Genomic DNA, 212,049 nt, shown 5'->3' on the forward strand with positions numbered 1-212,049 from the left:
CGCAGATGATGATTCCCCACCACCAGCAGGCCGTCGAGATGGCCGAGCTGGCCGAGACCCGCGCGAGCGATCCGGAGATCAAGGAACTCGCGACGAAGATCAAGGACGCCCAAGCGCCGGAGATCAAGACCATGCGGGGCTGGCTCGAGGACTGGGGCAAGCCGGAGCCCACCGGCATGGGACACATGGACCACGGTATGCCCGGCATGATGTCCGCCGAGGACATGGGCAAGCTCAAGGACGCCAAGGGGACCGCGTTCGACAAGCAGTTCGTCCGCATGATGATGGCCCACCACGAGGGCGCGATCCACATGGCCACGATCGAGCGAACACAGGGCCAGAACCCCGACGCCGAAGAGCTCGCCAAGAGCATCGCCGCGTCGCAGCAGGCCGAGATCGAGCAGATGCGCAAGATGCTCAACCGGCTCTGACCGAGCGCCGGACGCCCGCGACGGGCGGCCGGCACTCTTGCGGGCGTACCCTCCGCCTTGGATCTCACCTCAAGATCAATGAAGAGATGCTCCACTACGCGACATAGTCGGTGAGCCGACGTTCGCCCAGTGGCGCATGACTTCAGCAAACCGCGAGAAGGTAAAGGATTGGGCGCTGAACCCCAGGTCAAAGCGATGCTTACGCATGCCTGGGCAGCCCCGTACTTGCCTCGCGCTATACGCATCGCTTACTTTGAGCGCTCGTAGACGCATCCTCGGGCAAACCCGGGCCTGCGTCTCTGACACCGCCGAGACCGCGTCCAGCAGGAACTCCCTGCACAAGTGGCGCGACCGCCGAATCCGCGATCATCGCGGAACCGGGGACCCAATCCCTTTGGGGTGAATCGAGACGCCCGTCGCGAGACGGGGTCCCGTAGGGCACTTCCACGCCCGAACCCGTCAGCTAACCCGGTAGGCGGCATGGAAGCAAGGAGTACGTCCCCGCATGTCCCCGCGCGTTCTTTCCCGTGCCCTCACCTCCCCCGCCCTCCCCCGGCTCGCCGTCGGTGTGACCATCGCGGTGAGCGCGGCGCTCGCCGGCATCCCGGCTTTCGCCGACGATCACCAGGCCACCGACCAGTCGAGCATCTCGCGAGCCAACGCCGCCCCTGCCCGGCAGTCCGCCCGGCTGACCGCGGACGCCCTGATCAGGGTGGCCGAGTCCCAGATCGGCGTCACGGAGAACGCCGTCGGCGGCGGAACGCCTTTCCACAACTGGTACATGACATCCCCCCGGGCCGCCGAGACCGTCGCCCGGGACGGCGGAAACATCCGCGCCTACGCCAACGCGCCGTGGTGCGCCATGTTCGTCTCCTGGGTGGGTGAGAAGGCCGGGCTCCGTTCCACCGTCGGCTGGGACGCCTACACCATCACCTGGGCCAAGTGGTTCAAAGCCAACAAGCGGTGGGGCACCGTCGCCAAGCCGGGCGCCGTCGTCTACTTCTCCTGGGACTCCAAGACCATCGACAGCATCGACCACATGGGCCTGGTCAAGAAGGACAACGGAGACGGCACGATCACCACGATCGAAGGCAACACCGGCAACGGCAAGGTGGAGCAGCGCGTCAGGCCCACGTCCCAGGTCGTCGGGTACGGATACCCGCAGTACAAGGCCTGACGGGCGGGGCCGGCGTACCCCTGCCACGATCGCGATGCGACCGCTCATCGCGAGGACGCCATGCGACGTGGGAGGGGCAGCACCGCGGCGGGCGCATCGGCGAAGTCGCCGGTCTCGGGGGCGTTTTGTCACGAGTACCACGGGATTTCTATGCTCGGCGTGTGCTGGGGAGAGACGACGAGACAGATCTGCTCGAGTCGTTGCTGCGGCACGCCACCGAGGGACGCGGCGGCGGGGTGATCCTTCTCGGAGAGCCGGGAATCGGCAAGACCACCCTGCTGTCCCACGCGGAGGAGCGGGCGGCCGGCTTCCTGGTGCTGCGCGCCGTCGGCGCCGCACCGGAGTCGGATCTCGCGTACGCGACCCTGCACCAGTTGTTGTTCCCCGTGCTTGGCTCGGTGGACGAGCTGCCCGGCCCCCAGGCGCAGGCCCTGAACATCCTGTTCGGACGCGCACATGGAGCACCACCTGATCCGTTCCTGGTGGCGTTGTCGACCCTGTCGTTGTTGTCCCTGCTGGCCGGCACCCTCCCCGTGTTGTGCGTCGTCGACGACGCGCACTGGGCGGACCAGCCGACGCTGAAGACGCTGGCGTTCGTCGCCCGCCGCCTGGGCAACGAGCCCGTCGCGCTGGCGCTGGCCGCGCGGGCCGATGAGGGGCACGGCGCCGACCTGCCCGACGTGCGCCGCGTCCCGCTCATGGGCCTCGGCCGCGAGGCGGCCAAGGCGTTGCTCGCCGAGCGCCTCGGCGGGCGGCGGCTGACCGACAGCGAGCAGAACCACCTGCTGACCGCCACGGGCGGGAACCCCCTGGCCCTGATCGAGCTCGCCGGAAGGCAGCAGCCCCCGGAGGGCACGCACGAGCCGCTCGCCATGACCGACGCGTTGCAGCGGTCGTTCCTGGCCAGGGTCCGGGCACGGCACGCCGAGTCGCTGCCGCTGCTGCAGCTCATCGCCGCCCATGGCACGGGCGGCGTCGACACCTTCGAGAAGGCGGCCGCGACGCTGCAGGCGGACACCGGCCCGCTGCACCGCGCCGAGCTCGACGAGCTCCTGACCTACGACGGGACGCGGCTGGTGTTCCGGCATCCGCTGATCCGGTCCGCGATCTATCACAGCGCCACGCCCGACCGGCGGGCCGCGATCCATCGAGCCCTTGCCGCGGCCTTCGACAGCCTGGCAGACCAGCATCGCCGTGCCTGGCATCTCGGCCAGGCCGCCATGGGACCCGACGAGCAGGCCGCCGAGGAGCTGGAGCGCTCGGCTGAGCAGGCCGCCCTGCGCGGTGGCCCCGCCGCGGCCATGGCCGCGTTGGCGAGGGCGGCCGAGCTCACCGCGGACGGTCCGCGGCGGGGACGGCGGCTGTGGTCCGCCGCGCACGCCGCCGCCCTGGGCGGGTTCACCGGGAAGGCGGCGGAACTGCTCGATCGAGCTGAGCGCGAGCCCCACCTCGACGAGGAGAACCGGATCCCGCTGGCCGTGATGCGCGCCATCATGGCCGAGTTCGCCGGCTCGCCCGAGGACGCGATGGACCTCATCAGGCCGTGGATCCCCCGCGTACTGCGCCTTGATCGGCGCCGGTTCACGCCCACTGTCGCGATGTACGGCGACCTGGGCACCCGCGCCAACCGGCCGCAGGCATGGTCCGAGCTCGCCGGCTGGCTGGAGAACATCGCGCTGGCGCCGGACGATCCGGGAGACGCGGTGCTGCTGCTCCTGCGCCGTGCTTGCCAGGCCCGTTCCGGCCGTGATGTGGCACCTGCCACGGCGGAGGAGGGCGCCGCGATCGAGTCGCTCACTGATCCGATCCTGATGACTCTGGCCGGAGCCCTGGCTCGCGGACTCGGCGAGCACGAGCTGAGCAGGCGCCTGTACCGCGACGCCGGGCGGCGGGCGCGTACCGGCGGATCGCTGGGTGCGCTCGCCTGGAATCTGGAGTATCAGGCCGCCGACGAGATCGCGCGCGGCAGATTCGGGTTCGCCGCGGCGTATGCGGAGGAGGGGTACCAGTTCGCCATGGAGGTGGGCCAGCCGAGTACGGCCTGCCGTCATCGGGGGCTGCTGGCCTTGTGTGCGGCCGTCCAGGGCCGTCCCGACGCCGCCGAACTGGCCGCCGACGTCCTGGCTGAAGCGAGCAGCCGCAGGCTGGCCGACGCGAGGTCCTATGCCCTGCGCGCGCTCGGCCTCATCGAGCTGGGCGCAGGCAGATATCGGGAGGCCGCGCGGCGCTTTGAAGCGGTCGGCGGCTGGGACACCGACACGCCCCCGGACCTGGTCGTGGGAGTCGTCCCCGACCTCGTCGAAGCGCTGGTCCGCGCCGGCGAGCACGAGCGGGCAGCCGCGGCCACGGCCCGCTACGTCGGGTGGGCCAGGCGCGCGGCCTCGCTGGAGCCGGCCGCGCTCGCGGCCCGTTGCCGGGCGCTGATCAGCACCGATGGCACTGCCGACGACCACTACACGGAGAGCCTGAGGTTGCACGCCGGCTTCGACGCCCCGCTGGAGCATGCCAGGACCGAGTTGCTGCTCGGCGAGCGCTTGCGGCGTGACCGGCGACGTTCGGAGGCACAGCATCACTTGCGCGGCGCGGTGGACACCTTCCGCCGTATCGGCGCGCTCGCCTGGGCCGCCCGTGCGCTGAGCGAGCTACGCGCGACGGGGGAGTCGGTACGCACCCCCGAAGCAGGAGCGTTGAGCACGCTCACCGCGCAGGAGCTGCGCATCGCGCTGGCCGTCGGCGAAGGGTTGACCAACCGGGAGATCGCCGCCCAGCTGTTCCTCAGCCCGCGCACGGTGGACTACCACCTGCGCAAGGTCTTCCAGAAGACCGACATCACCTCGCGAGCCGAGCTCATGCGGCTGGTCCTTGCCGATCGCCCAGCCTGATACCGGCTGAGACCGGCGACTTCACTGATTCGGCGACCGCCGGGGCCTTCCTAACGTTGGCGACGTCATGTTCCTCGCGTCAGGAGTCCCGCAAGGACGCTTCACGAGCCACTGCTTCACCAAGTGGACGTACAGCACGCCGGGCATCACGACGCCGGCCGCGCTGCTCGCCGTTGCGGTCGGGTGCGAAGCCGTCATGGACCGGAACGTCCGCGCCCGAGGGCCATGGCCGATCGCGGAATGTGTCGGATCACTCACTGTCAGAACCCGCTGAAGGAGCACGTTCATGTCGTCCGCAGTGACAACCCCGGGGACGCACACCGGCGCGAGGGCCTGGCTCGGGCTGGCCGTGCTGGTCCTGCCCGCCATGCTGCTGTTCATGATGCTGACCGTCTTGTTCCTGGCCATCCCCCAGTTGGCCGCGGACCTGAAGCCGAGCAGCACCCAGACGTTGTGGATCATCGACATCTACGGCTTTCTCATGGCCGGCCTCCTGGTCACCATGGGCACCCTGGGAGACCGCATCGGTCACCGCCGGCTGCTGATCGCGGGCGCGGCCGTCTTCGCCGTCGTGTCGGTCGTCGCCGCCAACACCTCCGACCCCGCCCTGATGATCGTCTGGCGGGCGCTGCTGGGCATCGCCGCGGCCACCCAGATGCCCGCCACCCTGGGACTGATCTTCTCCACCTTCGCCGACCCGCGACAGCGCGGCATCGCCGTCGGCGTCTGGTCGGGCGGCATCTCCGTCGGCACCGGTCTCGGCCCGGTGATCGGTGGCGCGCTGCTGGAGGCCTTCTCCTGGCGCGCGGCCTTCCTCGTCGCGGTGCCCGTCATGGCGATCGTCATGATCGGAGCCCCGCTTCTGCTGCCCAACCCGCGCAACCCGGCCGCCGGCCGCGTGGACCTGTTCAGCGTGCTGCTGTCGCTGGCCACGCTGCTGCCGATCGTCTACGGCGTCAAGGAGCTGGCCAGGCCCGACTCGCTGCTGCCCGCGCTGGCCGGCATCGCGGCGGGGCTGCTGTTCGGCGCGTGGTTCGTGCTGCGGCAGTTGCGCCTGCCCGAGCCGCTGCTGGACGTGCGGCTGTTCGCCAACCGCACGGTCGGCGGCGCGCTGAGCGTCTTCCTGCTGGCGGCCACGGCGCTCGGCGGCGTCTACCTGCTGTTCACCCAGTACCTGCAGCTCGTCGAGGGGCTCTCCCCGCTCAGGGCCGGGTTGTGGGTGCTGCCCGGGGCCGCCCTGCTGGTGGTCGTCTCCACCCTCTCCCCCGCCCTGGTACGGCGCGTCCGCCCCGGACACCTGATCGCGGCCGGGCTGACCGTGCAGGTGATCGGCTACCTGATGCTCACCCAGGTCGACGCCGCCGGCGGACTTCCGCTGCTGGTCGCGGGCTTCGTCGTGCTCTACCCCGCCGTCGCGCCGTCCATGGCCCTGACCACGAACCTGGTCGTCGGCTCGGTGCCGCCCCAGAAGGCAGGGGCGGCGTCCGGGCTGGCCACCACGTGCAGCGATCTGGGCATCTCGCTCGGCATCGCGATCGTGGGCAGCATCGCCGCCGCCGTCTACCGCGCCCAGATCGCCACCACGAGTCCGACCGGCCTGCCGCCCGAGGCGTCCGCGGCCGGCCGCGAGAGCCTGGACGGCGCGGTCTCGGCCGCGCAGAGCCTGCCGGCCGAAGCCGCCACGGCGCTGCTCACCCCGGCCCGCGAGGCATTCACCAGCGGGCTCAACACCGCCGCCGTCATCGCCGCGGCCATCGCAGCCGGCGCGGCGATCCTGGCGATCGCCAAGCTCCGCCACATCCCCGCGACCGGCCCCGCCGCCGAGGCCGAGCAGTCCTGACGCACCCAGCCACGAAAGAAGTCCACTGTTGACCACGGACCCGAACGCCGTCCTCACCGCCTACAGCACCGAGGAGCTCCGCCGGCGGCGCAGCGTCAAGTGGCGGGAGTTCCCGCCGGACGTCCTGCCCATGCGCATCGCCGAGATGGACACCCCGCTCGCCGAGCCCATCTCCTCAGCGCTGATCACTGCCATCGGACGCGGCGACACCGGTTACGCGCTCGCCGGCCGGCTCCCCGAGGCATTCGCCGGCTTCGCCGCACGACACTACGGCTGGCGCACCGAGCCCTCCGCCGCGCGCCTGGTCCCGGACGTCATGTCCGGCATCGTGGAGATCCTGCAGATCATCTCCGAGCCGGGCGACCGCGTCGTCGTCAACACCCCCGGATACCCGCCCTTCTTCTACTGGATCGACCGCATCGGCCGCCAGGTGATTCCCAGCCCGCTGGCCGCCGGGCCCGACGGGCCTCGCCTGGACCTGGAGCGCCTGGAACGCGACTTCGCCGCCGGCGCGCGGGCGTACCTACTCTGCAACCCGCACAATCCCACCGGCCTGGTCCTCACCCGCGAGGAGCTGGAACAGGTGGCCGCGCTGGCCGACCGGTACGACGTGCGGATCGTCGTGGACGAGATCCTCGCCCCCCTCACCTATCCCGGCCTGCGGCACGTCCCGTTCCCGTCCCTGGACAGCCCGGCCGCGGCCCGCTCCGTCGCCCTCGTCTCGGCTTCCAAGGCCTGGAACATCGCCGGGCTCAAGGCCGCCCTCGCGGTGCCCGGGCCGGACGCCCGCGCCGACGTGGCGGCGATCCACGAGGAGGTCAGCGAGGGCGCCGGCCTGTTCGGCGTGCTCGCCTCCGAGGCGGCCTTCACCCATGGTGACCCCTGGCTCCAGGAGTTGATCGCCGACCTGGACGAGAACCGCCGCAGCCTGGCCGCCCAGCTCGCCGGCCGCCTGCCCGGCCTCGGCTATCACCTGCCTCAGGCGGGCTATGTGGCCTGGCTCGACTGCCGCGCGCTCGGCTGGGGCGACGACCCCGCTCAGATCTTCCTGCGTCACGGCAGGGTCGGCCTGTCGTCCGGCACCAGGTTCGGGCCGCCTGGGCGTGGGTTTGTCCGCCTCAACTTCGCCACCGCGCCGGACCGGCTCACCGAGGCCGTTCACCGCATGGCTATCGCCCGCGATCGGATGGGTGACCATCCCGGTCCACGTGACCTCTGACTCAGAGATCGAAGTCGAGGCCGAGCTGCTCAGCGTCTGGCCTTGTGGGAGCCGCACCTTCTGCATGCCTCCGTATGCCTGCACGACCCGCTGGTTGACTGCCCAGACGCTGACCCAGCTCGACGCCGGCACCCCCGCGTGGCTGATGGCGCTGGAGATGCTGGTGCTCGGCGTCGGCATCGGCTGCGTGATCCAGCTCCTGTCCTCATCATGCAGAACTCCGCCGGACCGGGAGCCGGGTCGAACGGGCGCGCAATGTTTACGCGCAGCCGTCCCTCTATACACCCATGGGGTATGGTTGGCCCATAAGTCGTACATAGATGTACGAGATTAGGTGGTGTTGATGAGCGGCCATATCCCGATCCATCTGAACGTGAACGGGCAGGTGCATGAGCTGTCCCTTGATCCCCGTGTCACCCTGCTCGACTGCCTGCGCGAGCATCTCGGCCTGACGGGCACGAAGAAGGGCTGTGACCAGGGCGCCTGCGGGGCCTGCACGGTCATCGCCGACGGCGAGCGGATCAACTCCTGTCTGACGCCTGCTGTCCAGTGCGACGGCATGGAGATCGTCACCATCGAAGCCATGGCGAGCCACGAGCTGGGTGCCAAGGTGCAGGATGCGTTCCTGGCGTACGACGGGCTCCAGTGCGGCTACTGCACCTCCGGGCAGATCTGCTCGAGCGTCGCCATGCTGGCCGAACACCGCGACGGCCGGCCGAGCGCCGTGACCGAGGACCTGGCCGGGCCTGCGCCGCTGACTGACGTCGAGGTCAGAGAGCGGATGGCGGGCAATCTGTGCAGATGCGGCGCCTACAACGGCATCGTGGCCGCCATCAGGAAGGTGGCCCGGCCATGAGGGAGTTCGCCTACCTGCGAGCAGCGGATGTGGCTGAGGCGGTCGAGCTGGCGGGCCCTCAGGCGAGGTACCTGGCCGGCGGGACGAATCTGTTCGACCTCATGCGTGAGGAGGTGGAGCGGCCCGAGCGGGTCGTCGACATCTCCCGCCTGCCGCTGTCGGCCATCGAGGACCTGCCGGACGGCGGGCTGCGTCTGGGGGCGCTGGCCCGCAACGCGCGGGTCGCCGCCGACGACCGGGTCCGCCGCCGCTACCCCGTGCTCGCGCGGGCCCTGCTGAAGGGCGCCTCGCCGCAGCTGCGCAACCGGGCGACGGTCGGCGGCAACCTTCTGCAGCGCACGCGCTGCCGCTACTTCTACGACCTCGCCGCCGCCTGCAACAAGCGGCAGCCCGGTGCGGGGTGCGACGCCCTCGGCGGGTTCGACCGCGCGCACGCCATCCTGGGCGCGAGCCCGAGCTGCGTCGCCGTGCACCCCTCCGACATGTGCGTGGCCCTGGCGGCCCTGGATGCGACCGTGAACCTCACCGGTCCCGACGGCGAGCGCAGCGTCCCGGTCACCGACTTCCATCTCCTGCCGGGCGAGACACCGCACGTCGAGACCGTGATACGGAGCGGCGAGCTGGTGACGAGCGTGGACCTGCCGCCGGAGCAGCCCTGGCACGGGGATTACGTCAAGGTCCGCGATCGCGCCAGCTACGCGTTCGCCTTGGTGAGCTTGGCCGTTCTGCTGCACGTCGAGCACGGCAGGACCGTGGCTGCCCGTGTCGCGCTCGGCGGGGTGGCGCACAAGCCGTGGCGCGCCTACGCGGCCGAGGAACAGCTGACCGGCGCCGCAGCTGACGAGGCGGCGTTCGATCGGGCCGCCGAGGCCACGGTCGCCGAGGCGCGTCCGCTCCACCACAACGCGTTCAAGGCCGAGCTGGCCCGGCGGCTGGTCCGGCGCACTCTCGTCGAACTGGCGGGTCGCTCATGAACGTCGCCGCACGCGGTTTCAGCCTCGCCATGCGAGCCGTGGGCAAGGTGTCCGGGCTCCTGCCCGACGGCCGCCACGATCCGCTGTCTCAGGCCGCCGGCGAGATCGGCCGCGACGTGGACCGGCTGGACGGCCCGGCGAAGGTGTCCGGCGGCATCCAGTACACCGCCGACCGCGTCCCCGAGCGACTCGCCTACGCCGTCACCGTGCCCAGCGCGATCGCCAAGGGCCGCATCGCCGCCATCGACTCCTCCCGAGCACTCGCCGCGTCCGGGGTGGTGCTGGTGATGACGCACGAGAACGCGCCGCCGATGAAGCCCACCGGAGCGTACGCCACGCTCAGAGCCCCGGTCGGGGCCGCCGCCATGAGTCTGCCGATCATGAACACGGACCGGGTCTTCTGGCACGGCCAGCCGGTCGCGGTCGTCGTGGCCGAGACCCAGGAGCAGGCCGAGCACGCGGCCCGGCTTGTCGAGGTGCGCTACGCGGCCGAACCCGCCGTTCTGGCGATGTCGGACGAGGCCGCCCACACCCCCGTCCATTCGGTGCTGGAGGAGTCGAAGACCGTGGTCGGCGCCCCGCACGCCGCCCTGGCGGACGCGGCGGTCGTCGTCCGGGGCGTATACACCACGCCGCCCGAACATCACAACGCGCTGGAGCTCCACGCTACCGTGGCCGCCTGGGACGGCGACGATCTCACCGTGCACGACACCTCGCAGTATCCCTACGGGGTGAAGGAGATGCTCGCGAAGAAGTTCGGCCTGCCGCCGGAACGGGTGCACGTGCTGGCGCCGTACATCGGCGGCGGGTTCGGCGGCAAGACCACGGCCTGGCCGCACGTGGCGCTCACCGTGGCCGCCGCCAGACTCGCGGGCCGCCCGGTCAAGCTTGTGCTGTCCCGCGCGCACACGTTCCACATGACCGGCGGCAGGGCGCCCACGCGGAGCCGGATCACGCTGGCCGCCGACGCCGGCGGGCGGCTGACCGCCATCGTCCACGACGCGCTGTCCACCTGCACGACGGACGAGTTCGCCGAGGCCGCCATCGTGCCCTCCCGCCACCTGTACGCCTGCCCCAACCTCGCCGTCCACCAACGGGTGGTCCGGGTGGACCGCATCCAGAACGCCTTCTTCCGCGGACCCGGCGTGACCCCGGGATCGTTCGCGCTCGAATCGGCCATGGACGAGCTCGCATGCCGGCTCGGCCTGGACCCGCTCGAACTGCGGCTGCGCAACGAACCCGGCCGCGACCCGGTCTCCGGCCACCGCTTCACCAGCCGCCACCTGCGTGAGGCGTACCGGCTCGGCGCGGAGGCGTTTCACTGGGACGAGCGCGCCCCCGTGCCACGCGCCACCCGGGACGGGCACTGGCTCGTGGGCCAGGGCATGGCCGCCGCGATCAACCCCGACGCCGTGCTCACCGCGGCCGTCCGGCTCCGGCTCCACGCCGACGGCACCATCACCATCCACAGCAGCACGAACGAGTTGGGCGCCGGAACCTCCACCGCCCAGACCCAGGCCGCGGCCCAGCGCCTCGGCGTTCCCATGAACAGGATCCGCTTCCTGCAGGGCGACTCGGACGTGGCCAGGACCCGCATCCCCGGCGCCTCGGCCGCCACCACCACCCTCGCCTCCGCCATCTGGAACGCCCGCGACCGCCTGGTCCGCGAGCTGCTCGCGCTGGCCAAGGGCACTGGCTCCCCGCTGGCCGGGCGCCGGCCCGGCGAGCTGGAGACGCGTGACGAGGGGCTCTTCACCATGGACGGCCGGGGGGAGACCTACCGGCGCATCCTCGAGCGCGCCGGACGCGACCACGTCGAGGTGACCGGCAGGTCGGCCGTGCCGTACCAGACCATCAAAAGGGGCACCAGCACCTACGGCGCGCACTTCGCGGAAGTGCGGGTCGACGAGGACACCGGCGAGGTGCGCGTCTCACGCTGGGTCGGCGCGTTCGACGGCGGCCGCATCGTCTCGCCCAAGCAGGCCGCCAGCCAGATGCGCGGCGGCATCATTCAGGGCATCGGCATGGCGCTCATGGAGGAGACACTGCTCGACGAGCGCTCCGGCCGGATCGTCAACGCCAGCCTCGCTGAGTACCACATCCCCACGCACGCCGACGTGCCCGACATCGAGGTGCACTTCGTGGACCTGCCGGACCCGCAGACGCCGCTCGGCGCCAAGGGCATCGGCGAGCTGGGGATCGTGGGAGTGGCCGCGGCCATCGCCAACGCGATCCACCACGCCACCGGCAGAAGAGTACGTGACCTGCCCATCACGCCGGATCAACTGCTCTAGATCGTATGGACGATCTCTTGCTGAACACGCCCGTCGCCGGCTTCCGCCACCCCTGAGGCGGAAGCGGCCCTCCGGACACTGGCCTCTGTCGACTCGACCGAGCCATGACCCGCCCGGGCACTGGCCGTGCCGGGGCGGGTCAATGGCGTCAGAGCCGGTCGAGGATCTTCTGCAGCTGCTCCACCTCGGCCTGCTGAGTCGTCTCGATGGTCTTGGCCAGCTCCTTGGCCTCGGGGTTCGAGCCATTGGCCTGCTCGGCCTTGGCCATCTCGATCGCCCCGTTGTGATGAGCGATCATGTGCTGAACGAACAGCTTGTCGAACGCCTTGCCCTTGGCGGCCCCGAGCTTCTTCATCGCCTCCTCGGACATGATCCCCGGCATGCTGTGCCCCATCCCGCCGGAATCCGGGTGCACGCCCCACTCTGTCAGCCAGTCCTTCATGGTCTGGATCTCCGGAGCCTGAGCCGCCTTGATCTTGATGGCGAGCTCCTTGACCTCCGGGTCGCTCGCGCGCGTCGCCGCCAGGTCGGCCATCTCGACGGCCTGCTCGTGGTGCGGGATCATCATCTGCGCGAACATGGTGTCCCCGTCGTTGAAGGCAGCCGACGGCGCACTGGCGGTGGTGGCGGCAGGCGCGCTGCTGCTGCTCATCCCCTCGTGTCCGGCCATGGAGTCGCTGTTGCCCCCGCCACAGGCGGTCAGCAGAGCGAGCGCGCCCGCGGCGGCGGTGAGGGAGATCTTGCGGTTGATACGCATGGTTGTTGGTCTCTCGGATGGTCGGAACTGTGGGCCTGTTCGCGGGCAGCCTCGAAGGCACGCCCGCACGGGTCATCGGCCTAGATCCGCAATATCGAGAGACTCGCCAGCCGCAGCGACGTGGGCTTCGGCGGCGGCCGGGCGACCCGTGGGACGTCCGCCGGTCCTCCGGCGCGCCCATCAGATCGCTGCCTCACCCTGCCCCAGGCCGCGATCAGCAGCACGACCATGAACGAGGTCAGGATGGCCACGCAGACGCTGGTCGGGTCGAAACCGGGCATCTCCCGCTCAGGAACGAATGCCCGAAGCCCCGCCGGGACAGCCGCAAGGGGCTCTTGAGCGACGCCCATGCGGTGTGCATCCGGTGGAGAGCCACCATGCCGGCCATCGACATGCCCCAGGGTGTGCATGCCGCATACACCCAGGGCGAGGCTGACGAGCAGGAGGCCGCGCGCGACTCGCAGCGCGAGGCGGCGACGCACCACTCCCATCGGCCCTCCTGCGGTGATCGGCATGTCACGAGACCCATCAGTGTACTAAGGGAAGTCGTAGCACCCCCCGAGCCGGCCGGGTGCCCTTGGGGAGGGGTACGGCACCCGGCCCGTGGCCGTTCACCCGAGAAGCCGCTCCGGCGCGCCGTTCACGCCGGGCGCTCGGGTCAGACGGCGGCGGTCAGCTCGTAGCCCGCCTCCTCGACGGCCTCGCGCACGAGCGTCTCGTCGATGGGCTCGTCGCCCGTCACGGTCACCTTGCCGGCGGCCAGGTCCACGTCGACAGCCGTCACGCCGGTGATCTTGCCGACCTCGGACTTGACGGTGCCCACGCAGTGGCCACAGGTCATCCCGCTGACGGTGTACGTAGCGCTGGTCATCTCGACCCCCTCGTCGTTGATACCCCCGATGGGTATCAGGCGGATGCACCATACGCCAGAAAGGTCCCCATCGGCAACCCCAACCCCCTAGGGGTATATTTGAGCCATCTCGCGCCACATTTATACCCCGCATGGGTATGCTGCCTCGCATGAGAGAGCTGAAAGCAATCGCGGTCGTCGGAGCGTCGCTGGCCGGCCTCCGTGCCGTCCAGGCGCTGCGACGAGAAGGCTTCGACGGCACGATCACGCTGATCGGTGCGGAGCGGCATCTGCCTTACAACCGCCCGCCGCTGTCGAAGAGCATGCTGAGGGGCGACGACGAGGTCACGCTCCCCGGCGCCGAAGAGCTAGGCGACCAATGGCTGAAGGGGCGTCATGCGGTACGGCTGAACGCCCCGGAGCGGCGACTCACCCTGGATGACGGCTCAGAGGTCCACTACGACGGCCTCGTCATCGCCACCGGCGCCAGCCCTCGACGGCTGCCCGAACAGCCACAAGGCGTGCACACCCTGCGCACGATCGAAGACGCCCTGGCCTTGCGCGCCGAGCTGGCCGCCGGACCCGGCCGGGTGGTGGTCATCGGCGGTGGCTTCATCGGCGGCGAGGTCGCGTCGACCGCCCGCGCCCTCGGCCTGCCGGTCACCCTCGTCGACGCCTCCCCGTACCCGATGACGAACGTCGTGGGCGCCGAAGCGGGGCGCTGGCTCGCGCGACACCACCGGGACAACGGCGTGGAGTTGGTCAGCGAGACCCGCGTGACCGGATTCGACGGGACCGGACGCGTGACGGGGGTACGGCTGAGCGACGGTCGCACGCTGCCCGCCGACCTGGTGATCGCGGGCGTGGGCGTGGCGCCGAACACCGAATGGCTGGAAGGCAGCGGCCTGACGCTCAGCGACGGCGTGGTGTGCGACGAGCGTCTGTTCGCCCTGGGAGCGGCGGACGTGGTGGCCGCCGGCGATGTCGCCCGCTGGCCGCATGGCTTGTACGGCGGCGCCCTCGTCCGCGTCGAGCACTGGGCGAACGCCAATGACCAGGGCGGCGTCGCCGCCCTCAACCTGCTCGGCGGCCCGGAGACCGCCAAGCCGTTCGCCGATCTGCCTTCCTTCGCCACTCACGTGCACGGCGCCCGCATCCAGACCGCCGGTCTGCCGCACCTCGCCGACACCAGCCGCGTGGTCGCCGGGTCGCCGGAGGAGGACCGCTTCGCGATCGCGTTCGCCAGGGACGGAGCGCTCGCCGGCGCGGTCGCGGTGAACTCCCCCAAGGACCTGATCCGCGTGAAGCGGGCCATCAGTGCCGGCGAGCGCCTGGACGCCCTGGCATGACGCGAAAGCACGCCTGGACGATCTCGGACGGCGGCGCCACGCGAACGCAGGGCATCGAGAAGTAGGAGGTCGCCCTCGAGACCGGCGGTGACGAGCCATCGCGCCCGTACGCGACGATGCCGGATGGGCGATGAGCGCGATCGCGCCCACCTACTATTCCTAACCGTAGAACGCACCCCTTCTCGATATCCACCACGTGAAGGGGTAAGAAGGGCGGTAGCCAAGACGAGATCTACGATGAACCGTCGTGCAACGGACAGCTTCGTGTGGGGGACCGTTCATGAGCGACCACACCCAGGCGCACCATGACCACGGCAAGGAACGCAGCACCGCGATCCTGGACGTCAGCGGGCTGCAGTGGGCCTCCGAGCAGAACGTCGTCGCTGCCCGGCTGGGCCGCCGCCCCGGTGTGCTTCACGTGGAAGCCAACCCCGTCGCCCAGACGGCGACGGTGAGCTTCGACCCACGCCGGACCTCTCTTGCCGAGTTGCGCACGTGGGTGATCGAGTGCGGGTACCACTGCGCAGGACAGTCGGTCCCCTCCCACATCTGCGATCCGCTGGCCGAGCCCGACCCGCCGGGTGCGGCTCCGGTGGAGGCTCCGCACGCCGGTCACCCGGCTCACACCGAAGAAGCGGTCTCCCCCCACGACATGATGGGACACGGCGGGCACGCAGGCATGTCGATGGCCTCGATGGTGGCCGACATGCGGAACCGCTTCCTGGTAGCCGCACTCTTCTCCATCCCGATCGTGGCGTGGTCGCCGATCGGCACCGAGGTGCTCGGGGTGGACCTGCCCGTCCCGTTCGGTCTTCGTCAAGACGTGTGGGCGCTGCTGCTCAGCCTGCCCGTGATCTTCTACTCGTGCTGGATCTTCTTCGACGGAGCCGTACGGGCGCTCCGGGCCCGAACGTTGGACATGATGGTGCTGGTGGCCGTCGCGGTCGGCGCGGGCTGGCTGTACTCGCTCATCGTGACCCTCACCGGAGGCGGCGAGGTGTTCTACGAGGCCGCGACCGTGCTCGCCGCTTTCGTGCTGCTCGGCCACTGGTTCGAGATGCGGGCACGAGGTGGCGCCAACGACGCCATCCGTGCCCTGCTCGACCTGGCACCCCCGAAGGCGACCGTCATTCGCGGCGGCCGGACCGTCGAGGTGCCGACGGCCGAGGTGATGGTCGGCGACCTGCTCCTGGTACGTCCCGGCTCGAAGATCCCGGTCGACGGAACGGTCGAGGAGGGTCAGAGCGAGGTGGACGAGTCGATGGTCACCGGTGAGAGCCTGCCGGTGCACAAAGAGGTCGGCTCCGCGGTGGTCGGCGCGACCATCAACCGCAACGGCACCCTGCGGGTACGTGCCACCAAGGTCGGGGCGGACACCGCGCTGGCACGGATCGTCAAGCTGGTCCAGCAGGCTCAGAACTCCAAGGCGCCGGGGCAGCGGCTGGCCGATCGGGCGGCGTTCTGGCTGGTGCTGGTCGCCTTGATCGGGGGCGGTCTCACGTTCGCGGTCTGGTTGCTCCTGGCCGGTCAGCCGTTCGGCGTCGCCATCCTGTTCGCCATCACGGTCGTCGTCATCACCTGCCCGGACGCGCTCGGCCTGGCGACCCCTACGGCGATCATGGTCGGCACCGGGCTTGGGGCCAAGCGCGGGGTGCTGTTCAAGAACGCGATGGCGCTGGAGACCTCCGCCCGCATCCAGGTCGTGGTGATGGACAAGACCGGCACCTTGACCAAGGGCGAGCCGGAGGTCACCGATGTCATCGTCGGCGACACCGTGGCGGAGGACGAGCTGCTGCGCCTGGTCGCGGCCGTGGAGCGGGAGTCGGAGCATCCGCTGGCCGAGGCGATCGTCCGGCATGCCGACGATCTGGGCCTGGAGTCGATGAGAGCCGAACGATTCGAGAACGTTCCTGGCCATGGCGCCATCGCCGAGGTCGGCGGCCGGAAAGTGATGGTCGGGAACCGCCGGCTGCTGGAGCGCGAAGGCGTGGCGCTCGGGAAGATGGCGAGCAGGAGACAGGAGCCGGCGGAGGGCGGCCGTACGGCCGTCATGGTCGCTGTCGACGGCACGGCGACCGGGGTCATCGGCATCGCCGACGCGGCTCGCGAGACCTCACCGGCGGCGGTGGCCGCTCTCCACGAGCTCGGCGTCGAGGTGGTCATGCTCACGGGGGACAATGCCGCCACGGCGGAACGGATCGCCCGGCAGCTCGGCATCGACACCGTGATCGCCGAGGTGCTGCCGGGAGACAAGGCGGCCAAGGTGGCCGAGCTTCAGGGAGGCGCGCGTAAGGTCGCCATGGTGGGAGACGGCGTCAACGACGCCCCGGCTCTCGCCCAGGCCGATCTGGGCATCGCCATCGGAGCGGGCACCGACGTCGCCATCGAGACAGCCGATGTCGTGCTGATGCGGTCGGATCCTCTGGACGTGCCCACGGCACTGCAGATCGGCGGAGGCACCCTGCGTAAGATGCGGCAGAATCTCGGCTGGGCGATCGGCTACAACGCGCTCGCGCTGCCCATCGCCGCCGGAGTGTTCGAGCCGGCGTTCGGGCTCGTCCTCCGGCCGGAGATCGCCGCACTGTCGATGTCCGGCTCCAGCCTCGTCGTCGCCGTCAACGCCTTGGCGCTCAAACGACTGCGTCTACCCGCCAGGTGAGGGGTCCGGTCAGGATGACCGTGACGAGACGGCGGGTGGCGTCCGCGGAGGGCGGCTCGCCGGCCGCGGAAACGGCGTGCAGGCAGTAGGGGGCGAGTTCAAGCCACGCGGCCGCATCCGGCACGCGATCAGGACACCCCGCGGTTCAACTGGTCGCGTTCGTCGATGGCTCCGAGCCGGTGTTCGCTCGGAGCCATCGAAGTACCTCTACCTGAATCGGCGTAGCCGCAGGCTGTTGCTCACCACGAACACGCTGGAGAACGCCATCGCCGCCCCCGCGATCATCGGGTTGAGCAGGCCGAGGGCGGCCAGCGGCAGGGCGGCCACGTTGTAGGCGAAGGCCCAGAACAGGTTGCTCTTGATCGTGCCGAGTGTCCTGCGGGAGAGCCTGATGGCGTCGGCGGCCACCCGCAGGTCCCCACGGACCAGGGTCAGGTCGCTCGCCTCGATCGCGGCGTCGGTCCCGGTGCCCATCGCAAGGCCCAGGTCGGCCTGGGCGAGCGCGGCGGCGTCGTTGACGCCGTCGCCCACCATGGCCACGACCTTGCCCTCGCTCTGGAGTTCCTTGACGACGTCGACCTTGTCGGCGGGCAGCACTTCGGCGATGACCTCGTCGATGCCCACCTCGGCGGCCACGGTCTTGGCCACGGCCTCGTTGTCGCCGGTCAGCAGCACCGGGGTGAGCCCGAGGGTCCGCAGCTGTGCGATGGCCTCCTTGCTGGTCGGCTTCACCACGTCGGCCACCACCAGCACCGCCCGCGCCTGACCGTCCCAGCCCACCGCGACCGCGGTACGGCCGGCGGTCTGGGCGGCGTGCAGAGCCCGCTCCAGGTCGGGAGAGAGGTGCTGCGACCACTCCTCCAGGAGCCGGGGACGGCCGACCAGGACCGCGTGGCCGTCGACGATGCCCTGCACGCCGAGTCCCTCGATGTTGGCGAAGTCCTCGACGGTGGCGTCGGAACCGGCGGCGCGGGCGATGGCCTGGGCGATCGGGTGCTCGGAGGCGTGCTCCAGCGCGCCCGCCAGGCGGAGCACCTCCTCCCGGCTCTCGCCCTCGGCCACGTGCACGTCCACCAGGGTCATCCTGCCCTCGGTGACCGTTCCGGTCTTGTCCAGCACGACCGTGTCGATCTTCCGGGTGGACTCCAGCACCTCCGGCCCCTTGATGAGGATGCCGAGCTGCGCGCCCCGACCGGTGCCGACCAGCAGCGCCGTCGGCGTGGCCAGGCCGAGCGCGCACGGGCACGCGATGATCAGCACCGCCACCGCGGCCGTGAAGGCGGCCCCCACGCCGTCGCCGGTGCCGAGCCAGAAACCCAGCGTGCCGAGCGCCAGCGCGATCACGATCGGCACGAAGATGCCTGAGATCCGGTCGGCCAGCCGCTGCACCGCGGCTTTGCCGGTCTGCGCCTCCTCCACCAGCTTGGCCATCTGCGCCAGCTGGGTGTCGGCGCCGACCCGGATCGCGCGGACGATCAATCGGCCGCCCGCGTTCACCGTCGCACCGGTCACCCCATCGCCAGGCTTGACCTCGACGGGCACGGACTCACCGGTCAGCATCGAGGCGTCGACCGCCGAGGTGCCTTCCTCGATCACCCCGTCGGTGGCGATCTTCTCACCAGGACGGACGATGAACCGGTCTCCGACCGAAAGCTCATCGACCGGCACCCGCCGACCGTCGGCCAGTTCCACGTCCTTGGCGCCCAGTTCCAGCAAGGCTCTCAGTGCCGCGCCCGCCCGCCGCTTGGAGCGGGCCTCGAAGTAGCGGCCGGCCAGGATGAACGCCGTGACGCCCGCAGCCGCCTCCAGATAGATGTTGCCGGAGCCGTCGGTGCGCTCGATGGTGAACGCGAACGGGTGCGTCATCCCGGGCGTGCCGGCGGTGCCGAAGAACAGCGCCCACAGCGACCAGCCCAGCGCGGCGATGGTGCCGATCGAGATCAGCGTGTCCATCGTCGCAGCCCCGTGCCGCAGGTTGGTCCAGGCCGCCTTGTGGAACGGCCAGCCCGCGTACACCACCACAGGCGCCGCCAAGGTCAGCGACAACCACTGCCAATGGGTGAACTGCAACGGCGGGATCATCGCCATCGCGATCACCGGAACGGCCAGCACCACCGACGTGATCAGGCGTTGGCGAAGGGGCTGGAGCTCGTCCTCCGGTTCCTGCTCGGCCGCCCCCGCCTCAGTCTTGGGAGGTGCCGGCAGGGCGGCGGTGTAGCCGGCCTTCTCCACCTCGGCGATGAGCTGCTGCGGGTCGACGCCTTCGGGGAAGCTGACCTTCGCCTTCTCCGTGGCGTAGTTGACCGTCGCGGTCACGCCGTCCATCTTGTTCAGCTTGCGCTCGATGCGGTTGGCGCATGAGGCGCAGGTCATGCCCCCGATCGAGAGCTCGACCGCGTTCTGCCGGTCATCGGTGACCTGAGACATCAGCGTTCTCCTTTCTCTCGCTCAGTGGCTGTGGTCGCCGTGCCCGCTCGATGTGGGCGTGGCTGTCAAGGTGGGTGTCGGGATCGCCGGCCGCGGGCCCGCGCTCACGGTGAAGTCGGCGGTGCGGACCTTGCCGTCGTGCTGGAAGTCGAGGAAGAGCCGGTAGTCGCCGACGCTGGGCACTTCGGCGTAGAAGACGATCTCGGGCCCGGGGTCGGTCTTGCCGTCGCCGGGTTCGCCGTCCGGGTGGACGTGCAGGTAGGCGAGGTCCTGGGCGCGCAGGGCCACCAGGTGGCCGTAGGCGCCGAGGTACGGCCGCAGGTCGGTGACCGGCTTGCCGTCCTTGCTGACCTTGAGGGTGAGCTTGCTCGCCTGTCCTGGCGTCAGCTCGCCGTCGAGTGCGACCTCGTATCCGTCGACGCCGGCCGTGCGGCCGGCCTGGGGAAGCGCCTTGGGCTCGTAGTCGCCGGCGACGAGGAGGTCAGCACCCAGGGTCAGAGCGCTGCCGCCGGTCGGGGCGAAATCGGCGAACGCGCGATACGTCCCCGCGTCGGGAAGGGTGAGCTTGACCGACCAGACGCCGGCGGACGTCATCTCCGGGTGCAGGTGCTGGAAGGTGGTCAGGTCGCGGGAGACGACGATGAAGTGCAGCTTCTTGTCGTGCTCGACCTCGTAGCCGGTGACCGGCCGGCCGTCCGGACCGGTCACGGTGAAACGGTAGTCGGTGGGCTCGTCCGGCTTGATCGCCGCGGTGAGCGGGGTGAGGGTGTAGCCGTTCTCGGACACTTGAAGCCCTCCGGGGGTGTCGTTCTTCACCTGCTCGGTGGCGTGCTGTCCGTGTCCCACGCTCGCCGTCGGCGTCGCCATGGCGGTCATGGCGGCATGGTCTTCTGCCGGTGGCGTCCCCACCGGTCCCACTGCCTTACCCATGCCCAGGGCGCCGCCGAAGACGACGGCCAGTCCCAGGACGTAGGAACCGAGCTTGGCTGCGGTGTTCACGGGTTCGCCACCTCATATCCGGCCCCCTCGACGGCGGCGACGATCTGCGCCGCGTCGATGGGGGCGTCGCTGTCGACGGTCAGCAGTCCGGTGGCCAGGTCCACCTCGACGTCGGTCACGCCGGGCACTTCGCCGACCTCTTCCTTGACCGAGCTGACGCAGTGGCCGCAGGTCATGCCCTTGACGGTGTAGGTGGCGGTGCTCATAGCAATCTCTCCTTCAATGCGTCTGATGCGGTCACGAACGGACGAGTCTTGCGATGGCGTCCGAGGCTTCCTTGACCTTCGCCTGAGCCTCCGGGCCGCCCTTCAGCGTCGCCTCCGCGACGCAGTGGGCCAGGTGCTCTTCGAGCAACGACAGGGAGAACGACCGCAGCGCGCTGGTGGCCGCCGACACCTGGGTCAGGATGTCGATGCAGTACTTGTCCTCGTCGACCATGCGCTGGAGGCCGCGGATCTGGCCTTCGATGCGGCGCAGTCTCATCGCATTGTCGTGCTTGGTCGTGCCGTGTCCGGGCATGTCGTTCCTCCCGCGAGCTCCTCAACTACGAGAACACTATACCCCCCTATGGTATTCCGGGAAGTCCGGCGCGACTTCCGAGCACCTTGCCCGACGCCTCTGACCTCCGGAACGCAGCCGTCCCTCGCGAAGCTGAGTCATCAACGTCGTGACCGCACAGGACCCGGCCTACGGCGACACCTCCGGGCCGATCCCACTTGACAGATACCCCTAGGTGGTATTGATTACCGGTCACCGCGTACCCCTACCGGGTATCGAGGATCAGTTGGGATATACCCTACCCCCGTAGGGCCGATCGTCGGAGAGTGCTCATGCCCGCACCATCCCCCAGGCGATGGACCGCCCTGGCTCTGATCGCCACCGCGCAGTTCATCGTCATCATGGACACGTCGATCATCGGCGTGGCCCTCCCCCGTATCCAGGAGGACCTGGGCTTCACCCAGGAGAGCCTGTCCTGGGTGTTCAACGCCTACGTCGTCGCCTTCGGAGGACTGCTGCTGCTGGGTGGCCGCCTGTCCGACCTGTTCGGCGCCCGTCGCCTGTTCGGGGCGGGCTGGCTGATCCTGCTGGCCGGCTCGCTCGTCGCCGGCATCGCGCCCGAGGTGTGGGTCGAGCTGACCGGCCGGGCCGTCCAAGGAGTGGGCGCCGCCCTGATCGCTCCCTCCGCGCTCACCTTGCTGATGATGCTGTTCGGCCACGACCCCAAGGAACTGACCAAGGCCCTGGCGCTGTACGGTGCCGCCGCACCGGCGGGTGGCACGGCTGGGGTGTTCCTCGGCGGCGTCATCACCGAGTACCTGAGCTGGCCGTGGGTCTTCTACATCAACATCCCCATCGCCCTGGTCGCGCTGCTGGCCACCGGCCCGCTGATGCCCGCCGCCCAGGCCCGGCGCGGCTCCATCGACGTCGCCGGCGCCCTCACCGTCACCCTGGGCCTCGGTGCCGCCGTCTACGCCATCGTCCGCGCGCCGGAGATCGGCTGGGGCTCCGCGCAGACCTGGCTCGTGCTCGCCGCCGCCGTGGCGCTGCTGGGCGCGTTCGTCGCCATCCAGGCCCGCCGTCGTGAGCCGCTGATGCGGCTGTCCATCCTCCGCACCCCGAACCTCGCCGCCGCCAACGTCACCCAGCTGCTCCTCGGCGGCGCCTGGATCCCGATGTGGTTCTTCCTCAACCTCTACCTGCAGCAGGTCCTCGGCTACAGCGCCTTCCCCAGCGGCGCCGCCCTGCTCCCGATGACCGTCCTCATCATGATCGGCATGATCGTCCTGGCGCCTCGGACCATCAACCGGCTCGGCCCCAAGACCACGACCGTCATCGGCCTGGCCCTGCTGACCGCGGGCATGGGGTGGCTGTCGCTGATCAGCCCGAACGGCAGCTTCCCCGCCGACGTCCTGCCGGCCAGCCTCGTGGCGGCCCTCGGCATGTCGCTGGCCTTCATCCCCTCCCTCGGCACCGCCATCTCGTCCGCCCCACCGCAGGAAGGCGGCCTCGCCTCCGGCATCGTCAACACCAGCTACCAGGTCGGCTCCGCGCTCGGCCTGGCCGCGATGACCGCCGTCGCCGCCGCCAACGGAGCCACACAGCTCGGCAACCTCCCGGCCATGACCAGCGGCTTCTCCGCCGCGTTCGTCGGAGCCGCCGGCGTCGCCCTGGTGGGTGCGCTGCTGGCCGCGGCGACCCTGCGCTCGCACACGTCCGTGCCCGCCGACGAGGTCACCTCCTCCCGTAACTGACACTCCACGTGTGAAGGGCAGATCCCCATGTCCACGCCCATCCTCATCGCCTACGACGGCTCACCCGACGCGAGGCACGCCATCGAGAAGACCGCACGGCTCTTCCCGGGCGCCTCTGCCGTGGTGCTCTACGCCCGCCAGCCACTGGAGAGCCTGGCAGCCCACCTCGAGGGCCATCCCGCCCTGGAAGAACTGCGTGACATCGACGCCTCGCTGATCGTCCTTGGCTCCCGCGGGAGGCACGGGGTGCGGGCGGTGCTGTCCGGCAGCACTTCCACCCGCGTCATGCACTCCACCGGCCGGCCCACACTGGTCATCCCGTCCACACCGCTCGCGGCTGCCCGCCGCACCGATCGCTGAGGCGGCATGCCCCTGGCTCCGATCTGTCGCGGAGCCGGGGGCACGCCGTCGAATGGCTCCCGTCGTCGAGCGGTGCAACCAGGCCACGGAGACCTACAAGAAGGCCAAGAAGAAGCACGGCACCGTCAACGCCGAATACGGCCGCACGGGGGCGCAGGCCGACGCCCTGCGCCAGACCTTGTCACGGTGGCGGTCCACCCGGTCCCGGCCTCGAAAATCGCGGCGATGTGCGCTCGGGTCCGCCCGCCGCACGGTCACGGGCTGTCGCGCAGCGGTCCTCACCATGCGAATCACGTACGACGCCGAGCCGCCCCCCTTGCGACCTCCGGGCAGCCCACCGACGAACCCGTCATGTGCATTCAACAGAGGTACGGGGTATCGACGACAACGGTGAAGATCGCGGCTACGCGGAGCCCCCTCCCATGCAAATACCCAGCCCCTCGCCGCCTGGCCATGCAGAAGGCCGTCGGCATCCTGGTGGCGCGACTCCGTGCGCCTGCCCGGTCGTGATCGTGCGTCAGCAAGACTGGGCGTGATCGCCCCTGCGTCGTCGTTCAGAGCCCGCTGCCGCTGCTGCGCGGCGTGAATCGTACGAACGGGATACGGCGGCCGACCTCGCGGTAGTCCTTCACGCTGCCGTCGACGGCGAAGCCCATGAGCTTGCACAGGCGGCGGGCCGCCACCGGGTGGCGCGGCGCATACCGGGCCATGATCTCCGCGCCCTCGTCGGCGCCCATCGGCGCGGCGATCGCTCGGAGGGTCTTCCCACCGACCTGGATGACGACGTCCGGGGTGGCCATGACGTTGCGGTACCAGTCCGCCCGTGGCCCGAATCCGGAAGCCGCCACGTAGCCGTGCTCGTCGTGTTCGACGATCTCGATGACGGCTCGGCGTCGCAGGCCCGAGACGCGACCGATGTGGGTGAGCAGCATGATGCGGCGTCCCAGTAACGGTCCCAGTCCCATGCGGTAGAGCTGGATGGGCAGCCGCCACAGCCCGCGGCGCAAGCCGGTGGGCGGGGCGGGCTTCTTCACGATTTCCATCGTTCAGTCCCTTCCGAAGTCGGCAGGATGCGAGGACAGGATGCTTGTCGCGCCGAGCTGGTGGCGCAGGACGGGCGCGAACGCCTTACGCATGATCAGCCGGTTGGCCAGGCGCTGCGCGGTCAGACCGGCCCGGCTGCCCGGCACCAGCGACCGAGCGAGCACCAGCGCGGTGCGCTGCCGCCGGGTCACCTCCCGGTGCATCCGCGCCTGATAGCGGGCGAAGGCGCGTGCGTGGTCACCTTCGCTCGCCAGCGCCTCGGCCAGGAGGTACGCGCCGGCCATGGCCATGGACACGCCCTGCGCCGACATCATCGTCATGCAGCCGCACGCGTCGCCCACCAGCGCCACCCGGCCGCGATGCCAGGCGGGCATCACGATCTGGGTCATCGTGTCCATGAAGATGGACTCGCTCGCGGGCGCGTCGGCCAGCAGCGACGGCGTGATCCAGCCCATGCCGCGGAAGGCGGCGCGGAGCAGGTTCAGGCGTTCGGCACGTGGGACGCTCGCGACCTGCGGTGCCTTGAACAGGAACAAGGCGATCAGCTCGCCCGCCTCGCCTGTGGGGTAGAGCACGCTCTGCCGGCCGGGCTCGGTGTAATGGGCCCGGACGCGCCCCCATCCATAGCGGTCGGGCACCGGGTAGGACGCCAGGTGGCAGTCCAGATGGCGGACGAATCGGTCCTCCGGCCCGAAGACGAGTTCACGCGTCCGGGAGTGGATGCCGTCGGCGCCCACGAGCAGATCGAACCGCTGCGTGCCACCGACGGCGAAGTCGATCTCGACGGCCGTGCCGGTGTCATGTACGGCGGTGATGGTCTCACCGAAGCGGATCTCCACGTTCTCCTGGACGGCGTCGAGGAGGGCGCCTTCGAGGGTGGTGTGCATCAGTCCGAGGTGCGGGCCTTGGACGATCTCGTTCAGGAGCGCCCTCGTCAGCTGGGCGCCGGCGCGGCCGGAGGCGTCGACGAAGTCCACCGAGTCGACCGGCAGCTGATGCGGTGTCAGCCGGTCGATGATGCCCATGCGGTCGGCGATGTCATGGCCGGTGCCGAAGAAGTCGATGCCGTACCCGCCCAGTCGACCGTGGGGAGCCCGTTCCACGACCACCGGTTCGATGCCGGCATGCCGCAGCCAATAGGCCAGCGTGAGTCCGGCGACGCCGCCACCGCAGATGAGAACCCTCACTGCTCTTCCTCCTCCAGCAGCTCCCCCACCGCGGACAGCGCCTCGGTAGCGGGCAGCTCGCTGTCGATCATGTAGTGCAGCATCAGCCCGTCGATCGATGCGGCGATCAGGGTGGCCACTCCCCCGAGGCGGGTCGGCGGCCAGTCGGGATGCAGTTGACCGAGACGTTCGGCAATCTGCGCCCGGGCCTGGCGAAGTTCCGTGCGCAGCACCGCGCCCAGGGCGGGATCACGCATCGCCCCCACGATCAGCTCGGCGGCCAGTCGGGTCGTCTGCTCGTCTCCCGTGGCAAGGGGCAACATGCGCCGCATCATCTCCAGCGCCGCCCGCTCGTCCGCCGCGCCCACCAGCTCGGTGACCAGCGGGGCGATGATCTGGTCCGTTGCCCGCCGGAAGATCGCCGTGCGCAGCCCGGGCAGACCGCCGAAGTGATAGTGGATCAGGCCGGGGTTGGTGCCTGCGCCTTCGGCCACGGCGCGCGTGGTGACGCCGGGCCATCCTTCCTGCCGCAGCAACGCGATGCCGGCATCCACCAACTGCTCGCGCCGGCGATCTCCACGCCCCGAAGTTGGTCGATCGGCCAAGTTGGTCATGCGACCAAGTTAACACATGGTGATCTCCATGGGTCTCGGCATCGCATGGCCGGTATGCGCCCGGCCTCGGCAGCGGTCGGCACAGTCCTGGTCCACGACGCAGTGGCCATGCCCGCCAGGGACACTGGCCGCCTCCGTGGCAGGGAAACGGCCCTCGACTTCGAGGCGGCGGACATCCGGCAGTCCGGTCGCGCCTGCCTTACCCCCAACACCTGCAGATCCACGCCCGGCAGATCCTGAGCGACACGGCGCCGCCATCCGTGACGCGGTGAGCCGGCAGGGACTGGTTGACGGCCAGGCTGACGGCGCCGCCCGTGGCGGGTATCAGGACACCGCCCAGGAGAGGGCCATGGATCATCCCGGTGATGAATAGCAGACGTCCGTGCCGATTCGCCGCTCCCATGGGCTCGGCTTCCGGGACCGGTCCCGGAGCAGCCGCCACACAATGGGAGGGCTCTGATCACCCCGTCCCAACCTCATGTGAAGAGCAAGGAGGATCATGTCCGCCACGATCAGGACCGCCGCCCTGGCGGTGGCCGCGTCCATCGCCCTCGTCCCCGCCATCGCCCCCACGGCGTCCGCCGCAGCCAAGCCCAACCTTCGTGCCTGCTACGACGGCAACTGCAAGATCACCATCACCAAGAAGGTCTCGTTCCGGATCGACCCCAGCTTCGTCTTCACCAAGCTGACCATCTCCTTCAATGCCAGCGGCGTCAGCGTGCAGTCCAGCGGGCCGGGCGTGTCAGGCTCGTCGTACTTCAGCGAGGGCTCGACGAGCACGCTCAACGGCATCACCTTCAGCGCCCTCTCGCTGTCCAAGAAGAAGGCGGTGCTGCGGTTGTCAACGCAGGGCTGAGCCGAAGGCGTCGCGTAGGAGCAGCACGGCGATGCAGGACTCAGTCCCGGTTCTCCTCTTCGCACAGCGCCGCGTCGGCGTACCGGACAGCTCGCGTGACCTCTGAACAGTGCTCGTGCTTGGCCGCGCTGAGCCCGGTCGATCTGGCCGCGATCAAGACCAAGCACCCATCATGCCGGGCGCTGCTGATCGCCTTGAGGCACAAGGCAAAGCCCGCCACCCCTCGAAGAGGTGGCGGGCTCTTTGTCATGCCCGGGGCCCCACCCGCCTCCGACAGTTCCTCAGCAGGCGGTCGAGTCTTAGCCGCGCCTCCACGAGCAGGTGTCGATCTTCTTCAGACGGGAGCCCCGGTAGATGCCTGCCGTGTCCCCGCCGGGGCTGTTGTTCCAGACGTACCAGCGGGTCTTCCAGAACACGCGGGGGTGACATCGTCATGGTCGCCGCTCACCGCATGGCGACGTTCGCCCCGTGCGCCACTGAGGGGAATCCTATGGTGATGAGCGGGGTTCATCGAGGAGTCGGAGGTCCGACGCCCCGATCGTCGCGCTGGTCAACAGGGCTGTGATCAGGTTGTGGTTGAGCGTGTTGCCCAGCGGCGGTGGGATCTCCTCCTCCAGGAGCCCGGGCACCTTGGCGCTGAGCCGCTTGCGCGTCTGGGTGACGATATGAGCGGCCCGTTTGGCGGTCCACCCTTCTCCGGGCCGGAGGACGCGGAGCTCATCCTCGACCTGTGCCCAGGTCAGCGGCTGCGGCCAGGGCTCAGGCCGCAGGTACCGCTGGGCCAAGCAGGTCAGGACCAGGCGTTCGTTGGGGCTCAGGTCCCATCCGGCCGGGTCGCGGGTGTCGGCCTCCTGGCGGTTTTCCGGGCCCGGGCTCGGTGGTGTCATGACGATTCGTACTTCGAGCAGGTGCTCTTGTTCGGGGGCGACGATGAACAGCGGGGTGTGCGCCACCGGCAACGTCGCCCGTTGTCCGGCGAGCACCAGACGCCCTCCTGGAAAGCGGATGGGCAGTTTGCCGAGGTTGTACAGGATCCATTGCGCGTGTTCGTAGGTGATGCGTCCGTGCTGTCGGCTGACGTACAGGTCGTTCGGGCCGACGCAGACGTGCACGTCCGGCTCGCAGCGCCCGAATATCACGTCGAATCCGGCATCGGGAGCGACACGTATCTCGCCGTTGGTTCCTCGGACGCACAGGGTGCCGGGCACGGCCCGGGGAAACCCGTCCGCGAGGTTTCCGACCTGCTTCGGCACGATCTCCACCTTGCTCAGGTGCCTGCGCATCGTCCACGCCATGTCGCCGATCCTCTTCTCCACGCGACTCCGGGGGTCACGATAACCGCCGGCTCCCGGGAGGGGTCCCGACGCGGGAGGCGTTTTGACAGAAGGGTGTTCTGGAAAGGCTACCAGTCAGTAAGCTTGTCGTAGATCCATTGCTCAGCATCACAATGACGGCATGCGCAACTTCACGCCGCTTGTGCCCGGTGATCCCCAAGAGCTGGGTGGCCTGGAGCTCCTCGGCAAGCTGGGCGAAGGTGGGCAGGGCGTTGTCTATCTTGCCAGGACCCCGATGGGTACGCGCGTGGCCATCAAGTGGCTGCGCGGTGACGCGTCTGGCGACAAGGAGAGCGTCGAGCGCTTCCTGCGAGAGGCGGACGTCGCCCGGCGGGTGGCGCCGTTCTGCACCGCGACAGTGCTCAGCACAGGCGTCGAGCAGGGCCGGCCGTACATCATGAGCGAGTACGTCGAGGGCCCCTCCCTGGGCCAGACCGTGAAGGACAACGGCCCGCTCGCCGGTGGGCAGCTGGAGCGGCTGGCCATCGGCACCGCGACCGCGCTTGCCGCGATCCACGAGGCCAACGTGGTTCACCGGGATTTCAAACCCGGCAACGTCATCATGGGCCCCGGCGGGCCGCGCGTGATCGACTTCGGTATCGCGCGCATGCTCAGCCCGGCCACTATGACGAGCAGCACGCAGATCGGGACGCCTGCGTACATGTCTCCCGAACAGATCACGGGGCAGGGGCTCGGGCCCGCTGCTGACATGTTCTCCTGGGCTGCCACGATGGTCTTCGCGTCCTGCGGGCGAGCGCCGTTCGGCAGCGACGGGGCACACGCCGTAATGAGCCGGACACTCAACGATCCGCCCGATCTGGGCTCGCTCGGCGGACGGCTACGTGACCTGGCGCAGCAGTGCCTGGCCAAGGATCCGGCGGAGCGGCCGACGGCCATGGACGTGATCATGCGCCTGTTGCGGAATCCCGATCCCGGATCCGACCCCCTCGTGGAGGGAACCAAGCAGGCGTCTCCGGGGGGCGCTCCGCAGGTGGACCGCACCGGGCCATCGCGCAGGCCGATCCTCATGGGCGCGGGCGCGCTGATTCTCGTGGCCCTCGTGCTGGCCGGGATAGTGGTGCCCAAACTTGTCTGGAACCCCACGCCCGTGGCCGCTTCCGGCACACCCACGGCCACGCCGTCGAAGGAGGTGACTCCGACCTCGGCCACCGTCGTCAAGACCACACTGCCCGGCGGCTCGATCACGCACTACGAGGGCCCGTCCGACCCGATCACTCTGACGGCGTACGAAGTCGACGAAGAAAACAGCGAGGACAACGTCGACTATGCCCGGCAATCGCTCCATGGCGCGTTCGACAAGTATCCGGGCAACTTGGAGTCGCTGGTCTCCCCCAACGGCCGCTATCTCGCGGGACGGTCTGACGACTACACCTCGGACGGCTACGACTCGGTCCTTCTCACCGACAGGCAGGTGGGCTCCAGCGTCCGGATCAAGACCGTACACCGGCCGCTGGACACCACTATTCGCACCTGGTCGAAGGACAGCTCGAAGGTCCTACTCAACATCAACAAGAAGATCGAGAACAAGGAGGGCAAGGAAAGCTGGTTGACGATGGGCTTCGCCATCGTCGACGTGGCCCAGAGCAAGGTCAGCAAGGTCAACGTGGCCGACGACTCGATCCGGGACAGCGACTTCGGCTGGGACGCCGATGAAGCAGGCGTGGTCATCGTCTACGGCGAGGACAAGGGGTTGCGCTTCTTCGACGCCTCCGGCAAGCCCGTGCGGGACCTCCCGGGTGTCGGGCCGCTGGCGTCCGGCACTCTCGACATCTTCTCGCCCTCCGGCAAGATGTTCGTGACCGACTGCCCAGGCGGCGACGACGGCGACCACTGCCTCTGGGACGCCGGCACCGGCCGGCAACTCCGCCGATTCACCTCCGACTGTGACAAGGTGCTCGGCTGGTACGACGAGTCCCATCTGTACTGCTGGGAGATGGACAACGCCACCAACGACGAGGTTCGCGTTGTGGCGTTCGACGGCAAGCTGGTGCGCAGGCTGTTGGAGGCACCGGACGAACTGGACATCTCCCCCTTCTACACGGTCACTCCCCCCAGTTCTTGAAGCCCTCATCCTCAGCAGGTCCGCAGTAGGCCCAGGCTGATGAACATCTCCCGGCACCACGCCAGCGCGGTATCAGACGTCTCCCACTGGGCTCGCCCACGTAGGAGCAGCAGCCCGACCAGATCTCGACGCTGTGCCCCGCCGCGATGACCTCCACCCCCTCGTGCGCTTCCTGCAGCGACGTGGCCGCCGACTCGGCCAGGGCGACCTCCTCGACGTGAGCGATGCGCTCGTCGCACCTCCGCGTCGCACGCACAGGGACCGGACCCTTAGTGGTCGGCTCCGGAAGTCCTTCGGGGGTTGACGTGAGATCAGACGGAGGCGGCTTGGAGGAGAGTTTCGGCTGCGGTGGTGCGGGCGTAGAGGACGGATCGGCCGGCGCGGTGGGCGCTGACCAAGCCCGCGTTGCGTAGTGCGGTGAGGTATTGGGACACCCCGGCTGGGGAGAGCCCGGTGCGGTGGGCCAACTGTGTGGTGGAGGCCGGGGTCTGCAGTTCGGTCAGCAACAGGGTTCGTGAGCGGCCCAGTACGGCGGCGAGGGTGTCGGCCCGGGGCGCGGGCCGCGTCCTCCACAATGAGCCGACACCGCGCGCGGGATAGGCGAGTTGGGGCGGGTCCGGCAGCGTCGTCCGGGTGCGCAGCCCCGGGCTGAAGGCCGAGGGGATCAGCAGCAGCCCTGTGCCTGCCGTGGTACGGGTCAGCGGCTGCTTGCGGCGGTGCATCCGCAGCGCGTCGTCGTCCCAGCTCACCGACGTGTGCAGGTCGTTGAAGAGACGGCCCGCGCCGTGCTCGGCGATCATGCGGGCCCGGTAGAGGATGTCTGTGTCCAGCACTGCCTGGATTCGTGCCCAGTAGGGGGCGAGCGCCAGTTCCCAGTACGTTTCGATCTCTTCCGCGACCTTGGCCAGGCGGGTCTGCGGGTCGGCGTGCAAGGTCCGCAGCCGGGGTCCGAGATCCCCCTGGTGGCGGGCCAGGTGGTCGAGGTCCTGGCGCACCCGTCCGGCGGGCGAGGTGAGGATCGCATCCCGCTCTGCCGCCGGCGTGGGGGCCGGCCCGGCGGGAGCCGGGTTGAGGAAGTCGGGGACGTAGCCGGTGGGCGGGATCAGCTCGGAGAGCCATCCACGGTCCAGCCCAGCGGCCACCAGGCGAGGCCGGACCTGATCGGCCCAGGCCCGGTGGATCGGATGCGCGGCGGTGGACCTCAGCAGCCGGAAGCTGGGCACAACCTCCCACATCGGCGAGACGACGAACCGCACCTGCGCCAGATCACTCGCCGAGAACGCCAGCTCTGCCAGAGCAACCACTCCTCAATAGATTCACGCATGTATGAATCAATGGCGGGCCAGCCTACCGTCCGCAGATCATCCCTTCATGACCTCTCAGTCGATCACCGCGGCGGCATCGGGCACCTGGAAGCTCGGCGACCGCACAGTCCACCGGGTCGGCTTCGGCGCGATGCGGCTGCCGCAGCACGGCGAGGCGTTCGCGGCCGACGCCGACCCACGCGACCGGAACCAGGCGATTGGTGTGCTGCGCCGCGCGGTCGAGCTCGGTGTGAACCACATCGATACCGCCGCGTTCTACTTCTCGCCGCTGCGCTCGGCCAACGAGCTGATCAACCGGGCCCTGGCGCCCTACCCGGACGGCCTCGTCATCACCACCAAGGTCGGACCAGGCCGCGACCCTGCGGGCCAGTGGCTGCCGCACGCCACCCCCGAGCAACTGCGCGGCCAGGTCGAGGAGAACCTGCGCCAGCTCGGCCGCGACCACCTCGACGTGGTGAACCTGCGCATCGTCGGCACCGACTCGATCGCGAGTCGCTTCGGCGCACTCGCCGAACTGCGCGAGGCCGGACTCATCCGCCACCTGGGCCTGTCCAACATCCGCCCCCACCACCTCGCAGAGGCCCAGGCCATCGCGCCCGTGGTCTGCGTCCAGAACATGTACGGCATCGGCGCATCGCCCGAGCAGAAGGAATTCCTGGCCACCTGCGGTGAACAACGCATCGCATTCGTGCCGTTCTACTCGATCGCCGGCGCCGGACGCGAAGGAGGCGCGACCACCGACCACAGCCCGGAGGTGCACGCCATCGCCCGCGCCCACGGCGTGAGCACAGCCCAGATCCGGCTCGCGTGGACACTCCACCAGGGCCCCCACGTCCTGGCCATTCCCGGCACCGGAGACCTCGACCACCTCGCCCAGAACGTCGCCGCCGGCTCCCTGCGCCTATCGGAGGAAGAACTCACCGTCCTGGACGCCCTGCACCACGAGACGGCATGAGCAAGACCCCCAGGGCAATGTGATCCATTTCTACTGATCGGCCTGACCGCCTTGCCTGTTCCTGCCGCCCGCCCCATAACCCTGGCGGCTGCCGAACGGCAACGACTGAAGAAGGCGACGCGGGCGTCGAGCCCGGCGAACCGCGCCGTCGCACCGATGTGGGCGACGACGTCGGCGATGCGCCATCCAGCTGCGGCGCTGGGCGCGGTCCATTCGTCGTCGGTGAGGCTGCTGGTGAAGTTCAGCATTTCGGCGCGTTCGGCGCGGAGGGCGGCGGCCATGTTCGGCAGGTCCGCCGCGGGCAGGCGATCGGTCATGTCGTCTTCTTCTCTGGTGGTGAGGCCGGGCGGCGGATCGCCTGCACCGCTGCGTCGTAGAGGTCGAACAGGTCGACCTGTCCGCCCAGGCGCACCCACTCCTCGTTCGCTGCCTGCAGACACGTGATCGCCGCGGCCGCGATCGCGCGCGCCTGCAGGTTGCGGTGGTCGGAGTCGGGCAGTCGCGGCTCGATCAGCGGCGCGAACAGGTCTTGCCAGCGAGCCTGCTTCTCGGCGTGCCCGGCACGCAGAGACTCGTTGCCGAACAAGAGCGTGATCATTTCGAGCCGGCGCTCAGGCGTGGTGTCGATGTCCTCGAGCGCCTGGAACGCCGCGCGCAGTGACGTCCAGGCGTCCTCCTTGACCGGGCGCTCGGCGAGCCGCGCGGCGATCACCTCACCCTGCTCGGACAGGCCACTGAGCGCGAGGTCTTCCTTATTGCGGAAGTAGTTGAACAGGGTCCGCCGAGAGACACCCGCCGCGGCGGCGACCTCCTCCAGCGTCGTGTTGTCGTACCCCTTGGCGGCGAACAGTTCGATAGCGGTCCGAGCCAGCAGCGAGCGGACCACCGAGCGGGTCTGTTCCCGAAGGGGTGTGGGTTTCTGAGCCATACACCGATGGTACGGAGGATCACATGATGTAGCAATTTGCACTTCGTGCATATTCGTACATAGAGTGAATGGCATGAGCAAAGTCGACTACCGCCGCCAAACTGTCATCGTCACCGGAGCGAGCTCCGGGCTCGGCGCGGAGTTCGCGCGCCAGCTGGCCCGTCGCGGCGCGGATCTCGTGCTCGTCGCCCGCCGGGCGGACCGGCTCAAGGACCTGGCCGACGAACTCACCCGCGCGCACAGCGTCACGGTGACCGTCGTCGCCCGCGACCTCGGCCTGCCCGACGCCGGCCGCACACTGCGCGCCGAACTCGAGTCCCGCGGCATCTACGCCACCGGACTGGTCAACAACGCGGGCTTCGGCACCCACGGCGCGTTCACGGACGAGGATCCAGACCGCCTGCAAAGCATGATCGCGCTGAACGTCAGCGCGCTGGTCGACCTCAGCCGCGCCTACATCGACCCGCTGACCTCCGCCGACACCGGCGTCCTGATCAACGTCGCGAGTCTGCTGGGCTTCCAGCCGACCCCGTACATGAGTGTCTACGGCGCCACCAAGGCGTTCGTCCTCAGCTTCACCGAGGCGCTGTGGGAGGAGACCCGCGGTACCGGCCTACGGGTTCTCGCCGTGTGCCCCGGCGCCACGCGGACCGAGTTCTTCGACGTCGCCGGCAGCCAGTCGGCCGACTACGGCGCGAAGCGAGCCACCCCCGAGCACGTCGTCAGGGCGGCCCTGGACACGCTCGACCGCCGCTCCGCGCCCCCGTCGGTGATCACCAACGGCCGCCCGCTCGCCCTCGCCGGCAAGATCATGCCGCGCCGCCTGATCGTCCGGTTCATGGGCCGGATGGCCCGCCGCTAACCGGAGGCCGCCGCTCTCCACCACGTAGGAGCTGCCCCACCGAAGCGACCCGGCCACAACTGGGCCGACCCCAGGTATCCGCCCGCGAAGACCAGCATCGTCACTCCCGTGAGCAAGTTGATCCACGGAAACTGGGCTGATCCGTTCAGTAGGCCGTTGACCAAGGTCAGCACGCAGGACGCGACATCAACCGAACATTCTTCTCCAAGCTCCAGTTCGTCACGGACAAGAGTACTTCCGCCGAGCGACGCTGGCCGGACGTTCTCGAAGGGACCACGGTGTCATCTCGAGAACTCGCGGGGGTGAACTACTGCAAATACTACTTCTACGACAAGTACGCCGTAACGACGAGGTGGCTCCACAGGGTTCCGCGGATGCTCTCAGCAAATTCTACGCCGATTACCGTGTCGCGCCCGGAGAGCAATTCTGGGTCAAGATCGTGAGTTAATCCGGAGCCTGGAACGGCCTGACGGCCTGTGACCGCACCGGTCCGAATACCTCGATGGCCGGCTGGGATGCCTATGGTGGAGGCGGTTGTATGATCGCTTCCACCCATTGCGCTCGAAGAAGTTCGAGGGAGTGAGACGGTGGACATGTCACGAGCACTGCCCGCGGAGAGTCAGTGGGATCTCCTGGACGAGTACACATTGAACGCCCGCTTCGATGCGGCCTGGATCGACACGGAGGATATCGAAGAGATCGCGGAACGTTTCCGCGCGGATCCGAGCTCTGGCATCCTGTGCGATCTCAATACAGCGTTCCATCTGGCCGCCGAAAAAGATCAGGACACTCTGGTCTGGATCGGAGCGCATTCTCCGGGCTGGTCCGTTGCGATCACCATGAGCGGGAGTTTTACATTTCGGGAGGGAGCGAGCGCAGGAGGAAGGCGCATCATCGGTTATTCGCACATGGCCGACCTGGGTGAGATCGGCGATGAGGGAATGGTACATTACCATGATGGGGAGTTCATGGGCATGGTGGGGGTGCAGGCGTTCCAGGATTACGCGCGTGATCTGGAGACATACGTAAGGTTCGAGGAGGAGGTGGAGAGTTACCTTGTCCTCGTGGGACGGATCACCGGCCGTTTCCTTGACCGGGACTGGTTCGCGGCGCCGCGCGTCCTCTACCGCATTCCCAACGGCGCCTGGCCTCGCTGGAATGCGCCTTCTCCAACCTGATCACCAGGCTGGCAGCCGTATATGCCGAGCACGTCGGCATGACCCCAATATTCAATGTGCCGACCGGGACCTCGTCGCTCTCGGGTTATCACCGTCCCGCTGTCCAACCGCATCCTGGCCCGCATAGCGAACCTCGTCCACCGCCCACCGCGCCCATCCTCGCTCATGGCGTAGACCGTGCCCTCTGCGGTGCACCGGATGAATCGTGCGCGACGATGTCGAGTCGGGCCAGACGCGCTTGCCTCGCGATCAACGGCGCCGACGCCAACCGCCGCCGCCTACCGGGAGCGGCAGCAGGATCGCGAGAAAGCGGTCCAGTCCTCCGGGACCCGCGTCTCCTCCCGACCCGGGTCGGCAGGCGCCTTGACACGCGGGATGCAAGCGCTGGTGCGCCACGGCGGCGTCAGGGGCGTTCCACGGCACCACCGCAAGTAGGACCAGCCCGGGGACTCTTCAGCGGCTCTCGACGGCCATCCGCAGGCCGAGGGCGACCAGGACGGTCCCGCTGACGGCGTCCAGCCGGCGGCGGATGGCCGGCCGGCGAAACCACGCACTGGCCCGCCCGACCACGGCAGCCAGCCCGAGATAGAAGGCGATCTCGACCGCCACCTGGAGCAACGCCAGCAGCGCGGTCGTGGCCAGCAGCGGCTGGTCGGCCGGCACGAACTGCGGATAGAACGCGATCATGAACGCGGCGGCCTTGGGGTTGGCCAGCATCACCAGCGCCCCTTCCCCGAAGGCCTTCCACCAGGTCCGCGCCGAGGCGGCCGGCACCTCTGGGTAGGCTTCCTGCGCCGGCCCTTCTTTGCGGCTTCGCCAGGCGGCCCGCCAGGACTTCACCCCGAGATACAGCAGGAAGGCCGCGCCGACCGCACGAAGGACGATGTAGGCGACCTCAGAGGCGGCCACCAGGGCGGCCAGCCCGGCGCCCGCGCACAACGCCCACACGTACAGCCCGGCCTCCAACCCCAGAACCGTCGGCACGGCGCCGGCCAGTCCCCGCGACGCCGCACGACGCATGATCAACGCCATCGCCGGGCCCGGTGACGCCGAGATCAGCACGACGGCGACGATGAACGTGGGAAGAGAGGCGACGATGTTCATGGCGAAGACACGAGTCCTTCTGTCGAGGGGCGCATGGTGAGGATGTCGGACAGCAGTCCGTAGGCCGTGTCCCGCACGGTCGGCGCATGCGACGACACCGAGATCGGACACAGCAGTCGCGAGGTGATGTGCAGGCCCAAGCTGGTCCCGGACAGAGGGTGGAACGGGCTCGTCGGACCCACCTCGGTGAGGCTGACCTGAGCGCCGGAAGGGACACCGTCGATCAGGCGCACCGAGCCCATGCTGACCAGGCGCCGTCCTGTGGTGTGCGCCGCGACTGCACGGGATCGGACGTCTTCGTTCACCGGTTCGATCTCCACCTGGTCCAGCTTCAGAGGGGCGTCCCATACTGCGGCGCACAGAGCGGCGAGCTTCACCGCTGTGTCCCACCCGTCCAGGTCATAAGAGGGGTCGGCCTCGGTGATCTCCATGGATCGTGCGAGCGACACGGCGTCTTGCCAGCTCGAACCGGCAGACAGGGCATCGAGCACTACGTTGGAAGTCGAGTTCAGGAGTCCGGACATCTCCGTGATGCCGGCTGCCGGCAGCGTCCGCTCGATGAGATTGAAGACCGGCAGGCCATCGGCGACGGCGGACTCGAAGCGGTAGCAGACTCCGTGCTGTCGCGCGATGGCGCGCAGCCGGCTCAAGGCATGTGCCACAGGGCCCTTGTTCGCACTCACCACACTCCGGCCGCCGGCCAAGGCCGCTTCGGTGACCTCGATCGCGGCTGCGCCCGTGAAAGGTTCCAGCGGCAGTGTCTCGACGATGATGTCCGCGGGGCACGTCGCGGCGAACCAGGCGGCCGATGTCGCAGCGGGTCCCTGCGGAATGCCTTGGTCGGCCCGATCGAGGATGTCGTCGAGGTCGAGACCGGACTCTGCCACCGCGCTTCCGAATCTGCGCGTCGTCACCCCGGTGACGCGGAGATCGATGCCGTGTTCCCGGCGGATCCGCGCGGACTCGTGGAGGACGAGTCGTGCGAGTGCTTTACCAACCGCGCCGAATCCCACCAGGCCCAACCTGACCACGGCCGCCGGCTTCTCCCCCATGCGCGAGAACTCCTGTCTCGAGGACGTCGCGGATCCCGAGGCCGGGTTCAGCCGCTGGCCGATGACCCGATGCACTCAAGACCCATCAGCAGGTAAAAGGTCTAATTACTGGCCCATACAGTAGAGCCCCTCTCGAACAAGGTCAACAGCGGGCCATCCGACGCGGCTCTGAGCAGCGTCTTCAGCCAAGCCGGATGCGTTGGTCGCGCCGCCGAACGAAGCCTCCCCAGGGCATTATCCCAACCGGCGCCGTGGAGCGGCTGCCCGCCAGAAGATCATCAAGCCGAAGAGCCATGGTCAGCGCGTTGTGCCGCGGGGTTGACGAGAGTGAGACTCGGCGATAATTTGGGCCAATCCTAAGCCCATTACTGCTGCCGCTCCCGATCCGCAGCGCCTCCCCGCCGAGGAAGCACAGAAGCAGTCGTGATGCTCGATACCGATCTGCGGGTCGCGGAGAAACGCCAGAAGCGGGCGGCACACCCAGGGCTCCGACCTTCCCGAGGAGATGCACAGTGAACGAAGACCTGGATGTGGCGGCGTTGAGATCCCAGTTCCCGGCGCTGACCTCGCGAGGCGGCCGCGCGGTGGCCTTTCTGGACGGTCCTGGAGGGACTCAGGTTCCCCGCTCGGTGATCGAGGCGATGTGCTCCTACCTGAGCACATCGAACTCCAACATCGAAGGTGAATATGAGCTCTCCGTGAAGACCGACCGGCTCATCGAGCAGGCCCGCGCCTACGGGGGCGCGCTCGTCGGGGGCGATGCGGACTGCATCACTTTCGGCCAGAACATGACCACCTTGAACTTCAACCTGTCTCGTGCCCTGGGCCGAACGCTCAAGCCCGGGGACGAGATCGTCACGACTTCCCTCGATCACGAGGCCAACGTGTCCCCGTGGCGGCTCCTGGCCGAAGACCGCGGCCTCGTGGTGCGCCAGGTTCGCCTGACGGACGAACTCACGCTGGACATGGACGATCTGCGGTCCAAGCTCAGCGACCGGACGCGGGTGGTGGCGTTCTGCCTGGCCTCGAATGCCGTAGGCACGCTGACGGACGCGGCGCGGATCGCCGACCTCGCGCACAGCGTGGGAGCGTTGGCATGGGTGGACGCGGTCGCCTTCGCGCCACACCGCCGTATGAACGTCGACCGCATCGGGGCCGACGTTCTGCTCTGTTCCCCTTACAAGTTCTTCGGACCGCACCTGGGCATGGCGTGGATGCGGCGGGATCTCGCCGAAGTCCTGCCGGCCGAGCGTGTGCGGCCGGCAGGCGAGGAACCGCCGGGGCATCGCTTCGAAACGGGAACGCTGTCCCATGAAGCGATCGCAGGCTTCATCGCCGCGGTCGAATATCTGGCGTCGCTGGGCGGTGGGACCGCTCTCGGCAGCGCACTCGACAACGCCTACCGCGCCATCGAGGCCCACGAAGCAGGACTGGCCGAACAGTTCGTCTCGGGAGTGGCCGAGCTGGACGGTGTGCGCATCGCCGGTATCGCCGCGCCGGATCCGGCGCGGCGGGTAGGGACTTTCGGCCTGATCATCGACGGTGTCAAACCGGCCGTGCTGGCCCGCGCCCTGGGACAGGCGGGTGTGTACACCTGGAACGGCAATTTCTACACGCAAAGTCTCGTCGAGCATCTCGGCCTCGACGTCGACGAAGGCCTGCTGCGATCCGGGATCGTCCACTACAACACCGAACAGGATGTCGATCGATTCCTGGATGCCCTCCGGCATATTCTGCGAGCTGGATAGCCGGCGCCATCCATGGGCTATTCCGGCGTATTCGACACGACGTTTTCCTGGTACGGCAGTAGATCTACTTTTCTGCATGCTCCCTCTGGCCGACGCTTTTTTCCGGTGTATGCTCCGCAACATCGGACCCATACAATGCGGGTGTGTCCTCGATGGAGCCGTCCTTCACTCCCCTAGCCAATCTGACCGCAAGCGAGGCTGTCGCGGACGTCTTGCGGCGTGCCGTCGCGGTCGGCGCGATCCGGCCCGGTCAGCGGCTTCCTCCCGAGCGGGAGCTGGCCCAGTCGCTTGGCGTCGCACGGATGACACTACGCGCGGCTGTACGGACGTTGAACGACGAAGGGCTGCTGATCACCAGCCGCGGGCGCTCCGGGGGCACAGTGGTGGCCCAGGACGCTCCTCCTCGGAAAGGGCCGGCGGATTCGGCAGGCAGAAGACTGGTTGCGATGGTCGCCGACAACATGGAGGTCCGGCTGGCCGTCGAACCGCTGGCGGCAGCCCTCTGCGCCGCACGTGGCAGTCGCGAATGCCATGCTGAGATCAACGCTCTGGCCGGAGAACAAGCGGTGAGCATGCGCCACTACCGACTGCTGGACTCCCGGTTCCACCTGGCGATAGCCCAGGCGTCCGGGAACGCGGTGCTCGTCGAGACAATCGAACGGTTGCGGACCGACTTCTTCCTCTGGGCCGACACGATGTTCATCCACCTTGAATGGGAGGGGCTTCCCGCCGTCGTGCAGGATTTCTCCGCGGAGCATCGAGATCTGGCACGGGCGATAGCCGCCCGGGACGCCGCACGTGCCGAAGAGCTCACTCGCCGACACATCTCCGAAGGGCTCGCGACAATCGAGAAATTGCTGGAATCAAGCGTTCGCTGACCGGTCGCCCACCCGGTGCGGAAAATGCCGCCGCACCGAGATCCCCTCAGCAGGGCGCGGTTCGGATGCGGATCCATGGATGAGCTGTGATGGTCGACATGAACATAGATCCTGACGATTTGCTGCAAAGGGTATCCCGCTCGCATGCACGGCTGCTGAAACTGCTCGACGGCCTGGATGACAGACGGGCGAGCATGGACTCGGCCCTACCCGGGTGGACGCGAGGCCATGTTCTGAAGCACCTCGCGGACAACGCGCGCGCCTTTGAACGCCAAGCGCGCTTCGCGCTGCGTGGCCGGCTTGTCGACATGTACGACGGCGGCCAGAGGATGCGTGATCTGTCCATCGACCAGGGCGCCTCCAGCCCGCTGGCACAACTGCGCGAGGAACTCGACCATGCCCAGCAAGCCCTGGAAGAAGCCTGGAGCCTGCTGACGCCAGAAGACTGGTCCCGCTCAGTGCGCTTCCGCAACGCCACGGTGCTGGACACCGCACTGGCACGGTGGAGAGAGGCGGAGATCCATGCCGTCGACCTCGCAGTCGGCTACAGGCCACGCGATTGGTCGCTGTCGTTCGCTCTGCACGCGCTGGACTTCCTGGCCGCCAGGGCCCCAGCGGGTACGCGGCTGGTCTTGCGGGCCACTGACCATGACGTCGACCGAGTTCTCGGGACGGCAGCGACAGTCGAGGTCTCTGGAGCGGTGCGTGACCTTGCGGCGTGGATGGCCGGCCGCGCCCTCGACGGCCACCTGCGCACGACGGCTCGCGATCTGCCGGAACTGGGCCCTTGGCCCCCTGACCCCGCAGGCTGAAGAGCACCGTAGCGTCGGGGACCACGCCGAGGCACCGGTCCGATCCGCCCCAGCGTGCTGGTGGCCCTGATGGAAGAGATGGTGACTCGATGACTCGTATTCTCACCCGAAGCGATCTGGAGGCCGCGCTGGAACCCGCCGCCTGTCTCGAGGCGTTGCGCAAGGGGTTCCGTGTCGACGGCTCCTCGCCGGTGGCAGGGCAGCGGGTGCGTTCGGATCTGCCCTTCCCCGGTACGGCCACTGCTTTGATCCCCGGAGTACTGCCCGGCGTCGAGGCGTACACGGTGAAGGTGAACGCCAAGTTCCCTGGCGCCCGGCCGGCGCTGCGCGGCGTGATCTGCCTGCACGGCGGCAAGGACGGTGAGCTGCTCGCCCTGCTCGATTCGGCCACGGTGACCGCTTGGCGCACCGGCCTGGCCGCGGCGTTGGGCACTCATGTCCTGGCGGTGCCCGATCCCGCCGTCGTCATCGGCGTGATCGGCGCGGGTGCCCAGGCCGAGCTGATGGTGCGCGGGCTGCGCGGCCTGGGGCGCGACGGCGATCTCCTCGTCCACGACGTCGACGCGGATCGCGCCGCCGCCTTCGCCTCCCGCCACGGCGGCCGAGCGCTCGGCTCAGCGGCCGAGATCTCCGCTGCCGCCGACGTCGTCCTGCTGGCGACGTGGTCACGCGCTCCGCTTCTGCACCTCGCCGACACCCGCCCCGGACAGCACTTCACCTCCCTCGGCGTCGACGAGCCGGGGAAGCAGGAGCTGGCCGGCGACCTGCTGCGGTCGGCTCTCCTCGTGGTGGACCACCGGGAGCTGGCCGCCACTTCCGGCGCCCTGGCGGCGACCGGGCTCCCGGCTTCGGCCGCCGCCGCCACACTCGGAGAGATCCTGAACGGCCTGCATCCCGGCCGCACCGATGCAGGTCAGCGATCGGTGTACGCTCCCGTGGGACTTCCCTGGCAAGACCTCGCCCTGGCCTGGTCCGCCTACCGGTGGGCGGAGCGGCACGGCGTCGGCACAGAGATCGACCTGCTGTCTTGAGTCTCGTCTCTCGCTTTGGCACCCCTGATCAAGGCAGGCGAACCATGCTTTCTCCGGCGAACAGCTCCTCCCGTCCCATGAAGGGAAACGCGTAACGGTGGTGGGCCGTCGTGAAAGGCCGGTGGACCCGGCGACCGGACCGGTTGGACGTTTCGCCTCGGAGTTACGCACGCTCCGCCAGAAGGCGGGCGGGCTCACCTATCGGGCCATGGCCAAGCGCGCGGGTTACTCGGTCACCACGCTGTCGCAGGCGGCGGCTGGTGAGCGCCTGCCTTCACTGCCCGTCGTCCTCGCCTTCGTGGAGGCATGCGACGGAGACGTCGCCGAATGGGAGAGCCGCTGGCGGGAGGTCGCTCAGGAACTGGCCCGCGAGAGGGAAGCCGATGACGGTGCCGGCGGGCCGTACCTGGGCCTGGCTGCCTACGGCACCCGCGATGCCGATCGTTTCTTCGGCCGGGATCAGCTCGTGGAGGAACTGAGCGAGCTGCTTCGACGGCATCGTTTCGCCGCGGTGTTCGGCCCTTCCGGAAGCGGGAAGTCGTCCTTGTTGCGGGCCGGGCTCGTGCCTGCCGCACGCGGGGGGACGGCGTCCTCGGGCGGATCCTTCGCCAAGGCCGTGATCCTCACGCCTGGGGAGCACCCGATGGAGCACGCCGAACGGCTCGTCCCTGGCGAAGGGGACTCCGAGACGCTGATCGTGGTCGACCAGTTCGAGGAGGTGTTCACGCTCTGCCAGGACCAGGAGGAGCGTGCGCGGTTCATCGAACTGCTGCTCAGCGCGCGGCAGCCCGCGCAACGGGTGAGAGTGGTCATCGCGGTTCGCGCCGACTTCTACGGGCACTGCGCCGGGCACCGCGAGCTCACCGAAGCCCTGCGCGAGGCCAACCTGCTGGTAGGGCCGATGCACCGAGACGAGCTGCGGGAGGCGATCGTCCGGCCGGCCATGGCCGAGGGCTTGACGGTGGAGCGGGCGCTGACGGCCGCGATCGTCTCCGACGTCGGCGACGATCCGGGGGCGCTGCCGTTGATGTCGCACGCGCTGCGGGAGGTCTGGCGCCGCCGTACGGGCAAGACGCTGACCTTGGACGCCTACCAGAGCGTGGGCAGAATCCAGGGGGCGATCAGCCATACCGCGGAGGAGCTCTACGCCGGCCTGACACCCGCCCAGGCGGTGATCGCCCGGCGGATCCTGCTCAGGCTGATCCAGCCGGGCGAGCAGGCCCAGGACACGCGCCGCCCCGCCGCCCGGGCGGAGCTGGACCCGTACGGGGAGGCGGACACCGTGCGGGTCATCGAGCAGCTGGCCGCGGCCCGGCTGCTCACGCTGCACCAGGACGGCGTGCAGCTGGCGCACGAGGCGCTGATCGAGTCGTGGCCGCGGTTACGCGGCTGGGTGGACGAAGGGCGCGACCGGCTGCGCGCGCACCGGCAGCTGACCGAGGCGGCCCAGGCCTGGCAGGCGCAGGGCCGCGAGGCCGGGCTGCTGTATCGGGGCAGCCGGCTGGCCGTCGCCGACAAACTCTTCCTCGAACCGGGTGGCCGTGACGATCTCACGCCGGTGGAGCGGGACTTCGTTCAGGCGAGTGCGGCGCTGGCCCGGCGTACCGCTCGCAGGCGGGTCGCCGCCGCGGCGGCGCTGGCCGTGCTGCTCGTCGCCGCGCTCGGCGGGCTGGGCAGCGCCGAATACCTGCGCAGGGAGTCGAACAGGCAGCGTGACGACGCGCTCGCGCAGGCGCTCGCGCTGCGCGCCGCCGATCTGCGGCGGAGCGACCCCCAGGCCGCGATGCTGCTGAGCGTGGCCGGCTGGCGGCTGAGCCCCGGACTGCCCGAGGCCCGAGGCGCGCTCTACGACTCACTCTCCCAGAGCACGACCTCCGTCTTCGCCGACCCCGACTACACGGAAGGCACGGTGCAGGCGCTCGGCCACGACGGACGCACGCTCGTGTCGGTGAGCGGCGGCACGGCCAGGATCTGGGACGTTCCCGGCAAGCGGCGGATCGGCACGCTCACAGGCGTGGGAACGGGCGTACGTGAAGCCGCGCTCGCGCCCGACGGGCACACCCTGGCCCTCGCGGACGGCAAGGCCGCACGGCTGTGGGACACGCGGACCGGCCGGCCGCTCGGCGCCCCCATCCCGCACAAGGCCGGTGAGGATGGGGGCGGCGAGCTGGAGTTCGACAGGTCCGGGCACTACCTGGCCGTCCCTGGACGAGGCTTGCACGAATGGTGGGACGTCGCCGGCCGTAAGCGGCTCACCGCTCCCTCGGGAGCCGCGATCAATGCGATCAGCGGGAACGGCCGCTACGGTTACGCGCTCAACGGCACGACGCCGGAGCTGTGGGACCTTCGCCGCGGCAAGAGGGCGCGCATACCGACACGTCGCTCGGACAAGGGCTTCATCGACGGCCTCGCCTTCAGTGACGACGGCAGGATGCTGGCGACCGTCGAGGCTCTGTCTTCGGGCGAGCAGAGCAGGCTGCGCCTGTTCGAGCTGCCGTCCGTGTACGCGGTGATGGACGAGGAGGGCGAGTATGTCACGGATGTGGCCTTCGCCTTCGGCGATGAGTTCATCGCGACCTGGTGGAGACAGAGCACGCTGAGGTTACAGCGCCGCTCCGGATTCACCACGGCCTACCAGCGGGCCATGCCCGACCTGGTCGCCCAGCTCCGCTTCGATCTCGCCGGCCGGGCTGTCCGCTACCTGAGCGGCAGCGGCGTCGTCCACACCGAGGACGTCGCAATGGTGTTCGACCGGCCGATCACCTCCGGCGACGGTATGGGCGTGGAGATGGATCCTTCCGCCCGCGTGCTGGCCGAGATCACCACGGAGAACATCGAAGTCATGGACACGGCGACGGGACGGCCGCTGATCGCGCCGGTCGGCTGGTCGGGCACGGGGACCGCGACGGCCTTCAGCGCCGACGGCCGCCGCCTCGCCGTGGCCGGTGGCGGCAAGATCTCCATCGTGGATCTCGCCGGACGCAAGGTGTCGGCCAGGCTCAAGCTGACGGGTAACGGGGGACATGGCGCGCAGGCCCTGGCGTTCAGCCCCGACGGCCGCACACTGGCCGTGTCACGCCAGGGAGATCCCGGCCGCGTCGAGCTGTGGGACCTTGAACGGGGGTCTGTAAGGGCGACGACCGGGCACGGCGCAGCCTATATGGCCTTCCGCCCTGATGGACGGCTGCTGGTGACCGGGAACCCGTTCCAGCTCATCGATCCCGCGACGGGCGCCACCCGCCCTCCCACTCCAGGGACCGGCCGGCTCGACGGCCCCTTCGCCTTCAGCCCGGACGGCCGTCAGGTGGCCTTCTCCGGCCCGGACCGGCTCACCTTGTGGGACGGCGACGTCAGGACCCGGATCGCCCAGTTCTCCACGGTGCCGGGCAGCGAGACCGCCGTGCTCGCCTGGTCACCTGACGGGCGCACGATCGCCTCGTACGAGAAGGGCCTGCGCGTGCGACTGTGGGACGTGCCGAGCCGGCAACCGCTGGGCCTCGTCTTCGACGGTAAGCAGAGCCTGGACGAGGCCGGCGACGGGTGGGTGGCGTTCTCGGCGGACGGCACGAAAATCCACACCGCCGCCCTCGACGGCACCGTGCGCGTGCATGACGTGGACGAGCGGCACGTTGCCGCGACCGTGTGCGCACGCGCGGGCCGTACACTCACCGCCGCTGAATGGTCCCGCCACCTGCCCGGCGTCGAACCCTTCACGCTGTGCCGACCCGCGGAGTCGGCAGCCCGCGGGCCCGCATCCGGTGGCGAACGCCGTGGCGGGCGCTGAGCGAGAGCCACCAGCGGCGCAAGCGCGCCGCGGGCACGTCCCGCGCCGACTGCTTGGCCTGCCCGGTGGGCCTCGTCACGTTCGTGGCGGGTCAGGGCCAAGGTTCGGTTCTTCAACAGTCGTGGTCGAGCTGGTCCAGGATCCCCGTCAGGCTTGTGACAAAGGATGTGGCTCCGGTGAGCCTGCTCGCGGGGGTGAGAGCCGTGTAGCCGACGACGGGCATGCCGGCGGCGTTCGCGGCGCGCACGCCGTTGGGGCTGTCCTCGACGACCAGGCAGTCGCGCGGGTCGGTGCCGAACGAGGCGGCGGCGTGGAGGAAGAGGTCGGGGGCGGGTTTGCCGACGCCGCCGACGTCCTGGGCGCTGAAGACCACGCCGCGCGGCAGCAGGGGGCGCAGCCCCGTCCGGTCGAGGGTGAGGTCGATCCAGGCGTGGTCGGAGGAGGACGCCAGGCAGTAGGGGATGCCACGGCGCCGCAGCTCGGTCAGGACGGTGGAAGCGCCCTGGACGGCGTCCATTCCTTGCTTGAAGGCGGTGAAGACCCGCTCGTGGCAGCGTGCGGTGAAGTCGGCGGGGAGCGTGCCGCCGTATCGGTCGGCGACGACCGTGTGGATGTTGCGGGCGGCGTTGCCGAGGAAGTACCGGTAGGACTCTTCCAGGGTGAAGGGGAAGCCCAGTTCCGTCAGATATTCGGACAGCACACGGTGTGCGGTGGGTTCGCTGTCGACGAGGACGCCGTCGTTGTCGAAGATGACCAGCCGGGGTTTCATGGGTTCTCCGTTCGGGTGAACGTCAGGCCGAGGGCGATGGCGAGGAATGCGGCGCCGAGGAGGCAGGTCGCGCTCCAGCCGCCGACCGCGTAGGCGGAGGGTCCGGCGGCCGCGCCGATGACGCCGCCGAGGGTGTAGACGGTCATGTAGACCGAGGCGAGGCGGGCGCGGGCGTCGTCGATGCCGTAGACGACGCTCATGTTGAGCAGATGGGTGGCGTTGATGGCGGTGTCCATGGCCAGGAGCCCGATGAGGAGCCAGGCGACATGGTGTCCGCCGGCCCACAGGGCGGCGAAGGACGCGGCGCCGAGGGCCAGTGCCGCCCTGGTGAGGCGAACGCGGTCTGCTCGGTCGGCGGCACGGCCGATCAGCCGGGCGGCGACTACCGCTCCGGCGGCGCCGACCAGGGCCAGCAGACCGATCTGGGCAGGGCCGTACTCGTAGGGAGGCTCGGCGAGGCGGAGGGCGACGGTCGACCAGAACACGCCGAAGGCGGCGAAGGAGCAGGCCCCGATGAAGGAGCGCCGTCGCAGCAGGCGGTGGGTGGCGGCCAGTCGGACGGTGGCGCGCAGCTGGGCCCGGTAAGGGAGAACCAGATCGGGTGGGGAGGGCGGCATGACACGGGTGAGGACGACCGCCAGCAGCAGGGTGACGACCGCCGCCGCCGCGAACAGGGTTCTCCAGCCGGCGACCTGCGAGACCAGACCCGCGACCGTACGGGACAGCAGGATGCCGGTGAGGCCGCCGGTGAGCATCGTCCCCATGGCGCGTCCGCGTTCATCGGGAGCGGCCAGGGCGGCGGCGTAGGGGATGAGGGTGTTGACGACGGCGGCGGCGGTGAGCCCGATGAGTGCCCCGGCTGCCAGGAGGAGTCCGGCGGTGGGGGTGGCGGCGGTCAGAACCAGGGCCGCGGCGTCGGCGCAGAGCAGGACCGCCAGGAGGGGGCGGCGGGGGACGATGTCGCCGAGGGGGACGACGAGGATCAGGGCGAGGGCGTAGCCGAGCTGGCCGACGGCGATCAAGTGGTCGGCGGCGTGCGGGCCGAGGGATCGGGACATCTCCATCAGGAGGGGCTGGCAGTAGTAGAGGTTCGCGATCGTCAGCCCATAGGCCGTCGCGAGCAGCCGGACGGTCTTGCGGGAGACGGCCCGCGGAGGTCGAACCGTGGTCACCCGGACGACCCTAAGGACACGATTGGGCCGCCGGTAAGATCCAATTCCATGGTGGATGAGTGGCCCAATCCTGGAATGGATCTGCATCTGGAACTGGACGCCACCGAGGGGCTGCGGACAGGGCTGGAGCGGGCGCTGCGGGAGGCGGTGCGGTCGGGGCGCCTGGCGACCGGGACCCGGCTGCCGGCGACCCGCAGGCTCGCGGAGGATCTGGGGCTGGCGCGCGGCACGGTGCGGGCGGCCTACGACCAGCTGATCGCCGAGGGTTATCTGGCCGCGCGGCAGGGTTCGGGCACCGTGGTGGCGCTGCCGCCGCAGGTCGCGTCGGCGGCCTCAGCCGCGCCGGCGGCGGTGGAGCAGCCGCGGCACGATCTGCGTCCGGGGAGCGCGGACGCGTCGGCGTTCCCGGTGGCGGCGTGGCTCGAGTCGTCGCGGCGCGCCCTGGGATCGGCTCCGGCCGACGCCTTCGGTTACGGCGATCCGCGGGGACGCCCGGAGCTGCGGGCCGCGCTGGCCGGATACCTGGGACGGGCCCGGGGCGTGTCGGCCCACCCGGAGTCGATCCTGATCACCAACGGGTACCTGCAGGGACTGACGCTGCTCGCCGCGGTCATCGGCGGGACGTTCGCGATGGAGGACCCGGGTGTCCCGATGCACCGCGAGGCGGTCCGCCGCACCGGCGCACGGGTGATCCCGCTGCCGGTCGACGATCTCGGCGCCCGTACCGACCTCCTCGGCGGCCTGGGCGCCGACGCGGTGGAGGTCACCCCGGCCCACCAGTACCCCACCGGCCGGACCCTCCACCCCGACCGGCGGCGCGCCCTGCTGGACTGGGCGCGCTCGTCCGGCGGCCTGATCGTCGAGAACGACTACGACGCCGAATTCCGCTACGACCGCAAGCCCGTCGGCGCGCTGCAGGGCGCCGACCCCGACCATGTGGCCTACCTGGGCACGACGTCCAAGACGCTCGGTGCGGCGCTGCGGATCGGCTGGATGGTCCTGCCGCCCCGCCTGGTCGCCCCGGTCGCCGACGCCAGACTGCACACCGACCACCACACCGAGCACCTCGGTCAACTGACCCTGGCCGACCTGATCACCCGCCACGGCTACGACCGCCACATCCGCACCTCCCGCCAGCGGTACCTCCGCCGCCGGGACCAACTCCGCCACCACCTCGCAGGCCTTCCGATCGCGCTGACCGGCATCGCCGCCGGCCTGCACGCCCTGGCCCTCCTCCCCCCGGACGGCCCCACCGAGACCGACATCCGAACCGTCGCGCAGGCCCATGGACTCGCCCTCGGCTACCTGTCGGAGCGCAGCGAACTGCCCTCCACCCGCCAGGGCGTCATCATCGGCTACGGCCGTCCCCCCGACCACGCCTACACCGCGGCCTTGGACGCTCTGACCGCGACCTTCGCCGCCTGCTTCGCCCAGCCAGGGCCGTAGCGTCCGAGGCCGGCCAGGCGCGGACAGCCCAGGTAGGTCGCAGGTCCAACGCCTGCTTCACCCCTGGCCGTGGCTGCAGGAGTCCTGGGCCGGTACGGGGACGTCTGGGACGGACGTCGGTCTGGGGCGATGCCTTCGGGCGACCGCCGCGGCGCCGGTGCCGCCGGCGACGAACAGCGCGGCCAGCGCGAGCCAGCCCACGGTTTCGTGTTCGATGGCGGTGGCGGTGACGAGCACCGGTGAGACCATGGCGGCGATCGCGTAGCCGGTCTGGCTGAGGCCCTGGTAGGCGCCGGCGTTGCGCTGGTCGGCCAGTTCGAAGGCCATGCCCCAGCCGCCCGCCTCGCCCAGGATCTCGCCGAAGGCGTGGGCGAGCCCCGCCAGGAGAAGCAGGACACAGGCGGTGATCACGTTTCCGTAGCCCGCCAGCGCGTACAGACCGCATGCGAGCGCGAGCAGCCATGACGCGCGCCGGACGGCGATCCCGGCGCGACGCAGGTCGTGGACGCCGCGCGAGACACGCACCTGGAGCACGGCCACGACCACGGTGTTGAGGACCAGCAGCACGGACACGATGGCGGTGGGGGCGCCGGTGGAGGCGACCCAGAGAGGGACGCCGACGGTCAGCAGGCCGAACTGCACGGCCACGACGGCGTTGCACGCCACGCTCGCCAGATACGTGCGGTCCTTGAGCGGTGACGGTCCCTTCACGGGGGTCCCGGCCGCCTGGCCTTCCGTCGAGGCGACCATCCGGGCCGGGAGCTCCGGCACCAGGGATCCGAGCCGTGCCAGCGGTACCGTGGCCGCCAGCAGCAGGACTCCGGAGGCGGTCATCGCGGTCCGGTACGCCACGGCGCTGCCCGTCAGGAGCGCCGCGGCGGCGGCCAGGGTGCCCAGGCCGATGAAGACGTTCGTGACCACGCGCATCCGCGCCCGGACCACCACCCGTTCCGGGCCGGTGTACCACCGTGCCAGCATCGCCTGCTTCGACGTGCCGCTCGCCGAGCGCATCAGCGCGGCCAGGCAGGCGACAAGGGTGAACACGACGGCGTCCGAAGCGAGCGTGTAGGCGAGCATCGCCAGGCCGTTGAGGGCCGTGGCCACCGTCTGGACGCGATGCGCGCCGACCCGGTCGGCGAGCCATCCCGACGCGTACGAGGCCAGCACGCCCGCGCCGCCCGCGATGCCCAGCCCCAGGCCGACCGTCGTCGCACCGAGTCCGATGACAAGCGTGAAGTACAGCGTGCTGACGGTGTAGAAGACGCCGCTGGACAGCGCGAACGCCATCGTGCTGAGAGTCAGGGAGCGGCCGACGCGGTCCTCGGGGAAGAAGGTTCGGATCACGCCCCGTTCTCTCGCACCGGGGGCATGGAAACCAATGATGTAGCGTATGGGTACATGGTCGTTGTCCGGAGCGGTGGGCTCATCGCGTACGAGCTCGCGGGGATGGACGTCGCCGACGTGCGCTTCGCCGTCTCACCGATCAACGAGCTCACGCTGTCACTGCGCACGTTCCGGGACCCCGGACGCTATCCCGTGCACCTGCCCTGGCTGCGGCGCACGGAGCACGTTCGATCCGGGCTCGACCTCCCCCTGCTGCACGCCCTCACGAACGACGCGCTGTGGTCGCCCGACTATCTGACACCCCGGCCGCACGCTCCCCTCACCCGTATCGACGACGAACTCGCCGCCGTCGCGCGCGTGCCCCCGGAACGCATGCTCGCCGACCTGCGCGCCCTCCATCCCGGGCGGCTGCCCGCACCGTTGCGGGGCGACCCGGCAACCGTTCGCGCACGCATCACGGAGGCGCTGCGGATGTACTGGCGCACCTGCTTCGCGCCGTGGTGGCCACGGATGCGGACGGTCCTGCAGGCCGACATCATCTACCGCGGACAGGTCATCTCCGCACACGGTCTGGCGGCGATGTTCGCCGGCCTCAACGAGCGGGTCCGCCTGGACGAGGGCGTCGTACGCGTTCGCCTGGTCAGCAACGCCGGCTACCGCCGGTCCACCGGCGGAGAAGGGCTCACCCTGGTGCCGACGCTCTTCGGCAGGGGCGTGACCGCCCCGATCTCACCGGAAGAGCCACCCCTGCTCATGTACGGCACGCGCGGCGCCGGAACGCTCTGGAAGGCGGAGTCCCGCCGTTCCCCCGCGGCGCTCACCGAACTCCTCGGCGCGACGCGCGCGGGCCTGCTCACGGCGCTGGAGACGCCGGCGTCCTCGACAGAGCTCGCCGGCCGCCTAGGCGTCACCACCTCGGCCGTCAACCAGCACCTGCGAGCTCTGCGCGACGCCGGCCTGCTCACCAGCGCACGCCACGGCCGCTCGATCCTGTATCTGCGTTCGGAGCTCGGCGACGCCCTCATCACGGACGAAGCCGCGGAGGACTCCGAAGACACGCGGTGACAGGCCGCCGAGCTGGTGGAGCCGCTCGTCCGGGAACGTGGATCGTTCTCTCGCTAGCGCGAGGGCGTGGTGTCTCCGAGGGAGACGAGCAGGCGGCGCAGGAGGGCGGCGAGGTGGTCGCTGTCGGCGGGATCGAGGCCGTCCAGGAGCCGGCGCTCGTACGCCAGGTGCTGTTCGACCAGCGTGTTCACCAGGCGCAGACCCTCGTCGGTCAGGGAGACGAGGACGCGGCGCCGGTGGTCCGGGTCGACTGCACGGTCAACCAGTCCCTTGTCCATGAGCCGGTCGATGCGGTTGGTCAGAGCCGCCGAGCTGACCATGGCGGCAGCACTGAGTTCACCGGCGTTGAGCACGTGAGGCGGTCCGGCGCGCAGCAGGGTGGCCAGCACGTCGAACTCCCATGGCTCGATGCCATGAGCGGCGAAGTTCTCCTTGAGCGCGCGTTCTATGAGGCGGGAGGAGCGGGACAGCCGGCCGATGACGCCCATGGGCGAGACATCCAGGTCGGGGCGGACCATCTGCCATTGAGCGATGATCGCGTCCACTCCGTCACGAGGATCGAGGGTCGTCATGGGCCTCCTCCGAAGGTGCGGAATACCCGGTAACACTTCGACATGGAAGTGTTTGACATCGCGCGACTGCGTGGTCTAAGTTTTCGACATCGAAGTTTTCGATGGAGGAGTGAGTGACATGAAGGTCCTGATTGTCGGCGCCACCGGTTACATCGGAACCGTGGTCGCCGACCACTTGACCGAGGCGGGCCACGACGTGGTGGAGCTGTCCCGTTCCGGCGACGGGCCGGACCGGGGGCGCGCCCGGCGCGTCGGCGACCTGACCGACCCGTCCTCATTGAGCGCGGCGGTGACACCTGACATCGACGCGGTGGTCAACCTGGCGACACCCACGGGTGACCCCGATGCGGACGCCGCCGCCGTGGCCGCGTTGACGGAACCGCTCCGGGGCACCGGGCGAGCGTTCGTCTACACGAGCGGCGTGTGGGTCCTCGGCGCCACCGGCCCCGAACCCGCCGGTGAGGACGCCCCGACGAACCCCATCCCGATCGTCGGCTACCGGCCGGCCATCGAGCGCCAGGTGATCAACGCAGCCGGGCACGGCGTGCGGTCCGTGGTCATCCGCCCGGGCATCGTTCACGGGCGTGGCGGCGGGATCCCGGCGCTGCTGGTGGACCTGGCACGCAAGCACGAAGCCCCACGCTACGTCGGGGCGGCTACGGTGCGCTGGCCCATGGTGCACGTCGACGATCTGGCCGATCTCTTCGTGGCGGCGCTGGAGCGGGCACCCGCCGGAACGCTGTGGCACGGAGTCACGGAGCCCGCGGTGCCCGTGCACGAGCTCGCCGCCGCAGCCGGCGACGCCGCCGGCGTCTCGGGGCGACCCCAGGCGTGGCCGCTGGAGGAGGCACGCGCGACGCTCGGCGAGGCGTTCGCCGACGCCCTGGCCCTCGACCAGAGCGTCAGCGGCGATGCGGCGCGTCGTGAGCTGGACTGGCGGCCCCGGCACGAGGACGCTGTGGCCGAGCTTCGCGCCGGCTCCGCCAAGTAATCTCGCACGACGACGTAAGGCCGGCGGTCTGGCCGCGGCTCATCGAACGCATCGTCGGGACCTGAGCAGATCCAGCCCACCGAGGGTCGCACCTTTGGCCCTGCCCCCCTCAAGCGGCGCATGAACGTGCGTGGCGGTCGCCCTCCGGGGCGACCGCGGGTCGCAACTACCTCGCCGGTGCGCTGCATGCCTCCGACCTGGCGTCCGTGAAGGCGTATCAACCTCTCCGTGGTCACCCCCCGGGAGGCGCAGACAAGATCGGGCCGATGCCATGAGCACGTGCTTCCTGATAAGAAGCTGGATACCAGCGCGATGTCGTGGAGCCAGTGAGGTCTTGCCACCTGGGGCAAGAGCCATTGCCAATGCACGGCCCCAATGCCCCGGTTGCGCCATCAGGCGACCTGCCGTGGCCAGCAGGAGCCAACTGAGCCGACGGCATGTGTCTTCTCCGCCGCTTCGAACTCACCGGCCCTGCCGGCCCTTTTGACCAGACGCCCCCAACGCGGCGACCGCTGGAACTGCGCGCCGATCATGCCACCGCTCGGTGTGGGCTGCCGCGCCAAGATCGTGGACATGCTGCACAGCCCGTCGCGTACGCGGGCCTCGGCCGGATGGCTCGTGGGCCAGCGCGGAACCGTCGTGGGCGTGCTCAGAAACGGCACCCTGGCGCTGCTCGAACTAGACGGCGAGCCACACATGTTTCCAGGCGGAGTACGGCGCTGGTCGGTGCACTGGGATGACCCGCTCGTGTACACGGTTCAGCCTGGCCCCGACGACTCCCCCGATGAAGGCGAGACAGTCACCGAACTGGCAGCGGGCTTCGCCGCGGGCGCCACCACCGCATGGCGCTACATCCGTGAAGCCATGACGCTGCCGGCCGACCGCTCGCCCGGCCTGGACCAGGCGTTACGAGCCGCCCGGCATGCCGGCTACGCCTTCGTGGTGCTGGACGGCACCCTGATCCCCATCGATCGAGTCGCCGCCGACCGGCCCTACTACTCCGGTAAGCACAAGAAACACGGTATGAACATCCAGGTCCTGGCCGCCCCCGATGGCACGCCGTTGTGGACCTCCGGCTCCCTTGCCGGGTTCGGTGCACGACCTCAGGGCCGCTCGGATCTGGGGCATCGTGCACCGCCTGAAAGCTGCCGGACTGATCGCCCTGGCTGACAAGGGCTACGTCGGCGCCGGTGAGCCCGTGCGGGTGCCCTACAAGGTGAAGAACAAGCCGGCCTCACAGAAGACTGCCGACTCCTCGCATGCCAAGCTCCGCGGACCAGGTGAACGCGCCAATGCGCAGTTGAAGACCTGGCGCATCCTCCGCAAGCTACGCTGCTGCCCTCTTCTCGTGGGTCAGCTCGCCAAGGCCATCCTTATCCTTCAACTCCGCGAGGCAAGTTGAAAAGCACTCAATGGTCGATGGATCAGAATATTGTCCGAGCAGATCGCCATAAAAACAGCGCACTGTTATCCTGGATGCCAGAAACGCGAAACAGGCAGCGATTGACGACATCAAATGCATCGTCGACAAGAACGGCTGAGAAGACAATGTCATCTGGTACCCGTAATCACTGGACTCCTGCCAGGCCTCCTGAGGACGGCATCGCAGCCCAGCGCGTGCGCGAGTGGATCGATGCTGGCGAGGGCGGACTGGACGCCGTAGGGCTCAACCTCTCCGGCGCCGACCTCTCCCACGGCGACTTCTCCGAATCATGGTTCACCGGCGCAAAGCTGGTGAACCTGCGGCTGAGAGGAGCGGAGTTGTACCGCTCGGACGCCCACGGTGCCGACTTCAGCGGAGCAGACCTGACGGAATGCTCGTTGGTGCGAGTCAACCTTGATGACGCGGTCATGCGAGGGGCTATCCTTGACGGAGCGAATTTGGTGAAGGCGTCTCTTTATGGTGTTGACGCATCAGGGGCAAGTTGTCGCGGAACGCAGTTCATGGGTTCTTCGTTGCTGGGGGTGAATCTTCGTTCCGCAGATCTCAGCAATGCTGTGTTTCAAGAAAATTCATTCAAGGTCACATTGGATCAAAACACCAAGCTCGTTGGTGCATCTGGGTCCGTTTTCGGGCCTGTGGTGATCGTTGAAAATGGGATTTCCCGCGAACTCTCCGGTTCTGCGCTCGAAGAATGGCTCACACTCAAAGGTGGGTCGCTGCGTGTCATGACGAATGATCGGTAGCTTATTCCGTCCCCGCGTCGACAAGGACGGCATGCTCACCCAGCGGCCCGAATGGTTCTTCGACGAGTGGGAGAACTCGCACGACGAGCTGCTGAACTGACGGCGACGCGTTTGGTGCCGATCGCGCCACCAGCGATCGGTCAACCGCGCTCATGCCCGCATCCGCGCCTGCGGCGAACACGCCGTTGCCACCTTGAAGACCTGGAAGGTCCTGGCCCGACTGCGCTGTTGCCCGCACCACACCACCCGGATCGACCAGGCCATACAGACATCTCACTGTGGGCGTCGGAGACGGCGAACGAGGGCCAACACTCGCATCGGAAGCCGACCCCATCAGATTTGGCTGCACTGACAAGCGGCCTTTGACGAACTCGTACGAGCCACAGAGGGCGTGTCCCGCGTCATGATTTCTGGCAGAGGTCCATGCTTGTCCTCTGACCAAGGAGTCCGTGATGCCTCAACCCCCTGCGATCCCGGTCGATGAGAAGGTCCGGATCGTGCTGAGCATTCTGGCCGGAGAGATGACGGTGGCCCAGGCCGCCCGCCGTGCCAGAGTCTCGGAACAGTCGATCGGCACCTGGAAGCGTCAGTTCATCGAGAACGGCCGCGCAGGCCTCGTAGCAAAGAACTCACGCACCCCCAGCCGCGAGGCTCAGCTCGAAGCCGAGATCGAGGAGCTGAAGACCGCCCTCGGCGAAGCCCACGTCGAGCTGCGGGTGTGGAAGAAGTCGGCCGAGCACCGCCTGGCCCCTTCCAAGACCTCGAGGTGATCCGCACCGAAGCGGGGATGCCGACCTCGAGGTTCTGCCGCCTGACTGGCATCCCCGAGCGGACCTACCGGCGCTGGCAGGCACGATCGCGCAACGAGCTGCCGGTCCGCGGCCCGTGGCCGGCGCCTGTCGCAGAGGCGGTGGAAGCGTACGTGATCAAGCATGCCGAGGCCCACCCCGCCTGGGGCCACCGCAAGATCTGGGCGTTATGCCGCTTCGACGGCCACCAGGTGTCCGCCTCGACGGTGGAGCGGATCATGCGCCGCCGCAGCCTGCTCCAAGGACGCGACCACACCGCCGAGGTCCGGGCCTGGGCGGCGGAGCGGCGCGCAGCATTCGCTCAGATCCCAACAGGACCGAACCAGGTCTGGCAGCTGGACTTCACCGAGTTCGAGACCAGCTCGGGCGGGACCTGGCGGATCGCCGGCTGCGCCGACTACCACGCGAAATACGAGTTCGGCTGGCATGTGGCCACCACCAGAACGCCAGTGACGCCATCGCTGCCCTCCGGCTGGCCCTCGATGAGGTCACCGCGTTGCTGGGCCGTCCGCTGATCGATGTGGTGACCGATCCGGCCACCGGACAGATCCGCCCGGTCACCGTGGTCACCGACAACGGACCCGCGTTCAAGTCGATTGCGTTCGCCCGCTTCTTCGCCGCCCATCCCGAGCTCAAACACGTCCGGACCCGCAAGAAGTCGCCGCACACCAACGGCGTGCGGGAACGCGCCTTCGGCTCGCTCAAATACGAGCGGCTCTACCGCGAGGAGATCCCCGACGGTCCCACCCTCGCCCTGAACGCCCATGCCTACCGCGCAGAGTTCAACACCCAGCGCCCGCACGAGGGCATCGCCATGAACCGGCCGATCGAGGTCTACCTCGGTCAGGCCGACCCGACGACCCCCAACTTTTCCCGCCCAGAAACCCTGCCACCTTCTTGACGCGGGACATGTCGGCAAGGCCGAGGTACTCAGCGCCCGGACGGTGCGGCTGCTCCACTCGTGCCTGAATCGTGCGGTGAAGTTCGCCCAGGCCCGCGACAAGGTGAAGCGCAATGTCGTGGGCCTCTGCGAGATCCCGGAGGGCAAGGAAGGCCGCCCGTCCAAGTCCCTCACCCTCGACCAGGCGACCGCCCTGCTCGACTCAGCCGAGGGTACGCGCCTGTACGCCTACGTCGTCCTCTCGCTGCTGATCGGCGCCCGTACGGAAGAGCTACGGGCGCTCACCTGGAAGGAGTCGATCTCGTCGGCGACCCGGACAAGGACATCCCGCCGTGGATCGCCGTGTGGCGCTCCGTACGCGAGGGAGGCGACACCAAGACCAAGCGCTCACGGCGCTCCCTGGCGCTGCCCAAGCGCTGCGTGGAAGCGTTGAAGGCGCATCGCGAGCAGCAGCGGAAGGACAGGAAGGTGGCCGGGCGAGAAGTGGCAGGATCACGGGCTCGTCTTCGCCTCGCTCGTCGGCACACCTCTCGACGCCCACAATGTCCGACGCGCGTTCCGGAAGATCGTAAAGGACGCCGGGATGCCCGCGTACTACTGGACGCCCCGCGAGATGCGGCACAGCTTCGTCTCGCTGCTGTCCGACTCCGGCGTCCCCCTGGAGGACATCGCCCGACTCGTCGGCCACAGCGGCACGGCGGTCACCGAAGCCGTCTACCGAAAGCAGATCCGCCCCGTACTCCTGCAAGGAGCGGCGGCGATGGACACCCTCTTCGCCCGGTAGTCACTCACCAACGCGAAAGGGTGCCATCCTGATGGATGACACCCTGCTCGACCAGCGTCGAACTGGTCGGGACGACAGGATTTGAACCTGCGACCCCTTGACCCCCAGAACGTGGGAGTAGGGGTTTCCGCTGGTCAAACGCCTAGCACCAGAAGCGGATCACGTTCACTGACCTGCGCATCGTTCCGGTGCGTGAACTGCGTTTGGTCCCAAACTGGTCCCAGTGCTTGTGGGCGGCTCGCAGCAGGCAGGCGATCTCGGGATGCCTGAGATCACTTCGGAGAAGCCGCCAACTCCGTCCCCGGCAGGTGGCTCGAAGAGCGCAGAATCGCTCTCTTCCCAGTTCGAGTCACGGATACGACGGACGACTACGGCAAGCGTGCTTCTGCTGGCGGCGATAGCTGCAGTTGTCTCGTTCCGGCACATGCATGAGCTGGCCCTGAAGCACGGCGAAGACGAGATCGCAGCAGCGCTCATCCCCCTTGCGGTTGACGGGACCATCGTCGTCGCGTCCATGTCCCTTCTCCTGGCCAGCCGGCCGGCCGCCGTGGCGGCGCATTGCCATGGATCATGCTCGTCATCAGCAGTCTCGCCAGCCTTGGAGCCAACACTGCCGTCGCGGAGCCCACGCTCGTCGCCCGCTTGATCGCCGGCTGGCCGAGCTTCGCTCTAATCGGCGCGTACGAAATACTGATGAGCCAGCTCAGGATGCTCGCGCAACGTGGATCGGATCCGGGCGCGGGAAAGCACAGTCAACAGCGCACTCCCTCTTCCCGCGTGGAGCCCGCTCGGACGCTCCAGCTCACGGCGTGGCAATGGGCGCAGGCGAATCGCGATCAGCAAGGTAGGATTCCCAGCGGCTTGGCAATCGCGCAAAACTTCGGCCGCTCCCCGCGGTGGGGACGCCTCGTCAAGAGAGCAGGACTCGCCGGAGAACTACCTTCACGCGGCCGCGCCGACTCGCAGATCGATGCTTGTACGTGACGCTCTAATTGGACCCGTCCGCTCGTGGAACGTCGGGATCATCGGGTTCGTTTGACCGGGTGTGGAGAGCAGCACAAGTAAGAGACGCCCGCGGAATCGGGATCGCCGACGCGGCAGCAGAGCCCCGCACGCGACCAACGCACCGCGCAGTTCCCCGGCCCCCTCAAACGGCTGGCAGCGCTTCTGGGAGAACAGGATCCGCAAACAGTCCCAGACTCCCGAGAATCTCTGGTTGACCTGGGGTCTGCCCGCGGCCGGCGTGTTGATCGGCTTCGAATTCATGTACTACGCCGTCTTCGCTGACGTACTTGGCGGTACGAGCGTCCTCGGGGTTCTCGGGGCCGCCGCCTGCGCGTTCGCCGCCCTCTTCGCCAGAGGCCTGCACGAGTACATCAGTTACCGGAGAACCGAAGAATTCCCCTTTCGCGTCGTGGGCACCGTCACGGGTATCGGGGCGGCGGTCGCCGTCCTCATCCAGCTCGTCTTCATGAGCTGAGGACGGTCCGGGCTCTCGGCTCGGCGGTTGGCAACGGCCCTGCCATTCTGGTGGCATGTTGGCGATCACGGCGTGGATCTGTCGGTGATGACAGCGTTGGGGCCTGACGGTGGCGGTGCCAGAGCGATCGGCGTTAGACGTTCTCGATCGGGCGGTACCCGGTCGACAAGAGCGCGGCCAGTCAGCGGATATCGGGCAGCGCGCCTTCCTGACTCACGGCTGCGGGCGGTTCACCGCCGACCAACGATGTGCGTGTAGTAGATCTTGCGACTCAAGCTCTCTGTCAACCCGCCGGCACCGCATGCGTGAAAGCCAGAACGACCGTCCCGAAACCGGTATTGGGCTCAAATGATCAGCGCACCACATAAGTTGATCTTGTGGTGATGGAAGGTCGTGTGCGGGACGGTCCCGCCGTGGGAGGCAGGTGCTCTTAGTACTGCAACGGCACTTGTGGGATGGGACGGCCGCGTCTGCGGTAGTGAAGCGGCGGGCTTGGGCTTGTCGGCGGCGGCGCCATCGCGACCAGGCGAGGACGTGGTGGGGTGCATGCCGGGGTTGCAGGAGAAGGTGGACCAGCAGGCGCCGTGTTTCGTTGACGGTCAGGGGGATGAGATCATGATCGTCTGGTGGAGTGTCGGCGCGTGCTCGGTCCCGTTTGCCTCAGCCGCGGTGACTGCGAGAAAAGCGTGGGCCAGCATCGACAAGGTGATGTGCCGGTACCAGCCGGTGTAGCTGCGTACCTGGTAGTGGTCCAAGCCGGCCTCGTTCTTGGCGGACTGGAAGCACTCTTCGATGGCCCAGCGCGATCCGGCGACCCGCAGCAGTTCATCCAGGGTGGTGCGGGCGGGCCCGTAGCACACGTAGTAGGCGATGTCGTCAGGGTTGGTCAGGGAGCGGCGGGCCAGAACCCAGTGGCCGCGACCGGCCACACGCAGCGGTCGGATCGGCACTCGCGCCCAGGCGTACAGGCGCTGGCCGTGAGCGCCGTCACCGCACGAACGGCGTCGCCAGGCTTGCGCGGGTAAGGAGGCCACCAGCTCATCGACCCGCCGCTGCTGCAATTGCATGCTGACGACGGTGTCGTCGCGCCGGATGGCCAGCACGTGGAAGACGTCGCGCTGCTCGAGCCACACGCGCAGGGATTTGGCCTGGCCGTAGGCTTCGTCAGCGGTGAACCACGTGAAGGGCACCTCGGCTTGCAACGCCCGAGTGAGCATCGCCTTGGCCAACTGGTGCTTGGTGGCGAACTGCACATGATCGTCGATACCGGCCTGCCGGCAGCGGGCGCGATCGTCGGTCCAGGAGGCGGGCAGGTACAACTCCCGGTCGATCAACGCCCGGCCTCGCGAGGAGGCGTAGGCAAGGAACACGCCGATCTGTCAGTTCTCGGTCCGACCCGCCGTACCGGAGTATTGCCGTTGCACGCCGGCGGAGCGCGCGCCTTTCTTGAGGAACCCCGTGTCGTCAATGATCAGCACGCCGTCACGGTCGGCGAGATGAGCCATCACATAGTCGCGAAGGTCATCGCGAACCGCGTCGGCATCCCAGTCGGCCGTGCGCACCAGCCGCTGCATGCCGTCCGGGCTGATCTGGCCGGCGAACTCGGCCAAAGTCCAGCCGTTCTTGCGCTCCAGCCCCGCGAGCAGACCTCATATGTAGGCGAGCACCCGCTCACGCGGCTCCGAGCGAGCAAACCGTCCCGCGATCCGCTGATGCAGCTCCGCCAGCCCTGCCGACCACACCTCAAGATCCACCACTGTCATGAGACACAGAATGATCACCAAACGGGCCGATCTACACAAGTGCCGTTGCAGTATTAGAGCTCCTAACAAAGGACCTATCGAGGCGTCGCCAGCAGATGATCGCGGCGGCGAGGGTCATGAACGCTTCGTGGATGTCGTCGCGGATCTCCCAGCGGATGCGCAGGCGGCGGAACCAGTGCAGCAGGGCTATCGTGCGTTCGATGACCCAGCGATGAACGCCCAGCCCGGAGCCGTGCGGGGTGCCGCGCCGGGCGATGTGCGGACGAATGCCGACGCGCCAGACCCGGCGGCGGTAGACGTCATGGTCGTAGCCGCGGTCGGCGTACAAGCAGGCAGGACGCTTACGGGGCCGGCCGTGCCGCCCTCGCACCGGCGGGATCGCCTTGATCAGCGGCAGCAACTGGGTGACGTCGTTGCGATTGCCGCCGGTCAGCGACAACGCGAGCGGGATGCCGTTGCCGTCGGCGATAACGTGGTGCTTCGAGCCCGGCTTGGCACGGTCGACCGGGCTCGGCCCGGTTTTGGGCCGCCCTTGAGCGCCCGGACGTGCAAGCTGTCGATCACCGCCTTGGACCAATCCAGCTGACCGGCGGCGTGCAACTCGCCCAGCAACAGCCGGTGCAGCTGGTTTCAGACGCCGGCCTGATGCCAGTCCCGCAACCGCCGCCAGCACGTCATGCCCGAGCCGAAGCCCAGCTCCTGCGGTAGAAACTCCCACGGGATGGCGGTGTAGAGCACGAACAAGATCCCGCACATCGCCTTCCGGTCATCCAGCCGCTTGCGCCCCGGATGATGCGTGCGCCGCTGCACCTTCGGTAACAACGGCTCGATCCGCTCCCACAAGCTGTCCGAGACGATCCACGGCAGCTGCTCACCTTTCCTCACACCAACCAACGACAATCATCACCGTGAGGATGGGGGTCATCTCATTCTGTTATGACCTCTTAGCGGTCGGCCGTTCCCCGGCGCCGCTTCATCTTTGTTATCCAGAAGCTGAGCCAGAAGAAGGCGTCGGCTTGCTGCCACCACAACAGAATCGCCAGGGGGACGGCCAGGAGGACGACGACCGCTTCCCTCGGATTCACGATTTGCATGAAACCGGCCTGCGGATCCAGCACATTGCCACTTGGATCGGCAGGGTCATAGAGCACCTGTCGCTGATCGTCGATCAGGGGACTCCCCTGCCAGCGGGAACCATCGACTCGCGTCCGGATGTGCCTACCGTCGCGTGTGGTGAACCTGACAATGGCATCGTCAGACGAATAGCGGCTATGTTCGGTGCGGACAACGGTGGCCATAGCCGACACGCCGCTCTCCCGCAACCGCTGCACCGCTCTGTAATCATTCACCGTGGCCACCGACATGCCGATTGCTATGAGCATCAGCGCGATCGCGATCTGGCCGTGAATGGAGGAGAGACGGTCCCGCATCGATGTCCGGGGATGAGGATCGGAGCTCACCTGCGAACTGTCTGCCCCCTCTTGCTTTCCACTACGCCTGCGCCTCTTGCTCCTACCGGCGCTGCCCATTCGACCCCGTTTCTCCTTCAGCCCACTATGAGATCAACGATCTGGCCTGAGCAGAGTTCCCGGGTAGCGGTCCGGGCCACGGGCCGGCGCGGCAGACAGTCGCAGCTCACGGTTACCCAGGATTGCCAGCCGGGCGGTGCTGACACGTCGTATCCCGCCGGACTCCTACCTAAGAAGCCCGAACCTGTGCGGTTTCGGCCTCACCTGACACACCTTCACGTAGCCCACCTGGTCGGCGAGGACGCCGCCCGAGTCCAGGACGCCATCTACGCGGTCACCGAGACGGCCTCACAGGCCCTCGCCGTCGCCGTCGGCCTGCACCGGCACCCCCGCCCGGCGACGTGCCCGGCCTACAACCTGCTCACCGACGCCGAGTGGGAGCCGCTGGCCGACGGCGCCCTCGCCCGCCGACTGGCCTACGGCTGCGAGCTGCAGCCCGGACACCCGGGCCTGCACGCCGCCCAGGCGCAAGGCGGAACTGGTCGAGCTGCCCACCTGCAGAGCCCGGCGACGCGGGCCGGACCCCAAGGGCGTCGACGACGAGGGCTGCAGCCTGTTCGCCGACCACGCCGGCGCGCACGCGGTAGGCCAATGGCTCGGAGACCTGGAGCTTGAGCCGGAACACCGTCACACCGGCCGCTGACCTGGCCGAACATCACACGGGACCACGGGCATCCTGTGGTCCCGTGGATGGGACGGCGCGGCCGCCGGCAGGCCACTGCCGGCAGCGACCCGGCCTGCTTCCGGAAGCACCCCCGCTAGCAGCGCGAAACCGGCACTGACCTGGCGGGTAGCTGTAGCAGCCCGCCATCGACCTGGGTCACGTCCACGGATGTGGTGTATGAATCGATCTTCGCGTGATCCTGTTTCTGCAGGTTAAGCGGTAAGCGTCTGCGGCAGTGGATTCTGTGTGGGTGTGTCGCCGGGCAGCGCCCTAAGGCGGGCCTTGGCGAGAGCCTCCAGGCCCATGTAGCGGCGAGCTTCGACCCACTTATCGGTCTGCTCGGCCAGTACTGCCCCCACGAGGCGGACGATGGCCGGCCGGTCGGGGAAGATGCCAACCACGTCCGTGCGGCGGCGGATCTCCTTGTTCAACCGCTCCTGCGGGTTGTTCGACCAGATCTCCTTTGGAAAGGCGGCGAACGCGATCAGCTCGTCGCGGGCAGCGTCCAGATGCCCGGCCGCAGCGGGATGCTTGGCCTCCAAAGTCTGGACGACCCAGGCGTGCTGAGCTTTGACGGCGGCAGCGTCAGGCTGGTCGAAGATGGTGCGCACCAACGTGGCGACGAACGGCTGAGCGGACTTGGGCACCCCGGTGAGGAGATTACGCAGGTAGTGGGTGCGGCAGCGCTGCCAGGACGCACCCGGCACAGTCGCACCGATCGCGGCAACAAGACCTGCGTGGGCGTCGGAGATAACAACTGCACGCCGGACAGACCGCGGGCGAGAAGGCCGCGCAGGAACGCCAGCCAGCCCGCGCCATCTCCAGCGGAGGTGACCTCCAGACCGAGGATCTCACGCCGGCCGTCGGCGTTGACGGCGGTGGCCACCAGCACGTGAACGTTGATGATCCGCCCGCCCTCACGCACCTTCTGCGTCAGCGCGTCCAGCCAGACGAAGGTGTAGGGGCCATTGTCGAGTGTCCGGGTGCGGAAGGCTTCGACCTGTTCGTCGAGGACCTTGGCCCTCTGCGAGACCGGACTTTTGGAGATGTTCTTGATGCCGAGTTGCTCGATCAGCTTGTCCACCCGTCTGGTCGACACACCCAGCAGATACGAGGTGGCCACCACACTGATCAGTGCCTGCTCGGCCCGCCGCCTGCGTTCCAGCAACCGGTCCGGGAAGTACGAGCCCTGACGCAACTTCGGGATCGCCAGCTCGATCGTGCCGGCCCTGGTGTCCCACTCCCGCGCCCGGTAGCCGTTACGCGAGTTCATGCGGTCTCTGCTGCGCTCGCCGTAGGCCGCTCCGCACAAGCTGTCGGCCTCGGCCGACATCAACGCCTCGGCCATGGTCTTCACCATGGATCTCAACACGTCGGGGTTGCTTGTCTCGATCTGCTTCGCCAGCCACTGTCCAGCCGTCACACTGTTGTCCACGGCCATCGCCCTCTCCTTTGACCTCGGATAGCACTCAAAGGATCACGCGATGGCCGTCCCTCTTTCACGACTGCCACACTTGTGGCCAGGTCAAACTCTTACACCACTCCCGTGGACGCAACCTTCGGCGCCCCTGCGCGGGTCACAAGCTCAGGCCGGACGGTGCCGCAACCGTGCATCACCACAGGTCAGCCATATCCGCCTGGTCGTCCCCTAGCGGTATTCCGCCGGCAGTCCCACATAGGGACCGAAGCAAGTGCTGAAGTCGGGATAGCAGGAGAAGTATTCGAGGCCTTCGTTGGCGTTTCCGGTGGTCATCCAGACATTGACCTTGGTGGCCCCGCCGGCGACGTCCGCGTTGACGGGAAGGGTCGCGGGCCCAGATTCGTCGCACCAGGTGCTGGAACTCTGCCAGTCCAACCGCCGTCCGGAGTTGGCTATCCTGGTGTCCGCGTACACCCGCCGGCACCCGACTGCCTTGAACGCTCCGGTGACGCCGACCGATCGGTTGTACCAGGTGACCGTGCCTTTGTAGTAGCTCGCCCCAACCTCGATCGAGAAGGTGCTGGTGGGGTAGGCGGCGGCGGTGGCGGGCGCCGCCGCGAAGACCATCCCGGTAACCGACGCCACCGCGGCCACGACCGCGCCGACCTTCCTCGTGCGGCTCTGCGCCTTCGTTATGTCCTTCAGCCTCACCATGACAACCACTCCCAGGTGCTTCGAGTACGGGTGCACAAGCCACGTATCACCGTCGTGCGGAGGCGACCGCCTCAGATCGGGCAGTGAACGTTGCCGCCGTTGTTCGGCGACACCACTCAACCTCGCGTGGACTTTGCGCCGCAAAGCATTCGAGCCAGTTCAAATCCACCGCGACGACTGCTAGCGTCGGGGCGGTGCTCGCGCTGCGTGTAGACGCCGACACGGTGTCCAGGACCCGGTTGTCGCCCTCTCCGGCGTCGGAGTCCATGGCGTGGTTGAAGCTCACCGCCGCGTCGAGACGGCACCCGGTGTTCGGAGATCCCGGACCACTCGCCCGCGCGTCTCTTGCCCATCCGGATGTCGCCCTGCTCGCGGACCTGATGCCGCAGAACGGCGACACCTACACGCCCGACCTGCTCACCCCGCAGCCAGGGACGGACGTGCAGCGTCGTGACCTGCTCGACGAGCAGATCGCGCAGATCGAGGCCACAGCGCAGGGCGACGTCGAAACCCAGGTCTTCACCTACACCCGGACCCACTGGAGCAGGCCACTGCGGGCCACGACCCGCCGGATCGCGGAGTCGGGGCGGATGCAGCGACGTCTCGCCAACGGTCTCGCCCGATTCTGGCGAGATACCCTCTCCGACGGCTGGCCCGAACTGCGCTCGATCATGGATCAGGACATCGCCCATCGCGCGACGGCCATCGCCACCCATGGCATCGGCCGAGCGCTCGGAGCACTTCACCCCGACATCAATTGGGCTGGCGACGCTGTCACCCTCGCCAAGTGGTGGGATGGCGAAATCGATGTCACTGGCCGGGACCTGGTCCTGGCCCCCGGCGTGCTCAACTGGCCCCACGTCATCATCCAGGTCGATGTCCCCGGGCAGTTCGTCCTCTACTACCCCGCCCAGAGTGTCGGAGCCAGCCGGGACCGCAGTCCTGGAGGGATCGCGCAAGTGGTCGGCAACGCCCGAGCGGCCCTGCTGGCGGACCTCGAAACCGCCCGGTCGACCGCAGAACTCGCCACCCGGATCGGATACAGCCCGGGCACCGTCTCCTACCACCTCAACGCACTGCACCGCGCACGCCTCGTCACCAAGGTCAGAGAGGGGCGCTACGTGTTGTACCAGCGGACCGCACAGGCAGCACGTCTACTGGAAGAATCCCGCGACTAGGGCGTATTTCCCGGAGTTGACGGTGGCTGGATTCGGCTCTGTGCAGGATCTGCTCGGATCAGGAGTGTGGGTGCCAGGAACCGAGCTGGGCGTCGGTCATGGTGGCGATCTCGTTGTGGACGTGGCTCCAGGCGGCCCATACGCTGCGGCCCCAGGTTTGGACCAGGTCGATGTGCTCGCCCACGGAGGAGGCCATAGTGACGTCGAAGACCGTGACCTTGCCGACGTTGTCTGGCGGGGTGAAGCGGGGCCAAGACGGGACGGTGTTGGCCAGGTAGCCGTGGGCGTTGCGAGCTTGCAGACCGGTGAATCCGCGTTCAAAGACCAGGTAGAGGCCGTTCAGCGCGAACGCCACGGCGATCGGTTTGGTGCCTGCGCTGACGTGTTGGGCGCCGTAGGCGTCCACACAAGTTTGGTGCCAGATGGCGAGCCGGGCGGGATGGGCATGGTTGAACGCGGCGACCTCGCCAGAAAGCCGCAAGCACTCGGGCGAGGCGTTGTATCGGGTTTCGTTGCTCGTCCGTCGTTCGTCGGGCAGTTCAAGGCGGCACCCGGGGCACACACTCATGCGGTTCAGGTTATGTTCTTGATCGCCGAACCGGGTCGCGGAGCCAGATCTTGATGGACGCGACGTCGATGGTTCCCTGGTAGATGCGTTCGCGCTTATCGAAGCGCGTGGCCACCGCCCGGAACTGCCGCAGCTTGTTGAAGCAGCGCTCGACGGTGTTGCGCTCCTTGTACCACTCGGCGTCGAAGTTGGGCGGGCGGCCTCCGGCTGAGCCACGCTTGAGCCGATTGGCCTTCTGGTCCTCTTTGACGGGGATGACCGCCTGAATACGTCAGCTTCCTCATCTGCGGGAAGGTCATCGAGCTCGCCAACGCGTTGTCCTTCGCCCTGCTCAGCGGGGACTTCGACGCCGAGCGCGCCGCGACGTCAATCCGGACCCTGATCGTCCCTCCCGGCAACAGCCAGATTTTCTACACGCTGCTGGAGCTGGTGGGGGTCATCCTGCTCGTGCTGCTGCTGGTCACCTTCATCATGCGCTCAGCGCTCGTGCTCGTCCTGGTCGTGGGCGCTCCCCTCGCCCTGGCCTGCCATACCCTGCCCCACACCATCGGGGTCGCCCGCTTCTGGTGGCGCGCCTTCGGTGGGCTGCTCATCATCCAGGTCGCCCAGTCGCTCACCCTCACGCTCGCCGTGCGGATCTTCTTCAACCAGGACGGCCGGCTCCTGCTGGGCATCGCCCCCACCGGCCAGTTGGTCAATCTCCTGCTCGCCATCTGCCTGCTGATCATCCTGGTGCGGATCCCGTCGTGGATCTCCCGGCAGATTCTCATCGGCGGCGGAAGGAGTTCCGCCATCACCCGCATCGTGAAGAGCGTGGTGGCGTACAAGCTCACCGCTCCCCTCCTCGCCGGGCTCAACCTCGGCAGAGGCCGGCGTCACGGCGGACGCAAGGCCATCACGAGTGCTGTGGCCGGCAAGGTGCTAGCCGGGGTCATCGGCGGACCGGCAGGTTTGGCAACCACGGCTATCACAGCGGCATCCGCGTCCTCCGCCGGCCCGCGGCCGTCAAGCACGCCCCCACCGGTGCCATCCGTCCCGTCAGGGCGGAGGACTGGGAGCCCGCCCCGGTCAAGCACGCGCCGACCGCTCCAGCTGTCCAGGGCAAGTACCGGCCCACTCCCAAGCGGAAGCCGCCCGTTCCCGCGATCACGCCGGTGTACGGCTACCCGCGCGAGACGTACTACGCCAGGGGCCCGGCAGGACTCGGCCAGATGATGACCCTCCGGACCCGAGCCCAGCAGAGCGGTGACACCACCGAAGCCACTTCCTCGGCGCAGCGCCCCGTCCGGCCGATCGTCCCGCTCGACGCCCCGATCCCCGGACAACCGAACTGGCCGGAGAAGCGCCGCCCCACTCAGAGGCCCGCCCGTCCCCGACCGCGTAAGCCGCGCGGAGGTGACAGCACGTGACCTGGACCGACTCGGTAGCCCGCATCCCCGCCGACGTTGAGCAGCCCGACAAGATCATCGGATCGTTCACCGCACGCCAGGTCGCCATCCTCGGTGGCACCGGAGTCCTCCTCTACACCGCGTACACGGCCATCGGCGACCGCGTGCCGCTCATCGTGTGCGCCGCCGTCGCCCTGCCCATCGCTGTCGCCGGCATCCTCCTGGCGGTCGGCCAGCACGACGGTATGCGAGTACCAGTCCTTGACGTGGTCTTCGAACTCTTTGAGCAGGTTGAGCTCGGGAATGGGTGAGTATGCATCGCTCATGCGCGTGCTCCAATCGACGTGCGGGAGTAGGGGCAGAAGACCTCATTCGGTGAGCCAGTGCTGAGGAACGAAGCACCGGATCGTCGATCGCCCCCGACCACTAACGGAGGCCAGCCCACACGTGGCGATCGTAGGGCTGCATTCGTTCGGCGGCGTGACGCTGGGGTCGGCGAGTTTGCTCGGTGCGGCGGATACCACGGTCGGCGTGGCGGCCCGTGCTGCTGCCGCCCGGGACCGGCCCCCAGGCCGCATGCCCGGGCGGCGGGCAAGCGACGGGCCGCTGTACGGCGGCGCGGCGCGGCGCCGCTTGATCACCTATAAGAACAATTCGGCAAGTCGCTCGGTCGCTACGAGCTAGGGTCGGTGAAGTGCATGTTGGCGGCTCGTGCGGCCTCGGCGAGTTCTGGCAACGTGATGACCGTGACTCCTGCGGCGGTCAGGGCCTCGGTGCCGTTGGCGTCGATGACGAAGGTGGGCGGTTCTTTCCAGGCGGTGACTACGCGGGGGATGCCGGCGTCGAAGTCGAGGTGCTTGAGCAGCTTGGGCAGGAACCGGCGGACGGCGGCGTAGCGATCCAGCAGTTCTTCTTGGAAGTCTTCATCCGGTTCGCGGGCGATATCGCCGATGACGTCGGCAGCGGCACCGATGGCGGCCAGATCCATCTCATCGAGGGCGGCGCGGATGTCGCCGTCAGGGATCTCGGCGACGGAGCGGATCTTCAGCCACACCTCGCGCAGCACGATCGCCGCGGTGTCGAGGTCTTTGAGGGTGCGCATCCGCTCCGTGTTCGCTTGAACACCGAGGTGCGCAGCAGGTCGCCGACCGCCAGATCGAACACCTCGACCGCGTCGTCGGCCGACTGGGGGCCATGGTCGCGGCGAAGGCGACCAGGGTGGCGAGTTTGCGGTCGCCGGCCAGGTCCGCGACGGCCTGGGCGCGGGCGGCGTGGGCGAAGCGGGCCAGTGCGGCGATCTTGCCGGGTGGCACCGCGCTCAAGTCCCAGCCGGCTGCGCCCAGGTCGCGCAGTTCCACATGCCGATCCAGGGCTTTGACCAGGCCGGTGCTGCTGACGTCGGTGGGGCTTTTGCGTAATCGGTCCAGCCGGGAGACCCGCCGGCCCTGCTCGACCTTGACCAGGTTCTCCAGCACGGCGGCCTGGTTCGGGCTGGGGGCGGCGGCCAGCAGCGCGTACTGGCGGGCGGCGACGCGCTCGCGCAGCGCGGCGATCAGCCGCTCCAGGGTGGTAACGCCGGGCAGCAGGATCTTGGCCTCCACCAGGCGATGGGTGGCCAGGTCGAACAGCACGATCGGGCGCTCGCGGCGAACTCGGTCTCGGCGGTGTGCGCGATGGCCTCGAACCGTGCGCGCTGGCGTGCGAGGGCCTCGTGCTAGCCGCGCCAGTTCCTCCTCGGCCGCCGTGCGCGAACCGGTCGCCGACAGGATCGGCCGAGAGAAGAGCCGGTCACCGTGACGGCAGGACGACCGTTCTGCTCATGGAGAGTCCTTTCGGATGAGGGCCTGGGCGCCAGCACGTCTGCTCGACCTATCCATCGCGGGTTGCGAAACGAGATCGATCATCTCGCCCACGCTTTGTTCTATGACGCCACGCGCCGCAGGCTGCGCAAAACCCACGGCGGGCAGTTCGCGTTCGCTTCGGCCTCGGCAACAGTGAGCCAGACAAACCCGGCCACTTCCTGCGCCGAGGCAGCCATAGGCTGGGCATGCGCCGGCAACTCACCTCGGAACACCACATTGATCACCGGGTCGCCGTCGTCCGTCACGAAGAACTCGCTTCCCACGTAGATGAGCACGACTCCCGTCACGTCGACGCCGATCTCCTCCGCCACCTCCCGGCGCGCGGTCTCCTCCAGCACATCGGCTCCGGCGCCGTCGATCTCGACCTTGCCGCCGACTCCGGCCAGCACACCAGGAGCGTTGGCCTCCTGCATTCCACGCTGGATCAGCAGCCAGTGGCCGTCCCGCTCCAAGAAGACCTCGACATTCACGACGAATGCCGGTCGCCCTCTTTGCGTCACGCAGGCCGACATGTCAGGTGTGTGGCTCCTCATGCTCGGAAACTCTACGGGGAAATGCCCTCGTTGATCATCTCGCGCATCCAGGGCAGGGGTCCCACATGCCGACTCCGGGAAGCGATCTTCCAGCCCTTGCCTTGGTACATGTAAGGGCTACTCGTGAATGCCCCGCGGCCGTCTATCTGGATCCCATCCAGATAGACGGCCGGAATTCCGATGTCCGCCAGTCTGGGTCCGGTTCTCCGCCAGCCGCCACCCGGCCAGGACCGTACGAGCGGTCTCGGAAGTGATCAATAACCGGAACAGGCTCACATCAGTTCAGGTCAGGCAATTCCGTTGAAATCTTCCTCAGGACAACAGCGAGGCCAGGCCGGGGTCCGGCGTGGTGGTCGAGGAGGAAGCGGGCGCGACCGCCGCGTCGGGCGCTGCAGGTGAGCCGGTCGGTGCCGTGTCCGTCTCGGCCCCAGGCGCGGAACCTGTGTGAAAGTGAGCAGGGAGGAAACAGTGCCGGTTCGGTCGGGCGGCCAGGTGCGCCAGCCGTTGCCGAGACTCTTCCCCGACCGGCGCGTAGATGAGCAATCGGGCCTCGGGCACACCCGCCACCGTGAGGTAAGTGGTGGTCAACCGTATCTCGCCGACATCCTCGTAGCGGAGGACCTTGACATGCGCGCCTGGCTCGGCGACGTCATGAGCGCTCCACATGCGCGCGAACGCGGGGCTCTGGGCCGACAATCGGCGGACGAACTCCGTCCAGGCGGGCTCGGCCAGGTGACGGCCGAAGGCGGCACGCAGCATGGCCACCATGGGCCTGACCTCGGCTATGGGATCCACGTACGGATTGCAGCATGACGGACTCGTGAAGTGCTCCCAGATGGCATTGCGCGACTCGGGGGCGGCAGCCACAAAGGCAGGGAACAGCCCGATGAACGTGCTGTTCCAGGCGAGCAGGTCGAAGCGGCTGGAGTACACCGCCGCAGCCAGCGGATTGAGCGTGTCGAGGATGAGCTGAACCTGGGGATCGAGCAAGCCGTGCTCCTCGGCGCGCGGCAGGCCCGGCACATCCGCGAGCCGGTACAGGTGCTCTCGCTCGGCGTGATCGAGGCGGAGCGTACGGGCGATGGCGTCGAGTACCTGAACGCTGGGGTTGATCGGCCGTCCTTGCTCCAGCCACGTGTACCAGGTCACTCCCACCCCGGCGAGCAGTGCGACCTCCTCGCGGCGCAGACCGGGCGTGCGCCGCCGTATCCCTGGCGGAAGACCCACGTCATCAGGGGTGATGCGCTCGCGCCGGCTGCGCAGAAACGTTGCCAGCTCGCTGCGGCGCTGCACCCCGGTGCTCATCGAAGACACATTCCCATCCTGGCCTGACGCCTCTCCCGGTACCAGGTGGTCTCGCTACCAGGATGAGCACGCCCTGCCGCGGCACTCCTGCGACGCGCACGCTCGTGCTCCATGACCACCTCCGCCCCACCGACCTCGACCGGACGAGGCAGGACAGGCCGGCTACTCGCCGTGATCCTCCTCGGACAGTTCATGGCGATCTTGGACGCCACCATCGTGACCATCGCGGCTCCGGCCATCCGCGCCGACCTGAACAGCTCGGGTGCCGCGCTGCAACTTGTCGTGGCCGGCTACACGATCGTGTACGCCGTGCTGCTCATCACCGGGGCCCGGCTGGGCCGCAGATTCGGCCATCGGCGCCTGTTCCAGGCCGGGCTCGTACTCTTCACCGTGGCGTCGCTCGCCTGCGGCCTGGCGGCCACAACCGCGCAGCTGATCACTTTTCGCCTGTTCCAGGGAGCTGGAGCGGCGCTGCTGGTGCCGCAGGTGCTCAGTCTCATTCAACTCACCCTCGACGGCACCGCCCGCGCCAAGGCATTCAGCGTCTACTCCACCGTGCTCTCCGGCGCTGCGGTCGCCGGTCAGATCCTCGGCGGGGTCCTGACCAGCGCCGACATCGCGGGCACTGGCTGGCGTCCGATCTTCTTGGTGAATGTGCCCATCGGCCTGGTGCTGCTGGCGGCGGGGACACGGCTGCTGCCTGCCGACCGGCCCGATGCGACCACCGGACTCGATCTCCCTGGCCTGCTGACGCTCTCGCCCGCCGTGTTGCTGCTGGTGACCCCGCTGGTCCTCGGGCACGAACTCGGCTGGCCCGTCTGGGGCTGGGCGATGCTCGCCGGCAGCGCCGTCCTGGCCGCCGTCTTCGTCGCCACCCAGCGCCGCGCGGCTGCCCCGCTGGTCCCCGGCCCCGTGCTTCGGGCTCCCGGTCTGGTGCTCGCCGCCGCCTCGATCTTCGCGATGATGGCGGGCTACGCCGGCTTCCTGTTCACCATGGCGCTGTACCTGCAGGACGGTCTTGGCCTGTCCACACTGCAATCGAGCCTCGCCTTCGTGCTGGCCTCGGTGGGCTTCGGCACGGCGAGCCTGAATTGGCGGCGCATCCCCGCCCGATTCCATCACCGCATGATTCCGGCAGGACTGGCGCTGTCGTCCGCGGGCTACCTCGCGGTGGCCGCCATCACCGCCCACCTGGGCTCCCCTGGCCTTCTCTATCAAGGCGCCGCCGTCGTGTCCGGCGTCGGCATGGGGCTGGCCTTCAGCCCGGCCCTCAACACGGCGCTGGCCCAGGTCTCGCCCGCGGACGCGGCGAACGCGAGTGGAATCATGTCGACGGTCACCCAACTCGGCCAGGTCGCCGGGGTGGCGGGTCTGGGCGCCGTGTTCCTGTCCCTGAGCCTTCCATCCGGATCCGTCGCGACCGCCGCGGCCTCCACCAACGTCGGCGTTGCCGCACTCGTGCTCCTGTCCGCCGTGTTCGCCGCTTTTCTGCCCCAGCCCTAGAAACTTGTTGTAGTCGCCTTGGCATGCCTCTGTAGGCTGCCCGTGCTGTGCCGCATCCAGAACCACAAGCATGCTGACCAGCGGCCTGTCATGTTGCGCCCATGATCGGCCGTTCGTGCCAGCACCTCACGACGATGCACCTCCATCGTGGACGGCGATCGCCGCGGCCAGGGATTCCCATGACCGAGTGGCGTTCCCGGCGATGGCGAACGACCGCCACGAGCCGTTGACGGCAGCCTGCACCTGGCCCTGTCACAGGAGGACCAGCAGGAGCTCATCGCCAAGGGCTGGGGCAAGCGCCATCCCCAGTACACGCCCACGATCAACGTGGCGATGCTCCACGGTCCCCGCAGCCCGCACGAACTGGCGGCGAGCCAGGCGACCGGGTGTTCTCGTGCCGCGAGAGGCGGAGCGCGGCGGACGGCTAGCGCAGCGAGATGTGCAGGGCCTCGCCCACGCGCCGGTACCCGACCCGCTGGTACACCCGGGCCGCCCCCTCGTCGGCCGGGGTGAGGAACGGCGTCGTCACCCCGGCCTCCGCCCCCGCGTGGGTCAGCAGCGCCGTGACCGCGCCCGCGATCCCGCGACGCCGGTGCGAGGCCAGGACCGCGATGCCCGCCACCTCGGCCACGCCCTCGTGCGGGCCGCCGAGCTGGCCCGCGCCCACGACGTCGCCGGTCGCGACGTCAACGGCCGCGGCCGCGGCCACGAGCCCACCCCGGTCGAGGATCCGCCGCAGACGCGCCACGTCGTGCTCGGTGGCCTCCGGCGCTTGGAACGCCTCGTTCATCACCCGCGCCACCTGACAGAGGCCGGCGTCGTCCGCCACCAGCCCGACCCGTACGGCGGCGTCCGCCGGCGCGTCGACGACCTCGTCCGGCGGGCACACCAGCAGCGGGAAGCGGTCCTCGGGGGTGAAACCGGCCGCGAGCAACGCCTCCTCGACCTTCGGCGCGGCCTGGGGCACGTACTCCAGGCGCGGCGTGCGCGAGCGCTCGCGGAACGCCGCCACGAGGGCCGCGACCTCGTCCAGCGTGGGCGCAGCGTCGTCGTCCGGGATGGCGTAGTTGAACGGGAGCGCGTCGTCGTGCTCGTCGAACCTGATCACGAACGGCCCGGCCCGGTGAGCGCGCGGCCCCGCGGCCGATCTCAGGTAGGCGTGCACAGCGGCGTCGAGCACGTAAGGTCCTTTCGTCCGTGATCGGCGTCCGAGTATAGATCGGCCGAGAGAAGAGCCGGTCACCGCGACGGCAGGACGGGCATTCTGCTCATGGAGAGTCCTCTCGAATGAGGCCTGGGCGCCGGCACGTCTGCTCGACCTAGTCCATCGCGGGTTGGCACCAGGTGCGTTCGGGCTGTCCCACGAGCATCACATCATCCGTGGAGCCGATCATGATGTGGTGCGATCGCACCGCCCGGCCGGTCAGGTCAGGTAGCGCAGCCACAGGTACGGCGTCACGAGCGCCACCGTGACGAGGGTGACGACGAGGCCGTACTTGGTGAACTGCCAGAAGCTGATCGGATGTCCGTTGCGGGCGGCGATCCCGATCACAACGACGTTGGCGGCGGCGCCGACGGCGGTGGCGTTGCCGCCCAGGTCGGCGCCGAAGGCCAGCGCCCACCACAGCACCTGCCCGGGGCCGTGCCCGCCACTGGCCTGCACCAGGTCGGCGACGATGGGGCTATCGTGGCCACATATAGGGATATTGTCCACGATCGCCGACAGCCCCGTCGAAGCCCACAGCAGCACCATCGTGGTGAACCCCAGTTGCCCCGATGTGGCCTCGACGGCCAGCCGGGAGACCTGGCCGATCACGCCGGTCTGCACCAGCGCGCCGACCATGACGAACAACCCCATGAAGAACACCAGGGTCGGCCACTCGACCTCGGCGATGGCCTGCTCGGTGGTGACCTTGGTGGCCGCCACCAGGATGCCGGCCCCGAGGACGGCCACGACCGACGGCTCGTAGTGCAGCACCGGATGCAGCACGAAGGCCGCCATCACCAGCGCCAGCACCGTCAGGCTCTGCCACGGCAACCTGCGGTCGGCCGGCGTGATCGCCATCTGGCTGTTCGGCCGCGAATTCAGCGACCACACCGCCAAAGACCTGCTCGCCCTGCCCACCTCCCGCACAGCCATCGTGGCGGCCAAATTCGTCGTCGCCGCCGGATAGGCGCTACTGCTCGCCGCCCAGGTCGCCGTGCTCGGCCTGCTGATCGGCGCGCTCCTCGGCCTGCCCGGCTGGTCGGCGGAGACCGCCACGCACGGCGTCTTGCGCATCGTGGCCGCCGCCACGCTGACCGCCCTGCTCACCACCCAGCTGTCACTGGCGGCCAGCATCGGACGCGGTTACCTGGCCGCGGTGGGCGCCATGTTCGTCATGGTGTTCAGCGCGCAGGTCATCGCCGCCCTCGGCTTCGGCGCCTACTTCCCGTACTCGGTGCCCGGTCTGTACGCCGGCATCGCCGGACCGGACCAGGACCCACCCGGCCCTCTCGGCTTCCTGCTCGTACTGGCCACCGCGACCGTCGGCGTCTGGGCGACGGTCACCTGGTGGCAGCAGGCCGATCACCCACACTGACGCGGGCCATGTCGAAAAACGTGCCTCGGTCGACTCGCGCAACCGTCCCTCGTGGACGGCCCAGCCCCAGGAGATCCAGCACCACGGCGAGACCGAATCAAGGGCGCCTCGCTGACCGTGACAACAGGTGTTCTGGATGAGGGGGCGGCAAATGGGGCTTCCGTGAGCGATCAGGCAACTGATGCGGGTTTTACGGTTAGCATGACGTGTCATAGCGGTCCAGTTACTCAGCGCAGTAATTGCAGTACAAAGAGGGTGTGATCCCCCGAGAGGGGCGCATCTCCGCGACACCCGCCCCGTCGCACCGCCCTCAAGGGCCGACCGGCTCGTCATGTCTGACGCCGCTCGCCCGTCTTCGCTCCCGCCGTGTGCTTTCCGCGCGCCGGCGGGGCGCCCGCCGTACCGCGCTGGTGACGATCCTCACGACCATCCTCGCGACAGCTGTCTTCGTGGTGATGCCTGACAGGGCCGTCGCGGCGCCGCTGATCCCCCTCGGGAACGCGGCGGGCTTCGCGGTCCTGGCGGGCGGCGCGGTCGTCAACACCGACAACACCACTGTCGCCGGCGATCTCGGCACCAGCTCCGGCACCGTGGTGTCCGGATTCCCGCCCGGCCAGGTGATCGGCACGATCCACGCCGGCGACGCCACCGCGGCGGCGGCCAAGACCGACGCGGTCGCCGCCTACAACAACGCCGCCGGACGCGGAGCGACCGCGAGCGTGGCAGCACAGCTCGGCGGAACGACCAAGGGGCCCGGTGTCTACACCCCGTCCTCCGGCACCACCTTCCAGGTCACCGGCACGCTCACCCTCGACGCGCAGACGGACCCGAACGCGATCTTCATCTTCCGGGCAGCCACGCTGACCACCGCCACGGTGAGCAACATCAGCCTCGTCAACGGCGCCCAGACCGACAACGTGTTCTTCCAGATCACCGGCACGGCGACCCTCGGCACGAACTCGACCTTCCTCGGCAACGTCCTGGCCTCGAACGCCGCCTCCATCAACTCCGGCGCCGCGGTCACCGGCCGCATCTTCGCCCTGACCAACAACGTCACGATCCAGGGCACCACATCCGGTCCCAACACCCGCATCTCCCTGCCGGAGGACCTGCCGTCGCAGACGACGCTGACCGTCTCACCCTCCGGCTCCTCGATCGAAGGGCAGCAGGTCACGCTCTCCGCCACGGTGACCCTGGAGTCCGAAACGGTGACCCCGCAGGGACAGGTGGCCTTCAAAGACGGCACCACACTGCTCGGCACCGGCTCCATCGACCAGAACGCCCACGCCCAGCTCCAGACCACGGCGCTGACCGGCGGCACCCACCTGCTCACGGCCGTCTTCCTCGGCGGCCAGGCTTTCGACAGCGAAGCCCTCGTGACCCTCGCCCCGAGCACCTCGCCCGGGGTGAACCACGAGGTCACCAACACCCTGTGGCCCAGCTCCGTAACCCCGGCAGTCGAGAACCACCCCAGTGGCGCCCCCGTCACGCTCGGGGTCAGGTTCCGGGCCTCCACGTCCGGAGTCGTTCAGGGCATCCGCTTCTACAAGGGCTCGCAGAACACCGGCACCCACGTCGGCGCCCTGTGGACCACCGGCGGGACGCAACTCGCCACCGTCACCTTCACCGGCGAGACCGCCTCCGGCTGGCAGCAGGCGACCTTCTCATCGCCAGTGCCGATCGACGCCGACACCGCCTACATCGCCTCGTACTTCGCGCCCACCGGGCACTTCTCCTACACGGCCAACTCCTTCGCCACCGACCGCAACAGCCCGCCCCTGACCGCCCCGGCCAGCACCGCAGGGGCCGGCAACGGCGTCTACACCTACGGCGCGACCAACACGTTCCCGTCAGCCACCTTCCAGGCCACCAACTACTGGGTCGAACCGGTGTTCCTGCGGTCCGACACCGTATGGACCGACTCGGCGACCCCCGCGGTCGAGAACCACATGAGTGCCGACCCGGTCACACTGGGGGTCAAGTTCCGGTCCTCCACGGGCGGCAGCGTCCGGGGTATCCGCTTCCACAAGGGCTCGCAGAACACCGGCACCCACATCGGCGCCCTGTGGACGACGAGCGGGACACAGCTCGCCACCGTCACCTTCACCGGCGAGAGCGCCTCCGGCTGGCAGCAGGCGTACTTCTCCTCACCGATCACCATCAGCGCCGACACCACCTACATCGCCTCGTACTTCGCGCCCTCGGGGCACTTCTCCTACACACCGCAGGGATTCTTCAACGCGCACAACCGTCACCCGCTGACCGCGCTGGAGAACGGTGGCGTCTCCGGCGGCAACGGCGTGTACGCGTACGGGGCGACGAACACCTTCCCCAGCAACACCTACCAGGGCACCAACTACTGGGTTGACGTCCTGCTCTGACACCGGCGGCGGAAAGCATCCAGGCCACCTGTGGCGACCAGAATCTGCCGGCCCTTGCACCAAAAGATTCTGGTCGCCCCGTCGGCTTCGCTGCGAGACCGTCGAGGCCGACTGGTGGCACGACGACTCAACCCGCGACCTCGGCAACCAGTGACACCACATCGTCGAGGTGACCAGGGGTGGTCAGGTGGCCCATGCCGGGCAGGATCCGCAGGTCGAGGTCCATGGTCCGACGCAGTGCCAGTGCCAGTCGTCGAGGCGGGAGGAACCGGTCGTGCTCCCCCACCCCGACGACGCAGATTGCCGCGGCGGGAGCGGCCCTGAGCAGCCACCTCTCCAGCGGCTGGTCTCCAAGTGGTCCCCAGCTCAAGATCGTGAGAGAGCCCGAGATCAGGACGGCCGCAACGAAAAGGCCGGTCCAGCTGGGCTTTAACCCAGGCCGACCGGCCTTGTATCACCGTCGGGACGACAGGATTTGAACCTGCGACCCCTTGACCCCCAGGACGTGGGAGTAGGCGTTTCAGCAGGTCAGAGCCACTCCCCCGAGATCACACCACGTTCTGCCACATGCGGTTCGTTCGCCAACGCGCACTGCGTGTGGTCCCCAAATGGTCCCCAGGCGTGCCCCACGCCAGATGCTCCAGGATGCGTCTTCATCGACTCTCGTGACCATGCCCAGCCGCATGGACAGCAGCGATGAATGCCGAATCTGAGACCACTCCCTTCTCCGGCCAAGCTCCCGGGCAGTCGGAGACGGGTTCGCCCGCCGTCGAGGTGTTCATCGCTCGCACCGTGACCGTCGTCATGGTGCTCATCGCCTTATTGACCTTCACGTTCAGCTTCGGCAACGTCTGGCATCTGGCCACCCTTCTCGGAGTCCCTGCCTGGATAGCACCGCTGGTCGGACCTGCAGTCGATCTGTCAGTCATCGGATTGCTCCTGGGCATCCACTACGTCCGTCTTCACAGCTCCAGCCCCACAGGGCTGGGGCCCGCCCGCACGCTGCTGACGTTCTCCGGACTCGCCACACTGGGGCTGAATGTCGCCGCTCCACTGGCCCAAGGAGAATACGGCCGAGCCGCGATCGACGCCGTGGCACCACTCCTGCTCATCGGCTGGTCAGAGGTGGGGCCTGGCCTGCTGCGGCAGATCTCGACCACCAGAAATCATTATCTTGATGCTCAAGGACTGCCAACTGGACTACACCTGGCGGTTGCGCGAAATCATGGCCGAGCAGGGCATGTTCACCACCGCGGCCCTGCAGCCGCTGCTGGCCGAGCGTGGAGTGAAGTTGTCCACCAGCCAGGTCTATCGGCTGGTAACGGAGAAGCCGGAAAGACTCAGCCTCAAGGTATTGATGGCCCTGATCGACATCTTCGGCTGTCCCATGGAGGACCTCATCAGGCCGACCGTCGTCAGAGCCACTCGCCGCAATCGCACTTCCGACGGCACTGAAACGGGCATCGGCGACTTCCGCCCACCGCGGGCGCGCATCACCGGGCCGGAGAAATGATCGCCGCTGTTGCGCTGCCGGAGCTGGACGCCGCCATCATCACCGCCATGGCCGTCATCGAGCCGGACCTGAGCGAGGAAGCCGTACGCCGGGCGATCGCGGATGCCGCCGCTTCCTGGGCCAAGCGCCGCCGGCTGGCCCACGCTCTCGCCGACGATCCGGACCTGCTGACCTCCGGCCGCCCCGGAGGACCGTCGGTGATCGGCGACTTCGCCCGAGCCCTTCTCACGCGCGGCTCCCGCCGGGCCGTGCTGCCCAAATGCGCCGATTGCGCCAGCACGAAGAAGCTGACCGGTGTGCGGGCCGATGGCGAGCGCATCTGCCCGTCCTGCAGTCATAAATCCCGTGCGGTGTCGCTCAGATGCTGCAAGTGCTCCGGGCCGGCTCGCGTCTATCGGCGCACCCGCACCGGCGAGGCGATCTGCCGCGACTGCTGGCAGCCACCCCAGGGTGACCCGGTCGACCTGATCTGCCAGGCCATCGCGGCCGCCGTCCCGGACGCCGATCCTGCGGTTGTCCGCCAGGCCGTCGAGTCAGTCACTCCCATCAGCAACGCCTACCTGATGTTCCGGTTGCTCTGGGAGATCGAGGACACCCCGGGCCTACTGACCGGCGAGGGCGCGCAGGCATCCGCGCGGGCCGCCCGGCTGATCACCGCACTCACCGCCGCCGACGTCTCTATCACCGCGCCGGCCTGCCCCGGCTGCGGCCAGGTCCGGCCGCTCACCCAAGTACTAGGCGACCGTCGTTGCTGCCTGGACTGTTACCGCAGGGCCAACTCCACCCCCTGCGGACGCTGCGGCAGGAACAGAGTGGTCGCGACGCGCCGCTCAGACGGGGCCCCGTTGTGTCCGGTCTGTATGCGCCACGAAGCCGACCGGCTGATCACCTGCGTCCTCTGCGATCGCGTCCGCCCCCTCGCGCGATCCACCGAAGACGGGCCGCTCTGCTACGCCTGCTCCCGACCGGCCATGCAGACCTGCTCGTTGTGCGGCAAAGGGCCTCGACACTGCTATCGGGCAGCGACCGGGATGCCCCGCTGCGACACGTGTTCTCGCGCCCGCCGGCGCTGCGATGGCTGCGGCAAGGATAGATACGCCGCGGTCCGTACCGAGGACGGCCGTCTCTGCGGGACCTGCTGGCAGAAGAACCCGATCTCGTTCACTCCTTGCCGGCTCTGCGGGACGGTCGAGTACTTGCACAGCTACGGCCGCTGCCACGCTTGCGTACACGACCAGAAGATCCGTGAAGCGCTCTCCCGCGACGGCGTCCTGCGGCCCGAACTCGAACCCGTCCACGATGTCCTGCTCGCCCACGGCCCGAAGGCGGGCCTGCGCCTGATGAAGCAGGCCAGCGCCCGCACAGTGCTGGCCGCGCTCGCCGATGGCACCTGCCCACTCACCCATGAGGGCATGGACGCTCTGCTGCCGAACAGGTCCGTGGCCTTCCTGCGGGCCGCCCTGGTCACCGCCGGGGTTCTGCCCGAGCGAGACGAACGGTTCACCGCCTTGGAATTGTGGATCACCTCGACGACCCAAGACGTCTCCGACGACGGTGAACGCAAGCTCCCCCAGCGCTTCGCGACCTGGCACCATCTGCGGCGCGTTCGCCGCGAGGCCCCAGGCCACCCGATCACCTCGACCCAGGCGACCTCGGTCCGGGCCAGCATCCGCGCCGCTGTCGCCCTGCTGGCCTGGTTACGGGAGCAGGGCACCGAACTGCGACTCTGCACCCAGAGCCACCTGGACGAATGGATAGCCACCGGGACCACGACCCGCTACGACGCCCACGGCTTCATAGAGTGGTGCCGCCGCAACCGGCACATCGGCAAGGGACTGCAGATCCCGTCCCGGCAGAAGCTGAGCCTTGCCCAGCCGACCGACGAGGACGACCGCTGGACACTCAGCCGCCACCTCATACACGACGACGCCATCGCCATCGAAGACCGGTTCGCCGGGCTCCTCGTCCTGCTCTACGCCCAGCCCCTCACCGTGATCTGCCGACTGCCAGTCACCAGCGTGGTGATCGAGGAGGCGAAGACCTCGCTGATGCTGGGCGAGAGGCCCCTGCTGCTGCCCGACCCTCTGGACGAGATCGCGCGGCGGCTTCTCGCGCGGCGTCGCGGGCACGTCACGCTCGGCGTCACCGAGGACTCACCCTGGCTCTTCCCTGGCGCCCTCGCCGGACAGCACCTCAGCGACTTCCACCTGGGAACCCGGTTAAAGCGCCTGGGCATCTACTCCCGCCCCGGCCGGACCTCCGCCCTCATGAACCTCTCCACCCAACTGCCGGCCGTAATCCTCACCGAACTGCTGGCAATCAGTCCCGAGACCGCCACCGCCTGGACCCAGGCCGGCGGCAACTGGGCCCGCTACGCGGCTCAACTCCCCGATCGACCCAATCGCAGAACCTAAGCACTGTCCGAAACTCGATTGGGCGGATTTGGCGGTCTTGTTAGGGTGTCCGGATGCCTTCTCAGCGCACCCTACTGCCGCGTTCGACACCGGCCGCGTCAGGGATGTCGTCCCGTTCGATCGCCGCGCTGCTGGACCGGCTCGAAGCGCAATCCGTCGAGTGTCATTCCATCATGGTCGTACGCCACGGTCACGTCGTCGCTGAAGGCTGGTGGGCGCCGTACTCGGCCGAGCGCCCGCATCTGCTTTACTCGCTGACCAAGTCGTTCACCTCGGTCGCCGTGGGGCTCGCGATCGCCGACGGGCTGCTCTCGCTGGACGATCGGGTGGTGGACGTGTTGCCCGACCACGTTCCGGCCGACATCTCGGAGCAGGGACGCCGTCTCACCGTTCACCACCTGCTGTCCATGACGAGCGGGCACCGTACGGACAGCCTCGCCGAGGCCTGGCAACTGGAACCGGGCGACCTGGTGAAGGGCTTCCTGCGCGTACCGTTTCCCGAGGCCGAGGGAACACGGCACGCCTACGACAATCCGACCACCTTCATCCTGGCCCGGATGGTGGAACGGGTCACGGGCCGCGGCCTCCCGGAGCTCCTCGACGAGCGCCTCTTCAAGCCGATGGGCGTCGACCACGCCGAATGGGACCGGGTGGCGAGCGGTGCCGCCTTCGGATTCCACGGACTGCACCTCACGACCGAGGCCGTCGCCGCCTTCGGTGAACTGCTGCTGCGCGGAGGCCTTTGGGGCGACCGGCGGCTCGTCCCGCGCGAATGGGTGGAGCTCGCGACCAGACGGCACATCGACAGCCTGCCGTTCGAGGACGGGTCGGACGACGTCGACTTCAGCTGCGGTTACGGTTACCAGTTCTGGATGTCGCGTCACGGTTACCACGGTCACGGTGCCTTCGGCCAGCAATGCGTGGTCGTCCCGTCGCACGATCTCGTGGTCGCCGTGACCGCCCAAGGGCAGGCCCAGGACGTGCTCGACGCCATTTGGGAGTGCCTGCTGCCCAGCGTGGACCACGCGGGAAACACCCGGGACGACGAGATCCTCGCCGATCGGCTGCGGCGGCTGTCACTCGCGCCGGTGCCAGGTTCGGCCGCCCCGGAGCGTTCCGCCAAGGCGAGACTCGACGCCTCCGCCGAGGATTCGGCTCTGCCCGACGGAACCACGGTGATCGTCGATCCCGTGGACGGTGGATGGCTCCTGCGACTCGGGTCGTTCCTCAACGTCGAGGTCGGCCACGGCGACTGGCGGGAAAGTTCGCCGCTCGGCCGCCCTGTCGTCGCGGCCGGCGCATGGCAGGGCAACACGTTCGTCGCCGAGCTTTACGTCATCACCACCCCGCACCGGGTTCGGCTGGTGGTCGACGCCGACGCGGGGACAGCGGTGGCGACGTGGAGCACCGTGCCCCTGACCGGCCCCAGTCTGGCGTTGCATGTGCGGTCGCCGCTGATGACACGGCCCGACGTCGCGTAGGTGATGTTGGCCAGGCTCCAGGTGTCGGCTACGAGATGTCTCGTCACCCGGCGTTGGCCTGGTTCGGACCGTGGTCGATCATCGATGGATGCCGGTGTTCTCGGCCTAACTGGGCATTGCGCAGGTTCTGTTAGCCGAAGTTACCGATATTGGCCCGGCTGCGCGGCAGCGCCCGGTCGTCGTGCAGCACGGTGTAGCCGGCCAGCTCCAGTGACCGAAGGCGTCGAGCGGTTGCCCGCTCCCCCGCAGCTCCTTTGCGCCAGGCCACCGTGGAGGAATGCTGCTGGTAGCGATAGATCCAGTCGGCCCCCGCAGCCAGAACGACCGCGATCAGGCCCGCCCGCCAGCCGAGCAGCCACCCCATCACGAGGCCGGTGAGCAAGGCCAGGGCGGTGCGCATCGTCCACCGCTGGGTGCGGGTAGCCAACAAACGAGCGCGGTAGGCAGCTCTGGCTGATGCTCCTGCTGATGTCGCGCTTGCTGAGGGTCGGAGAATGGTCACCAGGCGCCTCTCCATCGGCTTCGAGGCCATGCTGATCAGCACGGTACGCGCCGGCACCGACACCAGTATCCGAGATTCGCGTCGATGAAGGAGCGTGGGCCTTCTGGCAGTTCGGCTACCGTCCGGCCCTACTGCTCCCGGTATCGCTGGATCCGCTGCAGGTAGTCATCATCGACGTCCTTGATCATCCACCAGCCCACGGGCGGCACTTGGTGCAAGAGCACCCGATCGGAGTCGGGCAGTCCCATGGAGTCGCCGCTCAGGTCGACCAGGTGGGGGTGCCGTTAACCAACGCGCCATCAGCCGCCAAGTAGGCGCTGACCTGGGATCTAGTGCTGTGACTGGAAACGATCACCGGGTTGGCAGCAGGTTTCAGGCTGCAGTAGCCACGGGCCGGCCGCCCCAGCGGATGCCCTTCTCGCTTCGGACGCGGGCGCGTTCCCGGCGTTGGGCGGCCAGCACGTCGGGATGGCGGGCGTGAGCGTTGCGCCAGCGCAGGTAGGCGTGCAGGCCGCGGGTCTGGACGGTGTGGTTGGGATGGTTGGAGTTGGCCAGGGTGAACTGGCGTAACGGCCCGAAGTGGGCCTCGATCGGGTTGGCCCAGGAGACGTAGGTCGGCGTGAACAGCAGCCTGACCTTGTGTTTCTTGGCCCAGGCGCGGATGCGCCAGTTCTTGTGCGCCGACAGGTTGTCCAGGATCACGTAGATCGGCGCGCCGTCCGGCCGGGCGGCGCGGATCGACTTCAGGGTGGCCCAGGTGTGGTCGCTGCCCTTGCGCCGGTGGTTGACGCCCCACAGCAGGTCGTCGCCGACGGAGTAGCAGCCGTGGAAGTAGGTGACGCCGTGGGTGCGATGGTAGGTGGCTGGTAGCCGGTCCGGCTCGCCTTGGGGCGCCCAGCCCGTCCCGGCGGTGGGTCGGATGCCGAGCGGGCCGAACTCGTCGAAGGCGAAGGTGCGTTCGGGCCGCTGGGTCAGGGCGTACTCGATCTGGTCGAGTTTGGTCTCGAAGTCCGGGTCCGGGGACTCTTTCCAGGTCTTGGTGCGCTGGAAGGTGATGTCGTGCCGGTGCAGCAGGGTGCGTAAGGCTTCCCGACCGATGGCGATGACGCGGCCGGGCAGGCGGTGCAGGTAGTCGAGCAGTTTGCGGATGGACCAGCGGGTGAAGGGCTGGCCGAGCTTGGTGGGTCGGGTGGTGGCCGTCTGCGCGACGAAGGTTTCGTCGTCAGGACTCAGCAGGCGGGGACGGCCTCCCGCCCACTGAGGGTCCAGGCAGGCCAGCCCGATCTCGTTGAAGCGGTGATCACATCGCGCACGGTGTCCTCATCGGCTTGGACCAGGCGGGCGATGACGGGGACGGAGTTGCCGCCGGCCGAGGCCAGCAGGATCATCGCCCGCCGATAACGCACCGTACTCATCGTGCCGCGACGCACGATCCGCTGCAGCTTCTGCCCCTCTTGATCCGTGAGCCTGCGGACCTTGACCGGTTGCGTCACCGGGCCTCCAGAGTGCCGATCGAACGTGATCAGCACCATCCAACTGGCAGGAGCGTCCTACGCGCCAACCCGGTGATCGTTTCCGGTCACAGCACTAGACGTCGGAATCCGTGTGGGACCGTCCGATCAACGGCGTATATCGATCTTGGTAGGGCGCGGGGATGACCTCAACGTTAATGCCGAGGACTGCGTCGCTTCCGATAACCGTGGTGCGATAGGGGCTATCAGCGCAGGTCTTATGATGGTTTGGTAGGCCGCCCCGACCTGAGTGAGCAGCGGGTAGGCCCGCGGCGCTGTCGGAGACCCCGACTGCATTCCGCGGCGAGTGCGGCATCCCCAGACGCGGCGTGACCACCACATTTCCCGGGCCACCGCCTACTGCTACACGCACGAGGCAATCGAAATTCTCGCAGCTCAAGCGCCTAACTGCACGATGTCCTCGACCGTGCCCACGCCGAGGGGCTGGCATGCGCGATCTTCAACGGCACCCTGAGCCCCACCAACCGCTGCGCCGAGCAGACCATCAGCGTCAAGAGCCAACCCATCGACGCCTGATAGTCCGGCAAGGCCAGGCCGGCAACCTCCAGGCACTCCCGGCATCCAGCGGGCTGCCGCTGTGTCGCCAGCCGCGTTGCCGGCCTGGCGATGGCCTTCAAGCTCATCGAATCGGCCCAGGCACGCTGGCGGGCGGCGAATGCCCCTCACCTGGTCGCCCTCGTCCGTGCGGGCGCCCGCTTCGGGCGCGGTGTGCTGCTGGAACGTCACGACACGAGGGGAAAGACGCCGCATGACCGACCCCGGCCGCTACGACTACTGCGGACTCTTCCTACGCGGCGCCAGCCAAGAGGCCGCGATCGAGCTGACCGCCGGCGCCACCGGCGCGACAAGCGATGGCTGCCTGCTGCGCGTCGCCACCATAGAGATCGAGATCCGGCGCAATGACAACTGCACTCACGATGGAGCCGACTTCACCACCTGGCCGATCAAGATGGACATCGAAAGAGGGAACGAACCCAGCCACCAGGTCATCGAGACGGTATCCAAGATCCTCACCCACGCCTGGCAGGCAGGCCATGACGCAGTCGCTGCCTGCGACTACGAAGACGAACTACCCGACCACGGCGGATACCCCCGCTACCGAGACTGACCACCCATCCGATCCACAGGTATTGACAATTGCTCCCGCCCTCATGCCAGTGGGGCGGCTTTCATTTTCAGGCCCTGTAAGCGTCAACCAGCAGACCTACGTGTTGAAAACCAGGTAAGCCTGCCGTGCGATCATCCGTAATTTCTGCCAGACAGGAGCCGTTGCGACAGCCTTTTCGCCCCGGAGTTCGGCACCAGGATCGGTCATATGACTGAGCCTGGTGCCGCCCGAGAGAAACGCCTAGAATACTGCTCGACCCAGCAGGCCCTGGCGCATTGTATTGTTGGTCGATATCTCAGTTCAATGGGTTGGAACGCGTTTTACTTCGCCAGGAACTCTACTCGACACGTCCACCATTTGTCTCGCCTCGCACCCAATTAATACACTTGGGACGATCACCCGTTCCCGTTCGACAGAATTCCTCGAGCGCTGCACGTACCAGAGAAACCGGGAGAGTACTTCGAATGTCGTGAAACATCGGAATGCCTGGATCTGAGACGACACGAAGGTCGAAGTCTGGCGGACAGGGATTGTCGGACACCCAGACGTACTCAGAAATCCCATCGCCTGCCTTCTCGGCACGTTCTGCGCTGACGAACCAGATGAGACCGCCGTAACCCGTTGTCGCATTAACCGCGATCTGCAGAAAATTATCGGGCCACCAGGTGGAAGTACCTGGAGCGTGGCGCCCATCAGCAAACATGAAACAGGCGTGCTCACCGGCACTCACCCCTGGGGCATCGACCCTTTCCGTCTGGAGGTTCTCCATTACCTCTGCGATGAGCTCTGACATGCCATGCCACGTCTCGGCATAGTGACATGTGCCGTGGATAACAGCGTTAAGAATCAAGTTTCATCCCTTTCCCCGGAGGAGAAAGAGACTTTCCGCATCCTTGATGCCATACCGTCATGGTCGAGCCGTGAGAAAGGATGGCTTCTACCTCTGCTTGGCATCCCAGAAGAGCTCCACGCACATAGTTATTGTTGATGACGACGTTCGCATGGATGACTCCATTCTCTCGCATCTACATCGCATCAGCGCCTAGCCCAAGACCCTGCCCGCCAGCGACCTCAACACAAGCCGCCCTGCCCCTGGTAAGGTGAGTTGAATGCTCGCCCCGGAAGGATAATCCGAGCATAGTCAGCACTACAATGAAGTTGTCTCTACGACTGAAGCGGAAGCCAGGGGTTGACTTGACGTTCGCCCCTGGCATTCCATATGTCACTGTTGATGAGTCATGCCCCACTCAAGAGTGGGAGCATTACTCGGATATATGCTTATATTCTACGGCAGTACCTCCTTCTTCCCAGAAGACCCACAGCCGACCACATGTGGGACACCGCAGGACTTCCAGTGCTCGACCGAATAGTATCGAGCTATCGAGGTCGACATCGAATTCGCGCCGCGAGAGCAGCAGCATACTGCAATCCGGATCGTCGTCTCGCAGAATGGTGTTACACTTACATTTCATCTTGGCCATCACGATTCTCCGATGAACCTGACGTCGCTGATGCTGTTTGGATCTTTGCCCCAGCTTCGCAGCATACCTTGCACGCGTACAAGGGCGTTCTCGAAGTCGGCGGCCGTCAGACCAGTTCCCCGCAGATCCACTATTACTCCACCTCCGTGAACCTGCGAAAATTTCTTCGCCGTGTTGGTCAAGATATTCTTGACCGTTTTCCCTGTCGGTGTATATACATCCCACCTGATGCCGTTTACCAGGAGATCACTTGTAAAACCATCTGCGCGAGAGCCGATTGGATCTCTAAGGACGACCTCATTGCCTTCGTCCGCCAGGAAATTGGCCGCATCGAGTTCTGACTGTGAAGGATTTGTTGCTGCAATTGTAAGGCTGCCGGCCTTTCTAGCGACCCTGCTACCCTTGCCGAATATCTTGCCAATTGCCCTGCCGGCCCATTTGCCGATCTTGGTGAAGGGTATGAGTCCGACAGCGGCCCAGGCACAGTCGCCTGCACTGCCTTCGGCGCATCCGATCTCCTCCTCGAAGAGTGCCTTGAACCAGTTCTGGTAGCCGGTCTTGGCGGCCTCGTAGAGGGAGGGGTCCTCGGTGAAAGTGGCCGTGAATGACGGGCCGTCGTTCGGACACCCGTAGCCGATGCACGAGCTCTTCGTTGCCTTGGTTTTCGAGATGTACGGGTTCTGGGTGTGCCGCGGGTCTTTGACCCTCTTTTCGACGTCTTTTCGCCAGGCTGTGTAGCCGCCGTTCCTTCCGTTGGCCCAGTCGTCGGGGATGTGGCCGTCGACTTCGATGCCGGTGATGGGGTTGCCGCCGGTGAAGGCGTAGCGGTTGCTGGTCCAGGGGTCGGTGCCGAGGCTCAGGTCGTCGAGGGCGCCGTTGTAGCTGTCGAGGTTGAGGAAGCGGTTGAGGCCCGGGTTGTAGTTGCGGAACCCCATGTCGTACATGCCGGTGGAGTTGTCCCAGCGCTTGCTGTTGAAGCGGTAGGGGTTGTACTCCTCTTTGGCCGTGGGATCGACCGGGTCGGGTTTGTCAATGCCGGCGAAGAGTTTGTCGTCGTTCTTGCCGTAGGCGGTGTAGCCGTAGGTGGCGCGGGTGTCGCCCGTTTCCGAGGTGATCTGCTCGACGTCGGTGTGCGGGTTGTAGCCGTAGTAGGACGACTCCTCGCGGTTGTCCTCGGTGAACTTCACCTGCGACAGGCGTTCGCCCCAGGGCGAGTACTGGAAGGACTTGACCAGCTTGCCGGCCACCTCTTCGTCCAGGACTTCGGCGGACAGGCCGAGGTAGGAGTAGGTGGTGGTCGTGGCGGAGGCGGTGCCTTCCTTCTCGGTCTTGGTGGTGGTGCGGTCCAGCGGGTCGTAGGCGTAGGCCGTCACCGTGGAGGTGGCGCCGTCGCCGCCGAGCTTCTCGTGCCGGGTGACGTGGTCGAAGCCGTCGTAGGTGTACTTCTCCCAGATCTTGCCGCCGCCCTGGATGGTGCGCAGCCGGCCGTACGGGTCGTAGGTGTAGGTGGAGGTCTGGCCGTTGGTGACGGAGGTCAGCAGCCGGTTGCGGTCGTAGGTGAAGGTGGTCTTCTTGCCCAGGACTGTCTCTTCGTAGACGTTGCTGTTGGCGTCGTGCCAGTACGTCTCGGTGTCGGGGGTGCCGCCGCCGGCCGGGGTCTTGACCGTCTTGGTGATGCGGTCGCGGGGGTCGTAGGTGTAGGTGTACTCGTGCTCCAGGTAGGCGCCGGGGCTGTCGGCGTTCTGGATCTTGGCGTTGTCGCGGGCGCGGTGCAGGTTGCCCTGGTAGCCGAGGGTGTGCTCGGCCACGACCGTGGCGTTGGGCTTCTTCTCGATGGAGTGGCGAAGGACGCCGGACAGGAAGTAGTCGTAGTCGACGGTGTTGCCGTTGGCCTTGGTCTCCTGCAGGCGTTCGGCGCGGGGAGTGTAGGTGTAGCGGGTGGTCTTGGGCTGGGTGTCGGTGGCCGACTTCTTGTTGACGACCTCCTCGACCAGGTCGCGGACGTCGTAGCCGTAGGTGGCGAGCGTCTTGTCGTGGGTGCGTTCCACCACCGCGCTGTTCTCGTTGTAGCGGTAGGTGGTGGTGTTCTTCAGCGCGCCGTCGAGCTTCTCCTGGATCTGGTCGATCTGGTTGAGGTTGGTGTAGGTGATGTCCCACAGGTCGATCTTGGCTGTGGGCGACCTGTCCTCGATCGTGGTGAGGTTGGCGTTGGGGTCGTAGGTGTAGGTGAAGTCCTTCTTCTCGGTGTCGGTGTCGCCGGAGTTGTCGCGGACGAGTTTGACGGCGTCGGCGACGACGGTGCCGTTGGCGTCGTCGGTCAGCTTGACAGCGCTGGTGTTGCCGGCGGTGAAGGTGTAGGTGCCGAGTTCGACCCAGGTGCCGGGATTCTTGGTCTGGTCGATCGTCACGTCGGCGGTGCCGCCGTCGTGGGCGATCGTGCACTTGGCGTTGGTGGCGGTGGCTCCGGCCGGGTACTGGGCGTAGAGCTTGTAACTGCCCGCGGCGGGGGTGGTCAGGTTCCAGGTGAAGCTGCTGGCGCCGGTGCCGGCGGGGGCGACGGCGTAGTCGTAGCCGACGAAACCAGAGGTAGCGGCGACTGTCGGGCCGGCGATGTTGGACGAGGAGGTGCCGCCGCCGGTCGTGGTCCACGAGCCGACCGCGGTGACCTGACCGACGTCGGAGTTGTCGCCGAGCACGACGTCGAGGCCGAGAGGTACACCGTCGTCGGAGTGGGTCTTGAGCTTGCCGTCGGGGTAGTACGACCAGTCCAGCGCGCGCTGGGAGGAGCCGCCCGCCGAGGTGACCGTGCGGTTGGTCTGCAGACCCAGGTCGTCGTAGTCGTAGGTGGTCTTGATGTCCCACGGGTCGGTTGTCGTCTTCGACCAGCCGTTGTCCCAGTACGACATCGTGGAGACGTTGCGGACGGTTTGGGCGTGCGACGGCGGGTGGGAGATCTCCTTCAGCCGGGAAACCGCGTCGTAGGCGTAGAAGACCGAGTCGGGTTTGTTGTAGACCGGGTCGTCTGGGTCGAAGGGGTAGATCTCCTCGGCTGGCCGGTTGAGCTTGTCGTACTTGGTCTCGTTGATGAAGTCGGCGGGGTCGTCGGGGGTCTCGACGCCGCGCGGGGTGATGACCTTGGTGCGGTTGCCCACCTGGTCGTAGGTGAACTGGGTGATGACGTATTTGATGACGCCGTCGGTCTCGGAGTGCGGGACGCGCGTTTCGGTGACGTCGCCGCGCTTGTTGTAGACCGTGATGGTCTTGTTGTTCTCCTGGTCGGTCTGGCCGACCACCAACCCGTCGAGGTCGTAGTCGGTGCTCGTCTGGTGTCCGGCCGCGTCCTTGACGGTCTTGACCTGGTGGTTGCCCTGGAGGGCATGCGGTGGAGCATGCTGCTCGTGACCGCCGGGCTCGTCCTGACGGCGGCCAGGACACCGACCCTGGCGCGGGGCGGGCGCCGGGCCACCGAGGCGTAAGGCGGTGGATACCGGTGAGCACCATGACCTTCACCCCGGACGGCCGACTGGTGTACTCCTTCCCCGGCGCCTTCGCGGCCGTGGAGGTACTTCGGCTCCACGAGCAAGAGCCTGTCGCCCGCGCTGCGGCTCGGCTGGATGGCGCTGCCCGGCCGGCTGGTGGACGACATCGTCGCCGCCAAGGGCCCGCGCGAACTCTCATCGGGCGTCATCGACCAGCTCGCCCTCGCCGACTTCATCGTCCGCGGCGCCTACGACCGCCACCTGCGCCGCATGCGCAAGATCTACCGGCGTCGTCGTGGCCTGCTCACGGCCACGCTCGCCGAACGCGTTTCGCACATCACCGTCAGCGGCATCGCCGCCGGCCTGCACGCCGTCCTCGACCTTCCCCCGGGCACCGAGCAAGCGGCGCTCCGCGCCGCCCGCCGCCTCGGCCTCGCCCTGGACGGCCTGAGCCCCTACCGGCACCCCGACAGTACGATGCCGCCACGTGACGGCCTGGTCATCGGCTACGGCACACCGCCCGAACACGCGATCACAGCCGCCCTGGACGCCCTCTGCCTCGCCTTGCCCGGCCCACCGTAGAAGCGCGTCGCCCTCCAAGGTCCGCGGCCCCCCGTACGCGGATCACGTCCGGGGGCGCTGCGGCTCGGGCGACAGGGCCTCGACCAGGTCGCGGATGATGCTGCGGTGATCGCCGGGCCGCCACGCGAGGGCCAGCACGCTCGGGGACAGACCCGTGACGGGGATGGTCATGATCCCTGGCCGCCGGTAGATCTCGGCGTTGCCCTCGGCGAGCAGGACGATGGTGCCGCCGGCCTCGAGCGCCGCGAAGGTCTCCTCGGCGTTCGTCACGGTCGTGCAGACCACCGGTGGCCGCCCGCCGCGCTCGTCGGTCGCGAGCCAGTGGTCGCGGAGCGAGCCGGCGCTCTCGGGCAGCGCCAGGAAGTTCTCGTCCAGGAGCTCGGCGAAGTCGACCTCGTCCCGCTTGGCCAGCCAGTGGTCGTTCCGGAACGCGACCCAGCGCGGCTCGCGGGCCACCACCCGGACGTTGAGATCGTCCTGACCGGGGAACGGCAGCCACACGAACGCCACGTCGACCTCGCCCTCGGCCACGCCCGCCGTGGGGTCGGTCCAGTTGACCTGGCGCAACCGCAGGTCACAGTGCGGACGGCGTTCGGTGAACCGTTCCCGCAGCGTTCCCAGGAGCCCGCGTCCGACGCTCGTCGACATGCCCACGGTCAGCCGTGCGGCTTCGGCGGCGGCGGCGTCGCCGACGGCCCGCTGGGCCTCGTCCCACTGCTGGAGCAGCTCGCGGGCGGCCGGCAGCAGCGCCTCGCCCGGCGCGGTGAGCCGCACCGCGCGCCGGTCACGGTCGAACAGCCTCACCCGCATCAGCTCTTCGAGCTGGCGTATCTGCTTGCTGAGCGTCGGCTGCGAGATGTACAGGCGCTCGGCCGCGCGGGTGAAGCTGAGCTCCTCAGCCACGGTCACGAAATACCTGAGGTCACGCAGATGAGTATCCATAGCCGTTGGCTATTACAGCAGATATTGGACGTGCGGTGAAGGTCGGCACCAGGATTGCGGCATGAGCACCACGGAGGATCGCCTGGCGATCATCGAGACCTGCACCCGCATGGCCTGGCACGCCGACCAGCGCGAATGGGACCGGCTGGCCGGGATATTCGCGGACTCGGTGACCCTGGACTACACCAGCCTGAACGGCGGCGAGCCTGCCCTGCTGACGCCGGCGCAGATCGTCGAGGCCTGGTCGGGCCTGCTCGGCGCGTTCGACGCCACGCAGCACCTGATCACGAACCACCTGGTGACCGTCGACGGCGCCACCGCGGTCTGCACGGCGTCGTTCCAGGCCACGCACCGCCTCACCGATCCGTTCGGCTCGCAGCTGTGGACGCTGGGCGGCACCTACCGCTTCGACCTGGTCCGGTCGGACGGCGCGTGGAAGATCGGCGCTGTGGTGATGACCGCCACCTGGGCCGACGGCAACCGGAACCTGATGTCCCTGGCGGCGGGCAGCCGATGATCGCCCTCGTGACCGGCGGCAACCGGGGGATCGGCCGGGAGGTCTGCCACCAGCTGGCGGCACTCGGCCACACCGTCCTCCTCACCGCCCGCTCGACGGCGGCGGCCGAGGCCGCGGCCAAGGAGCTCGGAGGTGACGTCGTCCCGCTCCGGCTCGACGTCACCTCCGAGGAGGACATCGCGGGGGCGGCTGCCGCCGTCGCCGAGCGGTACGGGCGGCTGGACGTCCTCGTCAACAACGCCGCCATCACCTACGACACCTGGCAGGGCGCCGTGTCCGCCGATCTGGACGTCGTCCGCGAGGCCGCCGAGACGAACCTGTACGGTCCCTGGCGGCTGATCCAGGAACTGCTGCCGCTCCTGCGCGAGAGCGCGCACCCCCGCATCGTCAACGTCTCCAGCGAGGCTGCCTCGCTGACCAACATGGGCGGCGGCACCCCGGCGTACAGCGTCACCAAGGCGGCCCTCAACGCCCTGACCCGCATGCTGGCGGCGGAGCTCCGCGGTGACGGCGTCCTGGTGAACGCGATCTGCCCGGGCTGGGTCGCGACGGACATGGGAGGCCCGGGCGGCCGTCCCGTCTCCGAGGGCGCGGCGGGCGTCGTCTGGGCGGCCACGCTGCCCGATGACGGCCCGACCGGCGGGTTCTTCCGCGACGGCCGTCCGCTCCCTTGGTGACCGCCCTGTGGTGACCACTCTGTGAAGGACAATGACATGATCTTGGTGACGGGCGCGACGGGCAACGTCGGCTCCGAAGTGGTCCGGGCTCTGGCCGCGGCCGGTGAGCCCGTCCGGGCGCTGGTGCGCAAGCCGGACGTCGCGCCGCTGCCGGACGGCGTCGAGGCGGTGACGGGCGACCTCAACCGGCCGGAGACGATGACCGCAGCGCTGGCCGGGGCCCGCGCGGTGTTCCTGCTCCCCGGGTACGAGGACATGCCGGGCCTGCTGGCCGAGGCCCGGCGCGCGGGAGTGGAACAGGTCGTGCTGCTGTCCGGCGGCTCGGCCGGGAGCGGCGACATGACCAACGCGGTGACCCGTTTCATGGCGGCGTCCGAGTCCGCCGTGCGGGAGTCCGGGCTGCCGTGGACGTTCCTGCGGCCGAGCGCGTTCATGTCCAACGCCCTGCGCTGGCTGCCGCAACTGCGCTCCGGCGACCAGGTGCGGGTCGCGTTCCCGGACGTCCGCGCGGCGAGCGTCGACCCGTACGACATCGGGGCCGTCGCCGCCCGCGCGCTGCTGTCGGACGACTATCGAGGCGAGATCCTCCGGCCGACCGGCCCGGTCGCGATGCCGCCCGCCGACCAGGTGGCCGTGCTGGCCGAGGTCCTCGGCCGCGATCTGCGGTTCGTGGGCCTGACGAACGAGGAGGCGCGCACCGACCTGCTGGCCACCATGCCCGCCGAGTACGTGGACGCCTTCTTCGACTTCTACGTGAACGGCTCGCTCGACGAGTCGATCGTCCGCCCGACCGTGCGCGAGGTCACCGGCCGCGAGCCCCGCACCTTCGCGCAGTGGGCACAGGCCCACGCGGACGCCTTCCGCTGACCCCTCGCATCTGCCTCCAACTCCACGAAAGCTCCAGATGAACCAGAGAGTGCGGCGCCTTCTCGCCGCAGGCTCCGCCGCCGCATGCGCGTTCGCGTCGGTGGCGGGCTGTTCGAACGACGACAAACCCGCGGCGCCGCAGGCGCGGACGGCGGAGCCGGGACGCTTCGCCTCGTCCAACCCGGGCTCGGTCAACACCTACTGGATCCAGGCGCCGGAGGGCCTGGTCATCGTCGACACCCTGCGCACCCCGGCCGATGCCCGCAAGGCGGTGGCGGAGATCAAGAAGACCGGCCGGCCGGTCGCCGCCATCCTGCTCACCCACTCCCATCCCGACCATGTGGGCGGGGCGGGCGCCTTCCACGAGGCGTTCCCGAAGGCCCCCGTCTACGCGTCCAGGTCGACCGACAGGACGATGCGGGAGGACAAGAGGGGCTTCTACCCGCTGGCCCGTTCGGCCAATGCGGACTTCCCCGCCAAGGTCACCTACGCCGACCGGACCTTCGAGGACGGCGCGCCGTTGCAGGTGGGCGGCCTCCGTTTCGAGACCGCCACGTACGTCCACGGCGAGTCCGACACCGCGGACGTCTACTTCCGTCCCGACACCGGCGACCTGTTCTCCGGTGACCTGGCGACCGGCAAGGTCACGCCCGCGCTGATCGAGGGGACCAGCTGTGGCTGGCTCCAGATCCTCGATCAGCTCGGTGGGCGCTTCCCGGGGGCCAGGACGATGTACCCGGGACACGGCGCCGCGGGCCCGGCCCGCGCACTGATCGACGAGCAGCGCCGGTATCTCCGGGCGTTCCGCGGTCTGGTCCGGCCGGCCGTCGCCCCGGACTCGCCCGAGGGCAGGAAGGTCGGCCCCGCCGAGCAGAAGTCGATCGTCGCCGAGCTGGACCGCGCCTACCCCGGCTTCCCGCCGGTCGCGGACCTTCCGACCATCGTCCAGGAGAACATCAAGGCCGTCGCGCGGGAGCTGTCCGCCGAGGACCCCGCGAAGACGCCCGCCGCCTGCGCGGACACCCCTCAGGGCGGGGCGGAAGCTCCTCAGGACGGGGCGGACGGGCTGCTCGCTCCGGTGAGCGCCTACGTCACCGCGGTCAACGGCCGCGACCTCGACGCGCTGGCGGGGGCGTTCGCCGCCGACGCGGAGCTCGTCGACGTCGGGCGGCGCTTCCAGGGCCGCGCCGCGATTCGCGACTGGGCCCGGGCCGAGGTCATCGGCGGCACCCTGACCGTCATCAGGGTCGCCGAGAACCGGCCCGGTCACCAGCGCCTCCTGGTGCGCTTCGCCCCCGGCGGCCAGGGGGGCTTCGAGGCCTTCTACGCCTTCACCGTCGACGGCTCGTCCATCACCAGAGCCGAACTGACCTATGCGAACTGATCGAGAGGAACGAACGTTCATGACCACCGTGCAGAAGGTGACGTTCTCCGCCGGAGACGTGACGCTGACCGGGAACCTGTTTCTGCCCGCCGGCGCCGACGCCGGTCCTGTGCCGGGCATCGTGGTGGCGGGCACCTGGACGAGCGTCAAGGAGCTGATGGCCGACCGCTACGCCGAACGGCTCGCCGACCGCGGCTTCGCCGCCCTGGCCTTCGACTTCACCGGCTACGGCGAGTCCGAGGGCGAGCCCCGCGACTACGAGGAGCCGGAGCGGAAGGTCCGCGACATCAACCATGCGGTCACCTTCCTCGCCGGACACCCCGCGGTGGACGCCACCCGTCTCGGCGCCCTCGGCGTCTGCGCGGCCGCGATGTACATGAGCGGGAACGCCGTCGACGACCCCCGCGTCCGGTCGCTGGCGCTCGTCGCGCCCTGGCTGCACGACCCCGAGATCTGCCGGGAGGTGTACGGCGGTGAGGAGGGCGTCGCGGCCAAGCTCGCCGCGGCCGCGCGGGCCCGCGCCACGTACGAGGCGACCGGCGAGGTCGAGTACGTGCCGGTCGTCAGCGGCTCCGACCCTCGCGCCGCGATGCCGTTCGACATCGACTTCTACCTCAACCCCGACCGCGGTGGCCTCCCGCAGTGGCCCAACCGCTTCGCGGTGATGGCCTGGCCGGGCTGGCTCGGCTACGACTCGATCTCCCTCGCCTCCCGCCTCACCCAGCCCGTCCTGCTCGTCCACAGCGAGGACGCCGCCATCCCGCACGGGGCTCGGCGCTTCCACGCCGCGCTGGCCGGGCCCAAGGAGTTCGTCTGGACCGAGGGCGACCAGTTCGCCTTCTACGACCAGGAACCGCAGGTCACGACGGCGGCGGACGCCGCGGCGGCCCACTTCGCCCGCACGCTGCCCGGCGCGTAGCAGGCGGACGTGCGTGCCCTTCGCCATGACGGCGGAGGGGCACGCCGCAGATCACCTCACGCACACGGACGCGCCGTGCGCGCGGGCCGCCGTGCGGGTGCTGATCGCCCAGGTGGCGAGGGCGCAGAGTGCGAGCGTCGCGCCGAGGGCGGTGGGGCCGATCCAAGCCCGTGGCGTCGTACAGGGCCGTCGTCGCGGCCGCTCCCAGGGCGGAGCCGAGGGAGTAGAAGACCATGTAGGCGCCGATGGTGGTGCTGGTCCGGTCGGGGTAGGCGGCGGTCAGCGTGTGCTGGTTGCTCACGTGCACGGCTTGGACGGCGAAGTCGAGCAGGATCACGCCGAGGACCAGCAGCGGCAGCGACCAGGGAACGGGGCCGTGATGGCCCCGTTCCCCCTGTTCTGTGTGCCCACTGGAGATCCGCCCCTGTGGCCGCTGTCAGGGCTAACCGAGCGGCCACAAAGGGCCTGCTCAGGGCCTCCCAAATCAGATTCGAACTCCTAATCTGAAGGCCCCGCACGCTGCCGAACAACAGATACGGCGGCCACACGACGGGGTGCGCGAACGACCTCGCGCCATCGACCCCAAGGAGTAAAGGATCTGTGCCATCGAATGATGACCCTCTAGCTGTATTGACCCGCAGCGTTGTTGACGCGGCTGATCGGGGGTTGGCCTCCGAGTGCGGTGTGGCAGCGGTGGTGGTTGTAGGTGTGCAGGAAGTCTTGCAGAGCCGCGGCGCGTTCGGTGTTGATGGTGTAGGGGCTGATATAGGCCCATTCGTCGAGCAGGGTGCGGTTGAAGCGTTCGACTTTGCCGTTGGTCTGCGGCCGGTAGGCGCGGGTGCGTTTGCCGGTGGCGCCGAGATCGGCCAGGGCTTGCTGCCAGGCGGTCGCTTTGCGGTAGCTCCAGGCGTTGTCGGTCAGGACGCGTTCGATGCGGCTGATGCCGCAGGTGGCGAAGAATGCTGCTGCCCGGCGCAGGAATGCGGCGCAGGTGGCGGCTTTCTCGTCGGGGTGGATCTCGCTGTAGGCGATGCGGGTGTGGTCGTCGATGGCCGAGTGGATGTAGTCGTAGCCGGTGGTTCGACGCCGGTCGGGGCAGGCGGCGCGGCCCAGGGCGCGCCAGCCGCCGCCGTCGGGGATACGACCGAGCTTTTTGACGTCCACATGCACCAACTCGCCGGGGCGGTCATGTTCGTAGCGGCGAATCGGCGTGCCGGTGGGCCGATCCAGCCAGGCCAGGCGGTGCAGACCGTGGCGGGTCAAGATGCGATGCACCGTGGAAGGGGCCAGCCCGAGAATCGGCCCGATCCGAGCAGGGCCGAGCTTGCGGCTGGTGCGCAGCCGGCACACTTTCTCCTCGACCTGCGGCGGTGTGCGGTGCGGTGTGGAGCGTGGGCGGCTGGGGCGATCGAGCAGACCGGCCGCGCCCAGCTCGCGCCAGCGTCGTAACCATTTGTAGGCGGTGGGCCGGCAGATGCCCATCTCCGCGGCCACATGTGCGACCGGGCGGCCGGACAAGATGCGCTCAACGAGCAGACGGCGTCCATGGACGGTCAGCCGGGCGTTACGGTGGGACACGAAGCCTCCGTGTGGTGCTGATTCGACACCTTCACCACACCGGAGGCTTCTCTTTTGATCAAGACCCCACTGTCAACAACGCTCGTGGTCAATACATCTAGCTCGTGCCTCCGAAGAGCCGTCAGCAACCGACACGTCTGAGAACACCTGGCGAACAACTGAAGAGGTCGCCGCGATGCTCAAGGTTGATCCGTCCACCATCCGCCGCTGGCGCACCGCCCGGCCGCCCCAGGGGCCACCATTCGTTCGCCTGAGCGCACGGTTGACGCTCTACAACATCCATGACGTCCAGCGCTGGCTGAATCAGCACCGCATCGACCCTCGCGAGGTGGCCTGATGGCGCAACGACGTGAGCTGCCGCCCATCGGCATCGTGCTCGCCTCCGATGTGGAGATGCGTGTCGGCAAGAACGCTTACCGGGCGCGGGTGAGGTGGTTCGATCCCGTCACCGGGGCAGAGGCGGTCCAAGTCGATCGCTCTGCCTACCGAGGACGCGGCGGCAGAGTGGATCGAGGAGATGGAGGACGCCGCTCGGGGCGGCGTAGACCCGCACACGGCGACGACGACGCTCGCCGATTACGGCGAGCGCGTCATGCACCTGGCGGTGCGAGGACTGGAGGCGAAGACCCTCGACCCGTACATGGCGGGCTGGCGCAAGCGAGTGGTTCCCAGCCTCGGGCACATCGCTGTCCGCATGATCACAAATGGAGCGGTGGATCGGACCGTCCACGCGTGGATCGCCGACGAGTGCAGTCGCTCCACTGTCAAGAACAGCCTGGCCATCCTCGTCCGCGTTATGGAGCAGGCCGTGCGGGACAACATCATCGACCGCAACCCCGCCCGGATCACCGGCTGGCAGAGCGAGTACAAGAGAGCCGAAGACGAACTGGATGACCCGCGGGCGCTCGCGCTACCCAACTGGGCGGCCTTGGAGCGACTGGCGGAGGCACTCGTGGAACGTTCCATTGACTGCTACGAGGGGTGGGGTGAAGTCGTGATCTTCGCGGCGTGCACGGCCGCGCGCATCGGTGAGGTCTCCGGAGTGCGTGTCGGAGACATCGACATCACGACGTGGACCTGGACGGTCCGCAGGCAGACAACGCCAAGCCCGGGCGGTCTCGCCGACAAAGGCACGAAGGGCAAGCGGGCCAGGAAGGTCCCGATCATCGCCGAGATTCGAGAGCTGGTGCTGCGACGTCTTGAGGCCGCCGGCAACGATCCGAGTGCCCGGCTGTTCACCGGTCCCAGAGGGGGCCGCATCACCACTGCGGTTCTGCGGGACGCGACACACTGGGACGAGGTCGTGGCGAAACTCGGCTACGAACACCTTCGCCGGCACGATCTCCGCCACACCGGTCTCACCTGGATGGCCGACGCGGGAGTCCCGGTTCACGTGCTCCGGAAGATCGCCGGCCACGGGTCTCTGACCACCACTCAACGCTATCTCCACCCGGACAGCGACTCCCTCGTGGCGGCGAGCAACGCCTTGAGCGCCCACCTCACCCAGGGCTGGTCCCAAACTGGTCCCAAGCTCCGGGCGGTGTAGATGATCGGCATGATCGCGGAGAGAAGCAGAAAGACCGGCCTACCTGGGCTTTCACCCAGGCCGACCGGCCTTGTATCACCGTCGGGACGACAGGATTTGAACCTGCGACCCCTTGACCCCCAGTCAAGTGCGCTACCAAGCTGCGCTACGTCCCGGTGTGTGTCCGTCCCTGTGGGGCGAGACGTCATAACCTTAGCGCACATCGGAGGTGCCTGTGCACAGCGCGGGCGGGAGCGGAGGCGGCCTTGGGGCGTAGGGCGGCGATCGATCGCGGGGAGCTGGCGAGGCTCGTGGCCGAGGGGTGGCACGTGCGGGAGCTGGCCGCGCACTTCGGCGTGAGCGAGTCCGGGGTGCTCCAGGCGAAGCGCGCCGCCGGGCTGGTGAAGCCGACCCTGGATCATGGCCGTGCCGTGCCGTGGAAGGTGTCCCGGGAGCACATCCAGTCGGGGCCCGCGACGAACCTGCGCAACCTGTCCGCCGCCGCGCAGGGCAAGCCGCCCGCGTCCGAGCGGCTGAACACCGCGCTGCGGTGGGCGCAGCGGCTCGTCGACGCCGGGCTTGACGTGGCGTACGACCCCGTGGAGGGGTTCCGGGAGGTGCCTGCCGGGGCTGGTCGTTCGCATGTCGCGGGGGTGCTGGCGGAGGCGAGGGAGGCGCTGGACGCCGGGTGATCCTTTCCCGGGGACAGGGGCCTCCACGGGGCGGCCGGCAGGGGCCTGTGGCCGGTTCCTGAGCGTTTCGAGAGCCGGCTCGGGGGCAGGCGCTGGTCTCAACACAGAGACCGGAGGCGAACATCATGTCCACCTTGATCTGGGTGGTCGTCGTCGTGGTCGCGGTGGTGGCGATCGCCGCAGTCGGCTACGTGGTGCTCCAGCAACAGCGCCGCAGCCGCCTCCGCGCACGTTTCGGCCCCGAGTACGAACGCCTGATGGCCGAGCACGACAGCAAGAAGGAAGCCGAGCAGGAGCTGCTGGCCCGGGAGCAGCGGCACGCCGAGCTCGACATCCGCCCCCTGTCGGAGGAGACGCGCAACAGCTACGCCAAGCGGTGGACCGAGGTGCAGGAGCGCTTCGTGGACGCGCCCGGCTTCGCGGTGACCGAGGCGGACCAGCTCGTGACGTCCGTCATGGCCGACCGCGGCTATCCGACGGAGAACTTCGAGCAGCGGCTGTCCGACTTGTCCGTGGTGCACGCGTCGACGCTCGACCACTACCGCAGGGCGCACGAGATCAGCGGGCGCGCGGCCCGTAAGGAGGCCTCCACGGAGGAGCTCCGGCAGGCGATGGTCCACTACCGCGCGCTCTTCGAGGAACTGCTGGAAGAGACGACGCGAGGACGGTGAGGGACGTGGGTGACGAGATGAGAGTGCCGCACCAGCGGGCCGACGAGCGGCCCGGTGACGAGCACCTGGGTGATGAGCGCCCAGGTGGCGAGCACTGGAGCGGGGAGCGGCGGGACCCGTCGAACGACCACCGTCACGGTGCGCTGGACGACGTGCGCGGCGACGACGACGTGCGGGCCGCGCGGCCCGAGGACGACGACCTGCGCATGATCGTGGACGACGACCGCGACGGCGGCCGGGCGGCCATGGGTGGTGGACCGGCGCGCGGCACGGGTGACGACGTCCTGGTGCACAGCGGCGGCGATGCCGATGGAGATGACGCCGGCGTCCACGGAGGGCGCGACGAGCTGGATGACGAGGACGACGTACCGGGGCCGAATGACGACGGCGCGCGGCGGGAGCCGTACGCGACCGGCGTCTCCACCGGGCCTGGTCCCGCGGTGGACGAGGACGTGGCGGGAGCGGACGGCGGCGCGGCCCCGTCCCACGCGGCGCCGGCCGAGATCGTGCTGTTCGACCAGGACCCGGCCGAGGTCCAGGCGCGCTGGCGCGAGCTGCAGGCCGGTTTCGTGGACGACCCGAACGAGGCCGTCCAGCGGGCCGACGGGCTCGTCGGCGAGGTCGTCGAGGCGCTCACCAGCGCGCTGACGTCCCGCACGAGCGAGCTGCGCCGCCGCTGGAACGACTCCGACGGCGATGACGGCGGGCGGACCGACACCGAGCAGCTCCGCCTGGCGCTGCGCGAGTACCGGACCGTGCTGGAACGGCTGCTGGCCCTGTCCGGCGGCGGCACCACGGCAACTCCCGGCGTCACCACGGCGCCGGCCACCACCACGGGCACCACCACAGGGACGAGGTGACAGGCTCATGCTCGCGATCGTCGCGGCCATCGTGTTCGGGCTGGGGTTCCTGCTCGACTTAGTCAACGTGCGGATACCAGGCGGCATCTCCGGCACGACGTTCATGCTCCTCGGTCTGATGTTCCTCGCGCTGCACCAGGCGGGTGTGGGGACGGCGAGCGTCCGCAGCGGCACCGGCGGCTGGCGCGGGCGGACCAGGAGGTAGGACCGGCATGACAGGTCGGACCCCCGGACGGCGAAGGTCCGGGGGTCTTTCGTATGAAGCGGTCACTTGGCGGGGAAGCGCATGGTGACCGTGCTGCCACCGGCGCCGACCCGCAGGTTGAGGTCGGAGGAGAGCATGCGGGCGACCCACAGCCCCATCCCGCCGACCGAGCCGGGCATGGGGCCCGGCTTCCAGGCGCCGTGGTCGTGCACCTCCACCACGATGTCGTCGCCGTCCGCCCATATCCGCGCGCGGGCCTCGACGTGGCCGTGGGTGACGGCGTTGGTGGCGACCTCGTTCACCGCGATGACGAAGTCGCCGATGGCCTCCTCGGGCATGCCGGCGCCGCGGGCCTCGGTCTCGGCGAACTGCCGGACCTGTGGCAGGTCCGGCAGCCGGAAAGCGATGTTCCTGGTGGGCGTGCCGGGTGGCGGGCCCATGAGGCCCGCGTCGTGAGGATGCCCGTCCTCGTGCACCCGGCGTTCCGCCCTCTCAGCCGACAAGCTCGGCGCGCAGCTGGTCGAGGACCTTGCGCAGGATCCGGGACACGTGCATCTGCGAGATGCCGAACTCCGCCGCGATCTCGGCCTGCGTCATGTTCCCGAAGAAGCGCAGGAGCAGGATGTGCTTCTCGCGGGAGGGCAGGGCGTCGATGAGCGGCTTGACCGCCTCGCGGTCGACCATGGTGGCGAGGGTGTCGTCGTCCTCCGGGATGACGTCGCCGAGCGAGGCGGCGTCGTCGTCGGTGCCGAGCGGCGCGTCCAGCGACAGCGTGCTGTAGGCGGCGGAGGCGTCCAGCGTGAGCAGGACGTCCTCCTCGCTGATGTTCATCTTGGCGGCCAGCTCGGCGACCGTCGGCGAGCGGCCGAGCGTCTGACTGAGGTCGGCGACGAGCCGGTTCAGCTCGGAGCGGCGCTCCTGGTAGAGACGGGGTACGCGGATCGCCCAGGTGCGGTCGCGGAAGTGGCGCTTGACCTCGCCGGTCATCGTGACGACGGCGTAGCCGCGGAAGGCGTGGCCGAGGGTCGGGTCGAAGCCGTTGATGGCCTTCATCAGACCCACGTACGCGGCCTGGAGCAGGTCCTCCAGCGGCTCGCCGCGGTAGCGGTAGCGCCGGGCGATCTCCATGGCCAGCGGGCGGTGCATCTCCACGATGCGCTCGCGCAGCCGTTCCCGCAGGCTGTCGGGGGTGTCGATCCTGACCATCTCGGCCAGGAGCTCTTCGGCGGTCAACTCCTCGAGAACGAGTTCCTGCAGAGCCATCGCTGCTCCTCATATGGGTCGCAGGGGCGCCCTCCACAGAAAAAAGCCCATGCAGAGGCACGCCTCGCGTCTAACTTCGAGACGGAAGCCCTCTGCTGGACTTCGGCTCCAGTATGCCCCATCCCGCGGGACGTATGCCTCCCTACCGCGGTGACAGTAGGGTTGCTCCGTGACAATGTCGGAGAACGGTGAGGGCTCTGTGGCCGCTCTGAGCCTTACCTCGTCGACCGTGAACGAGATCACTGTGGTCAAGGTCGACGGGGTGCTCGACGCGACGACGCGCGAGCAGTTCGCCGACTACCTGTCCCTGTCGGGCCCGGATCTGATCCTGGACCTGGCGGGAGTGACGTTCATGGACTCGCGCGCCCTGGGGCTGATCGTGCACCAGTGGCAGACCAGCCTGGCCGCCAGTTCGAGGTTCGCCCTGGTCGGGGTGGAGTACTCGAAGTCCAAGGTGATGTGGATCACCGGTTTGGCGCAGCGGCTGCCGCTGTACGACACGCTCGACGACGCGCTGGCGGCGTTCGGCTGACCCGGGGCGCCCCTCAGCGGCGGGACTTTCGCTGGTGCTCGTCCACGAGCAGCCTGGCGAGGTCGGCCACCTTGACCTGGTGGTGCTGGGAGATCCGGCGCAGCTCCTCGAAGGCGGCCTCGGCGGTGCAGCCGCTGGTCTGCATGATGATGCCCTTGGCCTGGTCGATGACGGCCCGGCCGTTGAGCGCCTCCTGCAGCTGGGCGGCGTCGGTGCGGACCTCCTCGAAGTCCCACATGTTCGTCATGGCGACGCCGACCTGCTGGGTCAGCATCTCAGCGAGCGCGTGCGCGGCCACCGGGGAGAACGCGCCGGGCCGTACGGAGTAGAGGCCGACGAGCAGCAGCGCGGGGGCGACCTTGATGGGCAGGACGAGGACCGAGCGGACCCCCCAGCGGTTGGCCAGGGCGGCGTAGCGGGGCCAGCGGCCCTCATCGAGCACGTCACCGATCACGACCTGGCCGGCGGTGCGGCGCGCGTCGACAGAAGGTCCCTCCCCCAGGCGGCGCTCCTCCTCGGCCAGCGTGATGAGCTCGCTGTGCGAGCCCGAGACGAGGACGCGCTGGTCGCGCCAGTGCTCGGCCGAGCTGCCCGAGCAGCCGGGCACGCCGTCGGCCAGCGCCGTGGTGAGGCCGCGCAGCACGCTCTCGGTCGAGGTGGCCTCGTCCAGGCGGCCGAGGGCCGCGAGGTCGCGTGCGAGGCCGGGAGTGATCATCGTCACGGTCGATTCCATAGGTTCGCCTCCCTACCCCTTATAGCTAGCATTATCCGCTGTGGCGTAGCGTCAGAGCATGACTGTGCCGGACCTCGAACACGCTCTGGACGCGCTCTCGGCGCGCGTCACCTCTCTGCGTGAGGCGAGGACGGCCTACCCGTCCGAACTCGCCCCTACCCTGGACGCCGCGCTCGCCGAGCTCGACACCGCGACCGAGCTGCTGGCCGAGGCGCGCGCCGAGCTGAGCAGGGCCTCCGACCGGCGGCAGAGCGGCAAGAAGGACGGCCCCCAGCGGGAGCTGAAGCTGCTGCGCCAGGTGTTCCGCGCGTTCCCGGTGCCGGTGATCGTGCTGGACGGCGGCGGCGTGGTGCGGCGCGTCAACGGCGAGACCTCCCGGGTGCTGGGCAGCCCCGACGGCTATCTCGTGGGCCGCTCGTTCCCGCTGCTGGTCGACGTGTCGCGGCGGGCCGCGTTCCGCTCGCACCTGACGTCGGTGCTGCAGACCGGGCAGCCGGCGGCGTTCGAGACGCGGCTGGCGCACCAGGGACGCACGCACACGGTCCAGCTCGCCCTGACCCGGCTGACGATGCCGGGCGAGCCGCAGCAGATGGTGGCCGCCGTGGCGCTGCCGACCGAGGTACAGCTCCCGGGGCCGGCGGCGGAGCGGCCGGAGCAGTCCGACGGCACGCTGCTGATGGCGGCGGCCCGGCGGCAGGACCTGCTGGCCCGCATGGGCGCGCTGCTGCTGGACGAGGAGGCGCTGCGGCAGCCGGTCGCGCTGCCCCGCGCCACGCGGCTGCTGGCGGCCGGCTGGGCCGACTGGGTGATCGCCGACGTCGTGCGCGACGGGCTGCCGCGCCGCTCGGTCGTGGTGGCGCCCAAGGACCATCCCCTCGGCGGGCTGGTACGGCAGGTCGAGGGCGCGGAGCCGGCGGCCGGCCAGGTGGTGGCGCAGGTGCTGGCGCGCGGCTCGGGCGTCGTCCACGAGATGGTGGACGACGAGACGCTGCTCGGCTTCTGCGCGGACGGGCCGCTGCTGACCGCGATGGGCGCGGGCTCGCTGCTGAGCGTGCCGATCGGCACCGGCGACGGCGTGCTGACGCTGGTGCGCGAGCACCACCGGCCGCCGTTCACGCTGGCCGATCTGGGGGTCATGCAGGAGGTGGGGCTGCAGCTCGGGCTCGCCGTACGGGCGCAGCGAAGCTTCCAGCGGCGCTCGCGGGCGGCGGACGCGCTGTCGGCCAGTGTCGCGCCGCGCAACCTGCCGGACGTGCCGGGGTACGAGGCGAGCGCCATCTACCATCCGGGCGCCTCGGTGGGTGCGGAGTTCTACGACGTGTTCCCCGTGGAGGGCGGGTGGGGGTTCGCCCTGGGCGGGGCCGTGGGCAAGGGCGAGGAGGCCGCCTCGGTCAGCGCCCTGGTCAGGGGCGGGCTGCGGGTGCTGAGCGCCTGGGAGTCCGACCCCGACGTGGTCGTGCGCAAGGTGAACGAGGCCCTGATGAAGCAGGGCTCGGGCATGTTCGTCATGGCGGTGGCGGGGTTCGTGCAGGGGCGGCGGATCCGGCTGTCGTCGGCCGGGCACCATCCGGCGGCGCTGATGCAACCGGACGGCAGTGTGCGGTTCGCGGCGGGCGGCGGCGTTCCGCTGGGCATCACCCCCGCGGCCGAGACCGCGGTGGAGGAGATCACGGTCGCCATGGGCCAGACCCTGGTGCTCTACTCCGAGGGGCTGATCTCCTCCCGCAACGAGGCCGGTGAGACGTACGGCGAGGAGCGGCTGGCGGACGTGCTGGGCCGGTGCGCGGGGCAGTCCCCGGCGACGGTGGTCAAGGCCGTGGAGGCGGACCGCAGCGCGTTCTCGGGTGGCCAGGTGTGGGACGAGATCGTCGTCCTGGCGCTGCGCGGCGTCTGACCTCGCGGTTTCCGCCGGGGCCGTTCCCGCGTGGTCGGAATTCTTGGAGCTCCAGCGGGTAGTACGAGGCATTTGGGCGAGAAGTCGCTTCTGTCGGGGTTTGCGGCTGGGCCCGTTCCGGGTAAAGTCTTCAGCACAGATATCCGTGCCTAAGACGCAGGCACACCTTGAAGGCTGTTCTTTGTGCTTTCCACGCTGAGGTGTGCCATGAATATCGCGATCGTCGCTTCCGTCAACGGCAGCAAGCGCCACCAGATCCACGCCGTAGCCCGCGAGCTGGGGCGTGAGCACCACGTCACGATCTACTCCCGCCGGGACAGCACCGAAGGCAAGCCCAGGACGCGGGTGGCCCCGGGGGTCACGGTGGAGCACATCGACGTGGGCCCGGCCCAGGACCTGCGGCCGGACGACGTCATGCCGTACCTCAACGAGATCGGCCGTCACCTGACCAATCGCTGGAGCCAGGAGCGCCCGGACGTGATCCACGCCCACTCCTGGACCGGCGGGCTGGCCGCCGTGGCCGGCGCCAAGGGCCTGGACGTGCCGGTGACGCAGACCTTCCACTCGGTCGACACCGCCCACATCAAGCTGGAGCGGGCGCTCGGCCGCCGCGCCAACGCGGTCATCGCGGGCTCCAACGACGAGGAGTCGGCGCTGATCCGGCTCGGCGTGCCGCGCAACAACATCGCCATCGTCCCCTACGGCGTCGACACCGAGCGCTTCCACCGCACCGGCCCCGCCGCGACGCGCGGCTCGCGCAAGCGGCTGCTGCACGTCGGAGCCCTCTCCCCCGACCGCGGCGCCCACACGATCATCCGCGCCCTGCAGGGCCTGACGGACGTCGAGCTCGTCATCGCCGGCGGGCCGGAGCCCGAGCAGCTCGGCGACGACCGGGAGGCGCGCCGCCTGCGGGCCCTGGCCGAGCAGCTCGGCGTGGCCGACCGCGTGACCCTGCTCGGCCAGGTCAAGCGCACCGCCGTCCCCAAGCTCATGCGCGGCGCCGACGCCGTGGTGACCGTCCCCCGCGAGTCCACGACCGGCATCGTCGCCCTGGAGGCCATGGCCTGCGGCGTTCCGGTGATCGCCTCCGCCGTGGGCGCCCACCTCGACTCCGTCATCGACGGCGTTACCGGCCTGCTGGTGCCGCCGGACCGCCCCGCCCAGACCGCCCGCCTGGCCCGCGAGCTGCTCGCGGACGGCACGCTGCGGACCGCGCTCGGCTACGCCGGCGCCGACCGCGCCCGCTCCCGCTACTCCTGGGAGCGCGTCAGCCAGGAGCTCGTCCGCGTGTACGAGGCCGCCTGCGCCTGATCCCCCTCGGGCCGGACCCGCTCCCCCGTGTCCGGCCGGGCGGGACATATGATCCCCCGCATGCTGATTCACCCCTGGGACGCCGGCGACGAGAACCAGTCCCTCGCCTACGTCAGGGACAACCCGTTCGGGCAGCTCATCGCCGCCGGCCGGGGTCGCGATCTGCCCGTGGTGGTCCCCACCCAGTTCCTCCTGTACGACGACCGGACGGTTCTCCTCCACCTGGCCCGGCCCAACCCCGTCTGGGCGGCCGTCGAGGAGAACCCGAAGGTCCTCCTGTCCGTCGCCGGCCCCTGGGCGTACATCCCGGGCTCGTGGCGGGCCGAGCCGGGCACCGACCCGGCGCTCGGCGTCCCGACCACCTACTACTCGGCGGTCCAGCTCGCCTGCCACGCCGAGATCGTCGCGGACCCCGAGGGCAAGCTGGAGATCCTCCGGGCCCAGCTCGGCGACCTCGACGCGGAGGCCGGCGACCCGGCCGCCATGCCGCGGCTGCTGTCCGGGCTCCAGGGGCTGCGGCTGACCGTCGAGGAGATCCGCGGCAAGTTCAAGTACGACGGCCACAAGGACGCCGGGCACCAGGGCCGGGTGGCGGGGCGCCTGGCCGCGCGGGGCGGCCCCGGCGACGCCTCGGCCCTGCGCCACCTCTCCTGAGAACCCCTCAGACGAGCCGGGCGGCCTTGAGGCCGAGGTGGACGGCCAGGCGGTCGTCGCCGTCCGACAGGTCGCGGCCCAGCAGCCGCTCCGCCTTGCCCAGCCGGTAGTAGAGCGTCTGGCGGTGGATGCCCAGCTCGGCCGCCGTCTTCTGGGCGTGGCCGCCGAGGTCGAGGTACGTCTCCACGGTGTGGCCCAGCTCCGGGTCCAGCACGGCGGTCTCGGCCGCCAGCTCCGCCAGGTCGGCCTGGCCGAGGCGGGCCAGCAGCCGGTGCGCGCCCAGGTCCTCCCAGCGGGCGACGGGCGCGAAGCGCGGGAAGTGCTCGGCGATGCGCAGCGCCTGCCGCGCCTCCCGCCAGCTCTGCCACGCCTCCCCCGGGTCGCGCCGGGTCGCCCCGATGCCGGCCGCCGTGCCGTACGCGGCCTGGACCGTGCGCGCGACCTCGGCGGCCAGGTGCGCCGGGGCGAGCAGCGCGACCGGCGAGCCGGGACGGGCCAGCACGCCGCGCGGCAGCGTCCACAGGGCCGCCACCCGCTCCTCCGACTCGCGCACCGCGATCGCCGCGACCGGGCCGAGCACCTCCAGCGAGGCGCTCGCGCGCTCCTCGGGGTCGGCCGAGAGCAGCGCCCGCAGGTCGCGCCCGGCGTCGCGGCGGCCGCGGGCCTCCTGCGCCAGCGCGGCGGCGGCGCGTCCCACCAGCGGCTCGGCCCGCCTCAGCACCTCGTCGGTGAGGCTGCCGGAGTCGAGCAACCACAGGTAGCCGTAGGTGACGTCCTGGTGCCGCAGCGGCCAGCAGACCCGGGCCAGCACCTTGAGGTCGGCGTCGGCCGGGATGCGCACCGGGTGGCCGGCGCGGACGATGCCGTACCGTTCGAAGTAGTCGCGGACCTCCGGCGTGGCGCGCCGGCGCAGGATCGACTCCTGCCGCACGGTGTCGATGTCGCCGTGCTGCGCGCCGTACGCGAGCAGGCGGAACGAGCGGTCCTCCAGCGTCGCGGAGGCCCCGAGCAGGCGGGCGAGCTCGTCGACGATGTCCTGCAGATCAGCCGAGTTGTCCATGTGTATGACAGCCTGCCACATGGGGCGTTACGAGTGTGGATGGCCCCGTTTGAGCTGCGGTTTTAGGCTGAATACATGCTCGGTCAAGTATTGCTCGCCACGTCTCGGAGCGCACTGGTGCGCCGCTCCGTGTCCGGTTTCCCGCTCACGCGGAAGGTCGTCGACCGGTTCGTCGCCGGCGAGAGCGTCGAGGAGGCCCGTACGGCCATCCAACGGCTCACCGACGCGAAACTGACCGTGACCGTGGACCATCTCGGCGAGGAGACCCGCGACGCGGGCGCCGCCGCCGCGACCGCCAAGGCGTACGTCACGCTGCTGGAGTCCCTGAGCCCTCTCGGCCTGGGCCCGCGCGCCGAGGTGTCCGTCAAGCTCTCGGCCGTCGGCCAGCGGCTCGACGACGCGATGGCGCTGGACCACGCCCGCGAGATCTGCGCCGCCGCCGGCGCGAACGGCTCGACCGTCACCCTCGACATGGAGGACCACACCACCGTCGACTCGACGCTCGGCATCCTGCGCGCGCTGCGCGAGGACCACCCGTCGACGGGCGTGGCGATCCAGGCGTACCTGTTCCGCAGCGTCCAGGACTGCCGCGACCTGGCCGTCGAGGGCAGCCGGGTGCGGCTGGTCAAGGGCGCCTACCGGGAGCCCGCCTCGGTCGCCCACCAGAGCAAGGGCGACGTCGACCGGGCGTACGTGCGATGCCTGCGGATCCTCATGGCGGGGAAGGGGTATCCCATGGTGGCGACGCACGACGACCGGCTGATCGCCGTCACCGAGCTGCTCGCCGACCGGTTCGCCCGCTCCGTCGGAGACTACGAGTACCAGATGCTCTACGGCATCCGGACCGACCGGCAGGAGGCCCTGGCGGGGGCCGGCCACACGGTCCGCGTCTACGTCCCGTACGGCGACGACTGGTACGGCTACTTCATGCGCCGCCTGGCCGAGCGCCCGGCCAACGTCGCCTTCTTCCTTCGTGCCCTTGGGGGTAAGTAAATGGACGCCATCACCAACGTGCCCACGCCGGCCAACGAGCGGGTGTACTCCTACGCGCCGGGCAGCGCCGAGCGCTCCACGCTGGAGAACCGGATCAAGGAGCTGTCCGGGGCGTCGATCGACCTCACGATGACGATCGACGGCCGGCAGCGGATGGGCGGCGGCGCCCCGATCGACGTGGTGCAGCCGCACAACAAGGCCGCCGTGCTCGGCCGCACCCACGACGCCACCGTCCAGGACGTCGAGGAGGCCGTCTCCACCGCGCTCGCGGCCGCCCCCGCGTGGCGGGCGCTGTCGTTCGACGAGCGGGCAGCGATCTTCCTCAAGGCCGCGGACCTGCTGGCCGGGCCGTGGCGGGCGACGCTGAACGCCGCCACCATGCTCGGGCAGTCCAAGTCGGCGCAGCAGGCGGAGATCGACTCCGCGTGCGAGCTGATCGACTTCCTGCGGTTCAACGTGGCGTACGCGCGGCAGCTGTACACCGACCAGCCGGCGTCGTCGCCGGGTGTGTGGAACCGGATGGAGTACCGGCCGCTCGAAGGCTTCGTGCTGGCGATCACGCCGTTCAACTTCACCGCCATCGCCGGGAACCTGCCGACCTCCGCCGCCCTCATGGGCAACGTCGTCGTCTGGAAGCCTTCGCCCACGCAGCAGTTCGCGGCGCACTTCACGATGCGGCTGCTGGAGGAGGCCGGCCTTCCGCCCGGCGTGATCAACATGGTCACGGGCAACGGCCAGGCCGTCTCCGAGGTGGCGCTGGCCCACCCCGCCCTCGCGGGCATCCACTTCACCGGCTCGACCGCCACGTTCCAGCACCTGTGGAAGACGGTCGGCACGAACATCGGCTCCTACCGGAGCTACCCGCGCCTCGTCGGCGAGACCGGCGGCAAGGACTTCGTGCTCGCCCACCCGTCGGCCGACCTCGGCGCGCTCCAGACCGCGCTGATCAGGGGCGCCTTCGAGTACCAGGGCCAGAAGTGCTCGGCCGCGTCGCGGGCGTACGTGCCGCGCTCGCTCTGGACGCGCATGCGCGACGAGTTCGTCGCCGTGGCCGAGTCCCTGACCGTGGGTGACGTCACGGGCGACCTGTCGACGTTCATGGGCGCCGTGATCGACGAGCGGGCCTTCGCCAAGCACAAGGCCGCCATCGACCGCGCCCGCCAGGCGTCGAACGTGGACGTGCTGACCGGCTCCTACGACGACTCCGCCGGCTACTTCGTCAAGCCGACCGTCATGGAGTGCGCCGACCCGACGGACGAGATCTTCGTCAAGGAGTACTTCGGCCCGATCCTCGGTGTCCACGTCTACGACGACGGGGACTTCGACCGGGTGCTCGACCAGATGGAGTCCGTCTCGCCGTACGCGCTGACCGGCTCGCTCATCGCCCAGGACCGCTACGCGATCGCCTCGGCCTCGGAGCGGCTGCGCTTCTCGGCGGGCAACTTCTACGTCAACGACAAGCCGACGGGCGCGGTCGTGGGCCAGCAGCCGTTCGGCGGCGCCCGCTCCTCGGGCACCAACGACAAGGCCGGCTCGATCTTCAACCTGATCCGCTGGGTGAACGCCCGCACGGTCAAGGAGACGTTCGTGCCGCCGGTCATCACCGGCCCGTACCGTGGCGACGTCCCGCAGTCGGGCGCCGAGCAGCCGGACCTGAAGAAGCTCGGTTACTGACCCGCTCTCAGCACGTCGAAAGCCCCGGGACTCGTCCGCCGAGTCCCGGGGCTTTGTGACAGGAGGCGCGGGGCGTCACCGGTCGCATCGCCGGTGGTCGCCTGATCCGCGCCCGTCCGGGCTCGCTCAACCGGCCGTGGCCAGGCGGTCCAGGGGGGTGGTGGGCAGCGCGATCCAGCCTTCCGTGGCGGCCACGGCGGCATGCCGCTCCTCGGGGACGGTGACCAGGCCGAGGGCCGAGGCGCGGGCGGCGAGCGCGGACACGACGGCGTCCGCGGCGTCGTCCGAGGTCCGGCAGAGCCGCTCGTACGGGCCCAGGTCCAGCCACGGCGCGGCCTCCAGCAGCCGGTCCACGAGGCGGTCCAGCTCGACGAGGTTGGCGGCGCGCTTGTACCCGCGGTACGGCAGCCCCCACTGCTTCAGGCAGGCCGCCGGGTACACCTCCACGACCGGCCCGTCGCCGCCTCGGTCCACGGGACGGCCGCGCCGCGCCAGCTCGGCCAGCAGGGCGGCGCAGCGCATGGTGGCGTGCCCGATGCGGTCGGCCGACACGCTCAGCGGCGTCAGGCCGGTCCGCTCGTGCACCACCTGGTCGGTGACCCGCAACGCCAGGTCCCGCCGCCAGGCGCGCCCCGCGAGCCCCTCCGGCACCCGGACGTGGCCGGCGCGGTGGGCGGTGACGAAGTCGACGAACCGGTCGGGCCAGCCGAGCGGGCAGTCGATCCCGGCCTTGCCGGCGGCCGTCACCGCCTCGACGACGAGAGCGTCGTCCGCCCCGGCCTCCGCCCTGACGAGCCTTGCCCGGCCGTCCCGCCAGTCGAGCCACGCCACCGCGGTCCGCACGGCCTCGGCGGCCAGGTCCACGCCCACGGTCAGCATGCCCTCACCCTAGGCCCCGCACGGCGGCTCAGCGGACGCGAGCACAGCCCCGTGGAGGCCGGCCGATCGGCGGGCAAGGCCACCGGCGCTCGATCTCCTGCCGCACGTCCTGTCTCGTCACACCGTACGGAGCGGCGGTGCGAACACGGTCGTCCCCGCCAGCGACAAGATCACGTCAAATGTTCGCCGGTCGGCAAGTGTCACGTCCCGGCCGGTCGTCCCGCCGGGCGAGTCTGCCATGCGGTGCCAGTGCCGGTCGCCCGGCGCTGGCGGACGGAGGCGGTTTCCGCCCGACGAGAGGAAACATCACCATGAGGCACATCCGCGGGATGTGTTACCCGGTCGCCGCGCTGGCGGCGCTGGCCCTGCCACTGACGCTGTCCCCTGCGGTGCTGGCCGACACCGCGCCGGCGGCCAGCACCCACGCCGGCCCGGCCCGGGTGGCCGCGCCGAGTCCGGCCTCCTGCCCCGAGCGGGTGGCGCTGGTCAACGGCGGCTTCGAGCAGCCCGTCATCACCGGCGCGCCGTGGCTCCAGTTCCCCGACGCCTCGCAGAACCGCCCGAACTCGGTGCCGGGATGGCGGACGACCGCCTCCGACCACCTGATCGAGCTCTGGAGCACCCGGATGGGCGTCCCGCCCCTCGAAGGGGGCCAGTTCGCCGAGCTGAACGCGACCCAGGTCGCCACCCTGTACCAGGACCATGCGACCACGCCGGGGCAGAAGCTGTACTGGCGGCTGTCCCACCGCGGACGCTCCGGCACCGACACGATGGCCCTGGACATCGGCGATCCGGCCGGACCGGCGCAGCAGGCGACCATGTCGGACGGCACCACGAAGTGGGGCACCTACTCCGGCACCTACACCGTGCCCGCCGGCCAGACGACCGCCAGGTTCGCCTTCCGCTCCCTCTCCTCCGCCGGAGGGAGCCGCAGCGTGGGCAACTTCCTCGACGACGTCTTCTTCGGCACCGCGCCGTGCGTCGTCGTGACCAAGACCGCGAGCCCGCAGGGGCCGGTCGACGTGGGCGACGTGATCACGTACCGGCTGACCGCTGTCAACAAGGGCGGCGGCGTGGCCGAGAACGTCCGGCTGAGCGACGCCGTCCCGCCGGGGACCTCCCTGGTGCCCGGCTCGCTCCAGGTCGTGAGCGGCCCGAACGCCGGCGCCAAGACCGACGGGCCCGGCGACGACCAGGGCGCGTTCGACGCGGGCACCGGGAAGATCGCCTTCACGCTGGGCAACGGCGCGACGGCCACGGCCGGGGGCACCCTGCCCAACAGCGACATCCTGCCCGGCGGCACCACCGTGGAGTTCCGGGTCAAGGTCGGCGTGGCCGCCGCGGGCAAGCGGGTCACCAACCAGGGCACGGTCACCTACGACAACCGGCTCGGCCCCCAGCCCGAGCCGCTGACCTCCACCAGCGGCGACACCGTCACCGAGGTCAACCCGGCCGTCGACCTGAGCGTGGTCAAGTCGGCCGAGCAGGTCCGGGTCTCCGTCGGCGGGATGGTCGCCTACCACGTGACCGTCCACAACGCCGGGCCGAACGACGCGACCGGCGTCGTGGTCAAGGACGCCCTGCCGGCCGGGCTCGCCCTGCTGTCGGCGACGCCGTCCACCGGCACGTACGCCGGCGGAGCCTGGACGGTGGGCACGCTCGCCGCCGGCGCCTCGGCCACCCTGGTCGTCCGGGCCAAGGCCACCACGATCGCCGAGACGGTCAACACCGCCACGGCCGGCAGCAAGGAGAAGGAGCTCGACCCGGCCGACAACAGCGACTCCGTCAAGGTCTGCATCGACCCCGCGCCCGTCTGCCCGTACTGCACCCCGGAGAAGGAGAAGGAGCAGAAGCAGCAGGGCTGAGCCGCTGACGCCGGCCCGGTCCACAGGTCCAGGACGACGTCCTCGCGCGGCCGGGAGCAGCAGATGAGCGCGTCGCCCTCGGCGGGCTCGTCGAGCGGCTCGGGCGAGTAGGCGACGCTTCCGGCGCGAAGGAGACCACCGGCCCGTCACCCGGCGGGCCGGTGGGCGCGTGGACCGGCCGCTCCGAGACGGCCGCGACACCCGGCGTGAGCGCGGCGCCGGCGCTGCCGGGGGACGTCCTCGGGAAGGTCCACGTCGACCGGCACCAGCTTGGCCATGGTTCCCGCTACTTCGCTCCCGCGGCGTCCTCGATCGTCTTCGCGACCGCGGCGGGGCGCGAGAGCATCACGACGTGCGAGGCTCCCTCGACCTCGACGGTCTCCTTGGCGCCCGCCCGCTTGGCCATGAACGCGTGGGCGGCCGCCGGGATGTTCTTGTCCCGTTCCCCGTAGACGAACCAGGAGGGGATCGTCTTCCACGCGGGCGTTCCGGTGGCCGGCTCACCGAGCGCGGCCTGGGTGACGGGGCGCTGGGCGACGGCCATCAGCCTGGCCTGGCCCTCCGGGAGGTCGGCGGCGAACTGCTGCCAGAACCTGCTCTGCCGGATGTAGAGGTCGGCGCCGCCGCCGGGGATGCGCATCGGAGGCGTCAGGGCGGGGCCGAGCGTGCTGCCGGGGAACCGGCCCGACAGCTTCACGGCGCTCTCCCCGGCCGCCGGGGCGAAGCCGGCCACGTAGACGAGACTCTTGACGTTCTTGTTGCCGGCCGCGGCCTGGGTGATCACCATCCGCCGTACGAGTGCCCGACGAGCACGACGGGGCCCTTGACCGTGCCGAGGACGGAGGACACGTAGGCGGCGTCGCTCTTGACGCCGCGCAGCGGGTTGGCGACGGCGATCGCCGGGTAGCCGTCGGCGGCCAACCGGGAGACGACCTCGTTCCAGCTGGAGGAGTCGGCGAACGCCCCGTGGACGTACACGATGGTCGGCCGCGCGGGCTGACGGCCCTCCGCAGCGGCGTCGGCCGAGGCCGCCGGGACGAGCGCGGAGCACCACGGGAGGAGGAGAGGGGCGACGGCCGCCGCGACGAGCCACGGGATGCCGCGGCGGCGAGTCGTCGTGCCGGTGGCGTCGTGGCGCTCCATGGGATCACTCCTCCTCGGTTCGGAAATCCCCGGCACCCGTCCGGCGGGTTCCGGGGATCTCGTGCGCCCGGCCGGGCCGGACGAGCTAGACGGCGCCCTGGACCATCTCGCGGAGCTGGGCCTCCTCCTCGTGGCTGAGCGACGTCTGCAGGACGTTCCCGCCGAAGGGCTTGATCTCCGGGATGACCTTGTCCGGGGTGCTCCGTACGACCAGGACGAACAGCGCGGCCATGCCGGGCTCCAGCCGGTCGGAGACCTGGCGCATGAAGTCGTCGTTGACGCCGATGTCGGCCATCGCGCCGCCGGCGGCACCGGTGGCGGCGCCCAGGGCCATGCCGAACAGCGGCATGAAGAACAGCAGCCCGATCAGGCCGCCCCAGAGCGCGCCGCTGGCCGCCCCCATGCCGGCCATGTTGCTGGCCTGGTGCATCTTGATCTTGCCGTCCCGCCGGCGCTCGACGACGGCCACGTCCTCCATCGTGATCAGGTTCTGACGCTGGAGGTCGAGCAGACGATCGCGCACCGCTGTTGCGGTAGCGACGTCGGGATAGGAAATGACGATGAGATTGCTCATGATTCATCCTTTGAACGGCTGCCAAGGGAGCTTTCCCGGCGCCATCCCGCCATATAGCCATAAGGAGGTAAAACGACCTAATTGGTGCTATGCGCCTTCCGGGTACATTCTTGGAAGTCTCCGACGAAGGCCATGAACTCCTGGTCCGATAGAGTTTTCGCATGTCGTGCGGAATTTGACGGAGGCGTCATGGGCTGCTTGTTCGCCGTGTTCGCGGGGGTTTTCCCGCGACTGGCCGTGTTCATCATCTGGGTGGCGCGGCCGGCACTGGTGGGGGCGGCCTTCACCACCTGGATCTGGCCCCTGATCGGCCTGATCTTCCTGCCGTTCGCGACATTGATGTACATACTCCTGTACATCCCGGGTGCCGGGATCAGGGGCGGGGAATGGGCCTGGATCGCCCTGGCGGCGGTGCTCGACGTGCTCCACTGGGTCGGCATGGGGTTCCGGAACCGCCAGGTTTCCGCCTACCCCCCTTACCGGGGGGACTGAGCAGCCGATGTGCAGATGGATGACGTACTGCGGAGATCCCGTTCTCGCCAGGGCCCTGCTGTTCCAGCCGGTTCACTCGCTCATCGAGCAGAGCCTGCGCTCCCGGCTCGGGCACACGACCACCAACGGTGACGGTTACGGCATCGGGTGGTACGGCGAAGGGCCGGCGCCCGCCGTGTTCAAGAGCATCCTGCCCGCGTGGAACGACGAGAACCTGCGGGAGATCGCCGGGCAGATCCGCACTCCCCTGCTGTTCGCGCACGTCCGCGCCTCGACCGGCAGCGCCGTGCAGCGCAGCAACTGCCATCCGTTCGCGTACGGACGCTGGCTGTGGATGCACAATGGGCACGTGGCGGGGTTCACGGAGCTCAAGCGCGATCTGTCGCTGGCGGTGGACCCGGCGCTGTACCCCGCGATCGAGGGCTCGACCGACTCCGAGCTGCTGTTCTTCCTGGCCCTCACGTTCGGCCTGGCCGACGACCCGCCGGGCGCGGTCGCCCGCGCCGTCGGCCTGGTGGAGGAGCTCGCCCTTCGCCACGGCATCCTCCATCCGGTCCAGATGACCGTGGCCACGAGCGACGGCGAGTCCGTCTGGATCTTCCGTTACTCCAGCGAGGGACACACCCGGACGCTGTTCTACTCCACCGACATCTCCCAGCTCCGGGAGCTCCACCCGGAGCTGGAGAGCCTGCGGCGACTGGGGGTCCGGGCGCGCTTCGTCGTCTCGGAGCCGCTGGCCGACCTCACGGGCGCGTGGAACGAGCTGCCCGAGAGCTCCTGGGCGCTGATCCACGACGGGGGGTACGCGATCAGCCCCTTCGACCCGGTGGTCAGCCTGTAGAACCGGTGGTCAGCCTGTAGGAACCCGGTCGTCAGCCCGGAGAACCCGGTCGCCGGCCGTTGGCAGGGTCGAGCTGCTCGTCGAGGGCGATGGCCGCGGCGATCAGCGCCAGATGGGTGAAGGCCTGCGGGAAGTTGCCGAGCTGCTCGCCGGACGGGCCGATCTCCTCGGCGAACAGGCCGACGTGGTTGGCGTAGGTGAGCATCTTGTCGAAGGCGTAGCGCGCCTGCCGCACCCGCCCGGCGCGGGCGAGGGCCTCGACGTACAGGAAGCTGCACAGGTTGAAGGTGCCCTCGGAGCCGCGCAGCCCGTCCGGAGAGGCGGCGGGGTCGTAGCGGTAGACGAGGCTGTCGCTGACCAGCTCCTGGTCCATGGCGTCGAGGGTGCTCAGCCAGGCCGGGTCGCGCGGCGAGACGAAGCCGACCCGGGGCATGAGCAGCAGCGAGGCGTCCAGGACGTCGGTGGTGTAGTGCTGGACGAACGCCTGACGTCGCGCGTTCCAGCCCCGGTCGATGATCTGGTTGAAGACGGCGTCACGGGTGGTCGTCCAGCGCACGACGTCGGCGGGACGGGAGTAGGTGGCGGCCATGCGGATGCCGCGGTCGAAGGCGACCCAGGTCATCAGGCGGCTGTAGGTGAAGTCCTGACGTCCGCCCCGGGTCTCCCAGATGCCCTCGTCCGGCCGGTCCCAGGTGTCGGCCAGCCAGTCCAGGACGCCGACGAGGGCCCGCCAGCCGTGGATGCCCCCGATGTCCTGCGCCTGGGCGAGGGCGTCGGCGGCCTCGCCGTAGATGTCGAGCTGGATCTGGTCGGCGGCCGCGTTGCCGGCCCGGACCGGGGCCGACTTCTGGTATCCCTCCAGGTGGTCGAGGGCCTCCTCGGTCAGGTAGGGGTCCCCGTCGATCCGGTACATGATCTGCAGCGGCTCGCCCGAGGCGGTGCCGCCGGCGTCGAGGCGCTCGCGCAGCCATCCCCGGAACGCCTGGGCCTCGTCGGTGAAGCCCAGGTCGATCAGCGCCCGGACGGACAGGGAGGCGTCGCGGATCCAGGTGTAGCGGTAGTCCCAGTTGCGCTCGCCGCCGATCTGCTCCGGCAGGCCCATGGTGGCGGCGGCGATCGGCGCGCCGGTCGGCGCGTACGTGAGCAGCTTGAGGGTGATCGCCGACCGGTTGACCATCTCCTGCCAGCGACCGTGGTAGCGGGAGGCGCGCAGCCATCGGAGCCAGAAGTCGTGGCAGTCCTCGATGCTGTCGCGCACCTCGCCGGCGGTCAGCGGGCCCATGGTGTGGTTGCCGCTGTCGGCGCTGGTGAGGGCGACGGCGGCGGTCTGGCCGGCCTGGAGGGTGAAGTCGGCGACGATGTCGTCGCCGTCCCGGCGCAGGGCGATGGGCTCGGTGGCCTGCAGGTGCAGGTCCGTGCCGGGGCCGCGGAAGAGGGCCGAGCCGTCGTCGAGGAGGGACAGGGTGTGCGGCGCCCGTCCGTAGTCGAAGCGGGGGCGGCAGACGAGTGTGAAGGGCAGGCTGCCGCGGACCACCCGGGCGACCCGCAGCAGGCGGTGCCGGTCGGTGGGCGTGGCGGAGGTGTTCGGCTCCATGAAGTCGGCGACCTCGCCGACACCGCTGGGAGCCATGTAGCGCGTGACGAGGATGGCGGTGTCCGGCAGGTAGAGCTGCCGGACGGTCTCTCCGGCGATGCGGTCCAGGTCGGCCGCGAACCGGCAATGGCCGCCGCGCTCGCTGTCGAGGATGGAGGCGAACAGGCTCGGCGAGTCGAAGCGGGGGGTGCACCACCAGTCGACGCTTCCGGTTCCGGAGATGAGCGCGGCGGTCTGCAGGTCCCCGACCATGCCGTGGTCCGCGATCGGCGGATAGTCGTTCATGGATGCCTCCGTCCGCACGCACTGTCTCTCTTGAGAGGCATACCCCCACTAGAAACGGACAGAACACCACATATCGCCGCTTCTGCGAGTACCGACGGCGCTCGCCGACCGGCTTCTGTCGCAGGGGAGGCCGGGCTTCTTTCGCGGGGGAGGACCGTGGAACGAGAGCAGGACGGCCACCCCGCGTGGCACGAGGTCGACACGGCGACGGTGATCCGGGAGTTCGACGTCCGCTTCGACCGCGGGCTCAGCCCCGAGGCCGCCCGCGAGCGGCTGCGCAGCCACGGCCCCAACAAGCTGGAGAGCAGGAAGAAGGAGTCCGCCATCCAGGCGTGGCTCCGCCAGTACCGGGACTTCATGCAGATCGTGCTGCTGGCTGCCGCGGTGATCAGCCTGGTCGTCACGCGCGACGCCGGGACGTTCGCCGTGCTGGCGGGCCTCACCGTCTTCAACGCGGTGATCGGGCTGCGCCAGGAGGCGAAGGCGGAGGAGAGCGTCAAGGCGCTCTCCCGGATGATGAGGACGGTCGCCCGGGTCCGCAGGGACGGCCAGGCCGTCGAGATCGACGCCGAGGAGCTCGTACCGGGTGACGTGGTGCTGGTCGAGGCCGGCGACCGGGTTCCGGCGGACGGCCGGATCTGCGTCGCCGCCTCGCTGGAGATCGAGGAGGCCGCCCTCACGGGCGAGAGCCTGCCGGTCGCCAAGAGCACCGATCCGGTGCCGGGCAGGGACATGCCGCTCGGGGATCGCACCTGCGTCGGCTACATGAACACCTCCGTCACCCGGGGGCGGGGCGAGATGGTCGTCACCACGACCGGGATGGGCACCGAGATCGGCCACATCGCGGGTCTGCTCGCCGACACGGAGGCCGAGAAGACGCCGCTGCAGAAGCAGCTGGACTCCCTGTCGAAGATCATCGCGACGATCGCGGGCATCGCCCTCGCCCTGGTGGTCGTGCTCGGACTGCTCCAGGGCAAGCCGTTCGACGTCCTGTTCGTCACGGGCGTGGCGCTCGCGGTCGCAGCCATCCCGACGGGTCTCCCCGCGGTCGTGACCGCGCTGCTGTCGATCGGCACCCAGGAGATCGCCCGCCGGAACGCGATCATGAAGCGCCTGCCGGCGGTGGAGACGCTCGGCTCCACCTCGGTGGTCTGCTCGGACAAGACGGGCACGCTGACGCTCAACAAGATGACGGCCCGCGAGCTGGTGATCCCCGGCCTCAACCGGTTCACCGTGTCGGGCGAGGGCTACGGCACGGCCGGCGAGATCAAGCATGTCGGCGGCGCGCACATCGACCTCGATCCGTACCTGCTGCCGATGATCCTGTGCGCCGACGCCGTGCTGGACGGAGACAGCCTGATCGGCGACCCGACGGAGGGCGCGCTGATCGTGCTGGCCGCCAAGGGCGGCCTCGACGTCGAGAGCACGCGCGGCACCTATCCGCGCGTCGGGGAGGTGCCGTTCGACGCCGACTACAAGTTCATGGCGACGTTCCACGAGATGGCCGGCGCGAACGGGGAGCCGGTCGTCCGTTGCTACGTCAAGGGGGCTCCCGACGTGCTGATCGCCCGCGGCACGTCCTACCGCTCCCCCGACGGCACCCTCGTCACGGTGACGGACGAGAACCGCCCGCTGGCGCTGGAGGCCAACGACCGGATGGCACGGGCGGGCGAGCGCGTCATGGTGGTGGCCCAGCGCGACTTCGCCCCGGGCTCGTTCGACCCCGGCGCGGACCTCATCGACCTGGTACGGGACCTGACGCTGCTGGCGATGGTGGGTATCGTCGATCCGCCGCGGCCGGAGGCGAGGGCCGCGATCGCCGAGTGCGCGCAGGCCGGCATCCGGGTACGGATGATCACCGGCGACCATGTGACGACCGCGGGCGCGATCGCCGCCGAGCTCCGCATCCCCGGCCGGGCGATCACCGGGGCGGAGTTCGCGTCGCTGGGCGACGAGGAGCTGCGCGGGCAGCTGGACGACATCGGCGTCATCGCGCGGGTCTCGCCGGAGGACAAGCTGCGCCTGGTCCGGCTGCTCAAGCAGAGCGGCAACGTGGTGGCCATGACGGGTGACGGGGTGAACGACGCCCCCGCCCTGAAGGCGGCGGACATCGGCGTGGCGATGGGCATCACCGGCACCGAGGTGTCGAAGGAAGCCGCCGTGATGATCCTCACGGACGACAACTTCGCGACGATCGTCGGCGCCGTGGAGTACGGGCGTTCGCTCTACGACAACCTGCTGAAGTATCTCCGCTTCCAGATGTCGACCCTGGTCGCCTACGTCGCGATCTTCATCGGGGCCGCCGCCCTGGGCGTCGCCGGGGGCATCCCGCTCACCCCGCTGCAGATCCTGTGGGTGAACATGCTCGTGGACATCCCGGTCGCCGTCGCCCTGGGCTTCGACGAGCCGACGCGCGGGCTGATGAGCCGCCCGCCCCGGCCGGTCGGCGCGCCCGTCCTGTCCCGGGCGAACTGGGTCAGGCTGTGCTTCCAGGGGTTCGTCATGACGGCCGGGTCGCTGGCCGCGTACCAGATCGGCGCCCGCCAGGGCGGCGCCGCCGTGGCGGGCACCATGCTGCTGACCACGCTGTCGCTCTTCCACGTCGCCGCCGGGCTGCTGGCCCGCGACCAGACGAACACGATCTTCTCCAGGGCCGCCATCCCGGGCCCGACCCAGCTGCGCCGGTACGCCCTCGCGCTGATCCTGATCATCGCGGTCACCGGGATCGGGCTGCTGCAGCGGATCTTCGGGACGACCGAGCTGAGCGACGGCCAGTGGGCGGTGTGCGCCGGGCTCGCGGCGAGCCTCGTCGTGGTCGAGGAGCTGGTCAAGCTCGTCCTCCGGCACCGCCGGCCCAGGAGCCGGGTCACGGCGCGCGTCCCGCGGGCCGTGTCGCTGACCCCCGGGAGCCAGCGGTGAACGCGACCTCCGGCTCCGCCGCCTCCGCCGCCTCGTCGCGGAGCATGCTGGCGCCCCTCGCGCTCGCCCAGTTCATCTGCAGCTTCGCGGGCTCGAACATGAACGTGATGATCAACGACATCAGCGAGGACCTGGACACGACCGTGAAGGGCGTGCAGATCACCATCACGCTGTTCCTGCTCATCATGGCCATCTTCATGATCCCCGGCAGCAAGCTGACCGACCGCTGGGGACGCAAGCGGTGCTTCTTCGCCGGGCTCACGCTGTACGGCGCCGGGGCGCTGCTCAGCATGGTCGCGCCCGGCCTCGGTCTGCTGATCCTCGGCAACTCGGTGCTCGAAGGGGTGGGCACGGCGCTGCTGATCCCGCCGGTCTACATCTTCGCGACGCTGGCCTACAGCGACACCGTGTCGCGTGCGCGGGCCTTCGGCGTGATCAGCGGGATGGGTGGCGTCGGCGCGGCGGCGGGTCCGCTGATCGGGGGGTTCATCACCACGGCGATCAGCTGGCGGGCCGCGTTCTTCTTCCAGGTCTGCGTCATCGCGGTGATCATGGTGCTCGGCCGCCGGATCGTCGACCCGGTGAAGCCGGATCCGGCGCGTTCCTTCGACACCGTGGGGGCGGTCCTGTCGGCGGCCGGCATGTTCTTCGTCGTGTTCGGGATCCTGCAGGCCGACACCAACGTGGTGCTCATGACGGTGTCGCTGGTGGTCGGGGTCGTCTTCCTGCTCTGGTTCTTCGCGCACGTCCGCTCCCTGGAGCGCGCGGGCAGGGAGCCGCTGCTGTCGACCTCGCTGTTCCGGGACCGGACCTCCAACATCGGCCTGGTCACGCAGAACGTCCAGTGGGTGCTCCTCATGGGGACGTCGTTCGTCGTCGCGGTCTTCCTGCAGACCGTCCGCGGCTACAACGCGATCGAGACGGGGGTCATCTTCACCCCGGCGACCGTGGGCGTCCTGATCTCGTCGCTGGCCGCGGAGCGCTTCGCGGCCAGACGTTCGCAGAAGACGCTGATCGTGACGGGTTTCGTCGTGGCGGTGGCCGGGATCGTGGTCCTGCTCGCCCTGGTGCGGGTCTCGTCGAGCGTCATCGCGTTCGGGCCGGGGCTCCTGCTGATCGGCCTGGGCCTGGGCGGGATGCTGGCCCCGTCGGTCAACATCGTGCAGTCCAGCGTCCCGGAGAGCATGCAGGGCGAGATCTCCGGGCTGTCGCGCAGCGTCTCCAACCTCGGCTCGTCGTTCGGCACCGCCGTCGCCGGCACCATCCTCGTCTCCGGGCTGGCCTCGGGAAACCGGGCCTACGCCCTGGCGATGGCCACGCTCGGTGTCTTCGCCCTGATCGGCCTCGTCGCCGCCTCGCGCCTGCCCAGGTCCAAGCAGCCCTCCGGGCCGGCGCAGCTGCCCGGTTAGCCTGGTCGGGTCAGGCCAGGGTGATGATCGTGACCCCGATGACGAGGTCCACGACGCCGCACCACTCGGCGTAGCCGCGCGGGACGACGCGGCGGGTGACGAAGTGGGCCGCGTCCCAGGCGGCGTGGACCAGCCAGCCGGCGCCGATCAGGAAGCGGGCCGTGTCCGGGTCCGCCGCGAGCGCCGCCACCGTGAGGGCGGCGTACCCGGCGAGGCCGGCGAGCTGGAGCGCGACGACGCCCGGGCCGCGCAGCGTGCGGCGCAGCAGCCCGATCGCCAGGTACGTGCCCGGCAGGACCAGCAGGACCGGCGCGGGCGTGACCGTCGGGTCCAGCCAGCAGCCGACCGTCATGACCAGGCCGAGCAGCGTCGGCCAGCGCCGCGCCAGCGCCCCCCGCGAGCTTGTCACGTGGTGGTGCGCGGCGCCGTACTCGTCGCGGCGCCGCAGCATGACCAGCAGCATGGCCGGGAGCATGAGCACGTGGCCGCCCATCATGAGCGCGTCCCCGGACAGCAGCCCCATCCAGTACGGCACCAGCAGGACGGCGAACGGGACGTACATCGCCGCGCCCATCTCCGCGATCGCGGCCCAGCCGTGGCCGCGGTAGCGCATCCACAGGGACATGCCGATGGTCATGTCCGTGGCCATCACCAGGACGCCGATGTCGGGGCGGGCGAGAAGCGCGGGGCCGCCGGGCAGCGCGTTCCAGACCGGGTCGAGGAGCACCATCCCGGCCAGCATCGCGACCACCATCTCGGCGAAGTGGCCCAGGAACCGCCACCGGCTCGCGGGAGCGTGGGCCCCCGCGCCGCCCCGGGGGGAAACGTGAGTCGTCATGCCCACACTGTGGGACCGTTCCGGTCCGCCCCGGAGCCCGTGGGCACGGGTTGTCCGGAAACTTGGGGAAGCGGGCTGTCTGGCCTACATTCCTGGCATGGACGTCCGGCGGGTCGTGGTCGTGGGATACGAGGCTGCGGAGCTCCTCGACATCGCGTGCGTCACCACGCCGCTGATCATGGCGAACATGGCGGCCCCGCCGCCGTACCAGGTGGAGCTGGTCACGCCCGGGGGACGGCCGGTCACGTGCGGCACGGGGCTGACGATCCACGCCCAGGGGACGCTCGAACGCGTCACCGGCCCCCTCGACACCCTGCTCGTCGCCGGCGGCATCGGTCACGAGGGGGCGGCGGCCGACCGGGGCCTCGTGGCGCACGTGCGCCGCCTGGCCCGCGAGAGCCGCCGCGTCGCGTCGGTGTGCACGGGCGCGGGCGTCCTGGCCGCCACGGGCGTGCTGGACGGGCGGCGCGCCACCACCCACTGGCAGTGGGCGCGGACGTTCGCCGTGCGCTACCCGGCCGTCTCCTTCGACCCGGATCCGATCTTCGTCAGGGACGGACGGGTGGCCACCGCCGCCGGCGTGACGAGCGCGCTCGACCTCACCCTGGCGTTCATCGAGGAGGACCACGGCGGCGAGGTGGCCAGGGCGGTGGCCCGCGAGCTCGTCACGTACCTCCAGCGGCCGGGCAACCAGGCGCAGATGAGCATGTTCACGGCCGCGCCGCCCCCCGGGGACGGCGTCGTGCGGCGGGTGGTGGAGCACATCACGAGCGATCCGGGCGGCGACCTGGCGACGGCGGCGCTGGCGCGGCGGGCGGGGGTGAGCGAGCGGCACCTGTCGCGGCTGTTCCTGCGGCAGCTCGGCGTCACGCCGGGCCGGTTCGTCCGGCGGGCCCGCACGGAGGCCGCGGCCCAGCTCCTCACCACCACCCGGCTGCCGATGGCGGCCGTCGCGGCGCGCTGCGGGTTCGGCAACGCGGAGACGCTCCGGCAGGCGTTCCTGGACCACTACGGCGTGCCGCCCTCCCACTACCGCTCGACCCAGTCCGCGCGCTCCTCCTGAGAGCGGCGATTCTCCGCACGGGCCACGGCAGATCTCTCCTTTATTCGGCCCGCCGATTTGTCATCTTCGCAAAAATCCGCCGCGCTTCCCCATTTCGCCGCCCCGGCCATACTCCAGGGGACGCGACCGCATAAATCATGGTCGCGTCCCGTGATGAAGACGATGGGGCCGGGATGCGGCGGACATCGCCGGCGCTTCCCCACGGCCGGCCGGGATCGCTCCCACGGCCCCGTGAAGGAGTCGCCCGCCCGTTCACCTGGTGCCACGCGGGGCGCCCGGGGCGAAGAGGGCAGAGACCGCCCCCTATCCCTCACCCAAAGAGGGCCCATCGAACGTGAAACTTCCACGCGTCTTTCGTGAGATCTTCATGTGCCGATATGCCGGATACACACTTTTGTGGAGGATATGTCCTCGTCATGGTGAGAATGGTGAAGTCCCACCCGACGGGTCGAGGGGAGAGAGACCCGCCAGATCGTGACCGAATTTCCGAGAGCACGTTAAGGGGGACGTTCTCCCAATGGAAGTCAAGCTGTTAGGACCGCTCGTCGCGTACCAGAACGGGATGTCGATCACCCCCATCCCGCGCAAGCCCCGGCAGGTCTTCTCACTGCTGGCACTGCACGCCGGCACCGTGGTCACGGTGTCGTCCTTCGTCGAGGAGCTGTGGGGCATGCACCCGCCCACGAGCGCGCTGTCCACCCTGCAGACCTACATCCTCCAGGTCCGCCGGGGGATCGCCGCGGCGCTCGGCGCCAACCGCACCGACGCGGCGAAGACCGTCCTGCGGACCTGCTACGGCGGATACCTGCTCGACATCGACCCGGGCGACGTGGACGTCCACCGGTACGAACACCTCTCCGGCGCCGGCAAGCAGGCCTTCGAGGCCGGCCGGTGGGAGGCGGCCTCCGAGTTCTTCCGCGAGGCCCTGGGCATGTGGCGCGGCGAGGCCCTCGTCGACGTGCACGCGGGGCTGCGGATCGGCGTCGAGGTCGCGCGGCTGGAGGAGAGCCGGCTCGGCGTGCTGGAGGCGCGCATCGAGACCGACCTCAGGCTGAACCGGCACGTCGGGCTGCTGGCCGAGCTGTCCGCGCTGACCGCCCGCTATCCGATGCACGAGAACTTCTGGGCCCAGTTCATGATCGCGTTGCACCGGTCCGGCCGTAAGAGCCAGGCCCTGGAGAACTTCATCAAGCTGCGCACCACGCTGGTGAGCGAGCTGGGAGTGGAGCCGTCGGCCCGCCTCCAGCACCTCCAGCAGGCCATCTTGCGTTCGGACCCGAAGCTCGACCTGGTCAGGATCGCCGGATAAGGAGAGCTCCCATGTCAACCTATGTGTGGAACTATCTGCAGGAGTATCACGAGGAGCGCGCCGACATCCTGGACGCCGTGGAGACCGTTTTCGAGTCCGGCCAGCTCGTGCTGGGCAAGAGCGTGGCGTCGTTCGAGCGGGAGTTCGCCGCCTACCACGGCCTGCCTCATTGCGTCGGTGTCGACAACGGCACCAACGCCATCGTGCTCGGTCTGCAGGCGCTCGGGATCGGCCCCGGTGACGAGGTGGTCACCGTGTCCAACACGGCGGCGCCCACGGTGGTGGCGATCGACGCGGTGGGCGCCACACCGGTGTTCGTGGACGTCAGGGCCGAGGACTACCTCATGGACACCCGGCAGCTCGAAGCGGCGATCACCCCGCGCACCCGCTGCCTGCTGCCCGTCCACCTGTACGGCCAGTGCGTCGAGATGCGCCCCGTGCTGGAGCTGGCCGAGCGGCACGGGCTGCGGGTGCTGGAGGACTGCGCGCAGGCCCACGGCGCCCGCCACCACGGCGCGCTCGCCGGCACCATGGGCCACGCGGCGGCCTTCTCCTTCTACCCGACCAAGGTGCTGGGCGCGTACGGCGACGGAGGCGCCACCGTGACGCGGGACCCGGAGGTGGACGCGAACCTGCGCCGGCTGCGCTACTACGGCATGGAGCAGCAGTACCACGTCGTCAGGACGCCCGGCCACAACAGCAGGCTCGATGAGGTGCAGGCCGAGATCCTGCGCAGGAAGCTCCGGCGGCTGGACGCCTACATCGCCGGGCGGCGCGAGGTCGCCCGGCGCTACGAGGAGGGACTGGGCGGCATCCCCGAGCTGGTGCTCCCCTCGCTCGCCGAGGGCAACGACCACGTCCACTACGTCTACGTCGTCCGGCACCCGGAGCGGGACCGGATCATCGAGGCGCTCGACGCCTACGACATCCACCTGAACGTCAGCTACCGGTGGCCGGTGCACACCATGACCGGCTTCGCCCACCTCGGCTACGGCGAGGGGTCGCTGCCGGTGACGGAGCGCCTGGCCGGCGAGATCTTCTCGCTGCCCATGTACCCGTCGCTGCCCGCCGAGACGCAGGACAAGGTGATCTCCGCCCTGCGCTCGGTGCTGGACGTGTGAGCCACGGGGTGACCCGTGACCCGTGACCCGTGACCCGGACCGGGCCCGGCGGGGGCGGCTCAGGCCGCTTCCGCCGAGGCCCGCCACATGGCCCGGATCGACTCGCGCGGCGCGATGCGCGGCCGCCACCCCAGGCGCTCGCGGGCGCGGCGGATGTCGAGCCGGGTCCAGTCCCCGCCCTTGCTGCGCACCTCCTGGTCGAGGTGCTTGATCCGGTCGTGGGGGAAGGCCGCGGCCTCGATCAGCCACTCGACCAGGGACCCGATCGGCAGGGCCTCCCCCCGGCCGATGTTGATCACCTGGCCGCCCACCGGCGCCCTGGCCGCCCGCTCGACCGCGTCGGCGACGTCGCGCACGTCGACGAAGTCCCGCCGCGCGTCGGCGACGCTCAGCTCCAGCGCCTCGCCGGTCTCCAGGGCCCGGTGGATGCGCGCCAGCAGGGCGGCGAGGAAGCTCTCCTGCGGAGGGTACGGCCCGGACATGTTGGCCGCCCGCAGGACCACCGCGTCGATCCCGTGCTCCCGCGCCGCCGACAGGACCGCCCGGGAGGTGGCCAGCTTGGCCCGCGCGTACGGGGTGACGGGCGCGGGGTCGACGTCCTCGGTGAGCAGCGTGCCGTACGGCACCGGACCGTACTCGTGCACCGATCCCACGTGCACCAGCCGCGGGCGGCCGGAGGCCGACGCGAGCCCCTCCAGCAGCCGGTCCACCAGCCTGATGTGCGAGTACGTCATCTCCTCGGTGGTGTCGCCCCACCCGCCGGCCGCGTTGACGACGGCACGGGCGCGCGCGACCAGCTCGGCGAGGCGCCGCGGCTCCGACGCGGTGACGTCCAGGGGCGCGAACGGGTACGGCTCCAGGTGCGGGGCCCACCGGCGGGCCACCGCGAGCACCTCCCAGCCCCGGGCGGCGAACGTCTCGCACACCTGCCTGCCGACGCTGCCCGAGCCGCCGAGGACCACCACCCGGCCGGGCACCCCCTCCCCGTTCACCGACCGGACCACAGCGCCCGCTCCACCGCCTGTGAGGCCGCGTAGTCCGGCAGCAGCCCCGCCTTCCTCGCCTCCTCCAGCGTCGGCGCCGCCCTGTCCCTGGGCGAGACGACCGGCTCCCCCAGCTCCTCGGGGATGGGCAGGCCGAGCGCCGGGTCCAGGGCCGACAGCGCCAGCTCGTGCTCGGGCGTGTACGCCTGGGAGAGCATGTACGACATCACTGTGTCGTCCTCCAGGGCGACGAACGCGTGGCCCACGCCCACCGGGAAGTACATGCAGCGGAAGTCCCGGGGGTCGAGCAGCACCGCCTCCCACCGGCCGTAGGTCGGCGAGCCGGTCCTGACGTCCACGATGATGTCCAGCGAGCGCCCCTGCGGGCAGTAGACGTACTTGGCGGTGCCCGGCGGGGTGACGGTGTAGTGGACGCCGCGCACGACGCCGCGCCGCGAGCGGCTGTGGTTGGTCTGGTGGACGGGGAAGAGGGGGTGGCCGACCGCCGCCTCGAAGGCGGCCTGCTGGAACGGCGAGACGAACAGCCCCCGCTCGTCGGGGAAGATCTCCGGGACGAACTCGTAGGCGCCGGCGACGGCCAGCTCGCGGGCCTTCACCGCAGCGCCTGGCCGCTCAGGTAGTCGACCGCGTCGGCGTGGTTGTAGGGGTGCATGAAACCTCCTGCCCGGACGTCCCGGTACAGCCGCGACAGCGGGTGCGAGCCCGTGTAGGCGGCTCCGCCGACCACGGTCATGCAGTCGTCCACGACGGCCACGGCGTGCTGGTTCACCAGGAGCTTGGCGTACTGGAACGGGGTCATCATGGCACGCCCGCGCGCGCCGGGGTCGCCGCTGTGGTCCTCGGCCAGCCGGTCGGCCTCGCCCAGCGCGTCCGTGACGGCGCAGCGCAGCGCGTACAGGCGGGCGTCGACCTCGGCGAGCAGCGTCCGCACGCCCGCCTGGGCCTGGCCGCGCCGGCGCACGGCGGCCACCGCCAGGTCGCGGGCGGCCTCGGCGAGGCCCACGTAGATGCCGAGCATGGTGATCGAGGACACCGTCTGGCCGGCCAGGGCGGCGTCGCTGGGCTCGTCGAGCAGCCCGCGCGGCAGCACGTCCTCCTCCGGTACGGGGCAGTCGCGGAAGACGATGTCCACACTGCCGGACGAGCGCATCCCCATGCCGTCCCAGTTGTCCTCGACGGTCATGCCGGGGCTGTGCCGCGGGACCACGGGGGCCGCCAGCCGTACCGGCTGCCCCTTCTCGTGGAGCTGGGCGGAGATCACGAAGTGGGTGGCGATCTGGGCCATGCTGACCAGTGTCTTGCGGCCGGTCAGCCGGTACGTGCCGTCGTCCGCCCTGGTGAGGGTCGTCACCTGCTTGGTGTCCTTGACCGCGCCGCAGACCACGGCCTCGCCCGCGGCCATCTGGCGCAGCATGTCGCCGGCCAGCCGCCGGGCGTTCGGGGCGCCGTGCCTCCACTCGTAGGTCATCGTCAGGCCCCGGCTGAGCTGCATGTGCAGGGCGAGGGCCACGCCCGCGTCGGCCTGGGCCAGCTCGCGCAGCGCCACGGCGACGTCGTGCATCCGCGTGACCCCGACGCCGCCGTGCTCGGCGGGTACGGTGGCGCCCATGATGCCGTCCTTGCGCATCCGGGCGAAGACGTGCGCGGGCAGGGTGGCCGCGCGGTCGTTCGCCGCCGCCTCCGCCTCCAGGACGGGCAGGTAGGGGCGCAGGAGTTCGAGCAGGCGCCGCCCCTCGGCGGACACCGGTGTTCGCAGATCAGCTGACATGGTCGCTCCGTGGCTCGTCGGGTGGACCGTTCTCGTCGGGTGGACTGGTGAGGCCAGCGTGCTGATCGTCACCTCAACGTCACTGGAGAAGCGCTTCGGCCCGTTTGGTCCACCCGCGCTCCAACCGCCCTCCAGGGTCCGCCGGTGTGCTCGTAGACGACGATCCCGCTGGTCCGCGGGACGGGCCGCCTGAAAGGGCGGTGGGACGGGCGGCAGGGAGGCATCGGTGCGGTTGGTCGACATCAGCAGCGCTGTGGACGCGGCGGCGTGGGAACCGGATCCGGTCGAGCACGAGATCCTCACCCCCGCGGAGGGGGCCGCGCACATGGCCGAGGAGATGAAGGAGCACTTCGGCGTGGACTTCGACCCGGCCGAGCTGCCCGACGGGGAGTTCCTGTCGCTCGACCGGATCAGGCTCACCTCGCACACGGGCACGCACGTGGACGCCCCCTCCCACTACGGGTCGCGGGCGGCCTACGGCGACGGCAGGCCGCGCGACGTCCACGAGCTGCCGCTGGAGTGGTTCTACGGTCCCGGGCTGCTGCTCGACCTGACCGGCTGCGAGAGGTCGGTGGCGGGCGTGGCCGAGCTGGAGAAGGCCATGGAGCGGGCGGGGCGGCGGCCCGCGCCGGGCGACATCGTGCTGCTGAACACCGGCGCGTCGGCGTGGGCGGGCACTCCCCGCTACTTCACCGAGTTCACCGGGCTGGACGGTCCCGGCGTCCACCTCCTGCTGGACCACGGGGTGCGGGTCATCGGGACCGACGCGTTCAGCCTGGACGCGCCGTTCGGCGACGTGATCGCCCGGTACCGGGCCGGCGGCGACCGCTCCGTGCTGTGGCCGGCGCACGTCATCGGCCGCAGCCGGGAGTACTGCCAGATCGAACGGCTGGCCAACCTGGACGCGCTGGAGCGGCCGTACGGCTTCCAGGTCGCGTGCTTCCCCATCAAGATCACCGGCGCCGGGGCGGGCTGGGCCCGCGCGGTCGCCATCTTCGCCGAGTAGAAAGAGCCCGATGTGACCAGATGCCGTATCTGTGGTGGCCAGGTCAGGAAGTTCTTCGACTTCGGCAGGCAGCCGCTGTCCGACGACTTCCGCGCCGAGGAGGACGTCGCCGGCGCGTACTACTTCCAGCTCGCCGTGGGCGTGTGCGCGTCGTGCTCCATGGTGCAGCTCCTGGAGGAGGTGCCCCGGGAGCGGATGTTCAACTACGACTACCCGTACCACTCCTCGGGCTCGCACCGCATGCGCGAGCACTTCGCCCAGACCGCGCGCGACCTGCTCGCCGCCGAGCTGACCGGCCCCGACCCGTTCTGCGTGGAGATCGGGTCGAACGACGGCGTCATGCTCGGCGTGGTCAAGGACGCGGGGGTGCGCCACCTCGGGGTCGAGCCGTCCGGCGGCGTCGCCGAGCTGGCCAGGAAGGACGGCGTGCGGGTGCGGACCGACTTCTTCGAGGAGTCGACCGCGGCCCAGATCGCCGCCGAGGAGGGCCTCGCGGACGTCGTCTACGCGGCCAACACGATCTGCCACATCCCCTACCTCGACTCGGTCTTCCGCGGCGTCGACGCCCTCCTCGCGCCGGGCGGGGTGTTCGTGTTCGAGGACCCGTACCTGGGCGACATCGTCGAGCGCCACACCTTCGACCAGATCTACGACGAGCACTTCTACCTGTTCACCGCGACGTCGGTGCGGGACGTGGCGCGGCGGTTCGGCTTCGAGCTGGTCGGCGTGCGGCGGCTGCCGGTGCACGGCGGGGAGGTGCGCTACACCATCGCCCGCGCCGGGGCCAGGCCGCCCGCGCCCGAGGTGGAGGCGCTGATCTCCGAGGAGGCCCGGCGCGGGCTGCACGACCTCGACACGCTGAAGGGGCTCGGCGCCGGCATCGACCGGATCTGTGACGACCTTGTCGCGCTGCTGCGCGACCTGCGCGACCGCGGGGCCCGCGTGGCCGGCTACGGCGCGACCGCCAAGAGCGCCACGGTGCTCAACTACGCGGGCATCGGCAGGGACCTGCTGCCCTGCGTCTACGACACGACGCCCGCCAAGATAGGCAGGCTGATGCCGGGCTCGCACATCCCGATCCGGTCCGCGGCGGAGTTCGGCCGGCCGTACCCGGACTACGCGGTGCTGTTCGCCTGGAACCACACCGAGGAGATCGTGGCCAGGGAGACGGAGTTCACCGCGCAGGGCGGCCGGTGGATCGTGTACGTGCCGAGCGTGCGCATCCTCTGACCTCGGGACCTGCTGGGACGCCGGGCGGCGGCGGGCCGCCCGGCGTCCCGCCGTCCGCTACGCGCCGGGCGGGCGCACCGACAGCGCGTGCCGGAACACCTCGCGCGGGTCCCAGCGGCCCTTGACCTCCTGCAGCCGCGGGTAGTTGCCGCGGAAGTACAGGCGGTGCCACGGGACCCCGCTGCGGTTCAGCTCCGGGTCGGTGAAGTCGGCGTCGGCGTAGTTGACGAACGCGCCGCCGTACCCGCGGCCCGGGTCGGGCACACCGCCGGCGTCGGCGAACAGCTCGTGGTAGGTCTCGCGGATCCAGCCCAGGTGGACGTCGTCCTCACGCTCGTCCCACCAGAACACCGACCCGTACGCCTTGAGCACGGCGTCGCGATGGGCCATGGCCGTCTCCTCCTCCCCCACCCCGTTGATCGCGCCGCCGTGGGAGAGCAGGTAGAACGCCGCCGCCGGGTGCCGGTAGCCGGACCGGTCGGTGAGCCGGCGGTACAGCCGCGCGACGGCGTCCTCGTCCCAGCAGGCGCGCAGGAACGCCGCCTTGGACTTGAACCGGCCCTTCACCCCGGCGAACTCGTCGGGCACGAGAGTGGCCGCCAGGAAGGGCCGCGTGTCGGCCGCCACCTCGGGCGTCGTCCCGGCGGCCCGGCAGACCTCGGCGATGAGGGCGTCGGCCTGGTCGGCTGCGTCCGGCCGGCCGGCGTCCACGGCCGTCTCCAGGGTGATCTCGCCGCCGCCGGCCCGGGGCAGCGTGAGGCTGTTGTCGAGCTGGGCGCCCGGGTCGCCGGGGGCGCTGTTGCGCTCGTGCCACCGGCCGAACGCGCGGACCAGCGCGACGAAGCGGGCCTCGTCGAGGTCGTCCCACGACCAGCGGACGGTCTTCTTCGTGACGGCGGCCGGCGCCGGCGGGAGCAGCCGGTCCCCCTCGTCCTCCTCGGAGCGGAACAGGTAGCGGGTGACGATCCCGAAGGCGCCGGCGCCGCCGCCGGTGTGCGCCCACCACAGGTCCCGGTTCGGGTCGCCGGGCTCCCTGGTGGCGGTCACGAGCCGGGCCCGGCCGGAGCCGTCCGCGACCACGACCTGCACGCCGTAGAGGTGGTCCACGGACAGGCCGTAGCGGCGGGACAGCGCGCCGCCACCGCCGCCGGGCACGTGGCCGCCCACGCCGATCTCCGGGCAGCGGCCGGCCGGGACGGTGACGCCCCAGCCGAGGAAGAGCGTCCGGTACAGGGCGCCCAGGCTCGCGCCCGGCTCGACGGCGAAGGCCCGCGTCTCCGGGTCGAAGCCGACGGCCTTCATCTCCGACAGGTCGATCACCACGTCCACCTCGGGGTGGTCGACGAGCGACTCGAAGCAGTGCCCTCCGCTGCGTACGGCCAGCCGCCGGCCCGTGTCCACGGCGTCCTGGACCAGCCGGACCACCTGGCCGGCCGTGGCGGGCAGGCCGATGGCGGCCGGAGCGGCGGGGAAGCGGGCGTTGACGCCCCGGCCCACCAGGTCGGGGTAGCGCGGGTCGGCCTTGTCGACGGTCACGGGCTCCGGCCACGGGCCGGGGGCGGTGCGGGTGTTGTCGTCCACGGAACTCCTCATCGGTGTGGGGGAAGGGGAGGTCAGGACCACCAGCCGGGGTTGGCGGCGTACCAGCGGACGGTCTCCGCCAGCCCGGTCTCGAAGTCGATCTTCGGGGCGAAGCCCAGCGACCTGAGCCTGGTGTCGTCGAGGGAGTAGCGCCGGTCGTGGCCCTTGCGGTCCGCCACGAACTCGACCCTGTCCCAGCCGGCGCCGCAGGCGGCCAGCAGCCGCCCGGTCAGCTCCCGGTTGGTCAGCTCGGCCGTCCCGGCGACGTGGTAGACCTCGCCGGGCTCACCGGCCTCGGCCACCAGCCGGACGGCCGCGCAGTGGTCGTCCACGTGGATCCAGTCGCGGACGTTGCCGCCGTCGCCGTACAGGGGGACCCTGCCCCCGCTCAGCAGCCGGGTGACGAACAGCGGGACGACCTTCTCGGAGTACTGGCGGGGGCCGTAGTTGTTGCCGCACCGGGTGACGGAGACGGGCAGGCCGTGGGTGACGGCGTAGGCGCGGGCCATCAGGTCGCCTCCCGCCTTCGAGGCCGCGTACGGCGACCGGGGGGCGAGCGGGGCGCTTTCGTCCCAGGAGCCGGTCTCGATCGAGCCGTACACCTCGTCGGTGGAGACGTGCACCACCCGGGGCGTGCGCGCGTCGAGGCACGCCTGGAGGAGCGTCTGCGCGCCCAGCACGTTGGTGCGCGCGAACTCCCCCGCGTCCGCGATCGAGCGGTCCACGTGCGACTCGGCGGCGAAGTTCACGACCAGGTCGTGGCCGGGCACGACCGCGGCCAGCAGCGCGGCGTCGCAGATGTCGCCGCGCACGAACGTGTGCGGGACGCCCGCCAGGTTGGCGGGGTTGCCGGCGTAGGTCAGCTTGTCGAGGACCGTCACCTCGGCGCCGTCGCCGGCCGCCGCCCGGGCGAACGCCGAGCCGATGAACCCCGCACCGCCGGCGACCAGGACCCGGGAGAAGCTCCTATGGGAGAACGTCATGAGCTCATCCGCACCCTGCTGTGGTCGCCGAGCACGAGGCGGTGCGCCCGCGGGGCGCCGGACGCGGGCGTGACCTGCACGTCGTGGCCGATCAGGGACCCCTCGACCCTCGACACGCCGGTGATCGACGAGCGCGGCAGCACGATCGAGTACTCGATCTCGCTGTCCACGATCGCGCAGTCGTGGGAGATCGAGGTGAACGGCCCGACGTAGCTGCCCGACACCAGCGAGCCCGCGCCGATGATGGCCGGGCCGAGGACCCGCGAGCGCTCCACCACCGCCCCGTCCTCGATGACGACGCGGCCGATCAGCTCGCTGTCCCCGTCCACCCGCCCGTCCGTGCGGGCCTCCAGGGACTCCAGCACCAGCCGGTTGACCTCCAGCATGTCGGTGACGTTGCCGGTGTCCTTCCAGTAGCCGGAGACGACCAGCGACTCGACCCGCCGCCCGTCGTCGATCAGCCGCTGGATCGCGTCGCTGATCTCCAGCTCGCCGCGCGCCGACGGCTTGAGGTCGGCCACGGCCTCGTGGATGTCGGGGGTGAACAGGTAGACGCCGACCAGGGCCAGGTCGCTCTTCGGCTCGCGCGGCTTCTCCTCCAGGCCGATCACCCGGCCCGAGCCGTCGAGCTCGGCCACGCCGAACTGCCGGGGGTCGCCGACCCGGGTGAGCATGATCTGGGCCGACGGCCGGTTACGGGTGAACCGGCCGACGATGTCGCCGATGCCGCCGAGGAGGAAGTTGTCCCCCAGGTACATGACGAAGTCGTCGTCGCCCAGGTAGTCGCGGGCGATGAGCACCGCGTGGGCCAGGCCGAGCGGCGCGTGCTGGTGGAGGTAGGTCACCTCGACGCCGAAGCGCGAGCCGTCGCCGACGGCCGCCTCGATCTCGGCGTGGGTCTCCCCCACGATGATGCCGATCTCGGTGACGCCGGCGGCGGCGACGGCCTCCAGGCAGTAGAAGAGGACGGGTTTGTTGGCCACGGGGACGAGCTGTTTGGCGGAGGTGTGGGTGATCGGGCGCAGTCTGGTGCCGGATCCCCCGGCCAGCACGAGTCCCTTCATGAGATGCGTCCTTTCTGAACATGGCCGTCCGGGAAAGGCATTAAGGGTCGCCATTCGTACCGATGGAGAAGGTCCATATTCCTACTCGGGCTCCTTGACATGATTTGACAATGCGGCCATAAGGTGGCCGCTTCGCATGACACGATGCGGGCATGGCCAACACCCCGTTGCGCATGCTCCGCCTGCTGTCGTTGCTGCAGAACTGCCGGAACTGGTCGGGTCCCGAGCTGTCCGAGCGGCTGGAGGTGAGCCCGCGCACCCTGCGCAGGGACATCGACCGGCTCCGCGAGCTCGGCTACCCGGTGCACGCCACGCCGGGGGCGCACGGCGGCTACCGGCTGGAGGCGGGCACCGCCCTGCCGCCGCTGCTGCTCGACGGGGAGGAGGCGGTCGCGATCGCGATCAGCCTGCGCACGGCGGCCGGCGGCACGGTCGCCGACATCGAGGAGACCTCCGTGCGCGCGCTGGCCAAGCTGGAGCAGGTGCTGCCCGGCCACCTGCGCAGGCGGGTGAACGCCCTGCAGACCTACACGGTCCCCGCCGTCGCGACGGGCCCGACCGTCGACCCCGAGTTCCTCACCGTGCTCGCCCAGGCGTGCCGCGACCGCGAGCGGCTCCGGTTCGGCTACAGCACGCGCGAGGGGGCCGAGAGCAACCGGCACGTCGAGCCGTACCGGCTGGTGTACGTCACCCGGAAGTGGTACCTGATGTGCTGGGACCTCAAGCGGGAGGACTGGCGCACGTTCCGCGTGGACCGGCTGTCCTCGCCGTACGCGACGGGCGAGCGCTTCAAGCCGCGCGAGCTGCCCTCCGAGGACGTCGCCGCCTACGTCACCGAGGCCATCACCTCGTCGCTGGCCCGCCATCGCGCGCTGGTCACCCTGCACGCCCCGGTCTCGGTGATCGCCGAGCGCATCCGGCCGAGCGACGGCGTCCTCACGGTCGTGGACGACCGGACCTGCATGCTGCGCACCGCGGCCGACTCGCTGCAGTGGCTGGCCCTGACCATCGGCATGTTCGACGTCGAGTTCGAGGTGCACGAGCCGCCCGAGCTGAAGGAGTACGTCCGGGAGCTGTCCGGCAGGCTCGGCCGGGCGGTGACGCCGTCCCCGCCGACTCAGCCGGTCCTGTCGGTCCAGCCGGTGCCGGCGGCTCCGCCGGTTCCCTGGTGACGGCGGGGTGACCGGCTCAGCCATGCGCGCTCCTCGCCGGCACCCTGGCCAGCACCTGGTCCAGGACGGCGCGGAAGGCGGCGTCGTGGCCCGCCCGCCCGCCGTCCGCGAACTCCCCGTCCGCGGGCTCCCCATCCACAGGCACGCCTTCCGCAGGCTCGCCTTCCGCGGGCTCGCCTTCCGCCCGCCAGGCGACCACGCCGTCCGGGCGGACCAGGCTGGCGCCGGCCGGGCCGATCCCGTAGGCGCTCATCAGCCGGCCCGTGGGATCACCCAGGTCGCGACCCAGCGTGTGGACCTCCAGGCGGACGCCGAGGTCGCGGGCGCCCCCGGCGGCGGCCGAGGCCCACGCGCCGCCCTCGGGCCCGGCGATCAGCACCCAGCCGTCCCCGTACAGCTCGATCGTGGACACGCGGGCTCCGTCGCGCTCCACCCAGACGTGCGGGGCGCGGAAGCCGGGGCGGCCCGTGGGGCGCAGCGGGTTCTCGACCGGCTCGGGGTCGTCGTCCTCGGCGACCACCGCGCCGGAGCGGTAGCGGAACCCCATGAGCACCTCGGCGGTCCCGCGCCCGCGCGGCAGGACGCCGGCCAGGTGCGGGGCCATGCGCTCGGCGTAGATGCCGAGCGACTCGTCCACCACCAGCCAGGCGACCTGCGCGCGTTCGAGGCCGTAGCTGTCCAGCAGGCCCTCCCCGGCCTCGCCGGACACGACGGCGGCGAGCTTCCACGCCGCGTCGAACCCGTCGCCGATGGCGGTGTTGCCGCCCATCCCGCCGGTCGGCGGGGTGACCTTGGCCGCGTCCCCCACGAGCAGGATCCGGCCGTCGCGCCAGCGGTCGGCGATGTAGGCGGCCATCTCCCACGTCTGCACGTCGAGCAGCCGCAGCCGCAGGTCCGGCGCGTTCACCGCCAGGCGGATGAGCTCCTCGCAGCGCCGCGGCGGGAAGTCCTCGGGGCGCTCGCCGCGCTCCGGGTCGTACCGGACGTAGAACGTGTGCCGGTCCGGGCGGTCGGTCGGGCCGAACGTGCCGGTGAAGGCGGGGTTCTGCAGGTAGTACCAGCCGGTGGAGCCGGGAGGCAGCACCGCGGACAGGTCGGCCTCGAAGATGATGCCGACGAAGTGGGCCAGCGAGCCGTGGCCGTGCCGCGGGATGCCGAGCCGTTCCCGGATCTCGCTGCGCGGGCCGTCGGCCGCCACGAGGTAGCGGCCGCGGACCGTGGTCTCCGCGCCGCTCGCCACGGTGCGCAGGCGTACCGTGACCCCGTCGTCGTCCTGGGCGAAGTCCGTCAGCTCCGTGCCGAAGCGGATGTCGGCGCCGTGCTTCTCCGCCTGAGCCAGCATGATGGGCTCGACCCGGTCCTGGGAGGCCAGCGCCCACGGCATGGGCGTGCAGTCCTCGGTGGCGCCCACCAGCTCCTCGAAGCTCTCGGCGAAGGTGCGCAGCGTCCGGCCGCCCACGGTCTCGGCCACCCTGACGGTGAAGTCGCCCTGCCGGCCGCGGATGTCGGTGGCCGCCATGACCTCGCCGGCTATGCCACCGATGCGCAGCAGCTCCATGGTGCGCGGGTTCTGGCCGGCCGCCTTGGGGTAGATCGAGGTGCCCTCGTGCCGCTCGGCCAGCAGCACGCGCACGCCCCGCCGGGCGAGGAACATCGCCGTGGACAGGCCGCCGAGCGCGCCACCGACGATCACCACGTCAACGTCCGGTTCCATCACTGGGGTCTCCTTGACTCGTGCGGAATTTCATGGTCGGAGGCGCGAATCAAGTAATCACTGAGAACGGCTGGACAATTTCCCGCTCCGCGGCCAATGCGGTCAGGAGGTGACCGCGCTGCTGGTTATCGTCCTGGCCATGAGGAAAAACGGCGGGAACGACGGGAGTCCACGATGAGCTCCCCACCCACACTCGCGATAGAGACTTCCGAATTGCGGAAAATGTACGGGCAGACGAAGGCCGTCGACGGGATCGATCTGCGCGTGCCCCCCGGGATCGTCTACAGCGTGCTCGGGCCCAACGGCGCCGGGAAGTCGACGCTGATCCGCATGCTGGCCACGCTGCTGCGCCCGGACGGGGGCAAGGCCACGGTGTTCGGCCACGACGTGGTGCGCGATTCCGACGCGGTGCGCCGCCGCATCAGCGTGACGGGGCAGTACGCCTCGGTGGACGACGCGCTGACCGGGATGGAGAACCTCGTCCTCATGGGCAGGCTCCAGGGCTACACCTGGCCGAAGGCCAGGGAGCGGGCCACCGAGCTGCTGGACGCCTTCGGCCTGGTCCACGCGGCCGGGCGGCTGGTCAGCACGTACTCCGGCGGCATGCGGCGGCGGCTGGACATCGCGGCCAGCATCGTCGTCACCCCTGACCTGATCTTCCTGGACGAGCCCACCACCGGCCTCGACCCGCGCAGCCGCAACCAGGTGTGGGAGATCGTCCGGGCGCTGCTGGCCGGCGGCACCACGATCCTGCTCACCACCCAGTATCTCGACGAGGCCGACGAGCTGGCCGACCGCATCGCGGTCGTCGACCAGGGCAAGGTCATCGCCGAGGGCACCACCGACGAGCTCAAGGCGTCGGTCGGCCAGGTCGCCCTGCACGTCCGGCTGCGCGACCCCGGCCTGCGGGGCAAGGCGGAGGAGCTGCTCGTGCGCGAGCTGGGCGTCCCCGTGCACCTGGAGGGCGACCACGCCGAGCTGTCGGCGCGGGTGGAGGACAGCTCCCGGGTGGTCCAGGCGCTGGGCGCGCTGACCGGCGCCGCCGTCGAGCCGGCGGAGTTCTCGATGACCCGGCCGAGCCTCGACGAGGTCTTCCTGACGCTCACCGGCCACAAGGCCGACGACCAGTCCGCCGCCGAGGCCGATGAGGAGGATGCCGCATGACCTCGTCGATCGAGCGCGTGGACGACCGGGTGATCTCGGCCGTGTCCACGCACGACCGCCCGCCGAAGGCCAGCGCGCTGGCCGCGACGACCACCCATCTGTGGCGCGGGCTGATGGCGTTCAAGCACTTCCCCGCCCAGCTCATCGACATCATCCTGCTGCCGGCGATCTTCCTGCTGCTGTTCACCTACCTGTTCGGCGGCGCCTTCGCCGGCTCCCCCGGCCGCTACCTCCAGTTCTTCCTGCCGGGCATCGCGGTGCAGAGCGTGATCCTCATGACGGTCTACACCGGCACCGCGATCAACACCGACATCAACAAGGGCGTCTTCGACCGCTTCCGCACGCTGCCGTTCTGGCAGCCCGCCGCCATCGCCGGCAACCTCGTCGGCGACGTGCTGCGCTACGTGATCGCGCTGACCATGACCATCGGGCTGGGCCTGGCGCTCGGCTTCCGGCCGGGCGGCGGCATCCTCGGCGTGCTCGCGGCCATGGCCGTGCTGATCGTCTTCGCCTTCAGTGTGAGCTGGATCTTCGCCGCGATCGGCGTGGTGGCGAGCGTCCCCGAACGGGTCTCCGGCACCAGCATGATCGTGATCTATCCCCTGCTGTTCATGAGCAACATCTTCGTGCAGCCGGAGACCATGCCGTCGTGGATGCAGGTGCTGGTGCGGATCAACCCGATGAGCCACGCGGCGACCGCGTCCCGGACCCTCATGCACGGCACGGCCGGGTTCTGGGACGTGATGTGGGCGCTGATCACCTCGCTGATCATCACCCTCGTGTTCGCACCGCTCGCCGTTCGCCTGTACCGGAACAAGAACGCGCACTGACCGGCGGTCGCCGCCCCCCATTCCAGCGCCTCATCGCAGCTATTTTCGATGAGGCGCTGAACACGTTAAGTAAGCGATCACTTACATCGTAGCACTTGCGCGTTACCGGACGGGGTTGACAGGCGACACAGGGCATATTTAGCCTATCAGAGAAAGCTGGGGACGATTCAATGTTGAATCGTCTTCTTTCGTGTGTGGCAGGAAAGAAGGAACGACCGAAACAATGGAGTGACAATGACTGGACCTCCGCTTTCCTCGTCCTCCTTGGTGTCGCGGACCCGGCCCGCGGACGTCCGGCACCGCATCGACACGCTGACCGACCCCGACTCCTTCGTGGAGTTCGGCAGCCAGGCCCGGCACCGGGTCACGGCCTTCGGCATGCACGCCAAACGGCCCGCCGGCGACGGCGTCGTGACCGGGCACGCCACGGTCGACGGCCGGCCGATCGGCGTGTTCGCCCAGGACCCCTCCGCGCTCGGCGGCTCGCTGGGCGAGATGCACGCCGCCAAGATCGAGGCGGTCCTCCGGCAGGCGGAGCGCGCCAGGATGCCGGTGGTCGGGCTGCTCGACTCGGGGGGCGCCCGCATCCAGGAGGGCCTGGCGGCCCTCGACGGCTACGGCGCCATCTTCCGCGCCAACGTGCAGCTCTCCGGCCGGGTCCCCCAGCTCAGCCTCATCCTCGGGGCGTGCGCCGGCGGCGCGGTCTACTCCCCGGCGCTCACCGATGTGATCATCATGCTGCGCGAGAACGCCCACATGTTCCTGACCGGCCCCCAGGTGGTCAAGGCCGTCACCTTCGAGGACGTCAGCCCGGCCGACCTCGGCGGCAGCGAGGTCCACACCCGCCGCTCCGGCGTCGCCCATCTGGTCGCCGCCGGCCCCGCGGAGGCCATGGACCTGGCCCGCCGCGTCCTGTCCTACCTGCCCGACTCGTGCTGGGACGAGGTCCCGATGGGCGTCCCGGCGCCCGCGGGGCCGATGCCCCGGCTCCCGGACAGCCCCCGCGTCCCCTATGACGTACGGCAAGTGATAACGGGAATCGTGGACTCCGACAGTTTTCTCGAGCTCCAGCCGCGTTTCGCGCGCAACCTGGTCATCGGATTCGCGCGGATCGAGGGCCGTCCGGTCGGCGTGGTGGCGAACCAGCCGATGGCTCTCGCGGGAGTTCTGGACATCTCCGCCTCCGAGAAAGGGGCGCGTTTCGTCCGGCTCTGCGACGCGTTCGGATTGCCGTTGGTGACCTTGGTGGACACCCCGGGTTTTCTTCCCGGAACCAAACAGGAAACAAATGGGGTGATACGCAAGGGCGCGAAACTTCTTTACGCGTTCTCCGAGGCGACCGTGCCGCGGCTGACCGTGGTGCTGCGCAAGGCGTTCGGCGGCGCGTACATCGTCATGAATTCCAAGTCGTTGGGAGCGGACGCCGTGTTCTGCTGGCCGAGGGCGCAGATGGCAGTGATGGGCGCGGAAGGAGCGGTCGACATCGTCTACCGGCGTGAGTTGCGCGAGGACCCGGGGGTCCGCCCGGACCTCGTGGCGGGCTACGAGCGCGAGGTGATGGCCTCGCACCTGCCGGCAGAAAGGCTGTCCGTGGACGAGGTCATCGAGCCGGAGCAGACCAGATCCGTGCTGGCCGCGACCTTGCGGACGCTGGCCAGGGCGATCCGGCCCCGGTTCCGTCACGACAATCTCCCCCAGTGAAGGCGGCGTTCCCCGCTCGGGTCTCCTCCACCGAGCCGGGAAACGGGACGATCCGCGTCGTCATCGCCGAGGACATGGACATGGTGCGCGGCGCGCTGGTCGCCCTGCTCAACCAGGAGGCGGACATCCAGGTGGTGGGCGCCGTGTCCGACGGCAGGCAGATCCTGGCCACCGCGCGGACCGGTGCGCCCCACGTCGCGGTCATCGACGCCGACCTGTGCTGGAAGGACCGGTTCGCGGCGGCCGTGGAGCTCAAGGAGACCCTGCCCGGCTGCGACACCCTGCTGCTCAGCAGCCTGGCCCGGCCGGCCACCGTGCGCCAGGCGCTGTCGGCGGGCGTGGGCGGCCTGATGCTGAAGACCTCGCCGCCCGAGCAGCTCGCCGACGCCGTCCGGCGGGTGGCGGCGGGCTACCGGGTCTTCGACGCGGATCTCGCGCTGGTCGCGTGGGGCTCCACCGGGTGCCCGCTCACCGACCGCGAGCTGGAGGTGCTCCAGCTCGCCGCGGAGGGCGACGAGATCAAGGAGATCGCGAGCGCGCTCTTCCTGTCGCCGGGGACCGTGCGCAACTACCTGACGGTCGTGGTGAGCAAGCTGAAGGCCCGCAACCGCATCGACGCGATCCGCATCGCCCGCAAGTCCGGATGGATCTGCTAGGACTCCCCGCGGCGGCCGGGGCGCCCCTGCCGGTGTCACGGCCAGGCGGGCGCCACGGCAGGGAGTGCGGTCACGGGACGGGCTGGAGTTCAGGGACGGACTGCGGTCATGGGACGAACCGGCCGAAGCGTCCCTGGTGGTAGAGCAGCGGGCAGCCCTTCTCGTCGATCCACGTGCCGGTCACCAGGCCGACGACCAGGACGTGGTCTCCGATGTCGTCGGTCCGGTACGGGGAGCAGGTCAGGTGGGCCGTGACGCCGTCCAGCAGGGGCGTGCCGAACTCGTCCGCGCTCCACCGGGTCGGCGGTGCGAACCGGTCGGCGCGGGCGCGGGCGAAGCGGGCCGCGGTCTCCCCCTGGTCCCCGGCGAGGACGTTGACCGCGAAGCGACCGGCCTCGCGCAGCCACGGCCAGGTGGAGGAGGACCGGCCGATGTAGAACGACACGAGCGGAGGGCGGAGGCTCACCGAGGAGAAGGAGGTGGCCGTCACCCCGACCGGGACTCCCCCGACCGAGGCGGTGACCACCACCACCCCCGCCGCGTGCCCGGCCAGCGCGCGGCGGAACTCCTCCTCGCCGACCGCCCGATCGGGGTACGCCCGGCTCATCGGCGCGCGGCCACCGGGCCGGACAGGGCGCCGCGGTGCGCCGCGGTCAGGTCCTCCAGCGTCGGCACGACCTCGTTGGGAGTGGGACAGTCGAGCATCTCCTCTCTGATCTTGGCCGCGCCGTCGCGGAACGACGCGTCGCCCAGCAGGTGGGCCAGGCCGTCCCGCACCGCTCCGGCCTGGCGGGCGGGGCCCGGGGGGAGGTACATGCCGGCGCCGAGCTTCTCCAGGCGCAGCGCGCGGAACACGTCGTCCCACTGCCAGGCGAGGGCGAGCTGCGGGACCCCGTACAGCGCCGCGCCGGCCCACGTGCCCGCGCCGCCGTGGTGGACGACCGCGTCGCAGGTCGGCAGGACCACGTGCAGCGGAACGCTGTCCACCACGCGGACGTTGCCGGGCAGCGGCCGCAGCCGCTCGCCGGCCTTGACCGTCGCGATCACCTCGACGTCCAGCTCGGCGATCGACTCCAGCAGCTCGGCGACCGCGTCCAGGCCGGAGAAGCCGGTCGTGCGCTCGGTCATGCCCTGGGTGACGCACACCCGCGGCCGGTACGGGTCGATCCTCGTCCACGGGGGCACCACGGCGGGCAGCGGCCCGTTGTAGGGGATGTAGCGCATCGGCACGAGCGGCTGGTCCAGCTCGAAGCGCACGCTCGGTGGCATCTGGTCGATGGTCCACTGGCCGGTGACCACCTCGGGGGCGAACTCGGCGCCGAAGCGGCCGAGCGTCCAGGTCAGCCAGTCGCGCACCGCGTCGTCCCTGCGGTCGGCGGGCAGCGGCGTGAGGAGCCGCTGGAAGCGCTGGTACACCTGGAGGAACAGGTCGGGCCCCCACAGCAGGCGGGCGTGCGCGGCGCCCGTGACGTGGGCGGCGACGGCCCCGGCGAACGTGAAGGGCTCCCAGATCACGAGGTCGGGCCGCCACCATCGGGCGAAGGCCACCGTCTCGTCGACCATCGAGTCGTTGTTGATCTGGGCGTAGAACATCGCCGTGAGCATGGTGGTGGAGGCCTCCAGGAAGTCCAGGTCGAGCAGCTCCGGCCGGCCCTCCAGGTAGTCGGGGTTCTGGTGCAGGCTGAACACGCCGGGGGCGGCGGCGGCCATCGCCCGCTCCACCTGGTGGTCGTCGCCCACGGGCACGGCGGTGAGCCCGGCCCGGGCGATGCTCGGGGTCAGCGCGGGCTGGCTGGCCACCCGGACCTCGTGCCCCGCGGTGCGCAGCGCCCAGGCCAGCGGCACCATGCCGTTGAAGTGGGCGTCCATGGCGAAGGACGTGACCAGCACGCGCATCGTCGAATCTCCTTACGACACAGGTCTCCGGACGGCTCAGGTCGTTCACCGGCACAGGTCCCCGGACGGCACGGGGAGTTCGCCGGCACAGGTCCCCGGACAGTACGGGGGGTTCACCGGCACAGGGGGAGCCTGACCACGGCGCGTACGACGGGCGAGCGCATGCGGCGCACGACGGCTCCGTCCGCGCGCAGGCCGGGCCACCGGGTGGCGGCGACGCGGACGATCTCGGTGGCGACCACGCGGGCCAGCGGCGCGACCAGCTCCTCGTAGCCGCCGCCGGTCAGGGAGAGGCGGGGCGCCCCCGCGTGGGCGAGGTCGTAGCGGTCCGGGTCCGGGAGGCCGGCGAGGTCGCGGTTGGCGGCGTCCACGACGATCACGACGTGGCCGTCGGCGTCGATCTCCTGGCCGTGCAGGGCGATCGGCTCCTGGGCGATCCTGCTGACCAGCCGCACCGGCGGCGACCAGCGCAGCGTCTCCTCGACGGCGTCCGCGGCGAGCTCGGGCGACCGGCACACGGCCGCCCACTGGCCGGGGTGGTCGAGCAGCGCCACGAACGTGTCGGCGGCGACCGCGGCCGCGATCTCCGCTCCGGCCACCAGGTGCAGCAGGCAGACCGCCGCCACGTCGGCCTGACCGAGGCCGGTGGCGAGCATCGCGCTCACCGCGTCGTCCCCCGGCTCGGCCGCGCGCTCCGCCACGAGGTCCCGGACGAGCTCCCGGGCACGGATCACGGCCTGCTCCAGGTCCCGGGCGACGGGCAGCCGCGGCGGGCACAGCACGGCGTCCAGCGCGACGCCCAGCTTGGGCAGCAACTCCGCCACCTCCCGCCCGACGGCACCGACCGCATCGAGAGCACCGGGGCCACCCGCACCACCGAAAGCACCATCTGCACCGAAGGCGGCACCGGCCGCACCGGCCGGGGCGGAGGGTGGGCACAGGCCGAGGACGCGGGTCAGGGACTCGGCGACCGCGGGCCCGACCAGGTCGCCGGCCAGGTCGAATGCCTCGCCGAGCCCGGCCGCGATCCGGCCGGCGGCCCGCCGGACGTCCTCGCGCCACGCCCCGGCCACCACCGGGCCCAGCACGGGCCGGTTGACCCGGTCGAGCCGGCGGTAGTCGGCCAGCGGCAGCGTCAGGAGGGCGCCGTCCATCGGCGTGACGTGGCAGGTGCGCCAGGTCTCCCACAGGTTCTCGCCCAGGTGCTCCCGGTCCCCGCCCGGGTGCCGGACGTCGAGGCGGGGGTCGCGCAGCAGCTCGGCGGCCACCTCGCCGCCGGCCGCCACCCACGTGCCGAGGTCGCTGCGGTAGAGGGGCCCCTTGCCCCTGATCTCGTCGCCGAGCGCCGCGGTGTCGTCGCCCTCGCCGCGCAGGAGCCGCGCGTACGGGTCGCCCAGCGAGCCGAGGACGAAGTGGAAACCGCGGATCGTGAGCAGGTGACGGCCGAGCTCGCTGGGGCTCACCGTGGTGGATGCCGGCGCGGACGCGGCGACCGGCTCGGGGACCGGCCGCTGGTCCGGCGCTGGATCCGGCGCCGGGGCCGGCACCGGGGTCGGGGCTGTGGTCTGCGGCGTGGTCGGCATCGTGGTGCTCCTCAGGTCGTGACGCGACGGGGCGTACGGAGGGTGTGCGAGCAGATCGCGGCGGCCAGCGGCTCGTGCACGGCCGAGGTGAGCGCGTGTCCCATCCCGGCCAGCTCCACGACCTGCGCCCCGCGGATGAGGTCGGCGACGTGCCGGGCGTGCGGCGGCGGCGCGGCGGGGTCACGCATCGCCTGGATCGCCAGCGTGGGCACGCTCACCCCGGCCAGCCCCGCGCCCCGCGAGACCGGCGGCTGCGGGATCATGTGGTGGTTGATCGGCTCCTGGAAGGCGCCCGCGTGCGCGATGGCGCGCAGCTCCAGGCGGCGGAACTCGTCGGCGTCGAACGGCTGGTCCGCGCCGTTGAGCAGCCGCCACTTCTCCACCCGCCGCTCCAGCTCGGCCTCGGGCCCGTCCACCGGCTGCGACATCAGGGCGATGACGTCCAGGAAGCGCCGCGTGGGCAGCGGCAGTCCGTCCTCGGACGGCGCGCCGCTCATGGCGCGCTCGATGTCGGCGTCGAAGTCGACGTCGAGCGCGCCACCGAGCATGAGCGTGAGGCTCAGCAGCCGGTCGGGGTGGTCGATGGCGAGCAGCTGCCCGATGGTGTGGCCCAGGGACATGCCGACGACGTGCGCGGCCGGGACGTCCCACCCGTCGAGCACGGCCAGCGCGTCGGAGACGAGCTCGTCGAAGCCGTACGGCCGCCGCTGGAAGTCGGTCGTGGTGGAGCGGCCGGTGTCGCGGTGGTCGTACCGGATGACGTGGTGTCCCCGCTCGGCGAGCCGCGTCACGAACGCGTCGGGCCAGGACTTGGCCGACAGGTTGCCGCCGGCGACGAGCAGCAGCGGCGGGGCGGCGGGGTCGCCGAAGTCCTCACTCCACAGGGACACCTCGCCGTTGGCGATGACACGGGCCGTCACGAGACCTCCTGGGCCGGCGCGAGCACGAGCAGGGACAGGTCGAAGGGGATCGTCGGGTTGGGCAGGCGGCGCACCGACTCCACGACCAGCCCGGCGCGGGCGGCCAGCCCGGCCCACTCGTCGCGGGTGCGCAGCCGCCCGCCGAGGAACACGAGCATCCGCAGGTCCAGCTCGGTGAACCGCTCGTTGCCGGAGTTCTCGGCCAGGTCGTCGCGCTCGTGGACGAGGATCCGGCCGCCGGGGTTCAGCGACTCGGCGCACCGTGCGAGAATGCGCACGGCCTCCTCGTCCGGCCAGTTGAGCAGCACGAACGACAGCAGCATGACGTCGGCCTTGCAGGGCAGCGGCTGGAAGAAGTCGCCCTCGATCACGTCGGCCCGGTCCGCCAGGCCCTCGGCCGCCAGGTGGTCGCGCGCGGCCTGCGCGGTGCCGGGCAGCTCCACGATCGTGGCGGTCAGGTGCGGCGCGGCCCGCGCGATGGCCGCCACGAACCCTCCCGTGCCGCCGCCGACGTCGCACACGTGGCGCACGCCGCTCCAGTCGTAGGCGGCGGTGGGCGCGTCGTAGGCGACGTGCTGGTCGCAGGCCATCAGCGTCTCGAACGACTCCCGCAGGCGCGGCCGCGCGGCCAGGTCGTCGTAGAAGGGCTTGCCGTAGACGTCGGCGTACGTGGGCCGGCCCGTGCGGACGGCGTCGAGCAGCCGGGTGAAGCCGACGTCGGCCCTGGCCACGATCTCGCCGAGGTCGTGCCAGGCGCGCTGGGCGGCGGGATGGTCGTCGGCGAGGACCCTGCCGACCGCCGTCGGCGCCAGCCTCCCGGGCTCCGGCTCCTCCAGCACGCCGACCGCGACGAGGTGGCGCGCCAGGCGGGCCAGCGCGTCCGGGTTCGTGCCGGTCCGCTCGGCCAGCTCACGGGGGCTGGTGGCGCCGGCCTGGATGTGGTCGACCAGGCGGAGGGTGGCCGCCACGCGCACGGCCATCGGGGTGTGCAGGCTGCCGAGGCGGATCAGCGTCCACAGCGCGTCGTCGTCACGGGGCCCGGCCATCAGGGACGCCAGCCGCCGTTCGCGGGCCAGGGCATGTCGAGCTGCCGGTACGTGCCGAGGTAGTCGGGCCAGTCGCGGTGGTCGCGGATCTTGCCGTCGACGATCCGGATCAGGTGGATCTGCTCGCCGGAGAACCTGCGGCCGGTGGGCGGCATCCCGACGAGGTCGCCGACGTGGCGGCCGTAGAGCACGAGGCGGGCACGCACCCACTCGCCGTTCTCCTCGTAGCCGATCTCCTCCAGGTGGGCGTCCTCGGAGAAGGCGTACTTGAGCCACTTGACCGCGCCCGCGAACGCCTCCGGGCCGCGCGCGTCGGGATGGTGCTCCAGCGCGCCGGGATTCAGATATTCCGGATGAATGTACTCCTCGACGTCGCCGGTTTCGCCGGTGTTGTATGCCGCCACCATGCGGCGGACCGTTTCGATCTGCTTGCTCATCGGCGCTCCACTGAAAGGGTGATTTTCCGCGTTCGACCGCTCGCTTCGATTGTTCGCCCGGGGCCGTGCGCGGGACAAGCGGGAAGGGCGGGGGTGAACCCGTTCTCGACCGGTTCTCCAGAGGCGCTCGAATACTGGTGATTGTGCAGACGGGAGGGCCTATGGACAGCTCGGCGTACAAGCGACAGGTCGCGGTGGTCTTCGACGACTCCGCCGCGCGCTATGACCGGATGGGGGTGGAGTTCTTCACCCCGATGGGCCGCCGGCTCGTCGAGCTGGCGGCTCCAGCCGCAGGTGAGAGGGTGCTCGACGTGGGGTGCGGCCGGGGCGCCAGCCTCTTCCCCGCGGCGGAGCGGGTGGGGCCGCGGGGCCGCGCCCTGGGCATCGACCTGGCCCCGGCCATGGTCGCGGAGGTGGACGGGGAGATCGCCGCCCGCGGGGCGGCCAATATCGAGGCGCGGGTGATGGACGCGGAAAATCCGGAACTGCCCGCCCGCGCTTTCGACGTGCTGCTGGGCGGTTACAGCATCATTTTCCTGCCCGACGCCCCGGGAGCCCTTTCCCGGTATACGGAATTGCTGGCCGACGGTGGTCGGATCGCATTCTCCAGCCCGGTTTTCCGGGCCGGGACTTTTCCGTTCCTGCCGCCGGAGTTCACGCCGCTCATTCCTCCCGCGCTGCTGGAGCACCTGCCGCCGGAATGGCGGCCGGAGGCCCTCGTACGGCGTTTCAACAGCTGGCTGGAGGACGCCGGCGACCTGGCGCGGACGCTTGAGGGCGCCGGCTACGGCGAGGTGCGGGTGCTGGACGAGCCGGTGCTGATGACCGCCGAGTCGCCCGAGCGGTGGGTGGAGTGGTCCCACACCCAGGGCATGCGGCTGCTGTGGCAGAACCTGCCCGCCCCGCAGCGCGAGGACCTGCGCGAGCGGCTCATCGAGGGGCTCGACCGGCTACGCGGTGGGAGCGGGCCGCTGGCCATCGAGGTCCCGGTCCGCTTCGTCACCGCGCGCGTCGCCCGGTAGCCCATCCGGCCGTGCGTCACCCGCCGGGCGCTCCGGCGGCGCGTCGCCCGGCAACCGCTCCGGCGGCGCGTCGCCCGTCAGGCGGGCCGGGCGCGCGTCGCCGGTCAGCCGGGCCAGGGCCGCGTCGAAGGCGGCCCGGTCCGCGCCGGGCCCGCCGGCCCGCGCGGGCAGCAGCGACACCACCTCGCCCCGGCCCGCGCGCACCGCGCGGTGCCGCCGGGCGATGGTGCTCAGCCCCTGCCCCGGTCCGGCCTCGACGCAGACCACGTCGTCGCGGGAGGACAGGATCGCGTCGAGGGCTGGCCAGAACAGCACCGGCCGCACCGGATGGCCGGCCCAGTAATCCGGGTCGGCCGCCGTCTGCCCGGTCAGCGGCTCCGCCGTGTAGCAGGAGTGCAGGGGGATGCGGGGAGCCCGTACCGGGGTGGTGGCGAAGCCGTCCACGGCGGCGGACGCGACGGCCCGCAGGGAGGGGCTGTGGAAGGCGGTCAGCGCGGGCACCGGGGCGCAGATGAACCCGTCCTCCCGCAGCCGCTCCTCGACCCGGGCGAGCGGGCCGGAGGGCCCGGCCAGGATCGTCTGCCGCGGCGCGTTGACCGCGGCGACCACGACCTCGTCGGTCAGCAGCCCGCCCAGCGCGGCCGCCGCGGCCGAGACCGCGAGCATGCCGCCCGGCGGGGCCCCGGACAGCAGCCGGACGCGCTCCTGAAGCAGGCGCGCGCCGTCGCGCAGGGTGAAGACCCCGGCCAGGACCGCGGCGGCCATCTCGCCGACGCTGTGGCCGAGCATCACCCACGGCCGTACCCCGTACTCCATCAGGGCCCGGCCGAGCGCGTAGTCGAGGGCGAACAGCAGCGGCTGCGACCGGGTGACGTGGTCGAGCGGGACCCGCGGGTCGTCGCTCAGCCAGTCGCGGCGCAGCGCGTCGCCGTCGTCGAACGCCGCGAGCACCTCGTCCAGGGCGGCGGTGAAGCGCGGCTCGCTGCCGTACAGGCCCCACGCCATCCGCGGGTGCTGCGACCCCTGCCCCGGGAGCATCACCATGGTGACGGTCACGTCTCGCCCCTCTCCCCCGCCCACGCCGGGCGGCTCAGCACTTCCACGACCGCGCACGACCAGGAGAACCCCGCCCCCACGCTGGCCAGCAGGCACAGCTCGCCGGGGCCGACCGCGCCGGTGGCGACCAGGCGGTCGAATCCGGCGATCGGGTCACCGGCGCCCAGGTGGCCGACGTGCCGGCTCCACGGCCAGGTCGTCCGCTCCGGGTCGATGCCGAACGGGGTGAAGAAGCCGGCCCTGAGCCGGCGCAGGCCCATGTGCGGCAGCGCGAAGCCCCGGATGTCGCCGAGCGCGGCCCCCGCTGCCTCCAGCGCCCCGGTCAGCGCGGCCTCCTGGCCGGCGCTCACCTTCGCGGCGGTCGCGGCCCGCCCCATTTCCCGCACGTAGGCGCGCTTGTGCAGGTCCAGGTCCACCGTGGCCGGCTCGTCCAGGGACGGGGCGCCGAACGCGTCACCGCCCCGGTGCATGCCCTCCAGCTCCGGGTCGGAGACGGTCACGAGGCTGCGGACGCGGGCGAACCCGGCCGTGCGCGACAGCACCAGCGCCGTGCCGCCGTCGGCGTAGACGGTGCCCGGGTCGCTGCGCCAGCGGTCGAAGCCGGGCGGGTTCATCCGGTCGCCGGTCGTGACCAGCGCCCCCGTGCGGTCTCCGGAGGCGTCCAGATAGGCGGCGGCCAGCTCGAGGGCGGCCATCCCGCCGTTGGACACCTGCCTGACCTCCATGGCCGGGCAGGCGTTGCCGACCGCGGCCCGCTGCACGTACGAGGCGGGCGCCCACAGGTGGTGGCCCTGGAAGTAGAGGCTGGCGTGCAGGACCAGGTCGATGCCGGCTGGGCCGGCGCCGGCCCGCGCGAGGGCCGTCCGGGCGGCCCGCGCGGCCATCTCCGGCCCGGTCTCCTTGTCGGCGACGGCCACCGCCAGCATGCCGGTGGAGGCGGCGAGCGACGCGTCGCACTCGCCCGCCGCCAGCGCCCGCTCCGTGGGTACGGCCAGCGGCAGCCACGCGGCGCACCCGGCGATGTACGGCCCGCCGGTCATCGGCGCCCGGCCGTCACGCCCCGCCCCGAGCCCGCCCGTCCCCGGCGCCCGGCCGTCACGCCCCGCCCCGAGCCCGCCCGTCCCCGGCGCCCGGCCGTCACGCCCCGCGTCGAGCCCGCCGGTCATCGGCGCACGACCATCGCGCTGTTGAAGCCGCCTTCGCCCCGGGCGACCACGAGCGCCGCGTCGCCGGTGACGGGCCGCGGGTCGCCGAGCACGAGGTCCACGGGCAGCTCCGGGTCCACGTCGCGGACGTTCGCCGTCGCCGGGGCCACGCCCTCGCGCAGCGCCAGCAGCGCCGTCACCACGTCCAGCGGGGCCGCACCGGAGTACAGCCGGCCCGTCAGCGTCTTGGGGGCCGTCACCGGCACCCCGCGCGGCCCGAAGACGGCGGCCAGCGCCTCGGCCTCAGCCGCGTCGAGGCCGGGGTCGGCGGCCGCGTCGGCGATCACCAGGGCCACGTCCCGCGGCCGGACCCCGGCGTCGGCCAGCGCCGCCTCGACGGCCCGGACCAGAGCGGGCGGCCGTCCCGAGCCGGGCGGCGGGTCGAAGCTGGCCCCGTGCCCGGCGATCCGCCCGTAGCCGCGGGCGCCGCGCGCGCGGGCCGCCGCCGCGTCCTCCAGGGTGAGGATGGCGCCGCCCTCACCGGGCACGTGCCCCCGCGCCCCGCGGTCGAAGGGCAGGTACGCCGCGGCGGGGTCGGTCACCGGACTGAGCCGGCGCGAGCGCACCTGGGCGGCCAGCCCGTACGGGCACAGCGACGAGTCCATGCCCCCGGTGACCATCATCCGCGCGCCGGCCGCGACCTTGCGGCGGGCGTGCGCGATCGCGTCGAGCCCTCCGGCCTGCTCGGTCACCATCACGCCGACCGGTCCCCGCAGGTCGTGCCGGATGGAGATCTGGCCGGTGTTTACCGCGTAGAACCAGGCGAACGACATGAAGGCGCTGACGTGGTCGGGCCCGTCGTGCCACAGGTGCTGGAGCTCGCGCTGGCCGAAGCCGAACCCGCCCGAGGCGCTGGCGGTGATCACGCCCACGTCCAGCGGCGAGCCCGGCTCGAACCCGGACTCGGCGATGGCCCGGTCCGCGGCGTACAGCGCGTACTGCGTCATGAGGTCGGTCTGCGGCAGCAGCCGGGCCGGCAGGTGGTCCCTCGCCACGAACCCCTCCACCTCACCGGCCAGCGGCGAGGGCAGGCGGCCAGGGTCGAACCGGCGGAGGGGGCGGATGCCGTTGCGCCCGCTCAGCACAGCCGTCCAGTACTCCTGGACGGTCAGGCCGATGGGGGCGACCACGCCCACCCCGGTGACGACGACATCCCGGGTCTCACCCATGCGATCACCCTTCAGACACCCTTCAGAAACGGCGGAGCAGCATGGCGCTCTGGAAGCCGCCGAAGCCGCTGCCCACGGTCAGTGCGACGTCCACGCGCCGCTCCCGCGCGACCAGCGGCACGTAGTCGAGGTCGAGCTCGGGGTCGGGCTCGTGCAGGTTGGCGGTGGGCGGCACGGCGCCCCTGGTCACCGCGAGCGCGGCGGCGGCCACCTCGATCGAGCCGATGGCGCCCAGCGAGTGGCCGATCATGGACTTGATCGAGCTGATCGGCACCCGGTAGGCGTCCTGGCCGAGCGCCGTCTTGAGCGCCGCGGTCTCGTGCCGGTCGTTCTGCTTGGTGGCCGTGCCGTGCGCGTTGACGTAGCCGATCTCGGACGGGTCGCAGCGGGCCTCGGTGAGCGCCGCGGTGATCGCGGCGGCCATCTCGGCGCCGTCGGCGCGCAGGCCCGTCATGTGGTACGCGTTCCCGCGCGAGGCGTAGCCGGTGATCTCCGCGTACACCTGTGCCCCGCGCCTTCTGGCCGCCTCGGCCTCCTCCAGCACCAGCACGGCGGCTCCTTCCCCGAGGACGAACCCGTTGCGGGTGCGGTCGAAGGGCCGGGAGGCGCTGTCCGGCGTGTCGTTGTAGCTGGAGGTGGCCTTGATGGCGTCGAAGCACGCGACGGTGATGGGCGCGATCGGCGCGTCGGTGCCGCCGGTGATCATCACGTCGGCGCCGCCCTCGCGGATCAGCTCGCAGGCGTAGCCGATCGCGTCGATGCCGGAGGTGCACCCGGCCGAGACCATCGACACCGGGCCCTGCGCGCCGACCTTCCAGGCCACCTCGGCGGCCATCGAGCTGGGCACGAAGTAGTCGTACAGGTACGGCGAGGCCAGCGTGTGGTCCACCTCCCAGGTGGCGCCCCGGCCGCTGATGGCCACGTACTCCGACTCCAGCTTCTGGGTGCAGCCGACGGCGCTGCCGATGCTGACGCCCACCCGGTGGGCGACGGACTCCGCCACCAGAAGGCCGCTGTCCGCCATGGCCTCGCCGCAGGCGGCCAGCGCGAACTGGGCCGCGCGGTCCAGCCGCTCCACCGCGTCCGCCGGCAGGCCGGCCTGGACGGGGTCGAAATCCGCCTCGGCGGCCATCTGCGAGCGGAAGGGCGAGGGGTCGAACGCGGTGATCCTGCGCGTGGCGGTGGCGCCGGACATCAGCAGGTCCCAGAACGGCTTGACCCCGCAACCGCCCGGGGCGATCACGCCGAGGCCGGTGATGACCACCCGCCTGGTCATGGGCGTTCCGTCTCGGCGGCGCGGCTCTGCCGCGTCTCGTACAGGGTGGGCTCGCTGGTGCTCAGCGCCCGCAGCGCGCCCGCGTGCGGCGCGAAGCCCGGGTCCGCCACCGCCGCGCGGAACGCGGCCTCGTCCCGCCAGGCGGCGACGTTGACGTAGTGGCGCTCCTGCCCGGTCTCCACGGGCCGCAACAGCATGTGCCACAGGAAGCCGGGCCTGGAGCCCATGAACTCCGAGGTGGCGGCGAACACGCGCTCGAACTCCTCGGCCGGGCCGTGCAGGAGGAACCGGTTCACGAACGTGACGGCTCCCCCGAACTCCGTGTGCGGCATCCGTACTCCTCGATCGGCGCCCGTTCGGCAAGGGCGATCAGGTGCTCTCGTCACGACGCTGCGGCACGACTCTCGCGACCCGCTCGAACTCAGGTCGTCCACCGCCATTCGAGCAGCCGGTGTGACCCTTGCGCCGACCGAAAGGAGAACCCCATGTCCGAGGAAGGCCGGGTCGCCCTCGTCACCGGCGGCACCAGCGGCATCGGGCTGGCCGTGGCACGGGCCCTGGGAGGCGCCGGGACGCGCGTCTACCTGTGCGCGCGCACGCCGGACGCCGTCGAGCTGACCGTCAAGGGGCTGCGCGAGTCCGGGGCCGAGGCCGACGGGCGGGTCTGCGACGTCCGCGACCCCGTCGCGATCCAGGAGCTGGTGCGGGCCGCCCGTGACCGGTACGGGCCCATCGACATCCTGGTCAACAACGCCGGCCGCGGCGGCGGGGGGATCACCGCGGAGATCCCCGACGAGCTGTGGCTGGACATCCTGGACACCAACCTCACCAGCGTGTTCCGGATGACCAAGGCGGTGCTGACCATCGGCGGGATGCTGGAGCGCGGGCGGGGCCGGATCGTCAACATCGCCTCGACCGCCGGCAAGCAGGGCGTCGTGCTGGGCGCGCCGTACTCGGCCTCCAAGCACGGGGTCGTCGGCCTGACGAAGGCGCTGGCCCTGGAGCTGGCCAAGACGGGCATCACGGTCAACGCCGTCTGCCCGGGTTACGTCGAGACGCCGATGGCGCAGGGCGTGCGCCAGCGGTACGCGGCCTTCTGGGGCGTCACCGAGGACGAGGTGCTCGCGAAGTTCCAGGACAAGATCCCGCTGGGCCGGTACTCCACGCCCGAGGAGGTCGCCGGGATGGTGGGCTACCTCGTCTCGGACACGGCGTCGTCCGTCACCGCGCAGGCGATCAACGTCTGCGGCGGGCTCGGCACCTTCTGACCCGAGCGGTCTGACCCGAGCGGTCTGACCCGAGCGGCCTGATCCGCGCGACCCCCTCCGACTGATAGGAGCGCCCGTGGCGACCTCACCCACGCACGAGACCGAGCACCAGATCACCCTGTCGGCGGACCCGCGGGCCGTGTACGCGGTCCTCGCCGACGCGACCGCGTGGCCGGCGGTCTTCCCGCCGACCGTCCACGTCGAGCGGATCGAGCAGAGCGGCGGGGAGGAGCGCATCCGCATCTGGGCGACCGCCAACGGCCGCCCCAAGACGTGGACCTCGCGGCGCGAGCTGGACCCGGAGGGGCTGCGCGTGCGCTTCCGGCAGGAGGTGCCCGCGCATCCGGTGGCCGCGATGGGCGGCGAGTGGATCGTCGAGCCGGTCGGCGCCGGCACCACCCGGGTCCGGCTGACGCACGACTTCAGCGCGGTGGACGAGGACGGCCTGGACTTCGTCGCCAAGGCCGTCGACCGCAACAGCGAGGCCGAGCTGGCCTCGCTGCGGGCCGCCCTCGAAGGCGCCGGGCAGGGCGCCGGGGCGGGCGACCGGCTGGCGACGTTCGAGGACACGGTACGGGTGGACGGCGCGGCGAGCGACGTCTACGACTTCCTCCACCGCGCCGACCTGTGGCCGGAGCGGCTGCCGCACGTGGCCAGGATGGCGCTCGAGTCCGAGACGCCCGACGTGCAGCTCATGGAGATGGACACCCGCACGGCCGACGGCTCGACGCACACCACGGCATCGGTGCGGGTGTGCTTCCCCGAGCACCTGATCGTCTACAAGCAGCTGCGGACGCCGAAGCTGCTGGCCGTGCACACGGGCCGCTGGACGGTACGGCCGGAGGGCGACGGGGCCGTGGTCACCTCGCAGCACACGGTGGCGATCGCCCCGGAGGCCGTCACGGGCGTCCTGGGCGAGGGGGCGACGGTGGCCGACGCGCACGCGTTCGCGCGGGAGGCGCTGAGCCGCAACAGCATGACGACGCTGCGCGCGGCCAAGGAGTACGCCGAGGGCCGCCGGTCGGCGACCGTGTGAGCCCGCCCGTCGTGAGCCCGCACGTCGTGAGCCCGCCCGTCGTGAGCCCGCCCGTCTGAGGTGGGCCGCGTCCTTCCGGAGACGCGGCCCGCCTTCATGACCTCAGTCACCCTTCATGGCCTCAGGTCACCCTTCATGGCCTCAGGTCACCGAGAGGGCGCCGTCGACGGCGAACACCGTGCCGCTGGCGTAGGCGGCCTCCGGGGAGGTGATCTGGACGATCCACCAGGCGATCTCCTCCGGCCGCCCGACCCGCCCGGCCGGGATCCGCCCGCGCATCCCCTCCAGGAACGCGGCGTAGTCCTCCTCGGACATCCCCGCCCGGACCCCGGCGGCCGTGTCCACGATCCCGGGGGCCAGGCCGACCACCCGGATCCCGCGCGGCCCCAGCTCGACGGCCCAGGACCGGGTCAGCACGTCCAGGCCCGCCTTCGTGGCCCCGTACACCGCGTTGTGCGGCCAGGAGCGCAGCCCGAGGGAGCCGGCCGAGCTGACGTTGACCACCACTCCCCCGGTGGCGGCGAGGTCGTCGAGGACGGCCTGGGTGAGCATGACCGGCGCGACGAGGTTGACCGCGACCTGCGCCTCGACCTGGGCCCGGTCGAGGCCGCCCAGCGCGCCGAAGACGCCCGCGCCCGCGTTGTTGACCAGCACGTCGACGCGGCCGAAGCGCTGCCTGGCGGCCTCGGCCACGGCCTCGGGCGCGCCGCTCTCCGTCAGGTCGGCGCTGAACGGCTGGACGCGGTCGTGGCCCGCCGCGGTCTCCTTGAGCGCGCCGGCGTCGCGGCCGACGACGAGCACGCCCCAGCCCCGCTCGGCGTAGGCGTGCGCGGTGGCCCGGCCGATGCCCGACCCGCCTCCGGTGACGATCGCCGTCCCGCTCATCCGGCCTTCCCCTCCCTGTGCAGCAGCGTGAGCCGTTCCAGGACCGGAACGATGTCGTTGGGGCTCGGCGTGCCGACCACCTCGGCCCGCATCCGCGCCGCGCCGGCGGCGTAGGACGGGTCGTCGAGCAGCCCGAGGATCCGCTCGCGCAGTCGCTCGGGCGACAGCTTGTCCTGGTCCTCGATGTACGTGCCGGCCCCGCTGGCGGCCAGCCCCGTGGCCTTCTCCATGGAGTCCCACATCATGTCGGGGACGATGAGCTGCGGGACGCCGTGGGCGAGCGCCGTCATGAAGGTGCCCGAGCCGCCGTGGTGCACGATCGCGTCGCACGACGGCAGCAGCGCGTTGAGGGGCACGAAGTCGACGGCCCGGACGTTGGCCGGCAGCGTGCCGAGCCGCTCGCGCAGCTCGGCGGGCAGCAGGGCGACCACCTCGGCGTCCAGCCCGTCCACCGCGGCGAGCAGGTCGGCGGCGGCGACCGTGCCGCCGTCCTCGACCTCGCCCAGCGACACGCCCAGCGTCAGGCAGATCCGCCGCGGGTACGGCGGCGGCTCCCGCAGCCAGTCGGGCAGGACGGAGCGCCCGTTGTAGGGCACGTAGCGCACGCCCACGTAGTGCAGGTCGAGCGGGATGCGCAGGGAGGCCGGGGTCGGGTCGATCGTCCACTGGCCGAGCACCAGCTCCTCGTCGTGCTCGCGGACCCGCTCGCCGTGCCGGCCGAGCGTCCAGTCGAGCCACTCGGCCAGCGGGTCGTCCCTCAGCTCGGGCGGCCGCCGGTCGAGCATCTCGCGGAAGCGGACCCGGTTGCGCCCCATCTGGTCGGGCCCGAACAGCAGCCGGGCGTGGGCGGCGCCGACGACCCGGGCCGCCACGGGCCCCGCCAGCGTCAGCGGGTCCCAGATGACCAGGTCCGGCCGCCAGTCCCGGGCCAGCGCCACGAGGTCGTCCACCATCGGCTCGGCGCACACGTTCTGGAACACGAACGCCGTCATCGCGCTGAACATGCCGATGGCGTGCTCCCACGGGAACGGGTCGTGGCGGGAGTTGCTCATGGCCAGCCCGCCGAGGTTGCGGTCGTCGGAGAAGCTGGAGGTGGCCTTCTGCGTCTCCGGCTCCAGCTCCAGCCACGGGCCGACGGAGACCGCGGGCAGGCCGGCGGCCGCGATGGTGTCGGCCAGGTCCGGCTGGCTGGCGACGACGACCTCGTGGCCGGCGGTGCGCAGCGCCGAGGCCACGGTGACCTGGGCGTAGAAGTGGGACGGCGCGGCGAACGTGGTGAACAGGACACGCATCGGCATCTCACCTTCGGACCTGGGCGGCGACGGACGGCGAGGAGAGGCTGTGCAGGCAGGCCACCAGGCTGCGCGCCTGCACGTTGAGGTAGTTGCTGTGCCGGAGCAGCTCGGCGAGCTGGTGCAGGGTCATCCAGCGGTAGTCGGCGCCGTCCACCACGTCCACGTCCGCCTCGACCACGACGTACGTGTTGACGGCGTTGTAGAAGCGCCCGCCCTCCTCCGACAGCGCCACCGAGTACCTCACCAGCTCGGGCGGGGCGTTCAGCACGACGTCCAGGAACCGCGGGCGGGCCTCGGGCGGCAGCGCCCCCAGGTTGCCCGGGGTGCACTGCACGGTGGGCGCCAGCTCCATCACGTTGACGTAGCCGGGCTCGACGCGGGCGTGCACGAGGACGTGCAGCACCCCGTCGATCCGGCGGACGACGAACGCCACGATGCCGTTGCCCGACGGCTCGATCATGGGCTGGCTCCACGAGGCGACCTCCCGCGAGCCGCCGGCCACGTCCACGCCGATCACCCGGAAGAACAGGCCGCTCTCGTGCGCGATGGCCCCGTCCGCCCGGTGCCATCGGGGCACGCGCGTCAGGTGCGTGACCCGGGTGACCACCTCCGACTGCGCCCTGATGCCGGTGATCCAGCTGAGGATCTCCGGCATCGAGTGCAGGCTGCCCTCCACGGCGCTGCACGAGCGCACCAGCGCCTGGTGGAAGTCGTCCTCCGGGACGACGATCAGGGGGTGGCTGTCCTGGCTGGTGAACGGCAGGCAGGACAGCACCGTGCGGGTGTCCATGTTGACCAGGTTCTCCACGCCGAGGAGCCGGTGGAGCTGCCCCAGGGTGAGCCAGATGAAGTTCTCCCCCACCGGTACGTCGCCGTCCACCTCGACGATCATGTTGCGGTTGCGCTTCTGGTAGAACCACGCGCCCTGCTCCGACTGGAGCACGTCGGCGAGCACCCCGTGCCGCGCGCTGTCGCGGAAGAACTCCAGGTACGGCACCGCCCTGCCGCGGTGCACGCGCTGGAAGTTGCTCTTCGTGGCCTGGACCGTGGGCGACAGCTGCAGCCCGTTGGCGTTGCCCGGCTCGAACTTGGCCTGCATCAGGCAGTGCAGCACCCCGTCGAACTCCTTGACCAGGATGCCCAGGATGCCGACCTCGGGCTGGACGATGATGGGCTGACTCCAGCGCGGCACCGGGGCGCCCGGGATGTGCACGTCGATGCCGGTGACGCTGTAGAACTTGCCGCTGTCGTGGCCGAGGTCGCCCGTCTCCGGGTCGCGGGTCCAGCCGGCCAGCTCGTCCAGGGGGACGCGGGTGACGCGGTGGGTGCTGCGCGCGGCCCGCTCGGTGTACCAGGACCAGAACGTCTCCAGCCCGTCGCCGGCCAGCATGGAGCGGGCGATGCGGGCCGTCAGCCGCCCGTTGGGCCGGGACCGGATCGCGTACGTGAGCGGGGGGCCGCTCATGCGGGGTCCAGCCCGTCCCGGGTGACCCGGCGGTGCCTGACCCGCCAGCCGCCGTCCGACCGGACCAGCCGGTCGGTGCACACGGTGCTGCGCCTCACGACGACGTCGCCGCCGTCGGGGATCTCCAGCACCAGGGCGTAGCTGCGGGCCGTCAGCCCCTCGCCGTCGGGGGTCACGGTCAGCATCCCGATCCAGTGCCTCCGGACGATCTTCGCCGCGGCGAACTCGTCCGCGACCTTGCGCGCCGCCTTGGCGATCTCCCCGGAGCCGTGGACCGCGGTGCCGCCGACCTCGAAGACGCCGTCCTCGGTGAACGTGGCGGCCCACTCGTCGGTCGATCCCGCGTCCAGGAGCTGCATCTGGCGCGCGTAGAAGTGCTGCGCCTCGACGTACTGAGCCTCGCCCTGCTGTGCGTTCACAGCGTTCACCGCGTTCACCGCGTTCATCTCGGCCTGCCCTCCGCGAGTCGGTCGTGCGGCCTCACGATCCCGTCCGCGGCTGGAGGGCCGCCTGACAAGCGATAGTCCATCGCCGTTCCAGCGCGACTGCACGGAGCGTCGCCAAGCTGATCGCGGGCGGACCGCCGCCCCCCGGAAACAGCCGACGACGAAGAGGCGGGAAGATGACCCAGTTCAGTCTCGGCGAGCTGAAGCAGATCATGCGGCAGGTCGCGGGCGACGACGACACGATCGAGCTGGCCGACGGGTTCGAGACCAGGACCTTCGAGGATCTCGGCTACGACTCGCTGGCGCTGCTGGAGATCGTCCACCACGTGGAGCGCGCGTGCGGGCGCAAGCTGCCGGACAGCGAGCTCGGGGACATCACCACCCCCAAGGAGCTCGTCGAATTCGTCGGCGGGCTGGGACGGGCGTGACGGCCCGGGAGCTGGCCGGCCGCACGGTGGTGGTCACCGGCGCCACCTCGGGGATCGGGCGCGCGGCCGCCGTCGGCTTCGCCCGGCGCGGGGCCCACGTGGTCGCCGTCGGGCGGGACCCGGCCAGGCTCAGGTCCGTCGTCAGCGAGCTGACCGAGGTCGGCCGGGTCCGGCCGTACGGGCTGGGGGCCGACTTCGCCCGGCTCGACGACGTCCGCGCGGCCGGCGAGGACCTGCGCGGCCGCTACGAGCACATCGACGTGCTGGCGAGCAACGCGGGCGCCATGTTCCGGACGCGCACGCTCACCGCCGACGGCTTCGAGAGCACGATCCAGGTCAACCACCTGTCCGGCTTCCTGCTGGCGCACCTGCTGCGCGACCGGCTGGCCGGCGGGCGGCTGATCGTCACCTCCTCCGACGCGTACACCACCGGCCGGCTGGACCCGGACGACCTCAACGCCGAGCGCGCCCGCTACGGCGCGGGCCGGGCGTACGGCACGTCCAAGCAGGCCGGCATCCTGTTCGCCGCGGAGGCCGCCAGGCGCTGGCCAGACGTGCTCGCGGTCAGCTTCCATCCCGGCGAGGTCCGCACGCTCATCGGCCGGGGCACGATCGCGTCCTGGTACTTCCGCTTCAACCCGCTGCTGCGCACGCCCGACCGGGCCGCGGACACGCTCCTGTGGCTGGCCACGGCGCCCGCCGACGGGATCACGCCCGGCGGCTACTACATGGACCGGCGGCCGCGCCCGGTGCAGGGGCCGACGGCCGGCGCCGACCTCGCCGCGCGGCTCTGGGACGCCAGCGCCGCCGCCATCAGCGAAAGGGAATCACTGTGACCACATACGCTCCCGGCTCGCCGTCCTGGTTCGACCTGGGCTCGCCGGACGTGGCCGCCTCGGTGGCCTTCTACACCGGGCTGCTGGGCTGGACGGCGACCGAGATCAGCGAGCCCGAGGCGGGCGGCTACACGACCTTCCACCACGACGGCAAGCTGGTCGCGGCGGTGGCCTACCACCAGATCGACACCCCGTACCACCGCCCCTACGGCCCCGACCAGCAGCAGGGCATGCCGGCCATCTGGACCGTCTACTTCACCACCGACGACGCCGAGGCGCTGGACGAGCGGGTGCCGAAGGCGGCCGGGGAGACCATCATGACGCCGATGGAGGTCATGGGCCTGGGCCGGATGGCCGTCTACGCCGACCCGGCGGGCGCCGCGTTCGCCGTGTGGGAGCCCATGGCGATGCAGGGGGCCGAGGTGATGGGGCGGCCCGGCTCGGTGCGCTGGGTGGAGCTGGTCACCACGGACGCGGAGGGCGCCGCGTCGTTCTACCGCGACACGCTCGGCCTGACCACCGCCCCCGGCGCGGGCGGCACGGTCTGGCAGGTGGGCGGCAGGACCGTGGGCGGCGTGCGGAAGCTGGGCGAGACCGGGGCGGTCCGGCCGTACTGGGCGGTCACGTTCGGCGTCGCCGACTGCGACGAGACGGCGCGGCGGGCCGTCGAGCTGGGCGGCTCCGTGGAGAACCCGCCCTCCGACACGCCGCTGGGACGCCGGGCCGACCTGCTCGACCCGCACGGCGCCGGGTTCTCGGTGCTGTCGTGAGCGCCGAGCCCGTGGTCGAGGTCAACCCGTTCGAGTGCCCGATGCAGTCGATGCGCGAGAAGCCGCAGGTGCACGACCAGCTGCGGGCCGGCGGGCCGCTGGTGCGGGCACAGGCGCCGGCGGGCGGCCCGGTGTGGGTGGTCACGGACTACACCCTGGCCAAGTCGGTGCTGGCCGACCCCCGGTTCGTCAAGGATCCGGGGCTGGCGCCGGAGGCGTGGCACGGGATCGAGGACGGGCTCGACAGCCCCGCCCCCGAGTACCGGCCGTTCACCCTGATCGCGGTGGACGGCGAGGACCACCGGCGGCTGCGCCGCGTCCACGCCCCCGCCTTCAACCCGCGCCGGCTGGCCGCCTCGGCGGACCGCGTCACGACGATCGCCCGCAACCTGTTCGCCGACCTGGCCGACGCCTCGGACGCCTCCGGTACGCCGGCCGAGCTGATCGACGGGTTCGCCTACAACTTCCCCTTGCTGGTCATCTCAGACCTGATGGGCGTGCCGGTGACCGACCCGGCCATGGCCAGGAAGGCCGTCGGCGCGATGAAGGCGCTCGCGCTGGGCACCGCGAGCGACGCCGAGTACGACACCTCGGCCCTGGAGGACCTGCTGTCCCAGGCGGTCGCCTCGGCGATCGACGGCACGGCCGACACGATGACCAGGGTCCTGTACGAGCGGGCCGTGGCCGAGTTCGGCGAGGTGCCGCCCGACAAGCTCACCTACATGATCATGGGACTGATCTTCGCGGGGCACGACACGACCGGGTCCTTCCTCGGGTTCCTGCTCGCCGAGACCCTGGCCGGGCACCTCGCCCCCGACGCCGACCCGGGCGCCTTCGTGGAGGAGATGCTGCGCGAGCACCCGCCCGTGCCGTACACGCTGTGGCGCTTCGCCGCGCAGGAGGTGGTGCTCGGCGGGACGCCGCTGCCGCCGGGCGCGCCGGTCCTGATCGACATCGAGGGCATCAACGCCGACCGCGCGGACCCGGCGAGCCGGCGGCTGACGTTCGGCGACGGCGCCCACTACTGCATCGGCGAGCAGCTCGCGCAGCTGGAGTCGCGGGTCATGATCAGCGTCCTGCGGGAGGACTTCCCCGGCGCGCGGCTCGCCGTGCCGTTCGAGGATCTGCGCTGGGGGCGGAAGGGATCGCAGACCGCCCGGCTCACCGAGCTGCCCGCCTGGTTACGGCCGCGCTGAAATATGCGGTCAGGATGTGACCGGGTTCTCCTCTAGCGTGAACAGGAGGCCATTTCACCAAAGGCGGGGACCTGTATGCAGCCGAAGTACATCACCATTCACGGGGCGCGGGAGAACAACCTCAAGGACATCTCGGTCGAGGTGCCCAAACATGAGATAACCGTATTCACCGGCGTATCCGGTTCGGGGAAATCGTCGCTGGTGTTCGACACCATCGCGGCCGAGTCCCAGCGTCAGCTCAACGAGACGTTCACCGCGTTCGTCCGCAACCGGCTGCCCAAGTACGGGCAGCCGGACGCGGACACCATCGAGGGCCTGTCCACCGCGATCATCATCAACCAGAAGCGGATCGGCGGGAACTCCCGCTCCACGGTCGGCACCATCACCGACCTGTACGCGCTGCTCCGGCTGTTGTTCTCCCGCGCGGGCGAGCCCTACGTGGGCTACTCCAACTCCTTCTCCTTCAACGACCCGGCCGGCATGTGCATGGACTGCGAGGGGCTGGGCAGGCGCGTCCAGCTCGACCTCGACAAGCTCCTCGACAGGTCCCGCTCGCTCAACGAGGGCGCCATCGACCACCCGGCGTTCGCGGTCGGCGGCTGGTTCTGGAAGCTGTACGCCAATTCCGGCCTGTTCGACATCGACAAGAAACTCCGCGACTACACCGAGAAAGAATGGGACGCCCTCCTCCACGGCGCCGAGGGCTCCGTCCCGCTCGAATGGCAGGGCGGGCAGATCAACTCCAAGTACGAGGGCCTCGTCCCCAAGTTCGACCGGCTCTACATCCGCAAGAGCCCCGAGGAGATGAGCGCCAAGAACCGCGCCGCGCTCGAACGCGTGGTGTCGGTGTCGCCCTGCCGCACCTGCGACGGCCGGCGGCTCAACAAGGAGGTGCTGGCCTGCCGGATCAACGGCCGCAACATCGCCGAGTTCTCCGCGCTGGAGATCGGCGACCTGATGGAGGCCGTCAGGGAGATCACCTCCACGCGGGTGACGACGCTGCGCGACAACCTGCTCGAACGGCTCGGCCACATGGTGGACCTCGGGCTCGACTACCTCACCCTCAGCCGCGAGACCTCCACCCTGTCCGGCGGCGAGTCCCAGCGGATCAAGATGATCCGCCACCTCAACAGCTCCCTGGTCGAGGTCGCCTACATCTTCGACGAGCCGACGATCGGCCTGCACCCGCACGACGTCAACAAGCTGACCACCCTCATGCGGCAGCTGCGCGACAAGGGCAACACCGTGCTGGTGGTCGAGCACGACCGCGACGTCATCGACATCGCCGACCACGTCATCGACCTCGGCCCCAAGGCCGGCCGCCACGGCGGCGAGATCGTCTACCAGGGCGACATCAAGGGCCTCTACCGGGCCGACACGCTCACCGGCGCCTGCATGCGCGAGCAGCTGCCGGTCAAGGAGGAGTTCCGTCGGCCCACCGGGCGCCTGGTCGTGAAGAACGCCTCGCTGCACAACCTCAAGAACATCACCGTCGAGATCCCCACCGGCGTGCTCACCGTCGTCACCGGGGTCGCGGGCTCCGGCAAGAGCACGCTGATCCACAAGGTCTTCCGCGAGCAGCACCCCTCGGCCGTCATCATCGACCAGTCGGCCGTGACCACCAACCGGCGCTCCAACCCGGCGACCTACACCGGCATCATGGACGAGATCCGGCGGCTGTTCGCCAAGGCCAACCGGGTCAGCGCCTCCCTGTTCAGCTTCAACTCCTCCGGCGCCTGCCCGGCCTGCCAGGGCGAGGGCGTCATCTACACCGACCTGGCGTTCATGGACCCCATGATCACCCTGTGCGAGGTGTGCTCCGGCAAGCGGTTCACCGAGGAGGTCCTGCGCCACAAGCTGCGCGGGCGCGACATCAGCGAGGTGCTGGCGCTGAGCGCGGCCGAGGCGGCCGACTTCTTCCGCGAGCCGCGGATCGCCGAGACGCTCCGGTCGATCGTGGACGTCGGGCTCGGCTACCTCCAGCTCGGACAGCCGCTCAACACGCTGTCGGGCGGCGAGTGCCAGCGCATCAAGCTGGCCACGGAGCTGGGCAAGAAGGGCACCGTCTACGTCATGGACGAGCCGACCACCGGCCTGCACATGTCAGACATCGACAGCCTCATGGCCGTCATCGACCACCTCGTGGACACGGGCAACTCCGTCATCGTCATCGAGCACAACCTCGACGTCGTGAAGAAGGCCGACTGGATCATCGACCTCGGCCCGCGCGGGGGCAGCGCCGGCGGGCAGGTCATGTTCGAGGGGACGCCGCTCGGGCTGCTGAAGGCCGACAACTCGCTGACGGCCGAGTGCCTGCGCGCGTCACTGAACGGCGGCCGCCCGGCCTGACCTCCGGTACAGGATCAGCAGGACGACGCCGATCAGCGGCTGCAGCACGTCCGTCGGGATCGTCCAGACGTTGTTCGGCGCCGTGTTGCCGTGGGCGGCCAACTGCATGACGTGGCCGATGGCGTCACCCCAGTAGAGGACGGCCATGGCGATCACGGCGGCGGTCATGAACGACCCCCGGTTCCAGATGCTCAGGAACCCGATGAGCCCGATCGCGATGTCCGCCCAGCCCACCTCCCACTGGAAGGGGCTGTGCGCGAACCCGATGCTGTCGGCGACCTGCGGCGCGTAGGGGCCGATGTGCCCCAGCCCGCCGATCATGGCCAGCACCCCGCCACCGGCCACGAACCACAGCAGCCACAGCTCGATCACGCGGGGCCGGGTGCGCCGCCCGGGGGCGCGGTCGAGCAGGCTGTGGAGCAGCGCGCCCAGGACGAGGCCGAGGAAGGTGACGACGAAGAACGCCATGTCAGCACCCTAGGAACGCTGCCGGCGAGTCGCCGGACACCGAGACGGGCGTGTCGCGGCGGTCGCCACGGAATCCGTCGCCGCCGCCCTGGCCGTCCCGGACCAGTCCGGCCCACGCTGATCGCCACTCGCGAACACAGCGCACGCCGCCCCCGGCGCCCGGCCATAGTGAGGGGCATGCGCGTAGCCGTCCTGTCCGATGTCCACGGAGTCCTGCCCGCCCTCGAGGCGGTCCTCGCCGAGCCCGACGTGGCTGCCGCCGACCTGCTGGTCCTCACGGGCGACATGGCCGCGGGCCCGCAGCCCGTCGAGACCCTCGACCTGCTGACGTCCCTGGGCGAGCGGGCGCTCTGGCTCAACGGGAACGCCGACCGCGAGCTGGTCGAGGCGGTCCAGGGCAGGCAGAGCCCGTATCCCGTCTCGCAGTGGGCCGCGGAGCGGCTGCGTGAGGACCAGGTCTCCCTGCTCGCCGGACTCCCCGACCGGCAGGTGCTCGACCTCGGCCGGCTCGGCGTCACGCTGTTCGTCCACGCCACGCCGCGCCGGGACGACGAGATGATCCTCGTCGACAGCACGCTCGACCGCTGGGCCAAGGTCCTGGCCGGCGTCACCGCCGACACGGTCGTGCTGGGCAACACCCACATGCCGTTCGTCCGGCTGGTGGACCGTACGCTCGTGGTCAACCCGGGTTCGGTCGGCATGCCGTACGGCACGGCGGGCGCGCACTGGGCGCTGCTCGACTCCGGGACCGGCGGGGTGACCCTGCGCCGCACGCCGTTCGACGCCGAGGCGGCGGCGCGGCGGCTGATCGCCGAGAGCGGCTTCGACGGGATCGAGGGGTGGGTGGCCGACTACATGACGACCGTTCACTCCGACGCCGAGGCCCTGGCGGCGTTCGCCGAGGCGGAAGGCCGCTGACGATCCCCGCCCTCACCCCTCCATCCGCGCGTGGACGTAGAGGAACCCGTGCTGCGAGCTCAGCAGCCGCTCCGGGACGGGCCCGGGAAGCCAGGGGCAGCGGCCGTCGGCCAGCATGCCGCTGTCGTAGGTCTCGACGCGCCACCCGTACGGGCTCAGCCAGGCGCGCGGATCGACCGGACCGCTGAACGCCCCGAGGGCGCGCATGTAGGCGACGAACCGGTCGCCGTAGCCGGTGGAGTAGTAGCCGGGGCCCGTGACGTCGGCCGCCAGCGCGGAGCCCGGCGCCGACACGGCCGACAGGTCGGCGGCCAGCCGATCCAGGCCCGTGCCGCCGAAGAAGTAGGTCAGGCCCTCGGCCAGCCACAGGGTGGCCGCGCCGGGATCGAACCCGGCCTCCAACAGATGGCCACACCAGGGCCGGGTCAGGTCGGCGGTGACCACGCGGTGGTGACGGTGCGCGAGCGCCCCGGCGGCGGCCAGCCTACGGACCTTGGCCCGCTGCCGCCGAGGGTCGCCGTCCACCTCGAACAGGACGAGATCGGCGGGCAGGGCGCAGCGCCAGGCCCGGGTGTCGCACCCGGCGCCGAGCACGACCACCTGCCGCACCCCGCGCGCCACGGCCTCGGCCAGCACCTCGTCACCGAACCTGCCCCGGATGGTCACGGCGCCGCGCGTCATGCCGATCAGGTCGAGCGCCCGCGCCCTCCGCACGGTGGCGTCGTCGACGAACAGGTGCGCGTACGGATCGGCGAGCATCGGCTCGGGCAGCGCGCACTCCTGGGCCCTGACGGCGGCGGCGATGTCACCGGTCTGGACGACGTCGAGGTCGAGCCGGAGCGCGAGGTCCAGGTCAGGATCGAGAACGGCGGGGGCGTCGGGCACGCGGGCTCCTACGGAGAGGGCTCGGACACTCACCGTACCGTAGCAAACACTTTACGTTGCCGTTGCCCGAAGTGACGACACCAGCACGCTACGCGTTCCGTTTCGGCCCTTCCGACCGGGCGTCCGCGGCCCCTGCCTTCACATCGCGCTGGACGGGTGCGGGGCCGGCTGGTGGCGCGGATCGGCGAGGTCGTGGGCGGATCGGGCCAGCCAGATCATCGCCAGGGCGCCGGCGACCGACGCGGCGGCGTCGAAGAGGGTGTCCGGGCTCGCGGGCAGCAGGCTCGCCAGCGGGAGAGCGAGCGCCAGGAGCAGGGGCAGGACCAGGGAGACGATGCCGTACCGGACGGTGGCCGGCTGCCAGCGGCCGTCCCGCCGCTGCGCCAGCAGGACCAGCACGGTCCAGATCAGTGCGGCCAGGCCGAAGATCAGGGCCGCCAAGCCGGGCACGGGCAGGTCGAGGGCCTCCAGGACCGCGGCGACGGCGGAGCCCCCGTACCCCACCACGCCCGCCGCCCGCACGCGATCGGCATGCGCCAGGTCGCGTGCCAGCACCGGGTGGAACCGCAGCACGAGCACCGACATCACCACGAAGTCGAGCGCCCCGGCCCACCAGGGCCAGGACTGCATGAGCGGGTAGAGCAACTGGGAGGCCGCCGTGGCGTACAGCGCCACCCGCAGCCACCGCGTGTCCCGGTCCAGCTCGGGCGGCGGACCGGCCAGCGGCCCGCGCAGGCTCTGCCACAGCGCCCAGGCCACCGCCAGGCCGGCCGGCACCAGGCCGAGCACGTTCGGCCACGTCGCCGCGACGCCCTCGTCCGGCGCCACGGACAGCGTGACCCGCAGCAACACGCCGAGGTCACCGGCGGTCAACGCGATCACGGTGGCGACCGCCAGCGCGACGAGGTACCCGCCCGCGACCAACAGGGCGGGAGTGCTCAACAGGTGACGACGGGGCATGCGGCACTTCCTGGGGGGTGGAGGGGGACCGAACGCACCACCCTAGAGGGCCGCCTCCACAAAGTCGATCAAGGATTCCGGCGGCCGCCAGACCCGTTACGGTCCCTTCGCACCATCGCCCGGAGCGTCCGCGTCACCGGGCGCGTCCGCGTCACCGGGCGCGTCCGCGTCGCCGGGAGCGTCCGCGTCGCCGGGAGCGTCCGCGTCGCCGGGCGCGTGACCCGCTCCCACCGGGAACACGTCGAAGTGCACCACCACGTGCTCCAGCGACCGGTCCGGCTCGCCAGGGGGGCCCTCCAGCCGCCGGTCGGCCATGACGCGGTACCTGTCCAGGACCGCCAGGACCTCGTCGCGCATCTCCACCGTCTCCTCCCGCGTCAGCCGGAGTGATCGGCGGGCCAGGCCGCTGGCCTGCACCCATTCCTCGGGGGTCGCCCTCTCCTCGTCGCGCCAGCGCGCCAGCTCCTCGCCGCGCTGCCGGATGAGGTCGTCCAGCAGGAACTCGAGCGCGCTCGCCGTCTCCGGGTCGTCCTCGGGCGAGGTGCCGTACGAGAAGCCGCCCGGCACGATCCGCCAGTACTTCTCCTTGCCCTTCCCCAGCTCCGGGACCGTCTCGATCATGCCGTGCCGGGCCAGCTCCCTGAGGTGGTAGCTGGTGGCGCCGGTGTTCAGCCCGAGGAGCGCGGCCAGGCGGGTGGCGGTGGAGGGGCCGTGCTCGTCGAGCAGCTCGTACAGGCGCAGGCGCAGTGGGTGGGCGAACGACTTCAGCGCCTTGGCGTCGAGGGTCCGCGCGGAGAAGCTCTTGCTTTGCATGGCTGTGCACACCTATCTTTGCAAAGAAACCTATGCACACTTTCTCTTACACACTAGCGGAGGCCCCCATGCCGCGTCTCGGGCGCGCGTTCACGTTCCTGTGGTCCTCGACGGCGGCGTCCAACCTGGCGGACGGCGTGCTGAAGGTGGGGGCGCCGCTGCTGGCCGTCTCCCTGACCCGGTCGCCGACACTGGTCTCCCTCGTGGGGGCCGCCGTCACGCTGCCCTGGTTACTGTTCGCGCTGCACGCCGGGGCGATCGCCGACCGTACGGACCGGCGGCGCATCATGGTGCTCGCCAACGGCGCCCGCGCCGCGGTCCTGGCGGCGGGCGGGGCGCTGGCCGTGTCCGGCCTGCTGAACCTGTGGCTCATGCTGGCGCTCCTGCTGGTCGCCGGGGTGTCGGAGGTCTTCGCGGACACCTCCGCCCAGTCGATCCTGCCGATGACGGTGCCCCAGGACCGGCTCACCGCCGCCAACGGCCGCGTGCTGAGCGCGCAGATGATCGGCAACGACTTCCTGGGCGCGCCGCTGGCCGGCTTCCTGGTGACGCTCGTGCCGGCGGCCGTCTTCGGCGCCCCGGCGGCGCTGTACGGCGCGGCGGGGCTGCTGCTCCTGGGCATGCGCGGCCGCTACAACCCGGTCACGGCCGTCTCCGGCACCCCCGGGGACGCGCCTCGCCAGGGCGGTGTGGGGCGGGACATCGCGGAGGCCCTGCGGTACCTCTGGGGGCACCGCTTCCTGCGGACCCTGGCCGTCTCCGCCGGCATGCTGAACACCGCCAGTGCCGCCTACTTCGGCGTCCTCGTGCTGTGGCTCGTCGGCGACGGGTCGCGGGTGGGGCTGACCCCGCAGGGCTACGGCCTCATGATGACCGCGCTGGCCGCCGGGTCCGTGGCCGGGTCGCTGGTGGCCGAGCGGCTGACCCGGCTGCTGGGCGAGGGCCGGACCCTGCTGACCATGTGGCTGGTGTCCGCCCTGCTGTACCTGGTGCCCGTGCTGGTGCCCGTCGGGTGGCTGCTGTACCCGGTCGCCGTCGTGTGGGGCGTCACCGGCGGCGCCGCGAACGTGCTCGTGGTCTCCACCCGGCAGCGGCTCATCCCGGCCGCCCTGCTCGGCCGCGTCAACTCGGCGTACCGGTTGATCGGGATGGGCGGGATGCCCGTGGGCGCCGCGCTCGGCGGGCTCCTGGGAGAGATCGCCGGGCTGCCGGCGGTGTTCCTGGGGGCCGCCGGCGTCTGCCTGGCCGGCGTCGGGCTCGTGTGGCGTGTCGCGCGTGAACCATTTTCCATGCCGCTGACCAGCGATCATTCAGTTCACCACACATCCGCCTAGCTTTCGGCACACTATGACCTGTGGTGAGATGACATGATTACCTCGGGCAACGAGGGGATGGCATGCGGGAGATCGGCGGACGGTACCTCCTGACCGAGGAGGCCGGTCGTGGCGGTATGGGAGTCGTCTGGCGGGCGTTCGACCAGCTACTCCATCGTGAGGTCGCGCTCAAGGAGCTGACGCTGACCGGCGAGGCCGAGATGGTGCGCCGTCGTGTCCTCCGGGAGGCCAGGATGGCCGCCCGCCTCACACACCCGAACATCATCACGGTCCACGACCTCATCGAAGAGGGCGGCAAGCTCTGGATCGTGATGGAGTACCTCGACGGGCTCTCACTCCACCAGCTGCTCTCACAGGTGGGCACGCTGCCCGCCCAGTCCGTGGCCGCGATCGGACAGCACCTGCTCGCCGCGTTACGCACCGCCCACCAGGCCGGGGTGCTGCACCGCGACGTGAAGCCGGCCAACGTCATGCTGACGGGCGACCGCGTGGTGCTGACCGACTTCGGCATCGCCACGGCCGAGGGCGACATCCGGATGACGACCTCCCGCAGGCTGCGGGGCACTCCGGCGTTCATGGCGCCCGAGAGGCTGCACGGCGGCCCGGCCAGCAAGGAGGCCGACATGTGGTCGTTCGGCGCCACGCTCTACAGCGCCGTGGAGGGGCAGCCGCCCTATCCGGGTCAGGACGCGGCGACGGTGCTCGGCATGGCCCGCAGCGGCGGCTACCCGACGCCGCGCCGCGCCGGGGTGCTGCGGCCGCTCATCGAGGGGCTGCTGCACCCGGACCCGGTGCGCCGCTTCACGCCGGAGCAGACGGCGGGGCTGCTGGCGGGCATGCGCGCCAGCAGCTACCAGGCCGCGATCTAGGCAGGCAAGCGGCCCCGGATCGCGTGCGATGCCGGCCGTGCGATGAACGTTTCACGCCTCACGGCCGCCGCTCTCCCATCGGCGCAGGTCATGTCCGCCCCCGCTCCGCGGACGGGCTGCGGACCTGTCACGCGCGGGTCGCGGATGCGATAGTGCGAACGCCGCTCACCCACCTGTGAGCCGGTCCGCGGAACTCTCCGCGACAGCGTCCTTCGTGCGATGCCCCTGGGAGGAATCGGATGCGCAAGGTACGGGCCCTACTCGTCTCCACCGCTCTGGCCACCGGCGTGCTCCTGTCCATGACCGCCGCGCCCGCGCAGGCCGAGAGCATCCGGTACGCCTACTACCTGCAGTCCGACTGCTACCACGGCGGGAACCTGGGCATCCAGTGGGGCTGGTGGACGTCCTTCCGCTGCTCGTACGAGAACGGGTACTGGTTCCTCTACGCCTGACCGAACATGCTGAGCCGAACATTCTGAACCGAGCATGCTGAACCGAGCACGCTGAACCGAGTCGATCGCGAGCGGAGGCCGTCCCGGGCGAGGCCCTGGACGGCCCGGCGCTAGCCCTCCTGCTTGGCGCGGGCCTCCGCCTCGGCGGCGTCCATGGCGGCGGCCTCCTCCGGCGTCGGCGCCGTGCCGCCCAGATGGGCGGGCTGCCACCACACGCCCTGCGGGATCTCCGGGTACGTGCGCTGCGCCCGGTCCACCAGGGCCGTCAGCCGGCCGTGCAGGTCGGCCGTGTGCGCGTTGACGTCCTCGCCGCGCTTGGGGTGCATCGGCTCCCCCACGATGATCGTAATGGGCACGTGCCGCTGCGTCAGCGCCTTGGGCCGGCCCTTGGTCCACAGCCGCTGGCTGCCCCACAGCGCCACCGGGATGAGCGGCACGTTCGTGGCCTGGGCCATGCGGATGGCCCCGTTCTTGATCTCCTTGACCGTGAACGACCGGCTGATCGTGGCCTCGGCGAAGACGCCGACCACCTCGCCCGCCTTGAGATTGCGCAGCGCGGTCGCGTACGAGCCGGCCCCGGCGCCCCGGTCGACGGGGATGTGGTGCATGCCGCGCATCAGCGGCCCCGAGATCCGGTGCTCGAACACGTCCTGCTTGGCCATGAAGCGCACCAGCCGCCTGGACGGCACCGCGGCGAACCCCGCGAAGATGAAGTCGAGGTAGCTGATGTGGTTGCTCACCAGCACCGCTCCCCCGGTGCGCGGCACGTGCTCGGTCCCTTCGAGGTGGAAGCGGTAGTCGAGCACGCGAAAGAGGGTCCGCGCGGCGGCGATCACCGGCGGGTACACGATCTCAGCCATGTGCCGAAGGTAGCCTAGGTTCCACCCTGGTGGGCAGCCGGATCGTGTGCTCCGCACCACCCCACGAGGCTTGCCCGGGGGTGAAAACGGGCACATCTCGAGACCATGAAGAAGCTCATCAACTCCGCGGAGTCGCTGGTCGACGACGCCCTGACCGGGATGGCCGCGGCGCACCCGGGACTGCGCGTGCGCGACCACGTGGTCTGCCGCGCCGAGGGCCCGCGCGCGGGCAAGGTCGGGCTGGTCTCCGGCGGCGGTTCGGGGCACGAGCCGCTGCACGCCGGTTTCGTCGGGTACGGCATGCTCGACGCGGCATGTCCGGGCGAGGTGTTCACCTCCCCCGTGCCCGACCAGATCATCGAGGCGACCCGGGTGGCCGACGGCGGCGCGGGCGTGCTCCACATCGTCAAGAACTACACCGGCGACGTGCTGAACTTCGAGATGGCCGCCGAGCTGTCCGAGGACGTCGAGGTCGCCAGCGTGCTCGTCGAGGACGACGTGGCCGTCCAGGACTCGCTCTACACGGCCGGACGGCGCGGCACCGGCGCGACGCTGTTCGTGGAGAAGATCGCCGGGGCGCTGGCCGAGGAGGGCGCGCCGCTGGCCGACGTGGCGCGCGTGGCGGAGGAGGTCGGGCGGCGCAGCCGGTCGTTCGGCATCGCGCTCACCTCCTGCACGACGCCCGCGGCCGGCAGGCCGACGTTCGACCTGCCGGCGGACGAGGTCGAGCTCGGCATCGGCATCCACGGCGAGCCCGGCCGCAGCCGGGTGCCGCTCGCGCCGGCCAGGGAGCTGGCGGCCGTGGCGATGGACGCCGTCCACGGCGACCTGCCGCTGGAGGGCGACCTGCTCGTCATGGTCAACGGCATGGGCGGCACGCCGCTGCTGGAGCTGTACGTGGTGTTCGCGGAGGTGGAGGCGTACGCGCGGGGCAAGGGGGCCCGGGTGGCGCGGTCGCTGGTCGGCAACTACGTGACGAGCCTCGACATGCAGGGCTTCTCGGTCACCGTGTGCCGGCTGGACGACGAGCTGACGCGGCTGTGGGACGCGCCGGTCGAGACGCCGGCCCTGCGCTGGGGCCGCTGAATGAGCCCCGGAGCGGGCACGGGGCTGGACACCGCGCTCTTCGTGGCCTGGCTGGAGGAGACGGCCGGCGAGATCGCCCGGAACCGGGAGCGGCTGACCGAGCTGGACGCCGCCATCGGCGACGCCGACCACGGCACCAACCTCGACCGCGGCTTCACCGAGGTCCTCCGGGCGCTGCGGGAGTCGCCGCCCGACTCGCCCGCGCAGGCGCTCATGACGGCGGGCACGACGCTGATCCGCCGCGTGGGCGGCGCCTCCGGCCCCCTGTACGGCTCGGCGCTCCGGCAGATCGGCAAGGCCCTGGAGGACCCGGTGACGCCGGCCGGGTTCGCCGAGGCGTTCGGGACGGGCGTCATGGCGGTGGAGCGGCTGGGCAAGGCGGCCGAGGGCGACAAGACGATGATCGACGCGCTGGCTCCCGCGGCCCGCGCGCTGTCGGAGGCCGTACGGGACGGGGTGCGGACGCCGGAGGCGCTGGCGCGGGCGGCGGCCGCCGCGGCGGAGGGGGCGCGGGCGACGGTGCCGATGACCGCGCGCAAGGGACGGGCGAGTTATCTGGGCGAGCGCAGCGCCGGGCACGAGGACCCGGGCGCGGCGTCGTCGGCGCTGATCATGGGCGCGCTGGCCGCCGTGGCGGCGAGACGGGAGGGCGGGTGATGGTCGGGTTGGTCCTGGTCGCGCACAGCGCCGGGCTGGCGGAGGAGACGGCCGCGCTGGCCCGCGGCATCGCCGGGGCCTCGACGCCCGTGGCGGCGGCGGGCGGCACCGAGGACGGTGGCCTGGGCACCAGCGTGGACCTGGTGGAGCGGGCGATGCGCGCCGCCGACCAGGGCGACGGTCTGGTGCTGATCGCCGACCTGGGCAGCTCGGTGCTGACGGCGCGCCTGGTGGAGGAGCCGGGCCGGGTGGTGCTGGCCGACGTGCCGTTCGTGGAGGGCGCGATCGCGGCGGCGGTGGCCGCGAGCGCGGGGCTGCCGCTGGACGCGGTGCTGGAGGCGGCCGAGGAGGCCCGCGGCTTCAGGAAGCTGCGCTGAGGCGGCCGGGCGCGCTAATGGCCCTTGAACGCCTCCTCCAGCCACCACGACGCCCGATCCCGGGTCACCCGGGCGTGGACCAGCAGAGGGCGCTCCCGGGCCCCCTCCAGCCATTGTGCGACGCCTGACAGGTCCGCCCGCTCCGTCACCGTGACGGCCTCGAACCCGTACCCCCTGCCGATCGCCGCCAGGTCGGCCGGCGGGAAGGTCACCAGGTCGAGCGGGTAGCCGTGCGGCCCGAAGTGGTGCACCTCCGCCCCGTACGCCTCGTCGTCGTACACCACGACCACCATGGGCAGCCCGAGCCGCACGACGGTCTCCAGCTCGGCCGCGCTCATCAGCGCGCCGCCGTCGCCGAGGGCGGCGACGGTCAGCCGGTCGGGCCGGGCGACGGCCGCGCCGATGGCGGTGGCGAGCCCGAGTCCGACCGACTGGAACGCCTGGGTGAAGCAGAAGGCCCGCTCGTCCGGCACGTCCAGGAACATCGACGGGTAGCCCATGAAGTTGCCGGAGTCGACGGCCACGGTCCGCTCGGCGGGCAGCAGGTCGTCCAGGGCGATGGTCAGCGTGCGCGGGTCGATCCGGCCGCCGCCGCCCTCGTCGGTGTACGGCACGTCCCGCCACCGGCCCTCGGCCGCGATGCGCCGGGCCAGCTCCGGCGACCGGTAGCCGTCGCCGGTGCCTTCCCCGGGGGCGGCGGCGATCACGGCGCGGGCGGTGGCGGCCGTGTCGCCGGTCAGGCCGAGCCGTACGGGCCGGTGCAGGCCGATGGCGGCGTCGTCGAGGTCCACCTGGACGAGCGCCGCCTCCGGGCCGATGAGGGTGCCGTGGCGGGTGGTCCACATGTTCAAGGCGCAGCCCCAGCCGACGACGAGGTCGGCGTCGCGGATCAGCTCGGCGGCCAGCGGCGTGGCGAACCCGCCGCTCACGTCCAGCTCCCAGGGGTTGCCGCGGAACAGGCCGCGCGCGACCGCGGAGGTGGCGAGCAGCGCGCCGGTCAGGCCGGCCAGTTCCTCCAGCTCGCGCCGGGCGTGCCGGGCGCCGCGGCCGGCGACGAACACCGGCCGCCGTGCCGCCGCGAGCAGGCCGGCCAGCTCCTCGACGTCACCGGCGTCCGGCACGGCGTGCGCCAGGAGCGGGACCGAGGCGGCGGCCCGCCCGGCGGCGACGATCTGGTCGAGGAACTCCCCCAAGGGCCCCCGCCACGGCACGACGCCCGTCTGCGCGCCGAGCGGCAGGTTGAGCAGGACGGTGCGCCGGTCCTCCCGGGCGGTGCGGAAGGCGTTGACGGTCTGCTCGACGGCGTCGGTGCCGGAGGAGACCCGCATCGGCACGGCGCCGACGGCCCGGACCAGGGCGTCCTGGTCGATGTGGAAGTTGGAGCGGGCGTCCGTGGCCTCGCCCGCCAGCACGACCAGCGGGGTGCGGCTCTTGGCGGCCTCGGCGACGCCGGTCATGGCGTTGGTCAGGCCCGGCCCCTGGTGGACCGACAGGATCCCGACCTTGCCGCTGGTGCGGGCGTAGGCGTCGGCGGCCGTCGCCGCGCCGCCCTCGTGCCGCGCGGCGACGAAGCGGGCGCCGTGCTCCACGAGGGCGTTGGTGACGTGGAAGTTGCCGCTCCCGACGACGCCGAAGACCGCCTCGGCGCCGAGCGAGGCGAGCGTCCGCCCCACCGCCTCGGCGACGATCACCCCGTCTGCCCCGGCCGCTCGCTCTGGCCCGCCTCGTGCTCGACGAGGGCGAGGACGCGGACCGGGCTGCCGGAGCCGCCGACGATGGGCAGCGGGGGGGCGATCACCACGGCGCCGGTGACCGGCAGCCGGTCGAGGTTGCGGAGCTGGGTCAGGCCGTACTTGCCGGCGCCCAGCAGGAACGAGTGGCACGGGAACGCCGGGTCGAAGGAGTGGGCCGCGCCCGCGTCCGTGCCGACGGTCTCGACGCCCAGCCCGAGGATGGGCGTCTCCTCGGCGAGCCAGCGCGCGCACTCCACCGAGATGCCCGGCGTGTGCGGCCCGGTCTCGTCGGCGTTGAGGAACGCGCCCTGCTCGCCCGAGCGTGCGTCCCAGCCGGTGCGGTAGAGCAGCCAGCCGCCGTCGGGCAGCGGCCCGTTGGCCCGCTCCCACTCCTTGACGTGGCCGATCTGGAGCAGGAAGTCGGCGTCCTTGCCCGCCTCGGCGGAGAAGTCGAGCACGACGGCCGGGGCGAGCAGGCTGCGCGGCGGCACCTGCGAGACGTCCTGGCCGTCCCGGGCGGTCACCCAGTGGATCGGCGCGTCGAAATGCGTCCCGGAGTGCTCGCCCGTGTGGATGTCGTTCCAGTACCAGGCCGGCCCGCGATCGTCGTAGCGGCTGATCTCCTCCAGCCGGAACGGGATCGTGTTGCCGAACGGCTCCGGCAACCGGAGGATCGGCGTCTCCTCGGACAGGGGCGCGGTCAGGTCGACCACCTCGATCCTCCCGTCGCGCACGCTCTCCATGAGACTCCGCAGCACCGGCATGTCGTCCTCCTCGAGGTGGCCTGGCTGCATCCTCCTACGCGGCCCCGCCCGGGTCGAGCAGCCCGGGCCGGTCAGATCCGGAGCGTCACTTGCCGCGGCAGGCGGTGCGCTTGGCGGTGAGGTCCAGGTCCTTGAGCAGGGAGTTGAAGTTCTGGGCGTTCGACTTGGCGCAGAACTTGCTCGTGGCCAGGTCGTACTCGACCTGGAAGACGGCCTTGCCGGCCTTGACGAACTGGTCGTAGCCGTAGTCGCCACCGTTCTGGGCGGTGGTGCACTCGCTGTTGGACCAGCACTCCTCGTTCACCGCGAAGTCGAAGTACGGCAGGAGCTGCGGGATCTGCTCGATGTCGTTCTTGAGCGCGACCGACATGCCGCGCTTGTGCGTCTCGTTGGCGAACCAGGTGTTGTAGGCGAGCTGGTCGGAGGCCTTGAGCGGGAAGCCGGTGTCGCTCTCGAAGCCGTCGACGAGGTCGGGCTCGACCGCGTCGAACCCGGCCGCCTTGCACATGTCCAGGCGGGCCTTCATGATGTCGCCGAGCGGGCCGGCGTACTGGCGGATGTCGAGCCAGCGCTCGCCCTTCCAGCCGTCGACCTCCTTGCCGAGCACGGACGCCGGGAACTTCGCGGCGTCGGGACGCCAGTCCTCCCGCGAGCCGGCGCTGATGTAGCAGACCACGCCCCGGCCCGGCTTGTCGGCCTTGAGCTCCTTGACGATGGCGCCGCTCTTGGCCTCGAAACCGTCGATGTCGTACATCTGCACGTCGAGGAACGGCTTGGTCGGCAGGGAGGAGAGCTGCCACTGCCAGCTCGTCTCGACGGCGGGCTTCCAGCAGCCGGCGCACGCGACGGGCGCGGGCAGCGAGGCGGCGGGGGACGTCGCCTTGGAGGTGGCGCTCGGCTTCGGGGTCGCGGTCGCCGTCCGGGTCACGGTCGGCTTCGCGGTCACCGTCCGGGTGGGCCTGGGAGTCGCCGTCCGGGTGGGCCTGGGAGTCGCCGTCCGGGTGGGCTTCGGGGTCGCCGTACGGGTGGGCTTGACGGCCACCGGCCGGGGGGTCTGGCCGGTCGCGGCCTGAGCTATGCCACCGGTCAGGCCGGTGGTGGCGAGAGCACCGGCCAGAGCGGCCGCTACGAAGATCGAATTCTTGCGCATGGCGAGTAAGACTCGTGGGTTCCCCCAGGGGTTGCAACCACTTTGCTCAAAGACGGACGTCAGGCGGGGGTCCAGTCGGCGCACCCACCGGTCTGGAAGGCTTTGTCCGTCGGGGTGATGACCACGGTGGCCGGGCCGCGCGGCATGTCGGCCGCGATGACGTCGGAGGGCTGCGCCACGGTGCTGCGCAGCCGCGCCCAGTAACACATGGGCTGCCCCTGCGCGGGGCCCGCCGTCCTGTACGTGCCGGGCTGGATGTCCACGCCCACGACGAGCGTGCGCCCCGCGCCGACCGCCCCCGGACTCAGGGCGCCCGTCCCCGGAGTGCCGCTCGCCTGGGGCGTCTCCCGGGCCTGCGCGGGCGACTCCGAGGAGGTCGCGGGCGTCTCCGACGGCTCCTCGAACCGCACCGTCATGCGCGGCGCCGGCTCGGCCGCCGTCCCCGTCGCGCCGAACCCCGCGAGGAACCCGATGACGAACCCCACCAACCCGGTCAGGCCCGACACCAGCAGGATGACCACCGGACTGCTCGACGCCCGTGGATAGTCGCCCGGCTGGTCAGGTCCGTACATCACCGGACAAGCGTCCCACCCGTGTCAACGGGCGGGAGCTCCGTCACCGGTGAAGGTAGTCGACCAGCGACGCCTTCTCGGTCTCCAGCTCCTCGATGGAGCTCTTGACGACGTCGCCGATGCTCACGATGCCCGCGAGCCGCCCCTCGTCGAGGACGGGCGCGTGCCGGAACCGGTGGGTCGTCATCGTCTTGCGCAGCTCGTCGACGTTGTCGCCCGGGCCGACGGTCCGCACCTCGGACGTCATGATCGAGGACACGGGGCGTTCCAGGATGTCGGCGCCCAGGTCGTGCAGGTGACGCACCACGTCCCGTTCGGACACGATCCCGGTGATCGTCACGCCGTCGGAGGAGACCACCACGGCTCCGATGTTGTACTCGGCCAGCGCCGCCAGCAGCTCGCGCACCGTCGCATCAGGCGGCACGGTGGTCACTTTATTGCCCTTGTTGCGCAAGATTGTCCTGATGAGCATCTGCACCACCTCGGCTCTCAAGTTACCCGTCGCGCGCGGCGGCTAAGCGCCCGGACGGGATGTCTACCAGGCAAGCAAGCCGGTGGGGAGACCGTCAAGGGTTGTCGTAGGCTGCGTGCCGTACCAGAGGCCCCCGCCGGGGGCCGCCCGCACCAGCCGTCAGGACCCGCGCCGATGACCGAACAGCTCAACACCGGAAGTCACGACCTGCCCGTCACCGAGGAGCTGACGGCGTTCATGCGGACGGGGTGGGCCGACACCCGGCGCGCCGACGTCGAGCCGCTGCCGGTGGCGCCCTGGGCCGCCAAGCGCCGCGCCGCGCTGGCGGCCCGGTTCCCCGGCGAGCGGCTGGTCGTGCCGTCCGGGACGTTGAAGACGCGCAGCAACGACTCCGACCATCGGTTCCGCCCGCACAGCGCGTACGCGTATCTGACGGGCGCGGGCGAGCCGGACGACGTGCTCGTCGTCGAGCCGTCCGGCGAGGCCACCCTGTACGTGCGGCCGCGCTCGCCGCGCGAGGAGGGCGAGGAGTTCTACCGCGACCGGCGCTACGGCGAGTTCTGGGTGGGACGGCGCCCGGACCTGGCGGAGGCGGCGCTGCTGTACCAGGTGGAGTGCGCGCACATACGAGACCTCGTCCTCAGGGGGCCGGCCAGGGTGCTGCGCGGTGTGGACCCCCGGGTGGACGGGCTGGTGCCGCCCGGCGAGGGCGACGCGGAGCTGGAGTCGTTCCTGGCGGAGATGCGGCTGGTCAAGGACGAGTGGGAGGTCGGCGAGCTGCAGTTCGCCGTCGACGCCACGGCGCGCGGCTTCGAGGACGTGGTGCGCGCCCTGCCGGCGGCGCTCGGGCACCCGCGCGGGGAGCGCTACCTGGAGGGCGTGTTCGGGCTGCGGTCGCGGCTGGAGGGCAACGCCGTCGGCTACGAGAGCATCGTCGCCTCCGGCGCGCACGCCTGCGTGCTCCACTGGATCCGCAACGACGGGCGGCTGCGCGACGGCGACCTGCTGCTGCTCGACGCGGGCGTCGAGACGGACTCGCTGTACACGGCCGACGTCACGCGGACGCTGCCGCTGTCGGGCCGCTTCGGCGCGGTGCAACGGCAGGTGTACGACCTGGTGTACGAGGCGCAGGAGGCCGGGATCGCGGCGCTGCGGCCCGGGGCCCGCTTCCGTGACTTCCACCTGGCCGCGATGCGGGTCGTCTGCGAGGGCCTGCGGGAGTGGGGACTGCTGAAGGACCCGGTGGACGCGCTCATGGAGTCGGGCCTGTACCGGCGGTACACGCTGTGCAGCAGCGGTCACATGCTGGGCCTGGACGTCCACGACTGCGCGCGGGCGCGGGCCGAGACGTACCTGGACGGGGTCCTGGAGGAGGGTCAGGTCCTGACCGTCGAGCCGGGCCTGTACCTGCAGCCGGACGACCTCACGCTGCCGGAGGAGTTCCGGGGGCTCGGTGTCCGCATCGAGGACGACCTGGTGATCACGGCGGACGGCGCCCGTCTCATGTCCGGCGCCCTGCCCCGCCGGTCGGACGAGGTCGAGACCTGGATGGCCGCGCTGCTGCGGTGACGCCGCCTCTCCGGGCCTCGGGCGGGCGTACCGCCCGCGGTATGACATGATCCTGCTCGGCAACGCCCTGCACGACCCGGCCACCGCCTACCCGTGGGCGGTCGACGCCGCGCTCCAGATCGGCCGCGAGGCCCGGCTCCTGACGTACGAGGGGACACGGGATCTACGGCCGGGGCGACTGCCCGACGCGGGCGATCGACGGCTACCTGATCTCGCTCACCACACCGGCGAGGGGACGGTGTGCGCGGTCATGTCCCGGCGGTGAGGAGCGGGTCGGTGACGCCGCCCGGGCAGGCCAGGCGGCCGACGTCCCAGCCGGCCCGTCGTGCTCCGGCCTGGTAGGCGCTCTCGTAGAAGTCGAGGACGGCGGCGCGTGGATCGGCCTCGGAGCGGGCGGCGGCGTACGGGAGCACGGCCAGATGGCCGCCCCGCTGCTCGATCCACCGCGCGGTGCCGGGCCGCAGGGGCTCGTCGACGAGGCCGGCGGGTTCCGGAGCGGTGTAGGAGTAGAAGGCGGCCTCGGGAAAGGCGTCGTCACCGAACCAGAAGCCGGAGCTGATCACCTCACGGGAGTACGCCTCCCGGGTCACGGGGTCGGCCTCCGGCGGCTGCTCGATCAGCCGGTCGGAGAAGCGGGTGCAGGCGATGTCGAACGTGTGCCAGAAGTGGTGCACCGGGCTGATCTTGCCCGAGTAGCCCGCGGCGAACTCCTCCAGCACGAGGTTCACCTGGCTGAGGACCTGCCAGTAGCGGGTGACCATGGCGGGGTCGTAGGCGGCGTGCTCGGTGTCGTCGGCGAACGGCCGGTCGGCGTCGGGCAGGTCGAACGGGTGGGGCGCGGACAGGTCCACGCGCACGTCCAGGGTCGCGAGCGCGCGCATGGTCTCGTGGTAGAACGACGCCACCGACCGGCCGTGCAGGGCGAACGACACCGTCCGGCCGTCCAGGGTGGTGACGATCAGCCGGTGGGCGACGAAGTCGAAGTCGATCGTGAAGATCGGGTTGCCGTCGGACTGCCCCATCGGCCGGGTGGTGAGCCCCCGCCCGGTGAGGTGGAACGGCGCGTTCCACCAGTGGTTGCGCCGGACTCCGCAGGCGAGCCGGACCTTGCCCACCACCTGGCAGAACCGATGCACCGTCGCTTTGGTGTCCTGCCATTCGGCCAGCGGCATCGCCGGAAAAAGCTTCATGACGCCACCGTTCCCCGGCGGCCACACATCGAATACCCCGCCAAGAGAAAGGCCCCGCCTGTCACAGGGTCTCGCAGCTCGATCGCCGTTGCCACCCGCCCTCCGGCCAGGTGTGATCACCGCCCGCGTTGAAGGTCTTCTTCGATACTCCGTGCCGAGAGCAGCTCGCCTGCCGCAGCATCCTGTCGAGGCTGGCGAGTGCCTCCGCCAGGCTCAAGCGAGGCAAGCGTTTCGCGCAGCCATCTCAGCTCCGTTCGAGTCGTGGCCGTCGCGATCGTGAACAGCCCCTGCCGGAACGGGTCGTCGAAGTCGGCCGCGCGCAGGGGGCGGTCACCGTCCCAGAAGAAGCTCGCCGGTTGGGTGAGGAAGTGGAGCCTGCGGCGAAGTACCGCCGCCTGCTGGGCCGGGTCGTCCAAGTGACGCAGGAAGGCCAGCATGGTGAACCAGCGGTTCTCGTCGGTGATGAACAGCTCGTCGGGTTCGCGCAGCCGGCGCAGCAGTTCTCGTCTGCCGGCCGTGGTCAGCGAGAGCATGTGCCGAGGCGCCGCGATCTGACCGGGCTGCAGCTCGCGGCGCAGCAGCCCCGCCGCCTCCATCCGCTTGAGCAGCGGATAGAGCGTGCCATCGGCGATGGGACGTACGTGCCCCGTCAAGGCCGCGATGTGTCGTCGCAGTTCGTAGCCGTGCAACTGGGCGTCATGGAGGAAGCCGAGAACGGCGAGCTCGAGCATGATTCATCATACCCTGTTGACGACATACCTCGACTTCTATGTATCTTGCTTACTATGCACAGCGCACAGGTTCTCCCCGATGGCTCCCGCATCCGCTGGGTCGAGGTTGCCGGCGTCGAGCCCGCCCTTGTCTTCATCCACGGGCTGGGCGCCAGCTCGGCCCCCTACTTCGCCCCGGCAGCGGCGCACCCGGCCCTTGCCGGGCGCCGGTCCCTTCTGATCGACATGCTGGGCTTCGGGATCAGCGACCGCCCCACCGACCTGGCCTACACCTTGGAAGAACACGCCGATGCCTTGGCCTGCGCGCTCGAGCAGGCCGGGACCGGCGCTGCGGACATCGTCGCGCACAGCATGGGCGGCGCGGTCGCCATCACGCTGGCCGCCCGCCATCCGCACCTGGCCCGACGACTGGTGCTGGTCGACGCACCACTCGACCCCACGCCGCTGCCGCAGACCAAGCGGCCGGGAAGCTCCGGCATCGCCGTCTACCGCACCGAGCAGGAGTTCCTCGATCACGGCTGGGACGAAACCATGGACTTCATCGGCCCGCTCTGGGCAGCGACGATGCGGCTGGCAGGGCCTCAGGCGCTCTATCGCAGCGCGATGAATCTCCTGCGCGGCACCGTACCGACGATGCGCGAGAATCTGGAGAAGCTAGCAATCCCGCGCACGTTCCTCTATCCGGCCGCCGACGGCCCGCGCGCCGACGCCCCAAGCCTCACCGCCGCCGGCGTCTCGGTCATGGCGATCCCCGACTGCGGGCACAACATCATGCTGGACAACCTCGACGGCTTCGCGCGGGCTGTCGCCGACACGCTCAGCGCACCGGCCCCGACCGAGCACGAGCAGTGACCAACGACAACATCAGGGGTCACGATTCAGCCGCTGCTCCGTCCGTCCCCCGCGCATCACCGACGAGCGCACGGCCCGCGCACCAGGGCGAGCCGGCGGTCGTTGCAAACCCGCCGGCACCGTCCCGGCGTCCGGCGACGTCGGCGCCCGTCGGCTGTCTCACGCTCAAGGCCAAGAGGAGCGGCGGCGGGTCGGGTGGATGTTGGCGTTGAGGTGGAAGACGTTGTCCGGGTCGTAGACGGCCTTCACCGCCGCCAGCCGCCCGTACTTCTCCGCCCCGTAGGCCGCCCGCACCCGGTCCGCTTCCCGCTCCACCTGGAAGTTCACGTACGAGCCGGCGCCCATGGCGTGCGGCAGCATCGCCTCCCACGCGGCCCGCGACCACGCCCGCTCGGCCGGCAGCGCCTCGGGCGACGGCGTGAGCGCCATGAAGGACAGCGTGTGGTGCGGCAGGCGGGACCCGCCGTAGGCGGTGGCGGCGTCGGCCACGGCGCAGAACTCCCCGTCGAGGCGGAACGACGGCATGAACGTCATCGCCGACCCCTTGAGCGCCGCCTGCTCGCACAGCGTGGCCGCCGCCCGCGGGGTGATCGCGGCGAGGTCCAGCGCCCTCTCGTAGGCGTGGACGCCCCAGGGGGTGGTGGCGTCCAGGAACGTCTGGAGCCGCGTGTACGGCATGGCGTCGGCGTACGTGAACAGCGGCCTCAGCGTGTCCTCGACCCCGGTGACCGTCGCCCGGTGCTCCTCCGCCGAGCCAAATCCCGCGATCAGCAGCGCGTGGCCGAGCCTGGAGCGGTGCGGCGGCGGCACGAACGGCGCGGGCGGCGCGGTCAGCCCGTACACGGCCAGCACACCGGCGCGCCCGGGCAGCCCGGCGATCGCCTCCTCGATCACCTGGAGCGCCTCCGGCCCGCGCTCGGCCTCCCAGAACAGCAGCGCGAAGTGAACCTCGGGCCCCACCGGATGCAGCCGGAAGGTGAAGCCGGTGACGACGCCGAAGTTCCCGCCGCCGCCCCGGATGGCCCAGAACAGGTCAGGATGGTCGCGGGCCGAGGCGTGGACGTACTGGCCGTCCGCGAGGATCAGGTCGGCGGACTCCAGATTGTCGGCCGACAGGCCGTGCATCCGGGTCAGCCAGCCGAACCCGCCGCCCAGGGTCAGCCCGCCGACACCCGTGTGGCTGACCGTGCCGCCGGGCGTGGCCAGGCCGTGCGCCTGCGTGGCGGTGTCGAGGTCGGCCCAGGTGGCGCCGCCCTCGCAGACGGCGCGGCGGGAAGCGGGGTCCACCCGCACCCGGCGCAGCCCGCTCAGGTCCACCATGAGGCCGCCGGAGGTCACGGCGGAGCCGCCGAAGTTGTGGCCGCCGCCGCGTACCGAGATCTCCAGCTCCTCCTCGCGGGCGAACCTGATCGCCGCCGACACGTCGCCGGGGCCGGTGCAGCAGACGATCGCGGCCGGCCGGTGGTCGATGGCGCCGTTCCAGACCGCGCGGGCGACGTCGTAGCGGGCGTCCTGCTCCGTGACCACGCGGCCCGTGCACCTCTCGCGGAGCGTCTCCAGCTCACGTTTGATCAGCCGCACCATGACGCCCTCCCGGCCGGCCCTCCCCCAGAGCCGGCGGTCAATGTCAACTCATCGTAGTTTTCGGCGAACCTGTCGCGGCCCGGTGACCGGTGAAATCCTGGTCATGCCCGTCGTCCCGGCCCCCGCCCCACCGGACGGGGGTGGCCGTACGGGCTCGTGCGGGGGATCGTAAGATCGCCAAGGTGACGATCGGCCCTGTGGCGATGGGTGGCCGGCCCGACGAGGTGCGCGCCCCCGAGGAGTGGCTCACGCCCGTCGAGCGGGAGCGGGCCGCGCGGTTCGCCTTCGACACCGACCGCGCCGCCTTCGTCGCCGCCCACCTGCTCGTACGGCAGTGCGCCGCGGCCGCCCTCGGCAGGCGCCCGGAGGAGCTGACGCTGCTCCAGCACTGCGACGTCCACGGCCCCGGCCACGGCCGGCCGTACGTCGAGCAGGCTCCCTCCCTGGGTGTCAGCCTCAGCCACACACGCGGCTACGTCTGCGCGGCCGCCGGCGACGGGCGGGTGGGGGTGGACGCGGAGCGCGTGCCCACGGGCCCGCTCGACGGGGCGCTGGCCGAGGTGGCGCTCACCCCCCGAGAGCGTGCCGGGGTCACCCGCAACGACGAGTTGATCCGGCTCTGGGCCCGCAAGGAGGCGCTGATCAAGCGCGGCGAGCTGTCGCTGGACGTGCTGCGGACGGCGGAGATCGACTGGGCGGGGCGCCACGTGCTGGAGTGGACGGCCGAGACGGACGTCATGGTGGCTGTCATCACAGACGCCCCAGCCCGCAGGCTGCCGTTTCCCGAATAGGCTGGACGTATGTTCTACCGGAAGCCCTTGGAGGAGCGGATCGCGGACCGCGTGGCCGCGCGCAAGCCGCTGGAGGAGGGCAAGACCTTCGAGCACGGACCGGCGAAGTTCGTGTTCGTCTTCCTCATCGCCGCCGTCGTGATCATGCACGTCGTCGGCGTCGCGATCGTCATGGCCTTCGCCTAGACCGGGTGCCCGGACCGGCGTCCGACCGGGCCATCGCCCGTGGGATCACTGAGCGTGCGCTAGATTGGAGATCATGAGCGCGCCCCGCTGGCTTTCCCCCGCCGAGCAGCGTGCCTGGCGCACCCAACTGGCCCTGCACAAGCTGCTCATGCATCGGCTCGACCGTGAGCTGCAGGCCCACTCACTGTCCGTGAACGACTACGAGATCCTGGTCAACCTCTCGGAGAGCACCGGCAGGCGGATGCGCATGAGCGACCTGGCCGACGCCACGATCCAGTCACGCAGCCGGCTGTCCCACCAGATCTCCCGCATGGAGGCCAAGGGACTGGTCACCCGTGAGGAGTGCCGCGACGACCGGCGCGGCACGTTCGCGGTGCTGACCGACGAGGGCTGGGACACCATCCAGCGCGTGGCGCCCGACCACGTGGCCGGAGTGCGCGAGCACTTCATCGACCGGCTCACCGACGACCAGCTCGACGCCCTGGAGAAGGCCTACCGGCCGATCGTCGAGCACCTCAAGGAGCTGCGCTGACCCGTCCTCCGCACGGCGGGGCGGCGGACGCCGACACCCAACCGATATCGGTGACCCGCGCACGCTGATCCGGACGCTCGCTACGATCCGCTCATGCTGAGAAAGCTGCTGCTCGTCGTTCTTGTCGCGCTCGTGTCGGCCTGTTCGTCGGGTGGCGGCGCGGAGCTGCCCTCCGGGCCCGACCTGATGAAGAAGGCGTCGGAGGCCATGAAGACGGTCAAGTCGGCCACGTTCTCCATCGCCACCGAGGGCAAGCCGAAGGTGCCGCTGAAGAAGGCCGACGGCCGTCTCACCTCGGCGGGCGACGCCGACGGCACGCTCACGCTGGAGGTGCTCGGCAGCCTCCAGGAGATCACGTTCGCGCTCGTCGGCGACACCGTCCACTTCAAGGGGCCGACCGGCGGCTTCCAGCGGCTGACGCGCAAGGAGCTGGCGCAGATCTACGACCCGTCGCTCATCCTCGACCGCGACAAGGGCGTCCCCCAGCTGCTGGCCACCGCGGCCGACCCGCGCGTGGAGGCGGAGGAGGACGGCGCCTACCGGGTGGCGACGACGTTCTCCGGCCAGGTGCTCGGCACGATGGTGCCCGGCGTCACCCAGGGCGTCAACGGGACCCTCTGGGTGGACAAGGCGACGAGCCGCCTGCGGAAGGTGGAGCTGCCGCTGCAGGACGGCACGGTCACGGTCGCGTTCAGCGACTACGACGCGCCGGTCACGATCACACCGCCGCCGTCGGCGGGCTGAGGGCGGCGCGATGGGCTCCTTGACGACGGGACCGGCCGGCGAGGACCCGGCGGTCCGGAGCGACGAGGGCCGTCCGGTGAAGACGGCCCGCCGGGTCGCGCTCGGCGTCGGCGGCGCGGTGGTGCTGCTCGCGGCGCTCGACGCGTACGTGGTCGTGACCGTCCTCATCGACATCGCCGAGGACGTCGGCATCCCGATCAACCGCCTGGAGCGGGCCACGCCCGTGGTCACGGGGTTCCTGCTGGGGTACGTGGCGGCGATGCCGCTGCTGGGCCAGCTCTCCGACCGGTACGGCCGCAGGCCCCTCATCCACGCCTGCCTGGCGGCGTTCGCGCTCGGCTCGGTGCTGACGGCGCTGGCGGCCGGCGAGGCCATGGTGGTCGCCGGCCGGACCGTCCAGGGCGTGGCGGGCGGCGCGCTGCTGCCGATCACGATGGCGCTCATCGGCGACCTGTGGGACGAGCGGGAGCGGCCCATGGCGCTCGGCGCCGTGGGAGCGGCGCAGGAGCTGGGCAGCGCCCTCGGCCCGCTGTACGGCGGGCTGCTGGCGGCGATCCCGCGCACCTCGTTCCCGGGGGTTGAGCTGGGCGGCTGGCACGCCATCTTCTGGATCAACGTCCCGCTCGCCGCCCTGGCCGCCGTCGCGGTGCACTACAGCGTCCCACCGCCCTCTCCCCCAGCGGTACGGGCGGCGGACGGCACGGGCCCCGTGAGGCGGGTGGACGGCAGGGGAGGCGCGCTGCTGGCGCTCGCCCTGGCCCTCCTCGTGGCCGGCCTCTACAACCCGGACCCCGCCAAGGCGGTCCTCCCGCCCTGGGGCCTGCCGCTGATCGCCGCCGGGCTGCTCGCCGGGGCCGCGTTCGTCTGGTGGGAGATCCGCTCCCCCGTACGACTGCTCGACCTGTCCGGCACCCGCAAGGGGCCGCTGCTGGCCACGCTGGGCGTCAGCTTCCTGACCGGCGCGGCGCTGCTGGTCACCATGGTGTTCGTGCAGTTCACCGCGCAGACGCTGCTGGAGATGGAGGCCCTGGAAGCCGCCGCGCAGGTGCTGGGCTGGTTCCTGATCGCGCTGCCCGTGGGCGCGGTCGCCGGCGGCCTGCTGGCGCGCCGGCTGGGCGATCGGGCCGTCGCCGTGACGGGCCTGCTGGTCGCCGCCGTGGGGTACGCGCTGATGAGCCGCTGGCCGCTGGACCTGGCCGGCGCCCGTCCGCAGATGAGCGCCGACCTGGTGGTCGCCGGACTGGGCCTGGGCCTGGTCATCGCCCCCGTGTCGGCGGCCGTGCTGCGCGTCACGCCGGCCGCCCAGCACGGCGTGGCCTCGGCCGCCGTGGTGGTGGCCCGGATGATGGGCATGCTGATCGGCATCGCGGGCGTGTCGGCCTGGGGGTTCTACCGGTTCCAGTCACTGACGTCGCGCCTGGACACGCCGCTGCCGTTCGGCGTCGACCCGGCGGTGTACGCCCGCAGGATGGCGGACTACCTGGCCCGGGTCGACGCCGCGCTGCACCTGGAGTATACCGAGATGTTCCTGGTGACGGCGGTGCTGTGCGTGATCGGCGCCGTCGTCGCCCTCTTCATGCCCAGACGCGGCGCCTGAGCGGGCGGTGCGTCAAGGCGACAGAGTGCCGTCAAGGCGACAGCGTGCGCCACGGCGAGAGGGCGCGTCAGGGCGAGAGGCGGTGCAGGTCGCGCGGGAACAGCGCCGCCTGGCGGATGTTGGGCGCGCCCGTCAGGCGGGCCGTCCAGCGTTCGAGGCCGATCGCGAACCCGCCGTGCGGCGGCATCCCGTGCTCGAACGCCCGCAGGTACCCCTCGTACGGCTCCACGGCCTCGCCCCGGGCGGCCAGCGCGTCCAGGTAGTCCTGGTGCCGGTGCAGCCGCTGCCCGCCCGTCACCAGCTCCAGCCCCCGGAACAGCAGGTCGAACCCGTTGGAGTGGCCGGGACGCGCCGGGTCGGGATGCGTGTAGAAGGGACGTTTGACCATCGGGTAGCCGGTGACGAACACGAACTCCGATCCGTGCTCCCGCAGCGCCCACTCCGACAGCCACCGCTCCTGCGCCGGCGACAGGTCGGGCTCGCCGTCCTCGCCGCTCACGCGCTTGGCCTCGGTGAAGTGGACGGCCGGGATCTCGGCCGGCACCTCGGGCAGCGCGGCGCCCAGGGCCTCGACGGCGGGGGCGGCGCGCAGCCGTACCGACTCCAGCATGCCCGCCAGCGCCTCGCGCAGGACCGCCATCACGTCGCGGTGGTCGCGGACGAATCCCAGCTCGGCGTCCAGGCTCGTGTACTGCGCCAGGTGGCGGGCGGTGTCGTGCGGCTCGGCCCGGAACACCGGCCCCACCTCGTAGACCCGCTCGAACACGCCGACCATCGCCTGCTTGAAGAACTGCGGCGACTGGGCGAGGTAGGCGGGACGGCCGAAGTAGTCGACGGTGAAGACGTTCGCGCCGGACTCGGTGGCCGAGGCGACGAGCTTCGGGGTGTGGATCTCGGTGAAGCCGAGCCGGTCGAGCGTCGCCCGGAACCCGGCCACGCTCGCCGCCGAGATCTCCAGCGGTGCGCGCAGCAGCGGATGCCGCAGCGCGACGGGCGCGTGGTCGAGGACGGCCGGCAGGGCGGCCGGGACGACGGGCCGGTACAGGTCGAACGGCGGCGCCTTGGCGGGCTCCGACAGCACCTCGATGCGGGGCTCGGTGAGCTCGGCCCCGCCCGGCGCGTGCACGCCGGGCGTCACGAGGCCGGTGACGTGCACGACGCTCTCCTCGGGCGGGAGCGCCGTCCCGGGCGGGACGACGACCTGGGCGACGCCGCGGCGGTCGCGGACGAGGAGGAAGGACACGGATTTCAGCCGCCGGCGGCGATGGACCCATCCGGCGATCGTCACTCGTTGGCCGGCGTGCTCCTTGAGCTGCACCGACAGGACACGAGAGATCATCACTGCTCCTTGGAGGACGTGTGTGATCCCTTGGGAGTGCGGGGGAGAAGGGAGCTCCCGGTGCCACCGCACTTTCGCCGCCCCGGACGGGACGGCCTCCGTGACCCGATGACGGGGGTCAGGCCGGCGGGGCATTTCCTCCCCGCACTCGGGAGTGTCTTCGCCGGGAGGCACGGGGCCGCCTTCGCAGCTGCCGGCGGCTCTCTCTGCCCGCGCGGTCTTCCGGCTACTCGTCTCCGTCAACGTGTTAGCCGTGGATGTTAGCCGCCGCCCCCGCGACGAGGCAACGCGATTACGGCCGCGTCGCGGGGGCCGGGCGTCACTTCTTCTGCTGGGAGGCGCCGCCCTTGCGCTTCTCGCGGATCTTCATCGTCACCTCGATGGGCGACCCGGCGAAGCCGAACTCCTCGCGGATGCGCCGCTCGATGAAGCGCCGGTAGGTCTCCTCCAGCCACCCCGAGGTGAACAGCACGAACTTCGGCGGCTCCACCGACGCCTGGGTGGCGAACAGGATCTTCGGCTGCTTGCCGCCCCGGACCGGCGGCGGCGTCTGCTGCACCAGCTCGGTCAGGAACGCGTTGAGCCTGGCCGTGGGCACCCGCGTCGACCACGACTCCAGGGCCTTCTCCAGGGCCGGAACGAGCCGGTCCACATGACGGCCGGTGCGGGCGGAGATGTTGACCCGCAGTGCCCACGGGGTGCGCACGAGCTGCCGGTCGATCTCCTTCTCCAGGTAGTAGCGGCGGTCCTCGTCGACGAGGTCCCACTTGTTGAACGCGACCACCATGGCGCGGCCCGACTCGATCACCAGGCCGATGATGCGCAGGTCCTGCTCGGTGAGCGGGTCGCTGGCGTCGATCAGCACGACCGCCACCTCCGAGCGCTCCAGCGCGGCCCGGGTGCGCATGGCCGCGTAGAAGTCGGCCCCCTGCAGCTCGCGGTCGCGCCGCCGGATGCCGGCCGTGTCGACGAAGCGCCAGGTGCGCCCGCCGAGCTCGATCAGCTCGTCCACCGGGTCACGGGTGGTGCCGGCCATCGGGTCGACCAGCACCCGCTCCTCGCCGGCGAGCTTGTTCAGCAGCGACGACTTGCCGACGTTGGGCTTGCCGAGCAGCGCCACCCGGGCGGGGCCGCGCTCGGTGCCGAACGTCTCGCTCGGCGTCTCCGGCAGCGCGTCGAGCACCACGTCCAGCAGGTCGCCGCTGGAACGGCCGTGCAGGGCCGAGACCGGGTACGGCTCGCCGAGGCCGAGTGACCACAGCGCGGCGGCCTCCAGCTCGACCAGCTGGTTGTCGACCTTGTTGGCGGCCAGGATGACCGGCTTGCCCGACTGGCGCAGCACCGAGCCGACGATCTCGTCGGAGTCGGTCGCGCCCACGGTCGCGTCGACCACGAACACGATCACGTCGGCCAGCTCGACCGCGACCTGCGCCTGCTCGGCGATGCGCAGCCCCATGCCGGTGGCGTCGGGGTCCCAGCCGCCGGTGTCGACGACCGTGAAGCGCTTGCCGCGCCAGTTGGCCTCGTAGGTCACCCGGTCCCGGGTCACGCCGGGCACGTCCTCGACGACCGCCTCCCGGCGGCCGATGATGCGGTTGACCAGCGTGGACTTGCCCACGTTCGGGCGTCCGACAATGGCCACGACGGGCAGCGGACCGCTGTCGCCGTGCTCTTCGGTTAGTGCGAGGTCGTCGAGATCAGCCTCGACCCAGTCCCCCGTAGACACGATGTTTCATCCTTAGTGAGTCCCGCACCTGTTCAGGCGCGCTCGTAGTGCTGGCCGCCGGAGCCGCTCCGCGCCGCGGAACCGCTCCGCTCCTCGACCAGTCTCAGCACCTCCGCGATGACCTGCTCCAGGTTCAGCGCGGTGGTGTCGAGCTCGACGGCGCCATCCGCCATCGAGAGTGGATCGGTCTTGCGTGTCGAGTCGAGCCTGTCGCGCCTGGCCAGCTCGGCCTGCTGGGCCTCGACCGTGGTGGACTCGACCGTCGTGGATTGGGCCGTCGTGGATTGGGCCGTCGTGGATTCGGCCGCGGCGCCGGACAGCTCCGCGTGGCGGCGCTGGGCGCGGGCCTCGGCGCTGGCCGTCAGGTAGATCTTGAGCGTCGCGTCGGGCGCGACGACCGTGCCGATGTCACGGCCCTCGACCACGATGCCGCCGTCGCCGATGATCCGCCGCTGCAGGGCCACGAGCCGGGCCCGCACCTCGGGCACCGCCGCGACCAGCGAGACGGCGCCGGTCACCAGCGCGCCCCGGATCGGCCCCGCCACGTCCACGCCGTCGACGTGGATCGACGGGGCGTCGGGGTCGGTGCCGGAGACGATCTCGGGCTCGACGGCCCGCGCCGCGACCGCGTCGGTGTCGGCCGGGTCCACGCCCTGCTCCAGCACCCACCAGGTCATCGCCCGGTACATGGCGCCGGTGTCGAGGTAACGCAGGCCGAGGGCCTTGGCCACCCCGCGCGACGCGCTCGACTTGCCCGACCCCGAAGGGCCGTCCATGGCGACGACCAGACCGGCCACGGCCTCTCCTTCTTCACGCTCTCAAGGCTCTTACTCGACCTGAAGAGGCTACCGCCTCACGCCTGTTCCGGCGTCCGCCCGCGTCCCCTCGCGCCTGGCGGAGCGCGCCCCGGGTCCGCCGGTGCGGGGCGGCCGGTGCGGGGCGGCCGGTGCGGGGCGGCCGCAGGACCACAGTGCCGTGACAGTCCGGTATGGGGGCGTATGACGACTAAGGGGCGGCATTCCGGTTAGGGACCGTACATGGTCGAACGGGTTACGGTGGTGGTGGCCACCAGGAATCGACGGCGCGCGCTGGCCGGGTCCCTCCCCCACCACCCACGCCCCGCCATCCTGGTCGACAACGGCTCCACCGACGGCAGTCCCGGCTTCGTCCGCCGCCACTTCCCCGACGTCACCGTCGTCGAGGCCGGCCAGAACCTGGGCGCGCCGGCCCGCAACGTGGGCGTGCGCATGGCGCGGACCCCGTACGTGGCCTTCGCCGACGACGACTCCTGGTGGGCGCCCGGGGCGCTGGCACGGGCGGCGGACGTCCTCGACGCGTACCCACGCCTGGCCGTGCTGGCCGCCCGCGTCCTCGTCGGCCCCCAGGAGCGCCCCGACCCGGTGTGCGAGGAGATGGCCCGCTCCCCGCTCGGCCACGAGCCGGACCTGCCCGGCCCGAGCGTGCTGGGCTTCCTCGCGTGCGGCGCGGTGGTGCGCAGGGACGCCTTCCTGGAGGCCGGCGGGTTCGACGACGTCATCTTCTTCTTCGGCGAGGAGGAACGCCTGGCCATGGACCTGGCCGCCAAGGGCTGGGGGCTCGCCTACGTCGACGACGTGGTCGCCCACCACCATCCGTCCCCGTCGCGGGACCCGCGCGGGCGCAAGGAGCTCGCCACACGCAACTCCGTGCTCACGGCCGTGCTGCGCCGCCCGTGGAGCGTGGTCGCCCGGCGCTCGCTGGCGGCACTGCGCCAGGGCCCGCGCGGCTGGCAGGGGCTGCGCACGGCCGTTCCCCGGCTGCCGCTGGCGCTGGCGCAGCGGCGCGCGCTGCCCCCGGCGGTCGAGCGGGCCCGCCGGCTGCTGGAGGCCCGCCGATGAGCCCGCGGCACGCGCCGGGACCAGGGGACGACGAACGCCCGCCGGGCCGCCGGGAGACGTGGGAGCACGCGACCGAGACCGGAGGCGGCCGGGGGCGCGCGGCGGTGGACGCGCGGGTCGGCGCCGTCGTCATCACCTGGAACAGGCGCGAGGAGGTCCTCAGATCCGTCGGCCGGCTGCTCGCCCTCCCCGAACGCCCGAAGGTCGTGGTGGTCGACAACGGCTCGGACGACGGCACCGCCGAGGCCGTGTCCGCCGCGTACCCCCAGGCGGACGTGGTGGCGCTGCGCGAGAACCTGGGCGCCGTCGGCCGCAACCTCGGCGTGGAGCGGCTGGCCACGCCGTACGTGGCGTTCGCCGACGACGACACCTGGTGGGAGCCCGGCTCGCTGGCCCGCGCCGCCGACGTGCTGGACGCGCACCCGCGCCTGGCGGTCGTCACGGCCCGCATCCTCGCCGAGCCCGGCAGCCGGGAGGACCCGATCGTGCCGGAGCTGCGCGACTCCCCCGTACGCGGCCCGTCCTGGCTGCCCGGACCGGCGCTGGGCAGCTTCCTGGCGGGCGCGTCGGTGGTGCGCCGGGACGCGTTCCTGGAGTGCGGCGGGTTCTCGCGGCGGCTGTGGCTGGGCGGCGAGGAGGAGCTGCTGGCCGTCGACCTGGCGACCGCCGGCTGGGAGCTGTGCTATCTGGAGGAGCTGACCGTCCACCACGAGGCGTCCAGGAACCGTGACTCCCACGCCCGCAGGCGGGTGGGGCTGCGCAACACGCTCTGGTTCACCTGGCTGCGCCGCCCGGTGCGCGCGGCGATGCGCCGCACGCTGCACCTGGCGCGGACCGTGCCGCACGACCGTGTCTCCGCGCTCGCGGCCCTGGACGCGCTGCGCGGCCTGCCGTGGGTGCTCGCCGAGCGCCGCAGGGTCCCCGAGCGGGTGGAGGCCCGCCTGGCGAGCCTGGAGAAAGCCCAGGCCACCTCACAGGCCCGCCGCTACGTCTCCTGACTCTCGGACCACCCGAATGCGGCGAGACCAGCCGTTCCAGCACGGCAACGCACGCGCGCCCGGGAACGGCGGGACCTGCCGTTCCAGCACCCCGGGTACGGCGGACCGGCCGTTCCAGCACCCCAGGTACGGCGGACCTGCCGTTCCAGCACGGCAACACGCGCGAGTCCCAGGTACGGCGGGACCGGCCGTCCGGTACGGGAGGCCGCCTGTCCAGGCGCGGGCGGGCAGGCGGGTCAGGGGACCTGCCAGCCCCGCTCGTGCAGGGCCCGGGTGAGGACCGGCGCCGCGTCCGGCTGGACCGACACCTCGGCGATGCCCAGCGGCAGGCCGGGCGCGTGCTCCAGCCGCACGTCCTCGACGTTGACGCCGACCTCGTCGCACACCTGGAACAGCTTGGCGAGCTGGCCGGGACGGTCGCCGATGACGACCTGGACCACCACGTAGGAGGAGGCGGGACCGCCGTGCTTGCCCGGGATGCGGCCGTGGCCCGCGACGCCCCGCTTGAGGAGCTGGGTGATCTCGCCGGAGGCGGTGCCGTCGCCGTCGGCCAGGGCGCGCAGCGCGGACGCCGCCTCGGACAGGTCGCGCGAGACCGCCTCCAGGACCTCGGCGACGGGCGCCGCGTTGCCGGCCAGGATGCCGAGCCAGAGTCCGGGGTCGCTGCCCGCGATCCGGGTGACGTCGCGCACGCCCTGCCCGGCCAGCCCGAGCGCCACCTCGGAGGCGTCGGCCAGGCGGGCCGCCACGGCCGAGGCGGTCACGTGGGGTGCGTGGGACACCACGGCGACGGCCCGGTCGTGGTCGTCGGCGTGCACCTCGACGGGGTTGGCCCCGCACAGCTCCACCAGGCGCAGCACCGCGGCCCTGGTCTCCGGGGAGCTCTCCGGGGTGGGGCAGAGCGCCCAGGGCCGGCCCAGAAACAGGTCGGCTCGCGCCGCCCCCGGGCCGGACTTCTCCCGCCCGGCCAGCGGGTGCGAGGCGACGTACGCACCGAGGTCGCAGCCGAGCCGGCGAGCCCCGTCGATGGGGACGGCCTTGACGCTGGCCACGTCGGTGTAGTGGGTGGCGGCGCCGGCCCGCTGGAGGGCGAGCAGCTCGGTGGCGACGTGTGCGGGCGGCACCGCGATCACCGCGAGATCCGCCCTCTCGGCACCGACTCCGGCACCGGTCATGTCCCCCGTACCGTCGGCTCCGGCACCTGTCACGCCGTCCGTACCACCGGCTCCGGCGCCCGTCACGCCGTCCGCGCCATCGGTCACGCCGTCCGCTCCGGCGGCCGTCGCGCGGCCCGCCGCGAGTCGGGGCTGCCATTCCTCCCCCGCGCCCAGCTCACGCGCCAGGCGCATCGCGCCCTGGTCGCGGTCGGAGAGCAGCACGCGAACCCCGTGCCCGCGCAGCGCCAGCGCCACGGAGGTGCCGATGAGACCGGTGCCGACGACGAGCACGGTGCGGAGTTCGGAGGCCATGTCGATGTCCTGGGTCGTGTTCCGGGTGATCCGGGCCGGGTGGAAGGGTGCCGCTACTGGGCGATGTCCTGACGCAGGGCGATCGCGCCGCGCAGGTAGACGTGCTGGATCTCCGAGCGCGGCTTGTCCGTCTCGACGTGCGCCATGAGCCGCACCACGCGGGGCAGCGCGCCCGGCACGCCGATCTCGGTGCAGCAGATGAGCGGCACCTCGTGGAAGCCCAGCTTACGCGCCGCCAGGGCCGGGAACTCGGCCGTCAGGTCGGGTGTGGCGGTGAACAGCACGCTGATCACGTCGTCGGTGGTGAGCTGGTTGCGCTCCATCAGCGCGGCGACGAGCTCGGTCGTCCCCTCGATGATCGCGTCACGGTTGTCGGCGTCCACCTGGATCGCCCCGCGGATCGCCCGCACCATTGTGATCCGTCCCCTCTATAAGCGGTGGAGCCCGTGCGGACCTCCGCACGGGCTCCTGCGTTCTGATCAGGTTACAGCTTCACGGCCGCGTACAGCTCGCCCACTTCCTTCAGCGTGAGCGCGCGGATGGTGCCGGGCTTGGTACGGCCGAGCTTGACGGGCCCGAACTCGATCCTGGCCAGGTCGATGACCCGGTGACCGGCCACCTCCAGCAGGCGCCGCACCACGTGCTTGCGGCCCTCGTGCAGTACGACCTCGACCAGCGCCTGCTGGCCGTGCTCCTGCACGATCGTGAAGCTGTCCACCTTGACCAGGCCGTCCTCCAGCTCGATGCCCTGCCGGAGCCTGCGGCCGAGGTCGCGCGGGATGGGACCCGGCACCTTGGCCCAGTACTTCTTCTGGACTCCGTAGCTGGGGTGGGTCAGCCGGTTGGCCAGCTCGCCGTCGTTGGTGAGCAGCAGCAGGCCCTCGGTCTCGGTGTCGAGCCGGCCCACGTGGAACAGGCGCGGGGCCAGCTCCTCGACGTAGTCGGCCAGTGACGGGCGGCCCTGGGGGTCGCTCATGGTGGACACGACGCCGATGGGCTTGTTCAGGGCGTAGTAGACGAGGTCGGGGGCCGTGGGGATGCGCTTGCCGTCGACGTGGATGACCTGCGTGGCGGGGTCGACCTTGGCGCCGAACCTCCGCACGACCTGGCCGTTCACGGTGACGCGGCCGTCGCCGATCATCTCCTCGCAGGCGCGGCGGCTGGCCACGCCCGCCTGGGCGAGGACCTTCTGCAGCCGCACGCCGTCGGGCACCTCGGTGGTGTCGCGCTCGTCGGTGTAGCCCTCGGGGTAGAAGTTGCGGTCGCGCAGGGGCTGGCGGGCCGTCTTGAACCGGTCGCGCGGCGCGTCGCCGCCACGGCCGGCCGGCTGGCCGGTCCTGGTCGTCCCCTGGGAGCCACGGCCGGCGCCGTAACCGCCCTGGCCGCCGTAGCCGCCCTGGCCGTCTCGCCGTGCGCCGCCGCCCGCGGGCCGGCCACCCGACGAGGGACGGCCACCCGAGGTGGGACGGCCGATGGTCTCGAAGCCGCCGCGGGAGCCACGCGGCTCGTCACGACGGCCGAAGCGGGCGCGGGTGGACGAAGGGGAGTCGTCGCGCCGGCCGCTGCGATCGGCCCGGAACCCGGGACGGGAGTCCCCACGGGAGTCTCCACGGAAGTCCCCGCGGGAGTCGGAGCGGGACTCAGCACGGGCGTCGGTGCGGGAGTCAGCACGGGCGTCGTCCCGGTGGCCGCCGCCGTAGCCCGGCCTGTCACGGTAACCGGACCTGTCGCCGGAGCCGGGCCTGTCACCGTAACGCGGCCTGTCGCCGGAGCCCGAGCCGGAACGGTCGCCGTAACGCGGCCGGTCACCCGAGCCGGAACGGTCGCCGTAACGCGGCCGGTCGCCGGAACCGGATCGATCGCCGTAGCCGCCACGGTCCGTGGTGCGGTGGTCGGAGCGGAAGCCGCCGTCGCGGTCGTCACCGCGGCCGGTACGGGAGCCCGGACGGTCGTCACGCCGGTCGGAACGGAAGCCGCCACGGTCGTCGCGGCCGGCGGAGCGGGGGCCCGAACGGTCGTCGCCACGGTCGGAACGGAAACCGCCACGGTCATCGCGGCGGTCCGAACGGAAGCCGCCACGGTCGTCGCGGCGGTCCGAGAAGCCCCGGCCGGAGTCGCGCCGGACGAAGTCACGACCCCCGGAGTCACGGCCCCCGGAGTCACGGCCGCCGAAGTCACGGCCGCCAGAGCTGCGGCCGCCGGAGTCGCGGCCGCCGGGGCGGAAGCCGTCCTCACGGCTGCGGAAGCCGCTGTCGCGGCCCTCAGGCCGCGAGCCGCCCTCGCGGCCCTCGGAGCGGAAGCCGCCGCGGTCGCCGCCGGAGCGGTCGCGGGAGGTGGAGTCGCCGTACCGGGCGCGGGTGCCGCCGCGGTCGGCGCGAAGGGAGTCGCGGCCGGAACCGCCGCGAGAGTCGTCGGAGCGGAAGGCGGGACGCCCGCCGCGGCCGGTGGAGCCGCCGGTGCGTCCTCGACCGCGTCCATCACCGGACGGGGTGCTGCGCCTGTTGATCACTTTGTTGTCTCCTCGAGGTTTTCCACGTCGTCCGGGAGGAACGGAGCGAGCTCGGGGAGCTCGCTGAGGTCCTTCAGTCCCAGACGTTCAAGGAAGTATGAGCTTGTCCGGTAGAGCACTGCCTGGCTCTCCGGGTCGGTGCCGGCCTCTTCGACCAGCCCCCGTGCGACGAGCGTCCGCATGACGCCGTCGCTGTTGACACCGCGTACGGCGGCGACGCGGGCACGGCTCACCGGTTGCCGGTAGGCCACGACCGCGAGTGTTTCGAGCGCGGCCTGGGTCAGCCGCGTCTGCTGGCCGTCGCGGACGAACCGCTCGACCAGCGGCGCGCAGTCGGCACGCGTGTAGTAGCGCCAGCCTCCTGCGACCTCTCTCAGATCGAAACCCCGTCCGGCTCCGGTGTATTCCGCCGCCAGCGATCTGAGGGCGGCGGCCACCTCGTGGGTGGGGCGTTCGAGCACCTGGGCCAGCGTCACCTCGGGGACGGGGACGTCCACGACCATGAGGATGGCTTCGAGGGCGGCGCTGAGGCTCGGCGCGGGCCCGCCGTCCGGCTCCTCCCCGGCCTCCTCCGGGTCCTCACCCAGGGGAGGACCGGGTTCGTCCCACGGTTGGTCCACGGGCGACACGTCGGCGAACGGCTCGGGGTCCGGGTCAGGCTCGCGGGCCACGTCGAAGACGGGTGCCGCGTCGGATTCGGGTGCCGCGTAGAAGACGGGGGCCGGGTCGAAGACGGGGGCCGCGTCAGGCTCGGGTGCCGCGTCGAAGGCGGGGGCCGGGTCGGGCTCGGGGGCCGGGTCGGAGACGGGGGCCGGGGTGCGGGGCTGGGGGGCGGCGAGGGAGCCTGGGAGGGTCATCCAGGCCGGCAGCGGCGTCTCCGGAGACCTGCGCGGCTGCGGCGGCCCGTCGTCGGCGCGGGCGTCCATCGGCCCGCCGGAGTGGTCCCGCAGCCGATCGTCCGGGTGCTCGTCCAGTCGATCGTCCGGGTGATCGTCCGGGTGCTCGCCGGGGCGGTCGTCAGTCATCAGCAGCCTTCTCCGCGCTCTCCGCGCTTCGCGCGCTCTCCTCGTAGTCGTCGCCCACCGCGACGTCGCCCTCGTCGCTGCCCGTCCAGGTGACGTGCAGGTCGCCCAGCGGCTCGACCTGGTCGAAGCTGACCGCCGACTCGCGGAACAGCTCCAGGACGGCCAGGAAGCGGGCGATGACCTCGAAGGTGCCGTCACAGTCGGCGACCAGGGCCCGGAAGGTGGCCCGGCGCATGCGCCTGAGGCGCTGGACCAGGATAGCGGCTTGCTCGCGGACGCTGGCCAAAGGCTGGTAGATGTGGCCGACGCCCACCGTGGGCGGCGGCTTGGGGGTGAACGCCCTGGCGGCGATCTTCACGAGCTGCTCGGGGCCGATGCCGAGGATCAGCTCCGGCAGGAGCTCGGCGAAGCGGGGCTCCATCGGCACGGCGCGCGGGAAGCGGAGCGCCTCGTCGGCCATGCGGCCCGCGAAGACCTTGGCGACCTCCTTGTACGCCTTGTACTGGAGCAGCCGGGCGAACAGCAGGTCGCGGGCCTCCAGCAGCGCGAGGTCCTCCTCGTCCTCGACCTCGCCGGAGGGCAGCAGCCGGGCCGCCTTGAGGTCGAGCAGGGTGGCCGCGACCAGCAGGAAATGGCTGGTCTGGTCGAGGTCCCACTCGGGGCCGCGCGAGCGGATGTAGGCGATGAACTCGTCGGTGACCTGGGACAGGGACACCTCGGTGATGTCCAGCTTGTGCTTGGCGATCAGCCCCAGCAGCAGGTCGAACGGTCCCTCGAAGACGTCAAGGTGGACCTGGAACCCGGCCTTCGCGGCCTGGTCCCCGTCGTGGACGGCGCTCCCCCGCTCTGACGTCACCTGGCCATTGTGGCAGGCGCGGGCCAGCGCGAGAGCACTTCGCGGGCCAGCTCACGGTAGGCGCTGGCGCCGAGGGAGGACGGGTCGAAGGTGGTGATCGGCTCGCCGGCGACGGTGGCGTCGGGGAAGCGGACGGTGCGGTTGATCACCGTGTGGAAGACCTTGTCGCCGAACGCCTCGACGACGCGGGCGAGCACCTCGCGGCCGTGCAGGGTACGGGCGTCGTACATGGTCGCCAGCAGGCCCTCGATCTCGAGGTCCTCGTTGAGTCGCTCCTGAACCTTGGAGATCGTGTCCATGAGCAGGGCGACGCCGCGCAGCGCGAAGAACTCGCACTCCAGCGGCACCATGACGCCGTGGGCGCAGGTGAGCGCGTTGATGGTGAGCAGGCCGAGCGACGGCTGGCAGTCGATGAGGCACACGTCGTAGTGCGGCAGCAGCGGCTTGAGCACGCGGCCGAGCACCTGCTCACGGGCGACCTCGGTGACGAGCTGGACCTCGGCGGCCGACAGGTCGATGTTGCTGGGCAGCAGGTCGAGGCCCTCGACGCCGGTCTCCAGCAGCACGTCCTCGGCGGTGACGTTGCGCTCCATCAGCAGGTTGTAGACCGTGAGGTCGAGCTGCAGCGGGTTGATGCCGAGGCCCACCGACAGGGCGCCCTGCGGGTCGAAGTCGACGAGCAGGACCTTGAGGCCGTACTCGACGAGCGCGGCGCCCAGGTTGATGGTGGTGGTGGTCTTGCCGACCCCGCCCTTCTGGTTGACCATCGCGACGACCCGCGCCGGCCCGTGGACCTCCGGCGGCACGGGCTCCGGGAACACCGGGCGCGGGCGCCTGGTGGGGCCCAGGTTCACGCCGGTGGAAGGCGTGTCGGTCTTCGTGTCACCCCAGGGGTTGTCGGGGGTCCCCGGGGTCGAACCGTTGGTCTTCACAGTCACCAGCTCGAACCTCCCTGACGATCCCGAACCGGACCGTCCGGACGGACACTATGGCGTCATCACTAAACGCGGCAAGGCGGCACGCCGAACCGTGGCACGCCGCAAAAGACTATAGATCACTGCCGGGCGCGGGGGTGCGCGGCGGCGTACACCTCACGGAGCTTGTCGACCGTGACCAGGGTGTAGACCTGGGTGGTCGTCACCGAGGCGTGGCCGAGCAGCTCCTGGACCACCCTAACGTCGGCGCCCCCGTCGATGAGGTGGGTTGCGAAGGAATGGCGGAGAACGTGCGGGGATATCCCGTGGAGTCCGGCCCGTTCGGCGGCGGCCTGGAGCACCTCCCAGGCGCCCTGCCGGGTCAGGCGCCCGCCGCGCGCGTTGAGGAACACCGCGGGGGTGCCGCGGCCGTGGGCGAGCAGCGCGGGGCGGGCCCTGACGAGGTACGCGTCGAGCGCGGAGCGGGCGTAGCGGCCGAGCGGCACGACGCGGGTGCGGCCGCCCTTGCCGCGCAGCCGCACCTGGTCGTCCTCCAGGTCGTCGACGGCCAGGCCGACGGCCTCGTCGATGCGCGCGCCCGTGCCGTACAGGACCTCCAGCAGGGCGCGGGTGCGGAGGGTCAGTGGCGCGCCGTCGGGGCCGGAGGCGGCGATGAGCCGCTCGACCTGGTCGACGGCGATCGGCTTGGGCAGCCTGCGGGGCTGGCGCGGCGGGCGCACCTGGTGGGCCGGGTCGTGGGCGGTGACGCCCTCGCGCAGCGCGAAGCGGTGCAGCCCGCGCACGGCGGACACCGCCCGCGCGGCCGAGGCGGCCGAGAGGGCGGGGTGCTCGCCGTCGCCCTCGCGCAGCGCGGCGAGGAAGGCGAGGACGTCGTCCTCGCCCACCTCGCCGAGCGTGGCGTGCCCGCGCGAGCGCAGGTACTCCGCGTAACGGGTCAGGTCACGGCGGTAGGAGGCCAGCGTGTTGGCAGCGAGACCCCGCTCCACCGCCAGATGGGCGAGGTAGCTGGAGAGCACCGCCTCCACGAATCGGTCCTTCCGTCACGCCTCAGGGGCGTCGGCGGGGCGCAAACCGGTGAAGCCCTCGACCGATGCCGCGTACGCGGCGAGGATACCGGCCACGGCCGGGGAATTGTGGATCATTCCCATGAGCGCGTGCTCGACGGCGTCGGCCAGCGGCACCCACTCGACCGGCATGCCGATCTCCTCGTGCTCGGGGACGAAGCCGTTCTCCTCCTCGGGGATCGGCGTCAGGTCGCGGGCGAGGAAGACGCGGATGCGCTCGTCGGTCATGCCGGGCGAGGTGAGCAGATCGACCAGCGTGTGCCAGGTGGCGGCGCGGTGGCCGGCCTCCTCGGCCAGCTCCCGCGCGGCGGTCTCGGCCAGGGGCTCGCCCTCGACGTCGCGCAGGCCGGCGGGCAGCTCCCACAGCAGTCTGCGGGCCGGGTGGCGGTACTGGCGGATCATCAGGACCCGGTCGTCGGCGTCGAGCGCGACCACCGCGACCGCGCCGACGTGGCGGACGTAGTCGCGGTCGGCCACCGTGTCACCGGGCATCCGGACGGTGTCGGTGACGACCTCGAACACCCGGCCCTTGAACCGCTCGGTGGAGGAGACGACCTCCCACGCCTCGGGCGCGTCCTCGACCCTCACTTGGCGACCTTGGAGGTGACGCGGCTGTCGGCGTAGACGAGCGAGGCGGCGATCAGGCCCTTGAACATCGGGTTGGACCGCGTCGGCCGGGACCGGAACTCGGGGTGGGCCTGGGTGCCGATGAAGAACGGGTGGACGTCGACCGGCAGCTCGGTGTACTCGACCAGGCGGCCGTCGGGCGACAGCCCGGAGAACACCAGGCCGACCTTCTCCAGCTGCTCCCGGTAGGCGTTGTTGACCTCGTAGCGGTGGCGGTGACGCTCGTCGGCCTTGGCCTTGCCGCCGTAGAGCTGGCGGGCCAGCGTGCCCTCGCCGAGCTTGGCGGTGTAGACGCCGAGCCGCATGGTGCCGCCCATGTCGCGCTCGCCGGCGACGACGTCCTCCTGGTCGGCCATCGTGGAGATGACCGGGTGCTTGGTGTCGGGGTCGAACTCGGCGGAGTTGGCCTCGGCGACGCCGGCCAGGTTGCGGGCGGCCTCGATGACCATGCCCTGCATGCCGAGGCAGATGCCGAGCAGCGGGACCTTGTGCTCGCGGGCGTGGCGGATCGCGCCGATCTTGCCCTCGATGCCGCGCACGCCGAACCCGCCGGGGATCAGCACGCCGTCGACGCCGTCGAGCTCGCGCGCCGCGCCCTCGGGGGTCTCGCAGTCGTCGCTCTTGACCCAGCGGATGTTGACGCGCGCGTCGTTGGCGAACCCGCCGGCACGCAGCGCCTCGGTGACCGACAGGTACGCGTCGGGCAGGTCGATGTACTTGCCGACCAGCGCGATCGTGACCTCCTTGGCGGGGCGGTGGACGCGCCGCAGGAGCTGGTCCCACTCCTTCCAGTCGACGTCGCGGAACGGCAGGCCGAGCCGGCGCACCACGTACGCGTCGAGGCCCTCGGCGTGGAGCACCTTGGGGATGTCGTAGATGGAGGCGGCGTCGATGGCGGAGACCACGGCGTCCTCGTCCACGTCGCACATCAGGCTGATCTTGCGCTTGATCGCGGTCTGGACCGGCCGGTCGGACCGGAGCACGATCGCGTCGGGCTGGATGCCGATGCTGCGCAGCGCGGCCACGCTGTGCTGGGTGGGCTTGGTCTTGAGCTCGCCGGACGGCCCGATGTAGGGCAGCAGCGACACGTGCAGGAAGAACACGTTGTCGCGGCCGACCTCGTGCCGGATCTGGCGCACCGCCTCCAGGAAGGGCAGCGACTCGATGTCGCCGACCGTGCCGCCCACCTCGGTGATGACCACGTCCACGTCGGGACCGGCCATGCCCCGGATGCGGTCCTTGATCTCGTTGGTGATGTGCGGGATGACCTGGACGGTGTCGCCGAGGTACTCGCCGCGCCGCTCCTTGGCGATGACGTTGGAGTAGACCTGGCCGGTGGTCACGTTGGCCGAGCCGTGCAGGTCGGTGTCGAGGAACCGCTCGTAGTGGCCGACGTCGAGGTCGGTCTCGGAGCCGTCGTCGGTGACGAAGACCTCGCCGTGCTGGAACGGGTTCATGGTGCCGGGGTCGACGTTGAGGTAGGGGTCGAGCTTCTGCATGGTGACCCGTAGACCTCGCCCCTTGAGCAGGCGGCCGAGGCTGGACGCCGTGAGCCCCTTGCCGAGACTTGAGGCGACACCGCCGGTGACGAACAGATGCTTGGTTTGCGATGCGCTGCGCAAAGGGGCTCCCGTGGCTCGAGGCGTGGTCGAACTGTCCACGGGCTCTCAGGATATCAAACAACGTCCCCGACATGCCCGAACGGTATGACCTAGCGGTAACTTTGGGCGCTATGTCATGCGTACGGCGGGCCCTGGGCACGCTCATCCACCGTGGCTACACGGCGATCCGCGACGCCGGGGCCATCACTCCGGCGAGTCCCGCGGGGCACCGGTTCCGCAGGCTGGGCGAGGGCGCGAAGATCGCCTTCCCGCCCGGGGCGATCTTCGGCGAGCGGTGGATCGAGGTCGGCGACCACACGCTCGTGGGCGAGCGGGTGTCGCTGTCGTGCGGCATGATGCCGGGCGTGGAGCTGGGACCCGGCTCGATCCTGCGGATCGGCGGCGGCTGCTCGATCGGCCGGGGCTCGCACATCGTGGCCCACCAGTCGATCGACATCGGCGACGACGTCTTCACCGGACCGTACGTCTACATCACCGACCAGAACCACGTCTACGACGACCCGGACGTGCCGATCGGGCGGCAGTGGCCGCGCAACAGCCCGGTCTCGATCGGTGCCGGGTCCTGGCTGGGTGCCGGGGCGATCATCCTGCCGGGCACGCGGCTCGGGCGGCAGTGCGTGGTGGCCGGGGGCGCGGTGGTGCGGGGCGAGTTCCCGGACCACAGCGTGGTGGCGGGGGTGCCGGCGCGGCTGGTGCGCGGGTACAGCCCGGAGCTCGGCTGGCACGCGCCCGGCGCGGCCGGCGGGGCTTCGGCGGCGCCGCCGGATCACCCGGGCGCGACCCTGGTGACGCCGCCGGATCACCCGGGGCTGGACCGAACATCGTTCTGACGGTTAGCGTCGATCCATGCGCACCGCCATCTGCGAGCGTCTGGGCGTCGAGTTCCCGCTGTTCGCCTTCAGCCACTGCCGCGACGTCGTGGCCGCGGTGACGAACGCCGGCGGCTTCGGCGTGCTCGGCGCCATCGCGTACACGCCCGAGCAGCTCGACACCGAGCTCACCTGGCTCGACGAGCGGGTGGGCGGCCGGCCGTACGGCGTGGACGTGCTGCTGCCCGGCAAGGTCGACGCGTCGGCGCTCGACGCCGAGGCGCGGCTGGCCGACGCCGTCCCCGAGCGGCACCGCGACTTCGTCGCGCACCTGATGTCCAAGTACGGCGTCGGCGGGTCCGGCGGGCCCATCGGCGGGCCCGGGATCGGGTCGGCCGACGAGCTCGGCAGGCGGGTGACCGCGGCGGGCGCGGCCGGGCTGATCGACGTGGCGCTGGAGCACCCCGTGGGCCTGGTCGCCAGCGCGCTCGGCCCGCCGCCGCCCGAGCTGGTCGAGAAGGCGCGCGCGGCCGGGGTGCCGGTCGCGGCGCTGGTCGGCACGGTGGAGCACGCGCGCAGGCAGGTGGCGGCGGGCGCCGACATCATCGTGGCGCAGGGCACGGAGGCCGGCGGGCACACCGGTGAGATCTCCACGATGGTGCTGGTGCCCCAGGTCGTGGACGCGGTCGGGCCGGTGCCCGTGCTGGCGGCCGGCGGGATCGCCTCCGGGCGGCAGATGGCCGCCGCCATGGCGCTGGGGGCCGAGGGCGTGTGGTGCGGCTCGGTCTGGCTGACCACCGAGGAGGCCGAGACGGCGCCCGCGGTCAAGCGCAAAATGCTGGCCGCCTCGTCGCTCGACACCGTGCGGTCCCGCTCCCGCACCGGCAAGCCGGCCCGCCAGCTCAGGTCGGCGTGGACCGACGAATGGGACTCCGGCCAGGAGAGCCCCGGCCCGCTGGGCATGCCGCTGCAACTGCTCGTCGCCGAGTCGGCGATGGCCCGCATCGGCGCGGCGGCCGAGCGGGGCGAGCCGGGGGCGCTGGAGTTGGCCAACTACTTCGTCGGCCAGGTCGTGGGCCAGCTCGACCAGGTCAGGCCGGCGCGCGAGGTGGTGTACGCCATGGTCAGCGAGTTCGCGGACGCGGTGGAGCGGCTCGGCCGGCTGTCCGGCTGTGCAGCCAGGCGTCGTCGCCGAAGTCCCACGCGGGGGCGAGCAGGGCGGTGG

Annotated in this window: 197 protein-coding genes, 1 tRNA gene, 11 pseudogenes and 1 riboswitch (1 of these 210 cut by a window edge); of the genes and pseudogenes, 110 read left to right on the forward strand and 99 right to left on the reverse strand. The window is 70.6% G+C overall.

Features of this window, described 5'->3' with window-relative positions:
• From AB0H64_RS02600 to AB0H64_RS02635, 8 genes are all read left to right on the forward strand, one after another.
• Positions 1-431: the 3' portion of a DUF305 domain-containing protein gene (locus tag AB0H64_RS02600; RefSeq protein ID WP_357619305.1), read on the forward strand. It extends 190 nt beyond the left edge of the window; only the last 431 of its 621 coding nucleotides appear in the window; its start codon lies off the left edge, out of view; its stop codon occupies positions 429-431.
• 342 nt (positions 432-773) lie between these two features.
• Positions 774-924: riboswitch (cyclic di-AMP (ydaO/yuaA leader) on the forward strand.
• Positions 925-936: 12 nt separating this feature from the next.
• Positions 937-1,608, forward strand: a complete 672-nt coding sequence (locus AB0H64_RS02605; RefSeq protein WP_357619307.1) for a CHAP domain-containing protein — start codon at positions 937-939, stop codon at positions 1,606-1,608.
• Between the two features lie 161 nt (positions 1,609-1,769).
• Positions 1,770-4,490 carry an AAA family ATPase gene (locus AB0H64_RS02610; protein WP_357619309.1) on the forward strand — a complete coding sequence of 907 codons (2,721 nt, stop codon included), beginning with the start codon at positions 1,770-1,772 and terminating at the stop codon, positions 4,488-4,490.
• Positions 4,491-4,776: 286 nt separating this feature from the next.
• Positions 4,777-6,330, forward strand: a complete 1,554-nt coding sequence (locus AB0H64_RS02615) for an MFS transporter (RefSeq protein ID WP_357619311.1) — start codon at positions 4,777-4,779, stop codon at positions 6,328-6,330.
• A 28-nt stretch (positions 6,331-6,358) separates the two neighbouring features.
• Complete coding sequence (locus AB0H64_RS02620; RefSeq protein WP_357619313.1) at positions 6,359-7,549, forward strand: aminotransferase class I/II-fold pyridoxal phosphate-dependent enzyme; 1,191 nt, start codon at positions 6,359-6,361, stop codon at positions 7,547-7,549.
• 343 nt (positions 7,550-7,892) lie between these two features.
• Positions 7,893-8,405: a 2Fe-2S iron-sulfur cluster-binding protein gene (locus tag AB0H64_RS02625; protein ID WP_357619315.1), complete on the forward strand. Its 513-nt coding sequence runs from the start codon at positions 7,893-7,895 to the stop codon at positions 8,403-8,405.
• Positions 8,402-9,379, forward strand: coding sequence for a xanthine dehydrogenase family protein subunit M (locus AB0H64_RS02630; protein WP_357619317.1), 978 nt, complete (start codon positions 8,402-8,404; stop codon positions 9,377-9,379). The genes AB0H64_RS02625 and AB0H64_RS02630 overlap by 4 nt, the downstream gene beginning before the upstream one ends.
• Positions 9,376-11,673 (forward strand): xanthine dehydrogenase family protein molybdopterin-binding subunit, encoded by a 2,298-nt coding sequence (locus AB0H64_RS02635; protein ID WP_357619319.1) that lies wholly within the window; start codon positions 9,376-9,378, stop codon positions 11,671-11,673. Before AB0H64_RS02630 ends, AB0H64_RS02635 begins: the two co-directional genes overlap by 4 nt.
• 148 nt (positions 11,674-11,821) lie before the next feature.
• On the opposite strand, the gene AB0H64_RS02640 is transcribed toward AB0H64_RS02635, so the two are convergent.
• The 3 genes from AB0H64_RS02640 to AB0H64_RS02650 all read right to left on the reverse strand — a co-directional run bounded on the left by AB0H64_RS02640 (position 11,822) and on the right by AB0H64_RS02650 (position 13,301).
• Positions 11,822-12,430 (reverse strand): DUF305 domain-containing protein, encoded by a 609-nt coding sequence (locus AB0H64_RS02640; protein ID WP_357619321.1) that lies wholly within the window; start codon positions 12,428-12,430, stop codon positions 11,822-11,824.
• A gap of 80 nt (positions 12,431-12,510) precedes the next feature.
• Positions 12,511-12,921: a hypothetical protein gene (locus tag AB0H64_RS02645; protein WP_357619323.1), complete on the reverse strand. Its 411-nt coding sequence runs from the start codon at positions 12,919-12,921 to the stop codon at positions 12,511-12,513.
• A gap of 167 nt (positions 12,922-13,088) precedes the next feature.
• Positions 13,089-13,301, reverse strand: coding sequence for a heavy metal-associated domain-containing protein (locus tag AB0H64_RS02650; RefSeq protein ID WP_357619325.1), 213 nt, complete (start codon positions 13,299-13,301; stop codon positions 13,089-13,091).
• 149 nt (positions 13,302-13,450) lie between these two features.
• Between AB0H64_RS02650 and AB0H64_RS02655 the strand changes: the two genes are divergently transcribed.
• A complete protein-coding gene (locus tag AB0H64_RS02655) occupies positions 13,451-14,629 on the forward strand; it encodes an FAD-dependent oxidoreductase (RefSeq protein WP_357619327.1) in 1,179 nt (392 codons plus the stop codon).
• A gap of 280 nt (positions 14,630-14,909) precedes the next feature.
• A complete protein-coding gene (locus AB0H64_RS02660; protein ID WP_357619329.1) occupies positions 14,910-17,288 on the forward strand; it encodes a heavy metal translocating P-type ATPase in 2,379 nt (792 codons plus the stop codon).
• Between the two features lie 207 nt (positions 17,289-17,495).
• Here the strand turns inward: AB0H64_RS02660 and AB0H64_RS02665 are convergent, their stop codons facing one another.
• Genes AB0H64_RS02665 through AB0H64_RS02680 form a run of 4 tightly spaced genes read right to left on the reverse strand, consistent with a single transcriptional unit; the run spans position 17,496 to position 21,233 of the window.
• Positions 17,496-19,715, reverse strand: coding sequence for a heavy metal translocating P-type ATPase (locus tag AB0H64_RS02665; protein WP_357619331.1), 2,220 nt, complete (start codon positions 19,713-19,715; stop codon positions 17,496-17,498).
• Between the two features lie 21 nt (positions 19,716-19,736).
• Positions 19,737-20,714 (reverse strand): hypothetical protein, encoded by a 978-nt coding sequence (locus AB0H64_RS02670; protein ID WP_357619333.1) that lies wholly within the window; start codon positions 20,712-20,714, stop codon positions 19,737-19,739.
• A complete protein-coding gene (locus AB0H64_RS02675; RefSeq protein WP_357619335.1) occupies positions 20,711-20,920 on the reverse strand; it encodes a heavy metal-associated domain-containing protein in 210 nt (69 codons plus the stop codon). Before AB0H64_RS02675 ends, AB0H64_RS02670 begins: the two co-directional genes overlap by 4 nt.
• Before the next feature lie 31 nt (positions 20,921-20,951).
• Entirely contained in the window at positions 20,952-21,233 is a 282-nt protein-coding gene (locus tag AB0H64_RS02680; RefSeq protein WP_357619337.1) for a metal-sensitive transcriptional regulator, read from the reverse strand.
• A 311-nt stretch (positions 21,234-21,544) separates the two neighbouring features.
• Between AB0H64_RS02680 and AB0H64_RS02685 the strand changes: the two genes are divergently transcribed.
• Complete coding sequence (locus AB0H64_RS02685) at positions 21,545-22,966, forward strand: MFS transporter (protein ID WP_357619340.1); 1,422 nt, start codon at positions 21,545-21,547, stop codon at positions 22,964-22,966.
• A 27-nt stretch (positions 22,967-22,993) separates the two neighbouring features.
• Positions 22,994-23,326, forward strand: a complete 333-nt coding sequence (locus AB0H64_RS02690) for a universal stress protein (RefSeq protein ID WP_357619342.1) — start codon at positions 22,994-22,996, stop codon at positions 23,324-23,326.
• Positions 23,327-23,880: 554 nt separating this feature from the next.
• Here the strand turns inward: AB0H64_RS02690 and AB0H64_RS02695 are convergent.
• From AB0H64_RS02695 to AB0H64_RS02705, 3 genes are read right to left on the reverse strand one after another with little or no spacing between them, the layout of a single operon-like run.
• Positions 23,881-24,369, reverse strand: a complete 489-nt coding sequence (locus AB0H64_RS02695; RefSeq protein WP_357619344.1) for a nitroreductase family deazaflavin-dependent oxidoreductase — start codon at positions 24,367-24,369, stop codon at positions 23,881-23,883.
• Positions 24,370-24,372: 3 nt separating this feature from the next.
• Positions 24,373-25,557 (reverse strand): FAD-dependent monooxygenase, encoded by a 1,185-nt coding sequence (locus tag AB0H64_RS02700; protein WP_357619346.1) that lies wholly within the window; start codon positions 25,555-25,557, stop codon positions 24,373-24,375.
• On the reverse strand, positions 25,554-26,150 hold the full coding sequence (locus AB0H64_RS02705) for a TetR family transcriptional regulator C-terminal domain-containing protein (RefSeq protein WP_357619348.1): 597 nt from the start codon (positions 26,148-26,150) through the stop codon (positions 25,554-25,556). Before AB0H64_RS02705 ends, AB0H64_RS02700 begins: the two co-directional genes overlap by 4 nt.
• A gap of 499 nt (positions 26,151-26,649) precedes the next feature.
• Between AB0H64_RS02705 and AB0H64_RS02710 the strand changes: the two genes are divergently transcribed.
• Positions 26,650-27,006, forward strand: a complete 357-nt coding sequence (locus tag AB0H64_RS02710) for a hypothetical protein (protein WP_357619350.1) — start codon at positions 26,650-26,652, stop codon at positions 27,004-27,006.
• A gap of 488 nt (positions 27,007-27,494) precedes the next feature.
• Here the strand turns inward: AB0H64_RS02710 and AB0H64_RS02715 are convergent, their stop codons facing one another.
• Positions 27,495-28,322 carry an FHA domain-containing protein gene (locus tag AB0H64_RS02715; protein WP_357619352.1) on the reverse strand — a complete coding sequence of 276 codons (828 nt, stop codon included), beginning with the start codon at positions 28,320-28,322 and terminating at the stop codon, positions 27,495-27,497.
• A gap of 139 nt (positions 28,323-28,461) precedes the next feature.
• On the opposite strand from AB0H64_RS02715, the gene AB0H64_RS02720 reads away from it, so the two are divergent.
• Complete coding sequence (locus AB0H64_RS02720; protein ID WP_357619354.1) at positions 28,462-30,423, forward strand: WD40 repeat domain-containing serine/threonine protein kinase; 1,962 nt, start codon at positions 28,462-28,464, stop codon at positions 30,421-30,423.
• A gap of 311 nt (positions 30,424-30,734) precedes the next feature.
• On the opposite strand, the gene AB0H64_RS02725 is transcribed toward AB0H64_RS02720, so the two are convergent.
• Entirely contained in the window at positions 30,735-31,727 is a 993-nt protein-coding gene (locus AB0H64_RS02725; RefSeq protein WP_357619356.1) for a winged helix-turn-helix domain-containing protein, read from the reverse strand.
• A 67-nt stretch (positions 31,728-31,794) separates the two neighbouring features.
• Here AB0H64_RS02725 and AB0H64_RS02730 point away from each other — a divergent pair, with 67 nt between their 5' ends.
• The gene (locus tag AB0H64_RS02730) at positions 31,795-32,703 is read left to right on the forward strand and encodes an aldo/keto reductase (RefSeq protein ID WP_357619358.1); all 909 of its coding nucleotides are present in this window, start codon (positions 31,795-31,797) and stop codon (positions 32,701-32,703) included.
• Here AB0H64_RS02730 and AB0H64_RS02735 read toward each other — a convergent pair.
• Together AB0H64_RS02735 and AB0H64_RS02740 are read right to left on the reverse strand one after the other, a co-directional pair.
• Positions 32,640-33,020, reverse strand: a pseudogene (locus AB0H64_RS02735) (maleylpyruvate isomerase N-terminal domain-containing protein); the annotation flags it as partial. The gene AB0H64_RS02730 and the pseudogene AB0H64_RS02735 sit on opposite strands and share 64 nt — an antisense overlap.
• Entirely contained in the window at positions 33,017-33,631 is a 615-nt protein-coding gene (locus tag AB0H64_RS02740) for a helix-turn-helix domain-containing protein (RefSeq protein WP_357619360.1), read from the reverse strand. The pseudogene AB0H64_RS02735 and the gene AB0H64_RS02740, both read right to left, overlap by 4 nt.
• 73 nt (positions 33,632-33,704) lie before the next feature.
• On the opposite strand from AB0H64_RS02740, the gene AB0H64_RS02745 reads away from it, so the two are divergent.
• Both AB0H64_RS02745 and AB0H64_RS02750 read left to right on the forward strand, forming a co-directional pair.
• Positions 33,705-34,493 carry an SDR family oxidoreductase gene (locus tag AB0H64_RS02745; RefSeq protein ID WP_357619362.1) on the forward strand — a complete coding sequence of 263 codons (789 nt, stop codon included), beginning with the start codon at positions 33,705-33,707 and terminating at the stop codon, positions 34,491-34,493.
• A 587-nt stretch (positions 34,494-35,080) separates the two neighbouring features.
• Complete coding sequence (locus tag AB0H64_RS02750) at positions 35,081-35,671, forward strand: hypothetical protein (protein WP_357619364.1); 591 nt, start codon at positions 35,081-35,083, stop codon at positions 35,669-35,671.
• A gap of 453 nt (positions 35,672-36,124) precedes the next feature.
• Here the strand turns inward: AB0H64_RS02750 and AB0H64_RS02755 are convergent, their stop codons facing one another.
• Entirely contained in the window at positions 36,125-36,775 is a 651-nt protein-coding gene (locus tag AB0H64_RS02755; protein ID WP_357619366.1) for a LysE family translocator, read from the reverse strand.
• Positions 36,772-37,827, reverse strand: a complete 1,056-nt coding sequence (locus AB0H64_RS02760) for a hypothetical protein (RefSeq protein ID WP_357619368.1) — start codon at positions 37,825-37,827, stop codon at positions 36,772-36,774. Before AB0H64_RS02760 ends, AB0H64_RS02755 begins: the two co-directional genes overlap by 4 nt.
• A gap of 512 nt (positions 37,828-38,339) precedes the next feature.
• Here AB0H64_RS02760 and AB0H64_RS02765 point away from each other — a divergent pair.
• The 5 genes from AB0H64_RS02765 to AB0H64_RS02785 all read left to right on the forward strand — a co-directional run bounded on the left by AB0H64_RS02765 (position 38,340) and on the right by AB0H64_RS02785 (position 46,080).
• Positions 38,340-39,575 carry a cysteine desulfurase-like protein gene (locus tag AB0H64_RS02765; protein ID WP_357619370.1) on the forward strand — a complete coding sequence of 412 codons (1,236 nt, stop codon included), beginning with the start codon at positions 38,340-38,342 and terminating at the stop codon, positions 39,573-39,575.
• 152 nt (positions 39,576-39,727) lie between these two features.
• Positions 39,728-40,453, forward strand: coding sequence for an FCD domain-containing protein (locus AB0H64_RS02770; protein ID WP_357619702.1), 726 nt, complete (start codon positions 39,728-39,730; stop codon positions 40,451-40,453).
• A gap of 89 nt (positions 40,454-40,542) precedes the next feature.
• Entirely contained in the window at positions 40,543-41,265 is a 723-nt protein-coding gene (locus tag AB0H64_RS02775; protein WP_357619704.1) for a maleylpyruvate isomerase family mycothiol-dependent enzyme, read from the forward strand.
• 89 nt (positions 41,266-41,354) lie between these two features.
• Positions 41,355-42,296, forward strand: coding sequence for an ornithine cyclodeaminase family protein (locus tag AB0H64_RS02780; RefSeq protein WP_357619372.1), 942 nt, complete (start codon positions 41,355-41,357; stop codon positions 42,294-42,296).
• Between the two features lie 121 nt (positions 42,297-42,417).
• On the forward strand, positions 42,418-46,080 hold the full coding sequence (locus AB0H64_RS02785) for a helix-turn-helix domain-containing protein (RefSeq protein WP_357619374.1): 3,663 nt from the start codon (positions 42,418-42,420) through the stop codon (positions 46,078-46,080).
• 112 nt (positions 46,081-46,192) lie between these two features.
• On the opposite strand, the gene AB0H64_RS02790 is transcribed toward AB0H64_RS02785, so the two are convergent.
• Complete coding sequence (locus AB0H64_RS02790) at positions 46,193-46,849, reverse strand: HAD family phosphatase (RefSeq protein ID WP_357619376.1); 657 nt, start codon at positions 46,847-46,849, stop codon at positions 46,193-46,195.
• Entirely contained in the window at positions 46,846-48,021 is a 1,176-nt protein-coding gene (locus AB0H64_RS02795; RefSeq protein WP_357619378.1) for an MFS transporter, read from the reverse strand. The genes AB0H64_RS02790 and AB0H64_RS02795 overlap by 4 nt, the downstream gene beginning before the upstream one ends.
• A 75-nt stretch (positions 48,022-48,096) precedes the next feature.
• Here AB0H64_RS02795 and AB0H64_RS02800 point away from each other — a divergent pair, with 75 nt between their 5' ends.
• Positions 48,097-49,467 carry a PLP-dependent aminotransferase family protein gene (locus tag AB0H64_RS02800; protein WP_357619380.1) on the forward strand — a complete coding sequence of 457 codons (1,371 nt, stop codon included), beginning with the start codon at positions 48,097-48,099 and terminating at the stop codon, positions 49,465-49,467.
• Between the two features lie 57 nt (positions 49,468-49,524).
• Here AB0H64_RS02800 and AB0H64_RS02805 read toward each other — a convergent pair whose 3' ends face one another.
• Positions 49,525-50,811: an MFS transporter gene (locus AB0H64_RS02805; protein WP_357619382.1), complete on the reverse strand. Its 1,287-nt coding sequence runs from the start codon at positions 50,809-50,811 to the stop codon at positions 49,525-49,527.
• A 54-nt stretch (positions 50,812-50,865) separates the two neighbouring features.
• Here AB0H64_RS02805 and AB0H64_RS02810 point away from each other — a divergent pair, with 54 nt between their 5' ends.
• Complete coding sequence (locus AB0H64_RS02810; RefSeq protein ID WP_357619383.1) at positions 50,866-51,876, forward strand: DUF5937 family protein; 1,011 nt, start codon at positions 50,866-50,868, stop codon at positions 51,874-51,876.
• A 53-nt stretch (positions 51,877-51,929) separates the two neighbouring features.
• Here AB0H64_RS02810 and AB0H64_RS02815 read toward each other — a convergent pair whose 3' ends face one another.
• Positions 51,930-52,448, reverse strand: coding sequence for a MarR family transcriptional regulator (locus AB0H64_RS02815; RefSeq protein WP_357619384.1), 519 nt, complete (start codon positions 52,446-52,448; stop codon positions 51,930-51,932).
• A gap of 118 nt (positions 52,449-52,566) precedes the next feature.
• On the opposite strand from AB0H64_RS02815, the gene AB0H64_RS02820 reads away from it, so the two are divergent.
• The 12 genes and pseudogenes from AB0H64_RS02820 (at position 52,567) to AB0H64_RS02875 (ending at position 59,600) form a co-directional block, all read left to right on the forward strand.
• Entirely contained in the window at positions 52,567-53,439 is an 873-nt protein-coding gene (locus tag AB0H64_RS02820; RefSeq protein ID WP_357619386.1) for an NAD-dependent epimerase/dehydratase family protein, read from the forward strand.
• Between the two features lie 786 nt (positions 53,440-54,225).
• Positions 54,226-54,841 (forward strand): annotated as a pseudogene (locus AB0H64_RS02825) (transposase family protein); the annotation flags it as partial.
• A 17-nt stretch (positions 54,842-54,858) separates the two neighbouring features.
• Positions 54,859-55,626: a pentapeptide repeat-containing protein gene (locus AB0H64_RS02830; protein WP_357619388.1), complete on the forward strand. Its 768-nt coding sequence runs from the start codon at positions 54,859-54,861 to the stop codon at positions 55,624-55,626.
• A complete protein-coding gene (locus AB0H64_RS02835; protein WP_357619390.1) occupies positions 55,616-55,726 on the forward strand; it encodes a DUF3696 domain-containing protein in 111 nt (36 codons plus the stop codon). The genes AB0H64_RS02830 and AB0H64_RS02835 overlap by 11 nt, the downstream gene beginning before the upstream one ends.
• 21 nt (positions 55,727-55,747) lie before the next feature.
• Positions 55,748-55,978 (forward strand): annotated as a pseudogene (locus AB0H64_RS02840) (hypothetical protein); the annotation flags it as partial.
• A gap of 100 nt (positions 55,979-56,078) precedes the next feature.
• Complete coding sequence (locus AB0H64_RS02845) at positions 56,079-56,396, forward strand: helix-turn-helix domain-containing protein (RefSeq protein WP_357619706.1); 318 nt, start codon at positions 56,079-56,081, stop codon at positions 56,394-56,396.
• Positions 56,345-56,950 carry an IS3 family transposase gene (locus tag AB0H64_RS02850; RefSeq protein WP_357619392.1) on the forward strand — a complete coding sequence of 202 codons (606 nt, stop codon included), beginning with the start codon at positions 56,345-56,347 and terminating at the stop codon, positions 56,948-56,950. The genes AB0H64_RS02845 and AB0H64_RS02850 overlap by 52 nt, the downstream gene beginning before the upstream one ends.
• Positions 56,932-57,336, forward strand: a complete 405-nt coding sequence (locus AB0H64_RS02855; RefSeq protein WP_357619394.1) for an integrase core domain-containing protein — start codon at positions 56,932-56,934, stop codon at positions 57,334-57,336. The genes AB0H64_RS02850 and AB0H64_RS02855 overlap by 19 nt, the downstream gene beginning before the upstream one ends.
• 76 nt (positions 57,337-57,412) lie before the next feature.
• A complete protein-coding gene (locus AB0H64_RS02860; RefSeq protein WP_357619396.1) occupies positions 57,413-57,769 on the forward strand; it encodes a hypothetical protein in 357 nt (118 codons plus the stop codon).
• A 6-nt stretch (positions 57,770-57,775) separates the two neighbouring features.
• Positions 57,776-58,120 carry a tyrosine-type recombinase/integrase gene (locus AB0H64_RS02865; protein WP_357619708.1) on the forward strand — a complete coding sequence of 115 codons (345 nt, stop codon included), beginning with the start codon at positions 57,776-57,778 and terminating at the stop codon, positions 58,118-58,120.
• 424 nt (positions 58,121-58,544) lie between these two features.
• Positions 58,545-58,766, forward strand: coding sequence for a DUF2637 domain-containing protein (locus AB0H64_RS02870; RefSeq protein ID WP_357619710.1), 222 nt, complete (start codon positions 58,545-58,547; stop codon positions 58,764-58,766).
• Positions 58,767-59,336: 570 nt separating this feature from the next.
• Positions 59,337-59,600 carry a hypothetical protein gene (locus tag AB0H64_RS02875; protein WP_357619398.1) on the forward strand — a complete coding sequence of 88 codons (264 nt, stop codon included), beginning with the start codon at positions 59,337-59,339 and terminating at the stop codon, positions 59,598-59,600.
• Positions 59,601-60,199: 599 nt separating this feature from the next.
• Here AB0H64_RS02875 and AB0H64_RS02880 read toward each other — a convergent pair.
• The 6 genes and pseudogenes from AB0H64_RS02880 to AB0H64_RS02905 all read right to left on the reverse strand — a co-directional run bounded on the left by AB0H64_RS02880 (position 60,200) and on the right by AB0H64_RS02905 (position 65,690).
• Positions 60,200-61,363, reverse strand: a pseudogene (locus AB0H64_RS02880) (IS701 family transposase).
• Between the two features lie 31 nt (positions 61,364-61,394).
• Positions 61,395-62,248: pseudogene (locus AB0H64_RS02885) on the reverse strand (IS5 family transposase).
• Between the two features lie 59 nt (positions 62,249-62,307).
• Positions 62,308-62,823 (reverse strand): DUF3592 domain-containing protein, encoded by a 516-nt coding sequence (locus tag AB0H64_RS02890; protein ID WP_357619400.1) that lies wholly within the window; start codon positions 62,821-62,823, stop codon positions 62,308-62,310.
• A 357-nt stretch (positions 62,824-63,180) separates the two neighbouring features.
• Complete coding sequence (locus AB0H64_RS02895; protein ID WP_357619402.1) at positions 63,181-63,387, reverse strand: hypothetical protein; 207 nt, start codon at positions 63,385-63,387, stop codon at positions 63,181-63,183.
• Positions 63,388-63,768: 381 nt separating this feature from the next.
• Positions 63,769-64,997: pseudogene (locus tag AB0H64_RS02900) on the reverse strand (IS256 family transposase).
• Positions 64,998-65,204: 207 nt separating this feature from the next.
• A complete protein-coding gene (locus AB0H64_RS02905; protein WP_357619404.1) occupies positions 65,205-65,690 on the reverse strand; it encodes a hypothetical protein in 486 nt (161 codons plus the stop codon).
• A gap of 194 nt (positions 65,691-65,884) precedes the next feature.
• Between AB0H64_RS02905 and AB0H64_RS02910 the strand changes: the two genes are divergently transcribed.
• Entirely contained in the window at positions 65,885-66,868 is a 984-nt protein-coding gene (locus AB0H64_RS02910; RefSeq protein WP_357619406.1) for a DUF5937 family protein, read from the forward strand.
• Positions 66,869-66,926: 58 nt separating this feature from the next.
• On the opposite strand, the gene AB0H64_RS02915 is transcribed toward AB0H64_RS02910, so the two are convergent.
• Together AB0H64_RS02915 and AB0H64_RS02920 are read right to left on the reverse strand one after the other, a co-directional pair.
• Complete coding sequence (locus tag AB0H64_RS02915) at positions 66,927-67,436, reverse strand: DUF5946 family protein (protein WP_357619408.1); 510 nt, start codon at positions 67,434-67,436, stop codon at positions 66,927-66,929.
• A gap of 94 nt (positions 67,437-67,530) precedes the next feature.
• Positions 67,531-67,704, reverse strand: a pseudogene (locus tag AB0H64_RS02920) (IS5/IS1182 family transposase); the annotation flags it as partial.
• A 47-nt stretch (positions 67,705-67,751) separates the two neighbouring features.
• Between AB0H64_RS02920 and AB0H64_RS02925 the strand changes: the two are divergent.
• Entirely contained in the window at positions 67,752-68,651 is a 900-nt protein-coding gene (locus tag AB0H64_RS02925; RefSeq protein ID WP_357619410.1) for a conjugal transfer protein TrbL family protein, read from the forward strand.
• 190 nt (positions 68,652-68,841) lie between these two features.
• Positions 68,842-69,135, forward strand: a complete 294-nt coding sequence (locus AB0H64_RS02930; RefSeq protein WP_357619412.1) for a PrgI family protein — start codon at positions 68,842-68,844, stop codon at positions 69,133-69,135.
• Positions 69,136-69,497: 362 nt separating this feature from the next.
• On the opposite strand, the gene AB0H64_RS02935 is transcribed toward AB0H64_RS02930, so the two are convergent.
• From AB0H64_RS02935 to AB0H64_RS02950, 4 genes are all read right to left on the reverse strand, one after another.
• On the reverse strand, positions 69,498-69,890 hold the full coding sequence (locus AB0H64_RS02935; protein ID WP_357619414.1) for a hypothetical protein: 393 nt from the start codon (positions 69,888-69,890) through the stop codon (positions 69,498-69,500).
• Positions 69,841-70,593 carry a DUF4158 domain-containing protein gene (locus AB0H64_RS02940; RefSeq protein ID WP_357619712.1) on the reverse strand — a complete coding sequence of 251 codons (753 nt, stop codon included), beginning with the start codon at positions 70,591-70,593 and terminating at the stop codon, positions 69,841-69,843. The genes AB0H64_RS02935 and AB0H64_RS02940 overlap by 50 nt, the downstream gene beginning before the upstream one ends.
• A 152-nt stretch (positions 70,594-70,745) precedes the next feature.
• Positions 70,746-71,198 (reverse strand): NUDIX domain-containing protein, encoded by a 453-nt coding sequence (locus AB0H64_RS02945; protein WP_357619416.1) that lies wholly within the window; start codon positions 71,196-71,198, stop codon positions 70,746-70,748.
• Positions 71,199-71,531: 333 nt separating this feature from the next.
• Positions 71,532-72,524: a helix-turn-helix transcriptional regulator gene (locus AB0H64_RS02950; RefSeq protein ID WP_357619418.1), complete on the reverse strand. Its 993-nt coding sequence runs from the start codon at positions 72,522-72,524 to the stop codon at positions 71,532-71,534.
• Between the two features lie 111 nt (positions 72,525-72,635).
• On the opposite strand from AB0H64_RS02950, the gene AB0H64_RS02955 reads away from it, so the two are divergent.
• On the forward strand, positions 72,636-74,027 hold the full coding sequence (locus AB0H64_RS02955) for an MFS transporter (RefSeq protein ID WP_357619420.1): 1,392 nt from the start codon (positions 72,636-72,638) through the stop codon (positions 74,025-74,027).
• A gap of 424 nt (positions 74,028-74,451) precedes the next feature.
• Here AB0H64_RS02955 and AB0H64_RS02960 read toward each other — a convergent pair whose 3' ends face one another.
• Positions 74,452-75,207: a GNAT family N-acetyltransferase gene (locus AB0H64_RS02960; RefSeq protein ID WP_357619422.1), complete on the reverse strand. Its 756-nt coding sequence runs from the start codon at positions 75,205-75,207 to the stop codon at positions 74,452-74,454.
• A gap of 243 nt (positions 75,208-75,450) precedes the next feature.
• The gene (locus AB0H64_RS02965) at positions 75,451-76,092 is read right to left on the reverse strand and encodes an SLC13 family permease (RefSeq protein ID WP_357619424.1); all 642 of its coding nucleotides are present in this window, start codon (positions 76,090-76,092) and stop codon (positions 75,451-75,453) included.
• Here AB0H64_RS02965 and AB0H64_RS02970 point away from each other — a divergent pair.
• The 3 genes from AB0H64_RS02970 to AB0H64_RS02980 all read left to right on the forward strand — a co-directional run bounded on the left by AB0H64_RS02970 (position 76,082) and on the right by AB0H64_RS02980 (position 78,990).
• Positions 76,082-76,201, forward strand: a complete 120-nt coding sequence (locus tag AB0H64_RS02970) for an ABC transporter permease (protein ID WP_357619426.1) — start codon at positions 76,082-76,084, stop codon at positions 76,199-76,201. The genes AB0H64_RS02965 and AB0H64_RS02970 overlap by 11 nt on opposite strands.
• Before the next feature lie 27 nt (positions 76,202-76,228).
• The gene (locus AB0H64_RS02975; RefSeq protein ID WP_357619428.1) at positions 76,229-76,609 is read left to right on the forward strand and encodes a hypothetical protein; all 381 of its coding nucleotides are present in this window, start codon (positions 76,229-76,231) and stop codon (positions 76,607-76,609) included.
• A gap of 368 nt (positions 76,610-76,977) precedes the next feature.
• On the forward strand, positions 76,978-78,990 hold the full coding sequence (locus tag AB0H64_RS02980) for a DUF4082 domain-containing protein (protein WP_357619430.1): 2,013 nt from the start codon (positions 76,978-76,980) through the stop codon (positions 78,988-78,990).
• A gap of 127 nt (positions 78,991-79,117) precedes the next feature.
• On the opposite strand, the gene AB0H64_RS02985 is transcribed toward AB0H64_RS02980, so the two are convergent.
• The gene (locus AB0H64_RS02985; RefSeq protein ID WP_357619432.1) at positions 79,118-79,360 is read right to left on the reverse strand and encodes a hypothetical protein; all 243 of its coding nucleotides are present in this window, start codon (positions 79,358-79,360) and stop codon (positions 79,118-79,120) included.
• Between the two features lie 434 nt (positions 79,361-79,794).
• On the opposite strand from AB0H64_RS02985, the pseudogene AB0H64_RS02990 reads away from it, so the two are divergent.
• From AB0H64_RS02990 to AB0H64_RS03005, 4 genes and pseudogenes are all read left to right on the forward strand, one after another.
• Positions 79,795-80,085: pseudogene (locus AB0H64_RS02990) on the forward strand (DUF2637 domain-containing protein); the annotation flags it as partial.
• A gap of 82 nt (positions 80,086-80,167) precedes the next feature.
• Complete coding sequence (locus tag AB0H64_RS02995) at positions 80,168-80,503, forward strand: helix-turn-helix transcriptional regulator (RefSeq protein WP_357619434.1); 336 nt, start codon at positions 80,168-80,170, stop codon at positions 80,501-80,503.
• Positions 80,500-82,917 (forward strand): hypothetical protein, encoded by a 2,418-nt coding sequence (locus AB0H64_RS03000; RefSeq protein WP_357619436.1) that lies wholly within the window; start codon positions 80,500-80,502, stop codon positions 82,915-82,917. The genes AB0H64_RS02995 and AB0H64_RS03000 overlap by 4 nt, the downstream gene beginning before the upstream one ends.
• A gap of 53 nt (positions 82,918-82,970) precedes the next feature.
• On the forward strand, positions 82,971-84,398 hold the full coding sequence (locus AB0H64_RS03005; protein ID WP_357619438.1) for a serine hydrolase domain-containing protein: 1,428 nt from the start codon (positions 82,971-82,973) through the stop codon (positions 84,396-84,398).
• 130 nt (positions 84,399-84,528) lie between these two features.
• Here the strand turns inward: AB0H64_RS03005 and AB0H64_RS03010 are convergent, their stop codons facing one another.
• Together AB0H64_RS03010 and AB0H64_RS03015 are read right to left on the reverse strand one after the other, a co-directional pair.
• Positions 84,529-84,798, reverse strand: coding sequence for a hypothetical protein (locus tag AB0H64_RS03010; protein WP_357619440.1), 270 nt, complete (start codon positions 84,796-84,798; stop codon positions 84,529-84,531).
• Positions 84,799-85,272: 474 nt separating this feature from the next.
• Positions 85,273-86,393: pseudogene (locus AB0H64_RS03015) on the reverse strand (IS630 family transposase).
• Positions 86,394-87,017: 624 nt separating this feature from the next.
• Here AB0H64_RS03015 and AB0H64_RS03020 point away from each other — a divergent pair.
• Positions 87,018-87,155 (forward strand): annotated as a pseudogene (locus tag AB0H64_RS03020) (IS256 family transposase); the annotation flags it as partial.
• Positions 87,156-87,180: 25 nt separating this feature from the next.
• On the forward strand, positions 87,181-87,540 hold the full coding sequence (locus AB0H64_RS03025; protein WP_357619442.1) for a hypothetical protein: 360 nt from the start codon (positions 87,181-87,183) through the stop codon (positions 87,538-87,540).
• A gap of 337 nt (positions 87,541-87,877) precedes the next feature.
• Here AB0H64_RS03025 and AB0H64_RS03030 read toward each other — a convergent pair whose 3' ends face one another.
• The 3 genes from AB0H64_RS03030 to AB0H64_RS03040 form a co-directional block, all read right to left on the reverse strand.
• Positions 87,878-88,333, reverse strand: coding sequence for an Imm1 family immunity protein (locus AB0H64_RS03030; protein WP_357619444.1), 456 nt, complete (start codon positions 88,331-88,333; stop codon positions 87,878-87,880).
• A gap of 46 nt (positions 88,334-88,379) precedes the next feature.
• Positions 88,380-88,565: a DddA-like double-stranded DNA deaminase toxin gene (locus tag AB0H64_RS03035; protein ID WP_357619446.1), complete on the reverse strand. Its 186-nt coding sequence runs from the start codon at positions 88,563-88,565 to the stop codon at positions 88,380-88,382.
• Between the two features lie 455 nt (positions 88,566-89,020).
• The gene (locus tag AB0H64_RS03040; protein WP_357619448.1) at positions 89,021-92,314 is read right to left on the reverse strand and encodes an RHS repeat-associated core domain-containing protein; all 3,294 of its coding nucleotides are present in this window, start codon (positions 92,312-92,314) and stop codon (positions 89,021-89,023) included.
• Positions 92,315-92,347: 33 nt separating this feature from the next.
• Between AB0H64_RS03040 and AB0H64_RS03045 the strand changes: the two genes are divergently transcribed.
• Both AB0H64_RS03045 and AB0H64_RS03050 read left to right on the forward strand, forming a co-directional pair.
• Positions 92,348-92,497 (forward strand): hypothetical protein, encoded by a 150-nt coding sequence (locus AB0H64_RS03045; RefSeq protein ID WP_357619450.1) that lies wholly within the window; start codon positions 92,348-92,350, stop codon positions 92,495-92,497.
• A 138-nt stretch (positions 92,498-92,635) separates the two neighbouring features.
• A complete protein-coding gene (locus AB0H64_RS03050) occupies positions 92,636-93,082 on the forward strand; it encodes a hypothetical protein (RefSeq protein ID WP_357619452.1) in 447 nt (148 codons plus the stop codon).
• Positions 93,083-93,124: 42 nt separating this feature from the next.
• On the opposite strand, the gene AB0H64_RS03055 is transcribed toward AB0H64_RS03050, so the two are convergent.
• On the reverse strand, positions 93,125-94,024 hold the full coding sequence (locus AB0H64_RS03055; RefSeq protein ID WP_357619454.1) for a LysR family transcriptional regulator: 900 nt from the start codon (positions 94,022-94,024) through the stop codon (positions 93,125-93,127).
• 61 nt (positions 94,025-94,085) lie between these two features.
• On the opposite strand from AB0H64_RS03055, the gene AB0H64_RS03060 reads away from it, so the two are divergent.
• From AB0H64_RS03060 to AB0H64_RS03080, 5 genes are read left to right on the forward strand one after another with little or no spacing between them, the layout of a single operon-like run.
• Complete coding sequence (locus AB0H64_RS03060; protein WP_357619456.1) at positions 94,086-94,541, forward strand: nuclear transport factor 2 family protein; 456 nt, start codon at positions 94,086-94,088, stop codon at positions 94,539-94,541.
• Positions 94,538-95,218 (forward strand): SDR family oxidoreductase, encoded by a 681-nt coding sequence (locus tag AB0H64_RS03065; RefSeq protein WP_357619458.1) that lies wholly within the window; start codon positions 94,538-94,540, stop codon positions 95,216-95,218. The genes AB0H64_RS03060 and AB0H64_RS03065 overlap by 4 nt, the downstream gene beginning before the upstream one ends.
• Positions 95,219-95,254: 36 nt before the next feature.
• Entirely contained in the window at positions 95,255-96,085 is an 831-nt protein-coding gene (locus AB0H64_RS03070) for an NAD(P)H-binding protein (RefSeq protein ID WP_357619460.1), read from the forward strand.
• 37 nt (positions 96,086-96,122) lie between these two features.
• The gene (locus AB0H64_RS03075; RefSeq protein ID WP_357619462.1) at positions 96,123-97,469 is read left to right on the forward strand and encodes an MBL fold metallo-hydrolase; all 1,347 of its coding nucleotides are present in this window, start codon (positions 96,123-96,125) and stop codon (positions 97,467-97,469) included.
• Positions 97,470-97,488: 19 nt separating this feature from the next.
• Positions 97,489-98,388, forward strand: coding sequence for an alpha/beta fold hydrolase (locus tag AB0H64_RS03080; RefSeq protein WP_357619464.1), 900 nt, complete (start codon positions 97,489-97,491; stop codon positions 98,386-98,388).
• Positions 98,389-99,009: 621 nt separating this feature from the next.
• Here AB0H64_RS03080 and AB0H64_RS03085 read toward each other — a convergent pair.
• Positions 99,010-99,966: an IS481 family transposase gene (locus AB0H64_RS03085; RefSeq protein WP_357619466.1), complete on the reverse strand. Its 957-nt coding sequence runs from the start codon at positions 99,964-99,966 to the stop codon at positions 99,010-99,012.
• A 91-nt stretch (positions 99,967-100,057) separates the two neighbouring features.
• Here AB0H64_RS03085 and AB0H64_RS03090 point away from each other — a divergent pair, with 91 nt between their 5' ends.
• Positions 100,058-100,303 (forward strand): helix-turn-helix domain-containing protein, encoded by a 246-nt coding sequence (locus AB0H64_RS03090; RefSeq protein WP_357619714.1) that lies wholly within the window; start codon positions 100,058-100,060, stop codon positions 100,301-100,303.
• A gap of 180 nt (positions 100,304-100,483) precedes the next feature.
• A complete protein-coding gene (locus AB0H64_RS03095; RefSeq protein WP_357619468.1) occupies positions 100,484-101,512 on the forward strand; it encodes a site-specific integrase in 1,029 nt (342 codons plus the stop codon).
• Between the two features lie 81 nt (positions 101,513-101,593).
• Here AB0H64_RS03095 and AB0H64_RS03100 read toward each other — a convergent pair.
• Positions 101,594-101,667: transfer RNA gene (locus AB0H64_RS03100), tRNA-Pro, on the reverse strand.
• 90 nt (positions 101,668-101,757) lie between these two features.
• On the opposite strand from AB0H64_RS03100, the gene AB0H64_RS03105 reads away from it, so the two are divergent.
• The 4 genes from AB0H64_RS03105 (at position 101,758) to AB0H64_RS03120 (ending at position 103,919) form a co-directional block, all read left to right on the forward strand.
• Positions 101,758-102,183, forward strand: coding sequence for a hypothetical protein (locus tag AB0H64_RS03105; protein ID WP_357619470.1), 426 nt, complete (start codon positions 101,758-101,760; stop codon positions 102,181-102,183).
• A 125-nt stretch (positions 102,184-102,308) separates the two neighbouring features.
• Positions 102,309-102,854, forward strand: a complete 546-nt coding sequence (locus AB0H64_RS03110) for a hypothetical protein (RefSeq protein ID WP_357619472.1) — start codon at positions 102,309-102,311, stop codon at positions 102,852-102,854.
• A gap of 5 nt (positions 102,855-102,859) precedes the next feature.
• The gene (locus tag AB0H64_RS03115; protein ID WP_357619474.1) at positions 102,860-103,714 is read left to right on the forward strand and encodes a hypothetical protein; all 855 of its coding nucleotides are present in this window, start codon (positions 102,860-102,862) and stop codon (positions 103,712-103,714) included.
• 7 nt (positions 103,715-103,721) lie between these two features.
• A complete protein-coding gene (locus AB0H64_RS03120; RefSeq protein ID WP_357619476.1) occupies positions 103,722-103,919 on the forward strand; it encodes a hypothetical protein in 198 nt (65 codons plus the stop codon).
• A 62-nt stretch (positions 103,920-103,981) separates the two neighbouring features.
• Here AB0H64_RS03120 and AB0H64_RS03125 read toward each other — a convergent pair whose 3' ends face one another.
• Positions 103,982-104,395: an ATP-binding protein gene (locus AB0H64_RS03125; protein WP_357619478.1), complete on the reverse strand. Its 414-nt coding sequence runs from the start codon at positions 104,393-104,395 to the stop codon at positions 103,982-103,984.
• A 16-nt stretch (positions 104,396-104,411) separates the two neighbouring features.
• On the reverse strand, positions 104,412-105,182 hold the full coding sequence (locus AB0H64_RS03130) for a SigB/SigF/SigG family RNA polymerase sigma factor (RefSeq protein WP_357619480.1): 771 nt from the start codon (positions 105,180-105,182) through the stop codon (positions 104,412-104,414).
• Between the two features lie 175 nt (positions 105,183-105,357).
• On the opposite strand from AB0H64_RS03130, the gene AB0H64_RS03135 reads away from it, so the two are divergent.
• Positions 105,358-105,714: an STAS domain-containing protein gene (locus AB0H64_RS03135; protein WP_357619716.1), complete on the forward strand. Its 357-nt coding sequence runs from the start codon at positions 105,358-105,360 to the stop codon at positions 105,712-105,714.
• Positions 105,715-105,727: 13 nt separating this feature from the next.
• Here the strand turns inward: AB0H64_RS03135 and AB0H64_RS03140 are convergent, their stop codons facing one another.
• Positions 105,728-106,447, reverse strand: coding sequence for a GAF and ANTAR domain-containing protein (locus AB0H64_RS03140; RefSeq protein WP_357619482.1), 720 nt, complete (start codon positions 106,445-106,447; stop codon positions 105,728-105,730).
• A gap of 58 nt (positions 106,448-106,505) precedes the next feature.
• Between AB0H64_RS03140 and AB0H64_RS03145 the strand changes: the two genes are divergently transcribed.
• The 3 genes from AB0H64_RS03145 to AB0H64_RS03155 all read left to right on the forward strand — a co-directional run bounded on the left by AB0H64_RS03145 (position 106,506) and on the right by AB0H64_RS03155 (position 110,306).
• The gene (locus AB0H64_RS03145) at positions 106,506-108,341 is read left to right on the forward strand and encodes a SpoIIE family protein phosphatase (RefSeq protein ID WP_357619484.1); all 1,836 of its coding nucleotides are present in this window, start codon (positions 106,506-106,508) and stop codon (positions 108,339-108,341) included.
• Between the two features lie 207 nt (positions 108,342-108,548).
• Positions 108,549-109,652 (forward strand): glycosyltransferase, encoded by a 1,104-nt coding sequence (locus tag AB0H64_RS03150; protein ID WP_357619486.1) that lies wholly within the window; start codon positions 108,549-108,551, stop codon positions 109,650-109,652.
• A gap of 60 nt (positions 109,653-109,712) precedes the next feature.
• Entirely contained in the window at positions 109,713-110,306 is a 594-nt protein-coding gene (locus AB0H64_RS03155) for an FMN-binding negative transcriptional regulator (protein ID WP_357619488.1), read from the forward strand.
• A 7-nt stretch (positions 110,307-110,313) separates the two neighbouring features.
• On the opposite strand, the gene AB0H64_RS03160 is transcribed toward AB0H64_RS03155, so the two are convergent.
• Positions 110,314-111,366 carry a helix-turn-helix domain-containing protein gene (locus AB0H64_RS03160; protein WP_357619490.1) on the reverse strand — a complete coding sequence of 351 codons (1,053 nt, stop codon included), beginning with the start codon at positions 111,364-111,366 and terminating at the stop codon, positions 110,314-110,316.
• Between the two features lie 75 nt (positions 111,367-111,441).
• Between AB0H64_RS03160 and AB0H64_RS03165 the strand changes: the two genes are divergently transcribed.
• Positions 111,442-112,359: a proline dehydrogenase family protein gene (locus AB0H64_RS03165; RefSeq protein ID WP_357619492.1), complete on the forward strand. Its 918-nt coding sequence runs from the start codon at positions 111,442-111,444 to the stop codon at positions 112,357-112,359.
• A complete protein-coding gene (pruA, locus tag AB0H64_RS03170; RefSeq protein WP_357619494.1) occupies positions 112,360-114,033 on the forward strand; it encodes an L-glutamate gamma-semialdehyde dehydrogenase in 1,674 nt (557 codons plus the stop codon).
• A 126-nt stretch (positions 114,034-114,159) separates the two neighbouring features.
• On the opposite strand, the gene AB0H64_RS03175 is transcribed toward pruA, so the two are convergent.
• The gene (locus AB0H64_RS03175) at positions 114,160-114,912 is read right to left on the reverse strand and encodes a DUF429 domain-containing protein (protein ID WP_357619496.1); all 753 of its coding nucleotides are present in this window, start codon (positions 114,910-114,912) and stop codon (positions 114,160-114,162) included.
• A gap of 311 nt (positions 114,913-115,223) precedes the next feature.
• Here AB0H64_RS03175 and AB0H64_RS03180 point away from each other — a divergent pair, with 311 nt between their 5' ends.
• Positions 115,224-116,777 (forward strand): hypothetical protein, encoded by a 1,554-nt coding sequence (locus AB0H64_RS03180; protein ID WP_357619498.1) that lies wholly within the window; start codon positions 115,224-115,226, stop codon positions 116,775-116,777.
• Between the two features lie 286 nt (positions 116,778-117,063).
• Here the strand turns inward: AB0H64_RS03180 and AB0H64_RS03185 are convergent.
• Together AB0H64_RS03185 and AB0H64_RS03190 are read right to left on the reverse strand one after the other, a co-directional pair.
• Positions 117,064-117,920: pseudogene (locus AB0H64_RS03185) on the reverse strand (alpha/beta hydrolase).
• 85 nt (positions 117,921-118,005) lie between these two features.
• The gene (locus tag AB0H64_RS03190) at positions 118,006-118,494 is read right to left on the reverse strand and encodes a DUF1269 domain-containing protein (RefSeq protein ID WP_357619500.1); all 489 of its coding nucleotides are present in this window, start codon (positions 118,492-118,494) and stop codon (positions 118,006-118,008) included.
• Between the two features lie 189 nt (positions 118,495-118,683).
• Here AB0H64_RS03190 and AB0H64_RS03195 point away from each other — a divergent pair, with 189 nt between their 5' ends.
• Together AB0H64_RS03195 and AB0H64_RS03200 are read left to right on the forward strand one after the other, a co-directional pair.
• Entirely contained in the window at positions 118,684-118,986 is a 303-nt protein-coding gene (locus tag AB0H64_RS03195) for a hypothetical protein (RefSeq protein WP_357619502.1), read from the forward strand.
• A gap of 19 nt (positions 118,987-119,005) precedes the next feature.
• Positions 119,006-119,827: a class II glutamine amidotransferase gene (locus AB0H64_RS03200; RefSeq protein WP_357619504.1), complete on the forward strand. Its 822-nt coding sequence runs from the start codon at positions 119,006-119,008 to the stop codon at positions 119,825-119,827.
• 31 nt (positions 119,828-119,858) lie between these two features.
• Here the strand turns inward: AB0H64_RS03200 and AB0H64_RS03205 are convergent, their stop codons facing one another.
• Positions 119,859-121,706 carry a glycoside hydrolase family 15 protein gene (locus tag AB0H64_RS03205; RefSeq protein WP_357619506.1) on the reverse strand — a complete coding sequence of 616 codons (1,848 nt, stop codon included), beginning with the start codon at positions 121,704-121,706 and terminating at the stop codon, positions 119,859-119,861.
• A 156-nt stretch (positions 121,707-121,862) separates the two neighbouring features.
• On the opposite strand from AB0H64_RS03205, the gene AB0H64_RS03210 reads away from it, so the two are divergent.
• On the forward strand, positions 121,863-124,625 hold the full coding sequence (locus AB0H64_RS03210; RefSeq protein WP_357619508.1) for a cation-transporting P-type ATPase: 2,763 nt from the start codon (positions 121,863-121,865) through the stop codon (positions 124,623-124,625).
• Positions 124,622-126,034, forward strand: a complete 1,413-nt coding sequence (locus AB0H64_RS03215) for an MFS transporter (RefSeq protein WP_357619510.1) — start codon at positions 124,622-124,624, stop codon at positions 126,032-126,034. The genes AB0H64_RS03210 and AB0H64_RS03215 overlap by 4 nt, the downstream gene beginning before the upstream one ends.
• 10 nt (positions 126,035-126,044) lie before the next feature.
• Here AB0H64_RS03215 and AB0H64_RS03220 read toward each other — a convergent pair whose 3' ends face one another.
• Complete coding sequence (locus AB0H64_RS03220) at positions 126,045-126,872, reverse strand: hypothetical protein (protein WP_357619512.1); 828 nt, start codon at positions 126,870-126,872, stop codon at positions 126,045-126,047.
• 97 nt (positions 126,873-126,969) lie between these two features.
• Between AB0H64_RS03220 and AB0H64_RS03225 the strand changes: the two genes are divergently transcribed.
• The 3 genes from AB0H64_RS03225 (at position 126,970) to AB0H64_RS03235 (ending at position 130,365) form a co-directional block, all read left to right on the forward strand.
• Entirely contained in the window at positions 126,970-127,935 is a 966-nt protein-coding gene (locus AB0H64_RS03225; RefSeq protein ID WP_357619514.1) for a helix-turn-helix domain-containing protein, read from the forward strand.
• Between the two features lie 517 nt (positions 127,936-128,452).
• Complete coding sequence (locus AB0H64_RS03230; RefSeq protein ID WP_310711855.1) at positions 128,453-129,244, forward strand: AfsR/SARP family transcriptional regulator; 792 nt, start codon at positions 128,453-128,455, stop codon at positions 129,242-129,244.
• An 11-nt stretch (positions 129,245-129,255) separates the two neighbouring features.
• Positions 129,256-130,365: a DegT/DnrJ/EryC1/StrS family aminotransferase gene (locus tag AB0H64_RS03235; protein WP_357619516.1), complete on the forward strand. Its 1,110-nt coding sequence runs from the start codon at positions 129,256-129,258 to the stop codon at positions 130,363-130,365.
• A 59-nt stretch (positions 130,366-130,424) separates the two neighbouring features.
• Here AB0H64_RS03235 and AB0H64_RS03240 read toward each other — a convergent pair whose 3' ends face one another.
• From AB0H64_RS03240 to AB0H64_RS03250, 3 genes are read right to left on the reverse strand one after another with little or no spacing between them, the layout of a single operon-like run.
• Positions 130,425-131,357 (reverse strand): NAD-dependent epimerase/dehydratase, encoded by a 933-nt coding sequence (locus AB0H64_RS03240; RefSeq protein ID WP_357619518.1) that lies wholly within the window; start codon positions 131,355-131,357, stop codon positions 130,425-130,427.
• Entirely contained in the window at positions 131,354-131,965 is a 612-nt protein-coding gene (locus AB0H64_RS03245; protein WP_357619520.1) for a dTDP-4-dehydrorhamnose 3,5-epimerase family protein, read from the reverse strand. Before AB0H64_RS03245 ends, AB0H64_RS03240 begins: the two co-directional genes overlap by 4 nt.
• Positions 131,962-133,137: an acyl-CoA dehydrogenase family protein gene (locus AB0H64_RS03250; RefSeq protein ID WP_357619522.1), complete on the reverse strand. Its 1,176-nt coding sequence runs from the start codon at positions 133,135-133,137 to the stop codon at positions 131,962-131,964. The genes AB0H64_RS03245 and AB0H64_RS03250 overlap by 4 nt, the downstream gene beginning before the upstream one ends.
• A 226-nt stretch (positions 133,138-133,363) precedes the next feature.
• Between AB0H64_RS03250 and AB0H64_RS03255 the strand changes: the two genes are divergently transcribed.
• Both AB0H64_RS03255 and AB0H64_RS03260 read left to right on the forward strand, forming a co-directional pair.
• Positions 133,364-134,143, forward strand: coding sequence for a cyclase family protein (locus tag AB0H64_RS03255; RefSeq protein ID WP_357619524.1), 780 nt, complete (start codon positions 133,364-133,366; stop codon positions 134,141-134,143).
• Positions 134,144-134,155: 12 nt separating this feature from the next.
• Positions 134,156-135,373, forward strand: coding sequence for a class I SAM-dependent methyltransferase (locus AB0H64_RS03260; protein ID WP_357619526.1), 1,218 nt, complete (start codon positions 134,156-134,158; stop codon positions 135,371-135,373).
• Between the two features lie 57 nt (positions 135,374-135,430).
• Here the strand turns inward: AB0H64_RS03260 and AB0H64_RS03265 are convergent, their stop codons facing one another.
• The 3 genes from AB0H64_RS03265 to AB0H64_RS03275 are packed head-to-tail and all read right to left on the reverse strand — an operon-like array spanning position 135,431 to position 139,001.
• Positions 135,431-136,954 (reverse strand): FAD-binding oxidoreductase, encoded by a 1,524-nt coding sequence (locus AB0H64_RS03265; RefSeq protein WP_357619528.1) that lies wholly within the window; start codon positions 136,952-136,954, stop codon positions 135,431-135,433.
• A gap of 32 nt (positions 136,955-136,986) precedes the next feature.
• Positions 136,987-137,937 carry a dTDP-glucose 4,6-dehydratase gene (gene rfbB, locus AB0H64_RS03270; RefSeq protein ID WP_357619530.1) on the reverse strand — a complete coding sequence of 317 codons (951 nt, stop codon included), beginning with the start codon at positions 137,935-137,937 and terminating at the stop codon, positions 136,987-136,989.
• Positions 137,934-139,001, reverse strand: coding sequence for a glucose-1-phosphate thymidylyltransferase (locus AB0H64_RS03275; RefSeq protein WP_357619532.1), 1,068 nt, complete (start codon positions 138,999-139,001; stop codon positions 137,934-137,936). Before AB0H64_RS03275 ends, rfbB begins: the two co-directional genes overlap by 4 nt.
• Positions 139,002-139,153: 152 nt before the next feature.
• Between AB0H64_RS03275 and AB0H64_RS03280 the strand changes: the two genes are divergently transcribed.
• Positions 139,154-140,173, forward strand: a complete 1,020-nt coding sequence (locus tag AB0H64_RS03280) for a YafY family protein (RefSeq protein ID WP_357619534.1) — start codon at positions 139,154-139,156, stop codon at positions 140,171-140,173.
• 16 nt (positions 140,174-140,189) lie between these two features.
• Here the strand turns inward: AB0H64_RS03280 and rdmE are convergent, their stop codons facing one another.
• Positions 140,190-141,887, reverse strand: coding sequence for an aklavinone 12-hydroxylase RdmE (rdmE, locus tag AB0H64_RS03285; protein ID WP_357619536.1), 1,698 nt, complete (start codon positions 141,885-141,887; stop codon positions 140,190-140,192).
• 222 nt (positions 141,888-142,109) lie between these two features.
• Here rdmE and AB0H64_RS03290 point away from each other — a divergent pair, with 222 nt between their 5' ends.
• The 4 genes from AB0H64_RS03290 (at position 142,110) to AB0H64_RS03305 (ending at position 146,238) form a co-directional block, all read left to right on the forward strand.
• Positions 142,110-143,051, forward strand: a complete 942-nt coding sequence (locus AB0H64_RS03290) for an ATP-binding cassette domain-containing protein (RefSeq protein ID WP_357619538.1) — start codon at positions 142,110-142,112, stop codon at positions 143,049-143,051.
• Positions 143,048-143,881: an ABC transporter permease gene (locus tag AB0H64_RS03295; RefSeq protein WP_357619540.1), complete on the forward strand. Its 834-nt coding sequence runs from the start codon at positions 143,048-143,050 to the stop codon at positions 143,879-143,881. Before AB0H64_RS03290 ends, AB0H64_RS03295 begins: the two co-directional genes overlap by 4 nt.
• Before the next feature lie 234 nt (positions 143,882-144,115).
• A complete protein-coding gene (locus tag AB0H64_RS03300) occupies positions 144,116-145,582 on the forward strand; it encodes an acyl-CoA carboxylase subunit beta (RefSeq protein ID WP_357619542.1) in 1,467 nt (488 codons plus the stop codon).
• Positions 145,579-146,238, forward strand: coding sequence for a response regulator transcription factor (locus tag AB0H64_RS03305; protein WP_357619543.1), 660 nt, complete (start codon positions 145,579-145,581; stop codon positions 146,236-146,238). Before AB0H64_RS03300 ends, AB0H64_RS03305 begins: the two co-directional genes overlap by 4 nt.
• A gap of 106 nt (positions 146,239-146,344) precedes the next feature.
• Here AB0H64_RS03305 and AB0H64_RS03310 read toward each other — a convergent pair whose 3' ends face one another.
• The 6 genes from AB0H64_RS03310 to AB0H64_RS03335 form a co-directional block, all read right to left on the reverse strand.
• Complete coding sequence (locus tag AB0H64_RS03310; RefSeq protein ID WP_357619545.1) at positions 146,345-146,845, reverse strand: flavin reductase family protein; 501 nt, start codon at positions 146,843-146,845, stop codon at positions 146,345-146,347.
• Entirely contained in the window at positions 146,842-148,134 is a 1,293-nt protein-coding gene (locus tag AB0H64_RS03315; RefSeq protein WP_357619547.1) for an activator-dependent family glycosyltransferase, read from the reverse strand. The genes AB0H64_RS03310 and AB0H64_RS03315 overlap by 4 nt, the downstream gene beginning before the upstream one ends.
• A 113-nt stretch (positions 148,135-148,247) precedes the next feature.
• Positions 148,248-149,717, reverse strand: a complete 1,470-nt coding sequence (locus tag AB0H64_RS03320; RefSeq protein WP_357619549.1) for a cytochrome P450 — start codon at positions 149,715-149,717, stop codon at positions 148,248-148,250.
• Between the two features lie 11 nt (positions 149,718-149,728).
• Positions 149,729-150,637, reverse strand: a complete 909-nt coding sequence (locus AB0H64_RS03325) for an alpha/beta fold hydrolase (protein ID WP_357619551.1) — start codon at positions 150,635-150,637, stop codon at positions 149,729-149,731.
• Entirely contained in the window at positions 150,634-151,683 is a 1,050-nt protein-coding gene (locus tag AB0H64_RS03330) for a methyltransferase (protein ID WP_357619553.1), read from the reverse strand. Before AB0H64_RS03330 ends, AB0H64_RS03325 begins: the two co-directional genes overlap by 4 nt.
• Positions 151,683-152,120 (reverse strand): ester cyclase, encoded by a 438-nt coding sequence (locus AB0H64_RS03335; protein WP_357619555.1) that lies wholly within the window; start codon positions 152,118-152,120, stop codon positions 151,683-151,685. Before AB0H64_RS03335 ends, AB0H64_RS03330 begins: the two co-directional genes overlap by 1 nt.
• A gap of 161 nt (positions 152,121-152,281) precedes the next feature.
• Here AB0H64_RS03335 and AB0H64_RS03340 point away from each other — a divergent pair, with 161 nt between their 5' ends.
• Positions 152,282-153,142, forward strand: a complete 861-nt coding sequence (locus AB0H64_RS03340; RefSeq protein WP_357619557.1) for a methyltransferase domain-containing protein — start codon at positions 152,282-152,284, stop codon at positions 153,140-153,142.
• On the opposite strand, the gene AB0H64_RS03345 is transcribed toward AB0H64_RS03340, so the two are convergent.
• Genes AB0H64_RS03345 through AB0H64_RS03365 form a run of 5 tightly spaced genes read right to left on the reverse strand, consistent with a single transcriptional unit; the run spans position 153,071 to position 158,180 of the window.
• A complete protein-coding gene (locus tag AB0H64_RS03345) occupies positions 153,071-154,198 on the reverse strand; it encodes an acyltransferase domain-containing protein (RefSeq protein WP_357619559.1) in 1,128 nt (375 codons plus the stop codon). The genes AB0H64_RS03340 and AB0H64_RS03345 overlap by 72 nt on opposite strands.
• Positions 154,195-155,364 carry a ketoacyl-ACP synthase III family protein gene (locus tag AB0H64_RS03350; RefSeq protein ID WP_357619561.1) on the reverse strand — a complete coding sequence of 390 codons (1,170 nt, stop codon included), beginning with the start codon at positions 155,362-155,364 and terminating at the stop codon, positions 154,195-154,197. Before AB0H64_RS03350 ends, AB0H64_RS03345 begins: the two co-directional genes overlap by 4 nt.
• The gene (locus AB0H64_RS03355) at positions 155,361-156,572 is read right to left on the reverse strand and encodes a ketosynthase chain-length factor (protein WP_357619563.1); all 1,212 of its coding nucleotides are present in this window, start codon (positions 156,570-156,572) and stop codon (positions 155,361-155,363) included. Before AB0H64_RS03355 ends, AB0H64_RS03350 begins: the two co-directional genes overlap by 4 nt.
• Before the next feature lie 22 nt (positions 156,573-156,594).
• The gene (locus tag AB0H64_RS03360; protein ID WP_357619565.1) at positions 156,595-157,848 is read right to left on the reverse strand and encodes a beta-ketoacyl-[acyl-carrier-protein] synthase family protein; all 1,254 of its coding nucleotides are present in this window, start codon (positions 157,846-157,848) and stop codon (positions 156,595-156,597) included.
• Positions 157,845-158,180 carry an antibiotic biosynthesis monooxygenase family protein gene (locus tag AB0H64_RS03365; protein WP_357619567.1) on the reverse strand — a complete coding sequence of 112 codons (336 nt, stop codon included), beginning with the start codon at positions 158,178-158,180 and terminating at the stop codon, positions 157,845-157,847. Before AB0H64_RS03365 ends, AB0H64_RS03360 begins: the two co-directional genes overlap by 4 nt.
• Before the next feature lie 153 nt (positions 158,181-158,333).
• On the opposite strand from AB0H64_RS03365, the gene AB0H64_RS03370 reads away from it, so the two are divergent.
• Positions 158,334-159,116 (forward strand): SDR family NAD(P)-dependent oxidoreductase, encoded by a 783-nt coding sequence (locus tag AB0H64_RS03370; RefSeq protein ID WP_357619569.1) that lies wholly within the window; start codon positions 158,334-158,336, stop codon positions 159,114-159,116.
• Positions 159,117-159,192: 76 nt separating this feature from the next.
• On the forward strand, positions 159,193-160,152 hold the full coding sequence (locus AB0H64_RS03375) for an aromatase/cyclase (protein WP_357619571.1): 960 nt from the start codon (positions 159,193-159,195) through the stop codon (positions 160,150-160,152).
• Between the two features lie 141 nt (positions 160,153-160,293).
• Here AB0H64_RS03375 and AB0H64_RS03380 read toward each other — a convergent pair whose 3' ends face one another.
• Genes AB0H64_RS03380 through AB0H64_RS03395 form a run of 4 tightly spaced genes read right to left on the reverse strand, consistent with a single transcriptional unit; the run spans position 160,294 to position 164,225 of the window.
• Positions 160,294-161,037: an SDR family oxidoreductase gene (locus AB0H64_RS03380; protein WP_357619573.1), complete on the reverse strand. Its 744-nt coding sequence runs from the start codon at positions 161,035-161,037 to the stop codon at positions 160,294-160,296.
• A complete protein-coding gene (locus tag AB0H64_RS03385) occupies positions 161,034-162,335 on the reverse strand; it encodes an activator-dependent family glycosyltransferase (protein ID WP_357619575.1) in 1,302 nt (433 codons plus the stop codon). Before AB0H64_RS03385 ends, AB0H64_RS03380 begins: the two co-directional genes overlap by 4 nt.
• 1 nt (position 162,336) lies before the next feature.
• The gene (locus tag AB0H64_RS03390; RefSeq protein ID WP_357619577.1) at positions 162,337-163,797 is read right to left on the reverse strand and encodes an NDP-hexose 2,3-dehydratase family protein; all 1,461 of its coding nucleotides are present in this window, start codon (positions 163,795-163,797) and stop codon (positions 162,337-162,339) included.
• On the reverse strand, positions 163,794-164,225 hold the full coding sequence (locus AB0H64_RS03395) for a nuclear transport factor 2 family protein (protein ID WP_357619579.1): 432 nt from the start codon (positions 164,223-164,225) through the stop codon (positions 163,794-163,796). The genes AB0H64_RS03390 and AB0H64_RS03395 overlap by 4 nt, the downstream gene beginning before the upstream one ends.
• A 194-nt stretch (positions 164,226-164,419) precedes the next feature.
• Between AB0H64_RS03395 and AB0H64_RS03400 the strand changes: the two genes are divergently transcribed.
• The 5 genes from AB0H64_RS03400 to AB0H64_RS03420 all read left to right on the forward strand — a co-directional run bounded on the left by AB0H64_RS03400 (position 164,420) and on the right by AB0H64_RS03420 (position 169,822).
• Positions 164,420-164,671: an acyl carrier protein gene (locus AB0H64_RS03400; RefSeq protein WP_357619581.1), complete on the forward strand. Its 252-nt coding sequence runs from the start codon at positions 164,420-164,422 to the stop codon at positions 164,669-164,671.
• Positions 164,668-165,507, forward strand: a complete 840-nt coding sequence (locus AB0H64_RS03405) for an SDR family NAD(P)-dependent oxidoreductase (protein ID WP_357619583.1) — start codon at positions 164,668-164,670, stop codon at positions 165,505-165,507. The genes AB0H64_RS03400 and AB0H64_RS03405 overlap by 4 nt, the downstream gene beginning before the upstream one ends.
• A complete protein-coding gene (locus AB0H64_RS03410) occupies positions 165,504-166,277 on the forward strand; it encodes a VOC family protein (RefSeq protein ID WP_357619585.1) in 774 nt (257 codons plus the stop codon). Before AB0H64_RS03405 ends, AB0H64_RS03410 begins: the two co-directional genes overlap by 4 nt.
• A complete protein-coding gene (locus tag AB0H64_RS03415) occupies positions 166,274-167,473 on the forward strand; it encodes a cytochrome P450 (protein ID WP_357619587.1) in 1,200 nt (399 codons plus the stop codon). Before AB0H64_RS03410 ends, AB0H64_RS03415 begins: the two co-directional genes overlap by 4 nt.
• A 75-nt stretch (positions 167,474-167,548) precedes the next feature.
• Positions 167,549-169,822 (forward strand): excinuclease ABC subunit UvrA, encoded by a 2,274-nt coding sequence (locus AB0H64_RS03420; protein ID WP_357619589.1) that lies wholly within the window; start codon positions 167,549-167,551, stop codon positions 169,820-169,822.
• Here the strand turns inward: AB0H64_RS03420 and AB0H64_RS03425 are convergent.
• Positions 169,796-170,290 carry a DUF6790 family protein gene (locus AB0H64_RS03425; RefSeq protein WP_357619591.1) on the reverse strand — a complete coding sequence of 165 codons (495 nt, stop codon included), beginning with the start codon at positions 170,288-170,290 and terminating at the stop codon, positions 169,796-169,798. The genes AB0H64_RS03420 and AB0H64_RS03425 overlap by 27 nt on opposite strands.
• Positions 170,291-170,467: 177 nt before the next feature.
• Between AB0H64_RS03425 and AB0H64_RS03430 the strand changes: the two genes are divergently transcribed.
• Complete coding sequence (locus AB0H64_RS03430; protein WP_357619593.1) at positions 170,468-171,208, forward strand: metallophosphoesterase family protein; 741 nt, start codon at positions 170,468-170,470, stop codon at positions 171,206-171,208.
• A 12-nt stretch (positions 171,209-171,220) separates the two neighbouring features.
• Here the strand turns inward: AB0H64_RS03430 and AB0H64_RS03435 are convergent, their stop codons facing one another.
• The 3 genes from AB0H64_RS03435 to AB0H64_RS03445 all read right to left on the reverse strand — a co-directional run bounded on the left by AB0H64_RS03435 (position 171,221) and on the right by AB0H64_RS03445 (position 173,866).
• On the reverse strand, positions 171,221-172,093 hold the full coding sequence (locus tag AB0H64_RS03435) for an SAM-dependent methyltransferase (RefSeq protein WP_357619595.1): 873 nt from the start codon (positions 172,091-172,093) through the stop codon (positions 171,221-171,223).
• Positions 172,094-172,231: 138 nt separating this feature from the next.
• On the reverse strand, positions 172,232-173,053 hold the full coding sequence (locus AB0H64_RS03440; protein ID WP_357619597.1) for a hypothetical protein: 822 nt from the start codon (positions 173,051-173,053) through the stop codon (positions 172,232-172,234).
• Positions 173,054-173,149: 96 nt separating this feature from the next.
• Entirely contained in the window at positions 173,150-173,866 is a 717-nt protein-coding gene (locus AB0H64_RS03445) for a helix-turn-helix domain-containing protein (protein WP_357619599.1), read from the reverse strand.
• A 68-nt stretch (positions 173,867-173,934) separates the two neighbouring features.
• Here AB0H64_RS03445 and AB0H64_RS03450 point away from each other — a divergent pair, with 68 nt between their 5' ends.
• From AB0H64_RS03450 to AB0H64_RS03460, 3 genes are all read left to right on the forward strand, one after another.
• Positions 173,935-175,200, forward strand: a complete 1,266-nt coding sequence (locus AB0H64_RS03450; RefSeq protein ID WP_357619601.1) for an MFS transporter — start codon at positions 173,935-173,937, stop codon at positions 175,198-175,200.
• A gap of 62 nt (positions 175,201-175,262) precedes the next feature.
• The gene (locus AB0H64_RS03455; RefSeq protein WP_357619603.1) at positions 175,263-176,069 is read left to right on the forward strand and encodes a serine/threonine-protein kinase; all 807 of its coding nucleotides are present in this window, start codon (positions 175,263-175,265) and stop codon (positions 176,067-176,069) included.
• Between the two features lie 239 nt (positions 176,070-176,308).
• Complete coding sequence (locus tag AB0H64_RS03460) at positions 176,309-176,521, forward strand: hypothetical protein (protein WP_357619605.1); 213 nt, start codon at positions 176,309-176,311, stop codon at positions 176,519-176,521.
• 110 nt (positions 176,522-176,631) lie between these two features.
• Here AB0H64_RS03460 and AB0H64_RS03465 read toward each other — a convergent pair whose 3' ends face one another.
• The gene (locus tag AB0H64_RS03465; protein WP_357619607.1) at positions 176,632-177,381 is read right to left on the reverse strand and encodes a lysophospholipid acyltransferase family protein; all 750 of its coding nucleotides are present in this window, start codon (positions 177,379-177,381) and stop codon (positions 176,632-176,634) included.
• A gap of 105 nt (positions 177,382-177,486) precedes the next feature.
• Between AB0H64_RS03465 and dhaK the strand changes: the two genes are divergently transcribed.
• From dhaK to AB0H64_RS03480, 3 genes are read left to right on the forward strand one after another with little or no spacing between them, the layout of a single operon-like run.
• Positions 177,487-178,467, forward strand: coding sequence for a dihydroxyacetone kinase subunit DhaK (gene dhaK / locus AB0H64_RS03470; protein ID WP_357619609.1), 981 nt, complete (start codon positions 177,487-177,489; stop codon positions 178,465-178,467).
• On the forward strand, positions 178,468-179,124 hold the full coding sequence (gene dhaL / locus AB0H64_RS03475; protein ID WP_357619611.1) for a dihydroxyacetone kinase subunit DhaL: 657 nt from the start codon (positions 178,468-178,470) through the stop codon (positions 179,122-179,124).
• Positions 179,124-179,501: a phosphoenolpyruvate--protein phosphotransferase gene (locus tag AB0H64_RS03480; RefSeq protein ID WP_357619718.1), complete on the forward strand. Its 378-nt coding sequence runs from the start codon at positions 179,124-179,126 to the stop codon at positions 179,499-179,501. The genes dhaL and AB0H64_RS03480 overlap by 1 nt, the downstream gene beginning before the upstream one ends.
• Before the next feature lie 14 nt (positions 179,502-179,515).
• Here the strand turns inward: AB0H64_RS03480 and AB0H64_RS03485 are convergent, their stop codons facing one another.
• The 5 genes from AB0H64_RS03485 to AB0H64_RS03505 form a co-directional block, all read right to left on the reverse strand.
• Positions 179,516-181,192: a thiamine pyrophosphate-binding protein gene (locus AB0H64_RS03485; RefSeq protein ID WP_357619613.1), complete on the reverse strand. Its 1,677-nt coding sequence runs from the start codon at positions 181,190-181,192 to the stop codon at positions 179,516-179,518.
• Complete coding sequence (locus AB0H64_RS03490; protein WP_357619615.1) at positions 181,189-181,998, reverse strand: cyclase family protein; 810 nt, start codon at positions 181,996-181,998, stop codon at positions 181,189-181,191. The genes AB0H64_RS03485 and AB0H64_RS03490 overlap by 4 nt, the downstream gene beginning before the upstream one ends.
• An 85-nt stretch (positions 181,999-182,083) precedes the next feature.
• Entirely contained in the window at positions 182,084-183,148 is a 1,065-nt protein-coding gene (locus AB0H64_RS03495) for an endo alpha-1,4 polygalactosaminidase (protein WP_357619617.1), read from the reverse strand.
• A 59-nt stretch (positions 183,149-183,207) separates the two neighbouring features.
• Positions 183,208-183,723, reverse strand: a complete 516-nt coding sequence (locus AB0H64_RS03500; RefSeq protein WP_357619619.1) for a hypothetical protein — start codon at positions 183,721-183,723, stop codon at positions 183,208-183,210.
• Positions 183,724-183,763: 40 nt separating this feature from the next.
• Positions 183,764-184,192 (reverse strand): CBS domain-containing protein, encoded by a 429-nt coding sequence (locus tag AB0H64_RS03505; RefSeq protein WP_357619621.1) that lies wholly within the window; start codon positions 184,190-184,192, stop codon positions 183,764-183,766.
• Between the two features lie 174 nt (positions 184,193-184,366).
• Here AB0H64_RS03505 and AB0H64_RS03510 point away from each other — a divergent pair, with 174 nt between their 5' ends.
• Positions 184,367-185,761 carry an aminopeptidase P family protein gene (locus tag AB0H64_RS03510; RefSeq protein ID WP_357619623.1) on the forward strand — a complete coding sequence of 465 codons (1,395 nt, stop codon included), beginning with the start codon at positions 184,367-184,369 and terminating at the stop codon, positions 185,759-185,761.
• Between the two features lie 46 nt (positions 185,762-185,807).
• On the forward strand, positions 185,808-186,026 hold the full coding sequence (locus AB0H64_RS03515) for a hypothetical protein (protein ID WP_357619625.1): 219 nt from the start codon (positions 185,808-185,810) through the stop codon (positions 186,024-186,026).
• On the opposite strand, the gene AB0H64_RS03520 is transcribed toward AB0H64_RS03515, so the two are convergent.
• Positions 186,010-186,951, reverse strand: a complete 942-nt coding sequence (locus AB0H64_RS03520; RefSeq protein WP_357619628.1) for a DUF5996 family protein — start codon at positions 186,949-186,951, stop codon at positions 186,010-186,012. The two genes, AB0H64_RS03515 and AB0H64_RS03520, sit on opposite strands and share 17 nt — an antisense overlap.
• Before the next feature lie 116 nt (positions 186,952-187,067).
• A complete protein-coding gene (locus AB0H64_RS03525; protein WP_357619630.1) occupies positions 187,068-187,682 on the reverse strand; it encodes a PadR family transcriptional regulator in 615 nt (204 codons plus the stop codon).
• A 54-nt stretch (positions 187,683-187,736) separates the two neighbouring features.
• Here AB0H64_RS03525 and AB0H64_RS03530 point away from each other — a divergent pair, with 54 nt between their 5' ends.
• A complete protein-coding gene (locus AB0H64_RS03530; RefSeq protein ID WP_357619632.1) occupies positions 187,737-188,534 on the forward strand; it encodes an alpha/beta hydrolase in 798 nt (265 codons plus the stop codon).
• Between the two features lie 165 nt (positions 188,535-188,699).
• Here the strand turns inward: AB0H64_RS03530 and AB0H64_RS03535 are convergent, their stop codons facing one another.
• Positions 188,700-190,118, reverse strand: a complete 1,419-nt coding sequence (locus tag AB0H64_RS03535; protein WP_357619634.1) for an FAD-binding oxidoreductase — start codon at positions 190,116-190,118, stop codon at positions 188,700-188,702.
• 182 nt (positions 190,119-190,300) lie between these two features.
• Here AB0H64_RS03535 and AB0H64_RS03540 point away from each other — a divergent pair, with 182 nt between their 5' ends.
• From AB0H64_RS03540 to AB0H64_RS03560, 5 genes are all read left to right on the forward strand, one after another.
• Positions 190,301-190,909, forward strand: a complete 609-nt coding sequence (locus tag AB0H64_RS03540; RefSeq protein WP_357619636.1) for a 4'-phosphopantetheinyl transferase superfamily protein — start codon at positions 190,301-190,303, stop codon at positions 190,907-190,909.
• A gap of 9 nt (positions 190,910-190,918) precedes the next feature.
• A complete protein-coding gene (locus AB0H64_RS03545; RefSeq protein WP_310716726.1) occupies positions 190,919-191,095 on the forward strand; it encodes a hypothetical protein in 177 nt (58 codons plus the stop codon).
• Between the two features lie 73 nt (positions 191,096-191,168).
• Complete coding sequence (locus AB0H64_RS03550) at positions 191,169-191,627, forward strand: MarR family transcriptional regulator (RefSeq protein ID WP_357619638.1); 459 nt, start codon at positions 191,169-191,171, stop codon at positions 191,625-191,627.
• Positions 191,628-191,720: 93 nt separating this feature from the next.
• On the forward strand, positions 191,721-192,371 hold the full coding sequence (locus AB0H64_RS03555) for an LppX_LprAFG lipoprotein (RefSeq protein WP_357619640.1): 651 nt from the start codon (positions 191,721-191,723) through the stop codon (positions 192,369-192,371).
• A gap of 10 nt (positions 192,372-192,381) precedes the next feature.
• Entirely contained in the window at positions 192,382-193,968 is a 1,587-nt protein-coding gene (locus AB0H64_RS03560) for an MFS transporter (RefSeq protein ID WP_357619642.1), read from the forward strand.
• 67 nt (positions 193,969-194,035) lie between these two features.
• On the opposite strand, the gene aspS is transcribed toward AB0H64_RS03560, so the two are convergent.
• The 3 genes from aspS to cmk form a co-directional block, all read right to left on the reverse strand.
• Positions 194,036-195,307 carry an aspartate--tRNA(Asn) ligase gene (gene aspS / locus AB0H64_RS03565; RefSeq protein ID WP_357619644.1) on the reverse strand — a complete coding sequence of 424 codons (1,272 nt, stop codon included), beginning with the start codon at positions 195,305-195,307 and terminating at the stop codon, positions 194,036-194,038.
• A 319-nt stretch (positions 195,308-195,626) separates the two neighbouring features.
• Positions 195,627-197,033, reverse strand: coding sequence for a ribosome biogenesis GTPase Der (gene der / locus AB0H64_RS03570; RefSeq protein ID WP_357619646.1), 1,407 nt, complete (start codon positions 197,031-197,033; stop codon positions 195,627-195,629).
• Between the two features lie 32 nt (positions 197,034-197,065).
• Positions 197,066-197,830, reverse strand: coding sequence for a (d)CMP kinase (gene cmk / locus AB0H64_RS03575; RefSeq protein ID WP_357619648.1), 765 nt, complete (start codon positions 197,828-197,830; stop codon positions 197,066-197,068).
• Positions 197,831-198,070: 240 nt separating this feature from the next.
• On the opposite strand from cmk, the gene AB0H64_RS03580 reads away from it, so the two are divergent.
• The gene (locus AB0H64_RS03580) at positions 198,071-198,910 is read left to right on the forward strand and encodes a glycosyltransferase (RefSeq protein ID WP_357619650.1); all 840 of its coding nucleotides are present in this window, start codon (positions 198,071-198,073) and stop codon (positions 198,908-198,910) included.
• On the forward strand, positions 198,907-199,908 hold the full coding sequence (locus tag AB0H64_RS03585) for a glycosyltransferase family 2 protein (protein ID WP_357619652.1): 1,002 nt from the start codon (positions 198,907-198,909) through the stop codon (positions 199,906-199,908). The genes AB0H64_RS03580 and AB0H64_RS03585 overlap by 4 nt, the downstream gene beginning before the upstream one ends.
• A gap of 236 nt (positions 199,909-200,144) precedes the next feature.
• On the opposite strand, the gene AB0H64_RS03590 is transcribed toward AB0H64_RS03585, so the two are convergent.
• From AB0H64_RS03590 to AB0H64_RS03630, 9 genes are all read right to left on the reverse strand, one after another.
• Positions 200,145-201,377, reverse strand: a complete 1,233-nt coding sequence (locus AB0H64_RS03590; protein ID WP_357619654.1) for a prephenate dehydrogenase — start codon at positions 201,375-201,377, stop codon at positions 200,145-200,147.
• Positions 201,378-201,430: 53 nt separating this feature from the next.
• Entirely contained in the window at positions 201,431-201,790 is a 360-nt protein-coding gene (aroH, locus tag AB0H64_RS03595; RefSeq protein WP_357619656.1) for a chorismate mutase, read from the reverse strand.
• Positions 201,791-201,861: 71 nt separating this feature from the next.
• Positions 201,862-203,886 carry a pseudouridine synthase gene (locus AB0H64_RS03600; RefSeq protein WP_357619658.1) on the reverse strand — a complete coding sequence of 675 codons (2,025 nt, stop codon included), beginning with the start codon at positions 203,884-203,886 and terminating at the stop codon, positions 201,862-201,864.
• Positions 203,883-204,473, reverse strand: a complete 591-nt coding sequence (gene scpB / locus AB0H64_RS03605) for an SMC-Scp complex subunit ScpB (RefSeq protein WP_357619720.1) — start codon at positions 204,471-204,473, stop codon at positions 203,883-203,885. Before scpB ends, AB0H64_RS03600 begins: the two co-directional genes overlap by 4 nt.
• A 430-nt stretch (positions 204,474-204,903) precedes the next feature.
• Positions 204,904-205,767, reverse strand: a complete 864-nt coding sequence (locus AB0H64_RS03610) for a segregation/condensation protein A (RefSeq protein WP_357619660.1) — start codon at positions 205,765-205,767, stop codon at positions 204,904-204,906.
• Positions 205,764-206,705 carry a ParA family protein gene (locus AB0H64_RS03615; RefSeq protein ID WP_310716701.1) on the reverse strand — a complete coding sequence of 314 codons (942 nt, stop codon included), beginning with the start codon at positions 206,703-206,705 and terminating at the stop codon, positions 205,764-205,766. Before AB0H64_RS03615 ends, AB0H64_RS03610 begins: the two co-directional genes overlap by 4 nt.
• 116 nt (positions 206,706-206,821) lie before the next feature.
• A complete protein-coding gene (locus AB0H64_RS03620; protein WP_357619663.1) occupies positions 206,822-207,727 on the reverse strand; it encodes a site-specific tyrosine recombinase XerD in 906 nt (301 codons plus the stop codon).
• Positions 207,728-207,742: 15 nt separating this feature from the next.
• A complete protein-coding gene (locus tag AB0H64_RS03625) occupies positions 207,743-208,354 on the reverse strand; it encodes an NUDIX hydrolase (protein ID WP_357619665.1) in 612 nt (203 codons plus the stop codon).
• A complete protein-coding gene (locus AB0H64_RS03630) occupies positions 208,351-210,015 on the reverse strand; it encodes a CTP synthase (protein WP_357619667.1) in 1,665 nt (554 codons plus the stop codon). The genes AB0H64_RS03625 and AB0H64_RS03630 overlap by 4 nt, the downstream gene beginning before the upstream one ends.
• Before the next feature lie 110 nt (positions 210,016-210,125).
• Here AB0H64_RS03630 and AB0H64_RS03635 point away from each other — a divergent pair, with 110 nt between their 5' ends.
• Entirely contained in the window at positions 210,126-210,845 is a 720-nt protein-coding gene (locus tag AB0H64_RS03635; RefSeq protein WP_357619669.1) for an acyltransferase, read from the forward strand.
• Between the two features lie 16 nt (positions 210,846-210,861).
• Positions 210,862-212,049 (forward strand): nitronate monooxygenase family protein (locus AB0H64_RS03640; RefSeq protein WP_357619671.1); only part of this gene is annotated, 1,188 nt, incomplete at its 3' end.

It is taken from the genome of Nonomuraea sp. NPDC050733, from assembly GCF_040654215.1.
Taxonomy (GTDB): domain Bacteria; phylum Actinomycetota; class Actinomycetes; order Streptosporangiales; family Streptosporangiaceae; genus Nonomuraea.

What these genes read in the sequence shown, in the direction of transcription:
- AB0H64_RS02605 (WP_357619307.1), top strand. Translation starts at nt 937, where the DNA reads ATGTCCCCGCGCGTTCTTTCCCGTGCCCTCACCTCCCCCGCCCTCCCC.
- AB0H64_RS02615 (WP_357619311.1), top strand. Translation starts at nt 4,777, where the DNA reads ATGTCGTCCGCAGTGACAACCCCGGGGACGCACACCGGCGCGAGGGCC.
- AB0H64_RS02625 (WP_357619315.1), top strand. Translation starts at nt 7,893, where the DNA reads ATGAGCGGCCATATCCCGATCCATCTGAACGTGAACGGGCAGGTGCAT.
- AB0H64_RS02630 (WP_357619317.1), top strand. Translation starts at nt 8,402, where the DNA reads ATGAGGGAGTTCGCCTACCTGCGAGCAGCGGATGTGGCTGAGGCGGTC.
- AB0H64_RS02635 (WP_357619319.1), top strand. Translation starts at nt 9,376, where the DNA reads ATGAACGTCGCCGCACGCGGTTTCAGCCTCGCCATGCGAGCCGTGGGC.
- AB0H64_RS02640 (WP_357619321.1), bottom strand. Translation starts at nt 12,430, where the DNA reads ATGCGTATCAACCGCAAGATCTCCCTCACCGCCGCCGCGGGCGCGCTC.
- AB0H64_RS02645 (WP_357619323.1), bottom strand. Translation starts at nt 12,921, where the DNA reads ATGGGAGTGGTGCGTCGCCGCCTCGCGCTGCGAGTCGCGCGCGGCCTC.
- AB0H64_RS02650 (WP_357619325.1), bottom strand. Translation starts at nt 13,301, where the DNA reads ATGACCAGCGCTACGTACACCGTCAGCGGGATGACCTGTGGCCACTGC.
- AB0H64_RS02655 (WP_357619327.1), top strand. Translation starts at nt 13,451, where the DNA reads ATGAGAGAGCTGAAAGCAATCGCGGTCGTCGGAGCGTCGCTGGCCGGC.
- AB0H64_RS02660 (WP_357619329.1), top strand. Translation starts at nt 14,910, where the DNA reads ATGAGCGACCACACCCAGGCGCACCATGACCACGGCAAGGAACGCAGC.
- AB0H64_RS02665 (WP_357619331.1), bottom strand. Translation starts at nt 19,715, where the DNA reads ATGTCTCAGGTCACCGATGACCGGCAGAACGCGGTCGAGCTCTCGATC.
- AB0H64_RS02675 (WP_357619335.1), bottom strand. Translation starts at nt 20,920, where the DNA reads ATGAGCACCGCCACCTACACCGTCAAGGGCATGACCTGCGGCCACTGC.
- AB0H64_RS02680 (WP_357619337.1), bottom strand. Translation starts at nt 21,233, where the DNA reads ATGCCCGGACACGGCACGACCAAGCACGACAATGCGATGAGACTGCGC.
- AB0H64_RS02685 (WP_357619340.1), top strand. Translation starts at nt 21,545, where the DNA reads ATGCCCGCACCATCCCCCAGGCGATGGACCGCCCTGGCTCTGATCGCC.
- AB0H64_RS02690 (WP_357619342.1), top strand. Translation starts at nt 22,994, where the DNA reads ATGTCCACGCCCATCCTCATCGCCTACGACGGCTCACCCGACGCGAGG.
- AB0H64_RS02695 (WP_357619344.1), bottom strand. Translation starts at nt 24,369, where the DNA reads ATGGAAATCGTGAAGAAGCCCGCCCCGCCCACCGGCTTGCGCCGCGGG.
- AB0H64_RS02705 (WP_357619348.1), bottom strand. Translation starts at nt 26,150, where the DNA reads ATGACCAACTTGGCCGATCGACCAACTTCGGGGCGTGGAGATCGCCGG.
- AB0H64_RS02710 (WP_357619350.1), top strand. Translation starts at nt 26,650, where the DNA reads ATGTCCGCCACGATCAGGACCGCCGCCCTGGCGGTGGCCGCGTCCATC.
- AB0H64_RS02720 (WP_357619354.1), top strand. Translation starts at nt 28,462, where the DNA reads ATGCGCAACTTCACGCCGCTTGTGCCCGGTGATCCCCAAGAGCTGGGT.
- AB0H64_RS02730 (WP_357619358.1), top strand. Translation starts at nt 31,795, where the DNA reads ATGACCTCTCAGTCGATCACCGCGGCGGCATCGGGCACCTGGAAGCTC.
- AB0H64_RS02740 (WP_357619360.1), bottom strand. Translation starts at nt 33,631, where the DNA reads ATGGCTCAGAAACCCACACCCCTTCGGGAACAGACCCGCTCGGTGGTC.
- AB0H64_RS02745 (WP_357619362.1), top strand. Translation starts at nt 33,705, where the DNA reads ATGAGCAAAGTCGACTACCGCCGCCAAACTGTCATCGTCACCGGAGCG.
- AB0H64_RS02755 (WP_357619366.1), bottom strand. Translation starts at nt 36,775, where the DNA reads ATGAACATCGTCGCCTCTCTTCCCACGTTCATCGTCGCCGTCGTGCTG.
- AB0H64_RS02760 (WP_357619368.1), bottom strand. Translation starts at nt 37,827, where the DNA reads ATGGGGGAGAAGCCGGCGGCCGTGGTCAGGTTGGGCCTGGTGGGATTC.
- AB0H64_RS02770 (WP_357619702.1), top strand. Translation starts at nt 39,728, where the DNA reads ATGGAGCCGTCCTTCACTCCCCTAGCCAATCTGACCGCAAGCGAGGCT.
- AB0H64_RS02775 (WP_357619704.1), top strand. Translation starts at nt 40,543, where the DNA reads ATGGTCGACATGAACATAGATCCTGACGATTTGCTGCAAAGGGTATCC.
- AB0H64_RS02780 (WP_357619372.1), top strand. Translation starts at nt 41,355, where the DNA reads ATGACTCGTATTCTCACCCGAAGCGATCTGGAGGCCGCGCTGGAACCC.
- AB0H64_RS02790 (WP_357619376.1), bottom strand. Translation starts at nt 46,849, where the DNA reads ATGAAACCCCGGCTGGTCATCTTCGACAACGACGGCGTCCTCGTCGAC.
- AB0H64_RS02800 (WP_357619380.1), top strand. Translation starts at nt 48,097, where the DNA reads ATGGATCTGCATCTGGAACTGGACGCCACCGAGGGGCTGCGGACAGGG.
- AB0H64_RS02810 (WP_357619383.1), top strand. Translation starts at nt 50,866, where the DNA reads ATGGTCGTTGTCCGGAGCGGTGGGCTCATCGCGTACGAGCTCGCGGGG.
- AB0H64_RS02815 (WP_357619384.1), bottom strand. Translation starts at nt 52,448, where the DNA reads ATGACGACCCTCGATCCTCGTGACGGAGTGGACGCGATCATCGCTCAA.
- AB0H64_RS02820 (WP_357619386.1), top strand. Translation starts at nt 52,567, where the DNA reads ATGAAGGTCCTGATTGTCGGCGCCACCGGTTACATCGGAACCGTGGTC.
- AB0H64_RS02830 (WP_357619388.1), top strand. Translation starts at nt 54,859, where the DNA reads ATGGATCAGAATATTGTCCGAGCAGATCGCCATAAAAACAGCGCACTG.
- AB0H64_RS02835 (WP_357619390.1), top strand. Translation starts at nt 55,616, where the DNA reads ATGATCGGTAGCTTATTCCGTCCCCGCGTCGACAAGGACGGCATGCTC.
- AB0H64_RS02845 (WP_357619706.1), top strand. Translation starts at nt 56,079, where the DNA reads ATGCCTCAACCCCCTGCGATCCCGGTCGATGAGAAGGTCCGGATCGTG.
- AB0H64_RS02870 (WP_357619710.1), top strand. Translation starts at nt 58,545, where the DNA reads ATGCATGAGCTGGCCCTGAAGCACGGCGAAGACGAGATCGCAGCAGCG.
- AB0H64_RS02905 (WP_357619404.1), bottom strand. Translation starts at nt 65,690, where the DNA reads ATGGTGAGGCTGAAGGACATAACGAAGGCGCAGAGCCGCACGAGGAAG.
- AB0H64_RS02915 (WP_357619408.1), bottom strand. Translation starts at nt 67,436, where the DNA reads ATGAGTGTGTGCCCCGGGTGCCGCCTTGAACTGCCCGACGAACGACGG.
- AB0H64_RS02945 (WP_357619416.1), bottom strand. Translation starts at nt 71,198, where the DNA reads ATGTCGGCCTGCGTGACGCAAAGAGGGCGACCGGCATTCGTCGTGAAT.
- AB0H64_RS02950 (WP_357619418.1), bottom strand. Translation starts at nt 72,524, where the DNA reads ATGAGCACCGGGGTGCAGCGCCGCAGCGAGCTGGCAACGTTTCTGCGC.
- AB0H64_RS02955 (WP_357619420.1), top strand. Translation starts at nt 72,636, where the DNA reads ATGACCACCTCCGCCCCACCGACCTCGACCGGACGAGGCAGGACAGGC.
- AB0H64_RS02965 (WP_357619424.1), bottom strand. Translation starts at nt 76,092, where the DNA reads ATGGCGATCACGCCGGCCGACCGCAGGTTGCCGTGGCAGAGCCTGACG.
- AB0H64_RS02995 (WP_357619434.1), top strand. Translation starts at nt 80,168, where the DNA reads ATGCTCAAGGACTGCCAACTGGACTACACCTGGCGGTTGCGCGAAATC.
- AB0H64_RS03000 (WP_357619436.1), top strand. Translation starts at nt 80,500, where the DNA reads ATGATCGCCGCTGTTGCGCTGCCGGAGCTGGACGCCGCCATCATCACC.
- AB0H64_RS03005 (WP_357619438.1), top strand. Translation starts at nt 82,971, where the DNA reads ATGCCTTCTCAGCGCACCCTACTGCCGCGTTCGACACCGGCCGCGTCA.
- AB0H64_RS03010 (WP_357619440.1), bottom strand. Translation starts at nt 84,798, where the DNA reads ATGCGCACCGCCCTGGCCTTGCTCACCGGCCTCGTGATGGGGTGGCTG.
- AB0H64_RS03025 (WP_357619442.1), top strand. Translation starts at nt 87,181, where the DNA reads ATGACCGACCCCGGCCGCTACGACTACTGCGGACTCTTCCTACGCGGC.
- AB0H64_RS03030 (WP_357619444.1), bottom strand. Translation starts at nt 88,333, where the DNA reads ATGTCAGAGCTCATCGCAGAGGTAATGGAGAACCTCCAGACGGAAAGG.
- AB0H64_RS03035 (WP_357619446.1), bottom strand. Translation starts at nt 88,565, where the DNA reads ATGCGAGAGAATGGAGTCATCCATGCGAACGTCGTCATCAACAATAAC.
- AB0H64_RS03050 (WP_357619452.1), top strand. Translation starts at nt 92,636, where the DNA reads ATGGCGCTGCCCGGCCGGCTGGTGGACGACATCGTCGCCGCCAAGGGC.
- AB0H64_RS03055 (WP_357619454.1), bottom strand. Translation starts at nt 94,024, where the DNA reads ATGGATACTCATCTGCGTGACCTCAGGTATTTCGTGACCGTGGCTGAG.
- AB0H64_RS03060 (WP_357619456.1), top strand. Translation starts at nt 94,086, where the DNA reads ATGAGCACCACGGAGGATCGCCTGGCGATCATCGAGACCTGCACCCGC.
- AB0H64_RS03065 (WP_357619458.1), top strand. Translation starts at nt 94,538, where the DNA reads ATGATCGCCCTCGTGACCGGCGGCAACCGGGGGATCGGCCGGGAGGTC.
- AB0H64_RS03070 (WP_357619460.1), top strand. Translation starts at nt 95,255, where the DNA reads ATGATCTTGGTGACGGGCGCGACGGGCAACGTCGGCTCCGAAGTGGTC.
- AB0H64_RS03075 (WP_357619462.1), top strand. Translation starts at nt 96,123, where the DNA reads ATGAACCAGAGAGTGCGGCGCCTTCTCGCCGCAGGCTCCGCCGCCGCA.
- AB0H64_RS03080 (WP_357619464.1), top strand. Translation starts at nt 97,489, where the DNA reads ATGACCACCGTGCAGAAGGTGACGTTCTCCGCCGGAGACGTGACGCTG.
- AB0H64_RS03095 (WP_357619468.1), top strand. Translation starts at nt 100,484, where the DNA reads ATGGAGGACGCCGCTCGGGGCGGCGTAGACCCGCACACGGCGACGACG.
- AB0H64_RS03110 (WP_357619472.1), top strand. Translation starts at nt 102,309, where the DNA reads ATGTCCACCTTGATCTGGGTGGTCGTCGTCGTGGTCGCGGTGGTGGCG.
- AB0H64_RS03120 (WP_357619476.1), top strand. Translation starts at nt 103,722, where the DNA reads ATGCTCGCGATCGTCGCGGCCATCGTGTTCGGGCTGGGGTTCCTGCTC.
- AB0H64_RS03130 (WP_357619480.1), bottom strand. Translation starts at nt 105,182, where the DNA reads ATGGCTCTGCAGGAACTCGTTCTCGAGGAGTTGACCGCCGAAGAGCTC.
- AB0H64_RS03135 (WP_357619716.1), top strand. Translation starts at nt 105,358, where the DNA reads ATGTCGGAGAACGGTGAGGGCTCTGTGGCCGCTCTGAGCCTTACCTCG.
- AB0H64_RS03140 (WP_357619482.1), bottom strand. Translation starts at nt 106,447, where the DNA reads ATGGAATCGACCGTGACGATGATCACTCCCGGCCTCGCACGCGACCTC.
- AB0H64_RS03145 (WP_357619484.1), top strand. Translation starts at nt 106,506, where the DNA reads ATGACTGTGCCGGACCTCGAACACGCTCTGGACGCGCTCTCGGCGCGC.
- AB0H64_RS03150 (WP_357619486.1), top strand. Translation starts at nt 108,549, where the DNA reads ATGAATATCGCGATCGTCGCTTCCGTCAACGGCAGCAAGCGCCACCAG.
- AB0H64_RS03155 (WP_357619488.1), top strand. Translation starts at nt 109,713, where the DNA reads ATGCTGATTCACCCCTGGGACGCCGGCGACGAGAACCAGTCCCTCGCC.
- AB0H64_RS03160 (WP_357619490.1), bottom strand. Translation starts at nt 111,366, where the DNA reads ATGGACAACTCGGCTGATCTGCAGGACATCGTCGACGAGCTCGCCCGC.
- AB0H64_RS03165 (WP_357619492.1), top strand. Translation starts at nt 111,442, where the DNA reads ATGCTCGGTCAAGTATTGCTCGCCACGTCTCGGAGCGCACTGGTGCGC.
- pruA (WP_357619494.1), top strand. Translation starts at nt 112,360, where the DNA reads ATGGACGCCATCACCAACGTGCCCACGCCGGCCAACGAGCGGGTGTAC.
- AB0H64_RS03175 (WP_357619496.1), bottom strand. Translation starts at nt 114,912, where the DNA reads ATGCTGACCGTGGGCGTGGACCTGGCCGCCGAGGCCGTGCGGACCGCG.
- AB0H64_RS03180 (WP_357619498.1), top strand. Translation starts at nt 115,224, where the DNA reads ATGAGGCACATCCGCGGGATGTGTTACCCGGTCGCCGCGCTGGCGGCG.
- AB0H64_RS03190 (WP_357619500.1), bottom strand. Translation starts at nt 118,494, where the DNA reads ATGAGCAATCTCATCGTCATTTCCTATCCCGACGTCGCTACCGCAACA.
- AB0H64_RS03195 (WP_357619502.1), top strand. Translation starts at nt 118,684, where the DNA reads ATGGGCTGCTTGTTCGCCGTGTTCGCGGGGGTTTTCCCGCGACTGGCC.
- AB0H64_RS03200 (WP_357619504.1), top strand. Translation starts at nt 119,006, where the DNA reads ATGACGTACTGCGGAGATCCCGTTCTCGCCAGGGCCCTGCTGTTCCAG.
- AB0H64_RS03205 (WP_357619506.1), bottom strand. Translation starts at nt 121,706, where the DNA reads ATGAACGACTATCCGCCGATCGCGGACCACGGCATGGTCGGGGACCTG.
- AB0H64_RS03220 (WP_357619512.1), bottom strand. Translation starts at nt 126,872, where the DNA reads ATGACGACTCACGTTTCCCCCCGGGGCGGCGCGGGGGCCCACGCTCCC.
- AB0H64_RS03225 (WP_357619514.1), top strand. Translation starts at nt 126,970, where the DNA reads ATGGACGTCCGGCGGGTCGTGGTCGTGGGATACGAGGCTGCGGAGCTC.
- AB0H64_RS03230 (WP_310711855.1), top strand. Translation starts at nt 128,453, where the DNA reads ATGGAAGTCAAGCTGTTAGGACCGCTCGTCGCGTACCAGAACGGGATG.
- AB0H64_RS03235 (WP_357619516.1), top strand. Translation starts at nt 129,256, where the DNA reads ATGTCAACCTATGTGTGGAACTATCTGCAGGAGTATCACGAGGAGCGC.
- AB0H64_RS03250 (WP_357619522.1), bottom strand. Translation starts at nt 133,137, where the DNA reads ATGTCAGCTGATCTGCGAACACCGGTGTCCGCCGAGGGGCGGCGCCTG.
- rfbB (WP_357619530.1), bottom strand. Translation starts at nt 137,937, where the DNA reads ATGACGTTCTCCCATAGGAGCTTCTCCCGGGTCCTGGTCGCCGGCGGT.
- AB0H64_RS03275 (WP_357619532.1), bottom strand. Translation starts at nt 139,001, where the DNA reads ATGAAGGGACTCGTGCTGGCCGGGGGATCCGGCACCAGACTGCGCCCG.
- AB0H64_RS03280 (WP_357619534.1), top strand. Translation starts at nt 139,154, where the DNA reads ATGGCCAACACCCCGTTGCGCATGCTCCGCCTGCTGTCGTTGCTGCAG.
- rdmE (WP_357619536.1), bottom strand. Translation starts at nt 141,887, where the DNA reads ATGGAACCGGACGTTGACGTGGTGATCGTCGGTGGCGCGCTCGGCGGC.
- AB0H64_RS03290 (WP_357619538.1), top strand. Translation starts at nt 142,110, where the DNA reads ATGTACGGGCAGACGAAGGCCGTCGACGGGATCGATCTGCGCGTGCCC.
- AB0H64_RS03295 (WP_357619540.1), top strand. Translation starts at nt 143,048, where the DNA reads ATGACCTCGTCGATCGAGCGCGTGGACGACCGGGTGATCTCGGCCGTG.
- AB0H64_RS03300 (WP_357619542.1), top strand. Translation starts at nt 144,116, where the DNA reads ATGACTGGACCTCCGCTTTCCTCGTCCTCCTTGGTGTCGCGGACCCGG.
- AB0H64_RS03310 (WP_357619545.1), bottom strand. Translation starts at nt 146,845, where the DNA reads ATGAGCCGGGCGTACCCCGATCGGGCGGTCGGCGAGGAGGAGTTCCGC.
- AB0H64_RS03315 (WP_357619547.1), bottom strand. Translation starts at nt 148,134, where the DNA reads ATGCGCGTGCTGGTCACGTCCTTCGCCATGGACGCCCACTTCAACGGC.
- AB0H64_RS03320 (WP_357619549.1), bottom strand. Translation starts at nt 149,717, where the DNA reads ATGCCGACCACGCCGCAGACCACAGCCCCGACCCCGGTGCCGGCCCCG.
- AB0H64_RS03330 (WP_357619553.1), bottom strand. Translation starts at nt 151,683, where the DNA reads ATGGCCGGGCCCCGTGACGACGACGCGCTGTGGACGCTGATCCGCCTC.
- AB0H64_RS03335 (WP_357619555.1), bottom strand. Translation starts at nt 152,120, where the DNA reads ATGAGCAAGCAGATCGAAACGGTCCGCCGCATGGTGGCGGCATACAAC.
- AB0H64_RS03340 (WP_357619557.1), top strand. Translation starts at nt 152,282, where the DNA reads ATGGACAGCTCGGCGTACAAGCGACAGGTCGCGGTGGTCTTCGACGAC.
- AB0H64_RS03350 (WP_357619561.1), bottom strand. Translation starts at nt 155,364, where the DNA reads ATGACCGGCGGGCTCGACGCGGGGCGTGACGGCCGGGCGCCGGGGACG.
- AB0H64_RS03355 (WP_357619563.1), bottom strand. Translation starts at nt 156,572, where the DNA reads ATGGGTGAGACCCGGGATGTCGTCGTCACCGGGGTGGGCGTGGTCGCC.
- AB0H64_RS03360 (WP_357619565.1), bottom strand. Translation starts at nt 157,848, where the DNA reads ATGACCAGGCGGGTGGTCATCACCGGCCTCGGCGTGATCGCCCCGGGC.
- AB0H64_RS03365 (WP_357619567.1), bottom strand. Translation starts at nt 158,180, where the DNA reads ATGCCGCACACGGAGTTCGGGGGAGCCGTCACGTTCGTGAACCGGTTC.
- AB0H64_RS03370 (WP_357619569.1), top strand. Translation starts at nt 158,334, where the DNA reads ATGTCCGAGGAAGGCCGGGTCGCCCTCGTCACCGGCGGCACCAGCGGC.
- AB0H64_RS03380 (WP_357619573.1), bottom strand. Translation starts at nt 161,037, where the DNA reads ATGAGCGGGACGGCGATCGTCACCGGAGGCGGGTCGGGCATCGGCCGG.
- AB0H64_RS03385 (WP_357619575.1), bottom strand. Translation starts at nt 162,335, where the DNA reads ATGCCGATGCGTGTCCTGTTCACCACGTTCGCCGCGCCGTCCCACTTC.
- AB0H64_RS03390 (WP_357619577.1), bottom strand. Translation starts at nt 163,797, where the DNA reads ATGAGCGGCCCCCCGCTCACGTACGCGATCCGGTCCCGGCCCAACGGG.
- AB0H64_RS03400 (WP_357619581.1), top strand. Translation starts at nt 164,420, where the DNA reads ATGACCCAGTTCAGTCTCGGCGAGCTGAAGCAGATCATGCGGCAGGTC.
- AB0H64_RS03420 (WP_357619589.1), top strand. Translation starts at nt 167,549, where the DNA reads ATGCAGCCGAAGTACATCACCATTCACGGGGCGCGGGAGAACAACCTC.
- AB0H64_RS03425 (WP_357619591.1), bottom strand. Translation starts at nt 170,290, where the DNA reads ATGGCGTTCTTCGTCGTCACCTTCCTCGGCCTCGTCCTGGGCGCGCTG.
- AB0H64_RS03430 (WP_357619593.1), top strand. Translation starts at nt 170,468, where the DNA reads ATGCGCGTAGCCGTCCTGTCCGATGTCCACGGAGTCCTGCCCGCCCTC.
- AB0H64_RS03440 (WP_357619597.1), bottom strand. Translation starts at nt 173,053, where the DNA reads ATGCCCCGTCGTCACCTGTTGAGCACTCCCGCCCTGTTGGTCGCGGGC.
- AB0H64_RS03445 (WP_357619599.1), bottom strand. Translation starts at nt 173,866, where the DNA reads ATGCAAAGCAAGAGCTTCTCCGCGCGGACCCTCGACGCCAAGGCGCTG.
- AB0H64_RS03450 (WP_357619601.1), top strand. Translation starts at nt 173,935, where the DNA reads ATGCCGCGTCTCGGGCGCGCGTTCACGTTCCTGTGGTCCTCGACGGCG.
- AB0H64_RS03455 (WP_357619603.1), top strand. Translation starts at nt 175,263, where the DNA reads ATGCGGGAGATCGGCGGACGGTACCTCCTGACCGAGGAGGCCGGTCGT.
- AB0H64_RS03460 (WP_357619605.1), top strand. Translation starts at nt 176,309, where the DNA reads ATGCGCAAGGTACGGGCCCTACTCGTCTCCACCGCTCTGGCCACCGGC.
- AB0H64_RS03465 (WP_357619607.1), bottom strand. Translation starts at nt 177,381, where the DNA reads ATGGCTGAGATCGTGTACCCGCCGGTGATCGCCGCCGCGCGGACCCTC.
- dhaK (WP_357619609.1), top strand. Translation starts at nt 177,487, where the DNA reads ATGAAGAAGCTCATCAACTCCGCGGAGTCGCTGGTCGACGACGCCCTG.
- dhaL (WP_357619611.1), top strand. Translation starts at nt 178,468, where the DNA reads ATGAGCCCCGGAGCGGGCACGGGGCTGGACACCGCGCTCTTCGTGGCC.
- AB0H64_RS03480 (WP_357619718.1), top strand. Translation starts at nt 179,124, where the DNA reads ATGGTCGGGTTGGTCCTGGTCGCGCACAGCGCCGGGCTGGCGGAGGAG.
- AB0H64_RS03490 (WP_357619615.1), bottom strand. Translation starts at nt 181,998, where the DNA reads ATGCCGGTGCTGCGGAGTCTCATGGAGAGCGTGCGCGACGGGAGGATC.
- AB0H64_RS03495 (WP_357619617.1), bottom strand. Translation starts at nt 183,148, where the DNA reads ATGCGCAAGAATTCGATCTTCGTAGCGGCCGCTCTGGCCGGTGCTCTC.
- AB0H64_RS03505 (WP_357619621.1), bottom strand. Translation starts at nt 184,192, where the DNA reads ATGCTCATCAGGACAATCTTGCGCAACAAGGGCAATAAAGTGACCACC.
- AB0H64_RS03510 (WP_357619623.1), top strand. Translation starts at nt 184,367, where the DNA reads ATGACCGAACAGCTCAACACCGGAAGTCACGACCTGCCCGTCACCGAG.
- AB0H64_RS03515 (WP_357619625.1), top strand. Translation starts at nt 185,808, where the DNA reads ATGATCCTGCTCGGCAACGCCCTGCACGACCCGGCCACCGCCTACCCG.
- AB0H64_RS03520 (WP_357619628.1), bottom strand. Translation starts at nt 186,951, where the DNA reads ATGAAGCTTTTTCCGGCGATGCCGCTGGCCGAATGGCAGGACACCAAA.
- AB0H64_RS03525 (WP_357619630.1), bottom strand. Translation starts at nt 187,682, where the DNA reads ATGCTCGAGCTCGCCGTTCTCGGCTTCCTCCATGACGCCCAGTTGCAC.
- AB0H64_RS03530 (WP_357619632.1), top strand. Translation starts at nt 187,737, where the DNA reads ATGCACAGCGCACAGGTTCTCCCCGATGGCTCCCGCATCCGCTGGGTC.
- AB0H64_RS03535 (WP_357619634.1), bottom strand. Translation starts at nt 190,118, where the DNA reads ATGGTGCGGCTGATCAAACGTGAGCTGGAGACGCTCCGCGAGAGGTGC.
- AB0H64_RS03545 (WP_310716726.1), top strand. Translation starts at nt 190,919, where the DNA reads ATGTTCTACCGGAAGCCCTTGGAGGAGCGGATCGCGGACCGCGTGGCC.
- AB0H64_RS03550 (WP_357619638.1), top strand. Translation starts at nt 191,169, where the DNA reads ATGAGCGCGCCCCGCTGGCTTTCCCCCGCCGAGCAGCGTGCCTGGCGC.
- AB0H64_RS03555 (WP_357619640.1), top strand. Translation starts at nt 191,721, where the DNA reads ATGCTGAGAAAGCTGCTGCTCGTCGTTCTTGTCGCGCTCGTGTCGGCC.
- AB0H64_RS03560 (WP_357619642.1), top strand. Translation starts at nt 192,382, where the DNA reads ATGGGCTCCTTGACGACGGGACCGGCCGGCGAGGACCCGGCGGTCCGG.
- aspS (WP_357619644.1), bottom strand. Translation starts at nt 195,307, where the DNA reads ATGATCTCTCGTGTCCTGTCGGTGCAGCTCAAGGAGCACGCCGGCCAA.
- AB0H64_RS03580 (WP_357619650.1), top strand. Translation starts at nt 198,071, where the DNA reads ATGGTCGAACGGGTTACGGTGGTGGTGGCCACCAGGAATCGACGGCGC.
- AB0H64_RS03585 (WP_357619652.1), top strand. Translation starts at nt 198,907, where the DNA reads ATGAGCCCGCGGCACGCGCCGGGACCAGGGGACGACGAACGCCCGCCG.
- AB0H64_RS03590 (WP_357619654.1), bottom strand. Translation starts at nt 201,377, where the DNA reads ATGGCCTCCGAACTCCGCACCGTGCTCGTCGTCGGCACCGGTCTCATC.
- aroH (WP_357619656.1), bottom strand. Translation starts at nt 201,790, where the DNA reads ATGGTGCGGGCGATCCGCGGGGCGATCCAGGTGGACGCCGACAACCGT.
- AB0H64_RS03635 (WP_357619669.1), top strand. Translation starts at nt 210,126, where the DNA reads ATGTCATGCGTACGGCGGGCCCTGGGCACGCTCATCCACCGTGGCTAC.